Annotated in this window: 209 protein-coding genes, 3 tRNA genes, 3 rRNA genes, 9 pseudogenes and 2 riboswitches (2 of these 226 running past the window's edge); of the genes and pseudogenes, 77 read left to right on the top strand and 147 right to left on the bottom strand. The window is 66.0% G+C overall.

The genetic code is table 11. The annotated features are described in order from the left end of the window. From mfd to H8R18_RS02350, 5 genes are all read right to left on the bottom strand, one after another. A protein-coding gene (mfd, locus tag H8R18_RS02370; protein WP_191072091.1) for a transcription-repair coupling factor crosses the window boundary here: on the bottom strand, positions 1 to 1,791 show its 5' end (the start). 1,797 nt of this gene lie to the left of the window's left edge; 1,791 of the gene's 3,588 nt are visible here — the first part of the coding sequence; its start codon is at positions 1,789 to 1,791; its stop codon lies off the left edge, out of view. A gap of 2 nt (positions 1,792 to 1,793) precedes the next feature. Continuing rightward, positions 1,794 to 2,390: an aminoacyl-tRNA hydrolase gene (pth, locus tag H8R18_RS02365; protein WP_191072092.1), complete on the bottom strand. Its 597-nt coding sequence runs from the start codon at positions 2,388 to 2,390 to the stop codon at positions 1,794 to 1,796. A gap of 73 nt (positions 2,391 to 2,463) precedes the next feature. After that, positions 2,464 to 3,078: a 50S ribosomal protein L25/general stress protein Ctc gene (locus H8R18_RS02360; RefSeq protein ID WP_191072093.1), complete on the bottom strand. Its 615-nt coding sequence runs from the start codon at positions 3,076 to 3,078 to the stop codon at positions 2,464 to 2,466. A gap of 157 nt (positions 3,079 to 3,235) precedes the next feature. Then, positions 3,236 to 4,207, bottom strand: coding sequence for a ribose-phosphate diphosphokinase (locus tag H8R18_RS02355; protein WP_191072094.1), 972 nt, complete (start codon positions 4,205 to 4,207; stop codon positions 3,236 to 3,238). A gap of 80 nt (positions 4,208 to 4,287) precedes the next feature. After that, positions 4,288 to 4,359: transfer RNA gene (locus H8R18_RS02350), tRNA-Gln, on the bottom strand. 109 nt (positions 4,360 to 4,468) lie between these two features. Between H8R18_RS02350 and H8R18_RS02345 the strand changes: the two genes are divergently transcribed. The 5 genes from H8R18_RS02345 (at position 4,469) to H8R18_RS02325 (ending at position 8,794) form a co-directional block, all read left to right on the top strand. Next, the gene (locus tag H8R18_RS02345; protein ID WP_338088372.1) at positions 4,469 to 5,095 is read left to right on the top strand and encodes a TetR/AcrR family transcriptional regulator; all 627 of its coding nucleotides are present in this window, start codon (positions 4,469 to 4,471) and stop codon (positions 5,093 to 5,095) included. A gap of 50 nt (positions 5,096 to 5,145) precedes the next feature. Then, positions 5,146 to 5,658: a MarR family winged helix-turn-helix transcriptional regulator gene (locus tag H8R18_RS02340; RefSeq protein ID WP_227712845.1), complete on the top strand. Its 513-nt coding sequence runs from the start codon at positions 5,146 to 5,148 to the stop codon at positions 5,656 to 5,658. Positions 5,659 to 5,727: 69 nt separating this feature from the next. Next, positions 5,728 to 6,699 (top strand): efflux RND transporter periplasmic adaptor subunit, encoded by a 972-nt coding sequence (locus H8R18_RS02335; RefSeq protein ID WP_191072095.1) that lies wholly within the window; start codon positions 5,728 to 5,730, stop codon positions 6,697 to 6,699. Positions 6,700 to 6,701: 2 nt separating this feature from the next. Further along, positions 6,702 to 7,442, top strand: a complete 741-nt coding sequence (locus H8R18_RS02330) for an ABC transporter ATP-binding protein (protein ID WP_191072096.1) — start codon at positions 6,702 to 6,704, stop codon at positions 7,440 to 7,442. Further along, positions 7,439 to 8,794 carry an ABC transporter permease gene (locus H8R18_RS02325; protein WP_191072097.1) on the top strand — a complete coding sequence of 452 codons (1,356 nt, stop codon included), beginning with the start codon at positions 7,439 to 7,441 and terminating at the stop codon, positions 8,792 to 8,794. Before H8R18_RS02330 ends, H8R18_RS02325 begins: the two co-directional genes overlap by 4 nt. Before the next feature lie 23 nt (positions 8,795 to 8,817). Here H8R18_RS02325 and H8R18_RS02320 read toward each other — a convergent pair whose 3' ends face one another. From H8R18_RS02320 to guaA, 8 genes are all read right to left on the bottom strand, one after another. Further along, entirely contained in the window at positions 8,818 to 10,656 is a 1,839-nt protein-coding gene (locus tag H8R18_RS02320; protein WP_191072098.1) for an ABC-F family ATP-binding cassette domain-containing protein, read from the bottom strand. Between the two features lie 2 nt (positions 10,657 to 10,658). Beyond that, on the bottom strand, positions 10,659 to 12,449 hold the full coding sequence (gene rsmA, locus H8R18_RS09705) for a 16S rRNA (adenine(1518)-N(6)/adenine(1519)-N(6))-dimethyltransferase RsmA (protein ID WP_194189355.1): 1,791 nt from the start codon (positions 12,447 to 12,449) through the stop codon (positions 10,659 to 10,661). A 32-nt stretch (positions 12,450 to 12,481) separates the two neighbouring features. Further along, positions 12,482 to 12,613 (bottom strand): aggregation-promoting factor C-terminal-like domain-containing protein, encoded by a 132-nt coding sequence (locus H8R18_RS09485; RefSeq protein WP_265087387.1) that lies wholly within the window; start codon positions 12,611 to 12,613, stop codon positions 12,482 to 12,484. Further along, entirely contained in the window at positions 12,594 to 13,205 is a 612-nt protein-coding gene (locus H8R18_RS02310; protein ID WP_194189354.1) for a G5 domain-containing protein, read from the bottom strand. Before H8R18_RS02310 ends, H8R18_RS09485 begins: the two co-directional genes overlap by 20 nt. A 56-nt stretch (positions 13,206 to 13,261) precedes the next feature. Beyond that, positions 13,262 to 13,648 (bottom strand): ubiquitin-like domain-containing protein, encoded by a 387-nt coding sequence (locus H8R18_RS02305; RefSeq protein ID WP_194189353.1) that lies wholly within the window; start codon positions 13,646 to 13,648, stop codon positions 13,262 to 13,264. A 75-nt stretch (positions 13,649 to 13,723) separates the two neighbouring features. Then, positions 13,724 to 14,872 (bottom strand): resuscitation-promoting factor, encoded by a 1,149-nt coding sequence (locus tag H8R18_RS02300; protein WP_191072101.1) that lies wholly within the window; start codon positions 14,870 to 14,872, stop codon positions 13,724 to 13,726. An 83-nt stretch (positions 14,873 to 14,955) separates the two neighbouring features. Then, positions 14,956 to 15,888 (bottom strand): TatD family hydrolase, encoded by a 933-nt coding sequence (locus H8R18_RS02295; RefSeq protein WP_191072102.1) that lies wholly within the window; start codon positions 15,886 to 15,888, stop codon positions 14,956 to 14,958. 15 nt (positions 15,889 to 15,903) lie between these two features. Beyond that, positions 15,904 to 17,481: a glutamine-hydrolyzing GMP synthase gene (gene guaA, locus H8R18_RS02290; protein WP_191072103.1), complete on the bottom strand. Its 1,578-nt coding sequence runs from the start codon at positions 17,479 to 17,481 to the stop codon at positions 15,904 to 15,906. Between the two features lie 150 nt (positions 17,482 to 17,631). On the opposite strand from guaA, the gene pta reads away from it, so the two are divergent. From pta to H8R18_RS02270, 4 genes are all read left to right on the top strand, one after another. Continuing rightward, positions 17,632 to 19,158, top strand: a complete 1,527-nt coding sequence (gene pta, locus H8R18_RS02285) for a phosphate acetyltransferase (protein ID WP_223875351.1) — start codon at positions 17,632 to 17,634, stop codon at positions 19,156 to 19,158. A gap of 28 nt (positions 19,159 to 19,186) precedes the next feature. Further along, the gene (locus H8R18_RS02280; RefSeq protein WP_191072104.1) at positions 19,187 to 20,371 is read left to right on the top strand and encodes an acetate/propionate family kinase; all 1,185 of its coding nucleotides are present in this window, start codon (positions 19,187 to 19,189) and stop codon (positions 20,369 to 20,371) included. 132 nt (positions 20,372 to 20,503) lie between these two features. Continuing rightward, entirely contained in the window at positions 20,504 to 21,502 is a 999-nt protein-coding gene (locus tag H8R18_RS02275; protein WP_191072105.1) for an ornithine cyclodeaminase family protein, read from the top strand. Positions 21,503 to 21,531: 29 nt separating this feature from the next. Next, a complete protein-coding gene (locus tag H8R18_RS02270; protein ID WP_191072106.1) occupies positions 21,532 to 23,553 on the top strand; it encodes an NAD(+) synthase in 2,022 nt (673 codons plus the stop codon). Between the two features lie 9 nt (positions 23,554 to 23,562). On the opposite strand, the gene H8R18_RS02265 is transcribed toward H8R18_RS02270, so the two are convergent. From H8R18_RS02265 to H8R18_RS09860, 6 genes and pseudogenes are all read right to left on the bottom strand, one after another. Then, complete coding sequence (locus H8R18_RS02265) at positions 23,563 to 23,874, bottom strand: hypothetical protein (RefSeq protein ID WP_191072107.1); 312 nt, start codon at positions 23,872 to 23,874, stop codon at positions 23,563 to 23,565. Positions 23,875 to 23,941: 67 nt separating this feature from the next. Continuing rightward, positions 23,942 to 25,576, bottom strand: coding sequence for a bifunctional phosphoribosylaminoimidazolecarboxamide formyltransferase/IMP cyclohydrolase (gene purH, locus H8R18_RS02260; protein ID WP_191072108.1), 1,635 nt, complete (start codon positions 25,574 to 25,576; stop codon positions 23,942 to 23,944). A 27-nt stretch (positions 25,577 to 25,603) separates the two neighbouring features. Beyond that, positions 25,604 to 25,684, bottom strand: a riboswitch (ZMP/ZTP riboswitch). Positions 25,685 to 25,710: 26 nt separating this feature from the next. Next, entirely contained in the window at positions 25,711 to 27,294 is a 1,584-nt protein-coding gene (locus H8R18_RS02255; protein WP_191072109.1) for a cell division protein PerM, read from the bottom strand. A gap of 57 nt (positions 27,295 to 27,351) precedes the next feature. Beyond that, on the bottom strand, positions 27,352 to 28,023 hold the full coding sequence (locus H8R18_RS02250; protein ID WP_191072110.1) for a response regulator: 672 nt from the start codon (positions 28,021 to 28,023) through the stop codon (positions 27,352 to 27,354). Beyond that, complete coding sequence (locus H8R18_RS09045; protein ID WP_227712924.1) at positions 28,020 to 29,108, bottom strand: sensor histidine kinase; 1,089 nt, start codon at positions 29,106 to 29,108, stop codon at positions 28,020 to 28,022. The genes H8R18_RS02250 and H8R18_RS09045 overlap by 4 nt, the downstream gene beginning before the upstream one ends. A gap of 40 nt (positions 29,109 to 29,148) precedes the next feature. After that, positions 29,149 to 29,340 (bottom strand): annotated as a pseudogene (locus tag H8R18_RS09860) (PspC domain-containing protein); the annotation flags it as partial. Positions 29,341 to 29,464: 124 nt separating this feature from the next. Here H8R18_RS09860 and H8R18_RS02240 point away from each other — a divergent pair. After that, the gene (locus tag H8R18_RS02240; RefSeq protein ID WP_191072112.1) at positions 29,465 to 31,144 is read left to right on the top strand and encodes a PspC domain-containing protein; all 1,680 of its coding nucleotides are present in this window, start codon (positions 29,465 to 29,467) and stop codon (positions 31,142 to 31,144) included. After that, the gene (locus H8R18_RS02235; RefSeq protein ID WP_191072113.1) at positions 31,141 to 31,467 is read left to right on the top strand and encodes a hypothetical protein; all 327 of its coding nucleotides are present in this window, start codon (positions 31,141 to 31,143) and stop codon (positions 31,465 to 31,467) included. Before H8R18_RS02240 ends, H8R18_RS02235 begins: the two co-directional genes overlap by 4 nt. Before the next feature lie 65 nt (positions 31,468 to 31,532). Here H8R18_RS02235 and sucD read toward each other — a convergent pair whose 3' ends face one another. Further along, positions 31,533 to 32,459 (bottom strand): succinate--CoA ligase subunit alpha, encoded by a 927-nt coding sequence (gene sucD, locus H8R18_RS02230; protein WP_191072114.1) that lies wholly within the window; start codon positions 32,457 to 32,459, stop codon positions 31,533 to 31,535. A gap of 13 nt (positions 32,460 to 32,472) precedes the next feature. Beyond that, on the bottom strand, positions 32,473 to 33,633 hold the full coding sequence (sucC, locus tag H8R18_RS02225; protein ID WP_191072115.1) for an ADP-forming succinate--CoA ligase subunit beta: 1,161 nt from the start codon (positions 33,631 to 33,633) through the stop codon (positions 32,473 to 32,475). Between the two features lie 196 nt (positions 33,634 to 33,829). Between sucC and H8R18_RS02220 the strand changes: the two genes are divergently transcribed. Together H8R18_RS02220 and H8R18_RS02215 are read left to right on the top strand one after the other, a co-directional pair. Further along, entirely contained in the window at positions 33,830 to 35,329 is a 1,500-nt protein-coding gene (locus H8R18_RS02220) for a sodium:solute symporter family transporter (protein ID WP_191072116.1), read from the top strand. A gap of 55 nt (positions 35,330 to 35,384) precedes the next feature. Then, complete coding sequence (locus tag H8R18_RS02215; RefSeq protein WP_223875353.1) at positions 35,385 to 36,554, top strand: aminotransferase class I/II-fold pyridoxal phosphate-dependent enzyme; 1,170 nt, start codon at positions 35,385 to 35,387, stop codon at positions 36,552 to 36,554. A 70-nt stretch (positions 36,555 to 36,624) separates the two neighbouring features. Here H8R18_RS02215 and H8R18_RS02210 read toward each other — a convergent pair whose 3' ends face one another. The 3 genes from H8R18_RS02210 to H8R18_RS02200 all read right to left on the bottom strand — a co-directional run bounded on the left by H8R18_RS02210 (position 36,625) and on the right by H8R18_RS02200 (position 39,311). Then, positions 36,625 to 38,085 carry an NCS2 family permease gene (locus H8R18_RS02210; protein WP_191072117.1) on the bottom strand — a complete coding sequence of 487 codons (1,461 nt, stop codon included), beginning with the start codon at positions 38,083 to 38,085 and terminating at the stop codon, positions 36,625 to 36,627. Positions 38,086 to 38,191: 106 nt separating this feature from the next. Next, on the bottom strand, positions 38,192 to 38,944 hold the full coding sequence (locus H8R18_RS02205; protein ID WP_194189351.1) for a DUF3027 domain-containing protein: 753 nt from the start codon (positions 38,942 to 38,944) through the stop codon (positions 38,192 to 38,194). Beyond that, on the bottom strand, positions 38,937 to 39,311 hold the full coding sequence (locus tag H8R18_RS02200) for a cold-shock protein (protein ID WP_191072119.1): 375 nt from the start codon (positions 39,309 to 39,311) through the stop codon (positions 38,937 to 38,939). The genes H8R18_RS02205 and H8R18_RS02200 overlap by 8 nt, the downstream gene beginning before the upstream one ends. 157 nt (positions 39,312 to 39,468) lie before the next feature. Here H8R18_RS02200 and H8R18_RS02195 point away from each other — a divergent pair, with 157 nt between their 5' ends. Together H8R18_RS02195 and H8R18_RS02190 are read left to right on the top strand one after the other, a co-directional pair. Continuing rightward, positions 39,469 to 41,403: a hypothetical protein gene (locus H8R18_RS02195; RefSeq protein ID WP_191072120.1), complete on the top strand. Its 1,935-nt coding sequence runs from the start codon at positions 39,469 to 39,471 to the stop codon at positions 41,401 to 41,403. 9 nt (positions 41,404 to 41,412) lie between these two features. Further along, on the top strand, positions 41,413 to 41,982 hold the full coding sequence (locus tag H8R18_RS02190; protein WP_191072121.1) for an NYN domain-containing protein: 570 nt from the start codon (positions 41,413 to 41,415) through the stop codon (positions 41,980 to 41,982). A 3-nt stretch (positions 41,983 to 41,985) separates the two neighbouring features. On the opposite strand, the gene H8R18_RS02185 is transcribed toward H8R18_RS02190, so the two are convergent. Then, positions 41,986 to 42,903, bottom strand: a complete 918-nt coding sequence (locus tag H8R18_RS02185; protein WP_223875354.1) for a sugar-binding transcriptional regulator — start codon at positions 42,901 to 42,903, stop codon at positions 41,986 to 41,988. Between the two features lie 219 nt (positions 42,904 to 43,122). On the opposite strand from H8R18_RS02185, the gene H8R18_RS02180 reads away from it, so the two are divergent. From H8R18_RS02180 to H8R18_RS02140, 10 genes are all read left to right on the top strand, one after another. Continuing rightward, a complete protein-coding gene (locus H8R18_RS02180; RefSeq protein ID WP_420826900.1) occupies positions 43,123 to 43,938 on the top strand; it encodes an MIP/aquaporin family protein in 816 nt (271 codons plus the stop codon). Positions 43,939 to 43,981: 43 nt separating this feature from the next. Then, complete coding sequence (glpK, locus tag H8R18_RS02175) at positions 43,982 to 45,508, top strand: glycerol kinase GlpK (RefSeq protein WP_191072123.1); 1,527 nt, start codon at positions 43,982 to 43,984, stop codon at positions 45,506 to 45,508. Positions 45,509 to 45,641: 133 nt separating this feature from the next. Continuing rightward, entirely contained in the window at positions 45,642 to 46,172 is a 531-nt protein-coding gene (locus H8R18_RS02170) for a hypothetical protein (RefSeq protein ID WP_191072124.1), read from the top strand. Between the two features lie 163 nt (positions 46,173 to 46,335). Beyond that, positions 46,336 to 46,629 carry a hypothetical protein gene (locus tag H8R18_RS02165; protein ID WP_194189350.1) on the top strand — a complete coding sequence of 98 codons (294 nt, stop codon included), beginning with the start codon at positions 46,336 to 46,338 and terminating at the stop codon, positions 46,627 to 46,629. A gap of 51 nt (positions 46,630 to 46,680) precedes the next feature. Then, complete coding sequence (locus tag H8R18_RS02160; RefSeq protein ID WP_194189403.1) at positions 46,681 to 47,268, top strand: ABC transporter substrate-binding protein; 588 nt, start codon at positions 46,681 to 46,683, stop codon at positions 47,266 to 47,268. 52 nt (positions 47,269 to 47,320) lie between these two features. After that, positions 47,321 to 47,830, top strand: coding sequence for an iron chelate uptake ABC transporter family permease subunit (locus H8R18_RS09035; protein WP_227712844.1), 510 nt, complete (start codon positions 47,321 to 47,323; stop codon positions 47,828 to 47,830). Further along, positions 47,824 to 48,357: an iron chelate uptake ABC transporter family permease subunit gene (locus H8R18_RS09030; RefSeq protein ID WP_265087386.1), complete on the top strand. Its 534-nt coding sequence runs from the start codon at positions 47,824 to 47,826 to the stop codon at positions 48,355 to 48,357. The genes H8R18_RS09035 and H8R18_RS09030 overlap by 7 nt, the downstream gene beginning before the upstream one ends. After that, complete coding sequence (locus H8R18_RS02150) at positions 48,354 to 49,391, top strand: iron chelate uptake ABC transporter family permease subunit (protein ID WP_227712843.1); 1,038 nt, start codon at positions 48,354 to 48,356, stop codon at positions 49,389 to 49,391. Before H8R18_RS09030 ends, H8R18_RS02150 begins: the two co-directional genes overlap by 4 nt. Next, positions 49,388 to 50,146 (top strand): iron ABC transporter ATP-binding protein, encoded by a 759-nt coding sequence (locus H8R18_RS02145; RefSeq protein ID WP_191072126.1) that lies wholly within the window; start codon positions 49,388 to 49,390, stop codon positions 50,144 to 50,146. The genes H8R18_RS02150 and H8R18_RS02145 overlap by 4 nt, the downstream gene beginning before the upstream one ends. Before the next feature lie 210 nt (positions 50,147 to 50,356). Further along, complete coding sequence (locus tag H8R18_RS02140; protein ID WP_191072127.1) at positions 50,357 to 50,587, top strand: hypothetical protein; 231 nt, start codon at positions 50,357 to 50,359, stop codon at positions 50,585 to 50,587. Between the two features lie 78 nt (positions 50,588 to 50,665). On the opposite strand, the gene H8R18_RS02135 is transcribed toward H8R18_RS02140, so the two are convergent. The 7 genes and pseudogenes from H8R18_RS02135 to H8R18_RS02105 form a co-directional block, all read right to left on the bottom strand. Then, positions 50,666 to 51,238, bottom strand: a complete 573-nt coding sequence (locus tag H8R18_RS02135; RefSeq protein ID WP_191072128.1) for a PepSY domain-containing protein — start codon at positions 51,236 to 51,238, stop codon at positions 50,666 to 50,668. A gap of 46 nt (positions 51,239 to 51,284) precedes the next feature. After that, positions 51,285 to 52,781, bottom strand: a complete 1,497-nt coding sequence (lysS, locus tag H8R18_RS02130; RefSeq protein WP_191072254.1) for a lysine--tRNA ligase — start codon at positions 52,779 to 52,781, stop codon at positions 51,285 to 51,287. A gap of 41 nt (positions 52,782 to 52,822) precedes the next feature. Further along, on the bottom strand, positions 52,823 to 53,731 hold the full coding sequence (locus tag H8R18_RS02125; RefSeq protein ID WP_194189349.1) for a pantoate--beta-alanine ligase: 909 nt from the start codon (positions 53,729 to 53,731) through the stop codon (positions 52,823 to 52,825). Positions 53,732 to 53,767: 36 nt separating this feature from the next. Next, positions 53,768 to 54,616, bottom strand: coding sequence for a DUF2520 domain-containing protein (locus tag H8R18_RS02120; protein ID WP_191072130.1), 849 nt, complete (start codon positions 54,614 to 54,616; stop codon positions 53,768 to 53,770). Next, on the bottom strand, positions 54,613 to 55,284 hold the full coding sequence (locus tag H8R18_RS02115) for a PH domain-containing protein (protein ID WP_194189348.1): 672 nt from the start codon (positions 55,282 to 55,284) through the stop codon (positions 54,613 to 54,615). Before H8R18_RS02115 ends, H8R18_RS02120 begins: the two co-directional genes overlap by 4 nt. 539 nt (positions 55,285 to 55,823) lie before the next feature. After that, positions 55,824 to 56,006, bottom strand: a pseudogene (locus H8R18_RS09855) (PH domain-containing protein); the annotation flags it as partial. A gap of 248 nt (positions 56,007 to 56,254) precedes the next feature. Continuing rightward, on the bottom strand, positions 56,255 to 56,746 hold the full coding sequence (locus H8R18_RS02105) for a PH domain-containing protein (RefSeq protein WP_191072132.1): 492 nt from the start codon (positions 56,744 to 56,746) through the stop codon (positions 56,255 to 56,257). Positions 56,747 to 56,837: 91 nt separating this feature from the next. On the opposite strand from H8R18_RS02105, the gene H8R18_RS02100 reads away from it, so the two are divergent. The 4 genes from H8R18_RS02100 to H8R18_RS02085 all read left to right on the top strand — a co-directional run bounded on the left by H8R18_RS02100 (position 56,838) and on the right by H8R18_RS02085 (position 60,704). Next, complete coding sequence (locus H8R18_RS02100) at positions 56,838 to 57,545, top strand: response regulator transcription factor (protein WP_191072133.1); 708 nt, start codon at positions 56,838 to 56,840, stop codon at positions 57,543 to 57,545. 5 nt (positions 57,546 to 57,550) lie between these two features. After that, the gene (locus H8R18_RS02095) at positions 57,551 to 59,263 is read left to right on the top strand and encodes a sensor histidine kinase (RefSeq protein ID WP_191072134.1); all 1,713 of its coding nucleotides are present in this window, start codon (positions 57,551 to 57,553) and stop codon (positions 59,261 to 59,263) included. 57 nt (positions 59,264 to 59,320) lie between these two features. Continuing rightward, entirely contained in the window at positions 59,321 to 60,004 is a 684-nt protein-coding gene (locus H8R18_RS02090; RefSeq protein ID WP_194189347.1) for an HD domain-containing protein, read from the top strand. 409 nt (positions 60,005 to 60,413) lie between these two features. Further along, the gene (locus tag H8R18_RS02085) at positions 60,414 to 60,704 is read left to right on the top strand and encodes a WXG100 family type VII secretion target (protein ID WP_191072136.1); all 291 of its coding nucleotides are present in this window, start codon (positions 60,414 to 60,416) and stop codon (positions 60,702 to 60,704) included. An 80-nt stretch (positions 60,705 to 60,784) separates the two neighbouring features. On the opposite strand, the gene groL is transcribed toward H8R18_RS02085, so the two are convergent. Further along, positions 60,785 to 62,410 carry a chaperonin GroEL gene (gene groL / locus H8R18_RS02080; protein WP_191072137.1) on the bottom strand — a complete coding sequence of 542 codons (1,626 nt, stop codon included), beginning with the start codon at positions 62,408 to 62,410 and terminating at the stop codon, positions 60,785 to 60,787. Positions 62,411 to 62,682: 272 nt separating this feature from the next. Between groL and H8R18_RS02075 the strand changes: the two genes are divergently transcribed. Continuing rightward, positions 62,683 to 63,225: a LytR C-terminal domain-containing protein gene (locus H8R18_RS02075; protein ID WP_191072138.1), complete on the top strand. Its 543-nt coding sequence runs from the start codon at positions 62,683 to 62,685 to the stop codon at positions 63,223 to 63,225. A 46-nt stretch (positions 63,226 to 63,271) separates the two neighbouring features. Here H8R18_RS02075 and H8R18_RS02070 read toward each other — a convergent pair whose 3' ends face one another. The 15 genes and pseudogenes from H8R18_RS02070 to H8R18_RS02000 all read right to left on the bottom strand — a co-directional run bounded on the left by H8R18_RS02070 (position 63,272) and on the right by H8R18_RS02000 (position 78,402). Further along, on the bottom strand, positions 63,272 to 63,946 hold the full coding sequence (locus H8R18_RS02070; protein WP_191072139.1) for a uracil-DNA glycosylase: 675 nt from the start codon (positions 63,944 to 63,946) through the stop codon (positions 63,272 to 63,274). Positions 63,947 to 64,054: 108 nt separating this feature from the next. Further along, positions 64,055 to 65,794 carry a transcription termination factor Rho gene (rho, locus tag H8R18_RS02065; RefSeq protein WP_191072140.1) on the bottom strand — a complete coding sequence of 580 codons (1,740 nt, stop codon included), beginning with the start codon at positions 65,792 to 65,794 and terminating at the stop codon, positions 64,055 to 64,057. 207 nt (positions 65,795 to 66,001) lie between these two features. Then, positions 66,002 to 66,892, bottom strand: a complete 891-nt coding sequence (thrB, locus tag H8R18_RS02060) for a homoserine kinase (protein ID WP_191072141.1) — start codon at positions 66,890 to 66,892, stop codon at positions 66,002 to 66,004. 2 nt (positions 66,893 to 66,894) lie between these two features. Next, complete coding sequence (thrC, locus tag H8R18_RS02055; protein WP_191072142.1) at positions 66,895 to 67,995, bottom strand: threonine synthase; 1,101 nt, start codon at positions 67,993 to 67,995, stop codon at positions 66,895 to 66,897. Between the two features lie 2 nt (positions 67,996 to 67,997). Next, positions 67,998 to 69,290 (bottom strand): homoserine dehydrogenase, encoded by a 1,293-nt coding sequence (locus tag H8R18_RS02050; protein WP_191072143.1) that lies wholly within the window; start codon positions 69,288 to 69,290, stop codon positions 67,998 to 68,000. 37 nt (positions 69,291 to 69,327) lie between these two features. Beyond that, the gene (gene lysA / locus H8R18_RS02045; RefSeq protein ID WP_191072144.1) at positions 69,328 to 70,764 is read right to left on the bottom strand and encodes a diaminopimelate decarboxylase; all 1,437 of its coding nucleotides are present in this window, start codon (positions 70,762 to 70,764) and stop codon (positions 69,328 to 69,330) included. Between the two features lie 8 nt (positions 70,765 to 70,772). Beyond that, complete coding sequence (gene argS, locus H8R18_RS02040) at positions 70,773 to 72,452, bottom strand: arginine--tRNA ligase (RefSeq protein WP_191072145.1); 1,680 nt, start codon at positions 72,450 to 72,452, stop codon at positions 70,773 to 70,775. 59 nt (positions 72,453 to 72,511) lie between these two features. Next, positions 72,512 to 73,759 carry an MFS transporter gene (locus H8R18_RS02035; protein ID WP_191072146.1) on the bottom strand — a complete coding sequence of 416 codons (1,248 nt, stop codon included), beginning with the start codon at positions 73,757 to 73,759 and terminating at the stop codon, positions 72,512 to 72,514. Between the two features lie 59 nt (positions 73,760 to 73,818). Further along, positions 73,819 to 73,894 (bottom strand) — tRNA-Arg (locus tag H8R18_RS02030). Positions 73,895 to 73,937: 43 nt separating this feature from the next. Continuing rightward, a pseudogene (locus H8R18_RS02025) lies at positions 73,938 to 74,395 on the bottom strand (ribose-5-phosphate isomerase). A 37-nt stretch (positions 74,396 to 74,432) separates the two neighbouring features. After that, a complete protein-coding gene (locus H8R18_RS02020) occupies positions 74,433 to 74,924 on the bottom strand; it encodes a glycerophosphodiester phosphodiesterase family protein (RefSeq protein ID WP_194189346.1) in 492 nt (163 codons plus the stop codon). Then, entirely contained in the window at positions 74,876 to 75,148 is a 273-nt protein-coding gene (locus H8R18_RS02015) for a glycerophosphodiester phosphodiesterase (protein WP_227712842.1), read from the bottom strand. Before H8R18_RS02015 ends, H8R18_RS02020 begins: the two co-directional genes overlap by 49 nt. Further along, a complete protein-coding gene (locus tag H8R18_RS02010; RefSeq protein ID WP_191072149.1) occupies positions 75,148 to 75,966 on the bottom strand; it encodes a M23 family metallopeptidase in 819 nt (272 codons plus the stop codon). The genes H8R18_RS02015 and H8R18_RS02010 overlap by 1 nt, the downstream gene beginning before the upstream one ends. Positions 75,967 to 76,052: 86 nt before the next feature. Then, complete coding sequence (locus tag H8R18_RS02005; RefSeq protein WP_191072150.1) at positions 76,053 to 77,090, bottom strand: hemolysin family protein; 1,038 nt, start codon at positions 77,088 to 77,090, stop codon at positions 76,053 to 76,055. Beyond that, entirely contained in the window at positions 77,083 to 78,402 is a 1,320-nt protein-coding gene (locus H8R18_RS02000; protein ID WP_227712841.1) for a hemolysin family protein, read from the bottom strand. Before H8R18_RS02000 ends, H8R18_RS02005 begins: the two co-directional genes overlap by 8 nt. Positions 78,403 to 78,662: 260 nt before the next feature. Between H8R18_RS02000 and H8R18_RS01995 the strand changes: the two genes are divergently transcribed. Beyond that, positions 78,663 to 82,397 carry a multifunctional oxoglutarate decarboxylase/oxoglutarate dehydrogenase thiamine pyrophosphate-binding subunit/dihydrolipoyllysine-residue succinyltransferase subunit gene (locus tag H8R18_RS01995; RefSeq protein WP_191072151.1) on the top strand — a complete coding sequence of 1,245 codons (3,735 nt, stop codon included), beginning with the start codon at positions 78,663 to 78,665 and terminating at the stop codon, positions 82,395 to 82,397. A gap of 89 nt (positions 82,398 to 82,486) precedes the next feature. Continuing rightward, positions 82,487 to 82,876 (top strand): annotated as a pseudogene (locus tag H8R18_RS09025) (hypothetical protein); the annotation flags it as partial. An 83-nt stretch (positions 82,877 to 82,959) separates the two neighbouring features. Here the strand turns inward: H8R18_RS09025 and H8R18_RS01990 are convergent. The 4 genes from H8R18_RS01990 to H8R18_RS01975 form a co-directional block, all read right to left on the bottom strand. Then, positions 82,960 to 83,823, bottom strand: a complete 864-nt coding sequence (locus H8R18_RS01990; RefSeq protein WP_194189344.1) for an inositol monophosphatase family protein — start codon at positions 83,821 to 83,823, stop codon at positions 82,960 to 82,962. Positions 83,824 to 83,885: 62 nt separating this feature from the next. Then, positions 83,886 to 84,917, bottom strand: a complete 1,032-nt coding sequence (rsgA, locus tag H8R18_RS01985; protein ID WP_191072154.1) for a ribosome small subunit-dependent GTPase A — start codon at positions 84,915 to 84,917, stop codon at positions 83,886 to 83,888. After that, a complete protein-coding gene (gene aroA, locus H8R18_RS01980; RefSeq protein WP_191072155.1) occupies positions 84,917 to 86,233 on the bottom strand; it encodes a 3-phosphoshikimate 1-carboxyvinyltransferase in 1,317 nt (438 codons plus the stop codon). Before aroA ends, rsgA begins: the two co-directional genes overlap by 1 nt. Continuing rightward, positions 86,226 to 86,651 carry a DoxX family membrane protein gene (locus H8R18_RS01975; RefSeq protein ID WP_191072156.1) on the bottom strand — a complete coding sequence of 142 codons (426 nt, stop codon included), beginning with the start codon at positions 86,649 to 86,651 and terminating at the stop codon, positions 86,226 to 86,228. The genes aroA and H8R18_RS01975 overlap by 8 nt, the downstream gene beginning before the upstream one ends. Before the next feature lie 141 nt (positions 86,652 to 86,792). Here H8R18_RS01975 and H8R18_RS01970 point away from each other — a divergent pair, with 141 nt between their 5' ends. The 3 genes from H8R18_RS01970 (at position 86,793) to H8R18_RS09850 (ending at position 87,880) form a co-directional block, all read left to right on the top strand. Beyond that, positions 86,793 to 87,353, top strand: a complete 561-nt coding sequence (locus tag H8R18_RS01970) for a sigma-70 family RNA polymerase sigma factor (protein WP_191072256.1) — start codon at positions 86,793 to 86,795, stop codon at positions 87,351 to 87,353. After that, positions 87,346 to 87,738, top strand: a complete 393-nt coding sequence (locus H8R18_RS01965) for an anti-sigma factor family protein (RefSeq protein WP_191072157.1) — start codon at positions 87,346 to 87,348, stop codon at positions 87,736 to 87,738. Before H8R18_RS01970 ends, H8R18_RS01965 begins: the two co-directional genes overlap by 8 nt. Before the next feature lie 67 nt (positions 87,739 to 87,805). Further along, the gene (locus tag H8R18_RS09850) at positions 87,806 to 87,880 is read left to right on the top strand and encodes a 50S ribosomal protein bL37 (RefSeq protein ID WP_420826901.1); all 75 of its coding nucleotides are present in this window, start codon (positions 87,806 to 87,808) and stop codon (positions 87,878 to 87,880) included. Positions 87,881 to 87,928: 48 nt separating this feature from the next. On the opposite strand, the gene H8R18_RS09475 is transcribed toward H8R18_RS09850, so the two are convergent. Together H8R18_RS09475 and H8R18_RS09470 are read right to left on the bottom strand one after the other, a co-directional pair. Then, complete coding sequence (locus H8R18_RS09475; RefSeq protein ID WP_194189343.1) at positions 87,929 to 88,228, bottom strand: type I 3-dehydroquinate dehydratase; 300 nt, start codon at positions 88,226 to 88,228, stop codon at positions 87,929 to 87,931. After that, positions 88,225 to 88,683: a type I 3-dehydroquinate dehydratase gene (locus H8R18_RS09470; protein WP_194189342.1), complete on the bottom strand. Its 459-nt coding sequence runs from the start codon at positions 88,681 to 88,683 to the stop codon at positions 88,225 to 88,227. The genes H8R18_RS09475 and H8R18_RS09470 overlap by 4 nt, the downstream gene beginning before the upstream one ends. 100 nt (positions 88,684 to 88,783) lie before the next feature. Between H8R18_RS09470 and H8R18_RS01950 the strand changes: the two genes are divergently transcribed. Both H8R18_RS01950 and H8R18_RS01945 read left to right on the top strand, forming a co-directional pair. After that, a complete protein-coding gene (locus H8R18_RS01950) occupies positions 88,784 to 90,013 on the top strand; it encodes an exonuclease SbcCD subunit D (protein ID WP_191072159.1) in 1,230 nt (409 codons plus the stop codon). Then, positions 90,000 to 93,101 (top strand): AAA family ATPase, encoded by a 3,102-nt coding sequence (locus H8R18_RS01945; protein WP_191072160.1) that lies wholly within the window; start codon positions 90,000 to 90,002, stop codon positions 93,099 to 93,101. Before H8R18_RS01950 ends, H8R18_RS01945 begins: the two co-directional genes overlap by 14 nt. On the opposite strand, the gene H8R18_RS01940 is transcribed toward H8R18_RS01945, so the two are convergent. The 3 genes from H8R18_RS01940 to H8R18_RS01930 are packed head-to-tail and all read right to left on the bottom strand — an operon-like array spanning position 93,098 to position 95,538. After that, on the bottom strand, positions 93,098 to 93,544 hold the full coding sequence (locus tag H8R18_RS01940; protein ID WP_191072161.1) for a DUF6912 family protein: 447 nt from the start codon (positions 93,542 to 93,544) through the stop codon (positions 93,098 to 93,100). The two genes, H8R18_RS01945 and H8R18_RS01940, sit on opposite strands and share 4 nt — an antisense overlap. A gap of 9 nt (positions 93,545 to 93,553) precedes the next feature. Further along, positions 93,554 to 94,945: a nucleotide-binding protein gene (locus H8R18_RS01935; protein WP_191072162.1), complete on the bottom strand. Its 1,392-nt coding sequence runs from the start codon at positions 94,943 to 94,945 to the stop codon at positions 93,554 to 93,556. Further along, entirely contained in the window at positions 94,945 to 95,538 is a 594-nt protein-coding gene (locus tag H8R18_RS01930; protein ID WP_191072163.1) for an SAF domain-containing protein, read from the bottom strand. Before H8R18_RS01930 ends, H8R18_RS01935 begins: the two co-directional genes overlap by 1 nt. A gap of 176 nt (positions 95,539 to 95,714) precedes the next feature. Here H8R18_RS01930 and H8R18_RS01925 point away from each other — a divergent pair, with 176 nt between their 5' ends. Next, positions 95,715 to 95,939 carry a helix-turn-helix domain-containing protein gene (locus tag H8R18_RS01925; RefSeq protein WP_191072164.1) on the top strand — a complete coding sequence of 75 codons (225 nt, stop codon included), beginning with the start codon at positions 95,715 to 95,717 and terminating at the stop codon, positions 95,937 to 95,939. Here the strand turns inward: H8R18_RS01925 and H8R18_RS01920 are convergent. Then, entirely contained in the window at positions 95,936 to 96,448 is a 513-nt protein-coding gene (locus H8R18_RS01920) for a hypothetical protein (protein ID WP_191072165.1), read from the bottom strand. The genes H8R18_RS01925 and H8R18_RS01920 overlap by 4 nt on opposite strands. Before the next feature lie 95 nt (positions 96,449 to 96,543). Between H8R18_RS01920 and H8R18_RS01915 the strand changes: the two genes are divergently transcribed. Both H8R18_RS01915 and H8R18_RS01910 read left to right on the top strand, forming a co-directional pair. Next, positions 96,544 to 97,512 carry a LysM peptidoglycan-binding domain-containing protein gene (locus H8R18_RS01915; RefSeq protein ID WP_223875357.1) on the top strand — a complete coding sequence of 323 codons (969 nt, stop codon included), beginning with the start codon at positions 96,544 to 96,546 and terminating at the stop codon, positions 97,510 to 97,512. Next, positions 97,509 to 98,117 carry an Rv3235 family protein gene (locus H8R18_RS01910; RefSeq protein ID WP_191072166.1) on the top strand — a complete coding sequence of 203 codons (609 nt, stop codon included), beginning with the start codon at positions 97,509 to 97,511 and terminating at the stop codon, positions 98,115 to 98,117. Before H8R18_RS01915 ends, H8R18_RS01910 begins: the two co-directional genes overlap by 4 nt. A gap of 72 nt (positions 98,118 to 98,189) precedes the next feature. Here H8R18_RS01910 and secA read toward each other — a convergent pair. From secA to H8R18_RS01875, 7 genes and pseudogenes are all read right to left on the bottom strand, one after another. Beyond that, a pseudogene (gene secA / locus H8R18_RS01905) lies at positions 98,190 to 100,987 on the bottom strand (preprotein translocase subunit SecA). 114 nt (positions 100,988 to 101,101) lie between these two features. Next, on the bottom strand, positions 101,102 to 101,767 hold the full coding sequence (gene hpf / locus H8R18_RS01900; RefSeq protein WP_191072168.1) for a ribosome hibernation-promoting factor, HPF/YfiA family: 666 nt from the start codon (positions 101,765 to 101,767) through the stop codon (positions 101,102 to 101,104). Positions 101,768 to 101,938: 171 nt separating this feature from the next. Next, the gene (locus H8R18_RS01895) at positions 101,939 to 102,604 is read right to left on the bottom strand and encodes a ComF family protein (protein WP_191072169.1); all 666 of its coding nucleotides are present in this window, start codon (positions 102,602 to 102,604) and stop codon (positions 101,939 to 101,941) included. Positions 102,605 to 102,693: 89 nt separating this feature from the next. Then, positions 102,694 to 104,358 (bottom strand): LpqB family beta-propeller domain-containing protein, encoded by a 1,665-nt coding sequence (locus H8R18_RS01890; protein ID WP_191072170.1) that lies wholly within the window; start codon positions 104,356 to 104,358, stop codon positions 102,694 to 102,696. Then, entirely contained in the window at positions 104,355 to 106,091 is a 1,737-nt protein-coding gene (mtrB, locus tag H8R18_RS01885) for an MtrAB system histidine kinase MtrB (protein ID WP_191072171.1), read from the bottom strand. The genes H8R18_RS01890 and mtrB overlap by 4 nt, the downstream gene beginning before the upstream one ends. Positions 106,092 to 106,126: 35 nt before the next feature. Further along, a complete protein-coding gene (gene mtrA, locus H8R18_RS01880) occupies positions 106,127 to 106,807 on the bottom strand; it encodes an MtrAB system response regulator MtrA (RefSeq protein ID WP_191072172.1) in 681 nt (226 codons plus the stop codon). A 13-nt stretch (positions 106,808 to 106,820) separates the two neighbouring features. After that, entirely contained in the window at positions 106,821 to 107,204 is a 384-nt protein-coding gene (locus tag H8R18_RS01875; RefSeq protein WP_223875390.1) for a DUF3499 domain-containing protein, read from the bottom strand. A 90-nt stretch (positions 107,205 to 107,294) separates the two neighbouring features. On the opposite strand from H8R18_RS01875, the gene H8R18_RS01870 reads away from it, so the two are divergent. Further along, complete coding sequence (locus tag H8R18_RS01870; RefSeq protein WP_191072174.1) at positions 107,295 to 107,741, top strand: metallopeptidase family protein; 447 nt, start codon at positions 107,295 to 107,297, stop codon at positions 107,739 to 107,741. Here the strand turns inward: H8R18_RS01870 and H8R18_RS01865 are convergent. The 4 genes from H8R18_RS01865 to H8R18_RS01850 are packed head-to-tail and all read right to left on the bottom strand — an operon-like array spanning position 107,738 to position 112,697. Then, entirely contained in the window at positions 107,738 to 109,141 is a 1,404-nt protein-coding gene (locus H8R18_RS01865; RefSeq protein ID WP_191072175.1) for a DUF5719 family protein, read from the bottom strand. The two genes, H8R18_RS01870 and H8R18_RS01865, sit on opposite strands and share 4 nt — an antisense overlap. Next, positions 109,138 to 110,964: a hypothetical protein gene (locus H8R18_RS01860; protein ID WP_194189341.1), complete on the bottom strand. Its 1,827-nt coding sequence runs from the start codon at positions 110,962 to 110,964 to the stop codon at positions 109,138 to 109,140. The genes H8R18_RS01865 and H8R18_RS01860 overlap by 4 nt, the downstream gene beginning before the upstream one ends. Beyond that, positions 110,910 to 112,400: a glycosyltransferase family 2 protein gene (locus H8R18_RS01855; RefSeq protein WP_194189340.1), complete on the bottom strand. Its 1,491-nt coding sequence runs from the start codon at positions 112,398 to 112,400 to the stop codon at positions 110,910 to 110,912. The genes H8R18_RS01860 and H8R18_RS01855 overlap by 55 nt, the downstream gene beginning before the upstream one ends. Positions 112,401 to 112,403: 3 nt before the next feature. Beyond that, positions 112,404 to 112,697: a WhiB family transcriptional regulator gene (locus H8R18_RS01850; protein ID WP_276529566.1), complete on the bottom strand. Its 294-nt coding sequence runs from the start codon at positions 112,695 to 112,697 to the stop codon at positions 112,404 to 112,406. 122 nt (positions 112,698 to 112,819) lie between these two features. Between H8R18_RS01850 and H8R18_RS01845 the strand changes: the two genes are divergently transcribed. Next, entirely contained in the window at positions 112,820 to 113,533 is a 714-nt protein-coding gene (locus tag H8R18_RS01845; protein WP_191072177.1) for a TIGR03089 family protein, read from the top strand. Here the strand turns inward: H8R18_RS01845 and manA are convergent. Then, entirely contained in the window at positions 113,520 to 114,704 is a 1,185-nt protein-coding gene (gene manA, locus H8R18_RS01840; protein ID WP_191072178.1) for a mannose-6-phosphate isomerase, class I, read from the bottom strand. The genes H8R18_RS01845 and manA overlap by 14 nt on opposite strands. A 129-nt stretch (positions 114,705 to 114,833) precedes the next feature. Here manA and H8R18_RS01835 point away from each other — a divergent pair, with 129 nt between their 5' ends. Further along, complete coding sequence (locus H8R18_RS01835; protein ID WP_191072179.1) at positions 114,834 to 115,796, top strand: glycosyltransferase family 2 protein; 963 nt, start codon at positions 114,834 to 114,836, stop codon at positions 115,794 to 115,796. 17 nt (positions 115,797 to 115,813) lie between these two features. Continuing rightward, positions 115,814 to 116,878: a glycosyltransferase family 2 protein gene (locus tag H8R18_RS01830; RefSeq protein ID WP_191072180.1), complete on the top strand. Its 1,065-nt coding sequence runs from the start codon at positions 115,814 to 115,816 to the stop codon at positions 116,876 to 116,878. Here the strand turns inward: H8R18_RS01830 and H8R18_RS01825 are convergent. The 10 genes and pseudogenes from H8R18_RS01825 to H8R18_RS01785 all read right to left on the bottom strand — a co-directional run bounded on the left by H8R18_RS01825 (position 116,875) and on the right by H8R18_RS01785 (position 125,502). After that, positions 116,875 to 117,777 (bottom strand): glycosyltransferase, encoded by a 903-nt coding sequence (locus H8R18_RS01825; RefSeq protein WP_191072181.1) that lies wholly within the window; start codon positions 117,775 to 117,777, stop codon positions 116,875 to 116,877. The two genes, H8R18_RS01830 and H8R18_RS01825, sit on opposite strands and share 4 nt — an antisense overlap. Positions 117,778 to 117,852: 75 nt before the next feature. Next, positions 117,853 to 118,560, bottom strand: a complete 708-nt coding sequence (locus tag H8R18_RS01820; RefSeq protein ID WP_194189339.1) for an acyltransferase — start codon at positions 118,558 to 118,560, stop codon at positions 117,853 to 117,855. Continuing rightward, positions 118,536 to 118,889 (bottom strand): acyltransferase family protein, encoded by a 354-nt coding sequence (locus tag H8R18_RS09465; RefSeq protein ID WP_194189338.1) that lies wholly within the window; start codon positions 118,887 to 118,889, stop codon positions 118,536 to 118,538. Before H8R18_RS09465 ends, H8R18_RS01820 begins: the two co-directional genes overlap by 25 nt. Further along, a complete protein-coding gene (locus H8R18_RS01810; protein WP_191072183.1) occupies positions 118,882 to 120,888 on the bottom strand; it encodes a DUF6541 family protein in 2,007 nt (668 codons plus the stop codon). Before H8R18_RS01810 ends, H8R18_RS09465 begins: the two co-directional genes overlap by 8 nt. A gap of 4 nt (positions 120,889 to 120,892) precedes the next feature. Next, complete coding sequence (locus H8R18_RS01805) at positions 120,893 to 121,510, bottom strand: ABC transporter ATP-binding protein (RefSeq protein WP_227712840.1); 618 nt, start codon at positions 121,508 to 121,510, stop codon at positions 120,893 to 120,895. Between the two features lie 119 nt (positions 121,511 to 121,629). Beyond that, a complete protein-coding gene (locus H8R18_RS01800) occupies positions 121,630 to 122,505 on the bottom strand; it encodes an ABC transporter permease (RefSeq protein ID WP_338088374.1) in 876 nt (291 codons plus the stop codon). Further along, positions 122,502 to 123,689 carry a UDP-galactopyranose mutase gene (glf, locus tag H8R18_RS01795; RefSeq protein ID WP_194189337.1) on the bottom strand — a complete coding sequence of 396 codons (1,188 nt, stop codon included), beginning with the start codon at positions 123,687 to 123,689 and terminating at the stop codon, positions 122,502 to 122,504. The genes H8R18_RS01800 and glf overlap by 4 nt, the downstream gene beginning before the upstream one ends. 48 nt (positions 123,690 to 123,737) lie before the next feature. Continuing rightward, the gene (locus tag H8R18_RS09015) at positions 123,738 to 124,169 is read right to left on the bottom strand and encodes a glycosyltransferase family protein (protein ID WP_227712923.1); all 432 of its coding nucleotides are present in this window, start codon (positions 124,167 to 124,169) and stop codon (positions 123,738 to 123,740) included. An 80-nt stretch (positions 124,170 to 124,249) separates the two neighbouring features. Then, positions 124,250 to 124,552, bottom strand: a pseudogene (locus tag H8R18_RS09010) (glycosyltransferase); the annotation flags it as partial. After that, positions 124,549 to 125,502, bottom strand: coding sequence for a glycosyltransferase (locus H8R18_RS01785; protein WP_227712839.1), 954 nt, complete (start codon positions 125,500 to 125,502; stop codon positions 124,549 to 124,551). The gene H8R18_RS01785 and the pseudogene H8R18_RS09010, both read right to left, overlap by 4 nt. Positions 125,503 to 125,609: 107 nt before the next feature. On the opposite strand from H8R18_RS01785, the gene H8R18_RS01780 reads away from it, so the two are divergent. Both H8R18_RS01780 and H8R18_RS01775 read left to right on the top strand, forming a co-directional pair. Beyond that, complete coding sequence (locus H8R18_RS01780; protein WP_194189336.1) at positions 125,610 to 126,890, top strand: LCP family protein; 1,281 nt, start codon at positions 125,610 to 125,612, stop codon at positions 126,888 to 126,890. Continuing rightward, positions 126,887 to 128,272, top strand: a complete 1,386-nt coding sequence (locus H8R18_RS01775; protein ID WP_227712838.1) for an LCP family protein — start codon at positions 126,887 to 126,889, stop codon at positions 128,270 to 128,272. The genes H8R18_RS01780 and H8R18_RS01775 overlap by 4 nt, the downstream gene beginning before the upstream one ends. A gap of 65 nt (positions 128,273 to 128,337) precedes the next feature. On the opposite strand, the gene galE is transcribed toward H8R18_RS01775, so the two are convergent. From galE to H8R18_RS01760, 3 genes are all read right to left on the bottom strand, one after another. Next, positions 128,338 to 129,324: a UDP-glucose 4-epimerase GalE gene (gene galE / locus H8R18_RS01770; RefSeq protein WP_191072188.1), complete on the bottom strand. Its 987-nt coding sequence runs from the start codon at positions 129,322 to 129,324 to the stop codon at positions 128,338 to 128,340. Between the two features lie 81 nt (positions 129,325 to 129,405). After that, positions 129,406 to 129,903, bottom strand: a complete 498-nt coding sequence (purE, locus tag H8R18_RS01765) for a 5-(carboxyamino)imidazole ribonucleotide mutase (protein ID WP_191072189.1) — start codon at positions 129,901 to 129,903, stop codon at positions 129,406 to 129,408. 3 nt (positions 129,904 to 129,906) lie between these two features. Then, positions 129,907 to 131,058, bottom strand: coding sequence for a 5-(carboxyamino)imidazole ribonucleotide synthase (locus H8R18_RS01760; protein ID WP_191072190.1), 1,152 nt, complete (start codon positions 131,056 to 131,058; stop codon positions 129,907 to 129,909). An 85-nt stretch (positions 131,059 to 131,143) separates the two neighbouring features. Between H8R18_RS01760 and H8R18_RS01755 the strand changes: the two genes are divergently transcribed. After that, positions 131,144 to 131,611 (top strand): GtrA family protein, encoded by a 468-nt coding sequence (locus tag H8R18_RS01755; protein WP_227712837.1) that lies wholly within the window; start codon positions 131,144 to 131,146, stop codon positions 131,609 to 131,611. On the opposite strand, the gene H8R18_RS01750 is transcribed toward H8R18_RS01755, so the two are convergent. Genes H8R18_RS01750 through H8R18_RS01740 form a run of 3 tightly spaced genes read right to left on the bottom strand, consistent with a single transcriptional unit; the run spans position 131,608 to position 134,770 of the window. Continuing rightward, complete coding sequence (locus H8R18_RS01750; protein WP_191072191.1) at positions 131,608 to 132,927, bottom strand: sensor histidine kinase; 1,320 nt, start codon at positions 132,925 to 132,927, stop codon at positions 131,608 to 131,610. The genes H8R18_RS01755 and H8R18_RS01750 overlap by 4 nt on opposite strands. Positions 132,928 to 132,930: 3 nt before the next feature. Next, on the bottom strand, positions 132,931 to 133,614 hold the full coding sequence (locus tag H8R18_RS01745) for a response regulator transcription factor (protein WP_191072192.1): 684 nt from the start codon (positions 133,612 to 133,614) through the stop codon (positions 132,931 to 132,933). Positions 133,615 to 133,636: 22 nt separating this feature from the next. Next, complete coding sequence (locus tag H8R18_RS01740) at positions 133,637 to 134,770, bottom strand: adenylate/guanylate cyclase domain-containing protein (protein ID WP_191072193.1); 1,134 nt, start codon at positions 134,768 to 134,770, stop codon at positions 133,637 to 133,639. Positions 134,771 to 134,836: 66 nt separating this feature from the next. Here H8R18_RS01740 and H8R18_RS01735 point away from each other — a divergent pair, with 66 nt between their 5' ends. From H8R18_RS01735 to H8R18_RS01725, 3 genes and pseudogenes are all read left to right on the top strand, one after another. Next, positions 134,837 to 135,490 (top strand): Maf family protein, encoded by a 654-nt coding sequence (locus H8R18_RS01735; RefSeq protein WP_191072194.1) that lies wholly within the window; start codon positions 134,837 to 134,839, stop codon positions 135,488 to 135,490. 62 nt (positions 135,491 to 135,552) lie between these two features. Continuing rightward, a pseudogene (locus tag H8R18_RS01730) lies at positions 135,553 to 136,526 on the top strand (DapH/DapD/GlmU-related protein). 87 nt (positions 136,527 to 136,613) lie between these two features. After that, positions 136,614 to 137,042 carry a TM2 domain-containing protein gene (locus tag H8R18_RS01725; protein ID WP_223875358.1) on the top strand — a complete coding sequence of 143 codons (429 nt, stop codon included), beginning with the start codon at positions 136,614 to 136,616 and terminating at the stop codon, positions 137,040 to 137,042. Positions 137,043 to 137,120: 78 nt separating this feature from the next. On the opposite strand, the gene H8R18_RS01720 is transcribed toward H8R18_RS01725, so the two are convergent. The 3 genes from H8R18_RS01720 to fdxA form a co-directional block, all read right to left on the bottom strand. Continuing rightward, entirely contained in the window at positions 137,121 to 138,473 is a 1,353-nt protein-coding gene (locus H8R18_RS01720) for a citrate synthase (protein ID WP_191072197.1), read from the bottom strand. A 94-nt stretch (positions 138,474 to 138,567) separates the two neighbouring features. Further along, complete coding sequence (gene dapC, locus H8R18_RS01715; RefSeq protein WP_191072198.1) at positions 138,568 to 139,752, bottom strand: succinyldiaminopimelate transaminase; 1,185 nt, start codon at positions 139,750 to 139,752, stop codon at positions 138,568 to 138,570. Between the two features lie 2 nt (positions 139,753 to 139,754). Next, positions 139,755 to 140,087 carry a ferredoxin gene (fdxA, locus tag H8R18_RS01710; protein WP_191072199.1) on the bottom strand — a complete coding sequence of 111 codons (333 nt, stop codon included), beginning with the start codon at positions 140,085 to 140,087 and terminating at the stop codon, positions 139,755 to 139,757. A 58-nt stretch (positions 140,088 to 140,145) separates the two neighbouring features. Here fdxA and H8R18_RS01705 point away from each other — a divergent pair, with 58 nt between their 5' ends. Further along, complete coding sequence (locus H8R18_RS01705; RefSeq protein ID WP_191072200.1) at positions 140,146 to 140,379, top strand: hypothetical protein; 234 nt, start codon at positions 140,146 to 140,148, stop codon at positions 140,377 to 140,379. Here the strand turns inward: H8R18_RS01705 and H8R18_RS01700 are convergent. Together H8R18_RS01700 and H8R18_RS01695 are read right to left on the bottom strand one after the other, a co-directional pair. After that, positions 140,376 to 141,668: a nucleotide sugar dehydrogenase gene (locus H8R18_RS01700; RefSeq protein ID WP_191072201.1), complete on the bottom strand. Its 1,293-nt coding sequence runs from the start codon at positions 141,666 to 141,668 to the stop codon at positions 140,376 to 140,378. The two genes, H8R18_RS01705 and H8R18_RS01700, sit on opposite strands and share 4 nt — an antisense overlap. A 60-nt stretch (positions 141,669 to 141,728) precedes the next feature. Beyond that, on the bottom strand, positions 141,729 to 142,814 hold the full coding sequence (locus H8R18_RS01695) for a glycosyltransferase family protein (RefSeq protein ID WP_223875399.1): 1,086 nt from the start codon (positions 142,812 to 142,814) through the stop codon (positions 141,729 to 141,731). Positions 142,815 to 142,890: 76 nt separating this feature from the next. Between H8R18_RS01695 and H8R18_RS01690 the strand changes: the two genes are divergently transcribed. Next, complete coding sequence (locus tag H8R18_RS01690) at positions 142,891 to 143,832, top strand: glycosyltransferase (protein WP_191072203.1); 942 nt, start codon at positions 142,891 to 142,893, stop codon at positions 143,830 to 143,832. On the opposite strand, the gene H8R18_RS01685 is transcribed toward H8R18_RS01690, so the two are convergent. After that, on the bottom strand, positions 143,814 to 145,142 hold the full coding sequence (locus H8R18_RS01685; RefSeq protein WP_191072204.1) for an oligosaccharide flippase family protein: 1,329 nt from the start codon (positions 145,140 to 145,142) through the stop codon (positions 143,814 to 143,816). The two genes, H8R18_RS01690 and H8R18_RS01685, sit on opposite strands and share 19 nt — an antisense overlap. A 68-nt stretch (positions 145,143 to 145,210) precedes the next feature. Between H8R18_RS01685 and wecB the strand changes: the two genes are divergently transcribed. Next, complete coding sequence (gene wecB, locus H8R18_RS01680; RefSeq protein ID WP_191072205.1) at positions 145,211 to 146,275, top strand: non-hydrolyzing UDP-N-acetylglucosamine 2-epimerase; 1,065 nt, start codon at positions 145,211 to 145,213, stop codon at positions 146,273 to 146,275. Here the strand turns inward: wecB and H8R18_RS01675 are convergent. Then, a complete protein-coding gene (locus tag H8R18_RS01675) occupies positions 146,262 to 147,437 on the bottom strand; it encodes a glycosyltransferase family 4 protein (RefSeq protein ID WP_191072206.1) in 1,176 nt (391 codons plus the stop codon). The genes wecB and H8R18_RS01675 overlap by 14 nt on opposite strands. Next, positions 147,434 to 148,033, bottom strand: a complete 600-nt coding sequence (locus tag H8R18_RS01670; protein ID WP_191072263.1) for an acyltransferase — start codon at positions 148,031 to 148,033, stop codon at positions 147,434 to 147,436. Before H8R18_RS01670 ends, H8R18_RS01675 begins: the two co-directional genes overlap by 4 nt. Positions 148,034 to 148,125: 92 nt before the next feature. Between H8R18_RS01670 and H8R18_RS01665 the strand changes: the two genes are divergently transcribed. Both H8R18_RS01665 and H8R18_RS01660 read left to right on the top strand, forming a co-directional pair. Then, positions 148,126 to 148,806 carry a glycosyltransferase family 2 protein gene (locus tag H8R18_RS01665; protein ID WP_191072207.1) on the top strand — a complete coding sequence of 227 codons (681 nt, stop codon included), beginning with the start codon at positions 148,126 to 148,128 and terminating at the stop codon, positions 148,804 to 148,806. Between the two features lie 9 nt (positions 148,807 to 148,815). Beyond that, positions 148,816 to 149,169, top strand: a complete 354-nt coding sequence (locus H8R18_RS01660) for a DUF2304 domain-containing protein (RefSeq protein ID WP_191072208.1) — start codon at positions 148,816 to 148,818, stop codon at positions 149,167 to 149,169. Between the two features lie 100 nt (positions 149,170 to 149,269). On the opposite strand, the gene H8R18_RS01655 is transcribed toward H8R18_RS01660, so the two are convergent. Together H8R18_RS01655 and H8R18_RS01650 are read right to left on the bottom strand one after the other, a co-directional pair. Beyond that, the gene (locus H8R18_RS01655) at positions 149,270 to 150,259 is read right to left on the bottom strand and encodes a Gfo/Idh/MocA family protein (protein WP_191072209.1); all 990 of its coding nucleotides are present in this window, start codon (positions 150,257 to 150,259) and stop codon (positions 149,270 to 149,272) included. Further along, on the bottom strand, positions 150,260 to 151,360 hold the full coding sequence (locus tag H8R18_RS01650) for a DegT/DnrJ/EryC1/StrS family aminotransferase (RefSeq protein ID WP_191072210.1): 1,101 nt from the start codon (positions 151,358 to 151,360) through the stop codon (positions 150,260 to 150,262). It lies immediately after the preceding gene. 122 nt (positions 151,361 to 151,482) lie between these two features. On the opposite strand from H8R18_RS01650, the gene H8R18_RS01645 reads away from it, so the two are divergent. Beyond that, complete coding sequence (locus H8R18_RS01645) at positions 151,483 to 152,673, top strand: glycosyltransferase (protein ID WP_191072211.1); 1,191 nt, start codon at positions 151,483 to 151,485, stop codon at positions 152,671 to 152,673. A gap of 12 nt (positions 152,674 to 152,685) precedes the next feature. Here H8R18_RS01645 and H8R18_RS01640 read toward each other — a convergent pair whose 3' ends face one another. Both H8R18_RS01640 and H8R18_RS01635 read right to left on the bottom strand, forming a co-directional pair. Then, entirely contained in the window at positions 152,686 to 153,300 is a 615-nt protein-coding gene (locus tag H8R18_RS01640) for a hypothetical protein (protein WP_191072212.1), read from the bottom strand. Positions 153,301 to 153,309: 9 nt separating this feature from the next. Then, complete coding sequence (locus tag H8R18_RS01635) at positions 153,310 to 155,130, bottom strand: NlpC/P60 family protein (RefSeq protein ID WP_191072213.1); 1,821 nt, start codon at positions 155,128 to 155,130, stop codon at positions 153,310 to 153,312. Between the two features lie 144 nt (positions 155,131 to 155,274). Between H8R18_RS01635 and H8R18_RS01630 the strand changes: the two genes are divergently transcribed. Next, positions 155,275 to 156,498: an Nramp family divalent metal transporter gene (locus H8R18_RS01630; RefSeq protein ID WP_191072214.1), complete on the top strand. Its 1,224-nt coding sequence runs from the start codon at positions 155,275 to 155,277 to the stop codon at positions 156,496 to 156,498. Here the strand turns inward: H8R18_RS01630 and typA are convergent. Both typA and H8R18_RS01620 read right to left on the bottom strand, forming a co-directional pair. Next, a pseudogene (gene typA, locus H8R18_RS01625) lies at positions 156,495 to 158,421 on the bottom strand (translational GTPase TypA). The gene H8R18_RS01630 and the pseudogene typA sit on opposite strands and share 4 nt — an antisense overlap. A gap of 60 nt (positions 158,422 to 158,481) precedes the next feature. Next, entirely contained in the window at positions 158,482 to 159,075 is a 594-nt protein-coding gene (locus H8R18_RS01620) for a YflT domain-containing protein (protein ID WP_191072216.1), read from the bottom strand. An 84-nt stretch (positions 159,076 to 159,159) separates the two neighbouring features. Here H8R18_RS01620 and H8R18_RS01615 point away from each other — a divergent pair, with 84 nt between their 5' ends. The 4 genes from H8R18_RS01615 (at position 159,160) to H8R18_RS01600 (ending at position 162,810) form a co-directional block, all read left to right on the top strand. Continuing rightward, positions 159,160 to 160,461: a magnesium transporter MgtE N-terminal domain-containing protein gene (locus tag H8R18_RS01615; protein ID WP_227712836.1), complete on the top strand. Its 1,302-nt coding sequence runs from the start codon at positions 159,160 to 159,162 to the stop codon at positions 160,459 to 160,461. After that, positions 160,454 to 161,023, top strand: coding sequence for a DUF1003 domain-containing protein (locus H8R18_RS01610; RefSeq protein WP_191072217.1), 570 nt, complete (start codon positions 160,454 to 160,456; stop codon positions 161,021 to 161,023). Before H8R18_RS01615 ends, H8R18_RS01610 begins: the two co-directional genes overlap by 8 nt. Before the next feature lie 9 nt (positions 161,024 to 161,032). After that, the gene (locus H8R18_RS01605) at positions 161,033 to 162,151 is read left to right on the top strand and encodes an Mrp/NBP35 family ATP-binding protein (protein WP_191072218.1); all 1,119 of its coding nucleotides are present in this window, start codon (positions 161,033 to 161,035) and stop codon (positions 162,149 to 162,151) included. 71 nt (positions 162,152 to 162,222) lie between these two features. Then, complete coding sequence (locus tag H8R18_RS01600; protein WP_227712835.1) at positions 162,223 to 162,810, top strand: O-methyltransferase; 588 nt, start codon at positions 162,223 to 162,225, stop codon at positions 162,808 to 162,810. Positions 162,811 to 162,870: 60 nt separating this feature from the next. Here H8R18_RS01600 and H8R18_RS01595 read toward each other — a convergent pair whose 3' ends face one another. The 5 genes from H8R18_RS01595 to galK form a co-directional block, all read right to left on the bottom strand. Further along, positions 162,871 to 163,032: a DUF3117 domain-containing protein gene (locus H8R18_RS01595; RefSeq protein WP_191072219.1), complete on the bottom strand. Its 162-nt coding sequence runs from the start codon at positions 163,030 to 163,032 to the stop codon at positions 162,871 to 162,873. A 118-nt stretch (positions 163,033 to 163,150) separates the two neighbouring features. After that, a complete protein-coding gene (locus H8R18_RS01590) occupies positions 163,151 to 163,906 on the bottom strand; it encodes an LOG family protein (protein WP_223875360.1) in 756 nt (251 codons plus the stop codon). Between the two features lie 35 nt (positions 163,907 to 163,941). Next, entirely contained in the window at positions 163,942 to 164,136 is a 195-nt protein-coding gene (locus tag H8R18_RS01585; protein WP_194189335.1) for a hypothetical protein, read from the bottom strand. After that, a complete protein-coding gene (locus tag H8R18_RS01580; protein ID WP_194189334.1) occupies positions 164,133 to 165,023 on the bottom strand; it encodes a mannose-1-phosphate guanylyltransferase in 891 nt (296 codons plus the stop codon). Before H8R18_RS01580 ends, H8R18_RS01585 begins: the two co-directional genes overlap by 4 nt. Next, entirely contained in the window at positions 165,020 to 166,270 is a 1,251-nt protein-coding gene (galK, locus tag H8R18_RS01575; RefSeq protein WP_191072221.1) for a galactokinase, read from the bottom strand. The genes H8R18_RS01580 and galK overlap by 4 nt, the downstream gene beginning before the upstream one ends. Positions 166,271 to 166,346: 76 nt before the next feature. Between galK and H8R18_RS01570 the strand changes: the two genes are divergently transcribed. Then, positions 166,347 to 167,570 (top strand): YihY/virulence factor BrkB family protein, encoded by a 1,224-nt coding sequence (locus H8R18_RS01570; protein ID WP_191072222.1) that lies wholly within the window; start codon positions 166,347 to 166,349, stop codon positions 167,568 to 167,570. A 54-nt stretch (positions 167,571 to 167,624) separates the two neighbouring features. Here H8R18_RS01570 and H8R18_RS01565 read toward each other — a convergent pair whose 3' ends face one another. The 4 genes from H8R18_RS01565 to glyA form a co-directional block, all read right to left on the bottom strand. Further along, positions 167,625 to 168,437 carry an exodeoxyribonuclease III gene (locus tag H8R18_RS01565; RefSeq protein ID WP_191072223.1) on the bottom strand — a complete coding sequence of 271 codons (813 nt, stop codon included), beginning with the start codon at positions 168,435 to 168,437 and terminating at the stop codon, positions 167,625 to 167,627. Then, the gene (locus H8R18_RS01560) at positions 168,434 to 169,489 is read right to left on the bottom strand and encodes a BMP family ABC transporter substrate-binding protein (RefSeq protein ID WP_191072224.1); all 1,056 of its coding nucleotides are present in this window, start codon (positions 169,487 to 169,489) and stop codon (positions 168,434 to 168,436) included. Before H8R18_RS01560 ends, H8R18_RS01565 begins: the two co-directional genes overlap by 4 nt. A gap of 92 nt (positions 169,490 to 169,581) precedes the next feature. After that, complete coding sequence (locus H8R18_RS01555; protein WP_191072225.1) at positions 169,582 to 170,487, bottom strand: bifunctional methylenetetrahydrofolate dehydrogenase/methenyltetrahydrofolate cyclohydrolase; 906 nt, start codon at positions 170,485 to 170,487, stop codon at positions 169,582 to 169,584. Positions 170,488 to 170,494: 7 nt separating this feature from the next. Beyond that, the gene (gene glyA, locus H8R18_RS01550) at positions 170,495 to 171,793 is read right to left on the bottom strand and encodes a serine hydroxymethyltransferase (protein ID WP_276529565.1); all 1,299 of its coding nucleotides are present in this window, start codon (positions 171,791 to 171,793) and stop codon (positions 170,495 to 170,497) included. A gap of 29 nt (positions 171,794 to 171,822) precedes the next feature. Next, positions 171,823 to 171,907, bottom strand: a riboswitch (ZMP/ZTP riboswitch). Between the two features lie 106 nt (positions 171,908 to 172,013). Between glyA and purU the strand changes: the two genes are divergently transcribed. Beyond that, entirely contained in the window at positions 172,014 to 172,865 is an 852-nt protein-coding gene (purU, locus tag H8R18_RS01545; protein ID WP_191072226.1) for a formyltetrahydrofolate deformylase, read from the top strand. On the opposite strand, the gene H8R18_RS01540 is transcribed toward purU, so the two are convergent. After that, the gene (locus tag H8R18_RS01540; protein WP_191072227.1) at positions 172,862 to 174,388 is read right to left on the bottom strand and encodes an MFS transporter; all 1,527 of its coding nucleotides are present in this window, start codon (positions 174,386 to 174,388) and stop codon (positions 172,862 to 172,864) included. The two genes, purU and H8R18_RS01540, sit on opposite strands and share 4 nt — an antisense overlap. Before the next feature lie 116 nt (positions 174,389 to 174,504). After that, positions 174,505 to 175,488, bottom strand: a complete 984-nt coding sequence (locus H8R18_RS01535; protein WP_191072268.1) for a malate dehydrogenase — start codon at positions 175,486 to 175,488, stop codon at positions 174,505 to 174,507. Between the two features lie 212 nt (positions 175,489 to 175,700). Between H8R18_RS01535 and H8R18_RS01530 the strand changes: the two genes are divergently transcribed. Beyond that, positions 175,701 to 176,546, top strand: a complete 846-nt coding sequence (locus tag H8R18_RS01530; RefSeq protein ID WP_191072228.1) for a D-hexose-6-phosphate mutarotase — start codon at positions 175,701 to 175,703, stop codon at positions 176,544 to 176,546. Between the two features lie 70 nt (positions 176,547 to 176,616). Here the strand turns inward: H8R18_RS01530 and H8R18_RS01525 are convergent, their stop codons facing one another. The 4 genes and pseudogenes from H8R18_RS01525 to H8R18_RS01510 all read right to left on the bottom strand — a co-directional run bounded on the left by H8R18_RS01525 (position 176,617) and on the right by H8R18_RS01510 (position 183,178). Then, complete coding sequence (locus H8R18_RS01525; protein ID WP_191072229.1) at positions 176,617 to 177,615, bottom strand: helix-turn-helix transcriptional regulator; 999 nt, start codon at positions 177,613 to 177,615, stop codon at positions 176,617 to 176,619. Positions 177,616 to 177,849: 234 nt separating this feature from the next. Next, complete coding sequence (gene pgi, locus H8R18_RS01520) at positions 177,850 to 179,520, bottom strand: glucose-6-phosphate isomerase (protein WP_191072230.1); 1,671 nt, start codon at positions 179,518 to 179,520, stop codon at positions 177,850 to 177,852. Between the two features lie 10 nt (positions 179,521 to 179,530). Further along, a pseudogene (locus H8R18_RS01515) lies at positions 179,531 to 181,841 on the bottom strand (6-phosphofructokinase). Positions 181,842 to 181,957: 116 nt separating this feature from the next. Next, positions 181,958 to 183,178 carry an NADP-dependent isocitrate dehydrogenase gene (locus H8R18_RS01510; protein ID WP_191072232.1) on the bottom strand — a complete coding sequence of 407 codons (1,221 nt, stop codon included), beginning with the start codon at positions 183,176 to 183,178 and terminating at the stop codon, positions 181,958 to 181,960. 324 nt (positions 183,179 to 183,502) lie between these two features. On the opposite strand from H8R18_RS01510, the gene nrfH reads away from it, so the two are divergent. The 8 genes from nrfH to H8R18_RS01470 are packed head-to-tail and all read left to right on the top strand — an operon-like array spanning position 183,503 to position 190,789. Beyond that, a complete protein-coding gene (gene nrfH / locus H8R18_RS01505) occupies positions 183,503 to 183,982 on the top strand; it encodes a cytochrome c nitrite reductase small subunit (protein ID WP_191072233.1) in 480 nt (159 codons plus the stop codon). 13 nt (positions 183,983 to 183,995) lie between these two features. Next, a complete protein-coding gene (locus tag H8R18_RS01500) occupies positions 183,996 to 185,450 on the top strand; it encodes an ammonia-forming cytochrome c nitrite reductase subunit c552 (protein ID WP_191072234.1) in 1,455 nt (484 codons plus the stop codon). Further along, a complete protein-coding gene (locus tag H8R18_RS01495; RefSeq protein WP_191072235.1) occupies positions 185,443 to 186,375 on the top strand; it encodes a tetratricopeptide repeat protein in 933 nt (310 codons plus the stop codon). The genes H8R18_RS01500 and H8R18_RS01495 overlap by 8 nt, the downstream gene beginning before the upstream one ends. Next, positions 186,372 to 187,076 carry a cytochrome c biogenesis CcdA family protein gene (locus H8R18_RS01490; RefSeq protein ID WP_191072236.1) on the top strand — a complete coding sequence of 235 codons (705 nt, stop codon included), beginning with the start codon at positions 186,372 to 186,374 and terminating at the stop codon, positions 187,074 to 187,076. Before H8R18_RS01495 ends, H8R18_RS01490 begins: the two co-directional genes overlap by 4 nt. Positions 187,077 to 187,096: 20 nt before the next feature. Next, complete coding sequence (locus H8R18_RS01485; protein ID WP_191072237.1) at positions 187,097 to 188,587, top strand: cytochrome c biogenesis ResB family protein; 1,491 nt, start codon at positions 187,097 to 187,099, stop codon at positions 188,585 to 188,587. Positions 188,588 to 188,591: 4 nt separating this feature from the next. After that, a complete protein-coding gene (gene ccsB / locus H8R18_RS01480; RefSeq protein WP_191072238.1) occupies positions 188,592 to 189,476 on the top strand; it encodes a c-type cytochrome biogenesis protein CcsB in 885 nt (294 codons plus the stop codon). Next, positions 189,469 to 190,092, top strand: coding sequence for a TlpA family protein disulfide reductase (locus H8R18_RS01475; RefSeq protein ID WP_191072239.1), 624 nt, complete (start codon positions 189,469 to 189,471; stop codon positions 190,090 to 190,092). The genes ccsB and H8R18_RS01475 overlap by 8 nt, the downstream gene beginning before the upstream one ends. 55 nt (positions 190,093 to 190,147) lie before the next feature. After that, positions 190,148 to 190,789, top strand: coding sequence for an alpha/beta fold hydrolase (locus H8R18_RS01470; protein WP_191072240.1), 642 nt, complete (start codon positions 190,148 to 190,150; stop codon positions 190,787 to 190,789). Between the two features lie 89 nt (positions 190,790 to 190,878). Here the strand turns inward: H8R18_RS01470 and H8R18_RS01465 are convergent, their stop codons facing one another. The 7 genes from H8R18_RS01465 to gatC all read right to left on the bottom strand — a co-directional run bounded on the left by H8R18_RS01465 (position 190,879) and on the right by gatC (position 202,758). Continuing rightward, positions 190,879 to 192,879: a prealbumin-like fold domain-containing protein gene (locus H8R18_RS01465; RefSeq protein ID WP_191072241.1), complete on the bottom strand. Its 2,001-nt coding sequence runs from the start codon at positions 192,877 to 192,879 to the stop codon at positions 190,879 to 190,881. 557 nt (positions 192,880 to 193,436) lie between these two features. Continuing rightward, a 5S ribosomal RNA gene (rrf, locus tag H8R18_RS01460) occupies positions 193,437 to 193,553 on the bottom strand. A gap of 287 nt (positions 193,554 to 193,840) precedes the next feature. Continuing rightward, positions 193,841 to 196,939, bottom strand: a 23S ribosomal RNA gene (locus tag H8R18_RS01455). Positions 196,940 to 197,302: 363 nt separating this feature from the next. Continuing rightward, positions 197,303 to 198,844 (bottom strand): 16S ribosomal RNA (locus H8R18_RS01450). The 16S, 23S and 5S rRNA genes sit together here, the layout of an rRNA operon. 620 nt (positions 198,845 to 199,464) lie before the next feature. After that, positions 199,465 to 200,961 carry an Asp-tRNA(Asn)/Glu-tRNA(Gln) amidotransferase subunit GatB gene (gene gatB, locus H8R18_RS01445; protein ID WP_191071919.1) on the bottom strand — a complete coding sequence of 499 codons (1,497 nt, stop codon included), beginning with the start codon at positions 200,959 to 200,961 and terminating at the stop codon, positions 199,465 to 199,467. Then, positions 200,961 to 202,460, bottom strand: coding sequence for an Asp-tRNA(Asn)/Glu-tRNA(Gln) amidotransferase subunit GatA (gene gatA, locus H8R18_RS01440; RefSeq protein WP_191071918.1), 1,500 nt, complete (start codon positions 202,458 to 202,460; stop codon positions 200,961 to 200,963). Before gatA ends, gatB begins: the two co-directional genes overlap by 1 nt. 1 nt (position 202,461) lies before the next feature. Then, on the bottom strand, positions 202,462 to 202,758 hold the full coding sequence (gatC, locus tag H8R18_RS01435) for an Asp-tRNA(Asn)/Glu-tRNA(Gln) amidotransferase subunit GatC (RefSeq protein WP_191071917.1): 297 nt from the start codon (positions 202,756 to 202,758) through the stop codon (positions 202,462 to 202,464). Positions 202,759 to 202,915: 157 nt separating this feature from the next. Here gatC and H8R18_RS01430 point away from each other — a divergent pair, with 157 nt between their 5' ends. Further along, positions 202,916 to 204,118 (top strand): phospholipase D-like domain-containing protein, encoded by a 1,203-nt coding sequence (locus tag H8R18_RS01430; protein WP_227712834.1) that lies wholly within the window; start codon positions 202,916 to 202,918, stop codon positions 204,116 to 204,118. Positions 204,119 to 204,125: 7 nt separating this feature from the next. Here H8R18_RS01430 and ligA read toward each other — a convergent pair whose 3' ends face one another. Then, the gene (gene ligA, locus H8R18_RS01425; RefSeq protein ID WP_191071915.1) at positions 204,126 to 206,498 is read right to left on the bottom strand and encodes an NAD-dependent DNA ligase LigA; all 2,373 of its coding nucleotides are present in this window, start codon (positions 206,496 to 206,498) and stop codon (positions 204,126 to 204,128) included. 988 nt (positions 206,499 to 207,486) lie between these two features. Between ligA and H8R18_RS01420 the strand changes: the two genes are divergently transcribed. Together H8R18_RS01420 and H8R18_RS01415 are read left to right on the top strand one after the other, a co-directional pair. Then, positions 207,487 to 208,020: an FtsK/SpoIIIE domain-containing protein gene (locus tag H8R18_RS01420; protein WP_194189333.1), complete on the top strand. Its 534-nt coding sequence runs from the start codon at positions 207,487 to 207,489 to the stop codon at positions 208,018 to 208,020. 1,761 nt (positions 208,021 to 209,781) lie between these two features. After that, the gene (locus H8R18_RS01415) at positions 209,782 to 210,030 is read left to right on the top strand and encodes a WhiB family transcriptional regulator (protein ID WP_191071913.1); all 249 of its coding nucleotides are present in this window, start codon (positions 209,782 to 209,784) and stop codon (positions 210,028 to 210,030) included. Between the two features lie 54 nt (positions 210,031 to 210,084). Here H8R18_RS01415 and recR read toward each other — a convergent pair whose 3' ends face one another. From recR to H8R18_RS01400, 3 genes are all read right to left on the bottom strand, one after another. Continuing rightward, on the bottom strand, positions 210,085 to 210,699 hold the full coding sequence (gene recR, locus H8R18_RS01410; RefSeq protein WP_227712890.1) for a recombination mediator RecR: 615 nt from the start codon (positions 210,697 to 210,699) through the stop codon (positions 210,085 to 210,087). A gap of 8 nt (positions 210,700 to 210,707) precedes the next feature. Beyond that, complete coding sequence (locus H8R18_RS01405; protein WP_191071911.1) at positions 210,708 to 213,314, bottom strand: DNA polymerase III subunit gamma and tau; 2,607 nt, start codon at positions 213,312 to 213,314, stop codon at positions 210,708 to 210,710. Between the two features lie 99 nt (positions 213,315 to 213,413). Next, entirely contained in the window at positions 213,414 to 213,587 is a 174-nt protein-coding gene (locus tag H8R18_RS01400) for an Rv0909 family putative TA system antitoxin (protein ID WP_191071910.1), read from the bottom strand. Positions 213,588 to 213,764: 177 nt separating this feature from the next. Here H8R18_RS01400 and H8R18_RS01395 point away from each other — a divergent pair. Together H8R18_RS01395 and H8R18_RS01390 are read left to right on the top strand one after the other, a co-directional pair. Next, a tRNA-Ser gene (locus H8R18_RS01395) sits at positions 213,765 to 213,849 on the top strand. Positions 213,850 to 214,007: 158 nt separating this feature from the next. Next, positions 214,008 to 215,135 carry a tyrosine-type recombinase/integrase gene (locus H8R18_RS01390; protein WP_191071909.1) on the top strand — a complete coding sequence of 376 codons (1,128 nt, stop codon included), beginning with the start codon at positions 214,008 to 214,010 and terminating at the stop codon, positions 215,133 to 215,135. Between the two features lie 69 nt (positions 215,136 to 215,204). Here H8R18_RS01390 and H8R18_RS01385 read toward each other — a convergent pair whose 3' ends face one another. From H8R18_RS01385 to H8R18_RS01285, 21 genes are all read right to left on the bottom strand, one after another. After that, the gene (locus H8R18_RS01385; protein ID WP_191071908.1) at positions 215,205 to 215,504 is read right to left on the bottom strand and encodes a hypothetical protein; all 300 of its coding nucleotides are present in this window, start codon (positions 215,502 to 215,504) and stop codon (positions 215,205 to 215,207) included. Further along, the gene (locus H8R18_RS01380; RefSeq protein WP_194189332.1) at positions 215,492 to 215,965 is read right to left on the bottom strand and encodes a hypothetical protein; all 474 of its coding nucleotides are present in this window, start codon (positions 215,963 to 215,965) and stop codon (positions 215,492 to 215,494) included. The genes H8R18_RS01385 and H8R18_RS01380 overlap by 13 nt, the downstream gene beginning before the upstream one ends. Positions 215,966 to 215,978: 13 nt before the next feature. Next, positions 215,979 to 216,242 (bottom strand): holin, encoded by a 264-nt coding sequence (locus tag H8R18_RS01375; RefSeq protein ID WP_191071906.1) that lies wholly within the window; start codon positions 216,240 to 216,242, stop codon positions 215,979 to 215,981. Between the two features lie 16 nt (positions 216,243 to 216,258). Beyond that, positions 216,259 to 217,122 carry a CHAP domain-containing protein gene (locus H8R18_RS01370; protein ID WP_191071905.1) on the bottom strand — a complete coding sequence of 288 codons (864 nt, stop codon included), beginning with the start codon at positions 217,120 to 217,122 and terminating at the stop codon, positions 216,259 to 216,261. Continuing rightward, positions 217,122 to 217,247 carry a hypothetical protein gene (locus H8R18_RS09460; RefSeq protein ID WP_263406229.1) on the bottom strand — a complete coding sequence of 42 codons (126 nt, stop codon included), beginning with the start codon at positions 217,245 to 217,247 and terminating at the stop codon, positions 217,122 to 217,124. Before H8R18_RS09460 ends, H8R18_RS01370 begins: the two co-directional genes overlap by 1 nt. 101 nt (positions 217,248 to 217,348) lie before the next feature. After that, the gene (locus H8R18_RS01365) at positions 217,349 to 217,723 is read right to left on the bottom strand and encodes a hypothetical protein (protein WP_191071904.1); all 375 of its coding nucleotides are present in this window, start codon (positions 217,721 to 217,723) and stop codon (positions 217,349 to 217,351) included. A 443-nt stretch (positions 217,724 to 218,166) separates the two neighbouring features. Beyond that, complete coding sequence (locus tag H8R18_RS01355; RefSeq protein WP_191071902.1) at positions 218,167 to 218,793, bottom strand: hypothetical protein; 627 nt, start codon at positions 218,791 to 218,793, stop codon at positions 218,167 to 218,169. Beyond that, entirely contained in the window at positions 218,790 to 219,881 is a 1,092-nt protein-coding gene (locus H8R18_RS01350; RefSeq protein ID WP_194189331.1) for a hypothetical protein, read from the bottom strand. The genes H8R18_RS01355 and H8R18_RS01350 overlap by 4 nt, the downstream gene beginning before the upstream one ends. A 25-nt stretch (positions 219,882 to 219,906) precedes the next feature. Then, a complete protein-coding gene (locus H8R18_RS01345) occupies positions 219,907 to 220,680 on the bottom strand; it encodes a hypothetical protein (protein WP_191071900.1) in 774 nt (257 codons plus the stop codon). Between the two features lie 11 nt (positions 220,681 to 220,691). Next, entirely contained in the window at positions 220,692 to 221,684 is a 993-nt protein-coding gene (locus tag H8R18_RS01340) for a phage distal tail protein (RefSeq protein WP_191071899.1), read from the bottom strand. After that, entirely contained in the window at positions 221,684 to 222,136 is a 453-nt protein-coding gene (locus H8R18_RS01335) for an NlpC/P60 family protein (RefSeq protein WP_194189330.1), read from the bottom strand. Before H8R18_RS01335 ends, H8R18_RS01340 begins: the two co-directional genes overlap by 1 nt. Then, on the bottom strand, positions 222,121 to 222,930 hold the full coding sequence (locus tag H8R18_RS01330) for a hypothetical protein (RefSeq protein WP_194189329.1): 810 nt from the start codon (positions 222,928 to 222,930) through the stop codon (positions 222,121 to 222,123). Before H8R18_RS01330 ends, H8R18_RS01335 begins: the two co-directional genes overlap by 16 nt. Positions 222,931 to 223,047: 117 nt before the next feature. Further along, positions 223,048 to 226,821 carry a tape measure protein gene (locus H8R18_RS01325; RefSeq protein WP_194189328.1) on the bottom strand — a complete coding sequence of 1,258 codons (3,774 nt, stop codon included), beginning with the start codon at positions 226,819 to 226,821 and terminating at the stop codon, positions 223,048 to 223,050. A 24-nt stretch (positions 226,822 to 226,845) separates the two neighbouring features. Continuing rightward, a complete protein-coding gene (locus H8R18_RS01320) occupies positions 226,846 to 227,187 on the bottom strand; it encodes a hypothetical protein (RefSeq protein WP_191071897.1) in 342 nt (113 codons plus the stop codon). 89 nt (positions 227,188 to 227,276) lie between these two features. Then, entirely contained in the window at positions 227,277 to 227,648 is a 372-nt protein-coding gene (locus H8R18_RS01315; protein ID WP_191071896.1) for a hypothetical protein, read from the bottom strand. After that, positions 227,645 to 227,824 carry a hypothetical protein gene (locus tag H8R18_RS01310; protein ID WP_191071895.1) on the bottom strand — a complete coding sequence of 60 codons (180 nt, stop codon included), beginning with the start codon at positions 227,822 to 227,824 and terminating at the stop codon, positions 227,645 to 227,647. The genes H8R18_RS01315 and H8R18_RS01310 overlap by 4 nt, the downstream gene beginning before the upstream one ends. Continuing rightward, on the bottom strand, positions 227,821 to 228,501 hold the full coding sequence (locus H8R18_RS01305) for a hypothetical protein (RefSeq protein ID WP_191071894.1): 681 nt from the start codon (positions 228,499 to 228,501) through the stop codon (positions 227,821 to 227,823). The genes H8R18_RS01310 and H8R18_RS01305 overlap by 4 nt, the downstream gene beginning before the upstream one ends. Positions 228,502 to 228,516: 15 nt before the next feature. Beyond that, positions 228,517 to 228,912 carry a hypothetical protein gene (locus H8R18_RS01300; protein ID WP_191071893.1) on the bottom strand — a complete coding sequence of 132 codons (396 nt, stop codon included), beginning with the start codon at positions 228,910 to 228,912 and terminating at the stop codon, positions 228,517 to 228,519. A 288-nt stretch (positions 228,913 to 229,200) separates the two neighbouring features. After that, on the bottom strand, positions 229,201 to 229,530 hold the full coding sequence (locus tag H8R18_RS01295; protein WP_191071892.1) for a hypothetical protein: 330 nt from the start codon (positions 229,528 to 229,530) through the stop codon (positions 229,201 to 229,203). Then, positions 229,520 to 229,984 (bottom strand): hypothetical protein, encoded by a 465-nt coding sequence (locus tag H8R18_RS01290; protein ID WP_191071891.1) that lies wholly within the window; start codon positions 229,982 to 229,984, stop codon positions 229,520 to 229,522. The genes H8R18_RS01295 and H8R18_RS01290 overlap by 11 nt, the downstream gene beginning before the upstream one ends. 31 nt (positions 229,985 to 230,015) lie before the next feature. Further along, positions 230,016 to 230,686, bottom strand: partial view of a phage major capsid protein gene (locus tag H8R18_RS01285; protein ID WP_191071890.1) — the 3' portion only. 295 nt of this gene lie beyond the right edge of the window; only the last 671 of its 966 coding nucleotides appear in the window; the start codon falls outside the window, past its right edge; the stop codon is at positions 230,016 to 230,018.

Raw genomic sequence — 230,686 nt, 5'->3', positions numbered from 1 at the left:
CGCCTTGCGGACCTTGGCCTTTGTTCGAGCCCAATCCGCCCCGCCCATCTTCGACAGCGTCGGCTGATCCGAACCGGTATAGCGGGTGACGAGATCGAGGGAATCCGTCGGCACGAACAGCCGATCGGCGGGGCGACCGCGCTTGCTTGCCTGGTATTCGATGACGAGGTACTCGCGCGTCACCCCGGACAGCGACCGGGTCGTCATCTCGATGAATCGGCCGATCCCGTGCTTCTCGTGGACGACGAGATCGCCGGTCGACAGTGCCAACGGGTCGACGATGGCGCCGCGGCGCCGAGACGGCAAGCTGCGCTGAGGACGCGCGGGATTGACCTCACGGCCGGTAAGGTCGCGCTCGGTGAGCACGAGGAGGCGGCGCGCACGCAGCTCGAAACCGGCGAGCACCTGTGAGGCGACGACGTTCACCCCGGCGAAGGCCTCGATCTCCCCGGCGACGTCGTCGAGGACCCGGCAGGCCAGCCCCTCCTCGGACAGGTTGGTCGCCAGCCGCTTCGCGGATCCGGGCCCGCCGGCGATGAGGAGGATCGTCCAGCCGGCACGAGCGCGTTCGCCGAGATCGGCAACTGCCTGGGGCAAGCGACCGCGCCACTTCGGCGAGTCCGCCGCACCCGTCTCGATCTGGTCACCGGCCTCGCCGCCGGGGGCTGCCGGCAGGTTCGTCATGTCGATCCAGCCATGCCCCGCCGACCGCACGCTATCGCGAATGTCGCCGAGGTCGGCATAGGGATCGGTGGGAATCGACACGGGAATCTTGCCGCCGGCAGCAGCGGCGTGCCAGGCGGCCTGGGCGAATTCCTGGGTCGTCGAGACGAGGTCCACGGCGCGGCTGCGCACCTTCTCGGGTTCGTCGATAACAACGGTGGAGGCCGCGGGGAAGAAATCGCTGACGGGAACCAGCCGCTCACTCAACGCCGGCAGAAGCGCTTCCATGCCCTCGCAGCGAATGCCCTGGCTCAGCATCTCGAGCATGTCAGCGGCCCCGCTCAGCTCGGTCACCAGCTGTGCAGCTCGCTCGCGCTGGGACGGGGTCAGCAGGAGCTCGCGGGCGACGGGTGCCCACAGCCCACCCTCGCGCTCGCCGATCGTGCGCTGGTCGGCGACGGTGAAGGAGCGGACCTCGTCGATGTCGTCGCCAAAGAACTCGATGCGCACGGGATGGTCGTCGATCGGGGAAAACACGTCGACGATGCCGCCGCGAACGGCGACGTCACCGCGGCCCGCCACCATATCGGTGCGCTCGTACCCGATCGCCACGAGGCGCTCGACGAGGTCGCCGGGGGCGATGTGGTCGCCGACCCGCGCCCGCACCGGCTCGACCGCGGCCAGCGTCGCCTCGACGGGTTGGAGGAAGGCACGGACGGGAATGAGGAGAACCGAGATGGGCCCAGCCACCGGATGCTCGACTTCGGGGTGGACGAGGCGACGCAGGATCGCCGTGCGCCGGGCCATCGTGTCTGCGCGCGGCGAGAGGTGCTCGTGCGGCAGCGTCTCCCACGAGGGAAACACGTCGGCCCTCACCCCAAGCGCCGCCAGCGAGGCGGCGAGGTTCTCCGCGCGCCGCCCCGACGCCGTGACGATGACGATCGGGCCTGCCTGATCCGGTCGCCGCGCACACATGCGTGCCACGACGAGCGGGCGAATCCCGTCAACGGCGTGGATCGAGGCAATCGCCGCGGGGTCGGCAACGGGAAGATCGGGGATGTCGAGAAGGGGAACCAGACCGGCGAGACTCACCCGGCCAGTGTAGGGATCGCGCTCGAGAGGGGCCATTTTCACGCCGTGTGCAGGCGCTGCTGAGCCGCGGCGAAGTCGCTCGTCACGACGTCGACGCACACGTCGGCGGCCCGCTCAAACGTCACCTCCCAGTCAGCGCGCTGCTTCGGCGCAATCTTGCCGAGCACGTAGTCGGCCGGGTCTTGGCGTCCGGGTGGGCGCCCAATCCCGAGGCGAAGCCGCGCGTAGTCGCGAGTCCCCAGGGCCTGCGAGATTGAGCGCAACCCGTTGTGGCCGCCCTCTCCCCCGCCGCGCTTGAGGCGGATGTCATGGGCCTCGAGGTCGAGTTCATCGTGGACGACGAGAAGGCGAGCGGTGGCGTCGACGTGGAAATAGTCGAGGAGCTGCTTCGTCGGTCCACCCGAGACGTTCATGAAGCACTGTAGCGTCGCTATGACGCAGCGCGGGCCCGGTCCTCCGGACGCACCGATGCCGACGCGTCCCTCGCCGATGTGGGCGATCCCGCGGTGGCGCTTGAGACGTACCCCCATCCGATCGGCGAGAACGCCGATGACGTCGTGACCGAGGTTGTGTCGCGTCCCCGCATACTCCGCACCCGGGTTGCCCAGGCCAACGATGACCCACGTGTCGCTCATGGCGCTCCTATCTGCTCGTCATAGCATGCGGGGCGAGTGGTTGACCCACCCGCCCCGCACGATGAATAAGGATTTAGGCGTCCTCGTCCTCGGCCTCGGGCTCTCCCTCTTCTTCGCCCTCGGTCTCTTCCGTCTCGGGCTCGGGCTCCTCTTCCGGAATCATGACGGAGACGACGACCTCTTCGGGATCGACGTCCGTCGTGACATCCTCGGGCAGCGTGAGGTCGCCGACGCGCAGGACCGAGCCCTCCTCGAGGCCCTCGACCGACAGCGCGATCGACTCGGGGATCTCGATAGCCGGGCAGGAGACCGCGAGCTCGAACATTTCCTGAGCGTGGATCGTCCCGGGGGCCGATTCACCCGTGACCTCGATGGCCACGTCGACGTCGACCTTCTCGGTGCGCGAGACCGCGAGCAGATCGACGTGGAGGATGTCGCGGCGCACGGGGTGACGCTGGATCGCCTTCACGAGCGCCAGCTGCTTCTCGTCACCGATCGTCAGCGACACGAGGGCGTTCGCGTTGTCCTTGACGATGAGGAACGTCTCGTGCGCAGGCAGGTACAGCGAGCGGGTCTCGGTGTCCGAGGAGTAGATGACGGCGGGGAGCTTGCCGGCGCGACGGGCGCGGCGGGCAGCGCCCTTGCCGGTCTCCTCGCGAAGCTCGGCGGTGAGAGCAATAGCAGCCATGGTGGCCTCCTTCAGTCTGATCGGTCAGTCAGCCCCGGAAGGACGTGGATTCACCACGGCCGCGTCGATCACGGAGATGAGACTCCCTCGCCGAGGCACACAGTGCACGGTAGCGAAGACCACCGCGCATCCGCCACTTTCGCGGCGCAGATCACGCCTAATCGAACAGCGCCGTCACCGAGCCGTCGTCGAACACGGCGCGAATCGCCTTCGCCAGCAGCGGGGCAATCGAGAGCACGGTGAGGTTATCGAAACGCTTGTTTTCGGGAATGGGCAGCGTGTCGGTGAGGACGACGTGGCTGGCCCCGCACGTCGACAGCCGCTCGACAGCCGGATCCGACAGCAGCGCGTGCGTGGCGACGACGATGACCTCCAGCGCGCCGCAGCTGCGCAGGACCTTGACGGCCTCGGCGATCGTGCCGCCGGTGTCGATCATGTCGTCGACGAGGACACACACCTTGCCCTCGACGTCGCCGACGACGCGATTGGCGACCGCGACGTTGGGGCGGGTCGTGTCGCGCGTCTTGTGGACAAACGCCAACCCCGTCGATCCCAGCTTGTTCGCCCACTTCTCGGCCACCCTGATGCGACCGGCATCGGGCGAGACGACGGCGACGGGGCGATCTTGGACGAGCGTGCGCACGTGCTCGAGTAGCACGGGCATCGCCAACAGGTGATCGACCGGGCCGTCGAAGAATCCCTGCGACTGCGAGGCGTGCAGATCGACCGCCATGATGCGGTCGGCACCGGCCTGCTTGAACAGGTCGAACATGAGGCGGGCGGAGATGGGTTCGCGGCCCTGGTGCTTCTTATCCTGACGCGCGTAGGGGAAGCAGGGGGCGACGACGGTGATCCGCTTGGCCGAGGCTCGCTTGAGCGCATCCACCATGATGAGCTGCTCCATCACCCACTTGTTGAGCGGCTGGGTGTGGGACTGAATAACAAAACAGTCGGTGCCGCGCACCGACTCACCGAAGCGAACGTAGATCTCGCCGTTGGCAAAATCGTAGGCCGTTGTCGGCAGGACCTGGGTACCCAGCTCCGCGGCGATATTGTCGGCCAGCTCCGGGTAGGCGCGGCCGGGGACGATCATCAGGTGCTTTTCGCCGGACGTGTGGATACCGGTCATGGGGATGGGTGCTCCTACCTGGCCGCTGCTTCGGCAGACGAGCGCGCGGCGGCCCGCGCGCACTCGCGTAACCGCGGGCGCTCCGCCCCCAGGATTCGAACCCGGACCTCAAGGCACCAAAAGCCTGTGTGCTGCCGTTACACTAGGGCGGACCGCCGTTAGTTTCTCATACGGAAAGCCGCGCTGGCTAATCGCTTCGCTGGCTAGCGAACGGTGCGCCACCGTTAGGGTGAGAAATGGCGGATTAAGGAAGGATGAGTTGTGAGTAAACGTGTGCGGATGACCGGGCTTCAGCGGCGCGAACAGCTCATCACCGTCGCACGCAGCGTCTTTGCCGCCAATGGCTACGAGGCGACCTCGATGGAGGAAATCGCCCAGGCCGCCCACGTCTCCAAACCCGTCGTGTACGAGCACTTTGGCGGCAAAGAGGCGATTTACGCCGTCGTCGTCGATCGCGAGGTCCAGCGCCTCGTGTCCTCAATCACCGAGGCGCTTCTCACCTCGACGTCACCGCGCCAGATGGCCGAGCAGGCCGCCCTCGCCCTACTCGACTTCATCGAGACGAATTCTGACGGCTTCCGCATCATGGTTCGCGACGCTCCCCCGACGTCGACGTCGGGCACCTACTGGTCGGTCATCGGCGACGTCGCCGTCAAGGTCCAGGCCATCGTCGCCAAACAGTTCAAGGAATCCCACTACAACCCCGACTGGGCGCCGATGTACGCCCAGATGCTCGTGGGCATGGTCTCCCAAGTCGGCCAGTGGTGGTTGGACGTGCGCAAACCCGACAAGTACGAGGTGGCGGCCCACCTGGCCAATCTCGCCTGGCTCGGCATGCGCCATCTCTCCCACAACCCCACGCTGTTGACGACGCCGACGAAGAAGTGAGGCCGCGGACGCGTGCGGGCGCGCGCGCCGGTATCACGTATCTTGGGGATGTGACGAAGTCGACCTCTCTGCCCCGGCGTGACGAAGTGGACCAGATCACCCAGGCGTGGGCCGAGGTCCTTCCCGATCTCGATACCTCGCCGATGGAGGTGTTCTCGCGCGTGTCCCGCCTAGCACGCCAACTCGATCTGCGCCGCCGCCAGGCGTTCCTCGCCCACGGACTCGAGCCGTGGGAGTTCGACGTGCTCTCAGCGCTGCGCCGCGCCGGTGCGCCGTATTCGGCCACGCCGGGCAGCCTCATGACGGAGCTACTCGTGTCGTCGGGGACGATGACAAACCGGATCGACCGCCTCGAAGACCAGGGCCTCGTCGTGCGCTCGCCCTCGCCTCACGACCGCCGCGGCGTGCAGGTGTCGCTGACCGACGCCGGCAAAGAGCGCGTCGACCATGCACTTGGCGAGCTCGTCCGCGTCGAACGCGACCTGTTGGCCCCGCTCGACGACGCCCACCGAGACGAATTGGCAAATCTCCTGCGACGCGTTCTCATCCCGCTAGACTCGTAAGCACGCTCGTCCGCTCGCTGCAGCCAGTGGTCCGAGAAGACATCCATCGTCGAACAATGAGGTGCCCCGATGGTTAGCCGCTCCACACGCTCCCAGATCGCCACCGTCCTCAAGCTCATCATCGGGGCGGTCATCGCCGTCGCGCTGGTCAAATTCGCGTTCTTCCCCTCGAACTCGCCCGATGACCCCGTCACCGGGCAGGGCGACTTCATCACGCCAACGGTGACGGCGAGCCGCGGCGACATCGAGAACACCGTGTCGTTGCGCGCCACCGTCGTGCGCAACGAATCGGTGCCGATCAAAGCGACCGCTGCCGGCGAGATCGTCAAGGTGTACGTGTCCTCGGGCCACAGCGTCTCGCGCGGGGCGCCGCTCTTCCAGGTCAAGCAGACGAGCGAGCCGACCACTCCCGACGCGGCACCGACGTCGCGGTGGATCACCGTGTCGGCCACGGGGACGGGCACGGTCACTCTCGACGCGATCGTCGGGCAGGAGGTGACGATCGGGGAGGCGATCGGATCGATCCTGCCCGAGGCCTTCCACGCCGAGGTCACCGTCACTCCCGATCAGCTCTACGCGCTCCAGTCGCTGCCGCCCCAGGGCGAACTCGCCATCACGGACGGGCCGGCACCCTTCGCCTGCATCAATCTCACGACGCTGTCCGGCCCCGCGCAGACGAGCACGCAGAACAGCGAGGGAGGAGGCAGCACCAACGTCGCCACGACGCCGAAGATCCGCTGCGACATTCCTTCCGACCAGCGCGTGTTTGACGGGGTAACCGGCAAGCTGACGATCGCGGGCGGCTCGGTCAGCGACGTCCTCACGCTGCCGGTGACCGCGGTCGAGGGCCGCTACCGCGAGGGACGCGTCTATCTTCCGGCGCAGGGATCCGCCAAGCCCAAGCCGCAGACCGTGGGACTGGGGATCACCGACGGCACGCTGATCGAGATCACGAGCGGACTCGACGAGTCCACCGAGGTCCTCGAGTTCGTCCCCGCCAGCGAGGACGCGACAGATGATCCCACCGGCGAGCAGGGCTAGCCATGCTCACACTGCGCAACGTCCACCGCACCGTCATCTTGCAAAATGGTGACCCGCTGCCGATCCTGCGCGGCATCGACCTCGAAGTCTCGGCGGGCGAACATCTCGGAATCGTCGGCCAGTCGGGAACGGGAAAATCGACGCTGCTCAACATCATCGGCATGCTCGACCTGCCCGACGAGGGGACTTACCTGTTCGACGACGTCGACGTCGCCACGCTCAGCGAGGGCGCGCGGGCCAGGCTGCGCGGGCAGCAGTTCGGTTTCATCTTCCAACAGTTCAACCTGTTCGCCTCGCGCAGCGCCCTCGACAACGTCGCCGTCCCTTTTCTCTACTCGCCCAACCCCGCCGACCTGTGGACCCGTCACGACCAGGCCCTCGCCATGCTTGAGCGCGTCGGCCTAGCCGATCGTGCCGACGCGATGCCCGGGCACCTGTCGGGCGGCGAGCAACAGCGCGTCGCGATCGCGCGTGCACTCGTACGTAAACCCCGCGTTATCTTGGCCGATGAGCCGACGGGAGCACTGGATCGAACGACGGGGGCGATTGTCATCGACCTCCTCGAGGAGATCGCGGCCGAGACCGAGGCGGCGCTCGTCGTCATCACCCACGATCCGGCGGTGGCGGCACGCGCCGACCGCGTCCTCGAGATCGCCGACGGGCGCCTGCATGCCCCACGCGAACGTGACGTCCTCGCCGCGTTGTCCGCACCACCACAGCATGAGCGGGAGGAGGGCCGATGAGGGGCGCAGTGCTCAAAGAGGTTCTCGGGGCACTCACCGAGGCATGGGAGGAACTCGTCATCAACCGCGGTCGCGTCATCCTCTCGCTCATCGGCGTGGCCGCCGCCGTGTGGGCGATGGGCACGGTCATGGCGCTGGGGACGATGATGGTGCGCACCCTGGAAACCGAGAACGTCCACATGTCCGGCATCCGCGGCACCGTGTCGCTGGGGGTAACCGCCAGCGCGACTGACGACGCGACACAAGATCCAGGTGGCGACACGGGCGGCGACGAGAGTGGGGCCGCCCCGGTCAGCATCGACGACACCGGCCACGCGGCCAATCCGGTTGCTGCGGCGGCGCGCGATCTCTTCGAGCAAACCCACGCGACGCTCGCCTCACGCTCGGCCGAGATGCAGATAAACGTCACTGCCCCGGGGGCACTGGACTGTGAGGGGTACGACGACGCGGCCGGGTGGGACCCGACCGACCCGTGTGCGCAAACACCTGCGATCGCCGGCGTCGATCCCGCCTACTTCACGATCTTCGACCACAAACTCGTCCGCGGACGCCTGCTCGAGGCTGGCGACGGGGAGCGACAGATGAATCCCGTCGTCGTCAACACGATGATGTGGGAACGCCTGGGACGCCCCGACATCACCCAGTACCCGCGATTCAGCGCGCGCTCCCCCGGCGCCCCAAGCTTCACGGTCGTCGGCGTCGTCAACGATGGCACGCTTGCGCCCATGCCCAAGATCTACCTGTCCTATGACGCCCTGTTCACGGTCTTTTCGCCGCAGGCGCTGAGCGAGGCTCTCGCCTATCAAACCGTCTACGTCGCCGTTCCTCCCGAGCAGATCACCCCGGCGTCACAGGTTCTCAGCTCCGCGCTGGCCTCGCGCCTGGGACCGGGCTACACGGTCGACAATCTCGTCGACGCCGAGGCCGAGGCCTCGAGTCAGCAGACGATGCAGACCTTCCAGATGGTCATCGGCGGCATCGGCGCGATCGTCATCCTCATCGGCGCCCTGGGCCTGCTGACGGTCTCGATCGTCACCATTCGCCAACGCGTGCGCGAGATCGGAATTCGCCGCTCGATGGGGGCCTCGGCGAAGCGCATCTTCTTCGCCGTGTTCCTCGAATCGGTCGTCGCCACCACGGTCGCCGGCGTCGTCGGGGTCATCCTGTCGATCCTCACGGTGCGCTTCGTCCCCGGTGAGCTGCTGGGATACCCCGACCTGTCACAGACGCCCTATCCGCTCTCCAGCGCCCTCACCGGATTGGCTATCGCCGCGTTCGTCGGCGCCCTATGCGGGATCATCCCGGCGTCGATCGCCGTGCGGATCAAGCCGATTGACGCGATCCGGTTCTAGCGAGGTAATCGGGGCCGACCACTTCACCCGTCGAGCTGATCGGCCAGCTCCAGCCACGCCTGTTCGACCTGGTCGCGCTGGTCGCGCACCTCGCGCGTGTCGCGGTCAAGCTCCGCCAGCGTGGTGACGTCGCCGGCCGTCGCCGCCTGCGCCATCTCGCCCTCGAGTTCGGTGAGCCGTGCCTCGAGCTTGGCGAGCTTGCGCTCGAGCGCGCCGAGTTCCTTGCGCGCGGCGTGGCGCTGTTTGCCGCTGAGACCCGCGGGTTGCGGCGCATCGGCGGGTGCGGGAGGCCGCGGCTCTCGTGCGCCCTGGGCGCGCAGGCGCAGATACTCGTCGACGCCGCCCGGCAGGTCTCGGATCGTTCCGTCCCCGAGCAGCGCCACCTGGTGATCGGTGACACGCTGAAGAAAGTAGCGATCGTGCGAGACGACGACGAGCGTGCCCGGGAACGAATCGAGGAGGTCCTCAAACGCCGCGAGGGTGTCAGTGTCGAGGTCGTTCGTCGGCTCATCCAGCAGCAACACGTTGGGTTCGGCCATGAGGGCGCGCATGAGCTGGAGCCGGCGTCGCTCGCCGCCCGAGATGTCGCGAACCGGCGTCCACGCCCGCTCCCGGGTAAAACCGAGACGCTCGACGAGCTGGCTCGCGCTGACTTCCTTACCCTGAATCATCATCGAGCGCTTAACGGCGGCTACTGCCTCGTTAACGCGCAGGTCCCCCAGCTCATCGAGTTCATGGGTCGACTGCGAGAGCTGAGCGATCTCGACGGTCTTACCGCGCTTCACCCGCCCGCCATCGGGCTCGTAGGTGCCATCAATGAGGCGCAGCAGGGTCGTCTTTCCCGCGCCATTGACGCCGACGATGCCGACCCGCTCACCGGGCGCGAGCCGCCACGTCTGCTCGTCCAGGATGACCCGGCGCGCACCATCGGGCGCGAGGAATGCCAGCGAGACGCCCTCAAGATCGACGACGCGCTTGCCCAGCCTCGCCGTCGCCGTCGCGACGAGCTCGACGCTGTCGCGCGGGGGCGGCGCGTCGGCGATGAGGGCCTCGGCCGCATCAATGCGGAACTTCGGTTTCGACGTGCGCGCCGGGGCACCGCGGCGAAGCCACGCCAGCTCCTTGCGCAGCAGGTTCGCACGCTTGCGGGCCTGAGTGGCCGCCTGACGGGCGCGCTCGGCCCGAGCGAGGATGTAAGCCGCGTAGGAACCGTCGTATTCCTCGACGTAGCCGGCAACCTGGGGGCGCTCGTCGCCGGGATCGACCGCGCCGACGACCTCCCACATGCGCGTGCACACGGCGTCGAGGAACCACCGATCGTGGGTGACGACCGCCAGTGCGCCGTGCCCAGGACGGAAACGGCGCAGCAGATAGGTGGCGAGCCAGTCGACACCCTCGACGTCGAGGTGGTTCGTCGGTTCGTCGAGCAAGACGACGTCGGCGTCGCGGCTGAGGCAGCGCGCGAGCGCCACTCGGCGGCGCTGCCCGCCCGAGAGCGTCGCGACCTCGGCAGCGAGATCGACGTCGGTGAGCAACCCCGAATGAATGTCGCGCACGAGGGGATCCGACGCCCACTCGTGCTCGGGTCGAGTGCCGTGGACGGCCTCGCGCACGCTCACGCCGGCAACGAAGTCGTCGGCCTGGGACAGCGTCGAGATGCGCACGCCGCCGCTGAGGCTGCGATCGCCCGCGTCCAGGGAGCGGGTACCGGCGAGGACATGGAGCAGGGTCGACTTGCCCGCTCCGTTGGGGCCGACGATGCCGACGCGATCGCCATCGTCGAGGGCGACGGTGACCCCGCCGAGAATCCGCCGCACGCCCCCGCGCACGCCCGCGTCCTTTGTGCCGACGAGAAAAGCCATGCTTAGTCCTCCCCGGGTACGACCGGCCCCGTGGCGATCACGGTGGCGGCGACGCCCGGTGCGGCCGCCAGTGCGCGTGCCAGCGCCGCCGCGTGCTCGTCGTCACGCGCCAGCGCCACAATGGTCGGGCCGGACCCCGACACAAACGTGCACACGGCCCCGGCGTCGTCTCCGGCGCGCATGATCTCTCGCAGATCCGGACGCAGGCTGAGGGCGGCGTCGGTCAGGTCGTTGCTCACGAGTTCGCCCAGTGCGCTCGGATCGGGGTCGGCTAGCGCCTGCATCCACCGTGGCGACAGCGCGTCCTCGCACGCTGCTCGCCCGGCGCCCGAGGCATCAAAGGCGGCGAAGACCTCCGGCGTCGATAGGCCGCGTTCGTTGATCGCGAGTACGAACGTCCGCGTCGGCGCCGGGCCGAGCGGGGTGACAACATCGCCGTAGCCGAGGCCTAGCGCGAGGCCGCCGACGAGGCCGAAGGCCACATCGGCACCGAGGTCGCGGGCGATCTCGTGGAGGTCGTCGTCGCTGAGGTCGAGGTCGAATGCCTCACGGGCTGCGCGCAAGGCTGCCGCGGCATCAGCCGAGCCCCCGGCCATGCCGCCGGCGACGGGAACGTGCTTGTCGACGTCGAGGTGAAATCCCGCCTGCCTGCCGCAGCGAGCGAGGGCGGCCCGCACGGCACGCACCGCCAGGTGGTCGTTAGTCGACAGACCAGCGAGGTCGCCGATCTGCTTACTCGCGCACCGAGTCGTCACGTCGACGCGCTCGCCCAGCCGCGGTGTCACCGTGACCGTCTCGATCAGGTCGAGACCGCAAAAGAGCGAGCGCAGCGGGTGGTAGCCGCGTTCGTCGGGGCGCGCGACGTCGAGAAGAAGATTGATCTTTCCCCCGGCACTCGCGCGGGCGACGCGCCCCGGGCGGGCCGCGCGAGCCAGCCGAACGAAATCGTCAATGCCAAGGGCCTCCCCGCGCGAGCGCTGATCGATGCCGGCGCTCTCCAACGCGGCCGCCGCTCGATCGGCGCCACCGCACAGGTCGGCCAGCGCCTTGCGCAGGGTCTTGCGGCGCTGAGCGAATGCCTGGTCGATGAGGCTGAACGTGTCGAAGCGCTCGGATGCCTCATAGCGCGGGCGGCGCTGGAATTTCACGAGCGCCGAATCGACGTGGGGCTCGGGCCAAAAGACGCTGCGACCGATGTTGCCGGCCAGCCTCGCCTCGCCGTACCAGGCGAGCTTCGCCGAGGGCACGCCGTACGTGCGCGATCCCGGCCCGGCGCATAGCCGTTCGGCGACCTCGCGCTGAACCATGACGAGCGCCGTCTCGAGTTCGGGGATGGCCTCGATGAGACCGAGCAGGACGGGCACGGACACGTTGTAGGGCAGGTTGGCGACGAGGGCACGCGGCGGCTCCCACGCACTCCCCGCGCGCTCGTTGAGGTCGCCGGCCCCCGTGATCGTCAGCGCGTCGGCCCACACGACGCGGAGGTTCTCGGGGCGATCACACCGGGTCTCGACCGTGCGCGGCAGCGCGGTGGCCAGTTTGGGGTCGATCTCGACGGCACTGACCCGCATGTCGGCCTCGAGGAGAGCCAGCGTCAACGACCCCAACCCCGGACCGACCTCGAGCACGTGCGTGCCCGGCGCAAGTCCCGCCGCAGCAACGATTCGGCGCACCGTTCCGGCGTCGTGGACGAAGTTCTGCCCCAACGTCTTCGTCGGGCGAATGTCGAGGCCGCGCGCGAGATCGCGAATCGCGGCGGGGGTCAGCAGGTCGACGTGGGGACTCGGTTCCATCACCGACTCACTCTAGCGACTTCGCGCGAAGCTCAATACCAGCCCTTCGAGTTCCATGCCGCGAGCGCCCCACACGGGGTCGAATACCGCTGGGCGATGTAGCCGAGGCCCCAGCGGATCTGGGTGGCGGGATTCGTCCGCCAGTCAGCCCCGGCAGACGCCATCTTCGATCCCGGCAGGGCCTGCGGGATCCCGTAGGCCCCGACGAGGGATTCGTTGCCGTGAGTGTCCACCGGATTCGTGGTTCCACAGGGTTTGCAGGCACGTGAACTGGTCGGCGCCAAATCCGAACTCGGGCAGCAGGGCCAGCGCGATCTGCTGGGCGTCTCCGGCACTGCCGCTCGCCGCGGCTCCCGTGGGGAGTTCGCGCGTGCCCACCCGAACGACTTCGCTGACGGGTTTGCGCACGACCTCTTCGGAGACAACCTCGCGTGTCGACTCCGCGCCGTTGGCCGACTGGACGGCATACGTCACGCGCTTGAGGCCGCTGACCCCCTCGACGTCGACGATGCGCTGACCGACAAACAGAGTGTCGTCCTTCTTCTCCTGCGTCTCGAAGGGAATTTCGACGTCTTCATGCACGCCCTGGCGCCCAATGCGGGTGATGGTCAGCGATGGCAGTCCCTCGCCGCCAAGCCCCAGGCTCACCTGGTCGAGCGGCCCCAGGGCGATGCCGGATGCAGCCAACGCGTCAGCGGCGGCGAGGCCGGCGGGAGCATCGATGGTACGGGTGTCGCCGTCGACGTGGACCGTCACCTGTGTGTCATCACTGACGAGCGGCAACGACGTGCCCGACGCCGTGCGCGGAACTGTCAGCTGGGCCTGCGGATGGTCTTGGCGAAGCCGAACGACCTGGTCGGTGAGGCTCGTGCCCGCAATGGCACGACGGGTCGCACGCTTTCCCCGGGTTCCTGCACCCACGCCGGTTGGGCGTGAGTCAGCGTGATCGTCATCTTCTCGCGCACCGGCTGGGTGCGCGCGGGCACGACGTCGTCGGCAGCGGCAACGGGAACTCCGGCCTCCGCGAGGGCATCGCTCACCGAGCCGTCGCCGACGCTGAGGCTGCGCCGGGCACCGTCGACGACGAGGGTGACGTCATGCGGGCTCACCGTGAACGCCGCGGCCCCCGCGCCCGCGGCGATGACGACACCGATGACGGCCGCACCCGAGACCGCTCGAGGCACCCATGCCGTAGTCACCGCACGTCGTCGCATTCGCTGTCGTCCCCTCTCAGCCTCGTCCTCACACTGCTCACCCTGGCACGGCGACCGCGACTAGTACAGCCCGAGCGAGCGAGCGCACGCCGGCCACTGTCCCCAGCCAGCCCGCGCCTGGAGCGCCTGGGCGCGCTGGGTCTGTTCGGCCGCGCTGGCCTGCGACGGCAGCCCGGATCCGCCCATGGCCCGCCACGTGGAGACCGAGAACTGATAGAGGCCGTGATACATGCCGTTCGCCGAGACCGCGCTCGGGTTGCCTCCGGACTCACACTGGGCGAGGGCGGCCCACACGCCGCTGGACGGGGCGCTCCCCTGAGGCGCCGCGGGCACCGGCGAGGCAGCCGCTCCCCCACCTGCTGTCGTCGTCGAAGTCTCGGGAGCCGCCTTCGTGCCGACGCGGACGACTTCCTCGACCATCTCTTGGACAGGGGTCTCGGTGCCGTCGCGATGGAAGACGACCTCGCCGTCAACCGTTTCGACGAATGAGGTCGCTCGGATCACCCCGTCCTTGCCCTCGGTCTCGACCTTGCGGGTGCCCTTCGGCAGCGAGCCGTCCTCGACCTCGCGGGTCGTGTGCCGGGTGACTTTGTCTTCGCTGTGGGTCTGCCGGCTCACCCGTTCCACGCGCAGCACCGGGGTGTCCGACGTGGCCTCGAGGCTCAACCGATCCAGCGGCCCCAGCTCAACGCCGAGGTCGGCCAAGAGTCGCTGAGGCGTCGCCCCGTCCGTGAGCGCGACGTGCTCGGTTGCGCCATCGTGAACGACGTCGAGTTGGCGGGCGGAGCCGATCGCGCGCTCAGTCAGAGCCGAGGTGTGGCTGAGCGGCAGCCGTGACTCCTGCGCGGTCTCGAGCTTTGCCGCCGCGGTGACGAGGTCCGGTTCGGCCACCCATCGCAGTTGCGGTCCCGACGCGCCCCGCACGACGGCACTGTGCCCGGTGGCGACGTCGATGCGCTGCCCGTCACCGACGCGGCGGGGGGCGCGGACCCGATCGTGGGGGTCGACGTCGATGCCGGCCTCGGTGAGGATCTCGCTGGGCGTCGCTCGCCACGTCATCACCTGGCGGGTTGCCCCGTCGATCGAGACCGTCACGGTCTTGTGGGCGTGGGCGACGCCCACACCCGCGGTGGCGACGACGACGGCCGCGGCGCCGGCAGATGCCACGCGAACACCGGCGGGACTCAGGCGGGGAAAGCGAATTGCCACGGGATGCCCTTTCTGGATTCCAGACAGCATACGCCAGCTACCGTAACCGAATCGTTACCTGGTCGCGATGTATTTGAGATATGTCACGCACCGAGTTCGGGCACGCTGATGCCGTAGACCTCGCACGTCGTCGCCGTGAGCGTGCGCGCCAGCTCATCGGGGTCCTCGTCCCGGGCGGCGGCGAGGCCGCGGACCGTCACGCCGACCATGTAGGGAGAGTTTGGCCGCCCCCGGAACGGATGCGGCGTCAGATAGGGGGCGTCGGTCTCGACCAGGATCCGAGTGGCGTCGAGCACGCGGGCTGCATCGCGCAGCTGCTCGTTCGCCCTAAACGTCACGGGACCGGCGAAGGAGGCATACCACCCGTTATCGGCGAGTACCCGCGCCATCTCGGCATCGCCAGAGAAGCAGTGGAACACCGTGCGCTCGGGGGCACCCACCCGCCTGAGAACATCAATCGTGTCGGCGTGGGCGTCGCGATCGTGGATCTGCAACGGCACATTGAGCTCCTTGGCGAGTGCGATGTGGGCCTCGAAAGACCGTCGCTGGGCCTCGCGACCGCTCGGGCCCGTGCGGAAATAATCGAGTCCCGTCTCGCCCACGGCGACGACGCGCGGATTCGCGCGGACGAGTTCCTCGACCCGGCCCACCGCCTCGTCCAGGCTGAGGCGGTGATGGGGCAGGAACTTAGGGTGCAGCCCGTCGGGACTCGGCTCATCGACACCGCAGTGGAGCGCCGCCTCGTTCGGGTGAATGGCCAGCGCGGCCCACACGCCCTCGCACTGGGTGAGGGCGAGCGTCGGCTCCAGCGCGGGAATCTCGCACCCGCACGTGATGACACCGGCCACGCCCGCGGCGCGAGTCCGCCGCAGTTGGGTGTCGAGGTCGAGGGCAACGCCGTCGGCAACGGGAATCTCCTCGGCGGTGACGGGGAGATGACAGTGGTTGTCGATCAAGCTGTGGCGCAGCGAAGCGGGAGCCTCGGGCCACGTGCGCGGTGTGCGGGACTTACCCACGGTGCCTCCTGTCGCCTATTCCCACTCGATCGTCGCCGGCGGCTTCGACGTGCAGTCCAGCACGACGCGGGTGACCTCTTCGACCTCGTTGGTGATGCGCGTGGAGATGCGTCCGAGCACGTCGTAGGGCAGGCGGTACCAGTCAGCCGTCATCGCGTCCTCGGAGGCGACGGGGCGCAGCACGACGGGGTGGCCGTAGGTGCGCCCATCGCCCTGGACGCCGACCGAGTGGACATCGGCCAGCAAGACGACCGGGCACTGCCAAATGTCGCGGTCGAGCTCGGCGCGCGCCAGCTCCTCGCGGACAATGGCGTCGGCGGCACGCAGGATGCGCAAGTTTTCGCGCGTGATCTCGCCGATGACGCGCACGCCCAGGCCCGGACCGGGGAAGGGCTGGCGCCACACGAGGTTCTCGGACAGGCCAAGTTCGAGACCCACCTGGCGCACCTCGTCCTTGAAGAGTTCACGCAGGGGCTCGATGAGTTCGAACTGCATGTCCTCGGGCAGGCCACCGACATTGTGGTGAGACTTGATCGTCGCCGTTCCCTCGCCGCCGCCGGATTCGACGATGTCGGGGTAGAGGGTGCCCTGCACGAGGAAGCCGATGTCCTCGCCCTCGCTGTCGGCCTCGTCGACGAGGCGGCGCTGGGCGGCCTCGAAGCTGCGAATGAACTCGCGCCCGATGATCTTGCGCTTCGTCTCGGGATCGCTGACGCCCGCGAGCGCGTCGAGGAACCTGTCGGATTCGTCGATCGTGACGACGCGGATACCCATCGATGCGGCGTAGTCGCGCTCGACCTGAGTGCGCTCGTTTTCGCGCAGCAGGCCGTGGTCGACGAAGAAGCACGTCAGCTGGTCGCCGATCGCGCGGTGGACGAGCGCCGCAGCGACCGAGGAGTCGACCCCGCCCGAGAGCGCGCAGATGACGCGGGCGCCGCCGACGCGGGCGCGAATCTGCTCGACCTGGGCGTCGATGATCGATGACGGCGTCCAGTCGGGGCTGAGTCCGGCGCAGCGGTAGAGGAAGTTCTCGATGACCTGTTGGCCGTATTCGCTGTGGCGCACCTCGGGATGCCACTGCACGCCGAAGAGCCGCCGCTCGGGGTTTTCAAAGGCCGCGACCGGCGTCTGCTGCGTCGCCGCGCACACGTTAAAGCCCTCGGGCGCGGTCTCGACGGCGTCGCCGTGTGACATCCACACGCTGAAGTTCTCGGGGATGCCGTGGAGCAGCTGGGACTGCGCACGAACCGCCGTCGGCGTGTGGCCGTATTCGCGCTCGCCGGTGCGTCCCACCCCGCCGCCGGTGATGTCGGCGAGCAGCTGGAAGCCGTAGCAAATGCCGAGCACGGGAATGCCGGCGTCGACAAGTGCCGCATCCACGCGTGGAGCCTTGTCGGCGTAGACCGAGGAGGGACCTCCCGAGAGGATGATCGCCGCGGGATTCTTGGCGAGGATCTCGCTCAGGGGCATCGTGTGCGGGACGATCTCGGAGTAGACGCGGGCTTCGCGCACGCGTCGCGCGATGAGTTGGGCGTACTGGGCGCCCATATCGACGACGAGGACCGGGCGCTCGTGGGTGTTGTGCGTGCTCACCGGCCTAGCGTAACCGACGCGGGCGTCACGCACCGCCGAGGTTAAGACAGAGGTAAAAATCCACAAGTTTTTACCGCACCGCCGTCTGTCCGGGGTTTTTCCGATCTCCTAAGATGAGGACATACCCGCGATGCCTGCCTTGGCATCGCCATGACCACACGAGAGGATGAACGCGAGATGATTGACCGCCTCTACCTGTGCCCTCTACGCGAGGGAACCGACGGGTCGGCCATGGCCGCCACCATGGCCGAGGTACTGGGGGGACCCCGCGTGGTCCGTCTGTTCTCCTCCCCCGATCCCTGGCTCGCCTGCCCGCAAACCGCCCAGGTCGAGGCGGCGCGCGCGGTCGGAGGCGGCGAGGTCGTGATCGATGCCACACTGCCGGCCGTGCCGTATGGCTCCGATCCCATCCGGTTGCACACGCTGGCTGCTCCGCATCTGCACGCCCACGCGCTCGGCCTCCTCGACGCCACCGACCTCAGCCTGACCCAGCTGCGCGAGGCGGGAACCGTCATCGCCCGCCGCTTCACCACCGCCTACGTCCCCCTGCTCGCCATCGTCGTCACCAACGCCACCCAGTTGCCCGAGGACACCGATGTCCCGCTCATCGCGATGGCGCCCGAGGAGCTGGGCGACCCCCAGGCACTGCGCGAGCGACTGGCCCCGGTGCTCTCCCCGGACACCATCGCCCCGACGTCGCCGGTCGCCTACCAGCAGCTCCTCACCGAGCGCGCCGGCGCGAATCGCCGCCGCATCGTCTTGCCCGAATCCGGTGACGAACGCATTCTGCGCGCCGCCGCGAAGCTGCGCGAGATCGACGTCGTCGACCTCATCTTGCTGGGCGAGGCCGACGTCATCGCCCGCGACGCCGACAAACTCGGCCTCTCACTCGAGGGGATCACCGTCATTTCGCCGGCCGATGCCGAACGCCGCGAGCGCTACGCCCGCGAGCTCGCCGTCGTCCGCGAGAAGAAGGGCATGACGTACGACAAGGCGCTCGCCCAGCTCGACGACATCAACTACTTCGCGACGATGATGGTCTACCTCGGCGAGGCCGACGGCATGGTGTCTGGCGCGATCCACACGACCGCGGAGACGATTCGTCCCGCCTTGCAGATCATCAAGACGAAGCCGGGAACCTCCACGGTGTCGGGGGCGTTCCTCATGCTGTTCGCCGACCGCGCCTACCTGTTTGCCGACTGCGCGGTGACGATCGATCCCACGCCCGCCCAACTCGCCGACATCGCCGTCACCTCGGCGAAGACGGCCGAGGCCTTCGGGATCGCCCCGCGCGTCGCCCTCATCTCGTATTCCACCCTGGGATCGGGGTCGGGCCCCAGCGTCGACAAGGTCACCGAGGCGACGGCGCTCGCGCAAGCCGCGGCTCCCGAGATTGCCATTGACGGCCCCCTCCAGTTCGACGCCGCCCAGGATCGCGCCGTCGCCGCGACCAAGGCTCCCGACTCGCCCGTGGCCGGACAGGCGAGCGTCTACATCTTCAACCACCTCGACGTCGGCAACTGCACATACAAGGCCGCCCAGCGCATGGCCGGGGCGCTCGCCGTCGGCCCGGTCCTGCAGGGACTGCGCAAGCCCGTCAACGACCTGTCGCGCGGGGCGTTGGTCGACGACATCGTCAACACCGTCATCATCACGGCCGTCCAGGCCCAGGACTGAACCCGCACCAGCATAAGAAAGGACCGCTATGGCCACCCAGACCGTTCTCGTCATCAACTCGGGTTCGTCCTCGATCAAGTACCAGCTCGTCGACCCCGACTCGGGCGAGCCGATCGCCAAGGGCCTCATCGAGGCCATCGGTGAGGACTCGGGGCATGCGACGCATACCTATGGCGAGGAGCGCCGCGAGCTCGACCGGGTCATCGCCGACCACACCGAGGGCATGGCGATCATGGAGGAGTTCTTCTCCACGCTCGGCCCCGACCTCGCCTCCAGCCACATCGTTGCCGTGGGTCACCGCATCGTCCAGGGCGGCAAGTACTTCTCGGGGCCGGCCCTCATCGACGAGGAGGTCCACGACAAGATCGTCGACCTGTGCCCGCTCGGGCCGCTGCACAACCCCGCCCACCTCAAGGGCATCGACGCGGCGCGCAAGATCTTCCCCGACCTGCCGCACGTCGCGGTCTTCGACACGGCGTTCTTCCAGTCGTTGCCCGAGGAGGCGGCCCGCTACGCGCTCAACCGCGAGGTCGCCGACACCTACGAGATTCGCCGCTACGGCGCGCACGGCACCTCCCACCAGTTCGTCTCGGGCGAGGTCACCCGGATGCTGGGGCGCGACGACCTCAAGCAGATCGTCCTCCACCTGGGCAACGGCGCGTCGGCCTCGGCGGTCGTCAACGGCCACGCCGTGGATACGTCGATGGGGCTAACGCCGCTGGAGGGCCTCGTCATGGGCTCGCGCACCGGCGACATCGATCCCGCCGCGGTCTTCCACCTGCTGCGCCAAACCGACATGGGCGTCGACGAGCTCGACGACCTGTTTAACAAGCGCTCGGGCATGAAGGGCCTCACCGGCGACAACGACATGCGCCGCGTTCACGAGCGCATCGCCGCCGGCGATCGCGACGCCGCCGACGGCTTCGCCATCTACATTCACCGCCTCGTCTCCTACGTGGGCGCCTACACGGCCGTCATGGGCGGCCTCGACGCCCTGACGTTCACCGCGGGCATCGGCGAGAACGACGCGAAGGTCCGCGAGGCCCTGTGCGAACGCCTGGCCTTCCTCGGCGTGCGCATTGACGCCGAGGCCAACGCCCAGCGCTCGGGCGAGGCGCGCGTCATCTCGACGCCCGACTCGGCCGTCACCGTCCTCGTCGTTCCCACCAACGAGGAGCTGGCGATCGCGCGTCAGGCCATGTCTCTCGTCTAAGACAGCGGCAATGAGGGGGAGGACGTCGGCGAGTCCTCCCCCTCATTCATCCGGCACCGGCGGCCGGATGACTTTATCCTGGACACCTGTGCGGCTGGCGCACGAGGAGATCTGGCGACGAAGGAGTCTGGCGTGAAACTGCTCAACAGCACCGATATTTGGAACGTCTACACGATGACGCAGGCCCTTGACGACGTCGCCGACGCGTTCGTCGCCGTCTCGGGCGGGCGCACGATGACGCCGCTGCGCACGAAGATCTGTCCCGACTCCCGGCGCACTGTCCTCACCATGCCGGCCTACGCCCCCGGCGTCGATCAGGTATCGGTGAAGACCATCGCCCTCTACCCCGACAACGCCTCGCGCGGCCTGCCGACGGCCCCGGCCTCGCTCGTTCTCGTTGACGGTAAAACGGGGATGACGCGTGCCTTCCTCGACGGCGACACGGTGACGAAGTTCCGCACGGGAGCGTCCTCGGGCGTGGCCTTCCGCCACCTCGGGCGCGACGACGCCCAAGTCGGCCTCGTCGTCGGCACAGGCGGGCAGGCCTTCACCCAGGTGCTCGCCCTCCTCGCGGCGGCCCCCACTCTCAGCGAGCTGCGCATCGCGAATCCCTTCGACGGCCAAGCCGAGGAATTCGTCACGGCGTTGCGCGCGCATCCCGGCTTCGCGCAAGCCGGCTTCAGCGGGCGCATCACGACGTGGCTCAACGCCGACGAGGCGGCAGCGGAGGCCGACCTCATCATCCTCGTCACCTCATCGACTTCGCCGGTCCTTCACGCCGACACCCTCAAGCCCGGAGTGACGATCTCGTGCGTCGGCTCCTACCAGCCGCACATGCAAGAGTGCGGGGCCGACGTCATGGCGCGCGCCGACAAGATCTATTGCGACGACGTCGAGGCCGCGCTCGAGGAATCCGGCGACCTCATCATCCCCCTGGAATCCGGCGACATCGATCGCGCTGACATTCGCGGCGCAATCGGCGAGGTCATCGCCGGCGATCTCGTCGGTCGCGAGCGCGATGACGAGATCATCGTCTACGAAACCGTCGGCGTCGGCGCCCAGGACCTGTGGGCGGCCCAGGCCATCGTCAACGCCGCCGAAGAGGCAGGGGTCGGCACCGACTGGGAATAGCTCGGCGAGCCTGTGCGACAATATCGGCTATGGATTTCGCCACGGCCTCGTCCCACGGTTTTCTTCGCGTCGCCGCGCTGAGCGTCCCCGTGACGCTGGCGCAGCCACAGGCGAATGCCCGCGCCATCATCGAGACTCTGCCGGGTCTGGCCGAGCGTGGCGTCGCGATTGCCGCTTTCCCCGAGCTGTCGCTCACGGGCTATTCCCTCGAGGACCTGTTCACCCAAGCCCACCTTCTCGACGGTGCACGCGAGGGGTTGGCGACGATCGCGGCGGCGTGGCGGCCGGGCTATCCCCTTCTCGTCGTTGGGGCGCCCGTGCTCGTGCGCGACAAGCTGTACAACTGCGCGGTGACGATCGGCGACGGACGGATCCTCCACGTCCGTCCCAAGTGCGCGGTTCCCGGCTATCACGAGTTTTACGAGCACCGCTGGTTCACCGCGGCGCCGGCCGACCTCGACGATGAGGTGACGATCGACGGGGCACTTGTCCCGTTCACGACGGCGCCCTTCGTCACCGATCTGCTGCCCGGGGTCACCATCGCCACCGAGGTGTGCGAAGACCTGTGGGCCAGTGACGATTCCGCGCGGCACGCCTGCGCGCGCGGGGCCCAGATCGTTGTCAACCTGTCGTCATCCCCGGCGACCATCGGGCGCGCCCGCGAGCGCGAACTCGTCATTCGGGCGGCCTCGATGCGTCATCAGTGTGCCTACGTCTACGCGGCCGCAGGCGCGGGTGAGTCGACCTCGGACCTGTCGTGGGACGGGCAGACCGTCATCGCCCAGCAGGGCGATATCGTCGCCGAGGGCGAGCGGTTCTCGTTGAGCGGTGCGCAGGCCGTGGCCGATATCGATCTCGAGGCTATCCGCACGGCGCGCCAGTCGATTCAGACGTTCACGACCGCGACCGACGGTCCCCGTCACATCTCGACCGCCTCGACGGTGAGGCCGCGCATCACCGAGGGCGAGCTGCACAATCCGCGCATCCGGCGCTTCCCCTTTGTCCCGAACGATGCGGCCGAGCGCGATTCCGATTGCTTCGAGGCTTATTCGATCCAGGTCAGCGCGCTGGTGCAACGGCTGCGCTCCATCGGCAACCCGCGCATCGTCATCGGGGTTTCCGGCGGGCTGGATTCAACCCACGCCCTCATCGTGGCAGCGCGCGCCATGGACCTGCTGGGTCGCGACCGCTCCGAGATCCTCGCCTATACCTTGCCCGGGTTCGCAACGTCGGAGGGGACGAAATCCAAGGCCTACCGGTTGTGCGAGGCACTCGGGATCGCGTGCCGCGAAATCGACATCACGCCCGCGGCTCGGCAGATGCTTGACGACCTCGATCACCCCTATGCCGAGGGGCAGGACGTCTACGACGTGACGTTCGAGAACGTGCAGGCGGGCCTGCGCACGGACTACCTGTTCCGCCTGGCCAATCATCGCGGCGGCATCGTCTTGGGCACCGGTGACCTCTCGGAACTGGCGCTTGGGTGGTGCACCTATGGCGTCGGGGACCACATGTCGCATTACTCGGTGAACTGCGGGGTGCCCAAGACCCTCATTCAGCACCTCATTCGCTGGGTCGCCCACACGGGCGAATTCGGTGATGCGGCATCGCAGGTGTTGCGCGAGATCCTCGACCAGGAGATCTCGCCCGAACTCATTCCCTCCACCGGCGCCCTACAGTCGACGGAAGACACGATCGGCCCCTACGAGCTGCACGATTTCTTCCTCTACTACGTCCTGCGTGGCTACCGCCCCTCGGCGATTGCCTTCCTCGCGTGGGTGACATGGCGTGATGCCTCGGCGGGCAGCTGGCCCGAGGGGGCGAGCGAGCACCGCTCCTACACGCTCGCCGAGGTCGTCGGCTGGCTGCGGGTCTTCCTGCGTCGGTTCGCCTCGGCCCAATTCAAGCGCACGTGCGTGCCCTCGGGACCGAAGGTCTCGCCCGCGGGGTCGCTGAGCCCGCGCGGGGATTGGCGGATGCCGTCGGATTCGTCGGCTACTGCCGCGCTTGCCGAACTCGACGCGGCCCTTGAGGGATATCTCGACGAGTAAAACGGGGAGTTAGCCGAGCGAGGGCATGACTCGGCCGCCATAGAACGACAGGTAGCCGATGCCCGCGGCAAGCACGAGCAGGACGAGGGCGTCAGCCCACCAGCTGCGCGCGGCGAACCACACCGGGCGGTCGTGCAGCCCGATGCGCACGATGGCGACGGCGGCGAGCAGAGTCGCGAAAACCCGTGCGGCAAAGACCGGGTGATTGGCCAGCGCCAAGCCGAGCGCCATCGCCATGATGGCGACGAACGCGCCGATGCCGATCCAGCGTTGGGTCTTCGTCCCGACGACGCAGTCGTCGTCTCGATTCGGCTCGCTCACCCGCCCAGTTTAGCGGGATCATAGGGCCTCGGCGCCAGGCCGCCACCTGGCGCCGAGGCGGCACTCATTAGTGGCAGAAGTGGCGCACGCCGGTGAGATACATCGTGATGCCGGCGGCGTTGGCTGCCGCGATGACCTCGTCGTCGCGGATCGACCCGCCGGGCTGGACGACGGCGCGGACACCGGCATCGATGAGGACCTGGAGGCCATCGGCGAACGGGAAGAATGCGTCGGAGGCCGCGACGGAGCCACGCGCGCGCTCCTCGGGGTGATCGGCGACGACGTCGGCCGCGTTCGCCCCGCCGACTCCGGCCTCGGCGGCATCACCGGTCGCGCGTGACCCCAGCGTGTTGGCGCGCTCGACAGCGAGTTTCGCCGAATCGACGCGGTTGACCTGTCCCATGCCGACGCCGACGGTCGCCCGGCCCTTGGCAAGCAGGATCGCATTGGAACGCACGGAGCGCACGGAGCGCCAGGCAAATTCGAGGTCGGCCAACAGCGCGTCGTCGGCGGGTTGCCCGGCGACGAGGGTCCACCCGGACGCCCGATCCCCGGGCTCGTTGACGTCGTCGCGGCTCTGGCGCAGCTGCCCGCCGCTGATCTGCTTGATCTCCTCGCCCCCGCGCGTGGGCGGGGTGACCTTGAGGATGCGCAGGTTTTTCTTCCCGCTCAGCTCCTCGACAGCACCGTCCTCGTAGTCGGGGGCGATGACGACTTCGGTAAAAATCGGGCGAATCTGGCGGGCCATCTCGACGCTGACGGGACGGTTGCACGCGATGACGCCGCCGTAGGCCGAGACTGGGTCGCACGCGTGGGCGGCCCGGTGAGCCGCCGCCACGTCAGCGGCCGTGGCGATGCCGCACGGATTGGCGTGCTTGACGATCGCCACGCACGGGTCAGAGTGGTCGTAGGCGGCGCGCAGGGCGGCATCGGCGTCGGTGTAGTTGTTGAAGCTCATCGCCTTGCCCTGAAGCTGCGTCGCGTGGGCGATTCCCTCGCCGCTGCCGTCGGCGATGACGCGCGCCGACTGGTGGGGGTTCTCGCCGTAGCGCAGCTCGTGCGTCGGCGCCTCGGCCTCGAGGTCGAGCTGGTCGGCGAACCACCGCGAGATCTCGGCGTCGTAGGAGGCCGTGTGGGCAAACGCCGCCGCAGCCAGGCGGCGACGCTGGTCCAGGGTGAAGCCGCCGGCAGCCAAGGCCTCGATGGCCTCGTCGTAGCGGGCCGGGTCGACGATGACGGCCACGGACGGGTGATTCTTGGCCGCGGCGCGCACCATCGAGGGGCCACCGATGTCGATCTGTTCGACGCAGCCGTCAGCGTCGGCGCCCGAGGCGACGGTGTCGGCGAACGGGTAGAGGTTGCACACGACGAGGTCGAAGGGGGCAACCGAGAGGTCGTCGAGCTGGGCGCAATGGGCCGCCTTGCGTCGATCCGCGAGGATCCCCGCGTGGATGCGCGGGTGCAGCGTCTTGACGCGGCCCTCGAGGCACTCGGGGAAGCCCGTGACGTCCTCGACCGGGGTCACGGCGATGCCGGCCTCGCGGATGCGCGCGGCCGTCGATCCGGTCGAGACGATCTCGACGCCGGCGGCCTCGAGGGCGCGGGCGAAGTCGAGAATTCCCGTCTTGTCGTAGACGGAAACGAGGGCGCGACGAATGCTCACGCGGGCCTCGCCCGAGTCGGGAACGGTGACGGTGGTCATGGGGGCTCTCCTTGCTCATCCAGGTCACACCCGAACCCAGGCGCGCGGTTCGTGCGATGATCGCTCCCCGGTGGTCATCCACCTTCAACGCCAGTCGCGATGCCTCCACTCTAACGCGTCGCGCTCCCCGGGGATCAGCCCTCCTCGTCGGCCTCCTCGACGAAGGTCACCGGCGAGGTGCGGGTGTCGTCGGCGCTGCGTTCGGGGGTGCCGACGCGCAGGCGCGTGCGGCGCCCCGTCTCGTCACCGTTGCGCTCGACACGCGCGATGCGGGCTGGGCGATCCGAGGGGGGCTCGTCCGCGCTCTGCGAAGAGGCCTCGCCCTCGGACTCGGTCTGCTCGTCGCTATCTGTGGCTGCGGGCGCAGCGGCCGGAGGCGTGGACACGATCCCCAGGCGAGACGCGCCGCGGTGAGCACCGCTCACACAGGCACGGCACCCGCGTGCAATGGCGGCGCGAATCCCCGGGTGCATGAGCAGCGCGAGGACACAGCCCGGCACGACGCTCTCGACCATCGCGGCACCCCACGCCCGCGTCCAGTCGACGCCGACGATGGCCAGGCGCTCCTCGCCGAGAGACCCGACGGAGAGGCGAAACACGACCGCGAGGCCCACCCCCATCGTCACCGCGACGGTGAGGACCTGGAGCACGTGCGTTTTCACCCGATAGCGCTGATGGGTACCGCCGAGCCACGCGCCGATGAGGAGGGCGAGGGCCACGACGATGACGATGGCCCACCAGCCCACGTGAATATCCGGCGCGGCCACGAACACGGGCACCGCCGGGATCGGCCCCGACTGGGCGTCGAATGCCGAGAAATGCGTGGAGTCCCCCAGGGTGTAGCCCACGCCGAGCACCCACGCATAAGCCCACGCGGCAAGCATGGGCAGGTAGGCGAGGTGTGCGAGAACGAGCACGATCGTTCCCCACGTGTCCACGGGCAGCAGGTCGCGCACCCCGTTGACCTCGTCGAACGACAGCGCGACGGCGGCAACGATGAGGACGACGCCGCAGATCCCGAAACCGGCGAGGATGCGCAGCCCCAGGCTGATTCCCTGCCCCAGCCACCCGGGAACGTGAATGCGCCCCTGCCCGAGCGGGAGCGTCCAGCTGCCCTGGTCGATGCCGAGATCGAGAAGATCGCGGTCGCGCTGGCTGGCGCTGGAGAACCGCGAGGCGCTCGACTCCACGCTCGGCGCGGCCACCGAGGAGGCAACGCGCACGCGCCGGCGGATACGCACGGCCGCGGCGATCGCCCCGAGACAGCCAAGCGCAAGCGCGCCCAGACACAGCCGTCCCAACGCAAGATTCGGCGTCATTGCCCCAACCGCGGCAACGGTGACGACATAGCTCACCCAGCCGCACCATGGCGCACCCGGCCTCGCTTTGCGGGCGACAAGTCGGGCAAATACCCACACATAGGCCAGCGTGAGTCCCCACGGAGCCAGGGTGATCGTCAGCGGGGTCCCCAGGGCCTCGACGCGCAGCGGCACAAAAAATCCGCCGGCCCACACGCTCGTCAGCGCCGCCACCTGCTGTCCCAGCGAGATGTCGACCAGCCACGGGTTTCCCGACTGAGTGGTGACGGTAATCACCCCGATGATCTGGATGACGAGCCACGGGATGAGGGCTGCGCCTATGCCGGCAGCGACGGCGCGTTTGGCACCGTCGGGCAGGCGCAGGACGATCTCGCGGCGTCTCGGCGTGGAAGTAGGCATCGCCTTCCATCATCACTCACCCGCGGTGCCGACGCGACGCGCCACCCCGAGTATCGGCTACACGAGGCGGCGTGCCGATGCCCACCGGGTGAGCTCGTGGCGGTTGGAGAGCTGAAGCTTGCGCAGGACCTTCGAGACGTGCGATTCGACGGTTTTGACCGAGAGGAACAGCTGCTTGGCCACCTCGCGGTACGTGTAGCCGCGCGCGATGAGCCGCATGACTTCGAGCTCGCGCTCGGAAAGCAGATCCAGTTCGTCGTCCGAGCCGGCCACCTCACCGGTGCCGAAGGCGTCGAGGACAAATCCCGCGAGTCGGGGCGAAAACGCGGCATCCCCCGCGGCGACGCGGTCGATGGCGTCGATGAGTTCCGGGGTCGAGATCGTCTTCGTCACGTAGCCGCGAGCGCCGGCACGGATGACCGAGACGACATCTTCGGCGGCGTCGGAGACAGATAGCGCGAGGATCCGCATGGCGTTCGTGCCCGCCAACGCGCGCGCGACCTCGGCTCCCCCGCCGCCGCGCCCGCCGGGGAGATGAACGTCGAGGAGGATGACGTCGGGCGTGAGTTCCCGCGCCTGGGCGATGGCCTCGTCAACGGTCGCCGCCTCGCCGACGACGTCGAGATGTGTCGAGGCCTGGCTCAGTTCGGAGCGGATGCCGGCGCGCACGAGCGGATGGTCGTCGACGATGAGCAGGTGCAGGGTGCGGGAGTCGTCGGTGGGATTCATCGGGTGTCTCCTCTGGGCACGATGACGGTGACGTCGCAGCCGAGCGGCCCCGAATCGATTCTTACGTCCCCGCCGAGACGGCGGACCCTGCCGATGATCGAGTCGCGCACGCCGAAGTGGTCGTCGTCGATGTCGTCGGGGTCGAAGCCATCGCCGCGGTCGAGGACGTGGGCCTCGATCTGCTGCGCTCCCACCTCGATGTAGGCGGTGACGGGCGGGCGACCGTGGCGCACGGCGTTGACGGCGGCCTCGTGAAGGATGTCGGCCAGGGGCGCGCTAAACGCGTCGGGTTCGGTGTCGCCGACGGCGACGACCTCGATCGTCGTGTTCAGCTGGTCTTCGACGCTGGCGAGGGACTGGCGAACGAGGTCGACGAGGGAATGACCGGGATCGGCCTTGGCCTCGTACAGCCATCGACGTAGCTCCCGCTCCTGGCTGCGGGCGAGGCGTTCGACCTGCTCGGCGTCGTCGGCGCGGATGCGGATGAGAGCAAGGGTTTGCAACACAGAGTCGTGCAGGTGAGCGGCGACTTCGGCACGGGCCGCTTCGTCAGCGCGGGCGCGCTGTGACTTCTCCAGTGCGCTGCGCCCGATCGACGCGACCGGCCATACGGCCAGCGCACTGACGGCGACAATGACGACGATGATGAGGATCAGCTGCGGCAGCGTCCCGCGAATGCCGAGGATCGTCACCCCGATCGCGTGGAAGTAGGCGAGGGAGGCGATGAAGGCACACGAGAGATCGGCGAGGAAAATCCCGAGCACCATGAGGGCGAGACAGCGCGGTTGCCGCAGCGCGTCCGGCTGGCGCGCGTGAGTCCACACGAGCGCCAACCCGGCCACAGCCACCAGTCCGGGTATCGCCAGGTGATGATGCATCGTCGCCCCGATCGCGAAAACCGACGCGGTGCCGTACTGGGCGACGGAGGCAACGAGGACGATGGCAATGGCGAGTAGCGTCACGCCGATGGCACCCGAGCGTCTGCGCGTTGCCCGCGGATCGTCCTGCGGTAGCTCCTCGGACTCGGCCAGGCTCGCCGCGACGCGACCGCTCTCGGCCCGCTCGTCGTGGGCTAGAGTGCGCACGACGTTGCCGTCGGGCACCAGCCCCCAACAACAACAGGTAGGCCCCGATTCCGATGCCGTAGACGAGCACGGCGACGAGGAAGATCACACGCACCCAGACGATGGGCACCCCCGTGTGCAGGGAGATCCCCGCGCACACGCCTCCGAGATAACGTTGAGGCACACCCGGGGCACTCACCCGCCCGGGCCGCAACAGGGGCGGGCGTCGTGGAGGAAGAGTTGTGCTCACCATGCGCCCATCGTCTCACCTCGCCCGCCCATCGCATCGGCTCAGCGGCGACTTTCAGGGATCAATCAGGGTCGAATCAGGGTGGTCCCTACTGGTTGGCCTGTGTGAGCCGTGATGACATGAAACCATGAACTACTCGCCCCGCAGACTCAGTCTCTTTCGCTCCCTCCACGCGCCTCATCTGCGCCGTGGCGAGGCCCCGCTGCTCGCGGGCATTTGCTCGCGATTTGCCCAGCTCAGCGGCCTCGACCGCATCCTCGTGCGCGTCGGGGTCGGCGCGATCCTCATCGCCGCCGCCATGCTGAGTCCATCCCTGTTCGCCGTGCTGGTTGGGCTGTACGGGCTGGCCTGGTTCGTCTTGCCCAGTGCCGAGGATGAGATCATCGCCGAACAGCTCCTCACCCGCGAGTCCCTCTCGTGGGCGCTCATTCCCATCGTCGCGCTCCTCATCGCCGGGCTGGTCGGCGTCGGCTCGCTGACCGATCTCGTGTGGATCGGCCTCGGGGTCGCCGCCCTCGCGGCCCTTCTCGTCGCCCTGGGACGCCGCCACCACCGCGATGCACCCTCCGCCCCCGCGCCGCTACCCGCCACACCGGCAGCTGCGGACACCGAGAAGGCGGCGGACGCGCCCGAAGCGGAGATCGCCACGATGACGACCCCACCGGCCGAGCCTGCACCCGAGCCCGTTGACGTCCGGCAGCGCCCGGGGCGCCGCCTGTCTCTCGGGGTCGCCGGGCTGGCTCTTCTGGGCGCGTGCGGTGTCGGCATCGTCTCGCACAGCGTCGGGCTGCTCTCGGGCCCCCTCCTCATCGCCGCGACCGTCGGCATCATCGTCGCCGCCGGTGCCGGGTGCGCCCATCTCATGGGCCGCAACGGCGGCTGGATGACGGGTCTGGCCACCCTCATCACCCTGGTCGCCGTGTTCCCGCTGACGATGCTCTACATGGTGGTGCCGCCGTCACTGGCGTGGAGTAACGGCTCTGTCCTGCCGTTGAGCCAATCGGCGTACCGACCCGGTGCCGTATCCACCGACCAGGGCGCGATCGTCGGACACATCGGCTCCTACATCCGTCCCGACGGGCCGCATCCGAGCGACCTCAACGTCGTCTTCGGCGCCGTGCGCATCTACGTTCCCACCGGGTCGGCGGTCGATATCGTCACGCAGCTGGGAACGGGAACACTGAGCATCCAGGCGTCCTCGTCGTTCTCGACGTCGGGGGCTGTCACCATCGACGATTTCTCGCCCCAGAACGCCACGTCGCCTGCCGCGAGCGACCTCGTGCCCATGGGCAGCCTGGTCACGACCGGATCTTCCAGCTATGACGCCGCTGGCACGGCGATTCCCAGCGCGCATGTGTCCGTGCCCTTCGCGCCCGATATCAGCACCGGCATACAAGCTCGCGAGACGACGGTCCACCTCGGCGCGCGCGACGCTGACACTCAGGTCGTTCGCGTCCACGCCCGCGTGGGCATCGGCGAGATCGAGATCATCGAATCCCGACCCCACTGGGACGGGGAGGTGAAGGAGAAGGACGGGAAGACGTACTTCTTCCAAGACGTCGTGTGCCCGACCGCGAATCCCGACGACTGCCGCTACGACCAGGGGCACGCACTGCCGGGAACGACGTCGTGGGGGTCGAGCGGCGCGCTCTACACCAGCGATATGCTCACCCCGGTGACAACGGCACCCGACGGGACTCAGACGAGCGGCGATCCCCAACCCAATCCGTTCCGCACGGCAGCGCCCCACTCGGACGGCGCCTCGGGTGACGCGCCCGCGATCGACGGGGAAGGAGACCTCCAGTGACGCCGCGATACCGCCACGCACCGACCCGTCTCGTCCGCTGGATCCGCCCGGGCTGGGTCGCCTACGCCGGGTGCCTCATCGGGTTATGCCTGTGGGGCGGCGCCGTCGGCCTCGGACTACGCCTGCCTCTCTACACGATCGTCGTCATTCCCGTCGTGTTCCTCGCCGTCGCGCTTCTGCTCGTCGCCCTCATTCCCTCGCGCCACTTTGAGCGGCGCACCGTTGAGGGCGAGGCCGATGGCGAGCGCACGGACACAGACGACGCGACGACGGCAACGATGACCCTGCCCATCGTCGACGACGAAGATCAGCAGCACAGTTAGAATCCGCGACACACAGCGGCGGGGCCGGATGCCCAGGCATCCGGCCCCGCTCGTCGTTTACACAGCTAGCTAGCCGACTGAAGAAGCTCGCGGGCCAGGCGCGCGGTCTCGGACGGCGTCTTGCCGACCTTGACGCCCACGGCCTCGAGCGCCTCCTTCTTCGCGGCGGCCGTCCCCGACGACCCCGAGACGATAGCGCCGGCGTGTCCCATGGTCTTGCCCGGGGGCGCGGTGAAGCCCGCGACGTAGGCGACGACCGGCTTCGTCACGTGCTCGGCGATGTAGGCGGCCGCACGCTCTTCGGCGTCGCCACCGATCTCGCCGATCATGACGATGAGGTCGGTGTCGGGATCGTTCTCGAACGCCTCGAGGGCGTCGATGTGGGTGGTGCCGACGACGGGGTCACCGCCGATCCCCATGCCCGTCGTGAAACCGAGATCGCGCAGCTCGTACATGAGTTGATACGTCAGCGTTCCCGATTTCGACACGAGCCCGACGCGCCCGGGTCCGGTGATCGTCGACGGGGTGATGCCGGCGTTGGACAGTCCCGGCGAGATGATGCCCGGGCAGTTCGGGCCGATGATGCGGGTCTTCGATCCCAGCGAGGCCTGAACGAATTCCGTGGCGTCTTGAACAGGCGTGCCCTCGGTGATGACGACACACAGGGGAATTTCGGCCTCAATGGCCTCCATGACGGCGCCCTTGACAAACTTGGGCGGCACGAAGACGACCGAGACATTGGCGCCGGCGGTCTCCATGGCCTCTTTCACCGTGCCGAACACGGGGACCTCGACCGTGCCCTCGCTGACGTCGGTGGCACCCGGTCCCATCGGGGTGACGTCGAAGCTGACGGTCTGGCCCGCTTTGCGCGGGTTGGTGCCGCCGACGATGCGGGTTCCGCCGCACAGCATGAGGCGGGTGTGCTTGCGTCCCTCGGCTCCGGTCATCCCCTGGACGACGACGCGGGAGTTGCCATCAAGAAAAACAGACATGTGTGGTCCCTTCCTACTTCTGCGCCGCCAGCTCGGCCGCCGTGGCCGCGCCGCCGTCCATCGTCTCGACCATCGTCACCAGCGGGTGATTGGCCTCGGTGAGAATAGCCCGCCCCGCATCGACAGCGTTGCCGTCCAGGCGGACGACCAGGGGCTTCGTGGCCCGCTCTCCCAGCAGGTCCAGGGCCTTGACGATGCCCTCGGCGACCTGATCACACGCGGTGATTCCGCCGAAGACGTTGACGAAGACCGACCGCACCCGCTCGTTCGACAAGATGACGTCGAGGCCGTCGGCCATCACCTGCGCTGACGCCCCGCCGCCAATGTCGAGGAAGTTCGCCGGGCTGACGCCAAAGCGCTCACCCGCATAGGCGACGACGTCGAGGGTTGACATGACGAGGCCGGCACCGTTGCCGATGATCCCGACTTCGCCATCGAGCGAGACGTAGTTCAGCCCGCGCTCCTTCGCCTTGGCCTCGAGGGGATCCTCGCTCTTGCGATCGACGAGGTCCTCGTGGTCGGGGTGGCGGAACCGCGCGTTGTCGTCGACCGTCACCTTGCCGTCCAGGGCCGTTGCCGTGCCGTCGGTGCACATGACAAGCGGGTTGACCTCGACCAGTTGCGCGTCCTCGGCGACGTAGACCTCCCACAGGGACACGAGCACCGGGGTGAGCACGTCGATCTCGTCGGCGCTAAATCCCGCATCGGTGAGGATCTCGCGGGCGACCTCGGGAGTGATGCCGTCGCTGTCGAGGGGACGCTTGACGAGAGCCTCGGGGCGTTCCTTGGCGAGCTGTTCGATCTCCATGCCGCCCTCGCGCGAGCACATCGCCAGCTGCCGGCGGTTCGAGCGGTCGAGGAGAATCGAGAAGTAGTACTCGTGCGCGATGTCGGCACCGGCGACAATCATGACCTTGCCGACCGTGTGCCCCTTGATGTCCATCCCGAGAATCGCGGAGGCATGCTCGTAGGCCTCGTCGGGAGTGCGCGCCAGCTTCACGCCGCCGGCCTTGCCGCGCCCGCCGATCTTCACCTGCGCTTTGACGACACACAGGCCCCCGATGTCTTCGGCGGCCTGGCGCGCCTGCTCGGGGGTTTCGGCAACCGTCCCGTGCAGAACAGGTACCCCGTGCTTCGCGAATAGGTCACGCGCCTGGTACTCATAGAGGTCCACGCTGACTTCCTTTCTCATGAGCTCTCGTGCTCCCAATCTATCTCGATTGGTCAGCTCAGACGTCGTCTATCGTAACGCCCGTCAGGGACCTAAGCCCCAGGTTCGGAGGAATGTCGTGGGCTAAATGCCGACGTCACGGGGCCTGCGCCATTACGCTAGCCTGGTACGCCATCCACCGAGGGGAAGGACCCCCATCATGGATCTCCATCTGTCGGCCATTGACTTCGCCGTCATCGCCGCTTACTTCATCGTTCTCGTCATCATCGGCGTCGCCTCGCTGCATTTCGCCAAGACGCGCGACGACTACCTCGTTGCCGGACGGCGCCTCGGATTCCCCATGTTCTTCTCATGCATGGCCGCCCTCGCCGTCGGCGGTGCCGTCACCGTCGGTGGCGCCCAGCGCGGCTACGAGGTCGGCGTCTCCGGCGTGTGGGTCGGTGGCTCGCTCGGCATGGGCCTCATTGTGCTCGGCATGCTCGTATCCTCGAAGCTCTCGCGCCTGCGCGCGCTGTCGATGGCCGAGGTCATTGAGCGCAACTACGGGCAGAGCGCCCGCATCCTCTCAGCCGTTCTCACGATCATCTACACGGTGTCGCTGACCGTTGTCCAGATCGTCTCGATCGGCGCCATCCTTCAAGGCATCGTCGGCTGGTCGACGACCGTGTGCATGCTCGTCGGCGGCGGCGTCGTCGTCTTCTACACCTTCATCGGCGGCATGTGGTCGGTGACGATGACCGACCTGCTCCAGTTCATCGTCAAGACGGCCGGCATCATCATCCTCGTGCCCATCTTCGTCTTCGCTCACCCCTCCATCGGCGGGGTGAGCGGATTCTTCGCGAAGGTTCCCGAGTCCCACGCCGACATCGGCGCCCTCGGGTTCCAGGGGACGCTGTACTGGATCCTCCTCTACGTGCCCGGGCTCGTCATCGGTCAGGACATCTGGCAGCGCGTCTTCACCGCGCGCACCGACACGATCGCGCGCGCCGGCACGCTGTCGGCCGGCGTCTACGCCATCATCTACGCCCTGGGCGGGGTGCTGCTGGGCATGGCGACGGCAATCGTCGTTCCCAACCTCGCCGATCCGTCCGAGGCCTTTTCCGCCGGCGTCGCGACGTTCCTGCCCGTCGGCGTCGCCGGCGTGCTGCTGGCGGCGGCCATCGCGGCGGCCATGTCGGTGGCATCGGGAACGATCCTCGCCTGCTCCACCGTCGTCTATAACGACATTTACCTGCGGCTCGTGCGCGGCGTCGTCACCGACATGGAAGACGAGGCCGGGAACGCGCGCGAGACGACGAAGCGCGACGTGTGGATCAACCGCATGATCGCCTTCGTGTTGGGCATCGTCATGATGGGCCTGGCCGTGGCGATCTCGGATCTGTTCAAGGCCCTCGACCTCGCCTACGGCTTCCTCTCGGGCTGCGTCTTCGTTCCCGTCATCGCCGGCTTCGTCCTCAAGAAGGTCTCTCCGCGCGCGGGCCTCGTCTCGCTGGCCGTGTCCTTCCTCGGTGTGGCCGGGACGATGGCCTACGGCGAAGCCACCGGGCAGCCAGACTTCGCCATCGGTGGCAACTGGCCGATCATGGTCGGCATGGCGCTGTCGATCGTCTCCTACGCTCTCGTCACGGTGATCGACCGCCGACGCATCACCCCCAACCTCTCCCCCGCCGAGCGCGCAGCCGAAACGTCGCGCGCCTAAGCACCACGCCGGGGCGCGACCCGCCCCGGCGTCCTACCCGAAGAAAGGACGTCAATTGAGCGATTTCGAGCGTTTCCTCGCCGACCACGTCAAGGCCCGCAAGGAAAACCTCATGTCGACGGCCGGCGACGCCGCCCTGGCCATCCCCGACATGATTAACTTCACCCTCGGGGATCCGGATCTGACGACCGACCGGCGGATTCTCGACGCGATGTATGCCGACACCGTGGCCGGCAAGACCCATTACACCGAGACCCTCGGCGAGCCCGAGGTGCGCGAAGCGATCTGTGCGCACACGGCTAAACACTACGGACTCGATTACTCCATCGAGGACTGCATGATCACGACCTCGGCCAACCACGGCATGTGGCTGATCATGCAGACGATCCTCAACCCGGGCGACGAGGTCCTCATCATCGAGCCTTATTTCACGCCCTACCCCGACCAGATCACCATGGCCCAGGGCGTGCCCGTGTGCGTTCCCACCCGCGCCGAGGACGGTTTCTTGCCGACACGCGCCGCCATCGAGGCGGTCCTGTCCGAGCGCACGCGCGCGATCATCGTCAACTCGCCGACCAATCCCACCGGTGCCGTGTGGGACGACACGACGCTCGAGATGGTGGCATCGATTGCCGTTGAGCGCGATCTCATCGTGCTGGCCGACGACATCTACACGATCTACGATTTCGCCCGCCCGTTCCGCTCGATTGCGACGATGCCGAATATGCGCGAGCGCACGGTCATCCTCCACTCATTCTCGAAGAACTACTGCATGGCGGGATTCCGCATCGGCTACCTGCTCGGCCCGGCACCTCTGATGAACGCCGCGCGCGACATCAACGAAAACGTCGTCTTCTCGGCTCCCACGCCGTGCCAGCGCGCGGCCCTGGCGGCTCTGCGCCACCACGACGAGGTGTGCCCGCCCATTCGCCAGATGTTCCTCGACCGGCTCACCGTCGCCGCCGAGGAGGTCGGGCGGACCCCGAAGATGCACACGCCCCCGCCCTCGGGAGCCATCTACCTGTGGGTCGATATCCGCGAGACGGGAATGTCGTCGACCGAGGTCGCCGACTACCTGTTCGACAACGCCCACGTCGCCGTCGTCCCGGGGATCGCCTTCGGGGCCTCGGGCGAGGGGTTCATTCGCCTGGCGGTGACCATTAGCGAGAACGACATTCGCGCCGCCTTCGCTCGCATTCGCGCCACCGAGCTGTTCAGAGACTAGCCGCGCGCACAATAGCTGATCCCCTGTCACCGGAATTATCCGATGACAGGGGATCACTGCGTGTCGGTCTTTAGGCGAGCAGCGCCTCGATGGGACCCAGGCAGAAGTAGATGACGAAGAGCGCCGAGACGATCCACATGAGCGTCTTGACGTCGCGAGCCTTCCCGGCCGCGACGCGGGTAATGACGAAGGCGATGAAGCCGAAGCCGATACCCGCGGTGATCGAGTAGGCGAACGGCATCATGGCGATCGTCAGGAAGCAGGGAACCGCATGCAGCGGGTTGCGCCAGTCGATGTCGGCGACGTTCATCATCATGAGGAAGCCGACGAAGATGAGGGAAATCGACGCGGCCTCGGCCGGAACAAGCTCGACGAGCGGCGCGATGAAGATCGACAGGATGAACATCGCACCGGTGACGATCGACGCCAGGCCCGTGCGCGCGCCCTCGGCAACGCCCGAGGTCGACTCGACGTAGGACGTGTTCGACGACACGCCGCCGAGGCCACCGGCGACGGCGGCCAGCGAATCGATGAGCAGGACCTCGCGAGTGCGCGGCGGGTTACCGCGCTCGTCGAGGAGATGCGCGCCGGCGCCGACGGCGACCATCGTCCCCATCGTGTCGAAGAAGTCGGCGAGCATGAGGGAGAAGACGATGAGGATGACGGCGACCGGACCCAGCTTCTCGAAGGCCCCGAAGAAGTCGATGTGCCCCAGGGTCGCGAAGTCGGGCAGCTGAATGGGAGAGCCGTCGAGGGCGGGGGCGTTGGTTGCCCAGCCGGTGACGTTGACGGCCTCGCCGGCCTCATTCGTCCCCTGAACGCCGAGCTTGGCGAGGGCTTGAATGATGACGGCGATGACCGTCGCGGCGGCGATCCCGATGAGGATGGCGCCCTGAACGTTGCGCATGTACAAGACGATGACGATGATGAGGCCAACGATGAAGACGAGCATCGGCCACCCGGACAGGGAGCCGTTGATTCCCAGCTGGACGTAGGTGCCACCGGGACGCACGATGCCGGCGTTGATGAGGCCGACGAAGCAGATAAACAGCCCGATGCCGACGGAGATCGCCGTCTTGAGTTCGGCCGGAACCGCACGGAAGACGGCGCCTCGGAAGCCGGTCAAGACGAGGACGGTGATGGCCACACCCTCCCAGAAGATGAGTCCCATCGCCTCGGCGTAGGTCAGTCCCATGGCGTCGGGATTAGCCAGGGTGAAGGCGACGATCGCGTTGAGCCCCATGCCGGCGGCCAACCCCATGGGGAAGTTCGCCACGACGCCCATGAGGATCGTCATGATGCCGGCGACGAGGGCCGTGCCCGCGGCGATGGCGGCGGGCGAGATCGTCGAGGGTGCTCCTGCCGAGAGGACCGAGGCGTTGACGACGAGGATGTAGGCCATCGCAAAGAAGGTGACGAGACCGCCACGAACTTCACGACCGATCGTGGAGCCGCGCTCGCTGATATGGAAGAAAGAGTCAAGGCCGCCCGGGCGGGTGCGCTCGCCAGCCGGTGAGGTAGACACGGACATGTGCGCTATTCCGTTCTCGCTGTGGATGAGGACAGCGCCATTATGCGGGTAAGACCCGCGGCTGCCCTAACCGGAGCGGCCGGGAGCGACCACCTCAATGTCGAGTTCATTGACGCGGGGGTTCGGGTTCCCACGGGCTGGGCTGCTGGGCGATGTCGGTCTCCGAGTGCGCGCCGCACGTGTGATCGAGGGACACGACGCGCCCGTCATCAGGAGACCATTCGTTCGCGCACACGCCGAAGGCGCGGCGCAGCGACCCCGACAGCTTGACCATGAATCCGCAGTCGGCACACGTGTGTTCGGGAAGTTTCCGCCGATTATTGGCTCCGCGGGCCGGACCGCATTCAGAGGCGTACCAGCGGTCGGCGGCCTCACGACGCCCGCGCGAGGACAGGATCCGCGGGCGCCCGAGTCCCATCTCCTCGACCGTGCGCTCGTCGAGTTCTTCGGCGTCGGCGTCCTCGTAGGAGTGGTCGAGTCGCGCGTCGTCGGCGCGATAGGGCAGCGTGTCACCGCGACCAATATCACCAGGCTCGAGCCGCTCCTCCCACGGCACCCACTCGGGGGCCAGCAGGGCATCGGGGCCGGGCACGAGGCCGATTTCGCACACCGTGGCCTTGCGTGAGCGCGGCGAGCGCGCGAGCGTCGTCATCCATCGCCACCCGCGATAGCCCTTCTTCAAGCAGTCGAAGGTGTGGCACACGAGGCGACGTTCGGTCTCGACCGCACCCAGGTGGGCACCGATTTCGTCGTCGTGGGCAATCGGCGCGAGCGCCGCGCGGGCCTGGTCGACGGCGTCACCGAGGATTCGGTCGACCTTGGCGCGCTCGGGTGCGCTCGACTCGGAAGTTTTAGGCATCAAAGTCCTCCGCCAGGGCGCGCAGCACCTGGGCAATCTTGCGGGAGTTGTCGGGGTAGTGGCCCCGCCGCAGCGAGCCGGACGCCCCGTCGAGGAGACGAATGAGATCTTCGACGACGCCGACCATGTCGCGCGGGCGACGCCGGCGCGCCTTGGCCAGCGAGGGCGGGGTCTCGATGACGGAAATAGAGGTCGCCTGCGGGCCTTTGCGCCCCTCGGCGACGCCGAAGTCGACGCGCATGCCGGTCTTGAGGTTCACCCCCGCTTCCACGGCCGCCTGGCCAACAAAGACGTCACGTCCGTCGTCGGCGGTAATGAAGCCAAAGCCCTTCTGGGCTGAGTACCACTTGACGCGACCGCTGGGCACGGCTCCTCCTTCAGGTTTTCGCTTGCCGGCATCCACCGGGCCCGTGAATTCCCTATGATAACGACCAGGGCGGGCACCTGCTCCCCAGTGTGGCACAGATGACCGCGACCGTCGCTATCCCCTGCGTCGTGCGCTACAACTAGGAAGATCGTTCGACATGTCTCATCGTTCACAGTCGAAGAAGAGGCGACTGTTCGGCCGCCGCGACACGGAGCGCGTCTCGTCCCCTCACGTGCCCGCTCCACTTCCCGCCGATGACGACATCTGGTCCTCGCCCTCGTCTCCGGCACCGACGCCGACGTGGGCCGACCTGCCCACCCCCGACTCCCCCGCCTCGACCGAGCCGTCTCGACGCCGCTACAGCGATGCGCCACTGCCCTCGGTGCCGAGTTCGCCGACGCGCGGAGCGCACTACGTCGAGATCGCCGCTGCGCAGGAACACCCCTCCGACGACATCGCGACGCCCGCTGAGGTTGCCGAGGAGATCCCCGTCGTCGAGCACGCGCGCCCGCGTGGGGACTACTCGTGGCGCCAGCGCGCGACCTCGCGGCCGAGCACCCGCGCGGACGTCTCGGCCGAGCGGACCACGGCCCTCGTCGAGCGGGCGCTCGAAGCGCTCGCATCCGCCGGATTTAACGAGAGCCAGATAGAGCTCACTCGCCCCGCTCTCGAGGCCATCGCCGCCGATCTCGTCACCGCCGATACCGAGGCACCTGACCAGCCCACACGGCCCGCGAACGACTCAGCCCCTGCGCAACCGACGCGAGAGAACGAGCGCGTCTCCCAGCTGCGGGTGCCCCCGCTGAAAGACGCGACCCCCGCTTCTTCCGAGGCCACGCCCGCGCCGGCCCCCGAGTTCGATGCGGCGCACACGGAGGCGCGCGCCCGCCAGCAGGCCCAAGCCGAACTCGCCGAGCGCCGCCGCGAGCGCGAACGCCATGCCCGCGAGGCCGCCGAGGCCGAGGAGGCCCGTCGCACGCGCCAGATTCAGCTGGCGCGTGCTGAGGCCGAGCAGCGACGCCTGGCCGAGGCCAAGACGCGCGCAGCCGCCGAGGCGGAGGCTCGGCAGACGGCCGAAGCGCAGCGTCAGCGCCGCCTCGTCGAGGAGGAGCGACGCAATCGCGAACGAGCGGCCATAGCGACCTCGCAGTCGGCCCCGACCGAGGAGCCCGCAGCACATGAGGAGATGACGCCGCGGCGTTTTGCTCGCAAGCTGCGTGAGGCCGACTCGCTGTGTCGCGGCTGCGACGGCTTGCTCGAGGTCGTGACGATCCAGTTCGGCCTCGACCACACCCAAACCTATGCGCGCGCTCTCGCCCATGCCCGCGCGGTCGTCACCGAGGGGCTCGGGCTGTTTGCCGATGCCCAGATCAATCACAAACCGCTGCCCGGTGAGGACTACCGGGTCTCCCTCGACGAAGCGTGCGCGCGCCTGCGCGAGGAATCGCTGCGTTTTGCCGGGTGGCGCCACGCCGATTCCTCGGTGGAAGACATCGTGGCCGATCTCGAGCCCTTCATTGAGCAGGCCGAGCGTGGGCTGGCGCGGGCCGGCGACGTCGCCGAAGCGATGACCGAGGTACAGCCCCAACATGCCGACGTCCTGCTCGAGGACGCTCGCATGGCCGCCGGGCAGCTGAGCCAGGCGCGCGACCTCCTCGACCAGGCCCGGCGGGCGAGTGCCGAGGGCGAGGCCGAACGCACTCCCGACCTCACCCAACGTGGCGAACACGCTATTCTTGCGGCGGTCCTCGTTGCCCACCGCGTCGACGATTGGGACGAGTACGTCGGCAATCAGCGCACGCGCGAGGTCGCGGCCGATTCCGCAACGGCGCTGCGTTTTTCCCTTCAGGCCGTCAGCTGTTACCTGGCGGCGCTCGAGGACTTCATCAGCCTGCACCGCGCCCGGGTCTCGCTGGCCGCACGGACGATGCTCATGCTCGCCGCCGACACCCTCACGCGCGTCGAGGAGCTGGCCCCGACCGATCCGGACGCCGCCTTGCGGTTGATCGATCAGGCCGAACAGCAGGCTGAGCAGGCCGATCGCCTGGCTCTTTCTGCGCTATCGGACCGCGCCGAGGCCCGCGAGCGGTAGGATGCCGACATGGCTAGTGAGCCCACGTATCTCGTTATTGACGGTGAGAATATTGACGCCACGCTCGGCATGAGCGTGCTCTCGCGCCGGCCCGATCCCGAGGAACGTCCCCGCTGGGATCGAGTCTTGCGCTTTGCCTCCGGGCTGTTCGACACCGATACGACCAAGGGTCTGTTCTTCCTCAACGCCTCCTCCGGGCACCTGCCCATGGGATTCGTCCAGGCGCTGCTCGCCATGGACTACACGCCGATTCCGCTGTCGTCTGACGACGCCGAAGACAAGGTCGTCGACATCGGTATCCAGCGGATGCTCGACGCCATTCGCGCCTCGGGACGCGGCAACGTGTTGTTGGGCAGCCACGACGGCGACTTCGTTCCGCAGGTCGAGGCCCTGTTGGCGGCCGGTCACCGCGTCGGCGTCCTGGCTTTTCCCGAATTCCTCTCCTCGTCGCTGGCGCAGCTGGTACCCGAGGGACTCGAGGTGTGCGACCTCGAGCACGACGTCCACGCCTTCCAGGTCTCGCTGCCCCGCCTCAAGATCATCCCGCTTGACGAGTTCCGGCCCGAAGCCTTCCTCTGAGCGCTACTTCTGCGCCAGGCGCACGACCTGTCGCGCAGTCTGTTCGTCGACGACGAGGTCCGTCGCGACCTGTGCGCGCAGCGCCCCCAGCAACGCCGGGGCCTTCGCGGGGCCGGCGACGACGCACAGCCGCCGGTCGATGCGGCGCAGCTCGTCGGGGGTGGGGCCGGATGCCCGCTGGTTGAGCTCGATCCCCCGGTAGGTGCCATTTTCGCGGATGAAAACCGTGCACACGTCGCCGACGACCCGGTCGGCATCCAGCGCATTGAGGTCCTCGCGCGAGAGGTATCCCTGCGAGTAGACGTGTGACGGGATCTCGGCGGTGAGACCGCCAACGCCGAACAGGGCGAGCGAGCAGCGCCGCTGCAAGTCGAGGACCTGGCGGATCGACCCCTCGCGCCACATCGCCTGCTTGGTTTCGGCGTAATCAAAGAATGCCGGGACGGGGAAATGGACCGAGCGTGCCCCCAGTGCCGCCGCGGCTTCGGCCATGATCGCGCCAACGTAGGGCACGCCCGTCGTCTCGTGAGATGCCGCGCCGTTGAGTTGGACGAGCGTGACGTCGGGGATCTCGCGACGCGGAATGTGGCGGATAACCTCGGCGGTCGTGTTTCCCCACGCGAAGCCGACGACCATGCCGGGGGCAATCATCTGCATGAAGTTTTCGGCGGCGACAGCCGCGACCTGCGAGAGTCGCCGCACCTGGGAGGCTCCGGGGCGCACGGGAACGACCCACGCATGCACTCCAAAGGCCTCGTGGAGCTGACGCGCCAGATGCGAACCCGTCTCTTCCAACGGCGCCACCGAGATCCGCACGATCCCGCTTTCACGCGCCTGGGAAAGCAACCGTGACACGGAGGAACGGGAGGTGTGGAGGTGAGCGGCGATCGACTCCATCGTTTGACCCTGGAGGTAGTACATGGTCGCCGCCTTGTGCATGGTGACGTCTCGCAATCTCCCATCCCCTTCGACGACTCGTGCACATTTATGCAGAGGTGTTGCAGCTCCAGTCAACAATACACAAAATGAATAGTGTTCCGGCTCACTCATCCGGCTCGGATGTGGCGGGTCCGGACCCGCGTGCGGCCCGTCCCCAACGGGCCGTCGGTACGCCGTTGTACCCCGATGGGAAGGACTACTGTGATCGTCTCCATGCTTCCCCACCTCGCGGCAGCGACGCCGCCAGGTGGATCCGAGATTTTCTTCTCCGAATTCTTTGGCACCGCAATCCTCATCATGTTCGGTGCCGGCACCTGCGCCACGAACAACCTATTGAAGTCGAAGGGCATGGGCGGAGGCTGGCTCATGATCAACTTCGGCTGGGGCTTGGCCGTCTACATGGGCGTCTACGCGGCGTGGAAGACCGGCGGCCACCTCAACCCGGCGGTCACCATTGCCAAGGCGGTGTGGCACGCCATCAACCCCGACGTCACGCTGAATGGCCCCGCGCTCGCCGAGGGCGGGATTCCCGTCACGGCGGGGAATATCGCCATTTACTGCATCGCCCAGTTTGCCGGCGCGTTCGTCGGCGCCGTCATCGCCTGGGCCTGCTACAAGCTGCAATTCGACCAGAAGATGGACGATCCGCGCATGAAGCTGTACTGCTTCGCCACGGCCCCCGAGGTCAAGAGCGGCCCGTGGAACGTCGTCACCGAGGCCATCGGCACGTTTGCCCTCATCGCCTTCGTCATGGTCTCCGGCGGCACCCCGACCCAGGTAGGCCCCCTGGCTGTTGCTCTGTGCATCGTCGTCATCGGCATCGCCCTGGGCGGTCCCACGGGATACGCCATCAACCCAGCCCGTGACCTCGCCCCGCGCGTCGCCTACGCCATCTTGCCCATGAAGGGCGGCAAGTCCGACGCGCAGTGGTCCTACGCCTGGGTGCCGATCGTCGGCCCGATCATCGGTGCCGTCCTCGCCGTCCTCGCCGTCCTCGCCGTCGGCATGGCCGTATAACCCCGCCCTACATCACCACCGCTAGAGATAAAGGATCAACCTCATGACGGAAAAGAAATACGTCCTCGCCATCGATCAGGGCACGACGTCGTCGCGTGCCATCTTGTTCGACCACTCCGGCGACATCGTCTCGCTGGGCCAGCGCGAGCATCGCCAGATTTTCCCCAAAGCCGGCTGGGTCGAGCACGACCCCGTCGAAATCTGGCAAAACGTCCGCGCCTGCGTGGCCGACGCGCTGCAAAAGGCCGAGACGAACCGCCACGAGATCGCCGCCGTGGGCATCACTAACCAGCGCGAGACCGTCGTCGTGTGGGACAAGAACACCGGCGAGCCGGTCTACAACGCCATCGTCTGGCAGGACACGCGGACCTCGAAGATCATCCGCGACCTCGCCGGCGACGAAGGCATGTCGAAGTATCGCGACATCTGTGGACTCGACCTGTCCGTGTACTACTCCGGCCCCGAGATCACGTGGATCCTCGACAACGTCGAGGGCGCGCGCGAGAAGGCCGAGGCCGGCGACCTGCTGTTTGGCAACACCGACTGCTGGGTGCTGTGGAACCTCACGGGTGGTGTCAACGGCGGCGTCCACAAGACTGACGTGACAAACGCGTCGCGCACGATGCTCATGGACATTCGCACCCTGCAGTGGCGCGAGGACGTGTGCGCCGATTTCGGCATCCCCATGTCGATGCTGCCCGAGATCTGTTCGTCGTCCGAGATCTACGGTTACGGCCGCAAAAACGGCCTTCTCGTCGACACCCCGATCGCCGGCATCCTTGGCGACCAGCAGGCCGCGACGTTCGGTCAGGCCTGCTTCGAGAAGGGCATGGTCAAGAACACCTACGGCACGGGCTGCTTCGTCATCATGAACACGGGTGAGGAGCCGGTGTTCTCGCGCAACGGCCTGCTCACGACGGTGTGCTACAAGATCGGCGACAACAAGCCCGTATACGCGCTTGAGGGGTCGATCGCCGTGGCCGGCTCGCTCGTGCAGTGGATCCGCGACAATCTCGGCCTCATCAGCGACAGCAAGGAGATCGAGACGCTGGCGCGCACGGTCGACGACAACGGCGGGGTGTATTTCGTCCCGGCATTCTCGGGCCTGTTCGCTCCCTACTGGAAGGACGACGCCCGCGGCGCCATCGTCGGCCTCACCCGTTACAACACGAAGGCCCACATCGCCCGCGCGGTCGAGGAGTCGACGGCCTTCCAGTCGCGCGAGGTCTTCGATGCCATGGTGGCCGACTCCGGCGTCGACCTCAAGGAGTTGCGCGTCGACGGCGGCATGACGAACGACGAGCTGCTCATGCAGTTCCAGGCCGATCAGGTCGGCGTGCCGATCGTGCGCCCGAAGGTCATGGAGACGACGGCGCTCGGCGCCGCCTACGCCGCGGGCATCGCGGTCGGCTTCTGGGACGGCGAGCAAGACGTCATCGACAACTGGTCCGAAGGCAAGCGGTGGGAGCCCGCCGGCGATAAGGACGAGGTCGAGCGCCAGTACCGCCTGTGGAAGAAGGCGGTTACCCGGACGTTCGACTGGGTCGACGACGACGTCAAGCAAGACTGATGCGTCGCCGGTGTGCGCCCGCGGTTGCCGCCGCGGGCGCACACCCGTATTCGCGTGAACACCCTACCGAGCGGCGGAATCGCGAATATATACTGGCCTCGGTGTTTTTCTTCTCACTAACAAAGGATCCCCGATGAAACGTCTTCTCGCTCTAGCCGCGGCCTGCGCTCTGGCCGCGGGCCTCACCGCGTGTGGTTCCGACAGCGCCGATTCCAAGGTTCGCCCGGCATCGTCCGAACCCACGACGTCCGCGAGCGCGACTGAGTCCGCCACGACTGACGACGGCAAGCTCACCTTCGGTAAGGTCGAGGCGAGCCACGACACCCCCGAGGGCGTCGTCAAGAAGTACATGACCCTGCTGCTCGCCGGCGACTATCAGGGCGTGTGCCAGCAGGCTTTCGAGCCGGCATTCACCTCGATGTCCTCGGCCGTTGACGGATGTGTCCAAGGTATGCAGCAGACGCTCACCGACGAGCAGCGCCAGCTGCTGAGCTCCCCCGCCGCGCGGGCGGCCCTTGAGCAGTCTGAGGTCAGCGTGACGAAGACGAGTGACACGAGCGCGACCGTCAATGTCGACGGTGAGACCTGGCCGGTCAAGCTCGTCGATGGCAAGTGGTACCTCGACGCCATGGCGATCGCCTCGGAGGCAACGACGGGACAGTAGTCTCCTCGCCCGATCGTGTGCGGCCCGTGCCTGGTGTGCGGGCCGCACACGTTTATCACCCCACACAGGCCGCCCTGAGCTGACCAAGCCGCACACTTGCCAGGAAAGCTTGTCGCTACTTAACATAGGTCTACCTTTGTTCATTTAGTTAAAGGTGGATCTTATGCGGATCATCTCATCGTGTGCTGCCGCCCTCCTGGCCGTCACCGCCCTCGTCGGCTGCACCCCGGACGCCGACACTGCCTCGGAGAAAAGCTCCTCTCTAGCAAGCGGCACGTTCCCCGTCACCCTCACGCACGCATCCGGCACGACGACCCTGAAAGCCCAGCCGCGCCGCATCGTCGTCCTCGACATGGCCGCGCTCGACACCATCGACGCCATCGGCGCCGGCGCGACCCGTCGTGGGCACCATCACCGATTCCCTGCCCGATTGGCTCTCGGACGACAAGGGCGTTGACTACTCGACGACAACGAGCGTCGGCACGCTGAAGGAGCCCGAGTCGAGGCCATCGCGGCACTTCAGCCAGACCTCGTCGTCGTCGCCTCACGCTCAGCCTCCTACGCCGAGTCGTTTTCCCAGAAGTGGCCGACCATCGACACGACGGTGTCGTGGGAAAAGGATGGCGACTACACGGAGCAGGCGCGCTCCCAGGTGAAACTGCTCGGGCAGGCTACGGGCCACGAGACCGAGGCCGCGCGCGCCATTAAGACGATCGACGCCACCGTGAAGCGCTACACCGACACGGCACGCGATCGCGGCAGCGCCGCCGTCGTCATGGTTAGCGGCTCTGAACTCAGCCTCCACGGCGCGCGCTCGCGGTGGGCCCCTCTGTTCGACGTCTTCGGCTTCACCCCGGTTGAGCTGTCCTCGCAGGGCGCCGACGAGGGCCACAAAGGACAAAAGATTTCCTTCGAGACGCTGGCCGACCTCGACCCCGAGTGGATCTTCGTCGTCGATCGCGACGCGGCGATCGGCCAGGGCAATTCCGGCACCTCGGCGAAACAGTCATGGCGAACGACCTCGTCGCCTCGACCCGCGCCGCACGCAACGACCACATCGTCTACCTCGATTCTCAACGCTGGTACGTCGTCATGACCGGGGCGACAAACTACGTCGCCGAACTGAACGAGGTGGGCAGGGCACTGAAGTGACCTCCATAGCCCCCACGGCACCACGCGCGACGTCGCGGCCGCTCCCCCGCCACGGGATGCGCCGCGACGTCGTCGCGCTCGCTCTGGCTTGCATCGCCGTCTTCATCCTCTTCACCTGGTCGCTGGCGACGGGAACGGCCTCGCTGTCTCTCATCGACCTCGTGCGCGGCACCGCCGATGCCGACCAGATCCGCACGTTCGCCCTCTCGCGCCTGCCGCGCACCCTCGCCGTCGTCCTCGCGGGAGCTTCAATGGCCATGGCGGGGCTTATTATGCAGATGCTCGTGCGCAATCGCTATGTGGAGCCCTCGACGACCGGCGTCACCGAGTCGGCGAGCCTCGGAATCCTCGTCGTCACGATCGTCGCGCCCCAGGCCCAGCGTCGTGGCCAAGATGTCGGTCGCGATCGTCGCCGCGCTGGCGGGGACCTTGCTGCTCCTCGCCCTCATCCGGGCGCTGCCCCCACCGCGACCTCATCGTCGTCCCCCTCATCGGCATCTTGCTGACGGGAATCATCGGTGCCGGGGTGAGCGCCTTGGCATGGAAGTTCCAGCTACAGGGCACGGTGGCAGCGTGGAGCACCGGCGATTTCTCAGGCATCATCAAGGGACGCTACGAGCTGCTGTGGATCGTGGCCATCACGGGGATCATCGCTTACCTGCTCGCCGACGCATTCACCGTGCTTGCCCTGGGTGACGGCCTTGCGGCCAACCTCGGACTGCGCCTGGGGCAGGTTCGCGCAGCGGGCCTGGCGATTGTCGCCGTCGTCGCGGGCGTCACCACTGTCGTCGCGGGGGCATTGCCGTTCCTCGGTCTCGTCGTCCCCAATGTCGTCTCGCTACTCGTCGGGGATTATCTGCGCCGATGCCTCCCCTTTGTCGCCGTCGGCGGAGCGGGATTTGTCCTCATTGCCGATATCCTCGCGCGCACGATCGTCGCTCCGGCCGAGATCCCCGTCGGCACCGTCATGGGGGTCCTCGGCGGTGCGGTGTTCGTCATTTTTCTCCTCACTCGCACAGGAGTCCGTCAGTGAACCTCACGCTCGCGCGTCCCACCGCTCCCCCTCACGGCGAGAGCGCGCCTGCGCCGCGAACCCACGTCGTGCTACGGCAGCGCCGACGCGAGGTGCGGCGAGGTCTCGTCGTCACCGGCATCCTCGCCGTCGCGTGCATCGGGGCCTTCGCCCTGTGGGCGCCCCCGGCTGCGTGGCAGATCATCGCGCCGCTGCGCATCCCCCGGCTCATCGGCCTCGTCGTCGTCTCTTTCGCCCTGCCGACGGCGACGGTCGTCTTTCAGCAGGTCACCCGCAATCGCATCCTCTCTCCCTCAGTTATGGGCTTTGACGCCATGTATTCCCTGGTGGCCACGGGGCTCGTGTTCGTCGCGGGATCGGCAGCCGTCAACCGGATCCCCTCGCTCGGGTTGTTTCTCCTGCAAGCCGGCGTGCAGACGCTGTTGGCTCTCGGACTGTTCGCTCTCGTGCTCACCCGCACCCGTGCGAGCATCCACCTGCTCGTCCTCGTCGGGATCGTCATCGGCACGATGCTGCGCTCGTTCACGGCGATGCTCGCCCTCGTCATGGATCCCAACGAATACCTGAGCGTTCAGGACCACACAATGGCGTCGTTCACCGTCATCGATTCGCGTTCGCTCGTCGTGACGTGCGTCGTCACGCTTGCGAGTCTCGCGATCATCTGGTGGCGCGCCCCGGTGTGGGACGTGCTCGCCCTCGGACCCGATCTCGCCATCTCACTCGGTCTCAACTACCGACGCGAGTGCCGCGGGGCACTCGTCATCTCATCCGTTCTCGTCGCGTGCGCAACTGCCCTTGTCGGCCCGCTCATGTTTTTCGGGCTCCTCGTCGTCAACATCGCCGTCTTTGCCCTGAGCTCGACGCGGTTGCGAACCCTCCTCCTCGGCTCGTGCCTCATCGGCGTCATCGTCCTCGTCGGTGGCCAGGCGCTGCTTGAGCACGCGTTCTCTCACGCCACCGTGCTTCCCGTCATTCTCGAACTCGTCGGCGGGATCGTTTTGCTCACCATGATCGTCAAGGAGTCGCGCCGATGATCTCGCTGACCAACGTCACGATGTCTTACACCTCCTCACCCGTCGTCCGCGACGTCTGCCTCAACCTGCCCGAGTCGGGGATGACCGCCCTCATCGGAGCTAATGGGGCGGGTAAATCGACGTTGCTGTCAGGAATCGGCCGCCTTCACCCCCTTGATGCCGGGGATGTGTGCGTCGACGGCGTCGCCGTACCGGAGTGGAAGCCGCGCGAACTCGCCAAGCGCCTGGCGATCCTTCGCCAGGAAAACCACCTGTCCGTTCGGCTAAGCGTCGCCGAGCTCGTTGCCCTCGGCCGCCACCCCCACTCGGCAGGATCACTGACGTCGCGCGACGAAGAGATTGTCGACGACGCGCTGCGCAGCGTCGACATGGCGGATCTATCCCATCGCTTCCTCGATGAGCTTTCGGGCGGCCAACGGCAGCGGGCGTTCATCGCCATGACGCTTGCCCAAGACGCTCACTACCTACTGCTCGACGAGCCCTTGGCTTCCCTCGACCTTCATCACGCGCGCGAGATGATGCGCCATCTGCGTCGCATCTGCGACGAGCGAGGCGTTTCGGTGATTATCGTCCTGCACGACATCAATACCGCCGCCACCTACGCCGACTCCCTCGTCGCCATGCGAGATGGCCGCGTCATCGCGGTCGGCAGCCCCGATGAGGTCATGACGCCACCCACGCTCGCCGACGTGTTTGACGTCGAGACCACCGTCGTGCACGTCGACGGCCACCCCGTCGCGATAGCGCGACCCTGATCACGTAAGCGACATCACCTTTTAGCGCGCGCCAAGCCCATATTTATCCAGGTGAGAGGCATATTAGGCAGCCGCCAACGGGCGGTTTCATTAGCATGTCAGATCGCCGCGATAGCACCGACCGACTTAATCTGAAGATGTTTCAAGCCCGGGGGCGCAGCGAGAACGCAGCAGCCCCGAAGAGGAGAAGAGAAGAGAGAAGGACAGACCATGTACCCCTACGCCCACTACAAGAGCGCGGACCTCGCCCACCTCGAGACCATCAGCATGTCGCTCGCCCTGCGCATCGCCACGGTCGGCTTCATCGTGTGCGGCGTTCTGCTCGTCGTCAGCGGTGTTACCGCCTCGTCGGTGATCCTCAGCGTCGCCGGTGGCCTGCTCGTCGCGATCGCCGGCATGGGCCTGGCCGCGACGTTCTTCGTCCACTCGCTGCGTAGCTAACAGCGTCTTATCGACGTATCGGCCCCGGGGATATCCCCGGGGCCGACGCGTATATCGGGGCCCTCGCCCCGCAGCAGGCTATGGGGTCGTGTCCGTGATGATCTCACCCGTGCGAGCGTCAATGACGACCTCACGCAGGTCGTGGCCGTCGGCGTCATCGACCGAGATCTCCCAGCGCCACCTGCCGGAGTCTTCGTCAATCTCCGCGTCGTCGAGGTAGTCCGTGCCGGCGACGCGTGCCGCCTCCAACGCTCGCGACAGATCGATGAGACCGCTGGGAAGCGCGTCATCCTCGCGATCGCGGTCGGATTCGCGGATCTGCCCGCCCTCCGCAACGGTGTAGGTGACCTCGTCGGCACCCTCGCGCACGGTGACGGTGATGTTGTGGGCGCGATTGTCCGTGTCTACGCCGATAACGGTGCCGGGATGGTCGGCCACAACGGCATGTGCAGCGGCGACGACGGCATCCGCGTCGGCAAACGGGGCGTAGGCGTGCCCCGCGGATGACGACGCCTCCTGCTGCGCCGTCGGCGTCTGCGTGACGGTCTCGGTCTCACGCGGAGCAGCGCCGTTCTGGGTGCACCCGGCGAGGCCGAGCGCCGCGCAGGTCAGGGCGGTTAGAGCAAGGGGAAGGTAACGACGATGGGTCATACTTCCACTCAAACACACCGCGGGCCTGCGCGCGCGACGTTGAGGACTAGTCGGTGGGCTTGACGAGCGGGAACGTGATCGTCTCGCGGATCCCCAGGCCCGTAAACGCCATGAGCAGGCGGTCCAGCCCCATCCCCATTCCGCCGGTCGGCGGCATCCCGGCCTCCATGGCCGCCAGGAAGTCCTCGTCAACCTGCATCGCTTCGGGATCCCCGCCAGCGGCCAGCAGCGACTGCTCGACGAAGCGTTCACGCTGAATCACCGGGTCGACGAGTTCGGAATATCCCGTCGCCAGCTCAAAGCCGCGCACGTAGAGATCCCACTTTTCGACGACGCCCTCGCGCGAACGGTGCTGACGCACGAGCGGGGAGGTATCGACGGGATAGTTACGCACGAAGGTCGGCTCCCACAGGTCATCGCCGACCAATTCCTCAAACAGGGTCTCGACGAGTTTGCCGTCGATGATCTTGGGGTCGTACTCGACCCCGCACCGCTCGGCAATGGCGTCGAGGCGCTCGCGCGGGGTGGCCGGCGTGATCTCTTCACCAACCTTCTCGGACAGGCAGCCGTAGAGGTCAAGTTCGCGCCACTGGCCCGACATGTCGTAGCTGGACCCGTCGGCTAGGGTGACGACCTCGCTGCCGAACACGTCGCGCGCGGCCTGCTGGATGAAGCCACGCGTCAGCGCGGCGATCGTGTCGTAGGTGCCGTAGGTCTGGTAAGCCTCGAGCATGGTGAACTCGGGCGAGTGCGAGGAATCGGCGCCCTCGTTACGGAAGTTGCGGTTGATCTCGAAGACTTTGTCGATGCCACCGACGACGCAGCGCTTGAGGAACAGCTCGGGAGCGATGCGCAGATAGAGGTCCATGTCGTAGGCGTTCATGTGCGTGACGAAGGGGCGCGCCGCGGCCCCGCCGTGCAGCGTTTGCAGCATCGGCGTCTCCACCTCGATAAACCCCTGGTCGTCGAGGAAGCGACGCAAGGACTTGACGACTTCGTAGCGCGTGCGCACCATCTGGCGGGCCGCGGGCCGCATGATCATGTCGAGGTGACGCGATCGCACCCGCATCTCTTCACTGAGGGCGTGTTCGTTGCCCTCGGCGTCGGTGAAGGTCTTGGGCAAGGGGCGCAGCGCCTTCGATGCGAGCTGCCACGCCGGGGCGTCCTCTCCGGGCAGCGCCCACACGGACAGCTCCCCGCGCTTGGACGAGATGACGCGACCGTGAACGAACAGGTGATCGCCGAGGTCGACGAGGGACTTGAAATCCGCCAGCGACTCGGTGCCGACGTCCTTAGCCGAGAACATCGCCTGGATGCGCGTGCCGTCGCCCTGCTGCAAAGTGGCGAAGCACAGTTTTCCCGTATTGCGCACGAACATGACGCGCCCGGCGACGCCGACGATGTCGTCCGTCTCTTCTCCGGGGGCCAACTGCGCGTAGGCCTCGCGGACCTGGCTGATCGTATGGGTGATCGGCAAGCTCACCGGATAGGGAGACGTCCCCGCCTCGAGCAGGCCGGCGCGCTTGTCGGCGCGCACGCGCATCTGCTCGGGAACATCGGACTGGGCAGTATTTTTCGCGTCACTCACCCGGTCATTTTAACCGGGCCACGACAGGCGACGAAACGGCGGCTAACTGCGCCGCAGCACAACGAGCATGTTGTCGACAGCGTGAAGGAACCGACCCGGGCGACGACGAGAAGAACGGCGGTGCCGCGCTCGACGCTGGCCTCGGACAGGGTGAAGGGGTCGAGCAGCTCGACGTGGATCGGGTCGACGCCGTCGGCCTCCTCGAGCACGGCGGTGGTCGCCTCGACGATGGCCTGCGCCGACCCCGTCGACGCGGCCACCTGGACGCCGCGGTAGAGGGCACGCGAGAGCGCGAGCGCACGCGTGCGCTGCTGCTCGGTCAACTCGTGATTGACCGGGTCTGCGGCCAACCCGTCGGCCTCGCGGGCGAGCATGACGGCGTGAACCTCGACGTCGACGTCGAAGTCGCGCACGTATTGGCGCAACGCCGCGACTTCTTGGAGGTCCTTTTGGGAGACGTAAATGTCGCTCGGGCGCGCGATGTTGATGAGCTTGGCGTAGAAGTGGATGACACCGGCGAAGTACTCGTCGGTGTAAGCCGACGTTCGCTGTAGCTGCTCCATCTGCGCGCTCGTAATCGCGATCATGGGGGCACCGTAGGGGAACATGTCGTCGACCGAGGCGACAAAATAGATCGCGGCTCCGGCGCGTTCTAAGTGTTCGGCCTCGGCTGCGACGGGACGATCGAGCGCCTGGGGCGCGGCCAGATAATTCGCCTGTTCGCGCGAGACGAGGGCAACGGCGACGATGGTCTCGCACGTGCGGGCAGCCTCGGCGATGTTCGCCAGGTGACGGTAGTGCAACGGTCCCTGAATGAGGACCATCGCGACGCGGCCCGAGCGGTGTGCCAGTGTCTCGCGCAGTGTCTCGCGCTCGTGAATGATCTGGATCTCCGGCTCGCTCACGTCGCCTCCCGTGTCGCGTTCATGTGCCCGTCCAGCTTAGCGCGCACCCCGCTCACGTGACAGGTGGCCCTCAAGCGCATCGATGAGGGCGGCGACGTCGGCGAGCGCATCCGTCGCCGGTTCGGGATCGTCCTCGTCGAGCGGGCTTAACCGAATCCGGTCGAGGCGCGCGTGAAGGCGCGCCTGCGCCTGCGGCGTCAGGGTCTCAGCAACGGCACCGGGGCCGGCATGGAGATGACTCTCGAGCAGCGGCGCGATAATCGCCGCGGCATTATCCACTCCGACGGCCCCCAATAGGCGCGTCGCAGCGTCGAGGAGCACGCCGACGTGAGTGAGGGCCAGACGGGCTGCCTCGTGAACGATCGGCGCCTCGTCGGTGTCGATGGTGACCGGCATCGCGCCCATCTCGGTCGCCAGCGCCTGAGCAATTGGGAGAAACGGGGCACGGGCGGTGACGGCGAGCGCCATCCCCGACAGGCGTGCCACGCTCACCGACGTCGCGTCCAGCGGTGCCAGCGGGGTAAAGGCCAATACGGTTGCCCCCTGGGATTCCGCGACTTCCAACGGCTCAAGCCCGATCCCCGCGCATGCGTGGGCGATGAGGATCCCCGGACGAATGGCGCCCGCGCGAGCCAGCTCCCGCGCGACCTCGCCCACCCGTGCGTCATCGGCGGCGATCCACACGAGGTCACAACCGGCCACGATGTCGCCCGGTTCGCCCGCCCTCACCCCGGGGGCGAGAGCGTCGAGGCGCTCGGCCATCTCTGCGTCGCGCACGCTCGCCATCGTCACGACGTGCCCGCACCGGTGCAGCGCCGTGGCCAGCGTGATCGCCGCCGCGGACTCACCGATGATTCCCTGACGCAATCGCCCGGGCGCACTCATTGCCACTCCCGAAGATCGCCAGCCACTTTCGTCTCGCGCGTGGCACCGTCGGGTGCAGCGACGGCGGAGCGAGGCGCATTAACATCGGCAAGATTGCGCATCCGCTCCCGCCACTTCGCCGGGGCCTCGAGGTCGCGCGAGACCCGCGCGTGCGCGGCCAGCTGCGTCCGCAGCGCGAACGCGTCGGCCTCGTTGAGGTGGGTGGCCAAGATGACGCCGCGGCTCGTGAGCCCGCCCACGGCGTGAGCCGTGACGTCCGCCATCGCGCAGCGGCGGTCGAAGGGGCCCGCGCTGATGGTGACACCCTGCACGTGCGCGGGATCGATGATCGTGACTTCGCGATACAACCATCCCGAGCGCGTGACAAACGCCGTGGGCTGGAAGTAGGCCCCGAGGCGAGGGTAGGCGAGCGGTGAGAAGATCCGTCCACCGCGCGCTGCCGCAAGGAATCCCCCATCGGCACCCCTGCCGTGCATCGCCGCGTCGAGGACCGATTGCGCGGTGGATGATTCGGCGAACTCGGGGAGGACGGCACGCAAGAACAGGGCGATCTCGTCGACGCTCGCGACCGGGGTGAGTGTGCGCGAGACCGCGCGGGCATTCTCGTTGGCACCCTGATAGGCCGCGATGATGAGGTCGATCGTCCACCAACCACGAGACCGCCACAACGGGTCTTGTTTGAGGACGATGCCGTGAATGCGACCCGGCCCAGCACCTGAGATTCCGTCGACGTCAACCCGCGCGACAGCCTCAACCCGCCGCGCGTGGCATCGATGCGCGTGTTGTAGTGGACGCTCAGCTTGCGCACCTGGTTGCCGGCCAGCCCCAGGATGGGAACGAGCCACGGCAGGCTGGTGGTGAGGATCGTCAGGAACGAGGCCTTGATGACGACAAACATGACAACGACGGCGACGAGCGCACCGATGAGGAGAACGACGCTCACGATCGTCGACAGTGACCACATCCGCGAGCGCACCAGGGTGTCGACGGACAGGTTATAGAGGCGGTGATCGCCCTCGTCGAAGCGGTCGTCGGCACGCATGCGCGTCTCCCACCGCGTGCGTGCGGTGCTCGGCTCGTCGGTGCAACCGGGCGCGGCGGCATGCGCGTCCTCGCTATCGGTGTGGATGCGCGCGACGCGGGCGTTGATCTCGTCGCGCAACCGGTCGAGGTCGTGGTTGTTGAGCAGCCCGATCGTGACGTGCGAGCCACGACCACCCGCGGACTCGACGATGACGTTGCCCAGTCCGAGGACCCGGGCCAACAGCGGGCGCGAGATGTTGACGGCTTGGACGCGGTCCAGCGGCACACGCCGATTCGTCGTCGAGATGAGGCCGTGTCGGAAAGCCACGGCGTCGGCGTCGAGGCGGTATCCCGTGCGCAGCCACATGATGGTCAGCCCGATGGCGACAATCACCGTCACGCCGGCGATCCCGGCGAGGACGAGGCGGATGTGGGAGCCGACGAGGCCCTCATGGCGCCACACGTCGATAAAGGTCTGGATGGCATCGGCTCCGCGCACCCCCACGATGGCGAGGAGGACGAGGAGGACTCGCCACGTTTGCGCCAGCGGACTCAGCCAGTGGACGCGATGCCACTGCTCCTGCCGCGTCGGTGTCGTCGGTTCTTCCACGTGTCTCACAGCCCCTGAAGGTGAGCGCCGCCGCGTTGCGACAGCGTCTCGCGCAGCGCGACCGCCTCGTCATTGGTGAGCCCGGGAATCGACGCGTTCGTCGTGGCAGAGGCGGTGTGCAGCGTCAACGTCGCCAATCCCCACCGCTTCTCCAGGGGACCGCGTTCGATTTCCAGGTATTGCAGCCGCCCCATGGGCACCGAGGTCAGCGACCGGAACATCATGCCGCTGGCGACGACGAGGTCGGTGTCGTCGACGAGGTAACCAATTCCGCGAACCTGGCGGGGAACGAGCCACCCGATCCACGCGGTGACGACGATCGCCACGGCGGCCGCAAGGACGAGATACCACCGCTGCCAGATGAGCGCGGCGATGAGGCACGCCACGGCAACAACGCCTGGCGGGACGCATCGGCTGATGAATCGGATTGTCGCCAGTTTCGGGCTGATGGCACGCAGGGGGCGTGGGTCCAACGGTGTCGTCATCGTCGCGGCCATGTCTTCACGTATACCAGGGCGGTCACGTCCGTGTCAGGTCGCTTCAGCAACAATCCAGACACCGTCCAGCTTTGTTTGCGATGATGACGCCATGACTCCCAGCGCCTCGCCCGCCCGGCTCCTCGTTGTCGATGACGAACCCAACATCCGCGACCTCCTCGCCTCCTCCCTGCGCTTCGCCGGCTTCGAGGTCGTCACGGCGGAAAACGGCCGCCAGGCCTTGCAGGAGGCGAAGAACCACGCGCCCGACCTCATCGTCCTCGACGTCATGATGCCGGACCTCGACGGCTTCACGGTCACCCGAAAGCTGCGCGCTCAGGGTATGCAGATGCCGATCCTCTTCCTCACGGCCCGCGACGACATGACGGATAAGGTCCAGGGCTTGACCGTCGGCGGCGACGACTACGTCACCAAACCGTTCGGACTCGAAGAGGTCGTCGCGCGCATCAACGCGATCTTGCGGCGCACGCGCCAGGTCGACGGCGACGATGGGGTGATCCGCGTCGGCGATATCGTCCTCAACGAGGACGCCTACGAAGTTCGCCGCGCCGACCAGCTCATCGAGCTGAGTCCGACCGAGTTCAAGCTGCTGCGCTACCTCATGCTCAACGAGGGCCGGGTGGTGTCGAAAATGCAGATTCTCGACCACGTGTGGGAATACGACTGGACCGGCGATGCCGCCATCGTCGAGTCCTACATCTCCTATCTGCGTCGCAAACTCGACGTTCCCGGGTCGTCCGGCGACATCATCCATACCCGTCGCGGCGTCGGCTATCTGTTGCGTGAGAAAGACGCGTAAGGCTCGTGGGGCTTGCGTATGATCCGCCGGCACTCGGGCAGGCGATACGTCGCCGGTGGTTCGCCACTCCCCTGTCGACGCGGCTGACGACGATCACCGTCGGCCTGCTCACGGCGGGCCTCATGCTGGCCGGCACGACGGTGATCGGGATTTTGCAATCCCACCTCATCGGCCAGGTCGACGCCCAGCTGGCGGCGTCGGCAAAGCAGGTCGCGCTTACCGCCGCAAATTCGCCGGTGGGACAATCGGCGTCGACGATCCCGACCTCCTATTACGTACGGGTCCACCTGTCGGGTGAGCGAGTCAGCGAATGGTTGCCCTCCAACGTCGACGACCTCGGACGTCCGGCGCCCGCCGACATCGAACGGCTCGACCAGGCCACCGGATTGCAGACGTCGCTGCCGACGACCGTGCGCTCGACGATGCACGGTGAAGCCTGGCGCGCCCAGGCCGTGCCGATGTTTACCTCCTCGGGCAGCTCTGCCGACAAGGTCGGCACGGTCATCGTTGCGCTGCCGCTGACGAACATCCAAGAAACGCTCAACAACACGGCAATCTATCTGTTCATCGCGTCGTTCATTCTCGTCGCCACGGGAGGCTTTGCCGCGCACTACCTCGTGGGCCTGTCCCTGCGCGAGCTGCGCGCCATCGAGAGCGTGGCCGGGCGCATCGTCGAGGGCGACATGTCCGAGCGCGTGACACCTCGCGAACCGGCGACGACCGAGGTCGGCTCCCTCACCCGATCGCTCAACCGCATGCTCGGGCGCATCGAACGAGCCTTCCTCGAGCGGCAGCGTTCGGAAGAAAAGATGCGCCAGTTCGTCTCGGATGCCTCCCACGAACTGCGCACCCCGCTGGCGGCCGTGCGCGGATACGGCGAGCTGTACCGCCTCGGCGGGGTGCCTCCCGAGCGCATCACCGAGGTCATGGCACGCATCGAATCCGAGGCAACGCGCATGGGCGGGATGGTCGAGGATCTGCTGCGCTTGGCTCGCTTGGACGAGGGACGCAGGATCAGCTTCGCCAGCGTCGACATCGTCACCATCGTCCGCGAGGCCGCGATGGACCTCACCGCGCTTGATCCCGGGCGCGACGTCTCACTGATCGGATTGGACGGCGGCGACGCGTGCGAGGAGCTGCATGCCATCGCCGATCGCAACCTCTTGTCGCAGGTGGTGACAAACCTCGTCGGCAACGTCGACCGCTATACCCCGACCGGCTCCCCCGTCGAATTGGCAATCGGCACGGTCGCGCTGGCTGACATCGAGACCGAGCGCGCCACGTGGCCGCGCAGCCCCTACCTGGTCGGCACGCACGACGCCGAGGACGCCGTCGTCATCGAGGTACGCGACCACGGCCCGGGTATCCCCGAGGCCGATCGGCTCCGCGTCTTTGAACGTTTCTACCGCATCGACGATTCGCGCTCGCGCGACACCGGCGGCACGGGACTGGGGCTGTCGATCGTCAAGACCGTCGCCGACGTCCACGGGGGCGGGGTACGCGCCCTCGAAACCGAGGGCGGAGGCCTGACGATGCGCCTGGCATTCCCCCGCTGCCTCGACGCACCCGCGCCCGACAGCGGCACCGATCGCCCCGATGCCAAACGTCAGGCGCGTGGCTCGGCGAAGCGAGGGGCAAAAGACGGCGCCAAGCGGCTGGGCAAGGTCGCGCGCAAAGCCACCCGCTCGGGAGCAGTTCCCGATGAGCAGGGTCGATAAAGTCGCGCCGGCCTCCTATGATGGCGATCGTCCGCTGTCGTCCGTTAGGAGTCAAGCATGGCGATCGAGTCGTCTGGGTGGCTGACCTCGGTCTATATCAACGCCGTTCGCGACGCCGGAGCCACAGCCGACGCCGAGCGATTGAAGGAAGAGGCCCGCGATCTCCTCGATGCGTGGAGCACCGAGGAACGCACGTGCCACAACACGAAGTTCCTCATCCGCATTCTCGACGCCCTCGATAACCTCTCGGGCTGCGCCCATGCGCCCGAGGAGCTCCAGCTGGCCGCCTTTTATCACGGTGCCATTTTCTACACCCCGCGCAGCCTCGACTACGTCCACACGGGGCGCGACCTGCTGGCCGGCGCTCGCCTCGCCCAGGCTCGCCTGCCACTACTCGGCGTGCCCACGGACGTGGCAGCCCGGGTGAGCGGCCTGATCGAGGCCGTTGCGGGCAACGACCCCCTCGACTCCGTCGACGCGCAGGTGTTCCACGACGCGCTGCTCGCGTCGCTGACCATCGCCCCGCAGGCCTATCGCGACTACCGCGAGCGCATGTGCGACCAGTATGCCCACCTGCCACGCCGCCTCTACCTGCTGGGGCGGCGTCGCCAGGTCCGCGCACTCCTCGACGAGGCGTCCATCTTCCGCTCGCCGCTGGCCGAGGAGGACGAGGAGCTGGCCCGGTCGAAATCTCACCTCCGAGCTGGCTCGTCTCAACCAGGAGATCGGCGACAGCGATGACGGCGGCGACTCCGACAGCGTCGTCACCTCGGGGCCGGCTTCGGGCACCATCGTCATCAAAAAGTCGACGGCCAAGCCCAAGGTCGATCCCGATGCCACCACCCCCGAGGCCGCGCCCCCGAGCCCCGACATCGAGGAGTCGCCAACTCCCGCGGTCGCCGAGACGACGATCGAGCCGGCCCGCGAGGTGTCCTCACTCGAGGCGATTGAGGACGATCTGGCGGATTTCGCCGGCTCTCACACGGCTGAACAGCCTCGCGTGCGTGACGCCGAATAGTTCCACGCGCTAATCGGTGTCCCCACAGGACGCTCACGCGCACCTATTCGGCCCATCGGCGCGGTGTCCGGGTCACGATTCTCGGCTGCCCGCAGAGTTGATGAGACCACATTGTCGTCTTAGGAGAGTCTCATGGCGCACTACGTCGTCGATTCCGCATCGCTGTCCCAATCAGCCGCCCACATGTCCCAGATCGGCGAGCATATTCGCGCCGATGTCGCCGCGATGATGGGGCAGCTGGGATCCCTGCAATCGTCGTGGAGCGGCCAGGGCCAGCTGGCCTTCGCCGATTGCGCGAGTCGCTGGCACGCCGCCCAACTGCAGGTGGAGTCGGCGCTGGATCATATCTCGGCCGCTCTCGCTCAGGCGTCGGCGACGTACGAAGACGCGGAGACACAAACCGTGGGCCTGTTCGCCGGCTGAGTCGGCCACGACTTAGACAAAATGCGGCGGGGGCCACGGTGTCGCACCGTGGCCCCCGCTGTTGTCAGCGCGCGAGCGGCTTAGTACATGCCGCCCATGCCGGCGTCGGCACCCGGACCCTCGGGGGCCGGCGGCTCGGGCTTGTCGGCAACAACGGCCTCGGTCGTCAGGAACATCCCGGCGATCGATGCGGCGTTCTGCAGCGCCGAGCGGGTCACCTTAACGGGGTCGGCAATGCCGCCCTCAAGCAGGTTCTCGTACTCGAGCGTCGCGGCGTTGAAGCCTTCGCCCGCGGGCAGCTGCGAGACCTTTTCGGCAACGACCGAACCCTCGTAGCCGGCGTTCTCGACGATCTGCTTGAGCGGAGCCGACAGGGCCACGCGCACGATCTGCGCACCCGTCGCCTCGTCGCCCTCGAGCTCGAGCTTCTCAATCGCGCTCGTGCCCGACTGCAGCAGGGCGACGCCACCGCCGGCGACGATGCCCTCTTCGACGGCTGCCTTGGCGTTGCGCACGGCGTCCTCGATGCGGTGCTTGCGCTCCTTCATCTCGACCTCGGTGGCCGCGCCCGACTTGATGACGGCGACGCCGCCGGCAAGCTTGGCCAGACGCTCCTCGAGCTTCTCGCGATCGTAGTCGGACTCGGTGTTCTCGATCTCCTGGCGGATCTGGGCCACGCGTCCGTCGATGTCTTCCTTGGCGCCGGCGCCGTCAACGATCGTCGTCTCGTCCTTCGTGACGATGATCTTGCGGGCCTTGCCCAGCATGTCGAGCTCGGCCGTCTCGAGCGAGAGGCCGACGGTCTCGGAGATGACCTGGCCGCCCGTGAGGATGGCCATGTCCTGCAGCATGGCCTTGCGGCGATCGCCGAAGCCCGGCGCCTTGACGGCAACCGACTTGAAGGTGCCGCGGATCTTGTTGACGACGAGCGTCGTCAGCGCCTCGGAGTCGACGTCCTCGGCAATGACGAGCAGCGGCTTGCCCGACTGCATGACCTTCTCGAGCAGCGGCAGCAGGTCCTTGATCGTCGAGACCTTCGAGTCGACGAGAAGAACGTAGGCTTCCTCAAGGACGGCTTCCTGCGTGTCCGTGTCGGTCACGAAGTAGCCCGAGAGGTAGCCGCGGTCGAAGCGCATGCCCTCGGTGGTCTCGAGGTGGGTGCCGAACGTGTTCGACTCCTCGACGGTGATGACGCCCTCATTCTTGACGACCTCCATCGCGTCGGCGATCAGCTCACCGATCTCGGCGTCGTTGGCCGAAATCGAGGCGGTCGCGGCGATCTGATCGCGCGTCTCGACGGGCTTGGAGTCGGCGTGGAGGCGATCGACGACGGCCTCAACGGCCTTGTCGATGCCGCGCTTGAGGGCGATCGGGTTCGCACCGGCAACGACGTTGCGCAGACCCTCGCGAACGATCGCCTGGGCGAGGACGGTCGCGGTGGTGGTTCCGTCACCGGCGACGTCATCGGTCTTCTTGGCGACCTCCTTGACCAGCTCGGCACCGATCTTCTCGAACGGATCCTCGAGCTCGATCTCCTTCGCCACCGACACGCCGTCCTTGGTGATCGTGGGGGCGCCCCACTTCTTGTCCAGGACAACGTTGCGGCCGCGCGGACCGAGGGTCTTCTTCACGGTGTCGGCCAGCACGTTGAGGCCGGCTTCCATCCCGCGGCGTGCTTCCTCATCAAAAGCGATGATCTTTGCCATTGGTTGCTATTCCTCCGCGTTAGCGGTCGTGGCGCCCGATGCCCGCGACGGACGACCGGCCCAATCGCGTTCTGGTCACGCTCTTCGGACGGCCTCATCGAGTGCCGTGGTTTTATCACTCGTACTGAATGAGTGCTAACCAGAAGTTTGGCACTCTTGGGGCGCGAGTGCAAGATTTGAACGCTCGCTTCGGCGCTCGGCGAAACTGCGCGCCATATTCGCCGCGGTGTGTCGAGACCTCGCCGCGCGGGAAAGCCGGTAGCGTACGAGGCGTGACGACCAAGGAATATGAAGAGGACGAGTTCGATCGCGCCGCTGGCACGCAGCCCGCCGGTGCCCACCGACAGCCCGTCTCCCGGCTCAAACTCGCCTGGCCGTTCCTCGTCGTCATCATTGCCGCTCCCGTGTTGGCGTGGATCATCGTCACCGTCGTCCTGGGCGGAGGCGACACCTCCGACGCCTCCTCGACACCACCGGCGACGACCCAGGCGCCCCAGGCCCCCGCGACGCCCGAGGTCAACAAGGCAACCCCGGTGACCATCAACAATGCCGCCGGCGTTCAGGGGCTGGCGGCCAGTGCGGCGGGCAAGCTCACCGACAACGGGTTTACCTCCATTAATCCGACAAATTCGGCGGCGCGCGGAATCTCGCACACGACGGTGTATTACAGCTCCGAGAACCACAAGGCCGCCGCCGAAGCCGTGGCCAAGATTCTCGGTATTCAGGCGGTAGAGGCTACGCCCGCGGGCTACCAGATGCCCGACGGAGTTGCCGTCTACCTCCTCTCCGACTACTCGCCCAGTTCAGCTAGGTAAACCGGCCACGCTGGCTCGCTAGTCGCGCCAGATCCTGTCTGCGGGCTTAGCCCCACCGGATCGGTTGTGCTCCCTGCTCCCGCAACGCCTCGTTCGCGCGACTGAACGGTCGTGACCCGAAAAAGCCGCGCGAAGCCGACAGCGGCGACGGATGCGGCGATTCGATCGTCGCCACCCCCGGCAACAGCGGCTTGAGCGACTGCGCCGCGCGCCCCCACAGAATCGCGACCAGCGGAGCCTGGCGTTGGACGAGCGCCGTGATCGCGTGATCGGTCACGCGTTCCCAGCCGCGCCCCTGGTGCGACGCCGGCTTGCCCGGCGTCACCGTGAGCACCCTGTTGAGAAGCATGACGCCCTGCTCGCACCACGGCGTCAGATCTCCGCTCGTCGGCCGCTCGCAGCCGATGTCCGAGACCAGCTCGGTGAAGATGTTAACGAGCGAGCGCGGCGGCGCAATTCCTGGAGCGACGGAAAACGACAGGCCCATGGGATGCCCGGGCGTGGGATAGGGATCCTGCCCGACGATGAGGACCTTGACGTCGTCGAAGGGGTAGGTGAAGGCCCGGAGCACGTCGGAGCCTGCCGGCAGGTAGCCGCGACCGGCGGCATTCTCGGCGCGGAGCATGTCGCCGAGGCGGCGAATATCGCTCTCGACCGGCGCCAGTGCGCGCGCCCACCCGGGATCGATGATGTCGGCTAGCGGTGCCGGTCCCTCGCTCATGACGCGTCCTGTCTCGAATTCACGACCTCCAGTGTAGCCGCGCCCCATGCGGGCCGAACGCGAGCGGGGCGGACCAATCGGCCCGCCCCGCTGCTACCCGTTGTCACGCTAGTCGCGCATTGACCCCATCTTCGACAGCATCATGAGGAACTCCGCATTCGACTGCGTCTCCTTGAGCTTGGAGAGGACAAACTCGGCGGCCTGCTGGGTGTCGAGGGCGCTGAGCATCCGCCGCAGCTTCCACACGATCGCCAGCTCCTCCTTCGTCAAGAGGAGTTCCTCGCGTCGCGTCGAGGACGCATCCATGTCGACGGCCGGGAACAGGCGCTTGTCGGCAAGCTGGCGCGACAGGCGCAGTTCCATGTTGCCGGTGCCCTTGAACTCCTCGAAGATGACCTCGTCCATCTTCGACCCCGTCTCGACGAGCGCGGTCGCGAGGATCGTCAGCGAGCCGCCGTTCTCGACGTTGCGGGCGGCGCCGAAGAACCGCTTGGGCGGATAGAGCGCGGAGGCATCGACACCACCCGAGAGGATCCGGCCCGACGCCGGAGCCGCAAGGTTGTAGGCCCGACCGAGTCGGGTGATCGAGTCCAGCAGAACGACGACGTCGTGCCCGAGCTCGACCAGGCGCTTGGCCCGCTCGATGGCGAGTTCGGCGACGCGGGTGTGGTCAGAAGCGGGACGGTCAAAGGTGGAGGCAATGATCTCGCCCTCGACCGTGCGCGTCATGTCGGTGACTTCCTCGGGACGCTCGTCGACGAGAACAACGAGGATCTTGCACTCGGGGTTGTTCTGGTGGATCGCGCGGGCGATCTGCTGGAGGATGATGGTCTTGCCGGCCTTCGGCGGCGACACGATGAGGCCGCGCTGGCCCTTGCCAATCGGGGCGAGCATGTCGATGACACGCGGGGCGAGCGGACGCGGAGCCGTCTCCAGGCGCAGCTGTTCGTTCGGGTAGAGGGGAACGAGGTCCTTGAAGTGGGGACGTTCGCGTGCCTCCTCGACACTCATGCCCGAAATCGACTCCACGCGCACGAGCGCGTTGTATTTTTGGCGCCGGTTATTCGGCTGATCGCCCTGCGGGCGCACATAGCCGACAACGGCATCCCCGGCGCGCATTCCCCACCGGCGAACCTGGCCCAGCGTCACGTAGACGTCGTTTTGGCCCGGGTTGAAGCCGGAGGTGCGCACGAACGCGTGATTCGATTCGACGTCCAAGACGCCGCCGATCGGCACGAGTACCTCGTCGTCCTCGCGCGCAGACCGCTGCTCGCCGCGGTCGCGGCCCTCGCCGGTGCGCTCACCACGATCGGTGCGCTCATTGCGGTCGCGGCGCCCACGTCCGCGCCGGCCTCGGCGCGAGCCCGCGTCGTCGCGGCCGCGACGACGTTCACGCCGTCCCGCGCGCTCGTCGCCGTCGGGAAGCTCGATCTCGTCGAGGGACTGGGCACCGGACGAGGCGGCCGGCGCATCAGTGTGCTCTTCGGCCAAAGCGGCCTTGACGTCGAGAACGGCACCGCTCTCGCGCTCACCCTCGCCCTGACGCGGGCTGCGGCGACGGCGCTGCCCGCTCTGGGCATCGGCCGATTCCTCCGCTTGGTCGCGATTCTCAGACTGATCATGGGCGGCCGCGCGTTCGGCAGCGGGGCTGGGGGTTTCCTCGGGCGACGCGGTGGCGGCTGCACGGGCGGGGCGCGGCTTTGCACCGGTGGCCTCGGCGGCGGCGATGACGGCAGCCAGCTCGCCCTTGCGCATCCGCGATGTTCCGCGGATTCCCAACGACGCGGCGAGGGCCTTGAGCTCCCCCACGCGCATCGTGGCGAGCTCGGACTGGTGATGTGCGGTCATGAAGTGGTCCTTCACGTAACTGATGAGGCGCGTTCTGGCGCTTGGAAGAAAATACCCGTAACCGACGGGCTGGACAAGGAAACATTCGTGAGCGACAAGGTGGCACACGGCGGTGTCGCACCTATCGGGCGCAGCGTCCCTTCGTCGCAGCTAAGGGTATCAATTCCCCCACTGCCACCGCACCACCGCTGGCGTGAGCTTGCCCACTCACGCGGTCGTCATCTCGAGACCGCTCGCCGGACACGTCGTCTCGATGAGGCGGAAGTCGGCGGCCTCGACATGCGCGCGGGCCTCGGCGTCGAGACGGGCGAAGACGAGCACGCTCGGCCCGGCACCCGAGACGACCGCCGGGAAGCGACGTGCGCGCAGGGAGTCCATGAGCTCGAGCGACTCGGCCATGATGTCGCGGCGGTAGGGCTGGTGGAGCCGGTCTTCCGTCGCCGCCATGAGATCGCCGCCGCCGCTGGCAAGCGAGGCGACGAGCAGCGCCGCGCGCGCAGCGTTGAACGCGGCATCGGCGTGGGGCACACTGGCCGGCAGCAGCGAGCGTGCGCGCTCGGTCGCGAGCTCGCCACCGGGGACGAGGACGCTCAGACGCAGCTGCTCCGGTGGATCGAGCCGTAGGGTGCGCGCGTCCTCGCCGTCGGTCCACGACACGGTGAGGCCGCCGTAGATGGCCGGGGCGACGTTGTCGGGGTGGCCCTCCTCGTGGCTGGCCAGCGACAGAATGTCCTCCCGGCTCAGCGCTCCCCCGCTGAGGACAGCGGCGAGTCCCAGCCCGGCGACGATCGCGGCTGCGGACGAGCCCATCCCCCGCGAATGAGGAATGCGGTTGTGACAGCGCATGTGGACGCCGACCTGGGGGCATCCCGCCCTCTCGAGGCCCAGGCGCAGCATCCGCACGACGAGATGTCGTTCGTCCGTTGCCAACGTGCCGGCACCCTCGCCGACGATGTCGACGCGGCTAGGGCCGTCTGTTGTGCGAACCTCGACCTCGTCGTAGATGTCGAGCGCCAACCCCAGCGAGTCGAATCCCGGCCCGAGATTCGCCGACGTCGCCGGGACCCGCACCCGTGCCGACTCCACGGTCACACCCATGGTTAGAGTCCCAGGGCGCGGCAGGCAGCCTCGAGCGTAGGTTCGATGACCTCGGGATCGATCGCGCGATCACCGAGTGCCGTTGCCGTGTCCTTCAGGCCGTTGCCAGTCACCGTGCACACGATTCGCGCGCCCTCGGGGACCTGTCCCTGTTGAGCCAAGTGGCGCAAACCGGCAACCGAAGCGGCCGAGGCCGGTTCGCAGAACACCCCGGTTTCTGCGGCGAGGATGGCCTGGGCGTCGAGAATCTGCTCATCGCTCACGGCCGTGATGAGGCCATCGGAGTCGTCGCGAGCCGCGACGGCATAGTCCCACGAGGCCGGGTTACCGATGCGAATGGCCGTCGCCACCGTTTCCGGGTCGGCGACAGGGTGGCCGGCGACGAATGGGGCGGCGCCGGCGGCCTGGATGCCCCACATCCGGGGGGTACGGCTCGCGACGGCCTCAAGCCGCGTCGCGGAATCGTCGATCGAGGCCGCGGTCGTGCGGCCCGCGTACTCGTTGTAGCCCATCCAATACGCCGAGATGTTGCCGGCGTTGCCAACGGGCAGAACGTGAATGTCGGGAGCGTCGCCGAGGGCGTCGACGATTTCGAACGCCGCCGTCTTCTGCCCCTGGAGGCGGTAGGGATTCACGGAATTGACGAGCGCCACCGGGTAGGTCTGGGTGAGCTCGCGGACGATGCGCAGGCAGTCGTCAAAGTTGCCGTCGACGGCGATGAGGGTTGCGCCGTGGACGATCGCCTGGGCGAGTTTGCCGGCCGCGATCTTGCCGGCGGGCAGAACGACGGCACACGAGAATCCAGCGCGCGTGGCATAGGCGGCCGCCGACGCGGACGTGTTGCCGGTGGAGGCGCACGCGACCATCTCGCACCCGGACGAGGCGACCTTCGTCATCGCCATCGTCATCCCGCGGTCCTTGAACGACCCGGTCGGGTTGGCACCCTCGACCTTGATGTAGACCTCGGCACCGACCTCGGCGCTGAGGGGGTCGGACTTGACGAGCGGCGTGCCGCCCTCCCCCAGGGTGATCGGGGTGTCCTCGGCCTCGAGCGGCAGTCGATCCGCGTATTCGGCCAGCAGGCCGCGCCAGGGCTGTGCCATTGTTATGCCTCCCTCATCATCACCGCGATCACGCGGGTGACGCTGTCGGTGTGTGTCAGTTCGTCGAGCGCGGCGTCAATGGCCGAGCGGGTGGAGTGGTGGGTCGTCAGTGTCAGGGTCGATTCGGTGTCGTCCTCGCAGGTCTGCTCGAGCGCGGCAATGGAGATGCCGTGAGCGGCGAAGATCCCGGCGATCTCGGCGAGGACGCCCGTGCGATCGGGAACAGCGAAGCGCAGCTGGAACTCGCCGGTGACCTGGCTGGCCGGCAGGATCGGCAGCGATTCATAGGCCGATTCGCGCGGAGCCGAGCCGCCGTGAGCGATGTGCGTGGCCGCGGCGACGACGTCGGAGAGGACTGCCGACGCCGTCTGTACCCCGCCCGCGCCCTGGCCGTAAAACATCAGGCGGCCCGCGGCCTCGGCGTCGATGACGACGGCATTGAACGCACCCGATACGCTCGCGAGCGGGTTCGCCGTCGAGACGAGGGTCGGGGCCACGTGCACGGACACCGCCTCGCCCTCATCCGTGCGCACGCGGCGGGCGTGGGCGAGCAGCTTGATGACTCCACCGGCCCGCTTGGCGGCGGCGATGTCGGCCGGGGTGATCGAGCGGACGCCCTCGACCGCGACGTCATCGATGCCGACGCGCGTGTGGAAGGCGAGGGATGCGAGGATGGCGCACTTGGCGGCGGCGTCGAGACCGTCGACGTCGGCCGTCGGGTCGGCCTCGGCGTAGCCGAGTTCCTGCGCCCGCGCGAGCGCCTCGTCGTAGCTCCACCCATGGGTCGCCATCTGGTCGAGGATGTAGTTCGTCGTCCCGTTGACGATGCCGAGCACGCCCTCGACCCGGTCCCCCGCCAGCGATTCGCGCAGTCCGTAGACAACGGGGACCGCGCCGGCAACCGCCGCCTCGAAGTAGAGGCTCGCGCCGCTCTCGCGCGCGGCGTCGTGGAGTTCGGGGCCGTGGCTGGCCAGCAGCGCCTTGTTGCCGGTGACGACGGTGGCCCCGGCCCGCAGGGCGCGTAGCACCCACGTGCGCGCGGGCTCAATTCCGCCGATGAGTTCGATGACGATGTCGGCGTCATCGATGAGGGCGTCGGCGTCGACCGTTAGTTTGTCGCGGTCGATCCAGTCGGGGCGAGGGGCATCGATGTCACGCACGGCGATCCCGCTGACCTCAACGTGCGCCCCGCACCGGGCCGCGTAGTCACCGCCGCGCTCAGCAAGCAGACGAACGACCTGGCTACCGACCGTTCCGCATCCGAGAACGGCGATTTTCACGGTGTCGAGACTCATGGCTTCCCTTGATTCGTCGGGGTGTCTTGCCCTCACCCTATCCACTCATGCGCTCGGGCGTCCCCGCCGTCTTATCCGCGGACGCGACCAGATCGCGATCGCGGCGCAGGACGTCGTCGACAGTTTCTCGTGCAATGACCGTCTCGGCTTCCCCATCGGCAACGGCGATGACGCCGGGCCTGGTGAGCATGTTGTAGTTCGAGGCCATCGCGTGACCGTAGGCGCCGACCGCGGGAACGGCCAGGAGGTCGCCGCGACGGATATCGGCGGGCAGGCACACGTCGTGAATGACGATATCGCCCGACTCACAGTGGCGCCCGACGACCCGGCAGCGCCTCAGCGGCGCCGCACTCGCGCGATTAGCCAGCGTCGCCGTGTAGGCGGCGCCGTAGAGGGCCGGGCGAATGTTGTCGCTCATGCCACCGTCGATCGACACGTAGGTCCGCACCTGGCCCTCGTCCACCGGCTGATCCTTGATGGTGCCGATCGTGTACAACATGATCTGGCTGGGACCCGCGATTGAGCGACCCGGCTCGATCGAGACCCGAGGCAAAGCGATTCCACGCATTGCCGCCGACTCCTCGAGACTCGCCCGCAGCGCGGCGGCAACCTCGCGCGGGTGCGGTGGGCAGGGGTCTGCACCCGTGTAGGCGATGCCCAGGCCGCCGCCGAGATCGAGCTCGTCGATCGTGATGCCCTCCTCGGCGAGGTCGGCAACCAGCTCGAGCAACCGCGAGGCCGCCTCGGCGAAACCTTCGATGGCGAAGATTTGGGAGCCAATATGAGAGTGCAGACCGATGAGGCGCAGCACGTCAGAGGCCTCGACGCGTCGCGCGGCCTGCGCCGCGGCACCGCTGAGCGAGAGTCCGAACTTCTGGTCCTCGTGCGCCGTCGCGATGAACTCGTGGCCCCCTGCATGCACCCCCGAGGTCACGCGCACCATGACGGGAACGTCGCTCAGCCCGCAGGCGCGAGCGCGTTCTTCGAGCACGTCGATTTCGTCGAGTGAGTCGACAATAATGCGGCCGATCCCCGCCGTGATTGCCCGATCGATCTCGGCGTCGAGTTTGTTATTTCCGTGCAACCCGACGAGTTCCGGGGTCGCTCCCGCACGCAGAGCGCACTCGAGCTCGCCCGCCGAGGCCGTATCAATCCCCAGCCCCGCATCATTCGCCAGGTGAACCGCACGGGCACATAGGAAGGCCTTCGCGGCGTAGTGGACGTGCGCGCGCCCGTCGAATGCCTCGTTCATCGCCTCGGCCCAACGACGTGCGCGGGCGGCGAAATCCGCGGTGTCCCACACGAACGTCGGGGTCGATTCGGCGAGCTCGGTGAGGGCGAGACCGCCGACGACGAGAACTCCGTCCTCGCGCCGATAGGTGCCGGCGGGCCACAGGTCCGGGCGCGCGGCCGGCTCGGGGCAGACGAGATCGGCGCGAACAGCGGTGTCGATCGGTGCGTGGGTGCCGCTCATGACCTCACCTACATCTTCTCGGGAGCCGAAACCCCCAGCAGGTTCAGGCCGTTGGCGAGCACCTGGCGCACGGCGTCGTTGAGCCACAGGCGAGCCACGTGCCCGGCGTTGACCTCTTCTCCCGCGCGTGGGGTCACGCGGCACTTGGCATACCACGCGTGATAGGCCGCGGCGACGTCTTCGAGGTAGTGGGCGACGCGGTGCGGTTCGCGCAGCTCCCCAGCCTGGGCGACGATCGCGGGGAAGCGCGCGAGGACGCCCAGCAGCTCGGAGTCGGCCGCCGTATCGAGGGCCGCCGGGGTGAACCCGGCGTCGCGGCTGACCTCATGCTCGGCTGCGTTCGTCGCGACGCTGCACGTGCGCGCGTGGGCGTATTGCACGTAGTAGACGGGATTGTCATTCGAGTGTGAGGCCAGCTGATCGAGGTCGATGTCGAGGGCCTGGTCCATCGACGAGCGCACGAGCGCGTAACGCGCGGCGTCGACGCCGACGGCGTCGACCAGGTCGTCGAGCGTGACGACGTTGCCGGCGCGCTTGGACATGCGCACGGGCTTGCCGTCCTTCACGAGGTTCACCAGCTGACCGATGATGATCTGCATGTTGTCGCCGGCTTTGTCGCCGTAGGCCTCACACATCGCCATCATGCGGCCAATGTAGCCGTGGTGATCGGCTCCCAGCAGGTAGATGCAGCAGTCGGCCCCGCGCTCGCGCTTGTCGAGGTAGTAGGCGGTGTCGGCGGCGAAGTAGGCGGCCTCGCCATCGGACTTGATGAGGACGCGGTCCTTGTCGTCGGCGAACTGCGACGTGCGCAGCCACACGGCCCCATCGGCCTCGTAGACGGCGCCGGCGTCACGCAACCGCTGGATCGAGCGGTCGACGGCACCGGAGCGGTGGAGAGTTTCCTCGTGGAAGAACACGTCGAAGTTGACGCCGAATTCGACGAGCTTGTCCTTGATCTGGGCGAACATGAGCTCGACCCCGCGAGCGCGGAAGACCTCCTGGGCCTGGGCGTCGTCGAGATCGACGGGATCCGGGCGGCCCGCCGCCACCTCGTCGTCGCGCACCTGCTGGGCGATCTCGCCGATGTAGTCGCCGCCGTAGCCATCCTCGGGGACGTCTTCGCCGCGTGCGGCCGCCAGCAGCGACGAGGAGAACCTGTCGATTTGGCTGCCGTGGTCGTTGAAGTAGTACTCCCGTGTCACGTCAGCTCCACACGCCTCCATGACGCGCGCGAGCGTGTCGCCCACGGCGGCCCACCGGGCCCCGCCCAGGTGGATCGGACCCGTCGGGTTGGCCGAGACGAACTCGAGGTTGACCGCGAGGTCGCGCAGTGCCGTCGAGCGGCCCCACTGTGGCCCGGTGTCGAGGATGGTCCGCGCCAGTTCACCGGCCGAGGCCGCCGACAGCGTGATGTTGAGGAAGCCGGGGCCGGCGACCTCGACGGCGTCGATGCCCTCGTCATCGCCGATCGCCTCGGCGATCATCGCCGCGAGGTCGCGCGGAGTCGTGCCTGCGCGCTTGCCGAGCTGAAGAGCAACGTTCGTCGCCCAGTCGCCGTGTTCGCGCGAACGGGGACGCTCGACCTTGACTGGGGAGGGAATCGCCTCGACGTCGAGATCGAGACGGCCGGCGGAGACGAGGTCGACCAGGGCACAACGGATCTTCTCAGCAAGTGCGTCAGGAGTCATGGTCGACAGACTACAGCCCCCGCGGGGCGAACTACGATTCTCGCCAAGCCCGTGCCCGCCTACTCGTGACGCTGCTCCCACACGGTGCGCCGGCGCTCGTCGGCCTTGTGCAGCGACGTCCGCAACCAACCGGCGCCGCCGATTCCGACGATGAGGGTCGCCAGCGCCGACAGGGCAACGACGTAGCAGCCCCCGCGCGCGCCGTGGAGATCGACCATCCGGCCTCCGCACGCGGCACCAACGGCGACGCCGAGGTTCATGAACGTCGACAGCCACGTCAGCCCTTCGGTCAGCTGCGAGGGATGGACGATGCGCTGAACCATCGCATTGACGTTCGTCATCGTCGGGGCGATGGTCAACCCCATGACGAACATGACGAGGGCGAACGTCGCCATCGAATGCACGAGCAGAATGACCATGTTGCCGGCGGCCATCAGGGTAATGCCGACGACGAACAGCCGCCCCTGCGACAGCGGCCACACGCGAGAGCCATAGACGAGGGCGCCGATGAGCGAGCCCGCCGCGACGATTCCCAGCAGCACACCGGCGAGCGGGCGCGCCCCGTGTTCGGTCGCGAACGCGACGGTCGCCAAATCGAGCGCACCGAAGATGGCTCCGGCAAACGCGTACGTCACGCCGAGAATGACGATCGCCTTCGACCGCAGCACCGACCCCGTGTGGATCTCTGTCACGCGCGGTTGCGGTGCCGGCTCGCTGCCGCGCTGAACGATGAGGGCGAAGCCGCCGACAACTTGGATAAGCGCGCACGCGATGAGCCCGGCGAGCGGATGCACGGACGTGACGAGCAACGTGGCGAACATGGGGCCGGTTGCGAACGCGGCCTCGTCAAGCGCGGCCTCGAAGGCGAAGGCCTGGGTCAGTTGCCCCGGCCCGCTGACCTTAGTTGCCCAGCGCGCGCGCACCATCGCCCCCAAGGCCCCCGAAAACGCGCCCACGGGAATCGCCGCGATGACGAGGATCCACCCGTCAACGTGGGCGGCGATGAGGCCGGCGAGCAGCAGGAGGAAGATGCCGAACGCCGGAACGGTCTTCGACAACACCCGCCACTGCCCGTACCTGTCGACGAGGCGAGCGAGCACCGGAGCCCCCAGGGAGAAGGCAATGATGTTGGCTGCCGCAATCTGACCCGCCAACGTGTAATTGCCGTAGATCACCGGAATCGCCAGGGCGACGGACATCGCCATCATGGCCATGGGATAGCGCGCGACAAATCCCGCAAGCGAAAACTGCCAGGCGCCGGGCAGGCGCAACAATTCCAGATAGGTGCGCACGGTTCTCCAGATCACGAATGAGGTGGACACGCTTCACATAGCCGAATCCCCGCCGCGATCACGCGCGACAGGGTTGGTGCCCCGAACAGGATTCGAACCTGCGACCTTTTGCTCCGGAGGCAAACGCTCTATCCACTGAGCTATCGGGGCTAACCGCGGACCAGCTTAGCACCGCGGTTGGGCGTGGGGAAACCTAGCGAGTCTGGCGCTGGGCCTCGTAGTCGGCGAGCTGCGCGATGCGACGCGAATGGCGTTCCTCGCCCGAGAAGGCCTCGGCGAGGAAGGCGTCGACAATGGCCACGGCCTCGTCCTCGGTGTGCATGCGAGCGCCGATCGAGACCACGTTGGCGTCGTTGTGCTGGCGAGCCAGCCGCGCGGTCACGAGGTTCCACGCGAGCGCGCACCGCACCCGTCGACGAGGTTGGCCGCGATCTGTTCGCCATTACCGGAGCCACCGATGACGACGCCAAGGGAACCGGGATGGGCGACCACCTGCTCGCCGCACGCAATACAAAACGCCGGGTAGTCGTCCTCGGGATCGTAGCTGGCCGGGCCGACGTCGGTGACGTCGTGGCCGTGCGCGCTCAGGTGCGCACACAGCTGCGCTTTGAGGTCGAAACCGGCGTGATCGGAGGCAACGAAGATCTTCATGCGCCCAGCCTATCCGCCGCGGCGTACCCGCACGGACCTAGCGATCGAGAATGTGTGCGAGCCGATCGGGATAGTCCGTCATGATGGCGTCGACGCCGAGATCGATGAGGCGACGCATCTCGACCGCATCGTCGATGGTCCACACGTGCACCTCGATGCCGCGCCGGTGAGCGGCGCACACGAGGCGCCGGGTGAGGACGGGAAGGCCGTTCCACGTCGGCGGAATCTGCACGGCAACGCAGCCGCGAACGGGGACATCAATCGTCAGCTGGGAGCCGATGACAAGTGCCGCGACGATCCCCGGCGTCGCGCCGGTGGGAATCTCGGGGGCGAGCCGGCGCAGGCGGCGGATTCGGCGGGAGTGAAACGACGACACGATGACGCGTCGCTGCGCCCCGGCATCGCGGATCGCCGCGACGAGCGGGGCGACGACCGCGTCATCCTTGGGTTCGATGTTGATCCACAGCTCGGGGTAGCTCGCTAAGACGTCGACCAGCCGGATGAGGTGCTCTCCGTCGGGGCCGCGCACGGCGGCGAGCTCGTCCCACGTAGCGCCCGCAACGTCAATGTCGACCCCCAGGCCCGGCGCAGGTTCGCGTCGTGGCTCAACACGATGTGGCCGTCGGCGCTGAGCCGGACGTCGGTTTCCAGCCGCCACCCTGCCCGAGCGGCCGTGCGCGCGACCGCGATGTCAGAGTTTTCGACGACCTCGCCCGCGCCCCCGCGATGGGCGTAGGGAATGAGGCGATGCACTACTGGCATTCCTCGCCCACGTAAACCGAGTGGTGCGACTTCAGCCACGGCACCGGATCGATCGGCTCGTTCAGCGTCGGGTGGACTTCAAAGTGGAGGTGGGCACCGGTGGAGTTACCCGTCGATCCCACGTGCGAGATGACCTGCCCCGCCTCGACCTGCTGGCCCTGGGTCACGACCGTGCCGCCGTCAACGAGATGCATGTAGACGGTGTAGAAGGACTCCCCGCCCACGTCGTGCTTGATCCGCACCATGTTGCCCGAGCCGGCCTGGCGACCCACGTAGTCGACGACGCCCCGAGCCGCCGCGTGGACGTCGGTGCCCGAGGGGGCCGAGAAGTCCGCACCCGCGTGCAGGCGGACCGTGTGGAAGATCGGGTGGACGCGGTAGCCGAAGGGCGAGGACACGGAGAAGGTCCCGCGGGCCAGGGGGAAGTAGACGATGTCGGAGGTATCGAGAGCGACCGCGGCCGCCTCGCCCGAGGCCCCGACGTTGGTCGGGCACTGCCCAACCGCTTCTTGCAGGCGCGCCCGCGTGCGCGCGGCGGGCTCGGCCTTGAGGGGATCACCCTCGACGTCCGAGGAGGCGTTTTCCACGTCGACCCACGAGGTCTGCGTCGCAACGGTAACGGCGCGCGTGGGGACGGTCTGGCTCATTCCCGGGGTGACGAAGCCGGACAGCGGCAGGGCGACGGTCGTCACGCCAAGCAGTGTCAGGAGAGACAGTCGCGAGGCCACCTTCGAGCGGCGATGCTTCGGTTCGCGTCGAGCCGAGTGCTGGCCGCTGCTTGCCGCATGGGCGCGGGTGTCCTCACGCATAGAACCGCCTTTATCACGATGGGACGTTGTGGTCGCTGAAGCCAAGATAACAAACCCGTAACGATGTGGACACTTTTTGGCGAAGATCACGTTCGCGGCATGGCGTCGCGGACTTCCCCGACGAGTTCTTCGAGGATGTCCTCGAGGAAAATGACGCCAACGACGTCGTCGCCGCGAAGAACTTTGGCCAGGTGAACGCCGGACTTCTGCATGAGGGCGAGGGCGTCCTCGACTTCGTCGTCGACGCGGGCAACCGGCAGACCGCGGATGCGCCACGACGGCACCGGCTCGTCGCGTTCGCCCCCCACCGAGGCGTAGAGGACGTCCTTGAGGTGGAGGTAGCCGATGAGGCGACCCTCCTCATCGATGACGGGGAAGCGAGAAAAACCCGTTTTCGCCACCGCGCGCTCGACGTCACCGGGCGTGCAGCCGACAGACAGCGTGTAGAGCCGGTCGAGACCAACCATGGCGTCGGCCACACTCTCCTCGGAGAACTCCAACGTCCCCGACAGCAGCCCGAGGTCGTCGTCGAGGGCCCCAACCTCGGCCGAGCGCTCGACGATGGCCTGAACCTCCTCGACGGTGAACGTCGAGGACACCTCGTCGCGCGGGGTGTGCCCGCTCAGGCGCACGCACGCATTCGCAAAGGCGTTGAGCACGCGCACGACGGGACGCAGTACGCGAGCGATGCGCACGAGCGTGGGAGCGAGCGCGAGCACGACGGGAACGGGCGCCGAGACCGTGAGGTTCTTCGGAATCATCTCGCCAAACAGGATGTGGCAGACGACGACGATGACGAGGGCAACGACGAAGGCGACGGCGTGGGCCGCGCCGCTTGGCGCCCCGATCGCCGCCAGGGGTGCCTCGATGACGTGGGCGAGCGCGGGTTCGGCAACCGCCCCCAGCCCCGTCGACGCCAGGGTGATGCCCAGCTGGGTGACGGCGAGCATAAGGGAGACGTTTTCCAGCGCCCATTGAGCCGCGCCGGCGCCGCGTCGTCCCTGATCGACGAGGGGATCGATTTGGGCCTTGCGCGAGGAGGTGACGCAGAATTCGCCAGCGACGAAGAAGGCGTTGATTGCCAACAACACGACGGCGACGATGAGCGAGACCGTGCTACTCACTGCTCACCTCCTCGCCCGGGACGATGCCCACCGCGGCGATGCGCCGACCCTCTGTGCGCCGCACGCTCAACCGGCAGCCGGCGACCTCGACGGTGTCACCGACGACGGGGACCCGCCCCAACTCGGTGAGGACGAGGCCGGCGATGGTCTCGTAGGGGCCGTCATCGGGCAGGACGACCCCGATGAGTCGGCTGATTTCGTCGGGGCGCAGCGTGCCGGCGACGTCCCAGCCGCCGTCCTCGCTGATCTTGACCCCGCGCCGGCGCGGGTCGTGCTCGTCGGCGACGTCACCGACGATCTCCTCAACGACGTCTTCGAGGGTGACCACCCCCGAGGTGCCGCCGTACTCGTCGACGACGAGGGCCATCTGCAGCCCGTCCTCGCGCAGCGCGACGAGCAGCGGTGCCAGCGCCACCGTTTCGGGCACGCGCGGGGCCTCGGCGAGCAGGGAGGACGAGACGACGGGAACGTCGCCGCGGCGCTCGAACGGCACGGCAATCGCGCGGCGCAGATGGACGAGGCCGATGATGTCGTCGGGATCGGATTCGTAGACGGGAAAGCGCGAGTGCCCGGTCTCGACGGCGCGCTCGATGACGTCTTGGGCCGTGGCGGACGCGGGCAGGGCCACCATGTTCACGCGCGGCTGCATGACGTCGACGGCGGTGAGATCGCTGATGGCAACCGAGCGCGTGAACAGCGTCGCCGTCGAGGTGTCCAGCGTCCCCTCCTCGGCGGAGTGGCGAACGATGGCCGCCAACTCCGACGCCGAGCGCGCGGAGGACAATTCCTCGGCCGGTTCCACGCCGAGCCCGCGCACGAACCAGTTGGCGGCAGCGTTCATCGAGGCGATGACCGGGGTGAACACCCACGTGAAGGCCTTATGCAGCGGTACGACTGCGCCAGCAATGCGCAGGGGATCCGACAGGGCGAGATTCTTCGGGACGAGTTCGCCAAAGACCATCGAGAAGGCGTTGACGATGACGAGGGCGGCGACGACGCCAATCGACGTGGCCACAGCCGCCGCCAACCCGAGCGAGCCGAGCCAGTCGGCAAGCGCGTCGGTGAGGGCGACCTGGGTCGTGTAGCCGAGCAGGATTGTCGTCACGGTGATACCGACCTGGGCGCCCGAGAGCTGCGTCGACAGGTGACGCATCGCAGCCACGACCCCGCCCGCTCGCCGATCGCCTTCGGCGGCGCGGCGCTCGGCTTTGACGGGATCGGTGGCGACGAGGGCGAATTCGGCGGCGACAAAGAGGCCGGTGCCGACGGTGAGGACGATCCCGAGGAGGATCTGGCCGAGCAGACTAAGCACCCGCGCCACCTCCCGGACCTAACGGAGGATTCTCGCTGGAGGTGGACGAACCGGAGGTTTCCATATCCCCGCCATCATACGCATACGCGGCCACCTCAGCGCGTGCCCAACCCCGCCCCGGCGCGCCCTCGCCGGCGTATCGTGGAACGGTGAGTCATGCGCCAACATTTCGGCGCTCCGCATTCCAAAGACGGGTGCGGCTAGGAAAAAGGTCCTAGGGTTATCTCGGAGAGCACATCATCGTTGTGGTGGAGGATGACATGAACGCTAATCGCTCTGGCTCCGACGGCGTCAGCCAGCAGGTCATTGACGACCTACATGCGCGCTATCAGGCCGATCCCGCGTCCGTTCCCGAGGATTGGCAGCGCTATTTTCGCGCCGTTGAAGCCCGCGACAAGGCCCTCGCTCAGGCTCGTGAGGCCGAGGCCGGCGACACCGATGCACCCAAGGCGGGGGTGACCTCCACCACGACAAGCGCTCCTGCGGTAAGCGTATCCACCGACGTCACGCGTTCCGACCTGCCGCCAGCTCCCAAATCGGCGGCGGCCGAACCGACCTCGCCCTACGCGGCAGCCGAGTCGGCGCTGGGGGCGGCACCAGGCATCTCCGGCGAGGAAGACGCCGTGGCCCGCCTCAAGGGCCCCTCGCGCGCGGTCGCGAAGAACATGGAGGCCTCGCTATCCATCCCGACGGCGACGTCGGCGCGCGAGATCCCGGCAAAGCTCATGATCGAGAACCGCGCCCTCATCAACAACCACCTGCGCTCGACGTCGGGCGGCAAGGTCTCCTTCACCCACCTCATCGCCTACGCGATGGTTGAAGCCCTCGTCGAGATGCCCGACATCAACGTCCGCTACGAGGAGGTCGACGGAAAGCCGGGGATCCGCGAATTCGCCCACGTCGGTCTGGGCCTGGCAATCGACGTTCCCAAGAAGGACGGCCAGCGCCAGCTCATGGTCCCCGTCATTCACGATGCCGACCTGCTGACATTCCGCGGATTCTTGGACGCCTACGAGGAACTCGTCACCAAGGCGCGCACGGGCAAGCTCACCGCCGACGACTTCGCCGGCGGCTCGGTCACCCTGACCAATCCCGGCATGATCGGCACGAAGCACTCGGTGCCGCGCCTCATGAACGGACAGGGACTCATCATGGGGGTCGGCGCGACGACGATCCCCGCCGCGTGGGCGGGTGCATCCACCGACCAGTTGGCCGCCTCGGGCATCGGCCCCGTCATGACGATCACCAACACCTACGATCACCGCGTTATCCAGGGCGCCGCGTCCGGGGAATTCCTCCGCATCATCGATGAGAAGCTCAGCGGGCGCGACGGTTTCTACAAGCGCGTCTTCCACACGCTTCACGTCCCCCATGAGCCCTACGAGTGGACCCGCGACGTCGTCTACGATCCCGAGCTGGAGAAGGGCAAGCCGGCACGCATCGCCGAGCTCATTCACGCCTACCGCTCACGCGGGCACCTCGCCGCGAACACCGACCCGCTCGAATACCGCGTGCGCCGCCACCCCGACCTGTCGCTGGGGTCGTACGGGCTGAGCGTGTGGGACCTCGATCGCGTCTTCCCCACGGGCGGATTCGGCGGGCGCCACTCCATGACGCTGCGCGAGCTGCTCGATCAGCTGCGCGACACCTACAACCGCACGACGGGCATCGAGTACATGCACATCCAGGACCCGGTTCAGCGCCGGTGGATGCAGCAGCACATCGAGAAGCCGGCCCCGAAGTTCACGCTGGACCAGCGCGCCCACATCCTGTCGACGCTCAACCGCGCCGAGGCCTTCGAGACGTTCTTGCAGACGAAGTACGTTGGCCAAAAGCGGTTTTCGCTCGAGGGCGGCGAGGCGCTCATTCCGCTGCTCGATACCGTCCTCTCGCGCGCGCTCGCTGCCTCGTGCACGGACGTGACGATCGGCATGGCTCACCGCGGCCGCCTCAACGTGTTGACGAATATTGCCGGCAAGACGTACGCCCAGATCTTCTCGGAGTTCGAGGGCAACATGGACCCGCGCGCCCAGCAGGGTTCGGGCGACGTCAAGTACCACCTCGGAACCGAAGGCATCTACTCCAACGAGGAGGGCGCGGGCCTGCGCGTCACCCTGGCGGCGAACCCCTCCCACCTCGAGACCGTCGACGGTGTCCTCGAGGGCATCACGCGCGCCAAGCAGGATCGCGTCGAGGATGGCGAGGACGTCATCGTCCCCATCCTCATTCACGGCGATGCGGCCTTCGTCGGCCAGGGCGTCGTCTACGAGACGCTCAACCTGTCGCAGCTGCAGGGCTACCGCACCGGCGGCACGGTCCACGTCATCGTCAACAACCAGATCGGCTTCACGACGGGGCCGACGTCGGGCCGCTCGACGCGCTACTGCACGGATCTGGCCAAGGGCCTACAGGTGCCGATCTTCCACGTCAACGGCAACGACCCCGAGGCCTGCTGCCGCGCCGCCGCGCTGGCGTTTGCCTACCGCCAGGAATTCCACAAGGACGTCATCATCGACCTCGTGTGCTACCGCCGCCGCGGTCACAACGAGGGCGACGATCCCTCAATGACCCAGCCCGTCATGTACTCGCTCATCAACGACCTCCCGACCCCGCGCGAGTACTACGTTCGCGACCTCGTCGGGCGCGGCGACATGACGCGGGAGCAGGCCGAGGAGCTGCTCAAGGAATACCACGACGAACTCGACACGATCTTCACCGAGACGCGCGAGGAAGGGTGGTCGCCCGAGAAGGCCAAGACCAACGGCGGCCTCGGCGTCTCGACGCGCTGGGTCACGCCGTCGTCGCAGGTCGAGGGCGAGGACGAGATGATCGGTTGGTCCTCGGCTGTGCCCGCCCAGGTGCTTCAGCGCATCGGCGACGCCCACGCGACGGTGCCCGAGGGCTTCACCCCGCACAAGAAGATGCTGCAACTGGGCGAAAACCGCCAGAAGATGACGCGCGAGGGCAAGATCGACTGGGGCATGGGCGAGCTCCTCGCCTTCGGCTCACTGCTCATGGAGGGCACGGGCGTGCGCCTGGGCGGGCAGGACTCGCGTCGCGGCACCTTCGTCCAGCGTCACGCGGTCTTCCACGACAACGTCACCGGGCGCGAATGGACGCCGCTGAACTTCCTCACCGAGGACCAGGCACGCCTGCGCATCTACGACTCCCCGCTCAGCGAATACGCGGCCCTCGGCTTCGAATACGGCTACGCCGTGGAGTCCCCGGGCTGCCTGGTCGTGTGGGAGGGGCAGTTCGGCGACTTCGCCAACACCGCCCAAGCCGTCATCGACGAATACGTGTCTTCAGCCGAACAGAAGTGGAGCCAGCGGGCCAATCTCGTCATGTTGCTGCCGCACGGCTACGAGGGGCAGGGGCCGGACCACTCCTCGGCGCGCATCGAGCGTTACCTCAGCCTCGCTGCCGAAAACAACATGCGCATCTGCCAGCCGTCGCTGCCGGCGAACCACTTCCACCTGCTGCGCGAGCAGGCCTACACGCGCCCGCGCCGCCCGCTCATCGTGTTCACGCCCAAGCAACTGCTGCGGCTGTCGGCGGCGACCTCGCCGGTCGAGGACTTCACGTCGGGCAGCTTCCGCCCCGTCATCGACGAGGTCTCCGACGCCGTAGACAAGACTCGCGTCAGCCGCGTCATCCTCACCTCGGGACGCGTCTACTACGACCTGGCGAAGGCGCGCGAGAAGAACGGTCGCTTCGATACCGCGATCGTGCGACTCGAGCAGTACTATCCGCTGCCTGTTGAGGAGCTGCGCGAGGTCCTGGCCGGCTACGGCGATGCCGAGGTCGTGTGGGTTCAAGACGAGCCGGCAAACCAGGGTGCGGCACCGTTCCTCCAGCTACAGCTGCCGAGTGAGCTGAGCGGCGGACAGCGCCTGCGCGTCATCTCGCGCAAGGCGGCGGCCTCGCCGGCGGCAGGTAATATGCAACTGCACAAGAAGCAGAACGCGACCCTCATGGAAGACGCGTTCGCGTAGGCACGCGGAAGGATCGCGGTGAGCGAGAAACGGATCATCATCATTGGCGACGAGCTGGTCGCGGGCACGGCGGATCCCCGCCGCCTCGGCTGGGTTGGTCGCGTGATGTCGCGGACCCCCGTTCGCGCCCGATCAGCACGTGCTCTCGCTCGCCGTGCCCTACGACACGACGCAGGGATTGGTGCAGCGTTTCGCCACCGAGGTGGTTCCTCGCCTGGGGCGGCGCTGCGACAATCGCCTCGTCATCTCGCTCGGCGTCGGCGATATCCGCGGGGTGCGCCTGTCTGCGCCGCGCACCCGCCTCAACCGCGAACCTGCTCGACCAGGCGGCGAGCCACCAGGTCGGCTGCTTCGTCGTCGGTCCTCCCCCGTTGCCCGGGGTCGAGGACGATCAGTTAGCCCATTTTTCGCGCGCGTGCGCCGAGGTGTGTGCGCGGCGGAAGGTCCCCTACGTCGACACCTACACGGCGCTGAAGGACCACGACCAGTGGCTATCCGACCTGGCCGCCGGCGACGGGCTGCCTGGCCAGGCCGGATACGGATTGCTCGCGTGGCTCGTGCTTCACCGCGACTGGGTGTCGTGGCTGCTCGGCGAGGAGGGCGAGCACGCGGCGTGCCCACGCATTAGGTCGGTATTCGGCGGTCGTTCAGGCGCCGAGGTAGCTGAGAACCTGGGAGTGGAGGCGGCCATGGTCGCGAGGGCGTTGGTTCCCCAGGGGCCGTCCTCGCCGGCCAGCGACGTGAAACGGCCGCCGGCCTCCTCGACGATGGGGACGAGCGCGGCCATGTCGTGCAGGGCGAGTTCGGGTTCGCACGCGATGTCGACGCATCCCTCGGCGAGCAGCATGTAGGAATAGAAGTCGCCAAAAGCCCGCGCGCGCCACGCGTCCATATTGAGGGCGAGGAAATTGTCGAGAAGCCCGAGGTCGCGCCACCCGGTTAGGGACGAGTACGACAGCGAGGCATCCTCGATGCGTCCCACGCCCGAGACGTGGATGCGTCGGGTGGCGCCGAGGGCGCAAACGTGGGCACCGCGTCCGCGCGCTGCCCACCAGCGTCGCCCGAGCGCCGGGGCGCTCACGCAGCCGAGGATGACCTGGCCGCCATCAACGAGGCCGATGAGGCTCGCCCACGTCGGCACACCGCGCACGTAGTTCTTCGTCCCGTCGATGGGATCGATGATCCACCCGCGCTCGCTCGGGATCGACCCGCCGCGTTCTTCGCCAAGGACGGCGTCGTCGGGGCGCTCGCGTGCGAGCATATCGCGCAGGGCGTCCTCGCAGGCGCGGTCGGCATCGGTGACGGGAGTGAGATCGGCTTTCGCCTCGACGTGGAGATCGGCCGCGCCAAAACGGGCGAGGGTGATCGCGTCGGCGCAATCGGCCAGGGCATGCGCGAGAGCCAGGTCATCGTCGAGAGAAGTCACGCGTTGACGCTACCACGCGCCTCGCATCCGCCCTCGCGGCCGTTCGCGCTCACTGTGGCGGTTCAGTGGCCAACCTGCCACGGCTCGGCGGCGCTGAGTTTGGTCTCCAGCAGGCGCCGGAACGAATCAAGGCGAGCCTCGCGCCGAGCATCCCCTCGCGCCCACGCATCGAGGGCGCACTCGACCTCATCGGCGGTGTGCGAGCACCGCCGCGGACACTGGTTCGCGGCCTCGGCGAGATCGGCAAAGGCGGCGAGCAAGTCGTCGATCTCGACGTGGGCCAACCCGAAGGAGCGGATACCCGGGGTGTCGATGAGCCACCCGCCGCCGGGCAGCTCGAGGGCGACGGCCCCCGTCGACGTGTGCCGCCCGCGCCCGGTGACGGCGTTGACCTCACCGGTGCGCCGCGCTGCCTCGGGGATGAGTGCGTTCGTCAGAGTCGATTTGCCAACCCCGGAGTGCCCGACGAGCACGCACGTGTGCCCGCGCACGGCCTCGGACAGGCCCTCGAGCCCCTCCCACGCCTCGCCGTCGAAGGACGTGACGAGGCTGGGCAATCCCAGCCCGGTGAACTGGTCGAGCAGCGGCGCAGCCGGGGCGAGGTCGGCTTTCGTGGCGACGAGCAGCGGCGAGATCCCGCCGGCATAGGCGGCAACGAGGCAGCGATCGATCATGCGTGGACGCGGCGGCGGATCGGCGCACGCGGTGACGATGACCATGAGATCGGCGTTGGCGACCATCGGCTTCTCGCGGCCTCCGGGGGTGTCCTCGGCCGAGCGCGTGAGCTCGGTTGAGCGCGGCGTCACCTCAACCAGTCGGGCCAGCGTGTCGGCGCGACCGGACAGATCGCCGACAAGGCGCACCCGGTCGCCAACGACGATAGCGTGGCGACCGAGTTCACGTGCCTTGACGGCGCGCACGTCGACCTCGCCCAGGCGAACGCGGTAGCGCCCGCGATCCACGGCGATGACCTGACCGATGGGGGCATCCGAGTAATCGACGCGATCCTTCGAGCGACGCCGGCTCTTCTTCCCCTTGCGGCCACGACGCACCCGCACTCGAGGATCGTCGGTGCCGATGTCTCGGCGCACCACTAGGCTGCTCCGGTGGCCACCACGGCCTCCCACAGGTCCACGAACTGGGGGAAGGTCTTGGTCACGGCCTCGACGTCACGCACGCTGACCCCGTTGACGGCCAACCCGATGAGGGCGGCGAACATGACCATTCGGTGATCACCGTAGCTGTCGAGTTCGGCCCCCGATGGTGGGCGCGGCGTGATGACGAGAGACCCCAGGCGCGCCTGCGCACCCACGCCGAGGCGAGTCAGCGATTCTTCCAGCGCCGCGAGCCGATCGGTTTCGTGCCCGCGCAGGTGGGCGATTCCGCGCAGCGTCGAGGGTGAGACGGCGAGGGCGGCAAGCGCCGCGACCGTCGGCACGAGTTCGCCGTATTCGCTCATCGTCTGGTCGATCCCGGAGATCGGTCCCATTGCCTGTGACAGCAGGTGCCCGTCGTCGTCGCGGTTGATTCGACCCCCCACCATCGTCATCAGCTCGCGCCAGTGGGCACCCGGCTGCGTCGAGTTCTCGGGCCAGTCGAGGATGCGGACCTGGCCGCCGGCGATGAGCGGGGCGGCGAGGAAGGGGCCGGCATTCGTGAGATCGGGCTCGATGATGATCCTGCCGCCCCGGATCGGGCCGGGATGGACGCGCCAGTCCGTGGGCGTCTCGCCGCCGTGGAGGACGCTCACGCGCGCAACATCGGCCTCGACCCCGCGCGCGTGCAGCGCCTCCATCGTCATGGCGACGTGCGGCAGCGACGGCACCGGCGTGCTCGCGTGAATCTCGAGGCCCTCATCGAATCGCGCGCCGGCCAGCAGCAGTGCCGACAGGAACTGCGACGAGGCCGAGGCATCCACCTCGACGCGACCGCCGCGCACCCGGCCGCGGCCGTGGATGGTGAGGGGCAAGAATCCCGGCTCTCCCAGGCACTCGACCTCGATGCCCATGTCGGTCAGCGCACGCACCAGCCCGGCCATCGGGCGCACGCGCGCGGCCTCGTCGCCGTCGAGCGTGACATCGCCATTGGCCAGCGCGGCGATGGGGGCGATAAAACGCATGACCGTTCCCGCGAGGCCGCAGTCAATGCGGCCACTGCGCGGGTGGAGGCGGGGCGGCGGGGTGACGACAATCGTGTCCCCCTGAGGCTCCACCTGCGCGCCCAGCTCACGAATTGCCGCGATCATGAGGTCGGTGTCGCGGCAGCTCAGAGCTCCCTCGATGCGACTGGGCTCCTCAGCGAGGAGCGCGAGAACGAGGGCGCGATTCGTCGCGGACTTCGACCCGGGAATGCGCACCTCGGCATCCAGCGGCCCACGTGCGCGCGGCGGGCACCACACGCCCTCACTCATCGATCGGCCTCACCGAGCGGGCGGGCAGGCGCAGCCTCCCCTCGCCCACGCTCGCGTGCATGAGCAGCCAGGCGGTGATGGCCATGCGGCGCGCCAGCGGCTTGCCCGTGTGGGACTCCGTCGGGGGATAGCGTACGAGCGCGATGGGCACCGAGAGCGCGGCGAGCCCAAGCGCACACGTGCGCGGCATCTTTCCCGCGGCCAGCCCCGCGGCCAGGACCGTGGCGAGGATCCCCGACCCGCGCACCCACGCGCGCTGGTCGGCCGGCGGCAGCGGCGGGATTCCCCAGTGCTCCCACGTTTGCTGTGCGACTTGGAACTCGTAGAGGTGGTCGTCGGGATGCAGGGCGGCATCCAACCCGTCGTTGGCGAAGATGCCGGCGAGGAGGAGTCGGGAGGCGGTACGCAAAATGGCCATGCCTCCATTGTGACTCACGTGCTCTCGGCCGCGCCACCACATGAACAGCTTTGCCAGGCGCCGGGTCGTAGTGCTGGCTACAGTGGTGGTGTGCCTACCCCCGTGCGCGATGCTCCCGTCCCGGTCGAGGACCCAGACGCCATGCACGCGCGTTTTGAAGCCGAAGCGCTGCCGCTGTTCGATCAGCTCTACGGTGCAGCGCTGCGAATGACGCGCAATCAGGCCGACGCCGAGGACCTCGTGCAAGACACGTATGCGCGCGCTTATCAGCGTTTTTACCAGTACCGGCCGGGAACGAACATCAAGGCGTGGCTGTATCGGATCCTGACGAACACGTTCATTACCGACTACCGCCGCAAGCAGCGTCGCCCCACCGAGGCGGCGAGCGAGGGCGCAGCCGAATGGGAGGAGGCACGCGCGGCCTCGCACGATTCGCGAGGACTGCCCTCGGCCGAGGCCGAGGCCCTCGAACGGCTGCCGAACGCGACGATTCAATCGGCTTTCGACGCCCTTGACGAGGATTTTCGCCTCGTCGTCTACCTGGCCGACGTCGAGGGGTTCAGCTACAAGGACATCGCCAAAATTATGGATACGCCTGTGGGCACGGTCATGTCGCGGCTCTACCGGGGACGCAAAGCGCTGCGGCACCTGCTGGCCGATTACGCCCGCGACATGGGGATTGGGGTGAACACTGATGACTGAGACAGATCGCGGAGGCGACGACGGGTGTCGCTGCGGGTGCGGATGTTCCGGACGCTGCGCAGATTCGGGATGGGAACCGTGCGGATGCGGCTTCACGACCGAGCAGATGTTCGCCTACGTCGATGCCTGCGCCACTCCCGATGTGTGCGGCAGCGGCGACGAACTCGATGAGGCTCAGGCCCGCCTCATCGCCTCGAGCCAGATCGCCCGAATCCGCGCCCACGTTGCCGGGTGCGCGAGCTGCCAGGCGCGGATCGCGCGCGAACGCCACGTGCGCCAAGCGGTGGCTCTCGGGTGCGCGTGCCGAGCGCCCGAGGGCCTGATCGTGCGCGTCCGCGAACGTTTGGAGGTCCTCTCGATCAGGTCTCAGCCACCGCGCGGATGAGCCGTGGCGGCGACGTCGTGTAGTATCGTCGCGGACTATCCGTGATCCAATCGAAGAGAGGTCGACGATGAGCAAGCGCGGACGCAAGCGCAAGACGCGTCGCAAGAGCGCGGCCAACCACGGCAAGCGCCCCAACTGCTAAGACGGGGTGTAGCGGGCGGACGGGACCTACGGGACCCGTCCGCTTCTGTTATGCCCGCGGCGCTCGCAGCTCGGCGCCCTCCCAGAGGGCGCGCAGCTGGGCCGCGCGAAGCTGGCCCGGGGCGGTGACGACGTCGAGGCTGGCGAAAGTCGCCGCAACACCCAGCGCGCCGGCTCCAGCGCGGGCGAGGCATCCCAGCGGCCCCATTCCCGCGGCGATGAGGGGCCGCGCATCCGGGCCGGCGACGTAAGCGCGAACGAAACTGAGGAAGTCGAGGTAGGCCTCCGCGTCCGCGATGTAGCGGGCGATCTTGACGACATCGGCACCCAGCTCCGCGAGTCGATTCACCGCGGCCAGCTGCTCGGCGGAATCGAGTGCCCCGTCCAATCGTGGATCGAGCCGACGACCAGCGCGCCCATCTCGTGTGCGCGCGTGATGACTTCGCCGGCGAGGGGTTGGCTGAGCTCGACGTCGATGGAGCGGGCACCGCAACGCAGCAACGTGTCGTAGAGGTCGAGGTAGCGAGCCGGGCGGATCTCGAGCGCGCCGCCTTCGCTCGCCGAGCGCACGGTCGTGAGCACGCGCGAGGGCGTGGCCTCGGCGTAGATCTGGCGACTCAAGCGGCGCAGATCGGCCAGGCTCACGGCATCGATGAGGTAGTCGACGCGCCATTCGATGGCATCGACGTCGGGGGACGTGGCGGCGGCGCGCACCTGATCGAGCACGTCGGCGGGCGTTGCCGCGGCCACCGGGACGATGATGGCGGGCTGGGTGGGAAGCAGGCGGGACAGGTCAGGCGTCATCGGATCAGATTCCTCCTTCGAGCACACACTATGGCACGAGCGGGTGAGTCCCCGGTTAAGGCAACGATTTATGTCGGCACCGTGTCCTAGCGTGGAACGCATGAAGATCATCCACACCTCCGATTGGCATATCGGAAGAACGCTGCACGGGGCCAGCCTCGAAGAGGCGCACCAGGCGTTTTTTGAGGCGCTGGTCGATTACGTGCGCGCCGAGGAGGTCGACGCCGTCCTCATGTCCGGCGACCTGTTCGACCGCGCTGTGCCCTCAATCACGTCGTTGCGCCAGGCGCGTGTCGCTCTCACGCGCCTGACCGATCTCGCGCGGGTCATCATCACGACGGGAAACCACGATTCGGCCGATCGACTGGGGCTGACCGACCGCTTCCTCAACGATCGCCTCGTCGTTCGGGCACTCCCCGACGACATCGACCGCCCGATCGACCTCGTCGCCGAGGGGCGGGTGCACGCGCGCGTCTACACGCTGCCCTACCTCGATCCCGAGACCACCCGGCGCGTCCTCGTCGACGCCACCGGCGACATCGCCGACCCGGACGACCCCGACGCGGTGCACCAGTTGGCGCGCTCTCACGAGGCCGTCATTGCCGCGGCGGCCCGCCGCATCGGTGCGCACCTCGACGCTCATCCGCTCGAGGACGGCGCACGCGTCATCGTCATGGCGCACGCGTTCTTCACCGGAGGTTTGCCCACCGAATCGGAACGGTGCCTGGAGGTCGGCGGGGTCGAGCAGGTCAGCGCGGGCACCCTCACCCGCCTGGGCAAGGCAGACGGCCCGGTGCGCGTCGACTACGTCGCCGCCGGACACCTCCACCGCCCCCAGGACGTGCGCGACGCCGGAGCGCCGGTGCGCTACCCCGGCTCCCCCGTGGCGTTCTCGTTCTCTGAGGCCGGCTACGAGAAATCGGTGACTCTGCTCGACACCGACACCCCTGACCTGGGAATCCGGCACCTGCCGCTGACCCCGTGGCGAGCGCTGCGTCGCATCGCGACGACCATGGAGCAGCTGCGCGCGGGGCGCCACGAGGATGCACGCGATTCGTGGTGCGAGGTGACGATCACCGATGATGCTCGCCCGCACAACCTCGTCCACGAGGTGCGCTCCCTCCTCCCCCACACGCTGGCGGTGTTTCACGTGCCCGCCCACGCCCCAACCCCCGTGACGGCAGCCGACATCCGCCGCCACCAGCGGTCGCCGCTGACGCTGGCCCAGGAATTCGCCCGCACGGTGGGCAACCGGGAGCTGAACGCGGCCGAGCGCGACGTCTGGCGCGACGTCTTCGAGAAAGTGCAGGCAGATCATGCGAATTCATAACGTCTCTTTCCAGGCGTTCGGGCCGTTCCCCGGCTCGCACACGATCGACATCGACGCTCTGGGCGCGTCGGGGATCTTCCTCATCGACGGCCCCACGGGCGCGGGCAAGTCGATGATTCTCGATGCCATCTTCTACGGCCTCTACGCCACCTTGGCGCGCACGACGACCAGCAGCTCCGTCGTCGAGGGGCGGTTGCGCTCGCAGTATGCGCCCGCCTCGAGGCCGACCCAGGTCAGCGTCGTCTTTTCGGTGCCTTCCGGCGTCTACCGAGTGACGCGCCAGCCCGCGTACAAGCGCCCGAAAAAACGCGGGCACGGGACGACGGAGGTCAAGACGCGGGCGTGGCTGTACCGCCTCAAGCACCCGGGATCGCCGACGGGCGAGACCATCGCCGCGAAGGCCAACGAGGTCGGGATCGCGTTGAAGCACATCCTCCCCCTCACCGCCGATCAGTTTCGCCAAACCGTCATCCTGCCCCAGGGAGCCTTTTCTCAGTTCCTGCACGCCCGCTCCGACGACCGCGCGACATTGCTGCGCCACATCTTCGGAGCCGAGATCTACGAGCGCGTTCAAACGCGTCTAGAAAAAGACGCCGCCGCAGCACAAAAACGCCAGGAGACCTCACAGGCGCTCCTGCGCGAACACGTCGCGTCACTCATCGGCGACGTGAACGCGCTCGGCATCACCGACGTCCCCACCGAGGACGAGGTCACGCAGGATCCCGAGCGTGCGCTCGCGGCTCTCGCCCCGCACCTCGTTGCCCTCGATAACGAGGTCGCGCACCTCAGCCAGGCCGTCGCCCACGCGCGGGCCCTCGCGGACGGTGCCCGTCGCGATCTGGCCGACGTGCGGGTGCTTGCAGCCCGTCGTGATCGAGCACATCGCGCGCGAGCGCGACTCGACGCCGCACGCGAGCGCGCGGGGCAGATCGACGCCGTCCGTGAGGCCCTCGCGCTCGCGCGTGCCGCCGGCCCCGTCGTCACCGACTGGGATCGCCTCACTCGCGCTCGCGACGATGCGGGAATTGCCCGCGACGCGTTAGCAGCGGACCTCGCGACGCTGTCGCGTACCCGCGGTGCCTACGCCGCGGCGGCCTCCCGTCTCGGCTGGACACCCCCCGCTCGTCTCGCGACCGACTCGACGCCACTCGCCGACCCCGATGGTTCCGCCCCCGAGCTCATTGATGACCTCGATGGCCTGCGCGATGCCGCCCGCCACGAGCTTCACGACATCGACGCGGCGATCACCCGCATCCGCACGATCGCGCGGATGCGCCAGCAACGAGACTCCCTGGTTCAGCGGATCGACGCCACGCGCGACGCCATCGCCGAGTGCGAGACGAACCTCGCGACGATCCCCGCTGCCCTGTCGGCCGCGGCGGCCGAGGTCACCGCCTCGACCAGCGCGCGCGAGCAACGTGACGACCTGGAGGACGCGCGGGCGCGCTCGCGCGAACGCTGCCAGATCGCCGATCGCATTGACGACCTCTCGGCTCGCCTCGATCTCCAGCACGCGAGGCTGGCGGAGCACACCGAAGCACTCGCGCGCGCGGAATCGGCCTACCGCGAGGTTCATCAGCGCTGGAGCGGGCAGGCCGCCTACGAACTCGCGAGTGGCCTGCGCCCCGATGAGGCGTGCCCGGTGTGCGGATCACGTGAGCACCCGCACGTGGCAAGGCCAACCGAGGAATCGGCCTCGCTGGCCGATGTTCGCCGCGCCCTCACCGCGCAGGCGGATGCGCGAAGCCGCGTCGAGGCGGCCACGCGCGAGCTCGAATCGCTTGAGCACGATCTAGCCCAGACCCGCGAGGCCCTCGGCGGGGCCGGTGTCGCCGAGGTTCGCGCCGAATCGGCTCGCCTCGAGGCCGAGGATAGCCGACTCCTGGGCGTCATCGCATCGGGCGCACAGGCCTCTCAGATCGTCAACGACCTCACCACCCGCGAGCGCCACCTCACCGAGGAGCGTGGGGAGCTCGTCACTCGTCTCGAGGCAGATCGACGTGAGGAGGGGCTTCTGGCCACCCAGATCGGCGATCTCCTCGCCGAGGCACGCGGCCTCACCGATGCCGCCGACCTCGCCGATATCCGCGACACGACGCAGGCGGTGACAGACGCCACCGCGTCCGCACTGGCGAGCGCGCGCGAGCTTCTCACGTGCTGCTCCCGACTCCAACTCGCTCGCGACGACGGCGAGGCTCGCCTGGCGGCGTCGCCGTTCGACACGATCGAACAGGCCCGCGCCGCATACCGCTCGGCGGACGAAATCACCCGCGACGAAAACCTCGTCACCGCCTACGACGCCGAGGTGCGCTCGCTGACGCGCGAGTGCGCCGATCCCGAGTTGCGCGAGGCCGCAACGCGGATTCTGCCGGACGCGGGTGCTCTCGTCGAGCGGGCCCGCCGTCTTCAGGAGCGAGCCGACGAGGCGACCCGGGAAGGCGAGCGGCTGCGCACCCGCGTCGAGGCCGTCACCGCTAAGGCTCGCCGGGTGCGTGCCGATATCGACGACCACTCTGCCGCGGTCGCTCGCGATCGCGCGCTCATCCGAATGGCCGAGCTGGCACACGGTGGCAAGGGCAACCTCGAGTCAACTCCCCTGTCGACGTGGGTGCTGCTGCCGCGCTTCGACGAGATCCTCGCCGTCGCCAATCCCAAGCTCGCAGCCATTACCGCGGGCCGCTATGAATTCACCCGCACCGGCACCGATGCCTCGCGCCGGCTCAACCAGGCGCTCTCGATCGACGTCATCGACCACCACCTCAGCGGCGACCACCAGCGTCTCAACGCCACCTTGTCCGGCGGCGAGACCTTCTACTGTTCGCTCGCCCTCTCCCTGGCGCTCACCGAAATCGTCACGGCCGAGGCCGGTGGCGTCGAAATCGGCACGATGTTTGTCGACGAGGGGTTTGGCACGCTGGACGCCGAAACCCTCGAGCGCGTACTGGCACAGTTGCGCTCAACGGGGGCGGGCGAGCGCACGGTCGGGATCATCAGTCACATCGACGCGGTGCGTTCCCACGTCCCCGACCGACTCGAGGTGCGCAGGAACGAGCGGACGAAGCAGTCGACGATCGTCGTCAGCGCTTAGCCGGCATTAAGGATGTCGCGCACGAGGGCAATCTCGGAGACGTCGTACCACAGTAGGGCGGTCTCGGACAGGGCGTCTTCGTCGTCTTCTCCCGCGGCGGCGGCAGCGACGATGGGCCAGGACTCTTCCTCGTCGATGTGGAAGGACACGACGTCGGCGAGGGAGACGGGCCCGTCGATGCTGACCTGACCCGCAGCCGGGCCGAATGCGACCGCCTCGGCGCAGTCGGCTGCGGCGACGATGCGGCAGGCGGGGGTAACGCCGTCGAGGTACTCCAGGCACGCCTGTCCCGCTGCCATCATCGCGACGGCCTCGTAGTCTTCCTGCTCCCAATCGTCGCCGCCATAGGACGCCATGAGTGAATCCGTCACCGCCCACGCGCTGCGTGGCATCACGGCATCGGCGGCGAGATCAGCCGGGGTCAAGGAAAGATAGACGCGCATGACTCCACCCTAACGCCGAGGCCACGGGCGCCACCGACCGGCCCCTCGCCGCCGGGAGTGTCCACCATCGCGGCGGGGAGCACGTTCACCGACGAGGGCATCGGCAATCGCGGCGATATCGTCGCCTACGTCGGAGGCGAGCATGGGCGTTCCATCGAGCTGGGCACGCGCGACACCGGTGGGGTCGCGGCGCACGAGAAAGGCGCGGTCGATGCCACCGTAGCGAGCGAGGATGTGACGGGCGCCGCGCTCGGCACCGACTCCCGCAGCCAGTGAATCGAGGCGATTGACGACGACGAGACCGCGCTCGGAAGGAAAATCGCGCAGATACCCGAGCAGGCGGCGCATTCCCAGGGGATCGCCGGCCCCGACGACGAGGTGACGATCGCACTCGGCGAGCGCGGCCGCTCGCGCGGCATCACGCGCCGGTCCGTAATAGCTGGCCGGAGCGTCCGGACCGTCGACGGGACCCGCGGTGTCGACGAGAACGAGGTCGTAGCACTCGCGCGCCACCCGCAGAAGGCCAGCGAGACCGGACTCGTCGACCTCCTTCCACCGCTGCGCCTGCTCGATCCCCGTGACGACGTCGAAGCCCCACGCGGTGTGATCGACGAGGTCACCGAGAACGAGAGCATCGAGTTCGCCGTTTCGCGCACGATACGTGGCGGCAATAATGCCCGCTGACTCGTCGGGCAGAGCAAGGAGGTAGACGATCCCGGGTGCCACCGTGTCAGCGTCGATGAGGAGCACTCGCAACCCGCGCTGAGCGACGTCGGCGGCAAGCGCGAGCGCGAGCGTCGTGCGACCGGGCGCCCCTGCGGGACCGGCGACGACGATGACCTCGCCGCGGTGAGGTGCCGGAGCCTCCGGAACCGTCGGCACCGCCGGTTCCTCGCGCGGTGTCTCGGGTGGCGCCGCGGCCCGTCGACGCGACCTCGGCGGGTAGCGCGTGTGCGCGCCGCTGGCTGCGGCTCCAGAAGGCGGTGCCGGCGGTGGCACCGGGAACGAGCCGGCCTCGGTGAAGGGATCGGGAGGCAGCTGAGCGGCGAGCGCCGCGCCCGTAAGAGACCCCACGTCGCTGGACATAGCACCGGGCGTCTCGTCGGTGGCGGTACCCAGCAGGGCTGCGATGACGGCGTCAACGGTGCGCGCCACGGCGTTGCCGCCGACGACGATGACGCGCATCCCCGCACGCTCGAGATCGGCGACGACGTCGAGCGAGACGAGGTCGCGATCAACGACGGCGATCTCGCCGAGTCCCGCCGCCGCTGCGCCGCGAACTTCGGCGGCGTCAGCGCAGCGACGGGCAACGTGGGCCAGCCCTTCGGCGTGAAGGGTCGAGACGAGCTCGGTCTCAAACTCGCCCTCGGCGACGACGAGGATCTCTGGACACCGCGACATCAGCGTGTCCCCGCGACGGCGATGAGGGGAACCTCGCGGGCGAGGGCCTCGAGGACGGCGGGCACGTCGTCACCGGGCACGCGCACCTCGACCTCGTTGCCCTGCATGGCCACGCTCTGACGCGGCGTGGACGAAATGTAGACCGCCGACTCGGAGAGCACGACCGGCGTCTCGGCCTGGCCCTCACCGGTGCCACCATCCGGTACCGCCCACAGGGTGAGGACGTCGCCGCGGCGGACCGAGGACGCGATGGGTTGGGCGAGTGTGAGCACCAGCGGGTGCGCGTCGGCCCTGTCGGCGATGCTCGATACGGCCACGAGCTCGCCCGTCCCGATCGAGCGGGTCGCAACCGCGTTGCGCGGCAGCTCGCCCGCGCCGACGTAACGCCCCTCGGGAACCCGCACCTCGACCGTAGCGACGTCGCTGGCTCCGATGTGGTCACCCGCGGCGATATCTGCGCGTGCCTGGTAGACGATCATGCCTGTGTGCGCCTGCCGCAACACGACGACGGCGAGGATGACCGACAGGACGATGAGGAAGACGCCCGCGAGGAATCGGGGGTCGACAAAACTGCGGTGGGGACGCCGGGACATGGTAACTCCGTTGCCAATGAGGGAGGGCCTTCTCGAACTTTACCGAGATCGCCCCACTCCTGGGCGGCATTGGGGAGGCGCGGCGCGCACCGACGACGTGACCGCGGCGTACCGCCGCGATCCCCACCCCACACGCACGATCCATCATCATTCACCATCTATGACATACTTGGGGTATGGAACAGCGCTTTCTCACGATCGCCGACGTGTCGGAGATCCTCAGCCTCTCGCCGCAGGGGGTGCGCGCCATGATCCTCTCGGGCGAGCTGCCGGCCATCCAGGTCGGCGGGCGCAACCAGTGGCGTATCGAAATCGCCAAGCTCGAGGACTACATTGCCTCGCGCTACAGCGCGGCGGAGGAAGCCCGTCGCCAGGCACACTCACACACGCACGCCGGCTAGCTGGCGCTGGCCAAACAATCAATCGCCGCCGTCGCCACCGTCACCACTCCCCGAGGCCCGGCCACATCGACGTGATCGCGCCCAACGCGAACGAGGCGCCCTCCCACGGCGCCGCCATCGACCGTTGCAACCCGCACGCTCTGCCTGTCGCGAGCCAGCGCGCGCAGTGCGTGCAGCAATCCCAGACGCGCGCTCACGCCTCCGCGCGGCTCGCGCGCGCTGGCAGAGGCCTGAAACCATCCCACGCGCACCAGGGGGATGAGCCAATCGCGCGGCCCCTCCTCTACGGCGGCATAGTCAGCGCCGACGTGGCGCACGACCCCGCTAATGCGCGTGCCGGCGCACGTAACGACCACCACCGACTCATCCACATGGGCGCGCAGGCGATCCGCCACGTCCAGCTGCGCCATCTCGGCCTCGGCGTACTCCCAGGCGGCCAGCCGTTCCTCTTCGACGATCTGTGCCGCCAGGCGTGACTCCACATCGACAAACAGTCTCGCCCACCGCATAGACCGACCCTAGCAGGGCCTTGACACGACACCACACACATGATGCGATGTCTCTACATCCTCAAACATACTCAAACATCACCATAGGAGATGACATGAGGTCTCAGCTCTCCCCCACGCCGGCGACCTCGCCGACAATCGAACGCACCGTGTGGATCCTTGCTCCGCTGGTGCTGCTCGCCGCATGTGCCTACCTCGTCGGCCCTCACGCCGCCCTCGAGGCCTCACAGGCGACCTCGGCCCGCATCGGTGACGGCCTCGCCAGCGTCCTGTCAGTCGGTGGCGCACTGCTCGCCGCGTGGTTCCTGCTCACGGCCGGCCTCGCCCGAAGCGGTCGCGCCGCGCTCGCGCGTGGGCGCCGCCCGCATCGGCTTATCGTGGCCATGCTCAGGCTGGGAGCGCCCGTCGTTCGCCGCGCCATCCTGGGGACGACGTCTCTCGCGCTCATTCCCGGTTTGGCCATCGCGACCCCGGCGTTGGCTGATGACGGCAGCGACTCGTCGGTGAGCCCCGATCTCACTGACATCCCTGCCGATCTGGGCTGGGCGGCGCCGACGGAAGACTCGGCCGACCCGGTGCCCAAGACGACCTCGCCACCTCCTCCCGCACCCGATCCGCCGCCAGAACGCGATACCGAAGAGGCCGAGGGCGCGCAGCCGGTCACCCCGCCATCACCGCCCCTTCCTGAGACTCCCGCGACGCCTGCGTCCCCGGCTGCTGTACCCAGCACCCCTGCGCCCGCACCGTCTGCCGCATCACCACAGACTCTGCCCGCCGTGCCCATGGATGTCGGCTGGGGCGCAATCCGGCTGTCTACACCCACCCCGCCCGCCCAACCCGAAACCCCCGCGGCAACGGCTGGCGTCGATGACACGTACGTCGTGGCTCCCGGGGACAGCCTGTGGTCGATCGCCGCCGATTCCCTGCCACCCGGCGCGTCACCTGCCACCATCGACCGTGCCTGGCGTGCGCTCTACCGCGGCAACGCCGACAAGATCACGTCACCGGACCTCATCCACCCGGGCCTCACGCTCACCCTCGAACCCCTCCGGGAGTTGTCATGACACCGGCTGTCCTGAGCGCTCCCGCGCACTCCTCCACGCGGTCGCCGCGCCGTGGCGACGTCGATTGGACGCTGCTCCCCGCCCCGCGGCACGGCCGCCGCGTCGCCGTGCCGCGGACGATGCCGCGCGCACCTATCCCACCGCATATCGACCGCAGCGAAATCTTCGGTGCGCCGCACCTGCGACTGAGCCCCGTCGATCCTCTCCATCGCCGCGACGAAGACCGGCTAACGGCGCGTGGGTGGAAACCGCAGCCGACGACGGCACCTCTTCCCCATCCCTATCCATGGGCTTACACGATGGTTCAGGTCATCTTTGAGGTGCTTGACGGGACGCGCTCGTGCGCACAGCTCGCCCGCTGGCTGGCTCCCGACCTGTACGAGGCTCTGCGCGAACGCGAGCGGCTCACCGCAACGCGCGCACCCCGGACTCCCCAACGGATCCGCACCCGCAGCCTGCGCCTCCAAGTCGCCCAGGCGCGCGCAGACTTCGTCGCCTGCGAGTGCATCGGGGTGGTCGATGTTGGGGAACGTTCCCGCGCCATCTGCCTGCGTGCCGAGTCTTATCACTCGCGCTGGCGCATCACTGCCCTCGAGATTGGCTAATGCCGCGACCCCAAACGCGTGTGTGGGGCGGGCGAGTCCTCAACTCACCCGCCCCACACATGGGCATGATGCCTAGCGACGTTTCTTGTTCTTCGCCTTCTTGGCTCGGCGCTGGGCACGATTCATGCCACCGGTGGATCCGTCGCCACCGGCACCGGAGCGGCCGAGGATCTTTCCACGCGATGCCGTTCCCGTGTCTCCCATGACCGACGGCGCGTTCGCCATGCTCTTGGCAATTGCCTCGCTGCGAGCCGCACGCTGGTCGGTGTGCGCCTGCGCATCGGCAGCCTTCTCGGCCGCCTCACGCTCGGCTTGCACCCGCGCCTGGTAGGCGGCCTCGAACTGCCCGGCGGCCGAGAAGATGCCGGCGACCGTCTCCTCGCGCACCCGCCCCATCATGCCCTGGAACATGTGGGCGCCCTCGGAGGAGTACTCGACGAGGGGATCGCGCTGCCCCATCGCGCGCAGGCCGATGCCTTCGCGCAAATAGTCCATCTCGTAGAGGTGTTCCTGCCACAGTCGATCGACCGTCGCCAACAGGACGCGCCGCTCCATCTCGGCGACCGGCTCCTCACCCAACTGCTCGCTAGCCAGCGGGTTGGCGTTCATCTGGTCGACCATCGTGTCGTAGGCGTCGGTGATGTCATCGTGCAGCACCGTCTCGACGTCTTCGAGGGTCAATCCGGCGATGCCACCCGCCGATTCGATCATGGCCTCACGATCAACCGAAATCGGGTAGATCGAGCGCAGTGTGGCCCACACCGACTCGAGATTCCACTCCTCCGGGTTGCCGTCGCAGCCCGTGCGAACAATTTCGGAGACCGTTGCTTCCAGATAGGTCGGAACCAGCGTGTCGAGGTCGATGTCCTTTTCCAGCACCTGGCGGCGCTGGTCGTAGACAAGGTTGCGCTGATCGGTCATGACGTCGTCGTACTTCAGGACGTTCTTACGCGTCTCGAAGTGCATGGCCTCGACCTGCTGCTGGGCGGAGCGAATCGACTTGGCGACCGCCTTGTTCTCCAGCGGCATGTCCGGCGGGTACGCGCCCGACTGCATGATGCGCTGGGCGAATCCCGACGCGAAGCGCATCATCAACGGGTCTTCCATCGACAGGTAGAAGCGCGACTCGCCGGGGTCTCCCTGACGTCCTGAGCGGCCCCGCAGCTGATTGTCGATGCGGCGCGAATCGTGACGTTCCGTGCCGAGGACGTAGAGGCCACCCAGCTCCTTGACCTTCTCGTGTTCGGCGGCCACCTGGGCCTTTGCATCCTCGAGAGCTCCCGGGTATTCCTCGCGCCAGCGTTCGGAATCGGCAATCGGGTCCAGCGGATCGCCAGACCGGGTGCGCAGCATCTGATCCGCGATGTGTTCGGGGTTGCCCCCGAGCATGATGTCGGTACCGCGACCAGCCATGTTCGTCGCGATCGTCACCTGCCCGAGTCGCCCGGCCTCAAAGACGATCTGCGCCTCGCGCTCGTGCTCCTTCGCGTTGAGGACGTTGTGGGGAATCCGCCGCTTCTTCAGCAGTGCCGACAGCTCCTCGGACTTGGCCACGTCGGTCGTGCCGACGAGGACCGGCTGGCCCTTGTCGTAGCGCTGGGCGATGTCCTCGACGATCGCCGTGAGTTTGCCCTCGCGCGTGGGGTAGACGAGGTCGGTCTTGTCCACGCGCGCCATCGGCCGGTTCGTCGGAATGGGAATGACGCCGATTTTGAACGTCGACATGAACTCGGCCGCCTCGGTCTCGGCGGTACCGGTCATGCCGGCGAGCTTGTCGTAATGACGGAAATAGTTTTGCAGCGTGATTGTCGCTAGCGTCTGGTTCTCGGCCTTCACGGGAACGCGTTCTTTCGCCTCGATGGCCTGATGGAGGCCCTCGGAATAGCGGCGCCCTTCCATCGTTCGACCCGTGTGCTCGTCGACAATAATGATCTCGTTAGCCCGCACGATGTAGTCGCGATCGCGCTCAAAAAGCTCTTTGGCCTTCAACGCGTTATTGAGGAAACCGATTCGCGGGGTGTGTTCGGCCTGATAGAGGTTGTCGATATTGAAATAGTCTTCGACCTTCTCGATACCGGCCTCAAGGATACCGACCGTTCGCTTCTTCTCGTCGACCTCGTAGTCGACGTCGCGCTCGAGTCCACGCACGAGGTCAGCAAACTTCTCGTAGGCCCGGTCGGCCTCGCCCATGGCCGGACCCGAGATGAGAGAGGGGTGCGGGCCTCATCGATGAGGATCGAGTCAACCTCGTCGACGATCGCATAGTGATGATCGCGCTGAACGAGATCCTCGGGGCGCTGCACCATGTTGTCGCGCAGGTAGTCAAAGCCGAATTCGTTGTTCGTGCCGTAGGTGATGTCCGCGGCGTACTGCTTGCGGCGCGTCACGGGATCCTGCCCATTGACGATGCAGCCGACCTCCATTCCGAGGAACCGGTAGACGCGTCCCATGAGTTCGGATTGGTAGGAGGCCAAATAGTCGTTGACGGTGACGACGTGGACGCCGCGACCCGTCAGCGCGTTGAGGTAGCTCGGCATCGTCGCGACGAGGGTTTTGCCCTCGCCGGTCTTCATTTCGGCGATATTGCCGCGGTGCAGGGCGATCGCCCCGACGATCTGGACCGGGTAGGGCTTTTGCCCGAGCACGCGCCATGCGGCTTCGCGCACGGTCGCGAATGCGGGGACGAGGATCTCGTCGAGCGTCGCCCCCTCGTCGAGGGCGGCCTTGAGCTGAGACGTCATCGCCTTTAGCTCGTCGTCGCTCATGGCCGTGTATTCGTCGTCCTTCGCGATGACCTCGTTCGCTAGCGCCTCGAATCGGCGCAGGGTACGGCCTTCACCGATGCGAAGGATCTTGTCAAAAATCGACACGCTTCTCCCCGTTTCACTCAGGTGCCACCCGTGGGCTGGGGCCAGCCTACCGCGATTACTCAAACGCGCGCGAAGCCGGCGGCACGAGGTGCCGCCGGCGGCGCTGTCACAAAATCAGATGGTCGTCGTCGTATCCAGCCGGATCACACCGTACGTCCACCCGCGGCGGTGGTACACCGCGCACGGCTGTTTCGTTTCGGAATCAATGAAGAGGAAGAAGGGATGCCCCACGAGTTCCATCTGATACAGGGCCTCGCTGACGGTCATCGCCTTGGCCTCGTGCAGCTTCTGTCGCACGAGCACGGGCGAGTCGCCGAGCTGGACCTCGTCGGCGACGCCGAGCTCGCGCTCACGCGGAGAATCCGGATCGAACGACGCGTCGTCGGCGGGGATGGCCGCCGGGCGGGCGTCGGTGAGATCGAGCTTCTCGATGTCGATATCCACGCCTTCCTTGACCGAGCGGTCCTTGCGGCGACGGTGCTCCTTCGCACGGTCGCGGGCACGGCGCACGCGCTCATACAGCTTGCCGGCAGCGATGTCGACAGAGGCGTAGCGGTCGGACGAGGCGGCCTCGGCACGAATAATCGGCCCCTTGCCGATGACGGTGATCTCGACGCGTTCTGACACGTCAGCCTGACGCTGATTCGGCTCGTGGGTGATCTCGACTTCGACGCGCTGGGCGCGGGGATAGAAGTGCTCGACTTTCGCGAGCTTATCCTCGACGTAGTCACGGAAATTCGAGTGGATCTCGGCGTTACGGCCTTCAACGATGATGTCCATTGTTTCCTCCGGGCATAGCGGGTGGGGATAATCCCCGTGATGGGGGCAGGCGCAGTACCTGCCCGTGGATTGAGCTATCGCCTCCTTGCGTGTAGAAGCACCGCTTCGGTGCTATGTCTCCATAGTAGTCGGTGTGATTGAGACGACACTGATATTTGGCGCAACGAATCCTTACCGCCTCTCGACGTTGGCGAGGACGATCCCGCCGCGCACCTGCGTTCCCGACTCGCGCAGCACGCGCGCGGCCTCGGCGAGCGTCGCACCGGTCGTCGCCACGTCGTCAACGACGAGGGCTTCGCCGTCGAGGGGTTCCACCACGCGCATAAGGCCGTCGCGCGAGCGAGCGCGCTCGCTCGCGGTTCGTCCTGCCTGTCTCGGTGCCGCCCACGGCAGCCGCAGCACGTCGATCGAAGCGATCGGGCGCACTGCGGAGTCGGCGAGTCCGCGAGCAATGCCATCGGCAAAGGGATGAGCCACCCAGTGGCGACGCACTCGGCGGTGCCATTGCGAGGGGGCGGGCACGACCCACCGCGGTGCCCATCCCGAGCGTGCGAGTTCGCGCCCAGCTGTGTGCCCAAGCCGGGCAAGGTGGGACCCCATATCGAGGTGGTCGTCGTGTTTGGCGGCCAGGACGAAGCGGCGAAGCGCCCCGTCATAGTCGCCGAAACTCCACAGATCCAGCTCAGTCCGCTCGGCGCGCGTGGGCGGGATTCGCGGGCCAAAATGCTCCCTGACGCGACCATCACAGTCGCGGCACCAGATAACACCCGGCGCATCGCAGCCGACGCACCATCGCGGCCAGAGGAGGTCGGCAAGCACGGCGCGCGGCGAGATCATACGGCAATTGTGGGCATATACGTCGGGCGCCTTGCTGATCGTCAACGCGATGCCACGTGTGCGAAGACCTTACCGAGCCGTGGGGACACTTAGCCCGGGTAGGCGGCGTCGACGAGCACCGTGCCAACGCCTCGCCACTGCTTTCCGACGCGCTCGCTGCGGTGATAGTCGTCTGTCATCACCTGGAGATCGTGGGTCGTCCCGCCGGTAACGAGGGTGGTTGCATCGGCTGGGGCCGCATAGATTTCCTCGAGGCCATTGATGGGATGAACGACGATCTCGCGCCCGCCCGATCCGGATAGCACGGCGGCGGTCGAGCAATCCACCCAACCGATATCGGCGATATCGGTGAGGGGCTGCGCCAGGGGATGAGCGGAGATAAGGCTGATCGGACGCCCGCCCTCGCGACTGATGACGTAAGAGGCGAGCGTGTCGCGGTCATTGGCGTGCATGAGGACGAGCGCGCGCTGACCGTCGGGGGTGAGCTCGATCTTCTTAATGACCCCGCCGTCACCCCACGGCGTCGCCACGCTCAAGCGCTGCCCATAGGCGTCGGTGACCCACAGTCCGCCCGTCGGCGTCGATGTCCACACGAAGCCATAACGATCGAGATGGGGCGGGCTAAACGTCTCGGTGCTGCGGGCCAGCAGGCGACGCGTATTGTCAACGAACAGGTAGAGTTCGGTGCGCTCTCCATTCAGCGCGACGACGCCCTGACCGGCCAGGGGGCCCGCCGCCGGCCACCGCGGCGACATCCCCTTCGTGTGGGCACGATCGACGAGCACGCGTGTCGCGCCGGTGCCCACACCGACGATCGCACCGTCCTCCACGCCAACGAGGTAGTCGAGATCGTAGGTGGGCGTCGTCGGGGCCCGCGTGAACGCGAGGGAATCGTGATCGGAGATAAGTTCGACGCGTTCAATACCCGCGACTCCGCTGAGCGTTCGTTCGAGCTGCCACGCGACGCGGGAGAGCTGGGGCTGAGGCAACGACGCGATGGCGTCGGGCACACTCACGGCCGCCACGGCCCCCGTGACGTCGACGACGGGTGAGGTCGAGGCGACGTCGCGCGGAAACGCCGTGCGTACCGCGGCAGCGAGCTCGGGTGAGGGACCGGAATAGAGGGCTTCGACCAGGCCCGCCGTCAGATTCTGCCGCGGGATCCACCGCGGATCGGGCACGGGCGTCACATTGTCGGCGGCGAGGAAATACACGTCGCGGCGCGCATAGGCGTTGTTAAACGCCGAGCGCGTCATGACGACGCCGTTGGGAAGCCCGGCGATTCGCCACTCATCGTCGTCTTTACGCAGGGTATAGGTCCCGCGATAGGCGACGTCGCGCTGGAGGTAACGGCCATAGCGGTCGACGCTCAACACCGTCGTCCCCTCGACCACCGCCGAGGCCGTCGTATCGGCGTGGGCCGCCATCGTCAGAGCCAGCGACGGATCTTCGTCGAGGACGGTGACCGAGGCCTGCGGTTTCCACGAACGTTGAGCCGTAGACGTGAGATATTCGCGCGCGACGTCGAAGTCATCGTAGGTTCCCGCGGCGCTTGCCCGCTCGAATCCCTCGATGATCTGACGCGGAGAGGCACCCTCGCGCGGTCCCTCGGCGTGTTGGGCCAGCGGTGCCTGCGCGTCAGCCTGTGGCGAGGCACTCGTCACGGGCCCGCTCATCGGCAAGCCGGCACACCCGCTCATCGTCACGGCGACGAACACAGCGCACGCCAACGCCGGGACTGCGTGCGCCCTCACGTCCGTTCCTCTCCATCTTCGGCACCGTCGCTCTCGTCACCGCCCACCTCGTCTGCGACCTCGTCATCCTCGTCGGCGAGTGCCTCGTCGCTGAACGTGCCGAGGTCGCGACCCGTCGTCTCGCTGACCCCGACGGTCGTGTCGACGTCGCCCGGGTGGGTGCGTGCCCAGCGCGCGCGTGCCGCGATGATGTCGTCGTCGTAGACGGCGCGCGGCAGCTCATCGATCTCGCGATCGGCGAAGCGCGGCAGCAACAGCACGAAGGACGAGCCCGCCTGGGGGCACGACAACACGGTGAGGATTCCCCCGTGCAGCTGGGCGTCCTCGGCCGAGATCGCCAGCCCCAGGCCGGTTCCCCCGGTCGTGCGCTGACGCGACGGATCGGCCCGATAGAAGCGATCAAACACGCGCGAAGCGACCTCGTCGGTCATGCCGACGCCGTGGTCTCGGACCTTGATCGCCACCGACGTCGCCGTCTGCGCCAGCGTGATGTCGATGGGATTGCCCTCGGAGAACTCCACGGCGTTGAGGAGGAGGTTACGCACGACGCGTTCGACGCGGACGCGATCGACCGCGGCTTCGACTCCGGTTTCCGGCGCGGTGATCCTCACCTCGACCCCGGCGCGCTCAATGATTTGGGCATGCATCGCGCACACCTGCGTCACCAGCGCGACGAGATCGGTGTGTTCGTGTTCGACGCGGGCCGTACGTGCGTCCACGCGCGAGATTTCCAACAGGTCGGCGAGCATGTCGGAGAAGCGTTCGACCTGCTCGCCCATAAGTTTGGCCGGACGCCTCAGGTGTTGGGGCAATTCGTCGAGGTCGGAACTGATGATGTCGGCACCGATCTGGATGGACGCGAGCGGGGTTCTCAGCTCGTGAGAGACGTCAGACACGAAACGCTGCTGCAAGTTCGCAAGCTGGCGATAGTCGAGGATCTGCCGCTGTAGGTGCGACGTCATGTCGTTAAACGCGTTGCCCAGCGTCGCCAGCTCATCCTCGCCCTCGATCTGTAGGCGCACCGACAGGTTGCCGAGAGAAACCTGCTCGGCCGCGTGGGCGGCCCGGCGCACCGGCAGCAGCGCCCGGTAGGACATGATGAGCATGAGGATGCCGACGATGATGAGCATCCCCACCGTGCCGACCGCGAGGATCTGGTTGATCATCGTGATCGTGCGCTCCTCTGGCGCCAACGAATAGACGAGGTACATATCGTAGGTGCCGACCATGGGCAGCTCGATCGTCGAGCCGACGACGATTCCAGGCTGGTCCCCCGCCGCCGTCGGGATCGACACCGATTGCCAATAATTCCCGCCGGCCTCACGCACCTTCGCACGCAGATCATCGGTGATGACGGGGGCCAGCTGCTCGTCGACCACCGCGTTGATGACGTTGGTTGACGTCGAGTTGGGGTCGCGCATGAGCATGACGCCAATCCCGCCAACCCCAGACGAGGCCTCGCGCTGCTCGACCATCAGCTGATAGGCCAGGTCTTGAACCTGGTCGACGGATTCGAGCGAGGAGCGATTGAACGAGGTCTGGACCCAGTCGACGCGTTGAGTCGAATCCGCGAGGATCTGCTTAAGCCGTTCCTCAAACATCCCGTCGCGCACGTGCGTGGCGACGAACACCGACAACACCGTCATGACGACGGTGACGATGACGAGCATGAGCACGGTGATGCGCACCGGCAACGACTGTCGGATCTGGCGAACCGGTGGGAGGCGACGCATCCCCTCCCACGCCCGCACCGCCAGCGCCTGTACCCTCACTGGTCGGGAGCGCAGGCGCGATAGCCGACTCCGCGCACCGTCTGGACGATCTGCGGGTGCTCGGGATCGGCCTCAATCTTTGCCCGCAACCGCTGAACGTGGACGTTGACGAGGCGGGCGTCCGAGCCGTGGCGGTACCCCCAGATTTTCTCGAGCAACTCGTCGCGGGCAAACGCCTTGTGCGGATCCGAGGCCAGCGTGACCAACAGGTCGAATTCGAGCGGGGTCAGACGTACGAGGTCGCCGCTGCGACGCACCTCGTGCGCGCGAACGTCGATGTGGAGGGGACCGAGGATGATCTCGTCGTCCTCGCGACGCTCGTGGCCGCGCAGGCGCACGCGGATGCGGGCGATGAGTTCCTTCGGCTTAAACGGCTTGGGGATGTAGTCGTCGGCACCGGCCTCCAACCCGGCGACGACGTCAGCCGTGTCCGACTTGGCCGTCAGCATGACGATCGGGACGTCGGATTCGGCGCGGATCATCTGACAGATCTCGATCCCGCCAAGACCGGGCAGCATCAGGTCGAGCAGGATGAGATCGGGCTTGTGCGCGCGAAACGTCGACAGGGCCTGTGCGCCATCATGGCAATAGACCGGGTCGTAGCCTTCAGACTCGAGGACGATGCCAATCATCTCGGCCAACGGCTGATCGTCGTCAACGACAAGAATGCGCGTCATGGGGGTTATTGTCTCACGCGGATGACTCGGGAGTGGCGTTGTCCGAGACAACGCGCAGGTGAGTCGCGTGCGAGGAGCGATGGGGGCGTTCCACCTGCGGCTGATCGGGGCGAGCCTGCTCAGCCGGTCGTGGATGACGCGAGGCGACGCGGATCGCCTGGGCAAGGGCATCGAGGTCGTCGGTGGAGGGTTCGGGCGGGCTGAATTGCGTCGCCAGGCGCACCACCTGCCATCCCCGCGGGGCGGTAAATGATTGCGTGTGGCGAGCACACAGGTCGTAGGCGTGAGGGGAATCCTGAGCGGCCAGCGGCCCGATGACGGCGGTCGCATCGGCATAGACGTACGTGAGGGTCGCCACTGCCTCGGCGTAGCAGCCCGAACGCGAACACGGACGCATCGTAGTCACACTGCGACTGTAGCCCACGTTCGCGCGCTATTCGGCCCGGGCCTGACCGCGCGAGCAGACCGGTCGCGATAGTGTGACGCCGTGACGACCTATCACCGTGCCCGCCATTATCGCCGTGACTCACACGGGCGAGGCCTGCGCGGTGTCCTCATTCCTCCCGGATTGCCGGCGGCACTGCCCAGGTCCCAGCGCTTCGACGCCCTCGCCATGCGCATCGTCGCCGACATCACGGCGCACGTGCCACAAGTGGCCGACGTGGAGTTCGCCGTCGAGGACGTTCCCCCGATCGATCCCGCGCCGTGGGAGAGCGCCAGCGTGACGTTGGGACGGTATTTTCCCGCCGAACGCTCCCGGCGCACGCCCTCGCGCATCGTCCTGTATCGCCTGCCGATTCAGGCCCGTTGTCGCGGCATCGATCAGCTGCGCGACGCCCTGGCGTGGGTCATCGTCGAAAACGTCGCCAACGCGCTGGGGATGCATCCCGAGGACGTCGTTCCCCCTGCCTGGGGCCGCCTGCCCGGCGCCTAGGGACGCACGTCCACCCGGGCGGTCACGGCGTCGGCCGGGGCGGGCGAGACGGGGACCCACGAGATGCCGTCATCGGTGTAGAGACGCACGCCGAGAGTAAGAGGCGTCGTCGCGTCGACGGTGTAGATACCCGGGCCGAGTTCGTGACTCGCCGCGCGGCCCGCAGCAACGTTCATAGTGACGGGATCTGTCGAGGATGCGGCTACGGTGACTCGGCTTGCCTCGTCGCCCGCCACGCCCACGATTTCGGCGCGCACGCCGGTGGGCACGATAACCGTGCCTCCTGTCTGCGCGCTGCTCGCACTCGCCCAGGCGATGTCGCGCGTCGCCACCGAGGTATCCACGCCTAGCGCCGCGCCGAGATCAGCGCTGTCAGAGGCAATGCGCACCTGCGGCCCCTGCGCACGCACGGCGGCGGCAATCGTCCTGCTCGAGCGCACGCGGAGCGCCAGCGCGTCCTTGCCGCTACCGGCCAGTGATACGTCGGCGACGCTGCCCGCGGTCAGCGTCTGGGACCCGCCCGGCAGCGGCGTCGTCCCGTGCGCCGTCACGATGTCGATGGTGTACGTCGCTTCGTCGCCGTGCGGATTCAGCAAGCGCACCGTGGCATCGTCGAGTCCAACCGAGCCGATAGCGATGGTCTGCTCGCTCTCTAGCGAGGCGGGAGGCAACGAGTCGTATCCGTCTTCGCTCACGCCCGCAAGTCCACTGACCTGGGCGAATGCGACGACGCCCGTGCCGGTCGCGCTGACGCGCCAGGCCGGGCGTTCTTCCCCAACGATGCGTTCCGACAGTGGCACGCTCACGGAGGAGCCGGCCTCGACGAGGATCGATGACCGCGCCCACGCCGCGGGGCCGCTGGCACCCCACGCGTCGATGGTCGCCGTTACCGCGCGCGTCGAGGGATTGACGAGCGTCATCTCGATCGTGTGTCCATCACCGGCATCGCCGCCGAGGAACCACGTGATCGGTTGCGGGGAGCGACATTGCGCGGCAGCAAGCCCGAACGTGTCGCCTCCACCGCGAGCCACGATGAGTCCGAGAGCCTGGGCGGGCGAGTCACCGACGGGATCGGCTTCGATGAGAGCACCGCTGGCAGAATCGACGCGACCGCTCGCCATACCGTCGCCGCTCGGGCGCAGCGACGTCACTGTGCTCGAGCGCAGGCGCGCGTGTGGCACGTCATCCCCCAGCGATCGAGCGGCGCTGAACGTCTGCCCGGAGTTGCCGGGCAGTGGCGGACAGGCGACGACCGTGCGGGTCGGTGACGCATGAGCGTTCACGAGACGGTGAGGCGCCGGGTCACGGGACGGCAGATCGGCCAGTCCTAAACCGGCGATCCCGGCGAGGATCGCGACACCGGAGAGGACGGCGGCAGCGGTGGCACGTCGAGACGTCATCGGCGCATTCTCCTGCGAGTCGGCCACGCGGCGAGAACGGCGACCACCAGGCTGAGGGCGACGACCGCTCGCCACCACGGCCACCATGCCGGCCCATACGAGACGGTGAGGGTCCCCGATACTCCGGCGGGAATGGTGAAGGCTTGCGCCCACCCGCGGGACACCGGAGCCAACTCGATGCCATCAATGCGCGCGTGCCAGCCGTGACCAGCCCGTTCGGCAAGGACGAGCGTGCGCGGCTGGGATGCCCGCAAGATCTCGGCGACCGCGCGAACGCCGCGCGAACCGACGCTCACGCGCTCACCATCGCCCACGACAACCATGCGCGCAACGGGACCCGCGGGATCGAGGGCGTCCTCATCGACGCGCCACGCGGCAAGTCTGCTCGTTCGCATGACGGGCGTGAGTCCGTCGATGCCGTCGAGCGCCGCGACGAGATCGGCCTCGTCACCCGGGTGTGCCACGACGACCTCGTCGATCGCGTGCTCCGCCAGCGTGTCGGCGATATCGGCATCACCGGGCAGAGTCAGCGCGGCAATCGCGGCGGCGAGATCACTCGCAGCGGGTCCCGGGCGGGCCTGGCGAGCGTCGGCGGCGTCAGTGAGCATCGCTCCCGATCCTCGCCAGATCTCGGCGCGCGTCACGCCCGAAGCCTGGCTCAGGACGAGGACGCGGGCACGCGTCGGCGAGCTCTGACGAATCTCGGCAGCCGGAGGAATCCGCTGCCCGCGCGGACTCGCCTGGGGCACTCCGTCGCCCCGCTCGATCGCCGTGCCCATCGCGACCCACGCGACCGCGCTCAGCCCCAGCGCAACGGCGGCGACAGCGGCCGGCACGACGCACCAGCGACCGAGGCGTCCGCGCCCCACGCCCGCCCAGCCGGCACCAGCAGCGAGAACGCACCATCCGGCGAGAGACTGTAGAGGCGCGACGACGGCGTCGGCGGGAGCCACAACGATGAGGACCCCACAGGCCAGCGCGCCCAGCCAGGCGCACCGCGTCGTCCACACTCGACGAGGTCGCGCGAGCGCGAGAACTCCCCAGGCGGTGACGAGAATCGGCAACGCGGCCATCCCCCACAGCCACCACGTCCCGGCGCCGCCCCACGCGCGAGTAAACACGTCGCTGCTCACCGGCAGCATGAGGGCGGCCGACAACGTATCGGGCCCGGGAAGATCGCGCGAGCCCGCGGGCACGGACCACAGGTAACGAACAAGGCCCCCGGACGTCGCCGCGGCGAGCAGGCTCGGTGCGAGCAGAAGGAGGGCGGGCACGGGGGCGAGAAGAACGCGTGTGAGAATGCGTCGCCGGTGCTGATGCACCGCCGCGACGATCCCGATGACGATGCCAACGCACGCAATGCCAGCCGCCGTCGCGGGATGAATGGCCCCAATCCATGCGAGCGCGAGAGCCGCGACCCCGGCACCGCTCAGCGGTGCGCGCCTGGCGGGAATGACGACATCGCCGTCGGCACCGCGATAGCGCTCGGGTGCCGCCGTTTCGGTCATCGCCGCCACGGCCCATGCGAGCAGCGGCAGAGCGAGGTGGAGAGCCACCACGCCGGCATCGCCGGTATACAGCGCTCCCCACAGGCTCGGCCACAGTCCCCACGCCGCGGCGATGAGCGAGCGCATCGGCAGGGATCTCACCCAGGCCCCGGCACCGATCCACCCCGCCGCAACGGCAATGATCGGGCTAAGCAAGACGGCACTCTCCCACCACGCGCTCGGACTCACCCCGATGAGGCTCCATGGCGCGGCGAGGATCGTCAGCAACAGCAGCAGCGGCCGGGCTGGACCGGGCGAGCCGTCGCCGCCGGCCACCCACGCCGAACCGAGGCGTCGACGAGCGATCCCAACGAGTGAGGCAGCGTCGCGAACGCGCCCCCGGCGTATCCCACACCACCGTCGTGAGCGATCGCAACGCATATGCCGACAAGGACCATGAGGGCGCAGCACACGCGCCACGAGCGCCGCCGATAGAGGGCACGCTCACGCGCGGCCACCGGCTCCAGCGGCTCGGGAAGGGCCTGATCGCGACGGATCTTGCGGATGATCGCGCGATGCGCCCGAATGTCGCTCCCGGTGGCTTGGAACGGGCGCAGATCGTGGCGCGAGCGCGTGGTGACGCGACGGATGGCCCGGCGCTGCGCGATGATCCCGTCGAGAGCGGCGATGATCCGCACCGCGACGCCGATGTCGATCGCCGCCGTCGACGGCGACTTCGCCGCGATATCGCGGATGCCGCGCCCGATCGCGCGGAAAACGATGGCAAGAAGAACGACGATGAAGGCCGCGGGATGAGCGGAGATCGCCCACGAGTAGGCTTCGGCAAAACGACGCGCCCGCAGCGATGCCGATCGGTTCGCCCCGGCCATCACCTCGCGGGTGACGTCGTTGCCCGCGAGCAGCACGGGGACGCGTTTGAGGTCGACGTGATCGCGCGGGCCGTCCTCGTCCTCATCATCGATCTCGGCCGCGGGCGACGGTGTCGGGCGCGGCCGCGTCGCCAGCTCGGCCAGACGCGCCGGTCGGGTGCGCGCGCTCACCCGTTTTCCCCGGACCCCGTTCAAACCGGCCCTCGCGTGGCGCACGCGGGCCGACATGGCGACGACCACGCGGTAGCCGGCCAGGCGGGCACGCCGACCCAGTTCCCACCCGTCGCCGAAGGGGCCGAGGTGGGGATCAAAACCGCCGAGGTGACGCCAGGCGGCGACCTCGAGCAGCATCCCGGCACTGCCCACCGCGAGCACGTCGACGCGGCGGTCCCACTGTCCCTGGTCGACCTCTCCGGCCTCGATGACGTCGAGGCGGCGTCCGCTGGGCGAGGCGACGATACCGACCTCGAGCAACCGCGAGTCGTCCTCCCAGCTGCACTGTTTGGGTCCGGCGATCGCGATGGACTCGTCGCTCGCAACGGTGGCGATTAGGTGCTCGAGGCAGTCGGGCGCCGGGGCACAGTCGTCGTGGAGGATCCACATGAAGTCGTCGTCGGGCTTCAGAGCGTCCCAGCCGCGTTGCAGCGCCGCCCCGAGCGTCGGTTCGGGAGCCTCAATGAGATAGACCCCGCCCGTCATTGCGGCAACGGATTCCGGCGTCAGGTGGTGCGACGCATGCGCGGGTGAGACATCGACGATGGCGCACCGCTGGGGCGCGACGGTCTGCGCGCGAACGCTGGCGACAGCGTGCGGCAGGAACGGCGTGTTGCCGTTGGTGACGATGACGGCACATGCGCTGACCGCGCGCTGGCGAGGTGCCACGACCTAAACAGCCCGGCCCTTCAAACGGCGCCGTTCCCGCTCGGATAGGCCGCCCCAGATGCCAAAGCGTTCGTCGTTTTCGAGGGCGTAACGCAGGCAATCATCGCGGACACGACACAGCTGGCAGACCTGCTTAGCTTCGCGGGTCGAACCGCCTTTTTCCGGAAAAAACGCCTCGGGATCCGTCTGCGCACACAACGCCTGATCCTGCCAGGCGTGCATCCCGTCGTTGTGGAGGGACGGGCTGGCATCGGGCGAGGCCAGATTCAGCGGCCCCTCACCGAAGATGTTCCACACAGTCGATTCCCCTCGCGTAGCGTGTAGGCGTATGCCTGAATTACACGCGTGTCATCCTATCAAGTCAAGCGCCTCATGATAGGGCGCGAACAGATCTGGTCTCGGTGGTGAAGGAGTCTGTCGTGTCGAATATTGCCCCGCTTGTGGCTCGGTTGGCGGAAACGTCAGCGCCGGCGCTGACCTATTACGGTGATGAGGGTCGCATCGAACTGGGAGGCCCGCCGCTGGCGCGATGGGCCTGCAAAATCTCGGGCTACCTGCTCACCGATCTCGGGATGGACGCCGGGGCCCGCGTGGCCGTGCGCCTCGGGGAACACTGGCGTGCACTCGCGTGGGGACTCGGCGTCATCCAGGCCGGGGGCGTGCTGGAGTGCGGCCCCGACGCCGAACTGAGCGATGCCGACATCGCCGTGTGCGCCTCACATGCCGATATCGAGGCCGCGAGCGCCGCGGGGGTTCCCGACATCGTGGCGCAGGTGATGGCCTCCCTAGCCTTCGAGTGGCCGGGCGAGCTCCCCGACGGCTGCGACGACGCCCAGGCGGGTGTCATGACCCAGCCAGACGCCCTCGTCGCCATCCCTCACCCACGGGCCGACGACTCGTCCCCCATCGTCGGGATCACTGCAACACTGGCACAGCTGTGTGAGCCCGTGCCGGGGATCGCGGCGGCAGAACACGTCGCCTGGTCGACTCGCGGCTCCGCGGCCGATCTCGAGCGCGCCGTGCGGGTGTGGGCAAGCCACGCTCACGCGGTGATCACCACCGGCCCCCTGAGCGCGCAGCTGCTCGAGACCGAGCACGCGCGCGAGTACCCCGGCGCCGCTAGGGAACGCTGACCTGGATGAGGCGGCCTTCCCCGCTCACGCTCAGCGCACCATCTGTGGCCGGGATGAACGCCGCACCGCCGCGCCTGAGCGTGAGGGTCGTCCCGCCGCATGACGCGTCCACACACCCCTCGACGCATGCGATGATGCGCGGGCCGCAGCCGGCCACGTCGATGCGCTGGCCAAAGGGGATGCGCGTGAGCGAAAGCTCAAAATCGGGCACGGGCGCGTAAAACGTCTGGGTGTGCTCGCTCGTGTCTTCGGCGGCGATGCGCACCGGCGGTGCCCCGTGAAAGACCGTCGTGGCCAAGGCCTCGTCGACGTCGGTGTGCTTCCTCGTCAGGCCGGCGCGCAAGACGTTATCGGAGTCTGCCATGACCTCCACTCCCAGGCCGTGCAGGTAGCAGTGAAGCGAACCGGCCGGGGTGAACAGGGTCTGCCCGGCCTGAAGGGTCACGGGATTGAGGAGGAGCGCGAGGACGACCGCGGGGTCACCGGGATAGGCCTCGCCCAACTGGGCCACGATCCGATCAGCGCGCACCGACGGGGACGCTCCCAGGCTCAATCGCTCGGCGCACGCGGCGATCGTCGCGGCAACGGCCTCGGCATCGGGGCGCGTGTCCTCGTCGAGGAGAAAATGCGTGACCTTTTCCAGGCTGGCTTGGCCGGGGTGAGCGCGCATGAGCGAGACGATCTCGCGGGCAAGCGGCGCGCCCAAACCGTCGACGATTTCGAGGGCGCGCCGGGGCGCTCGGAACCCCGACAGCGCCTCCAGGCGGGTCAGGGCGTAGATGAGTTCGGGTTTGTGGTTGGCGTCGCGATAGTTACGCCCGGGTGCGGCCAACGCCAGGCCCGCGTGTTCCTCGTGGAGCCACCCGGCCTCGGCACGCTGCTTGGACGGGTGTACCTGCAACGATAGGGGCGCGTTGGCCGCCAGGAATTTCACGAGATAGGGCAGGCGGGGACCGAATTCCTGCACGACGGCCTCGCCGAGGATGCTCCGCGGGTCGCGGGCGATGGCATCGGCGATGGTGCCCTCGCCGAAACGGGTCGGCCCGAGCTTGTGAGCACCGAACCAGACTTCGGCCCACGGCTCCCCCGTCGCGGGTTGCCCCATAAAGTCGGCGAGGACGCTCCTCGATCCCCACGCGTAATGCTGGATCGTCCCCGTGATCGCGTCCACACCCGACTCCGGTTTCTGCTGGCCGACGTTCTCGCCGGGATTCTCTCACACCGATCCCCCACCCGTCGTTCAGGTTGGCCCGCTATGGTGAAGGCACTGCACAGCAACCGATATTGAGGGAGCGTTTTCGTGACTCACCCCACCGTCTCCGTGGTTATGCGGACGAAGGACCGTCCCGTGCTGCTGACTCGCGCCATCGCCGATGTCGCCGCTCAGCGCTTCGAGGACTGGGAGCTCATCATCGTCAACGATGGCGGCGAGCGCGCCCCGGTCGATCGACTCATGCGCGAGCACGAGGCAGCGCTGAAAGGCCGCGGACGAGTCATTCACAATGAGACGTCGCGGGGAATGGAGCACGCCTCCAACCAGGCGATCGAGGCCAGCAGTGGGGAATTCATTTGCGTTCACGACGATGACGACACGTGGGCACCGACGTTCCTCGAGCGCACCATTGCCTGTCTGCGCGAAAACCCGAACTACGGCGCCGTCGCCGTTCGCACCGAGATCGTCCTGGAGCGCCTGAGCGCGACCGGGGTCGAAGAGATCGGCCGTGAACCCGCCTGGCCCGAAATTCATCAGTTCTCGCTGTCGGAGCTCATGCACCAAAACATCGCGGTGCCCATCGGCTGCCTCTACCGTGCCAGCGTCATCGCCGACCTCGGCGGTTTCCGCGACGACCTGCCGGTCGTCGGCGATTGGGAATTCCACCTGCGGCTGGCCGTCGCCTACGACGTCGCCTATCTCGACGGTGCGCCGCTAGCCTTCTGGCACCAGCGGCGCACCCAGGGCGGGGCCCTCGGCAATTCCGTGTTCGCCGGCGCCGACAAGCACGCCTACTTCGACCTCAAGGTGCGCGACGAATACCTGCGCGACTACGCACGCGACCACGGTGTCGGTGCGCTGTTGTTCATCGCGGCCATGGGACGAGGCGGGGGCATGGGCCAGCCCGAAACGGCGTTCTCGTTCGCGCTGCGCCAGGCTCGCCGCGGCCTCTACTTCGTTCGCTCGACGCGTCAGGACGCTTCGCTCGACGGTAGCTCACCGCTCTCTCACGCCGCGCGCCGCATCGGCCGGAAGCTGCGCCGGCGCTAACCCCACCGGGAGGAACCATGAACGCCGCCCCCATTAGTGTCATCTGCCGCACCAAAGACCGCCCGGTGTTCCTCGCGCGGGCACTACGCTCGCTCGCCGCCCAAACCGAGCAGGGCTTTAGCGTCGTTCTCGTCAACGACGGGGGCGAGCGCGGACGCGTCGATGAGGTCGTCGCTGCCTCGGGCCTACCCCAAGAGCGCATTCTTCGCGTCGATCACGATCACCCGCGGGGACGCTCGGCGGCGCTCGAAGCGGGGATGGACGCAGCGACATCGCCGTTTATCGCGATTCACGACGATGACGACACGTGGGAACCGTCGTTTCTCGAGGCGACGTCGGCGTATCTGCGCGATCACCCGGATGCAGGAGCGGTATTCACCCGAGTGGACATCGTCGTCGAGCGCCTCGTCGACGGCGAGCCTGTGGAGCAGGAGCGTCTCCCCGTGTGGCCCGAGGTCACGCGCATTTCGCTGGCGCGCCTGGCCGAAGAAAACCAGGGTGTGCCGATTTCCGTGCTGTACCGGCGTGAGGCCATCGACCGGTGCGGCGGATTCGACGCGTCGCTGCCGGTCGTCGAAGACTGGGACCTGCACGTGCGTCTCGTGCGTGAGGGCGAGGTCGGCTTCATCGACGCCGCCACCCCGCTGGCTCACTGGCATCAACGCGCCGGCCTTGAGGGCGATCTGGGAAATTCGACGTTGGCGCTGGCCGACGACCACGCCTACTTTGACCGTCTCGTGCGCGACCGACGCCTGCGCGAGTGGGTGAACATTGAGGGCGCACACAACGACGGACTGTTGCTGTACCTGGGGGCGCGCTTTGGCGAGGAACGGCGTCGCCACGAGGATCTCGTCGCCCGCCACGAACAGCTTCGCGCTCGCTTCGACGAGGTGACCAGGCGCCTCGACGCCGCCGAGACCACGCTCGCCCATCTGCGCCAGGTGGGCGACGAGCTATCCCCGACGATTGAGGGCATCGCACGCATGGGCGCGGAAACAGAGCGAGCTGTTGCCCGCTTGAATCGGGCGCTCGACAAAGCCGCGACGCCTATCCGCCTAGCGCGACGGTTGCGCCGCCGCTAACGCTCGACCGTCGGATAGCGCCTGCGGGGGTTGAATACCAGGCCCCTGAGCGCGGCTTTCGTCAGCGCCCACTTGAGGTGGGCGGGCACCTGCCGAGACAGATAGACCTGGGCAATGAGGTTCTGGGCGAACGAGGCCAGAACATCGAGGCGGCGTAGCGACAGCGACGCCGCGACCTGGTTGCGCGCCCCGTAGGCGTACTTCCACAGGGTCTTGTCGTTCACCTCGCCCCAGAACGCCGCCGAGTTGGCGGGCATCATGTGGTCGGCGATCGAGGTGGGAACGAAGATGCCCGGACGCCACTTCGAAAGCCGGTAGGTGTATTCCGCGTCGTCGAACCAGATGAAGTACTCGGGGTACGGCAGGCCGCAGGCCTCCACGGCCTCGCGGGTGACCAGGCACGAGACAAACGACGTGCAGTCCAGCGTCGTGTACGACTTGCCGGCAGCCAGCGGGGCCACCCAGCCCCATTTGGCCGTCGGGAAGTTCATCTGACAGGCCTGGCCGTCCCCGGCCCACACGACGAGCGAGGACGCATAGGCGGGCATCGCACCGTAAAAGTCCGTGGCATCGACGAGGGCGTCCTCCAGCTCACCAAGCGCCTCGGCTCGCGGCGCCGTGTCGTCGTCCATGATCCACATGGCGTCCATGCCGAGATCCCACGCGGCGCGCATCCCGGCGAAGAAGCCCCCGGCTCCCCCGGTGTTCTCCTTCATCGTCCGCACCGTCGTGGGCAGCGGATAGTCGCGGGTGGCGAGGTAGGAAGCCGTGTCATCGGTCGAGGCGTTGTCAACGATGATGAGGTGGTCGACAGATCGACGCTGGTCCTCGACGGCAGCGAGTGCCTTTTTCAGCAGCTCGAGCCGATTAAAGGTCACGACGATAGCGGCGATCTTCATGCCATATCTCCTTACATGCCTATGTCTTAGTCAGCATAACGGCGATGACCGCCTCTCACCGCGTGGCGGGCCGCGTCAGGGCAGGATCCACCGCCTGACGAACGCATTCTTTCGGGCGATCGCGGTGAGGAGGGCGCACACAATCCATACCCCTCCCGCATAGACGATCGCCTCAATGACGCCGCCGATCGGACGTATGTGAGTGAAGACGGCCAGCACGAGATAATGCATGAGGTAGATGCCGAAGGTCCACGTGCCCACCGTGCGCGCGATCGCGTTCGCCCGCTGCCAGCGTGCGGGCAGCTGCTTGGCGGCAACGAACACTGCCGAGGCGATGCACACGGCCACGAGCGTCGTATACCCGATGATCTGTTCGGCGAATGGGGACTTTGCCAACGACAGCGGCCCGCCGACAGCGATGAAGACGACCGCGGCGACTAGGCCCGCGCCGTACATCACCCACCGCCACACGCGCGGAATATCGGTGTGCGCGAGGTAGTAGCCGATGAGCATGAACATGATGTAGCCACCGAGGGGCAGCTGGAACTGTCCGCCCGCGTCGTACCACGCCGTGCGGATGAGCGGCAGGGCGGCTCCGGCGAAAATGGCGAGGACCGTGACGTAGCCAAAAGGCCTGCGCCAGCGCGGCCCCAAATAGGCGCGCATGTAGGCGAATACAGGTAGGGCGAGATAGAGCCCCAACAGAATCTCGATGTACCAAAACGGCGGAGCGACGCTGGACGCATAGAAGGTGGCTTTCACCCAATCCAGCGGCGTCGACACGGTGGGGTCCCCGCGTAGCCAGGTGCAGTGGCGCAGATGTAGACCTGGGTCCACAGGCAGTAGGGAACGCCGACGCGCAACACGCGCCGACGCAGGTACGTCCCCAGTGAGTAGCGGGTGGGAAAGTCGATGAGGTTCGCGCCCGAGATCATGAAAAAAATCGGCACTGCCCCCACGGCGATGGACGACACACACAGCTCGAACCAGTACCCGGGACTGTCCGTGGGCCAGTAAAAATGGATCCTCGCGTGCTGCCACACGACGAACATCATCGCGACGACATTGAGGTAATCCATATAGTGACGCCGCTGCGCCGGCGCATTAGCCATGGCGACCCCCTCTCTGTGCCACGGAGCACCCCGTGATCTTAAACAGCTTCACGCCGTCGCGCTGCGCCACGAGGGTGAGATAGGGATCGAGACGGTGGGTGTAGGTCAATCCCGGGAAGAGGGTGTACAGCTCCGACGGCTTCCAAAACACGCGACTATCCCAGTAGTAATAGCCGACATGACGACGCTCGAGCGCCCGGCATACGGCCGGATCGTGCCCCAACTCGTTGAAGTGGTACGCCAGGAGCGTCTGGTCGTCGTCCCAGCTGCCCCCAAAATGCGGGTAGACGACATTGACATCCGAGACGGAGTAAATCGTCACCGCGCCGGTGTACGGGCTGCCAATCACCGTCGCCCCGCGAGGAAGAAGATGGTCGAAATCGCGCTGGAAATCCAGCTCGGGGCGACTGACGAGATTGTTGTATTCGGACTCAAGCCCCGGATCGATCTGATAGACGCGGAACACTTCCGCGCGCGCGGAATCGAACCTCCACGTGTGCGTGGCAGGGGCAGCGCAGCCGATGACGGCAAGCACCAGAGCCGTCGCAATGCCGCGATGCCTCACCCATGCCGGCACGTGGGGCACACGCGCGAGCGCCCCCATCACGAGGGACACCAACGCGGCCAGACCAATGCCGGCCAGCGGCGCGAGAATCAGTGGCGCGAGAGCGCCGATGCGCACCTGATCGTAGTACCACACGCGCGCGAGCGTCGCCGTGACCGCCCATTCCTTCATCGACCCGACATAGAGAATCCCAAAGGCCAGCCCGGCAGCAAGAAACCACCAGTGGCGGCGTCGATACACCACATAGACGGCACCGATACACGTCAGAACCGCGAGCCACACGGCGGGGTGCGGATTGCCCAACCCGGGACTCTCACCGAACTGCGTGTCGACCATGAGGTCGATGACGTAGCTGCGGATGGAACTGGTCGGGTCGCTATGGCGCGAATCCCACTCGAGGACATTGCGCATGATCGACGTGCGCGACAGACCATAGAGGACGGCAGCGACGGCGACGGGCCAGCCCCAGGCGATGATCCCGTCGACCCGGCTGGGGCGTTGCTCGGCGCGAAGGCGCTGCCAGGTGAACGCAACTAGTGCGATCACGCCAACGATGATGAGGGCAAAGGCACCATTGGGCTGGGCCAGTCCCACTCCCGCGACCGCGCACGCGGCAACGAGCCACCGCCACAGCCCGACCGCTCGGCCCGCACGCGCCCGTGCGACCGCGTCGACGAGCAGGCACATGGTGGGGGGAATGAGGACGTAAGCGAAGAAATTCGGCCACACGGTGCCGTAGGCGGCAAGTCGGTAGGGAAAGGCCACATAGAGCGCCGCCATGATCCCTACGGCACAGGCAGCCCCGGGCAGCCGCGACGTCACGGCCGCGGCAAGAACCGCCTGCGACGCCGCGAGCGCGACCAGGCTCACGCACACGGCAAGATGCGTCGCGGTGACGACGTCAATACCGCACAGGGCGATGAGGCTGACGACGTCATGCCAGGCCGCCGGGTAGAAGCCCCCGTTGACCAGCCGCCCCAGATGCATCGTCGAGGCGTCGCCGCCGCGGACGATCCATTCCACGGCGTTGAGGTGGAAGGGGGCATCGAACGTCTGGGCAACCGTGTCGAAGCCCGTCGTGCCGGCGTGATAGGCGGAAATCGCGATCGCGCTGCCGCCGGCCGCACCGGCAAAGACCTCGCACGCCATCCACCAGCCGAACGGGCGTGCCTCCGCTCCGCGGCGGCGCCACGCAATGATAACCGCGCACACGCACGCGAGCACCGCGAGCGCACCGCCGACACTGAGCAGGCTCCAACGCAGCCCGGCCGCGCCGTAGACGATGGCGATGGTGGCGATGAGGGCAACGCTTAGCGCCGGCGCCGCACCCAGCGACACCATCCGCCCGTACCCGCCCGCGCGAGCGAGTAGATAGCCCGGCATATACACGGCGAGGAGGCCAACCAGCACGCCGCAACTCGCTGCCGCAAGCACGCGATCAACTCCTCAGTCGGTCGATGGCCTCATCAATGGAACCGTCGACGACCTTCTTCCCGTGGGCCAGCACAATTCCGCGATCACAAAAGCGCGCCATCATGTCGAGATCGTGGCTGACGATGACGAGGGACTTGCCGGCGTCGCGCAGCTCGTCGATCTTGTTCAGGCACTTCTTCTGGAAGGGCTCGTCACCGACGGCGAGGATCTCGTCGATGAGGAAGATGTCGGGGTCGGTGTGCACGGCGACGGAAAAGGCCAGCCGCAAGAACATGCCCGAGGAGTAAAACTTCACCTCGGTGTCGATGAACTTTTCGATCTCGGAAAACGCGACGATCGAGTCGAAGGACTCCTCGATCTGCTTCTGGCTCATTCCCAAGATCGCGCCGTTGAGAAAGACGTTTTCGCGGCCCGTGAGGTCGGGATGGAACCCGGCGCCGACCTCGATGAGGCCGGCAACGCGTCCCTTGACGTGGACCGTGCCTGAGGTAGGCGACATGACACCCGAGAGGAGCTTGAGCATCGTCGATTTGCCCGAGCCGTTAAACCCGATGAGCCCGACGGTCTCGCCGCGACACAGGTTGAAGCTCACGTGGTCGACGGCGCGGAACTGGTTCGTCATCTGTTCCCCCGCCCCGTCAGCCGCCACACGAGCATCTCTTTGAGCGTGTGGGTGTTGCGCAGCGTGAAGTCTTTGACGATGTCCTCGGCGCGAATGACGACGTCTTGGGTATCCATAAGCTACAGCTCCTGGGCGAAGCGGCCGTCGAAATGGCGGAAGGTCGCCTCACCGATGACCAAGAAGAGGAACGAGACGGCCAGCGCGATAACCGACCACATCACCAGGTGCGGGGGAACGGGATCCGTGATGCCCTCGGTGGCCGACCAAAAGCCGTAGTGGAACAGCTCCACCGCGGGGGTCAGCGGATTGAGGTTGTACACCGTCATCAACCATCCCGACCCCAGGGTGTCTTCGACCATGTGGGTGCGATAAAGCACGGGCGAAGCCCACGTGACGACCATGAGGATGAGGTCGACGAAGTTCTCGGTGTCGCGGTACAACACGTTGAGGGCCGCGCCGAGCAACCCCAGTCCCAGGGCGAAGACGGTGACGATGGCGAATCCGGCAAAGACGGCGGCGATATTGGTCACGCCCGGGCGCCATCCCATGACGAGGGCGCCGATGATGAGGATCGCCACCTGGGGCAGGAAGTGGATGATCGCGACGATGACGCTGGAACAGGGAAATAGCTCGCGCGGCAGATAGATCTTTTTGACGAGGTCCTGATTGCCGACGAGCGAGCGCGTGCAGTTGCCGAACGCCTCGGAGAAATAGTTGATGATGACGACGCCGGCGAACATGTAGACGATGTAGTTCTCGATATTGCGGTTCATCTGCATGAACACGCCAATAGCGAAGTAGAACACGAGGAACTGCGTCGCCGGTTTCGCATACGACCAGATCATGCCGAGGATCGAGCCGCGATAGCGAACCCGCAGCTCCTTGTGCACGAGGAGGTTCAGCAGAAAGCGCTTGCGAAAGACCTCGATGAGGCCCATCGAGCGCCCCGGCGAGCGAAACGCCAGGGCGCTGTTATCCACCGAGGCCGCACTCACGCGAGAGCCCCCACTGCGCACCGTCTTCGCCGCGCAGGTACGGCCCCACGATGGTCGTCGTAACGCGACAGTGCCGAGGCGATCGCCATGTGCATGTCGAGGTACTTGTAGGTCCCGAGCCGCCCGCCGAACAACACCTTCGGCTCGTCCTTGGCCAGTTCGCGATAGGCGAGCAGCTTCTCGCGGTCGGCATCGGTGTTGACGGGGTAATAGGGTTCGTCGTCGCGACCGGCGAAGCGCGAGTATTCGCGCGCGATCACCGTCTTGTCACGTGGATAGTCGCGCTCGGGGTGGAAGTGGCGGAACTCGTGGATGCGCGTGTACGCGACGTCGCGATCGCCGTAGTTCATGACCGAGGTGCCCTGGAAGTCGCCGACGGGCTTGACCTCGGTCTCGAAATCGATCGTGCGCCAGCCGAGCTCTCCGCGCGAGTAGTCGAAGTAGCGATCGAGCGGTCCCGTGTACACGAGGGGGACCTTCCCGACCAGAGCGTCGCGGTGATACGGCTGGGACTCATCGAAGAAGTCGGTGTCGCACATGATGGTGATGTTGGGGTGGTCAGCCATGCGCTCCAGCCACGCGGCATATCCGTCGGTGGGCAGTCCCTCCCACGTGTCCGAAAAGTAGCGATTGTCGTAGGTGTAGCGCACGGGCAGGCGCGAGACGATCGAGGCGGGCAGGTCCTCAGGGTCGGTCTGCCACTGCTTGGCCGTGTACCCCTCAAAGAACGCGCGGAACAGCGGTTCGCCGACGAGCGAGATCCCCTTGGTGCGGAAGTTTTCGTCTGCGCGGCCCTCGTCGATCTCGGCCGCCTGGGACGCGATGAGGGCGCGCGCCTCGTCGGGCGAGTAGGCCGCCGAGAAGAACTGGTTGATCGTCCCCAGATTGACCGGCATCGGGTAGACGACGCCGTCGACCGTCGTATAGACGCGGTGAACGTAGTTCGTGAACGACGTGAAGCGATTGACGAACTCCCACACGCGCTCATTCGACGTGTGGAACAGGTGCGCGCCGTAGGTGTGCACCTCGATCCCCGTTTCGGGGTCGGTATGCGAGTAGGCGTTTCCCCCGATGTGGGAGCGCTTCTCGATGATGAGCACCCGCGCCCCCGCGTCCTCCGCGGCGCGGCGGGCCATGGTCAGACCGAACAGGCCGGACCCCACGATGACGAGGTCAGTGTCCATTTCAATCCTTTCCGAGGCTGCCATCGCCCCTCATCCTAACGGCTTCAGCTACGACGCCCGCCGGAACAGGTAGTTGAGGCCAACACCGCGATACAGGCAGCGGCGAAGGCTCGGCGGCACAAAGCGGTACAGCCCGCGCACGACGATGTTGCGCGCCATCGTCAGGCCGCCCGTGACACCGAGGTTGTACAGGCGCACCTGAAGCCGGCATTCGGTGACGAACAGGTCCCAGCCGCCCCGGCGGGCGTAGGCACCGGCGTCGACCCGATAGGACACGAGGGGACGCGGAACATTGACGCACGAGCACCCAGCCGCCACCATGCGGGCAAACAGCCAGTAGTCCTCCATGCCGGCCGGCCCGTCGTAGCCGCCGACAGCCGCCACGGCCGCGCGTGAGTACACGACGGCCGGGTGGGCGAACGGGTCACGCAGGGGCAGCGCGCGGACGATGTCGGCCTCGGCCACGGGCAGCGAGCGCACCGGCCCTCCCCCGCCGCGTCGAATTCGACGATGTCGGAGCCCACCAGGTCGATTCCCGATGCGGCGAGAGGGATCTGGACGGCGAACCTGTCGGGTGCCGAGATGTCGTCGGCGTCCTGGCGCGCGACGATGTCGTAGCGGCAGTGCCGCAGCCCCTCGTTCAAGGCATCGGTGAGGCCGCGATTATCGCTGAGGCGGACGACGTCGATGTCATCGCGCGCGGCCAGGACGGCCTCGATGTCAGCCCCCACAGGGCCGTCAACGATGATGACGACCTGGTCGGGCGTACGCGTCTGCGCCGTCGTCACCGACTCGAGCGCCTGGGCGAGGAACGGCGCGCGATCACCGGCGTAGACCGGCAGCAGAACCGAGAAGCCGCTCACGGGCGTGCCTCCTCGATCGCGCGCACGTCTGCCGCCACCGCGGTGTCGGCGAGGACCTCACTCGTTGCCGGCACGGGATTCAGGCTCTCGCGAACTCCGGTGACGAGGTGGCGCACCAGTTCGCCTCGCTGCGGGGAGCGGGCCAGCAGCGCGCCCCACCGCAATAGCGTCTTGCCCATGTAGGCGGCTCGTTCGACGGGTCCGAACGCGCGCGAGCGCGTAAACGTCCAGATCTTGTTGCGGACCTCGTTGACGAAACGCGCCCCGGGATCGGCGGTGGAATTGCCGAACGCCGCCGTGCGGTGCTCGACGCGTGCGCGCGGCACATAGAGGCCGACGCGGCGGCGTAGTAGGCGGCCCGTGTACTCGAAGTCGTCGTTCCACAAGAAGTAGGCGGCGAGCGGCAGGCCGTCCTCGCGGATGGCGCGCGCGTCGAGGAGGACGGCGACGAAGGACGCCGTGCGGATGGGGCGGGCACCGATCGCGGCGGCGTGGCGACGTTGGGCGCGGCACAGGCCCGCCCGGTAACGCGGGACGTTCATCGGGTGTTCGCGCCCGTCGGTCCAATCGGCGCGCGCGGCGAGCAGCGCCGGCGTGCCGGGATAAGCTGCGCGGGCGGCGAGCAGCGCCTCGAGGGCATCTGGGGCGGGCACGGTGTCGTCGTCCATGATCCACACGAGGTCGGCGCCACGCGCGAGTGCGCGGGCGATCCCGGCGGCGAATCCGCCGGCCCCGCCGTAGTTGCGCGTCATGGTTACGACATCGGTGACGTCCTCGCGCGTGGCGATCAGGCGAGGCGTGTCGTCGGTAGATGCGTTATCGACGACGACGATGTCGTCGAGCGGACGTGTCTGGGCTGCCAGCGCGTCGAGGACGTCGCCGAGCATATGGGCGCGATTCCAGGCGACGACGACGGCGCTAATGCGCTGATCCGGAGTGAACTCATCCACCCGCTAAGCATATGCGTCATCGTGACACGCCGGATGTTCCCCTGGGCCCGGCGGTTGCGTACGCTAAAGACACACGTGATCGACGAGACGAGGGGAAGCAGGGGTCGATGGGACGTAACGAGGATAAGCGTCGCAGCTACGTGCACCCCCAGCACCTGCGCGAAGCACGAGCACCCAGGCTGTGGTTGCGTAACCTCCTCGCCGCCCTCCTCGCCGTCGTCATCTTCGCTGGATCGGCAGCCGCGTTTATGGGCCTCAATCTCATGTCGGCCGTCAACGTCTCCTCGGCCGACGACCTGCTGGATCGCGCCCCCTCGGATTCCTACGCCGGGCGCGCGCTCAACATCCTCGTCATCGGTTCCGATTCGCGCCGCGGCGCGGGCAACAAGATCGACAACAGCGAGGACACGTCAGACCGCTCGGACACGACGATGATTGTGCACGTGTCGAAAGACCGCAAACGAGCGACGATCGTGTCCCTGCCTCGTGACACGCTCGTCGATATTCCCGCGTGCAAGCTCCCCGACGGCTCGTCCACCAGGCCCCAGCGCGGCCAATTCAACTGGGCGTTCACCTTCGGCGGTGAAAGCGGCTCGCGCGACGCCGCCATCGCCTGCACGGTGAAAACCGTCGAGGACATCACGCAGCTGCACATCGACGACTACGTGCTCGTCGATTTCAACGGCTTTACCCAGATGATCGATGCGCTAGGCGGTATCGACGTCTACGTCGACCAGGCCGTGCGCGATCGCAATACCGACCTCGATTTGGCGGTCGGCTGTCACCACATGGGCGGCCACGAAGCGCTCCAGTACGCGCGGGTGCGCCACGGAGTCCAGGGCGGAGACGGCTCCGATCTCCAACGAATCGGGCGTCAGCAACACGTTATGTCCATCATGATGCGCCAGGCGTTGTCGAAGAATCTGTTGACGTCGGGACCGAGTCTGTACAAGTTTGCTCGCGCCGGGCTCTCCGCATTGACGATGTCGCCGACGCTGTCGGACCTCTCCACGATGACGGGCCTGTCGTACTCGCTGCGCGGGATCGATCCGGCGAACGTCCTCTTCCTCTCGGCACCCGTCACACCCTCGACGGTCGACCCCAACCGCGTCGTCTTTACCGACGCCGCCGGTGCTTTGTGGGAGGCGTTGCGAACCGATTCCGCGTTGCCCGGAGGGCTCGAGGTCAAAGACGGCTACTCCACTGCCTCGTCACCCCGGATCCGGCAGCCACACCCGCGCCAACCGAGGACAGCTCGTCAGCACCGGCCAGCGATGCGCCGGCAACCACCCAGACTCCCGCGGCGAGTCCGTCGCCGAGCACCGACGACGCGGCTGCGAAACTCGAGGCGGCGCGGCGCGAGTGCGAGGCGAAGGGATAGCCGGTGACGCAACCTCCCAGCTTCCCGCCGCAGCGTCCGCGGCGTCGCTCCATTCGCGCTACTCCCCCGGCGGCGGCATCCAACGATGCCCCGCCGTCGATCCCGCCAACCCGGGCACGCCAGCGCCCCTCGACCGGATCGACCACGACGCCACGCTCTAGCTCAGCTGCATCGCCGAGATCGCCCGAGGCCTCCCAACCCCGCGCGATCCCACCGCGCCAACGCCGCGAGCGCACCGTGCCTGCCTCGCGCACCGCACGCTCACAGGCCCAGCCACAGACTCGCCAATCGTCAACGAGCGCGCCGCCGGCCTATCCGCCCCAGGCACGCCGCTCGCGAGACGGCGCCCCGATCCGACGCGAGGGACGCGACACCGAGATGCGCCCACGCCCCGCCGAATCGGTGCCGCCTCGCCGCGATCCGCATGTGGCGCCGCCGGCGCGGCGTCGACGCCGCCGCTGGATCCCGCTGGTTGCGCTCGTCATCGTGTGCGCGTTGTTCGCCTGGCCGCTCTATCTGCTGGGCTGGGCGAACTCCCAGATCACCCACGTGCCGGCGCTCTCGAGCGCCAGCGAGGGCGAGGGAACGACATGGCTCATCGCGGGATCCGATCGCCGCTCCGACGGCTCCGACGGCGGCATCGCCGACCCGACGACGACGGGAGCACGCACCGACTCCCTCATGCTCGTTCGCCGCGTCAACGGCACGGCGATGATCGTGTCGCTTCCTCGCGACACCGCGGTGGAGATTCCCGGCAAGGGCACGAACAAGATCAACGCCGCCTATTCGCTCGGCGGACCCACGCTGCTCGTCAAAACGGTCGAGCATCTGACGGGTCTCAAGATCGATCATTACGTCGAGGTGTCCATGGGAGCGCTCACCCAGATCGTTGATGCCGTGGGCGGGGTCAATCTGTGCTCTGACCTCACGGTTAACGACCGCGACTCCGGACTCGTGTGGTCGCCCGGATGCCACACCGTCGACGGCAAAACAGCCCTGGCGTTCGCCCGCATGCGCAAGTCCGATCCCAACGGCGACATCGGACGCGCCGATCGGCAGCGTCAGGTCATCGCCAAGACCGTCGATTCGGCGCTGTCTGCCTCCTCCGTCGTCAATCCCTTCACTCAGCACGCCCTGTCGGGGGCCGTCGCCAGCTCCCTCATCACCGACCCGGATACGGGCATCGTCTCTCTGGGCCTGCTGGGGTGGAACTACCGCAAGGCTCAGCAGGCGCAGCTGACGGGGACGCCGCCCCTGAGCTCGCTCAATTACCGCGACGGCGTCCACGGGTCGATGGTTTCTCTCGATTCCTCGCGCATCGAGTCGTTCTGGTCGAAGCTGGGCTCGGGCACGCTCACTCCCGATGACTACTGGAAGCCTCCGCGCTAGCGCCGAACACGCATGTGCCGGGGCCCGGGCGAGAATCTCTCGCCCGGGCCCCGGAGTCTCAGCTGTTACTTCTCGATGCGGTTCGGCCCAGCCTGCCAGGCCGACCACGCCGATTCCAGGATCTCGCGCACGCCGTAGCGGGCCGTCCACCCCAGTTCCGAAGTGATGCGGCTGGCGTCACCAATGAGCTTCGGCGGGTCGCCGGCACGGCGGTCGACTTCCTCGGCGGTAAAGTCGATCCCCGTGACCTCGCGCAGTCCGTCGACGATTTCGCGAACGGACGTACCCGTTCCCGTGCCGACGTTGAAGACGTGATGACTCGCCTGGCCGTCGCCGCCCAGGTAGTCGAGCGCCGCGAGGTGGGCCTCGGCAAGGTCGCCGACATGGATGTAGTCGCGAATACACGTCCCATCGGGCGTGTCGTAGTCGGTGCCAAAGATCTTGGGCGACTGACCCTGCGAGAGCTTCTCGAGCACCATGGGAATGAGGTTGAGGCAGGCCGGGTCACCCAGATCGTCCGAGCTGGCCCCGGCGACGTTAAAGTAGCGCAGCCCGATCCACTTCAGGCCCCACGCCCGCTCACAATCGGCCATCATCCACTCGCCGATGAGCTTGGTCTCGCCGTAGGGGTTGATCGGGTGCTTGTCAATGTCCTCGGGAACGACCTCAACGGGAGGCATCCCGTAAACGGCAGCCGAGGACGAGAAGATCATCGTGCGCACCCCGGCGTCGCGCATCGCCGAGAGCATGTTTGCCAGACCACCGATGTTTTGCTGGTAGTACCACATCGGCTTTTCCACCGACTCACCCACCTGCTTGCGTGCGGCAAAGTGAATGACGGCGGTGACGTCTTCGTCGATCATCGTGTTCAGCAGGAGCCGGCGCGCCGACGAGGAGGCGATGTCGACCTCGACCAGTCGGGCATCTCCGATTCGCTCGGCACTGCCGTAGGACAGGTCGTCAACGACGATGACGCGCTCACCGCGCTCCTGCAACAGCCTCACCACGTGGGCGCCGATATATCCGGCACCTCCGGCCACAAGAATGGACATGATTCCTCCGATATATCCGACGCAAAGGGTATCCCCGCAAGAAGTTTATAACGCCCCCTCACGCGGTATCGGCGTTCCCGCTCACCCGTCGACGCGCTCGCGCAGCGCCTCTCCCTTGGCGATGGCGACGTCGCGCAGCTGCTCCTGGTAGCGCGTCATTGCCTCACGCAGGCTGTCATCGGCAGCGCCGAGGATGCGCGCGGCCAGCAGGCCGGCGTTCTTTGCCCCGCCGATCGAGACGGTGGCGACGGGCACACCCGCCGGCATCTGGACGATCGACAACAGTGAATCCATGCCATCGAGGTAGCTGAGCGCGACGGGCACCCCGATGACCGGCAGCGGCGTGACCGAGGCGAGCATTCCCGGCAGGTGAGCGGCGCCACCGGCCCCCGCGATGATGACGCGGTAGCCGGCGTCCGCGGCGGTGCGCCCGAAGGCGATCATGTCCTCGGGCATGCGATGGGCGCTGACGACCTGGGCGTCGTAGGTGACGCCGAGCTCATCGAGGATGTCGGCAGCCGCCTTCATCGTTGGCCAGTCGGAATCCGATCCCATGACAATCGCAACCGTTGCACTCATGTGTTAGTTCCCCTTCTCGTCGGCCTCGATGGCTCGCGCACACGCTTCGGCGCGACGGCGAATATCGGCGATGTCGTCCCCGATCATCGTCACATGCCCAAGTTTGCGCCCCGGGCGCACGCCCTTGCCGTAGTAGTGGATCTTTGCCCCCGGCTCGCGCGCCATAACCGCGGCATAGGCGTCGCGCGGTTCCGCACGCGCAGACCCCAGGACGTTGACCATGCACGCGGCCGGAGCAACCATTCGCGTGTCGCCGAGCGGCAGGTCGAGGACGGCGCGCAGGTGGTTCTCGAACTGGCTTGTCAGCGACCCTTCGATCGTCCAATGGCCGGAATTGTGCGGGCGCATGGCCAATTCGTTGACGACGACGCGCGGGCTGTCCCCCTCGACGACGAACATTTCGACGGCAAGCACGCCGGTCACGTCGAGTTCTGCCGCCACGCGGTACCCGATGTCGGTGGCCTCGCGGGCAAGCGCGGGGTCGAGGCCGGGGGCCGGCGCCATCGCGACGTGGCAGATGCCATCGCGTTGAATCGTCTGAGTGAGCGGCCACGCGACGCACTCACCCGAGCGCGAGCGCGCCAACAGCGCGGCGACTTCGCGGGTAAAGGGCACGTGCTCCTCGACGAGCAGGGCATCGCCCTCGGCCAGGTCATCGAACCACGACGCGATGTCCGCCGGATCGGTGACGACCGCGACGCCGTGACCGTCGTAGCCCCCGCGCGCCCACTTGACGACGACGGGCCAACCCCACCGCTGCCCGATCTCGGTCAACTCCTCGCGGGTGCGGCACGTCGTCCACTCCGGACACGCGATCCCCGCGGCGCTCAAGCGCTGCCGCATGGCGATCTTGTCTTGGGCGAAGTGGAGAGCGCCGGCCTTCGGCTCGATCGGCAAACGGGACGCCAGGCGGGCCAGCTGCGCGTCGGGAATGTGCTCGTGCTCGAACGTCAGCACGTCGGCGCCCGCCACCAACTCGTCCATCGCGGTATCGTCGTCGGGGTGCCCGACACGGTGGTCGGGGATGACCTGCGCGCTGGAGCCGTCGGCCGCCTCCACGAGGGCACGCAGGTGAATGCCCAGGGCATTCGCGGATTCTTGCATCATGCGGGCCAGTTGCCCGCCTCCAACCACGGCAACAATCGGTGCACTCACACCTCCAGCCTAGCGTCCGCGCCGCCGCCGGCGTTGCCACGCCTTAGGATGGGCGGGCACCATCCCCGACGAAAGAGCGGCATCCGTGCTCGACAAGCTGCACCTGCGCATCTCACGTATCGCGCGCGCTGCGTGGGTCGAGGAGGTCGTCAAGTTTTGCCTCGTCGGCGGCCTGAACTACGTCGTCGACGTCGCTCTCTTTAACGCGCTGCTGTTCACGCTTCTGTCCGGCCATCCCCTGCCGGCAAAAGTCATCTCGGTGGCGGTGGCCACGACGATGAGCTGGTTCATCAACCGGTCGTGGACGTTTCGCGGCCGCGGCACCGATCGCAAGGTGCGTGAACTCATCAACTTCGCCCTCGTCAACGTCATCGGCGCCGCGCCCGCCCTGTGTTTCTTGTGGCTCACCCATCACGTCCTCGGCCTGACCTCGGCGCTTGCCGACAACATTTCAGGTAACGTCGCCGGCCTCATTGTTGGCAGCATCGTTCGCTACCTGTGCTACAAGTTCGTCGTGTTCACCGGGCCAACCGACGCCGGCACGGCGCGCTAAATTCTGCGTGCGCGCCGCCCCACCGAGACGACGGCACCCTTGGGCATGACACGGTTGGGGTCAAGGGACGCCGACAGCGCCGTGAGCGAGATCGTGAATACGGGCGGGCGCCGCCTCGTCAGCTCCAGGCGTCCCCCGTCGGCCTCGACGAGATCCTTCGCCAGTGCCAGACCGATGCCCGTCGACCCGTGCCCGGAGACCCCGCGGCGGAAGATCTCGGGGGCCAGTTCATCGCTGACGCCCTCGCCCTCGTCGCTGACCTCGATGAACAGCGATCGCGACGTTTGGCCACACCGGGCCGTCACGCTCACCGTCCCGGCCCCGTAGCGCAGGGCATTTTCAATGAGCGTCGCCAGCGCCTGAGACAGCGATCCCGAGGTCGCCACCGGCAGGCGATCGGCGGCCTCGTTGACGAAGACGAGATCGCGCCCAACGGCGGCGAACTCGGTCTTCCACTCGCGTTCTTGCTGAAGAAACACCTCATCGAGGCGAAGGGCACGCGCCGATGAGCGGGTCCGATAGGCGTTGTTTTTCAGATCGTCCATGACCTGAGTCAGCCGATCGATCTGGCCCAAGCACTCCTCGGCCTCGGCGCCAATCGCCGGATCGTCGCTAAGAAAGCTGATCTCCTCGATGCGCATCGACAGCGCCGTCAGCGGGGTACGCAGCTGGTGGGCGATGTCGGAGGCCAGCTGGCGTTCGGCCGCGATTCGCCCGGCCATGCGCGACGACGAGCGCGCCAGCTCTTCCTGGACGAGGTCAATCTCTTCGATACCCGACGGCGCCTGCCGCACCTGCACCTGGCCGGCGCCGACCTGCTCGGCTTGAGCCGCCAGGTAAATGAGCGGGGCGGCGATTCGTCGCGATCCGCGCAAGGCGATAAGTGTCCCTACGCCAAACGCCACCGCACACCCGACGATGACAAGGCCGCAGGCACCCGCCATGTAACCGAGCGTGCCCGAGGCATCCCGCGTCAAGGTCAAGACGCGCCCATCCCGAGTCCTCACGCTGGCGGTGTGGGTCCACCCGGTAATCGTGGGACCTGCACGATAGACCGTGTGCCCGCGCTCGCTCACGCGAATCTGGGTACGCGCGTTATCGTCTTGGCCGGCCCACGAGGACAACGTCGTATAGGCGAACGTCCCGTCGCCGTCGGGTCGACCGATGAGGCCAGCCAAGCTCGCGACCTGGTCATCGAGGGCGGTCTGTTGCGACTGCCAGATGGAGGTCGGCAGGACGACAGCTAGGGGAAGCCCCAGCAGGGCCACCGCCGCGACGAGCGCCTTGAGCACCATCGCGAGCGCGCGGCGGCGCATCGATCAGCCCTGGCCGGTCTCGAAGCGGAACCCCATGCCGCGCACCGTCGTGATGTAGCGCGGGTGAGCGGCCTCGTCACCGAGCTTGCGCCGCAGCCACGACACGTGCATGTCGAGGGTCTTCGTCGACCCCGACGGGTCTGACCCCCACACCTCGGTCATGATCGTCGAGCGCGACACGACCGAACCCGCGTCGCGCATGAGGATGCGCAACAGATCGAATTCCTTTGCCGTCAGCTGTAGCTCGCGCCCGCCGTGGAAGGCGCGGTGGGCACCGACGTCGATGCGCACGTCTTGGGCTTCCGTGTTCTCTTCGGAATACGGGTCGGAGCCGGCGCGCCGCAGCAGCGCCCGCACGCGTGCGAGCAGCTCGGCCAGGCGGAACGGCTTCGTCACGTAGTCGTCGGCACCAGCGTCGAGACCGACGACCATGTCGACCTCGTCCGTGCGCGCGGTGAGGATGAGGATCGGCACGCTCAATTCCGCCTTGCGAACCTCGCGGGCCACCTCGAGGCCGTCCATGTCGGGCAGGCCGAGGTCGAGGACGATGAGGTCGGCTTCAGAGGCCTCGTTGAGCGCTCCCCTGCCTGTGCCGTGCGAGCGAACCTCGTAGCCCTCGCGCCCCAGTGCGCGCGACAACGGTTCGGCGATGGCCGGATCATCTTCAACAAGTAAAACAGTCGCCATAGCGTTTTATTATGGCAAAGTTTTAGCTTTGGCGCACCCCTCGCGAAGTTTTCTCTTCCTCAACGCACGCATCGGATTCGTCGCGCTCGGGGCCGTGCATGACCGGCTCAGGTTCGCTCTCACCCACTCGCGACAACCGATTGAGCCGCCACGGCTGGACCTCGCCGACCCCCTTGAGCCGCTTACTGGAGACAGGAACCGACAAGAACCGGCTCCCCGCCTCGTCCGCCGCCAGCCGCGCAGCCGTAGCCGCATCGGTGTAAATCTCGCCGCGCGGCACGACGTCAACCAGGCGCGAGGCGAGGTTCACCGACGGACCGAAGATGTCACCGAAACGCGAGACGACCCGCCCCGAGACGAGCGAAGCCCTCACCGCCAACATGTCCTCCTGCGCCTCAAGCGCGTCCATGAGGTCGCACACGATGTCGGCACCCGTCACGAGGTCGTGGCAGATCCACAACACGGCATCGCCGATGGTCTTCACAACGCGTCCCCCACGCGCCGAGATCACGTCGCGACACGTCAGCTCAAAACGTTGGACCAGGTGGGCGAGGGCCTGCGACGACAGCCGCGAGGTGCGCAGCGTATAGGCCACCATGTCGACGAATCCCAGGGTTCGCTGTAGCGGATAGGCGTCCTCGCCGACTTCCTCGCGCCCGACGAGGGCGACCTCGGCGTTCGTGTTGACGATGAGGTTCGCCATCTGGCGCCGCCACGCGTAGGCAAGCTGCGACTCCAGAATGGGCAGCATGTCGTCGAGGTGGGCCAGCGTCACGAGCCGGGCCGAGATGTCGTCGAGGTGGTAACGACGGATATTCTCCTCAACGAGAGCCTCCACCTGCCACAACACGAGGCGATCGGTCGTGTGCGATTGGGCCCGCAGCAGCGACGTGAGGGCATCGACGCTCAGGCTCCCATCCTCGACGAGACGCCACCACACCCGCAGCGCCTCGACATCGGCCTGACAAAAGCGCACTTCATCGGGACCGGGCGTGGGAAAGCCCATGGCGAGCCAGAATTCCGCGGCAAAGGCCTCGGTGCAACCGACCTTGCGCGCGAGCTGAGCGAGCGTGAGGGTGAGGTCGCCGGCATTCAGTCGCTCAAGGCAACGCCGAATCGTCGCGTTCGCCGGCAAAGATGTGTGGTGATCCATCATGGGCACACGGGCTACTATAGCGCGCCCTGTGGCGCCCGTCACTATCGATGGCTCTATCATGGCACCATGACCCGCATCGTTCTTGCCTCGGCCTCGCGCGGGCGCCGTGAGGTGCTGCGCCAGGCCGGTATCGACCCCGAGATCCGCGTTGCCGACGTCGACGAAGAAGCCCTGGCCGCGTCCCACGAGGAGGTCCTCGACCCGCTGCCGCCGCTTGCACGCGCCGAGGCGACGACGTGTCTGCTCGCGACCGCCAAGGCACGCACCGTCGCCGCGCACCTGGGGCCGGTCGAGACCCCAACCCTCATCATCGGCGCCGACTCTCTGCTGCTCCTCGGCGAGGAGCTTCAGGGCAAGCCCCACACCGCCGAGCGGGCCCGCGAGCGCTGGCTGGCCCAGCGCGGCGCGACGGCGCACCTCGTGACGGGACACGCCCTCATCCTCATTGGCAACGAGCGCGGCGACGAGCGCTCGGCGGCGGCGACGACCGAACTGAGGTTTGCCGATCTCAGCGACGATGAAATCGACGCCTACGTGGCGACGGGCGAACCCCTCGAGGTCGCCGGAGCGTTCACGCTCGACGGGCTGGGCGCGCCCTACGTCACCCATCTGGTTGGCGACTACCACAACGTCATTGGCCTCTCGCTCGCGCTGACGCGGCGCCTGGCTGCCGACATGGGGGTCTTTTGGCCTTCTCTTTGGCCACAGCCGGCGAAATAGCTCGATATCGAGTATTCTGACATCAACACAATCATCGCCGCTATTTCGAGGGGGAACTAGCCATGAGCACTCGCACCGCCTGGGGCCTCGCCGCCACGGTAACCGACGACGGCCAGACGCTCGACGTCTGGTATCCCGAACCCGTGCTCGGGGACAAGCCGGCCGATGGCATGGCTGACCTGCTCGCCGAGCTATCGCAGATCGAGGGACCGGACGCGACGCGCGCCGTCCACCGCTCGGTCGTCCAGGTAGCAATCGATCTGGATACCCCGCCGCAGTCGACGGCCGACGCCTACCTGCGCCTTCACCTGCTGTCGCATCGCCTCGTCCTGCCGAACACGATCAACCTGGAGTCCCTGCACTCACGCATGCCTAACGTCGTGTGGACGACCGAGGGGCCGGCCGCTCCCGAGGGGTTTGAGGCCACGCGCCGGCGGCTGCGCATCGATCGCGGCTACCCCATTCACGTCCTCTCGGTCGATCGCTTCCCCCCGATGGTCAACTACGTCGCCCCGTCGAACGTCCGCATCGCGAGGCGACGAAGGTCCGCCTGGGCGCCTACCTGGCGCCGGGGACAACGGTGGCGGCGTCGGCATTCGTCGACTACAACGCCGGCACGCTCGGGGCCGCAATGATCGAGGGTCGCCTTTCGCGCGGGGTCACGGTCGGCGAGGGCTCGGACATCGGCGGCGGCGCCTCGACATTCGGTGTCGGCACGGGCACCCAGACGACGGTGGCGCTGGGCGAACGCTGTCTCATGGGCGCAAACTCCGGCCTCGGGATCCCGCTGGGCGACGACTGCATCGTCGAGGCGGGCCTGTACGTCACCCCGGGCACGAAGGTCACGGTCCTTCCCAACGCCGGCGTTGCCCCGGGCGAGGACGGCCACTTTGCCGACCCGGCCATCGTCTCGGCAAAGGATTTGGCCGGGGTATCCAACGTGACGTTCCGCCGCAACTCGCAAACGGGTCGCGTCGAGGTGCTGCCGCGCTCGGACAGCAAGATCACCCTCGACCCCGCGGCCTTCCTCGGCTGAATCATCTACCTGTTCATGGCCGCCCCTTCGGTGAGGGGCGGCCATGCCGTATGCTCGATCCCGACCCCGCCTCGCGAAAGGTTTCTCATGTCGACGAACAACGACTTCCCCCCCCCATCTGATCCCCAGCAGCTGACATATGGCGCACCGTCGCCCCAGGGCGTTCCCGACCAGCAGGCTCTGCCGCCCTACGGAGGCACGTACCCTGCACAGGGTCAGTCCGCCTACCACGAGCAGCCGACTCAGGCCGGCTACCCCGCGAGCGCCTATCCCGAGGCGAAGTCCCGCGTCGCTGCCGGCATCCTCGGCATTCTTTTTGGCTCCCTCGGTGCCCACAATTTCTATCTCGGCCGCGCCGGCAAAGCGATCGTGCAACTTCTTATCACTGTCCTCTCGCTCGGCGTGCTCGCCCCGATATCAGCGACCTGGGGCCTCGTTGAAGGCATCCTCATCCTCACGTCCTCGCCTCAGAGTTCCTGGGGCCGCGACGCGGACGGCAGGCCGCTGCGGAGCTGACGTCAACCTCACCATTGTGGTGAGCTCATGACACGAGGGCGGGGACCGCGTGGTCCCCGCCCTCGTGTGTATATCCGTCTACTTCGTTCCCGAGCGGTGGCGCAGCGACACGTAGTCGCGCCGGGTCGCGCCCTGGTAAACCTGGCGTGGGCGCCCGATCTTGTTGACGGGATCGTTGATCATCTCGACGTATTGGGCGATCCACCCGGGCAGGCGCCCGAGCGCAAACAGCGGGGTGAACATCTTCGTCGGGAATCCCATGGCCGAGTAAATCAGCCCGGTGTAGAAGTCGACGTTCGGGTAGAGCTTGCGGGCGATGAAGTACTCGTCTGACAGCGCAATGTCTTCGAGCTCCATCGCGATCGTCAACAGGTCCGACCCTGATCCCAACCGGTCGAGCACCTCATGCGCGGTCTCGCGAACGAGCGCGGCACGCGGGTCGTAGTTCTTGTAGACGCGGTGACCAAACCCCATGAGCTTGACCCCGTCTTCCTTGTTCTTCACCTTCTCGACGAAGTCCTTAACCGTGAGGTCGGAGTCGCGAATCTGGGTGAGCATGCGCAGCACGGCCTCGTTGGCTCCGCCATGTAGCGGTCCCGACAGCGCGCCAACGCCCGCGGCGACCGAGGCGTACATGTTGGCCTCGGCCGAGCCCACGAGCCGCACCGTCGACGTCGAGCAGTTCTGCTCGTGGTCGGCGTGGAGGATGAGCAGCGTCTCGAGGGCACGCACGATCACGGGGTCAATGTCGTAGCGCTGATAGGGCAGGCCGAAGGTCATCCGGATGAAGTCCTCGACATAGCCCATGTCAGAGTCGGGGTAGAGCAGCGGCAGGCCGGCAGAGCGCTTGGCGATGTAGCTAATCATCGTCGGGATCTTGGCCAGCAGGTGCACGGCCTGGAGCTCCTGCTGTTCGGGATCGCGGACGCGCTGAGTCGTCTCCTCGTAGTAGGTCGCCATGCCCGCGATGCCACCCTGGAGAATCGCCATGGGGTGACCACGGTGCGGGAACGCCGTGAAGAACGCCTTGAAGTTCTCGTGTAGCAGGCGGTGGCGCTTGATGCGCGCGACCCAGTTCTCCAACGTGGCGGCATCGGGGAGTTCGCCCTTGATGAGCAGGTAGGCGACTTCGAGGAACGTCGAGTGCCGCGCCAGCTGCTCGATGGGATAGCCACGGTAACGCAGGATGCCGGCGTCACCGTCGATGAATGTCACCTCGGACGTGCACGACGCCGTCGTCGTAAAGCCGGGGTCAAGAGCAACCAGCCCGGTCTGCGCCCGCAGTTTCGAGACGTCGATCCCCTGGTCGCCGTCAGTCGCAGCGACGTGAGGAAACTCGATGGTCTGCCCCTTCACGCTCAAGACGCCGGGGACATCGTTGCCCTGCTCGTCCTTCGGCCACACCTGCTCAGCGTTTTCTGCTTCAGACATAGAGCCCTCCTCGTCTCCTCGTGGTACCCGAGCGGCGTCGCTCGGCGTCACCGTCTTTACAGCAGATATGGGAAAAAGATTACTCGATGTCGAGCTACTTCGCGCGGCGAACGGAAAAATGAGTCAGCCGCTGAGCGGCGCGGGCGATGTCTTCGTCCGAGGCCGTCAAGGCAACGCGAACGCGCCCGGGCTCGGCGGTGCCATAGAACGAGGAGGGAGCCACGACGATCCCGAGGTCGGCGAACGCCGCGACGAGTTCGGCGCTGGTGACCGAGGCGTCCTCGACCCCCAGCCACAGGTACAGGCCGGCGTGAGACTGCGGGTGATTGACGAGTCCGCCAACAGCAGCCGCGGCCAAGAGGTTGTTGCGCCGAGCGCGGTAGCGCTCGCGTTGCATCGCCACGTGCGCATCGTCACTAAGCGCTGCCGCCAGCGCCGCCTGCGAGGGGCCAGGCATCATGAGGCCGCCGTGCTTGCGCACCTCGGCGAGATCGGCGATGAGCTGGGTGTCGCCGGCGACGAAGGCCGCGCGATATCCCGCCATGTTGGACTGTTTCGAGGCCGAGTACACCATGAGCAGGCCGTGATAGTCCCCGTCACACACGGCGTCGTCGAGGATAGACGGGGCGCCAACGCCGTGGGCGTCGCTGTTGGGGCACAGCCCGTCCTCGGTGATCGCGTAACGTCCCTCCCACGCGAGCTCGGCATAGCATTCGTCCGAGGCGACGACGCACTGGTGTGCTCGCGCCCACGCGACGATGCGGCGCAGTGCCTCGACGTCGTCGACGCGCCCGGTGGGGTTCGACGGCGAATTCAGCCAAACGAGGGATGCATCGGACCATTCGGCGGGATCCGGACCCACCGCGACGGGCTCGGCACCGACCAGACGCGCACCGACGTCGTAGGTCGGATACGCCATCTGCGGGAAGAGCACCCGCTCCCCCGCACCGATGCCCAGCTGAGCGGGCAGCGACGCAACGAGTTCTTTCGACCCAACCGTCGGCAACACGCCCGCAGCGTCGAGCGCACTGGCGCCGCGGCGACGCCTCGCCCAGCCGACGATCGCCTCGCGCACCTCGGCGCTGCCGATCGTCGGGGGGTATCCGGGATAGTCGCTGGCGCGAACGAAGGCGTCGCGCGCAATCTCGGGAACGGGGTCAACCGGGGTGCCGATCGACAAGTCGACGACGCCGTCGGGGTGCTCCGCGGCGCGCTTGCGAGCGGGCACGAGGGTGTCCCACGGGAACGTCGGCAGCAGCTGCGTCGGCCGGGTCGCCACGGCTAGCCCTGATAGTCCTGGTTTTGCGGCGGCAGCTTCGCGATCATGTCGTCGTCGTAGTCTTGCGCGCCGACCTGGGCGGCACCGCCGGGTGAACCCAGCTTGGTGAAAAAGTCCTCGTTCGCGCGGTAGTAATCCGACCACTCCTGCGGCAGGTCGTCCTCGTAGAAGATCGCCTCGGTCGGGCACACGGGTTCGCAGGCGCCGCAGTCGACGCATTCCTCGGGGTGGATGTACAGCGTGCGCCGGCCCTCGTAAATGCAGTCGACGGGGCATTCGTCGACGCAGGCGCGATCCTTGACGTCAACACACGGTTGCGCAATGACGTAGGTCATGGCGAGTCCTTCCTCGAGTAGGGGCAGGCGGTACCTGCCTCACTAGTATGGTCTGACGATGAATAAAGCGCATGACGACACTCCTGTGGCCCTGCCGTGGCTCGCGTGGCGCGTCGGCGAACGCGTCGTCGTTCGTCGTCGCGAACCCGACGGGCTCTACGATGCCGTCGGCACGCTCACCGAGGTTGCTGCGGACCACGTCACGATCGAGACCCGTCGCGGGATGGTCCGCGTCGAGGCCTCGACGATGGTGACGGGCAAACGCGTGCCTCCGCCGCCGGTGATCGCCTAGGCGTTGCCGATGACAAGGCGCGGTGTGCCGTGCCACAGGTCGGGATCGGTGACCCGCCGCCCGTCGGCCAGCAGCTTGATCCCGGGGATGTCAGCCGGCGTCAGCGTAGCGTATTCCGGGTGATCGGCCTGGACGATCGCGGCCTCGGCTGGCTCCCCGCAGTGGTAGGGCTCCCAGCCGTATCCGCGCAGCTCGTCGTCATTGAACATCGGGTCGTGAACGAGCACCTCGGCGCCGCGCTCGCGCAGCTGTTCGACGGTGGCAAACACACCCGAGAACGCGGTCTCCTTGACCTTGCCGCGATACGACGCCCCGAAGACGACGACGCGCCGACCCTCGAGGTCGCCAAGGGTCTCGGCCACCTTGCCGACGACGTATCCCGGCATCCCCATATTGGCCTGGCGCGCCGTGCGCACGATCGTCGCGTCCGGGTCTGTCGACAGGTAGAGGCGGGGATAGACGGGGATGCAGTGGCCGCCCACGGCAATTCCCGGGCGGTGAATGTGGGAATACGGCTGCGAGTTGCACGCGTCGATGACGCGCTCGACGTCGATGCCCACCTTGTCGGCGTAGATGGCGAACTGGTTGGCCAGGCCGATGTTGACGTCGCGATACGTCGTCTCGGCCAGCTTCGCCATCTCGGCCGCCTCGGCGTTACCCATGTCCCACACGCCGTTGGGGCGCGGCAGGTCCGGGCGGTCGTCGAAGGAGAGCACCTGGGAGTAGAAGTCGATGGCGCGCCGGGTGCCGTCCTCGCTCAGGCCGCCCACGAGCTTGGGGTAGCGGCGCAGATCGGCGAAGACCCGCCCGGTGAGGACGCGCTCGGGGCTAAAGACGAGGTGGAAGTCCGTGCCTTCGCTCAGGCCCGAGATCGACTCGATCATCGGCTTCCAGCGGTGACGAGTCGTCCCCACCGGCAGCGTCGTCTCGTAGGAGATGAGCGTGCCCGGCGTGAGGTGCTCGGCCAGCGACTGGGTCGCGGCGTCCATCCAGCCGAAATCGGGCTGCCAGGTCTCGTCGTTGACGAACAGCGGCACGACGAGGACGATCGCGTCGGCGCCGGGCACGGCCTCGGCGTAGTCCGTCGTCGCCCGCAGGCGCCCCGCGGGCACGAGCTCGGCGAGCTTGTCAGCCAGGTGGGCCTCGCCGGGGAACGGCTCGCGCGCCTCATTGATGGTGGCAACCGTCGTTTCGTTCACGTCGACGCCGATGACGTCGTGGCCCGCGTCCGCGAACTGGACGGCAAGGGGAAGCCCGATCTTTCCCATAGCGATGACGGCAATGCGCATGTGTCCCTCTCCCAACTGGCCGAGTCAATCCGTCCCTACGATACCCGCACGCTCGCGCCTTCAGGCGCGCGCCGAGCCCGTTAACTCCCGCGCGACCTGGTGCGCACGCGCCTGCCACGTGTGCGAGGCGCGTACTCTGCGGGCGTTGGCCGACTTCGCCGCCCGCTCGTCGGGATGGTCGCGAAGATAGGTGAGGGTCTCGCGCAGGTGCTCGACGTCGTAGGTGACGGTCCAGCCAATGTCCTCGCGCTCGACCATGTTTCCCGCCAGCGTCGAGGCCGTCGCGAGGACGGGGCGGGCGTGCCCGAGGTACTCAAACAGCTTCAGCGGCACGGCGAAGTCGCGGTAGGCCGAGGGTTCGACAACGAGCGAACACACGTGCGCGCGCGCATACAGCTCCTCCAGCTCCTCCCCGCTCGCGTGGACGACGTGGACGCGCGGGGTCAGCAGCGGCTCGAGGTCGTCTCGGTGAGCCTGCCACTGTTCACTCGGGACGCACACCGTCAGCTCCACGCCCTCGACATCAGCCACCGCGGCGAGCAGGAGGTCGAGGCGGTAGTGCTGGCCCAACCCGCCGACGTAGAACACGTGGAGATTCCCGTCGGGAGTGGCGACGTCGACGGGACTGAGACCGGGAGGCAACGCGGCGTGGCGCTCGCGCGGCACGAGCGGGACGACCTCCCCCATCGCCAGGCTCGGCAGGTAGAGGCGATCGACGCCCGCGCGGTACCAGGCGAGATCCCAGTAGTACAGGGCACGCATCCCCTCCGCCGCGACCGGCCCGACGGAATCGACATAAGCGCGATCTCGCCAATAAATATCGCGATAAAACAGCCCGACGGGAATTCCGTGCCGCCGCAACCGGGCGAGGAAAACGAGATCAAGGAAAGGGTGCGGCGGGAAATGGCGCGATTCCGTGAGCGACGTCGGCAGCGACGAGGACTCGGAATAACAAAAGTCAAAAGTCTCGCCGAGCGCTATGCGACGCATGAGCGCGCGGATACGCCGGCGCCGACGTGCGGCGTCACCCGAGACCTCGTAGACCCGATATCCCGCGTCGATAAAGGCGTCGCGCATGGCGCGCGGGCGAATTGCCGATGCGGCACGCGAGGACTCGCTAATGGGATAGGGAACGTGATAAATCATCTGTCGCACGGGCCGCCTCCTCATCACTTCCGTGGCTATCATAGACGACGAGCAGATACCGGCTGGGAGGCTTCGTATGTATGGCGCAGCGACGCGAGTCCTTCACATCAACGAGGTCGCCCGTGTCCCCTCGACCCTCGTCGAGACCGCGCGCTCGCAGGGAAAGAACTGGCGCCTTCACCGCATCCCCGCAGCCACTCCCCCCTGGGGCCCAGCCATTCGCGCCCGGGCCCGCGACTACGCCGGTTCCCTGGCGCTTCGCCGCGGTGCCGACATCGTCCACGTCCACTACGGCGTCAACGGCTACTACGCGTGGGGCATGGACGCGCCGACCGTGCTGCACCTGCACGGCTCGGACATCCGCACGGATATTCATCGCCACCCCCACTCCGCGCTGCTGCGGGCCGCGCTGCGTCGTGCCGACCTCGTCCTCTTCGCGACCCCCGACCTCGCGGACCTCGTCACGCCCTATCGCCCCGATGCCCACTATCTGCCCAACCCCATTCCCCCGCGCTTCCTGACCCCGACCGCAACCCGGCGCCAGCGCCGCCTCGTCGTTGCCGCGCGGTGGGACGATTCCAAGGGCGGCATGGATCTCGTGCGCGCCGCGGGACGCCTGGTGGAGGCCGGCGTCGAGGTCCACGGCTTCGACTGGGGCACCTACGCGACGCAGGCCGCGGATCTCGGGGTGATCTGCCACCCGCTGATGGAGATAGACACCCTCCAGGTGTTCCTCGCCTCGGCACGCCTCGTCATCGGTCAGCAGGCCGTCCCTGCTCTGTCGATGCTCGATCTTCAAGCCCTTGCGCAGGGCACGCCAGTGCTCAGCCCGTTCACGGCCCCGGGCATCACGACGACATCACTAGACTCGCTCGTGGCCGAGGCCCTGGCCGCGTGGTCGCTCACGGATCGCGAACTAGCTGCCGCGGGCGAGACCGGCAATGCGTGGGTACGCGCCCACCACGTCCCCGAGGCGACGGTGGCCGCCCTAGAGGAGCACTACCGCGCGTTGGTGTGACCGGCGTCGAAGCGCCGGGCAACCTGATAGGCCATGGCCAGGTTGACGCACAGCATGAGGGCCATCATGAGCGACAGCACGGTGATCGTCGCCAGCAATCCCCACGGCGAGCACGCCAGCCACGCCAACGGAACGATGCAAAAGACGACGGCGAAGACGAGCAACCGCCCCTGCGTTTCCGTCACGACGAAGATCGTCGAAATCGGTGAGGTCGCCAGCATGAGGAACATCCACGGACACAGCACCTGAGCGAACTGTCCGGCCTCGCTCCACCGCTCACCAAAGACGAGCGGGAACAGGAACGGGCTGAGCACGGCGATCGCACCGAAGATCGGCAGACCAAACAGCAGCGAGCGCCGGATGACGAGGCGGACGAGGGGAACCATCTCGCCGGGCTTGACCGTCGACAGTTTTTGGAAGAACACCTGCGACACGGCACCCGTGATGAGCGCCAGGGGCGCCTGCAACATGCGCCACGCCATCGTGAACTGGCCGAGCGATCCGGTTGACGCCGTTCCAATCAACAGGTTGATCCCGTTGAGACGAATGGCGTCGACGATGGCGTTGGGGCCGTTGAGGAGCGGCATCTTCTTGTAGCGCCGTGCCAGCTCGCCGATCGACGCGGTATCGGCGGCAACGGGGCGACGCAACTGGCCGGCGTGGCGGCGCAGATACCACCACGCGCTCATGAGTCCCAGGCACTGCCCGACGAAGAGACCCCACACGCCCCCGATTCCGATGACTCCGAGCAGCAGTTGGGCGATGTAGACGATGACCGTCTGCTGGGCGCGATTGACGGCGATAATCCGGTATTCGGAACGCCGGTTAAACCAGTATTGAATGGCGGCCGTCTCGGCCTGGAAAAACACGATGACGCCGACGAATACCAAGACCCACGACAGCACGACCGAGTCGTAGTGGCGCTCGACGAAGGAGCGAGCAAAGAAGAACACGATCGAGGACAGGACCGAGCAGATGACGATGAGGCGGGTAGCAAGCGTCTTCAGGCGTCGCGCCTCGTCGTCACGCGCCGGCAGCATCATGGCCATGTCGAATCGCCCCGCCGCGATCGTCGCGACGAGGGCGGCGGCTGACAACACGATGGCGAATTCGCCGAATTCCGCCGGGGAAAACACCCGGGCCAGGAAGACGTTGATGACGAGCGCGGCAACCTGGGCAATGAGGGTGCCCGACACCAGCGTCAGCACGTGGCGCAGCACGGGGCTGGCTTGCAGCTGCGCCCGGATGGTTCGCGATAGCCGTGAATCGGCAAGTGCCTGTTTGATCGCCGCATATCGGCCTCGTGTCACCGCCACCGCTCCCTCCCTCGCGCGTCCCCTCATCCTAGCGACTCCCCGGGTGTTCCTATACTGGGCGCATGCGCATTCTCTCGGTGGTTGGGGCGAGGCCCCAGTTCGTCAAGCTCGCTCCCATCGCCCACGCGTGTGCGGCCGCAGGTGTCGACCACGTCATCGTGCACACGGGCCAGCACTACGACCCGATGCTGTCCGACGTGTTCTTCGCCGACCTGGCGATTCCCGCACCCGATCATCACCTGAACGTCGGCTCGCTCGGGCACGGGGCGCAGACGGGACGCATGATGGAGCGGCTCGAACCCGTCCTCGTCGAGGAGAATCCCGATTGGGTGCTCGTCTACGGCGACACCAATTCGACGCTGGCGGCCGCGGTGGACGCCGTCAAGCTTCACCTGCCCCTGGCACACCTCGAGGCCGGGCTGCGCTCGTTCAACCGGCGGATGCCGGAAGAACACAACCGCGTCGCCACCGATCACCTCGCCGACCTCTTGCTCGCGCCCACCGACGTCGCGGCTGCGCACCTGGCGGACGAGGGACTGGGTGAGCGCACCGTCGTCGTCGGCGACGTCATGACCGATGTCGTCATGACGACGAAGGCCGCGGTCGCCGACAAGCCCAATCCCCTTGAGGCCGAACTCGGTCTTAAGGCCGGGCAGTATCGGCTGGCGACGATTCACCGTCCCGACAACACGGACGATCCCGCGCGCCTGGATGCGATCCTTGACGACCTGTCGTGCCTGGATCTGCCGACGGTCATCCTCGCCCACCCGCGCCTCATCGCCGCGTGCGAGCGCGCCGGAATTTCTCTGGACCGCGGCACCCTCATCTCGCATCGCCCGCTCGCCTATCCCGATCTCGTTGCCGCGGCCGTGGCATCTGCCGGCGTCGTCACCGACTCCGGCGGGCTGCAAAAGGAAGCGTTCCTGCTGCGTGTGCCGACGACGACGGTGCGGCCGGAAACCGAGTGGGTCGAGACGGTGTCGTTGGGGTGGAACGTCCTCGTTGAACCGGGCGACGCGCTGCGCGCGGCTGCCCAGCGTCCCGCTCCGGAGCCAACCTCCGCGTCACCCTACGGTGACGGTCACGCTGCCGAAGCCGTCGTCGAGGCCCTGCTCACTCGCCGCTAGCGGCATCGCGCAGGATCTCGGCCACCCGGGTGGCCGAGGCGCGCAGCGAGCGATGGGTCTCGACCCACTCGCGCACGCGCTGGCGCTGGGTGGCATCGCGCTGGCTCACGCCGCGCCACACCTGGGCCAGCGCGTCCGCGTCGTAGTCGCAGGCCCAGCCGAGGTCCGCGGCGCGGATATCGCTCACGGCGGGACCCGGGCCGGCGTAGAGGACGGGGGTGCCGCAGGCGAGGCTCGAGAGGATCTTCGTCGGATAGGCGAAGTCGTAGCCGACACCGGGGCGCAACGACACGGCCGATGCTGCCGCACCGCGTGTCCACGCGGCGGCTTCGGCCGGCGGCACTGTCCCGAGCATGTGGACGCGATCGGCGATTCCCAGACGGTAACTCGCCTCGCCGATGCTGTCCCATTCGCTGCCCTTACCGAGGAAGACGAGGTGGTGAGGCACGTCGTCGCGCACGCGAGCGAGCGCCTCGACGAAGATTCCCGCGCCCTGCCACTGCGATGCCGTTCCCGCGTACACGACGTAGGGGGCATCACCGATTCCCAGTTCGTCGCGACGCACAGCGTCGATCTCGGGACCGTCCACGGTGAAGACATCCGTGTCGATGCCGTTGGGAACGACGTCGACGCGACGCGCTCCCATGCCTCTCGCCGTCGCGGCAACATCGTCGCTGATGGCGATGACGCGGCGAGCGCCGCGGTAGCCAAACGATTCCATGGCCCGCAGCGCCGCGACGACGATGCCGGGCGCGAACGCGCGCGCGGCCTCCGACCACACGTCGGGAGCGTAGGCGACGTAGGGAACTGCGCGCACGGCGCAGGCGATGCGCGTCAGCGCCGCGGTCGTCGGAGGCGGCTCGACAAGGACAATCCCGGGGCGAGGGCCGACGAGCTGGCGGACAAACGCGGGGATATCGAAACTTAGGTAGGACACGTAGCCCTTGACGTATCCGTCCTTGTCGCGGACCACCGGGATGCGTCGAACGTCGTGCGCCTCGTCCTCGCCCGCGGCTCCGGGCGGGACCGTCGTCGTGATGACCTCGACGCGTGCCCCGGAACGCGCTACGGCGTCCGCGACGCCTCCAAGTCGCAGCGGCGCCGCCCCGGCCTCGGGCGGAAAGATCCGCGAGACGATGCGGACGAAGCCGCGCCGGCTCATGCCCGCTCCAGCGTGTCGGGGGCGGTCTCGACGAACTCGTCCCCGCTCACGGGGCAGCGAAAGCGGCCCGGCGCGCCGTCGACGGCGACGAGCTTGACGCCCTCGGGACCGACCCAGCCGATTCGCCGCGCGGGCACACCGGCGACGAGAGCATATGCGGGCACGTCGCGGGTGACGACAGCGCCGGCGGCAACCATCGCCCACGGACCGATCTCGACCGGTGCGACGCACACGCTACGTGCCCCGATGGCCGCCCCGCGCCGAATCGTCACGCCGACCTGTTCCCAGTCGCTCGCCGACTTGCGCGTGCCGTCGGCGTTGATCGCGCGGGGGAAGTGATCGTTCGTCAGCGTCACGGCCGGCCCAATAAAGACGCCGTCCTCGAGGAATGCGGGCTCGTAGACGAGGGCGTAATTCTGCACCTTGCAGTTGTCGCCCAACACCACGCCCTCGCCGATATAAGCCCCGCGCCCGATAATGCAGTTACACCCGAGGGTTGCCTGCTCGCGCACCTGAGCGAGGTGCCAGATGCTCGTCCCACAACCGACGACGACGTCCTCCGCCACGTCCGCCGAATCAACGACTTTCACGCCCATGTCCCGCATGCTTGCTCCTCACTCGCACCGCTGTTTGCGCCCTCATCCTACGGCAGATACGCACCCACGCCCCTACCTGCCATAATGGGGGCATGCCCCATGCCGCCTGCACCGACACCTGCGTCGTCATCCCGCTGTACAACGAAGCACAGGTCATCGCCGACGTCATCGCGTCCGTGCGCCAGGTATTTCCCACGGTCGTATGTATCGACGACGGCTCGACGGATGATTCGGCCGAGCGAGCCTTCGCGGCCGGCGCCACGGTCATACCCCATCCCATCAACCTTGGGCAGGGCGCCTCTCTGCAGACGGGATTTGATTACGTCATGCGTGCGACGACCAAGCAGTGGGTCGTCACGTTCGATGCCGACGGCCAGCACAGCGTCGACGATGCCCGCGCCATGGTCGAACGCGGGGCGCGGGAAAACCTCGACATCGTCTACGGTTCGCGTTTCTTGCAGGGCCGTGCGGAAACCGGCCTGGCCAAGCGCATCGTGCTCAAGACGGCCGCGCGCGTGACCGCGATGCGCACCGGAGTGAAGCTCACCGACGCTCACAACGGTCTGCGCGTGTTGTCGCGCCGCGCCGTCGGGCAGATCCGGCTCAACCACAACCGCATGGCTCACGCCTCCGAGATCGTCGTCCAACTGGCAAAGACAGAGCTGCCGTGGGCGGAGCATCCCGTGCACATCACCTACACCGATTACTCGCGGGCGAAGGGCCAAAGCCTGTTGAATTCGGTCAACATCCTCACCGATCTCATCATCGACTAGGAGCCATCCGTGGTCATCAAAGCTATTCTGATCATCGCGATTCTGCTCGCCTCCTACGGGCTGATGAAGTCGCGGGTCTCCGACCGCAACACGGCCGTGCGCCGCCTTGGCGTCGCCCTCTTCGCCGTGTTCGCCGCGATCTCGGTGATCTGGCCGGAGCTCGTCTCGCGCGCCGCGCACGTCATCGGCGTCGGTCGCGGGACCGACCTCGTCCTTTACCTGCTGCTCGTCGCGTTCCTCGCCTCGTTGGTGACGGCGTCGAAGCGTCGCTCGGTGCTCGACCGCAAGATCACGTCGCTGGCCCGCGAGGTCGCGCTGGCCGCCGCACGCGTGCCGGACAACGCCACCGACGAGAGCCGCTGAGACGGGCGACGCCCTCAATCCGACGAGACCCGTCGGGCGATGACGATACGGTTCGGGGCGGCCTCCCACGTGGGAGGCCGCCCCGAAGTGCTGTCGTACGCTACAGATTCACCGTCGTGCCGGTCGAGGCCGAGGACAAGATGGCCTCGACGACGCGCAGGGCTTCCAGGCCCTCGCGCATAGACACGTGCTCGCTGCGCGTGCCGAGGATGGCGTCGCGGAACTGCTCGTGCTCGACGCGCAGCGGCTCGCGCTTGGCCAGTTCGTACCGGGTGACCTCCCCCTCGGAGACGCCGCGGAAGTTCGCGACCGTCGACCACTCCACGGGAATCGAACCGTTGCGGTAGAACGTCAGGTCTCCCATGAGGGTGTCGGCGACCAGGGCACCCTTTTCGCCGGTGACGATGGTCGTGCGTTCCTTGAACGGCGTCAGCCAGTTGACGAGGTTCGACACGAGCTGGCCGTCGGCGAGCGTCGCCGTCACCGACACCATGTCCTCGTTGTCGCGGCCGGACCGGTAGGCGGTCTCGGCGCTGACGCGCGCATAGGACGAACCGGCAACCCAGGCCGTCAGGTCGACGTCATGGGTAGCCAGATCCTTGACGACGCCGACGTCCGAGATGCGCGCGGGGAACGGGGACTGGCGACGCGTGACGATCTGATAGACCTGGCCCAGCTGGCCATCGGCGATGCGCCGGCGCATGTCAAGTAGCGCAGGATTGCACCGCTCGACGTATCCCACCGCGCCGATGAGACCGGCCCGGTCGAACGCATCAACGATCCGCTGCCCGGATTCGACGTCGCCGGCGAGCGGCTTCTCGACGAGGCAGTGGACCCCAGCTTCCGCCAGCGCCAGTGCCGTGCGTTCGTGGTACACCGTCGGCACGGCCACGACGGCCGCGTCGATGCCGGCGTCGATGAGCGTCTCGACGTCGGACAGGACCTCAAGGTCACCGGCGACATCGAAGCGATCGCCGCCCGGATCTGCGACGGCGACGAGGTCGATGCCCGGCGTCTCGCGGATATTGCGGACGTGGTGGCGACCCATCGACCCGATGCCGATGACGCCGTAACGAAGCGTGGCTGCCATTTACGCACCCGCCTTCGCGACGGCGTTCACCGCGGTGACGATGCGCTCGAGCTGTTCGCGCGTCAGGGACGGGTAGACCGGCAGCGAGATGACCTCGGCCGCGGCCTTCTCGGTGTGGGGCAACTCGAGGCCCGGGGCGTAGGGCGCGAGCGAGGGCAGGCGGTGGTTCGGAATCGGGTAGTACACGCCCGAACCGATGCCGTGCTCGTCCTTCAGCGCGGCGACGAAGCCGTCGCGATCGGCGCTAACGCGAATGGTGTACTGGTGGTAGACGTGCGTGGCCTCCGGGGCGACCTTCGGCGCGACGACGCCCTCGAGGTTCTCGGTCAAAAACGCGGCGTTTTCCTGGCGCTGGCGGGTCCACTCCCCGACCTTTGCCAGCTGGACGCGGCCGATCGCCGCGTTGATGTCGGTCATGCGGTTATTGAGGCCAACGACCTCGTTGGCGTAGCGCTTTTCCATGCCCTGGTTGCGGATCATGGCTGCGAGGCGAGCCAGCTCACCATCACCGGTGGTGATCATGCCGCCCTCACCGGCGGTCATGTTCTTCGTCGGGTAGAACGAGAAAGCACCGAAGGCCCCGAAGGTGCCGACCGGCCGGCCGCCCCACGTGGCACCGTGGGCCTGGGCGGCGTCCTCGAACAGCTTGAGGCCGTGCTTTTCGGCGATCTTCCCCAGGGCATCCATGTTCGCCGGGTGCCCGTAGAGGTGAACCGGCATGATGCCGACGGTCTTGTCGGTGATGGCCGCCTCCACGCTGGCCGGATCGAGGCAGAAATAGTCGTCCTCGATGTCGGCGAACACCGGCGTCGCGCCTGTCAGGGCGACGGAGTTACCCGTGGCAGCGAAGGTGAACGATGGGACGATGACCTCGTCACCCGGCCCGACCCCGGCGGCGAGCAATCCGGTGTGCAGGGCCGAGGTACCGGAATTCACGGCGACGCAGTGCGCTCCCCCCACCATCTGCTCGCTGAATTCCTGCTCGAATGCTGCGGTTTCGGGTCCCTGGGCCACCATCCCCGAGCGAATGACCCGCGAAACGGCGTCGACCTCGTCCTCGCCGATGATGGGGTGTGCTGCGGGAATAAATTCGGTGCTCACTGTCGGTTTCCTCCTCGCGGTAGACCATCCGCGCTCCAGTATGCCACGGAGTCCGCCTCCCCCAGTGGCATCTGGCGCCTCCCTGCACCGCAGTTGCGGCACGGCTGACTAGACTGACGCCCATGAGCGCTACCGTGCCACGGCGAATCCTGTGGGTGCCCTCGTGGTACCCGACACCGGAAGCTCCCCTCAACGGGTCGTTTTTCGCCGAGCAGGTCGAGCATCTGCGCCGAGCCGGGCACCGCGTCGCCGTTGCCGCGACATCGCCGCTCTCGGCTGCCACGCTGCGCCGTCAGGGGCCGCGGCATGCCCTCACGATGCATCAAGACCGCGACGATCCCCGCATCGTGCGACTCGGGGTTCCCATTCCTCCGCCCCGCGCGCAGATGGGCGATAGCGCTGTCGCCAAAGAGCGCGCGCAGGCGATCATCCGCCGCTGGCGCGGCCACCGCCCGCCCGAGGTGATCCACGCCCACTCGGCGCTTCCGGGGCTCCTCGTCGCGCGCGAACTCGCCCACGCCTGGGGCGTGCCCTACGGGTTCACCGAGCACCGCCCGTCGTCCCTGGAGCTTCCGCCCAACCATCCCCGCACGTGCCGGCTGCGAGATTACGTCGGAGAGGCCGCCTTCCGCATCGGCGTGGCGTCAGAGTTCTCCGCGGCGCTGGCCACGTACTACGACGCGCCGTTCACGACCGTGCCGCTGCCCGTGGCCGAGTATTTCTTTGACACCGCGCTGCGCAAACCTGGCGAGACCTTCACGTTCCTCCATGTCTCTCTCGTTGACGACAACAAGCGCGCCGACACGGTCGTCAAGGCCTGCGCCGCGCTGGCCGAGACCCACGCCGATATCCGATGCCGAATCATTGGCGCCAGCGGAGAGGTTGCCCGCTTGCTCACCGAGCTCGCGCAGAGGCTGGGCATCAGCGAGCGGGTCAGCATCGAACCGCCAGCTGATCGCGCGGCGATCGCCGAGGCTATGAGCCACGCCGACTGCTTCGTCCTCTACTCACGCGTCGAGGCCGGAGGCACCGTCCTTGGCGAAGCCCTGGCGTCGGGCACACCGATCGTTGCCTCCGCGACCACCGCGGGACGCTCCTACGCTTCTCGCGCGACCGGCGGCCTCGTCCCCGTTGATGACCACGCGGCACTCGTGACCACCATGGAAGACGTCTACCGCCGCCGCCGGAGTGGCGATCTCGCGCCGGCCGCCCTGCGCGAGTACGCGCGCACGCGCTTTAGTCCCGCGGCGTTCGCCGAACGGCAGGGCTGCATGTATGAGCAGGCGATTGTCGCGCACTCACCGAGCCGCTAGCCCCGCCGCGCTTTAGAAGACAACCGGCCACGTCGGCATGCACCACGACAGCCGATCGAGCGCGTCCGAGACCCGCTTGGACGCGTCGCGATACTCCTGGCGCTCCTCGACGTCCTCGCCCGCTTGGATTCGGCGCATGGCCTCCTCCGGATCGTCAAACTCGGCGATGGTCCCATCGAGCAGCTTCGGCTGCACGTCAACGACCGTGTCGAGGTCACCGAGGACTCCCCGCGCCGTTTCCTCGTGCCCGGCCGCGTCCGCCAGCTCCGCGCGGTGAGCAGCGAGGACGCGCAGGAACGCAATCCACTGCGTTGCCGACGAGTCGTCATCAACGGAACCACCGGTCGCCGCAAGCCGCGTCGAGGCTTTCTCGGTGAACGCGCGACCCTCGGGGGTCGACGCCAACAGATGAGAAAGCACCCCGTCCATCGCCGCGCACCCCTCCGATCCCGCCTTCATCGCCGGCATTGACGCATTCGGTCCGACGGTTGAGGTGACCACAGGTCCCGACGCCTTTTCGTGGACGCCCGCCCGGGGATCGCGGCTGAGGACCAACCAGACGGTGACGGCGATCGCCGCCGCGGCAACGACGGCCACGGCGGCGATGAGCATGCGTTTGCGATTCATGCCCGAACCCTAGTGCGCGACACGCTTGACGTAGGGCGCAATCTGGCCCCAGTTGTAAAGCGCGCGCTGGCGAACATAGCCGTAGTTGGCCTCGATGATCTGGTTGTTCCCCAGATAGATCGCGACGTGGTAGATGCCGCCGGACCCCTGCCAGAACACGAGGTCGCCGCGCTGGCGCTGTGAGAACGGCACCCGCTCGAGCTTCGGGTGAGCGTAGAGCTCCTTCGATGTGCGATACGTCGGACCGGCGTGCGAGACGACGTTGATGGGCTGGGGATCGTACCCGGCCGAATAGATCGCCTGAAGCGCCAGTCCCGAGCAGTCGAAGCCATCGTTCCACGGCCCTGCGCCGCCCCACGTGTAGGGGGCGCCCTTTGCCAAATTGGCAAATGCGATCATCGCTTCGACGCGTTCGGCGCGCGAGGCATTCACTCCCACGCGCGGCTGCGCCTGCCAGTTATCCATCCACCAGTCACGCCCGGTCATCCGACCCCACGTCGTGCGATCGACGACGCCGGACCCACCCAGACCGGCGCGCTGTTGGAAACGCACGACGGCGCTGCGTGTCGACGACGTGAAGGTCATCGACGCATCCAGCGGGGCACCCTGGCCCAGCGCGAGGCGGACGACGCGAACCTTCGTCCCGTTCCACCCCAGTTGAGGCGTCACGGTCCAGCCGGGCTTGCGAATGCTCGTCACGGGCGTGAGCCACGGCGACGGCTTGGCAACGGCGCGGGTGTTGATGGGATACCAGTACAGGTCGCCGGCGGTGTCAATCCCGTAGACGCCGGCTCCCAGCGTGTTGGGCACGGCCATGATTTGCGGCATGATCGACCAGCCGTTGCCCATGCGATACGACGTGTAGGCCCGGCCGTTGTTGCTGGCCTGATACAGATAAAAGTCCCCGGCGGAGTCGGTGGTGTAGAAGTCCGGCTGACCGTTGGCGTCGACGTCACCGGCCGGCATGATCCGCGAGACGTTCGTCCACCCCAATCCGTAGGTGATCGGGTCGCCGAATCGGCCCGAACGGTTGGTAAATGGGTAGCGGTAGAGGCGTCCCGCCTGATCCGTCGCCATCACCGAGGGCATGCCCCAGCTCGGCGCGGGAACGGCGGTGAGGGAACGCATCCCCTGCCAGCCCCAACCGATGCGCTGACCATCGACGAACCGCATCCCGCCGGACGGGTACAGCCACAGTTCGCCGTTCTTCTTTCGCCCGATCAGGTCGGCGCGCCCGTCACCGGTGACGTCGGCGGCGCTGACGTAGTCGAACTCGTTCCAGCCCTGCCCGATGACGCCGACGGTGGTGACCCCGCCACTGCCGGTGCCCTGGTAGAGGCGAATCTTCACCGAGCCGTCCTCAACGAAGAACAGCAGAATGTCGGAACGCCTGTCGCCGGTGAAGTCGCCGGGCATCATGACACCGGTCTGGGGCCACGCCCATCCCACCTTTGTCCGCGCGCCGAACGAGAGCGTCGGGTGCTTCGCCGTGCTGAACGGCCCCGAGCGCGGAACCACCGACAGCGCCAGTCCCTCGGTAAAGGGCACGCTCACCGGGGCGGACGCATCGGCGCTCGCCGGCGCCTCCGAAGGCTCAGAGGGCGCGGCCGTCTCTCCCGTTTCCTCTGCGGGCGCGGTCTCCGACGGGGTCGCGGACTCGGCCGGTACGGCGGACCCGGGCGATGTCGTCGGTTCGGGTGCGGGCTGTGTCGTCGGTGCCGACGGGGGCTGCGTCGTCGCGTCCTCGGCGTGTGCCAGCGGTCCGACAGTCGCGACCAGCGACAGGGCGGCCACCGCACTCAGCACGCCACGGCTCATACGTAGGCTCATGGGGGATCTCCACAGATGAGGATGAGAACAGAGTGTTCTCAGAATAGCGGTTTCCCGACCCCAAACAAGCCCCCCCCCCCCCGCGATTTCGGACATGCACATCTTATTTTTACGGGTAACCGAAACTTCGCTAGGATCGGTGCCATGACAGGCACTCCCACGTCGCGTCACCACCTCGCGGCCTCGCTCGGTCCGGCTTTTGTTGCGGCGGTCGCCTACGTCGATCCCGGCAACGTCGCGGCAAACATCTCGGCGGGGTCGACGTACGGCTACCTGCTGGTATGGGTCCTCGTCCTCGCTAACGCGATGGCCGTCCTCATCCAATACTGTTCGGCGAAACTCGGTCTCGTCACCGGCCAATCACTGCCGGCGCTGCTGGGCGATCGTCTCTCCCGTCCCGGACGCCTGGCCTTTTGGGTCCAGGCCGAGCTCGTCGCCGCGGCGACCGACCTCGCCGAGGTCATCGGTGGCGCGATCGCCCTCCATCTCCTGTTCGCCCTGCCGTTACCCGTCGGCGGCATCGTCGTCGGCGCGGCGTCGATGCTCCTGCTCACGCTGCAAAACGCCCACCGGCAACGCCAATTCGAGGCGATCGTCGGCGTCCTTCTCGTCACCATCACCGTCGGCTTCCTGTGCGGATTGTTCCTGTCTCCGCCCTCGCCCGCCGGCGTTCTCGGTGGACTGGTCCCGCGCTTCGCCGATACGACCTCGGTCCTCTTGGCGGCCTCCATGCTCGGTGCCACCGTCATGCCGCACGCCATCTATCTGCATTCATCGCTGGTCAACGATCGCTTCCGCGCGCCCGAGCGCAACGTCGACTTTCTCCTTCGCGCGACCCGCCACGACGTCGTGTGGGCGCTCATCGTCGCGGGTGCGGTCAATATCGGCCTGCTCCTCCTCGCCGCGTCGACGCTGGGCGGCGTCGCGGGCACCGACACGATCGAGGGCGCCCACGCGGCGATTACCGGCGCACTCGGCCCGATCGTCGGGGCGATTTTCGCGATCGGTCTGCTCGCCTCGGGATTGGCCTCGACGTCGGTCGGCGCCTACGCGGGATCAGAGATCATGAAGGGGCTACTGCACGTGCGCATTCCGCTCCTCGTGCGCCGCCTCATCACGCTCGTTCCGGCGATCATCGTGTTGTGGGCGTACCCGAATCCGTCGTGGGCACTCGTCGTCAGTCAGGTGGCGCTGTCGTTCGGCATCCCCTTCGCGATCATCCCCCTTGCCCGCTACACCCGACGCACAGACATCATGGGGACGTGGCGCAATTCGCGGATCGTCGCCGCCATCATGGCGCTCATCTGCGTCATCGTCGTCGTCCTCAACGCCGGCCTCATCGTGCTGACGGTGCTGGGCGTGGCCTAGTCGCGGGCGGCACGGCGACGCTTAGCTGCCTCCTTAAACCGCTCGGTCTGGTCGAGGATGACCTTGCGGATGCGGATGGCCTCGGGCGTGACCTCCACGCACTCGTCATCGGCGGCGAATTCCAGCGATTCCTCAAGCGTGAGCGTGCGCGGGGGAACGAGACCCTCCCACGTCTCGGCCGTCGCCGAGCGCATGTTCGTCTGCTTCTTTTCGCGCGTGATGTTGACGTCCATATCTTCCCCGCGCGGGTTCTCGCCGACGACCTGCCCCTCGTAGACCTCCGACGCCGGCTGGATGAGGAAGGAGCCGCGCTCTTGGAGCTGAATCATCGCGTACGGCGTCGCCTTGCCGGCGCGATCCGACACCAGAGAGCCGGTCTTGCGCCGCTGAATGGGGCCGCACCACGGTTCCCACCCGGCCGCGATCGACGTCGCGATGCCCGTGCCGCGCGGTGTCTCGGTGAGGAACTGGGTGCGGAAGCCGATGAGGCCGCGGGCGGGAACGAGGAATTCGAGTCGAACCCATCCCGTGCCGTTGATTCGTCACGCTGAGCATCCGCCCCTTGCGTTCGGCCATCAACTGGGTGACGGTCCCCATGTGTTCCTCGGGAACGTCGACGGTTGTGTGCTCCATCGGCTCGTGGGTCTTCCCGTTGATCGTTCGCGTGACGACCTGCGGTTTGCCAGCGGTCAGCTCGAAGCCCTCCCGCCGCATCTGTTCGATGAGGATCGCCAGCGCGAGCTCACCGCGGCCCTGGACCTCCCATGCGTCGGGTCGCTCGGTGGGCAGCACCCGCAGCGAGACGTTGCCGATCAGTTCGCGATCGAGGCGATCCTTCACCTGGCGGGCCGTCACTTTTGCGCCTTTGACGCGCCCGGCCAACGGCGAGGTGTTGATGCCGATGGTCATCGAGATCGCCGGATCGTCGACGGTAATGAGCTCGAGAGGGCGCGGATCGTCGGGGTCGACAAGAGACTCGCCGATCGTGATGTCGGGAATACCGGCAACCGCAACGATGTCACCGGCATGGGCTTCTTCTGCGGGCATGCGCTCCAGCCCCTCGGTGACGAGCAGCTCGGTGACCTTCACCTGCTGGGTCGAGCCGTCATGACGCACCCAGGCGACCTGCTGCCCTTTGCGGAGGGTGCCGTTGTGAATGCGCACGAGCGCGAGGCGACCGAGGAACGGCGAGGCGTCGAGGTTTGTCACGTGCGCCTGCAACGGCGCGTCTTCGTCGTAATGAGGTCCCGGAATCGCGTCGAGGATCGTCCCAAACAGCTCGGTGAAGTCCCCCTCGGGCACGGCCCCATTCGCCGGGGCGCTCGACGAGGCGGCGCCGGCTTTGGCCGAGGCATAGAGAACCGGGACTTCGAGCAGCGAATCGAGGTCGACGTCGACACCTTCGCCGCTGAGGTCGTCGGCCAAGGAGAGCAGCAGATCGATGGTCTCGGATTCGACCTCGGCGATGCGCGCGTCGGGGCGGTCGACCTTATTGATGACGACGATGATTGGCAGCTGGGCAATGAGCGATTTGCGCAACACGAAGCGCGTCTGCGGCAGTGGCCCCTCGGCGGCGTCAACGAGCAGAAGGACGCCGTCGACCATCGACAGCCCGCGCTCGACTTCGCCGCCGAAGTCCGCGTGCCCTGGGGTGTCAATGACGTTGATCGTCACGCCGTCGTCGAATCCCCGCTTCGTCGCTTCGGCACCGCGATAGGTGACGGCGGTGTTCTTCGCGAGGATGGTGATGCCCTTTTCCCGCTCGAGGTCGCCGGAGTCCATCACCCGTTCGGTCTGCGCGTCACGTCCAACGTGATCGCCAAAGGCGCCCGCCTGCCACAGCATCTGATCGACAAGCGTCGTCTTTCCGTGGTCGACGTGGGCAACGATCGCAATATTGCGCAGATCAGAGCGGATAGCCATACGTAGCGGGACCTTCCTTCGCGAGACACGCACCGGCGTGCGTGGTGGCAACCGCTAAGACTACTCCTGTTGGCCAGACCCGGATGCGGCGTCTTCGGCGTCGCCGCGCCTCACGCCGTATTTCGGGCGCCCGTCGGCGTCGGTGAGCGGCGCCGGGGCCTGCGTGGTGCGTGCGGGAGGCCGAGGACCCGCGTGGTCACTCAGCAGCCTGATCGCCTCGGCCGCGCGCGCCTTCGCGACAAGGACATACGTCGTCGCGACGAGCCGGCGCGCGTAGACGACGCCGCCAGAGCGCCCGCGCGCGGAGACCTGCCGACTCATCCGAATCAGCCCGACGACGAGCGAGGCCGACACGATGGACCCGATGAGGATGACCGATAGCGGCAGCTTGGGGGTGAACAGCGCGACGATGAGGCCGGCCATGAGGCCCACCCACACGCCCGACGAGGCTCCGGCGACGAACGCCTGCCCCGCGGAGGGACGCCCCTGGGAGTCGTTGACCATGAGGAGGCCCTCGCCGACGATGGAAATGTGCTCGGTCGGGAAATCGTGTTCGGCCAAATACGTGACCGCCGCGAGCGCGGCGTCCTCGTCGTCGTAGCGCGCGATCTCGATTCCGCGCGGGACTCCACGGTCGGCCTTAAACACTGCCATGCCCTCACCTTGCCAAAATTTGCCGGCGCCTTCCACCCCAGCCCGCGCACTGGCCCGTGTGGGGTTCTGCCGTATCCTGGCCACGTGGCTAGGCGTACCCATTCCATTCGTTCCATCCGCTCGCGCGTCTTCATCGGCAAGCTGGCGGGGACCAGTGTTTTTGACCCCATCGGGGACGCGGTGGGGCGAATCAGCGACGCCGTCGTCACACTTCGCTTCACGTCTTCTCCGCGGGTCATCGGTTTCGTCATCGAGGTGGCGACGCACCGACGTGTGTTCTTGCCGATCACGCGCGTGACCGCCATCAAACCGGGTGCCGTCATCACAACGGGGCTGATTAATATCCGCCAGTTCTCGCAGCGCCCGGGCGAGGCGACGGTCTTCGGCGAGCTGCTGGACCGCGTCGTCATGATGAACGACCAGACGGGTCCGGTGAAGGTGCTCGACATGGCGATGGAACAAGATGACGAGCGCAACTGGGTGGTCACCCACCTGTATGTTCGTCGCCAGAATTCCGGGCTGTCGCTGCGCCGCGGCGAGACATTCCTCGTGTCGCCCGAGGACGTCTCGGGGCTGGCCAAGCAATCGGCCATGTCGCAGGAGGCGACGACCCTGCTGTCGATGACCGAGGATTTGAAGGCAGCCGACTTCGCCGACCTGCTCGCCGATCTTCCCGAAACACGCCGCAACGAGGTCGCCCATCAGCTGACAAACGAACGCCTCGCCGACATCCTCGAGGAGCTGGGCGAGGATGACCGGGTCGGCATCTTGTCGTCGCTGGATGTTCGCCGCGCCGGCGACGTCCTCGATGCCATGCAACCCGACGACGCCGCCGACCTCATCGCCGAGATGCCGCCGGACCAGGCGCGGATCCTCCTGGCCGCGATGGAGCCGGAGGAGGCCGCCGACGTGCGCCGACTCATGGCCTATGGCGAAAACACCGCGGGCGGCATGATGACGCCCTCGCCGGTCATCCTGCCACCCGACGCCAACGTCGCGACGCTGCTCGCACACGTGCGCCGCGAGGACATTCCGCCGGCTCTGGCGGCCCTCATTATCGTGTCGCGCCCGCCGTTGGAGGCCCCGACGGGGCGCTATCTCGGTGTCGTCCACATTCAACGGGCGTTGCGCGAACCGCCGCAAACGGCGTTGGGCACGATCATTGACGACGCGCTTGAGGGCGTCGACCCGAACACGAGTCTGGGGACAATCACGCGTCTGCTGGCGACGTATAACCTCACGGCGATCCCGGTCGTCGACTCCTCCCAACACGTCCTGGGCGCGGTATCGGTCGACGACGTCCTTGACCACCTGCTTCCCGACGATTGGCGCGATGCCGACGAGGGTGTGACTGACGAGACGATGAATAGGAGCCAGGATGGCTGAGAACCTCGATACCCCACGTGAGCGTCGCCGGCTACAGGTGCCGAAAATCAATCTCGAGGGCGAGGGCGTTGGTAATGCCGCCGAGGTCATCGCGCGCTTTTCGGGAACCCCGAAGTTCCTCGTCTACCTGACGATCTTCGTCGTCGCGTGGATCGCGTGGAACTCGCTCGCTCCCGTGTCCTTGCAGTTCGATAAGCGCAGCCTCGGGTTTACCGCGCTCACCCTCATGCTGTCGCTACAGGCGTCGTATGCCGCGCCCCTCATCCTGTTGGCGCAAAACCGCCAGGACGACCGCGACCGCGTCACGGCCGAACAGGATCGCCGTCGCGCCGAGCGCAACCTGTCGGACACCGAGTATCTGCTGCGCGAGATCGCCTCGCTGCGTGCGGCCATGGCCGACGTCGCCACCCGCGACTTTGTTCGCTCCGAGCTGCGCGACCTGCTGGCCGAGCTCATCGAGGACGACCGTCAGCGTCACGTCGCTCGCCAAAGCGTGCGTGACGCCGCGCTCAGCGATGATGCCGCCGCGCCGCCAGACGACGCCAGACACCGAAGTCGATAGGATGACGCCATGACCTCCGTTTCTCAGCAAGACGTGCGCCAGGCGCTCTCTCACGTCATCGATCCCGAGCTTAACCGGGCCATCACCGACCTCGACATGGTTCGCGACATCACGATCGAGGGCGACCAGGTGCGCGTTGGCGTGGATCTCACGGTTGCCGGGTGCCCGCTGCAGCATCAGATCAAGGCCGACGTCATCGACAAGGTCTCGGCCGTGCCCGGAGTCGGCGGTGTCGAGGTCGATCTGGGGGTCATGAGCGCGGAGCAGCGCCAAGCGCTCACCCAGAAGCTTCAGGGCGCCCAGCGTCAGATTCCCTTTGCCCGTCCCGATTCGCTGACGAAGGTCTACGCGATCACCTCGGGCAAGGGCGGGGTCGGCAAGTCCTCGATAACCGCCAATCTGGCTGCGGCGCTGTCCCGGCGCGGCCTCAAGGTCGGCGTCGTCGACGCCGATATCTACGGCTTCTCGATCCCGCGCATGCTCGGCGCCAGCGACGAGGCGACCGTCATCGACCAGATGATCGTTCCCCCCGAGGCCCACGGGGTCAAGGTCATCTCCATCGGGATGTTTGTGCCCGACGGCCAGGCGGTCGTGTGGCGCGGCCCCATGCTCCACCGTGCGCTTCAGCAGTTCCTCGCCGACGTCTACTGGGGCGACCTCGACGTCCTCCTGCTCGACCTGCCACCGGGAACCGGCGACGTCGCGATCTCCATCGCCCAGTTGCTCCCCCACTCCGACATCCTCGTCGTCACGACTCCGCAGGTCGCGGCAGCAGAGGTGGCCGAGCGCGCCGGGTCGATCTCGTCGCAGACCGAGCAGCATGTCGCCGGCGTCATCGAAAACATGTCCTACCTGCCGCAAGAAGACGGCTCTCGCCTCGAGCTGTTTGGTTCCGGCGGTGGCCAGATGGTCGCTGACCACCTGTCGACGCAGCTCGGCTACTCCGTTCCTCTGCTCACACAGATCCCGATCGACATTCGCCTGCGCGAGGGATCCGATCAGGGCACGCCCGTTGCCATCGCGGCCCCCGACTCCCCCGCGGCCCAGGCGCTCGACGTCGTTGCGGAGAAGCTGGCGACAAGCAAGCGCTCGCTCAGTGGTCGCAACCTCGGCGTCAAACCGCTGTAGCCACCGCGCGATCGAGGGGGACCACCATTAACGACAACAAGGCACTGAGCTGGGCGTGGGTCGAGGACTCCGTGAGCGAGGACGAGGCGACCCTACGCGCGCGCGAGCGCGCCGTCGAACTCGACGCTCGCCCGATCTCACCTGCCCAAGGTGCGACGCTACGGATGCTCGCGGCCTCGTGCGGGGCAAAGGCTGTCATCGAAGTCGGCACAGGGGCGGGCGTCACCAGCCTCTGGCTGCTCCAGGGGATGACGTCCAACGGCGTGCTGACATCAATAGATACCGATGCCGAGTACATCGAATCGGCGCGCACAGCCGTTCGGGATGCCGGGGTGTCAGCAGCGCGCACCCGTCTCATCAACGGTCGAGCGCTTGACGTCCTGCCGCGTATGACGTCGGCCGGCTACGACATGGTCGTTCTCGACGCGGACCAGCGTCACCTGGTGCCGATTCTCGATCACGCACGCCGCATCGTGCGCAGTGGCGGATTAATCGTCCTCGTCCACTCGCTGTGGTACGACCGCGTGCCTGATCCCGCGCGCCGAGACGCGGCAACCGTGGCAATGCGCCAGGCCGTCCGGTTCCTCTGCGACGACCCCGACCTGTTGACGTCGACGCTGACGTGTGGGGACGGGCTGACGGTCGCCGTCTCGCTGTAGCGCTCATATGTGCGTGACGGCGGGTGGACATCCACCCGCCGTCACGCACATCGCTACCGATTACAACGCCGCGAGGGCATCGCGCAGTTCGTCAGCCTCTTCACGTGTCATCTCGACCACCAGGCGGCCGCCGCCTTCGAGAGGAACACGGACGACGATCCCACGTCCCTCTTTCACGGCCTCAAGTGGCCCTTCTCCCGTACGGGGCTTCATCGCTGCCATACCACACGTCTCCTTGACCTTCGGCGCGAACGCGCCGCCGAACATCTGACTGACGGATAGTATATCTTGCGGACAAGCCGTTGCGCACCTGCTCACGCGCGCACACCGGTGCAGGCGATCAGCTGGTCGCCGTCCACTTTGACTCGATCCATGTGATGGCCTCGGCGGCGCTGTCGCACACGTAGAACAGATCGACGTCGCGCTCCCCGACCATGCCCTCGGCGATGAGCCGTTCCCGTATCCACTCGACGAGCCCGGACCAGAAGCTCGTCCCGATCAACACGATGGGGAACGATTTGATCTTGCGGGTCTGTACGAGGGTCACGGCCTCAAACAATTCATCGAGCGTGCCAAATCCTCCGGGCAAGACGATGAATGCCTGGGCATACTTGATAAACATCGTCTTGCGGACGAAGAAGTAGCGGAAGTAGATCCCGAGATTCACCCATGGGTTGAGTGCCTGTTCGTGCGGTAGCTCAATCCCGAGTCCGCACGCGATTCCGCCGGCCTCGTTGGCTCCGCGGCACACCGCCTCCATCTGGCCCGGGCCGCCGCCGGTGATGGCCGCTAGTCCGCGTTCGGCGAGCTCTCGCCCGACGTCGACACCGATCGCGTAGCTCGGGTCGTCGGCCGGGGTGCGTGCCGACCCGAACACTGAGACGGCTGGTCCCAGCTCGGCGAGTGCTCCGAAGCCCTCGACGAATTCCGATTGGATCCGCAGTACCCGCCACGTGTCCGTGTGCAGCCACGACGTATCCGGTTGATCAGCGAGCAGGCGCGTCTCGGACGTCTCGGTCGGGCGCCCGGGTCCGCGGAACTCGACGGCGCCGCGTCGATAGGCGTCAGGTTGGGGCGTCGGAAGCATCTTCGTCATGGCTCTATTGTGCGTCGCGGCGACCACCGCCGCGACTACTCGCTCGACCGATCGTGACTCGCGCGCTCGCGCACCTCGCGGATCCGCCCGGCCCACGCGCGCGTCGTCACGAGGGTCGTGTCGCCGGCACGAACGACGATGGCGTCGGGGATCCCACAGACGATGACGTGCTCGCCCTGCGAGGCGGCCGACGCGGCGGCAAGACTCCCGGGCGCGTCAATTCCCGTCACCGTGATGTCACCGACCCTCGCGATACCGTCGGCGTCGCGCGTGCACTCAGCCAGCGCCGCGTAGTCGCCCACGTCGGACCAGCCGATATCGCCGGCCTCGCACACACCGCCACGCGACCCGCGCTCGCCTGCGGTTCGGCGACCGCATGGTCGATGGCGATGGCCGGCAGCGCGTCCCATATCTCGTTGGCCTGCCGGGAGGGACGGTCGAGTCGAGCCAACGCGCGCAATCCGCGCGCCATCTCGGGATGTTCCTCGGCGAGCGCGTCGAGAAGCACGCCGCAGCGGGCAATGAACATCCCCGCATTCCACAGGTATCCACCCCGAGCGAGGTAGTGCCCGGCACGTGTCGCATCGGGTTTCTCGGTGAACGAGGTGACTCCGCGCGCGGCTAGGCCGTCGATCGACGCACCGGTCTCGATGTAGCCGTATCCCGTCGCTGGGTGCGTCGGGGTAATCCCGATCGTGACGATCCACCCGTGGTCGGCAGCCCGCATGGCCTCGCTAACCACGCGGCGGAAGCGTTGTTCGTCGGCGATGGCGTGGTCGGCGGCAAAGGATCCCACGAGCGCGTCACGACCGTGGCGATACTCAATGATGGCCGCCGCCAAACCGATCGCCGGCATCGAGTTCTTCGGGCTCGGCTCGGCCATGACCTCGGTGGGAACGGCAGCCCCATCCACCTGCTCGGCCACGAGTCGAGCCGTCGCCGGCGACGTCACAACGCAAACGTCAGCCGCCAGCGGCTCGACCCGTTCGATTGCCGCGCGCAGCAGGCTGCGTTCCCGCTCGACCTCCAGCAGGTACTTCGGCCACGATTGACGCGACAGCGGCCACAACCGCGTGCCGGCACCGCCGGCGGGGATGACGACGTGCAGACTGCTCACTCGCTCACCGCACCGGCGGGCAACGACGGCGAGGCGAGGAGGAACTGCGGTGCGTTAAACCCGGCCTCCGCGTAGGCCTCGGCGATGGCGCGGGCGATCTCGTCAACCTGATCGGCCGCAACGATGGCAATGCAGGAGCCGCCGAATCCGCCCCCGGTCATTCGGGCACCGTGCGCGCCCTTGGCGCGAGCCACGTCGACGGCGGTGTCGAGCTCGGGACACGTCACCTCATAGTCATCGCGCAGCGAATCGTGAGAGCCGTCGAAGAGGGTGGCGACCTGATCGAGCACGTCACCGCGCAGCGGCCCCGAGCGCAGGGCATCGATGCAGGCATACGTCCGCTCGATCTCGTCGACGACGTGGCGCACGCGCTTGACCTGAGTCTCATCATCGAGCTTCTCGATCGCGGCGTCGCGATCGGTGACGTCCGCCAGCACGTCAACGCCAAGTTCAGCCGCAGCCGCCTCGCACGTCGCGCGGCGCTCGTTGTACTGTCCGTCCGCCAGCGAGTGCGGAGCGCGCGTATCGGTGACGAGCAGTGCCAGGCCCTCAGCCGCCAAGTCAAAGGGGACGCCCTCGGTGCGCCCCGTTCGACAGTCAAGGAAAAGTGCTTCACCCTCGCGGCAGCGCAGTGACGCCGCCTGATCCAGGCCACCTGTGTTCGCACCGGCGACGTCGTTTTCCGCGCGAATACACGCGGCGACAAGCGTCTTACGCCCCTCGTCATTCGGTTCCTCAGCGCTGCCGGCAAGGCCGAGCTCGAACAGCGCATCCAGGCCCACGGCGACGGCACATTCGAGGGCCGCCGACGACGACAGTCCCGAGCCGAAGGGGACGCACGAATCGATGGCGAGGTCGAAACCGCGGATGCCCTCAACGCCCGCCTGCTCGAGCGCCCATGCGACACCAGCCACGTACGCGGGCCAGCCCTCGACGCGGTGCGCAGAATCTGCGGGGCCGATCTCATCCAGGCTGACCTCGCGAATGCCCCCGTCATCTTGGGCGGACACGAGCCGGATCGTGCGATCCTCGCGCGGCGACATCGCCGCGTAAGTCCGGTGAGGAAGAGCGATCGGCAAGGCGACCCCTCCGTTGTAGTCGGTGTGCTCCCCGATGAGGTTGACGCGTCCCGGTGCCTGCCAGACCCCGGCGGGCTGCGCCCCGTAGCTATTCTCGAACAGGGTGCGCACGCGCTGCGCGCCCTCGGTCTGCGTCCATGCCTCGGTGAAATAAACGTCGGCGCCCATGCCCAGCCTTTCGCCTCGCTGCTACAACCCTTCCACTATATGTGAGGCGATGAGGCGGCCTGGTAGCGTATGCGCCATGAATTCCTCTCCCAAGCAGGTTGCTGATCCCGTTGGATCGACCTATCCGGAAGCAACCCCGTCGTTGCGCTCCGTCGCCGACTTCCCCACGCTGGGTGGCAAAATCAAGGCGATCACCGACTGGGCAATGTCCCTGCGCGTCCTGCGAGCCTTCACGCGCTATTCCGGTAACCGCGGCAACCTGCTGGCCGGAGGTATTTCCTACACGGCGCTGTTTTCCCTAGCGTCGGCGCTGACGATCGGCATCACCATCACCTTCCGCATCCTCGGTTCGCGCCCGGATCTCATGGACGCCGTCTTCCGCGCCGTCAACGACACCGTTCCGTCCTTGTTGAGCTGGAACGGAACCGAGGGGCTGGTTGACCCGACGACGATGATCGAGTCGACGAACGTCTTGTCGATCGCCGGGATTATCGCCGTCGTCACCCTGCTGTTCTCTGCATCTGCCGTGATGACGGCGATCAAGAATTCGCTGCGGCTGATGTTCGGCATCCACGTCGTTCCCGACAATCCCGTTTTCGATAAACTTCGCGATCTCGCGGGATTCGCCTTTATGCTCCTCGGCGTCCTCGTCACCGCAGTCGTCTCGACCGTCAATTCGACGATTGGTCCGGCGATTCTCGAACCCCTGGGGATTGGTTCGACAGTGGCGACGCGCATCGTCGGGACGACGACGGTCGTCCTCGCCGCCCTCGTCGACGCGATCGTCCTCGTCGTCATGGTCCGCGTCGTCTCGCGCATACGCCCGATGCGCCGCGATCTCCTCATGGGGGCGGGAATCTTTGTCGTCGGATCGGGCATTCTGCGCCTGGTGGGAACGTCGGCCGTATCTGCGGTCGATTCGCCGTTGCTCGCCCCGTTCGCCGCGATCATCACGATCATGCTGTGGGTCAACCTGCTGGCGCGCGTCGTCTTGTTGACCGCGGCGTTTATCGCGAACCCGCCGCAGCCGGCCAAGCCCAACGATGCCGACCATTTGCACGCCAATGAGACGCCGAACTACGTCACCTTGTCGGACCGCTCCACCTTGGCGTGGCCGCACCTCAGCCTCACCGGTTCGGTGGATCTCGATCCCGAGACCGACCCCAATCGGATCGACGACGACGCCGAGGACACCGAACGTTTCAGCGGGCGCGGCCCCGTCAAGATGTTCTTGCGTCGCCGGCTGCGCCACCACGAGCGCAAGGCAGCTCACCTGCGCAACGTCTTGCGCACGCGCTGAGGAACGCAATAGCAGTGAGGGCCACCCGCGCGGGTGGCCCTCACTGCTAGGCACTCATTCGTAGCTGACCACGAGGGGAGCGTGATCCGAAAACCTCTCGTCGTAGCTATCCGCTCGGTCCACCCGCAACCCGCCAGCGCTCGCCGCGAGCCGAGCAGACGCCATGTGGTAATCGATGCGCCACCCCGCGTCATTGTCGAAGGCTTTGCCGCGCCATGACCACCACGTATAGGGCCCCTGCTGCTCACCCGCGAGCGCGCGGGACACGTCAACCCACTGATCCGTCATCCATCGGTCGAGGAAGGCGATTTCCTCGTCGAGGACACCCGAGGTCTTGTTGTGGTTTCCCTTCCAGTTCTTGATGTCGCGTTCGGAACGCACGACGTTGAAATCACCGGCAACGAGCGTATCGATGCCGTCGCTCGCCAACTCGGCGAGCCGCTTCTCCACGCGAGCGAAGTGGGACAGCTTGTAGGTCAGTTTGGGGGAATCGACCTGCCCGGAATGCAGGTACGCCGAGACGACGCGCACCGGCTCCACCCTCCCCGGCACGTCGAGGATGGCCTCGAGCCACCGCCCCGAGTCGGATTCGTGTTCGTCCGCAATCGCGTCCTCAACCACCTCACTGATCGTGATGCCGCTGGAACGCCGGCAGGCGATTCCCACCCCCGCGCGGCCCTTCAGCTGTGAGGCGAGAACCCGCACGTCCCACTCGTCGCCAAACAGTGTGGCTGCGACGTCGTGGGGGGCGCGAACTTCCTGTGTCAGCACGACGTCAGCCCCGCACGCGCTCAGCCACTGCCCCATTCCCTTGCGGAACGCGGCTCGAATTCCGTTGACGTTAACGGTTGCGATTGTTGTCGTCACTTCGATGTTTCTCCGATGACAATGTCACCCTTAGCCAGTTGGGCGCGCAGCGAGTCAATATCGTGAACCAATTCGTCGTTGAGGCGCACTCCCCAGCTGCGGAAATCCGCCAGGTGGGCCGACGAATACGTCCTCGTGAACCCGACATCGCTGCCGGCGTGCACGCGATCGAGTCGCGCAACCGCGAGCATCGGACCGGCGAGGGCGTCGGGATCGGGGACGAGAGACGTCATGATGGCGTCGCGGGAATCGGCGTGTGTCTCCCACGCGTCTTCACCGACGAAAACGACCGACACCTCCGAATCGACGTCGGTGAGGGCGGCGAGTGCCGCCGGGGAATAGGCATCGGCGTCGACGAGGATAATGTCGGCCTTCTGTCCCACCTGGGTGCCAACCTGGGCGCGAACCTCGGCGTCTGACGTCGCGGCTCCGGCCTTCTTCGTCGCGGCATTCCAGCCGTTGACGACGACACCCGTGCCCTTGGCTTGGTTGTAAAAGTCCACGCCGGCGGCGAATCCCTCGACGGTGCGCGAGGTCTCAGTGGATGCCGAGATGACACCGACGATGCCACTGCGCGTTGTCCCGGCAGCGGCGTAGCCAGCGAGGAAAGCCGGCTGGTCGAAGCCCATGTTGAGGGCGACGAGGTTCGCGGGATTCTTGTCGCTGAGGGCGATGCCCGCGGCCTCGTAGACGATGTCGTCGTGGGTTCGAGCCGCCTGGCGCGCCCCCGATGCCATTGACGCGGAGGTCGTGATGACGGTGCCGCATCCGGCCTTCGCCGCCTCATCGAGAGCTTCCTTCGCCGTTTCCGCCCGATAGGGATCGCGGACGGTCAGCTTGTCGTCACTATCGGAGGTTGCCGCCTTCTTTACGGCGGCGACGTAGGCGTCGGTCACGGAGGTCTCGGCAGCTGCCGAATCCGCGAAGCACACAATCGGCGCGCGCGAACTCGCATGCGACGGTGCCGATTGCGATCCCGCCGCCCCGCACGCGGTGGTCGCAAGGACCGCGAGGCTGCACAGCGTTAGCGCTGCCCATCGCGTCCGTGTCACGGTTCGGCCCCTTGGCACGTGCATGCGCCGTCCTCCTTAGTCGATTTTCTTCGCTCTCACCGTACCCGGACTCGTCCGGCTCCGCTGATCCGTTAGCGGATGCCAGCGCGCCGTTCCGCCGCCTCGACGACGTTGACGAGCAGCAGGGCCCGCGTCATCGGTCCGACCCCGGCGGGGTTCGGCGACAACCAGCCAGCCACCTCGTCCACCCCGTCCGCAACGTCGCCCGCCAAGCGGGTCTTTCCCGTGCTCGGATCGGTAATGCGCGACACGCCAACGTCGAGGACGACAGCACCGGGTTTGACCATGTCGGCGGTGATGAGCCCGGCTTGGCCCGAGGCGGCAATGATGACGTCGGCACCTCGACATGCAGCCGCCAGATCTCGGGTGCGGGTGTGGCACGACGTCACCGTCGCGTTGATGTCCTTACGCCCGAGCAGCAGCCCAATGGAGCGGCCGACGGTCGTACCGCGTCCGACGACGGTCACATCGGCACCCTCCAGGTCGATGCCGTGGCGCTGCATGAGTTCGATGCACGCGCGCGGCGTGCACGGCAGCGGGGACTCGATCGGCTCGGATACACGCAGCACGGCACGCCCCAGATTCATCGGGTGAAGCCCGTCGGCGTCCTTGTCGGGATCAATTCGCTCAAGCACGGTGTTTTGGTCGATACCACGCGGCAGAGGCAGCTGAACGATGTAGCCCGTGCAGGCGGGATCGGCGTTGAGCTGATCGATCGCCGCGTCGATCTGCTCCTGCGTCGCATCGGCGTCGAGGTCCACCCGAATCGAGGCGATTCCCACCTCGGCGCAGTCACGGTGCTTGCCCGCGACATAGGCCACCGAGCCGGGATCGGTGCCGACGAGAATCGTTCCCAGCCCGGGGGTGTAACCGCGTTCGGTGAGTACCCGCACGCGCTCGGCCAGTTCGTCCTTGATCGTGGCGGCAATCCCGGCTCCGTCGAGCAGGCGCGCCGGGCCATTCCATCCCTTACGCATGACGTCCTCAGTTCGACTGGTTGAGATCGGGATAGAGGGCGAAGCGGTCCGTCAACGCCGAGACTCGCTCGCGCAGGGCCTGGGTGTCGGCCTCGCCGGTGCACGCGTCGACGAGTGCGGTCGCGATGATGTCGGCAACCTCACGGAATTCCTCAGCTCCAAATCCGCGGGTCGCGAGCGCCGGGGTACCGATGCGCAATCCCGAGCCCACGGCCGGCGGACGCGGATCGAACGGCACCGTATTGCGGTTGATCGTGATGCCGGCGGCGTGGAGGAGGTCTTCGCCCTCCTGACCATTGAGGGCGGAGTCGCGCAGGTCCACCATGACGAGGTGAACGTCCGTGCCGCCCGTCAGCAGCCGGATACCCGTGTCTTTCACGTCGTCAGCGCACAGACGCTCGGCGATGATCTTCGCACCCTCAAGGGTGCGCGCCTGGCGATCGGCAAATTCCTCGGTCTGGGCATACTTCATGGCGACGGCCTTCGCGGCGATGACATGCATGAGGGGACCGCCCTGCTGGCCGGGGAATACCGCGGAGTTAAGCTTCTTCGCCAAGGTGTCGTCCTTGGCCAAAAGCATGCCCGAGCGCGGCCCGCCCAGGGTCTTGTGGACCGTCGTCGACACGACGTCGGAATAGGGAACCGGCGACGGGTGCAGTCCCGCGGCGACAAGGCCGGCGAAGTGGGCCATATCGGTCCACAGGTAGGCGCCAACCTCATCGGCGATCTCGCGGAACGCCGCAAAATCTAGGTGGCGCGAGTACGCCGACCACCCGGCGATAATCACCGTCGGACGATGCTTCAGGGCCGCTTCGCGAACCTGATCCATGTCGACGCGCATCGTCTCGGGATCGACCTGGTAGGCCGTCGCGTTGTAGATCTTGCCCGAGAAGTTGATCTTCATCCCGTGCGTCAGATGTCCGCCGTGATCCAACGCCAGACCGAGGATGGTGTCGCCCGGCTTGGCAAGCGCGTGCAGCACCGCAGCGTTGGCCTGGGCACCGGCATGGGGTTGAACGTTGACGTAGCCCGCCCCAAAAACGGCCTTCGCTCGCTCAATCGCGAGGTTTTCGGCTTGGTCGACCGCCTCGCATCCGCCGTAGTAGCGACGCCCCGGATAGCCCTCGGCATACTTGTTCGTCAGCACCGATCCCTGCGCCTGCAAAACCGCGCGCGGCACAAAATTCTCAGACGCAATCATCTCCAGCGTCGTGCGCTGGCGTTCAAGTTCGAGATCGAGCACTCCCGCGATCTCGGGGTCGAACTGGGCAAGGTTCTGGTTGTGTGCGGTGTGGATGGTCGTCACGTGATCTCTCCTGAGTCAATCAGCGTTGCCGGTCCAGCCCAGGCGGGCGGCTGGATCCCGCCGTCTCAGTCGCTCCCCGGTGGTGGCCCACCCACGCCAGTCGCGACGTCTCCACCCTAACCCAGCCGGCGAGGCAGCGGCAGCGCGGATCCACCCCCGCCGCCACGTTGAGCCGTGGACCGCCAAGACTGTTGTCACGGCTCATCGCTAGGCTGGCGGCATGGCTGCATCCGCTCATCTCATCGTCACCCTGTCGTGTCCCGACCGCCCGGGCATTGTCGCCGCCGTGTCGGGCGCCGTGTGCGCCATCGGGTGCAACATCATCCAGTCACAGCAGTTCGGCGATCCCGAGACCGGACTATTCTTCATGCGCATCGAACTCGACGCGCCCGGTGGCGAGTCAGCGGTGCGCGAGGCCCTAGATCCCGCCGTTCGCGAATTCTCACTTGATCTGCGCATCGCTGACCAGGGACGCCCGGCGCGCACGATCATCATGGTGTCCAAAGAGGGTCATTGCCTGGCCGACCTGCTGTATCGCCGCGACACTCACGGGCTGGGCATCGATCCCGTCGCCGTCGTCGGTAACCATCCCGATCTCGCTCCGCTGGCCCAGTTCTATTCCGTTCCTTTCCTCAATATCCCCGTCACCGTGGACACGAAGGACCACGCCGAGCAGCAGTTGCTCGATCTCGTCCGCAGTGAAAACGTCGAACTCGTCGTGCTCGCCCGCTACATGCAGATTCTCTCGGATCGCGTCTGCGAGGAGCTCAAAGGATCGGTCATCAACATTCACCATTCGTTCCTGCCCTCATTTAAGGGGGCACGCCCCTACGCCCAAGCTCACAAGCGCGGCGTCAAGCTCATCGGAGCCACCGCGCATTACGTGACCCCCGATCTCGACGAGGGCCCCATCATCGAGCAAGACGTCACCCGAGTCAGCCACGCCGATTCCACACGCGAGATGGTGGCGCTCGGACAAGACGTCGAGAGGCGGGTTCTCGCTCAGGCGGTGCGCTGGCACACCGAGCACCGGGTGCTCCTCAATGGCGACCGCACCGTCGTGTTCCGCTAACCCTCGTTCTCCTCATCCCGCGGCCCGCGCACGCGAGTGACGCGGGGAAACTTCGGGCGAATCCGCTCGCGGTAGCGGCGCTTCCAGTAATACGGGTGCGTCAACCGCTCCCCCATTTCGTGGGCGGCGTAACGCGCAGCCTCGGCATCCATCGTCCCGTACAGCACGCGTCCGGCCGGACCCGGCTGTCCGCCGCCAGCATAGGCCTGCTCCAGCGCCATACACAGGTCACGTCCGGCGTCGCACTGCTCGTCTGCCCATGCGCGTTCACGCGGTCCCCACACGTTGACGTAGGGGAACGCCTGGCGGGCGACGACGTGGACGTGCCAGCGCCGCCACGCGCACACGATCGCCACGGCGGCCGCAATCACGGACCCGATCCCGCCGATGCCGACGCTCCAGCGCGCGCCAATGTGCTCGGCAATCCACCCGATCAGCGGGGCACCAATCGGCGTAACGCCGAGGTAGAAGAGAAAGTAGATGCTCATGACGCGGCCGCGCATCTCGGGCGGTGTCGACACCTGAATCGTCGCGTTTGCCGCGGTGATAAACGTCAGCATGAGCAGCCCCGTGGGGACTAGCAGGATCGCGTACCAGGCGTAGGTCGGGGCGAGTGCCAGGATGCATTGACACAATCCGTAAGCCAGCCCGGATCCAAAGACGAGGGCGACGCGCGGGCGCGACCGACGAGCCGCCAGCAGTGCTCCGGCGAGGGACCCCATCGCCATGACGGACCCCAACAAGCCGTATTCCCCGGCTCCCTTGCCGTACACCGTCGTCGCCATGACGCCCTGGGTGAGCTGGTGGTTGAAACCGAGCATAGAGATGACCGTCGCCACCATCGTGATGAGGACGATGTCGCTGCGCTGTTTAACGTAGGCGAGTCCCTCGCGAATCATGCCCTTGTGACGAGGGGTGACGGGGACCTCGCGCAGGTCGGCCACACGCATGATCGCCAGCGTGATGATGGGGACGAGGAAGAGCACGGCATTGAGGATGAACACCCACCCGGTTCCTACCCAGGCGATAGCGACGCCGGCGATGGCCGGCCCGATCATGCGCGCGCCGTTGAATGCCGTCGAATTCAGTCCCACCGCGTTGGGCAGATCGGCAGGCGCGACGAGTTCAGAGACGAAGGTCTGGCGGACCGGGGTTCCCAAGGTATTCGCCGTTCCCGCAGCAAACGCCAGCGCGTAGACGTGCCACAGCTGGGCGGTGTCGGTGAGCACGAGTATCCCCATGACGACCGAGGTCAGCGCCGTAAACACCTGGGTCAGTTGCAAGATATGGCGTCGATTGAAGCGATCGGCGAGCAGCCCGGAATGGACCGAGAAGAGCAGCTGGGGCAGGAACTGAAGTGCCGTGGTGATGCCCACCGCGAAGCCGGAGGAGGTCGTGAGTACCGTCAGGACGAGCCAGTCCTGAGCCACGCGCTGCATCCACTGCCCCGTCGATGACACGAGGTTCGAGGTGAACCACAGCCGATAGTTGTAGTAGCGCAATGAATGAAATGTTTTCGACACGTCGCCTGTCCTTTTCGCCTGCGTACCACCTTACGACCTTGTCTGGCACGTGCCAGTTATGCGGCTGGGGCGGGACCATCGGCCCCGCCCCAGCGCAGTTGTGAGCAAGATGAGTCTTAGAGCAGACCCAGCTTCTTCACCTCGTCGATCTCAGCCTGGGCAGCCTGCGCGTTCTTGGCGATCTGCGCCTGCGTCTTGTCGGACAGCTCGAGGCCCTCGACGACCGTGTACTCGCCATTGGCGCACGTGCACGGCATGCCGTAGACGAGGCCCTCGGGGACGCCATACTCGCCGTGGGAGGGACCGGCGATGGTCGTCCAGTCGCCCTCGGGCGTGCCCAGCGCCCACGAGCGCATGTGGTCGACGGCTGCCGACGCTGCCGACGCAGCCGAGGACGCGCCACGCGCCTCGATGATCGCCGCACCGCGCTTGGCGACGGTAGGAACGAAGTAGTCGTCCAGCCACGCTTCATCGACGAGGTCGACGGCCGGCTTGCCGTTGACGGTGGCGAACGAGACATCGGGGTACTGGTCGGCCGAGTGGTTGCCCCACACGATCATCTTCTCGATGTCGGTGACCTGCGAATCGGTCTTCTGCGCGAGCTGCGACAGCGCGCGGTTGTGGTCCAAGCGCATCATCGCGGTGAAGCGCTCGGCGGGAACGTCGGGAGCCGAAGCCGCGGCGATGAAAGCGTTCGTGTTCGCCGGGTTGCCGACGACGAGCACCTTGATGTCATCGGCGGCGTTGTCGTTGATCGCCTTACCCTGGGGACCGAAGATCCCGCCGTTGGCGGCGAGCAGATCGGCGCGCTCCATGCCCTTGGTACGCGGGCGAGCGCCGACGAGCAGACCGTAGTTGCAGCCCGCAAACGCCTTGGTGGCGTCGTCGTAAATGTCGACACCGGCGAGCAGCGGGAAGGCGGCGTCATTGAGCTCCATTGCCGTGCCCTCGGCGGCCTTGACGGCCTGCGGGATCTCGAGCAGATTCAGCTTGACGGGCTGGTCCTCACCGAGCATCGATCCCGACGCGATCCGGAACAGCAGCGCGTAGCCAATGTTGCCGGCAGCACCGGTCACGGTCACGGTCACGGGCTTCTTCATAGCCATAGAAGCAACTCCTTCGTCTGTGATTGTGCGTCCGGGGCGCACCCCGAACCTCGTCTTCCAGGGTAATACGGCTCACGCCTCGGTTCCACGGTCCCGTGGTCCCAGATTGGGCGCACATCAGGATCCTCGGCAGTGTGATTAATGTGGCGCGTGTGGCCTGCACGTTTTGCGCGCGAGGCGGCACCAAGCTCCATACGATAGAACCCATGACTTCACGTTTTATTGCACGCGACGTGGCGTGCGGATCGGCGACGGGGCGGATCTACGACTACGGTGCTCAGGTCACGGCGTGGCAGCCGCGTTCCGAGGCCCCCGTTATCTGGCAACCGGCATCGGCACCGCTAACCGAGGGCAAACCGATCAGGGGCGGCATTCCCGTATGCTTCCCGTGGTTCGGGGCTGGCGATACCGGTGAACGCCAGCCTTTCCACGGCCCGGCCCGCCGCGTGCGCTGGCTACTCATGGATTCCTTCCTCGACGAGGCCAACCAAACCCACCAGCTGACGTATCGCCTCACCCCGAGACGGCTGGAAGATCCTGTTGGGTGGGAATTCGAGGCCCTGCTGAGCGCGACATTCGGCAAGCAGCTCGAGGTCAGCTTGTCGGTGACCAACACCGACACCGAACCGGTGGTCTTCGAAGAGGCGCTACACACCTACGTCGCCGTCGGTGACGCCTCCCGCGTCGAAGTACTTGGCCTCGATGACGACGACTTCATCGACTTCACGGGCGAGGAGCCAACGCGAGGCACCCAATCGCTCGAGCTGGCATTCGACGGCAACGAGGTCAACCGGCTGTTTTCCTCAACCGCACCGGTGACAGTCGAGGATCCCAATAACGCCCGCCGCATCGTCGTGCGCAAGTCGGGCTCGGCAAACACCCTGGTGTGGAACCCCGGTGCCGAAGGCTCGCGCACGCGCGCGGGATTGGCCGACGGAGACTGGAAGAAGTTCCTGTGCATTGTCTCGGCCAACTGCAAGGACGATGCCGTGAGCCTCGAACCCGGCCAAACCCACGTCCTCACCCAAACGCTATCGGTCGAGCACCTGTGACGACATCTCGGGGCCGGTTGTGCAGGCAACTACCTGCACAACCGGCCCCGAATACGTCGAGCGTGCTCGCTTAACGCTTGGGACGAGCGACCGCCTCGACGATGGCCGTCACTGCCCCGTAGGCGATTGCGGCGATGGGCCAGATAAGCCAGGAATATCCCCACGCGCCCGGCACGAGGAAGCTGTAGCCAAAGTAGAGGACGAGAGCCACCGACCAGTACACGGTATTCACGGTGTCGTGGAGACCCTTCGCGCGCTGGGCCGTCGCATCACGCGTGAGCTCGTCGTAAGCAGCGGTGCACATCCCCCTGCGCACCAGCAGGTACACGCCACAGGCGACGGTGGCGATGGCTCCGCACAGCAGCGCGACCTCCCTCGCGTCATTATCGGGCGTCGTATCGGGCAGCAGGCTGGTGCCCAGGACCCACAGACCTGCTGCGATGCAGAAGAGAACTCCCCACACGAGGCTGCGCTGATAGGCGGGCTGCTCACGCTGATAGCGCTCCTCTACGGCTCCGTCGACGCCGTATCCCAATTCATACCCGCCATCTTTGACCCAGCGGAAAGCTCGGGTGTGCGAAGCGATGCTGAGGAACGCGACGACGGCACCGGCGACCATGATGAGCGCGATCATCACCCCAACGACCGAGCCGTCCACCGAGGTGATCCCCAGCCCGCTCACGAGCGGATCGCCGGCGATGACGGGGATCCCTGCGAGGACGCAACACGCGACGCCGGCCGCGACGCGTCCGGAGATGCTGCGGCGATCGTCGAGGTAGGCCGTGGCTTCTTCCAACCCAACCAGGCGCGTGCGCACTCCGCTGTCGGACTCGGCATGGTCTGTCGGCGCGGAGTCCTGCGCGCCTATGTCGAGATCGTCGCGCAAGAGCACGTCGGTGCTCACCCCGAATAGCTTGCTCATTTCGATAATCCGGGTGAGATCGGGCAGTGACCGCGCGCTCTCCCACTTCGAGATCGCCTGACGCGAGACGTGCATCTGTTCCGCCAAGTCTTCTTGTGTCCACCCGTTCTTCTTGCGCAGCGCAATGATCTTTGTCGCGAGAATCATCGTTAACCCCTCTCCTCGTGGCCTGTCTCCGAAGCTTGGCCAGGCCACCCGTGTACCGACGTTCTCAGTGTTTCCTCGGCCACGGTTGCCCTCCACCACGTCCGCTTGGTATACGCGCTACCACCGGTTGCGAAGCCCAGAAAACACCGCGACTGCGCGGATCTCTCCGCCTCGAGATACGCGTGCGCCCGCCTCCGAGATTACTCACAGAAGCGGGGCACACGGATCGATACGTCAGCGGCGATGAGCGCGGTAGTACCGCACGAGGGCCGCCGTCGACGGGTCCTGCGCGGCGATCGCAGCCTCGTCGCCCGCCACGGCCGGCCCGAGATCCTTCGCCATGGCCTTGCCCAACTCCACGCCCCACTGGTCGAAGCTGTCGATGCCCCACACGGCTCCCTGGACGAACGTGATGTGCTCGTACAGGGCGATCAACTGTCCGAGTACGCTCGGGGTGAGCGCGGGTGCCATGATCGACGTCGTCGGCTTGTTGCCGGGGAAGACGCGGGCGCTCACGATGTGCTCGGGCGTGCCCTCGGCGCGTACCTCATCGGCGGTCTTGCCGAAGGCCAGCGCCTTCGTCTGGGCAAAGAAGTTACCGAGGAACAGCTCGTGCTGATCTGCGTCAACGTCGCTGAGTGCCCATGTCGGGGTCGCGAATGCGATGAAGTCGGCGGGGATCAGCTGGGTTCCCTGGTGAATGAGTTGGTAGAACGCGTGCTGGCCGTTCGTGCCCGGTTCGCCCCAGAACACCTCACCCGTGTCGTAGGTGACCTCGGCGCCGTCGGCGCGCACGCGCTTGCCGTTCGATTCCATGGTCAGCTGCTGCAAATACGCCGGGAAGCGATGGAGGTACTGGGCGTAGGGCAGCACCGCGTGGGTCGGGGCACCGAGGAAGTTGCGGTACCACACGTTGAGCAGCCCCATGAGCAGGGGGACGTTCTGTGCAGGGTCGGTCTCGGCGAAATGGCGATCCATCGTGTGGAAGCCCTCGAGGAATTCGGCGAACGCCTCGGGACCTAGCGCGACCGCGAGCGCAGTGCCCACAGCGGAATCGACGGAATAGCGACCACCGACCCAGTTCCAGAAGCCGAAGGCATTGGCTGGGTCGATGCCGAATTCGGCAACCTTGTCCAAGGCCGTGGACACGGCGACGAAATGCTTGGCGACGGCGTCGCGCTTGGCTTCATCGGTGTCGTCGATAGCACCGGCCTTCACCAAGGCATCGAGCAACCAGGCCTTTGCCCCGCGCGCGTTCGTCAACGTCTCCAACGTCGTAAAGGTCTTCGACGCGACGATAAAGAGGGTTCGCGTCGGATCGAGGTCCTTCGTCTTTTCGCCCAGGTCGGTGGGGTCGATGTTCGAGATGAAGCGCGCCTCGAAGCCGTCCGCAACGTAGGGCTTCAACGCCTCGTACGCCATCACCGGACCGAGGTCGGACCCGCCGATGCCGATATTGACGACGGTCGTGATCGACTGCCCGTCCACACCCGTCCACTCGCCCGAACGCACGGCCCGGGCGAACGCATAGACCCGCTCGAGGACCTGGTGGACGGCCGCGACCGCGTCCTCGCCGTCAATCGTCAGCGCGTCATCGGCCGGACGGCGCAGTGCCGTGTGGGCCACCGCGCGATCCTCGGTGACGTTGATGTGCTTTCCGGCGTACATGGCATCACGCAGCTGCGCCACGCCGGTCTGCTCGGCCAGGTCGAGCAGGGCGTCACGAACCTCATCGGTGAGGAGGTTCTTCGACAGGTCGACGTAGAGGTCGCCCGCGGTGAAGCTGTAGTCATCGGTACGCGTCGGCTGAGCGTCAAACCACCCGGCGATGTCGGGGGTAAATCCCTCGGCAAGTGTGGTGAGCCGTCCCCATGCGGGGGTGGTGGTCGGGTCAACTGGTCGCATGCGTCCTCCTTTAGGCGTTGTCAACCGGGTTAGTCGACGTGAAGTATTTCAGTTCGGGCAACTCGACGCTATCGTCGTCGAGCGAGACGGCGCTGATGAGGGGAGCCAGCGCGAGCCACCACTGGTTCTTCGGGCGCCGCTTTTGCGTGTCGACCATGTGTTTCATGTCGTCGAAGGGATAGGAGACGATTCCCGTGTGATCGAGTCCGATAAAGCGGGCATCGCTGTCATCGGTGGCAAACTGCTCGGCGAGCTCGTCGACTGCCCGGGCGGCGAGTCGGGTCGCGAGGACGCGGTCGAATGCCGAGGGCTCGCCGCCTTGCTGCAGATGCCCCAGGGCGGCGTGACGAACGTCGAACAAGCCCTGTCCCTCCTGAGCGAAGACATCGGCAACGAACTCGCGGTCGTAGTTGCCTCCGGCTTCTTCGTTTCGCACGACGAGGAACAGTCGCCTGTCGTTTTCAAACGAGCGCACCATCTGCCGAGCGTGCGCGGCGATGTCCTCCAGGCTCGGGGGGAACTCGTCCAGGTAGACCATCTCGGCCCCGGACGCCAGCCCGGCCATGAGCGCGAGATAGCCGCAGTGGCGGCCCATCGTGTCCGCGACGAAGCACCGTCGCGACGCCGCGGCGGATTCCTTAATCCGGTCCAGTGACCACACGGCGTTGTTCAGCGCCGAGTCCGCGCCAATCGAAAGTTCGGACCCGGGCAGGTTGTTATCGATCGAGGCCGGCACGACGATAATGGGGATGTTGAACGCGGGATAGCGATCGCGCTCAGCTACCATCGCCTGTACCGACAGATAGGCGTTATAGCCCCCGATGACGACGAGGGCGTCGATCTCGTTATTCTCCAGCGAGCGCCCGATCGCATAGAACTGTTCGATCGTCGGGATGGTCCGCCGCGTTCCCAGTTCGGCACCCCCGGAAAAGCCCCATCCCTCGACGTCTTCCCAGCCGAGTTCGCGGACTTTACCGTCGATGAGGCCGCGGAACGACCCCTCAATGCCCAGCGTCGTGTGTCCCTGGGCGATCGCGAGGCGGACGACGGTACGCGTTGCCGTATTCATCCCCGGTGCCAGGCCGCCGACATGCATGATGGCCACGCGCTTGGCCCCGGGCGCTGCCGCCTCCAGCTTCGGCGGGGCGGACATGATCTCGTTGAGGGCGAGCATCTGGCCGAAGGACTCGCCCCGGGCCTGAACGGCTTTGTCGAAGTCGAGGGCGTCGCTGTAAGTCTTGACGGCCCGCGTGTTGCGCACGGCCTCCATCAGCGGCATGAGAGCGACCCGGTTGTGCCGCACGCCCACGATGACGGATTCGTCCCCGGCTTGCTGGTCGAGAACCTGGCGGACGGCGCAGTATCCCTGGACCGTCGGTTGCCCAGCGGTCGTAAGCCGTCGGCACGCCGCCGCGCTGGACGTGGCCGAGAATCGTCACGTGGGGGCGCTCCCCCATGCGCTCTTCAAGCGCGTCGCACACCATGTCGGTCGTGATGGGCTGCCCCTGCGAATCGACGGCTCCCTCGGCAACGAGCACGATGGACTCACGCCGCCCCGCAGCCCTGCCTGCACGCAACTTGTCCGCCAGTTCGTCTTCCCACCCGGCGGCCGGCGGCTTTTCCGGAATAAAGACGTAGTCCACCCCGGCGACGGCCGTCATGAGCGGCAAATACCCACAGTGGCGCCCCATGACCTCGACAACGAAGGTCCGCTGGTGAGATGCCGCCGTCGAGGAAAGCTGGTCGATCGCCGTCAAGATGCGATCCATCGCCGAATCCGTACCGATGGTCATGTCGGAGCCGACCAAGTCGTTGTCGATCGACCCCACCAGGCCGGCGACGCCGAGGAACGCGTGCGACTCGGCCTGGGCGGGAGTGATCCGGCCAGCTTCAACCAATTCCGCGAGGAGGGAGGGCCATTCTTCTTTGAATTCATTCGTCCCGGCCAGGGAGCCATCACCGCCGATGACGACGAGCCGATCAATGCCTTTTTCCACAAGGTGTTGGCAGGCGTCAAGCAAACCGTGACGTTCGCGGAAGGCCGCGCACCGAGCGGTGCCGATCACCGTTCCGCCCTTGTTGAGGATCGACGAGACGGACGACCACGTGAGCTCACGGATCGCATCGCCACCGTCAACGGCTCCCTGCCACCCGTCCATGATGGCGTAGGGAACGGCACCAAGTTTGAGCGCCGAACGAGCAACGGCACGCACCGCCGCGTTCATGCCTTGGGCATCTCCGCCCGACGTGAGTACCCCGATTCGCACCGGCCGCCTCGTCTGCTTATCACTCACGGGCTTCCCCTCCTCAACGGATCGCATGCTTGAGCCCAGCCCTCCCAGGATAGCCGCGACACGCGCGAGGAACCGGGGCACCAGTCCCAAAAATGCCCACGGCCCGCGGCATACATGCGTCGCGGGCCGTGGGCTTCGGCAGGTTACTTTGCCAGGCGGGCCTGCAAGTTGTCATCGAGCGCATTCATGAAGCCCTCGGTGTCCAACCACTCCTGCTCCGGACCGACCAGGCGCGCGAGATCCTTCGTCATCTGGCCCCCCTCAACCGTCTTGATAATGACGTCCTCGAGGGTGTGGGCGAACTCGGCCACCTCGGGAGTGTTATCCAGCTTGGCGCGATGCTCCAGCCCCCGCGTCCACGCAAAGATCGACGCGATCGGGTTCGTCGAGGTCTTCTCCCCGGCCTGGTAACGACGGTAGTGACGCGTCACCGTCCCGTGGGCGGCCTCGGCCTCAACGGTCTTGCCATCGGGCGTCATGAGTACCGACGTCATGAGACCGAGCGAACCAAACCCCTGCGCGACCGTGTCTGACTGAACATCGCCGTCGTAGTTCTTGCACGCCCACACGTAGCCGCCTTCCCACTTGAGACTGGAGGCCACCATGTCGTCGATCAGACGATGCTCATAGCTGAGACCCGCCGCGCGGAATTCAGCGGCGAATTCGTCGTCGTAGATCTGCTGGAAGATGTCTTTGAAGGCACCGTCATAGGCCTTGAGGATCGTGTTCTTCGTCGACAGGTAGACGGGGTAGCCGCGCTGCAAGCCATAGCGGAACGACGCGCGAGCGAAGTCGCGAATCGAGTCGTTGAAGTTGTACATCCCCATGGTCACGCCCCCGCCCTCGGGAACGCGAATGACCTCATGCTCGATGGGAGCCGAGCCGTCCTCCGGCGTATAGGTCAGCGTGATCGTGCCGGCTCCCGGCACCTTGAAGTCCGTGGCCTTGTATTGGTCACCGAACGCGTGACGACCGACGACGATCGGCTTCGTCCAGCCCGGAACCAGTCGGGGAATGTTGTCGATGATGATGGGCTCACGGAAGATCACGCCACCGAGAATGTTGCGAACGGTGCCGTTGGGCGACTTCCACATTTTCTTCAGCCCAAACTCTTCCACGCGCGCCTCGTCGGGCGTGATCGTCGCGCACTTGACGCCGACACCGTGCTCGGCAATCGCATTCGCCGCATCGATCGTCACCTGGTCATCGGTCGCGTCGCGGTGCTCAATCCCCAGGTCGTAGTACCGAAGATCGATGTCGAGATAGGGGTGGATCAACCGATCCTTGATCATCTGCCAGATGATTCGCGTCATCTCGTCGCCATCGAGTTCGACAACTGGTCCATGCACTTTGATCTTCGCCATCGTCGCATCCTTACTGCTCGCCACAGCGCGAGCTTGGAGGTGTCTCTCGCTCACTAGCCTACACACCGTATCTCGATATCGAGATATTTCAGAAGAGACACCGCGGCCACCCATGCCGTCCCGTCCGACGCCCCCAAAAGGACGTTAGTCCCACACGACGGGCGCGTGGTGACGGATGCCTGGAGAATGTCGGCAAACAGCGAGGTCAGCGGCACCCCGCCGGCCGAACCTGAAAGCAACCTGATAAAATCGAGACCGACAGTTCCCCCTACACGAGGCTGTTGCCACCCGCCAGAGGCTTCTGGCCCGACCCAAAGGAGAGCCATGGGCGCCCGCTCGCTGCGCAGCTGGTTGACACTGCAGCGCGTTGCCGCCGCCGTGGCCATCTGGGTCGTCGGCTCACTCATTGGTGTCGGCGTGTTTACGCTCATCTACGGCAAGGCCTACTCCTACCTGGGTTCCGACCCGGTGACATGCACGAACTGCCACGTCATGAACAAACAGTACGACGGGTGGACCAAGGGGTCCCACCACAACGTCGCCACCTGCAACGACTGCCACACCCCCCACGATTCGATCGTCCACAAGTACTGGGTCAAGGCCGACGACGGCGTCCGCCATGGCTTCAAGTTCGCGACGAATACGTATCCCGAAAACATCCAGATCCGCGACACGAATCTCAAGATCGCTAACGACGCCTGCCTGTACTGTCACTCGGATTTCACCTCATCGATCCACCAGACGGTACCCGAGGGCGAACAGCTGTCCTGCGTGCATTGCCACAGGGACGTCGGCCACAAGTGAAGTGAGGGACCCGATGAACACGAAACAAACCTCGAAGCGACGTTGGACGCTCCTCGCCATCGCCGCGGTCGTTGTCGTCGCTGTGGTCACGGCGACCATCACGGCGCTGGCCTTCTCGATCCTTGAGCGCAAGAACGAAGCGCGGGCACCGAAACAACAGGTCGTGGCGCTCGACGAGACGACGGTCGACCCCGCCGTGTGGGGAAAGAATTACCCGGCTCAATACGAGTCGTACATGAAGACCAAGGAAATGGTTCCTGGCCCGGGCCTCTTCGACACGATGTCGCCGGAGACGCGCACCCCCACCGCCGATGATCCACGCACGCAGATCATGCCCCAGCGCAATGACGAGGACCCCCGGATCACTCATATGTGGGCCGGCTACGCGTTCTCGAAGGACTACCGCCACCCTCGTGGCCACTACTACATGCTCGAGGACCAGCGCCTGACCAAGCGCGTTCAGGACTTCAAGCAGCCGGGCACATGCCTGAACTGTCACGCGTCCATGCCCACTATCTACTCCAAGCTCGGTAACGGCGACCAGCAGGCCGGGTTCGACAAGGTCAACTCGATGACGTACGCCGAGGCGACGAAATACGCCGAGCACCCGGTTTCCTGTATCGATTGCCACGACCCCAAGACCATGAAGCTGCGCGTGACGCGTCCCGCCTTCATCCGCGGCATCAAGGCGTTGAAGGCCTCGCAGGGGGTCACAAACTTCGATCCCAATACCGACGCAACCCACAACGAGATGCGCACGTTCGTGTGCGCTCAGTGCCACGTCGAGTACTACTTCAAGGGCGAGGGCAAGACCCTGACGTTCCCGTGGGACGAGGGCATCGATATCGACGACATTTACTCGTACTACCAGAAAGAGGGATTCACGGATTGGACGCACGGCGAGACCGGAGCGCCCATGCTGAAGGCCCAGCACCCGGAATTCGACATCTGGTCTAACGGCATTCACGCCGAAAATGGCGTGACCTGCGCGGACTGCCACATGCCTTACCAGTCACAGGGTGCTCAGAAGGTTTCCGACCACAACCTGACGACGCCTCTCAAGACCGTCAATGCCTCATGCATGACGTGCCACCATGCGTCTGACGACGAGATGATCAAGCGAGTCGAGAAGATCCAGGGTCGCTTCGTCCACAGTCGTGACCAGGCCTTCGATGCACTCGTGCAGCTCATCGCCGACATCAAGGCCGAGCGTGATGCCCACGGCGACACCGCCGACGTTAAGCGCGCCTGGGAGTACCAGCGCAAGGCCTCGTTCTACCTCGACTACGTCTACTCCGAGAATTCTCACGGCTTCCACGCCCCCGATTACACCCAGCGCATCCTCAACGATGTGACGGATGCGTGCCGCAAGGGCCAGCTCGCGCTCAAGGGCGTCAGCGACGAACAGATGCAGCCGTCCGAGAACACGCTGGCCGACGACAAGAAGGTCGCTCAGACCCGTGGCTGAGTCGTCGAACGAGGCGACCACGGTCCTCGGCCTCACGGCAGAAGACGCCACGATCGAGGCGGTGCGGGTCCGGCGCGACGAGCTATGTGACTACCTCGCTCACGCCCCGCGTCCGCTCGCTGAGTTTGCTCAGCAGCGGGCCGATGCCATTCATGCCGCGGCCGAGGAGCTCATCGCGTCACTAAAAGCTCGCGAAGCTGAGGATGCTGACTCGCGCATGGACGCCGAACCGGCCACTCGCGTATTCACGCACGCGTCCTCGCCAGCCGAGGCCCTCGCGGAGCTGGGTGAAGAGGATGATGACGATGTATATACATCCCCGTCGGTGAGCACTCCCTCGGTCAAGCGGCGCGCCCAAACCAGCCGCGAGCGCGAGACGCGAGCCCCTTCTGCGGCTTCCGCTCAGCGCTCGGGAGCCGCGGTAGCTCTCATGACGGTTATCGGAGTCGTCGCAGTGGTCGTCGTTGTTCTCGCTGTCTACGCGCTGGGCCGTCCGGGCTCAGCTGAGCTTCCCGAGAATCACCCTGATACCCCCGCTTCCGCTGCCGTCGACGGGGAACTATCGCCGTCGGAGCTCGCCGAACAGATTGCAACTCTGCGCGAACAAGTCGACGCCAACCCGGACGACACGGCGCTGCGAACCAAATTGGGGATCGCCCTCTTTTACGCGCGTGACTTCACCGGAGCTAAGACCGAGTGGGATCGCGTGTTGGCGGAGGAACCGAATAATCCGCAGGTGTATTACAACCTGGGATTTTGGTACATGTCTCAAGAGCCTCCACAGGTCGACAAGGCAAATGAGATGTGGGACAAGGTCATCGAATTGGCTCCGGCAGATTCGGAATTAGTCGAGACGATCAAGATGCACCGCTCCACGGCTCCCCTGGCATCAACGCAATCATCCTCTGGCTCTGACGCGAAATGATTGAGTCCTCGTTGAGCCTTCCCCTGGCATTTGGGGCAGGCATCCTCGCGTTCGTTTCGCCGTGTTTCCTCCCTCTTGTTCCCGTCACGTTAACGATCTTGGCCTACGAGGAGGGCAATAGCGGCGCTAAGAAGTGGATGGCACTGCGACGGGCCGTCGTCTTCGTTGTGGGATTTTCCCTCGTCTTCACGATGCTGTGGCTGGCGGTTGCCGCCGCGGGTCCGCTCATTGCAAGTTTTCGCACGCCGGTGCGGCTCGTCGCCGGGGCGATCGGTATTGTCATGGGATTCCACGTCGCCGGCCTCGTCCGAATTCCCGTGCTTGATCGCACGATGCGCGCCGATGTGTCGACACGCTCGTCGAAGCCGGGCTGGCTGCGCGCAGCCCTATTGGGAATGACGTTCGGGGCCGGCTGGTCCCCCTGTATTGGCCCCGTGTTGGGCGGGATCATCACGCTCGCTGCCTCAACCGGTTCCCTGGTGCGCGGTGGTGCCCTCATGGTGGCCTTCTGTGTGGGGCTGGGAATTCCATTCCTGGCGATGGCGATGGGGCTTGGCGCATCGGGCCGCCTCTCACGCTGGCTTGGGCGTCATCACCGTGGAGTGTCCCTTATGACCGGTCTCTTGCTGGTTGTCACGGGATTGCTCATCATGACAAATAGTCTGGAGACTCTCGGACGCTTCCTGCCCGTCCTCACCTAGTACCCATCAGAGGAGTATCTATGGCTCGGCCACGCTCACGTAGCCCACTGGCTCGCTTCGCCAGGTCTGTCTACGCCTTCTTCTATAACAAGAAGGTGGGCGTTGTGCTCATCCTTCTTATGGCGGTGGCCACCCTCTTGGGCACTCTCATCACCCAGGCACCCGACGGGGTTTTGGACTCTCCCGACTCACGTGCGGCCTTCCTGGCTGAAATGCAGGGCCGCTATGGCGGATGGACGAAACCGCTCATGTGGCTAGGCGCGTTTTCCATCTACACCTCGCCCATCTTCCTCGTCCTCTCGGCACTGCTTGCCCTGTCGATCTTGGCGTGCACGCTCCATCGACTCCCCCAGCTATGGCGCAAGACGATGCGTCCGCGCACTCGAGTATCGGCACGCTTCTTTACCCGCGCTCAATACCAGGGGCAGGTTCCCACGCGCGAATCCATTGAGGCCAGTGTCGAGGCAACGCGTGCGGCTCTGCGCCGGAAGCATTACCGCGTCGTGGATGTCGAGGGTGACGGGCCGCGTGCACTCTATGCCGACCGATTCCGTTTTGGGCCGTTTGGGACCGTCGCCGCGCATGCGGCATTCATCATTATCATCGCCGCTCTCGTCATTTCTAACCTGTGGGGAATCGATAAGACGTTGTCCATTCCCATCGGAACATCGCAGCCTGTCGGCTATGGGACGGGATATTCCGTGACCGCCACATCATTCACGGATTCGTATGACACGCAGGGACGTCCGACGGATTATGTCTCGCACATTCTGTTGCGCGACAACCACGGGCACACTCTGGCCGAGCAGGACGTTCGTGTCAACACTCCGCTGCGCTATGACGGCTACAAGTTCCACCAGGCGTCATACGGTTTCGCGGCGCTCGTCCGGCTCACGCGCGATGGCAAGGAGCTATATTCCGGCGGCGTAACGTTGACATCGCAGTCAAACGACGGATTGTTTCAGTTCGGGACGCTCGATGTTCCCGGCGCGGCCCGCGAAGGAGAGCCGCATACGGTCATCATTGCGACTCCTGCCTCGGGCCAGCATGTTCCCGATGTCGCGTCAGGTCAGGCGCTCGTTCGCGTCCTCGGTCCCAACGGGGACGACAACGTCTTGGGCGAGGAGGTTCTCGATCGCGGAACCAGCACGACCATCGCCGGTCTAACCGTGTCGTTTGATCGTGAAAGCGCGTTCACCGGTATCACTGTGCGCCGCGACCCGGGGGCAATCTGGATGTGGCTCGGCTCCATCCTTCTCGTTGTCGGTATGGCTGCGACCTTTGGACTGCGCCACCGCCGGGTCTGGGTTCGCGTTGTCCCCGGCGCTGAGGCAGCCGATCGCGACGGCACGGGACGCATCACGAAGGCACGCACCGTCATCGAGATCGCCAGTGCGGATACCGCCGATACAGCGTTTGAACGTCAATTCGCGGCGCTCGTCGCCGACATTGACACCCGTCTCACGTCCGCGCGGGAAACTCCCGCCTCCTCATCGATTGCTGAAAGGTAGGCCGATGCTTGAGCTCGCCGAATACCTGTTAGCGGCCGCGACCGTCTTCGTGGTGGCCGCGCTGGTCGCCAATCTCATCGTCGTTTTCCGCTACAAGAGCGTTCCGACACTGCCCGATGGCGAAAAGCCCACGATTTCTGTCGGCGGCGGCCCCTCGCGTGCCGTCACCACTCCCGCGCCGACACGTGCGGGCTGGTTTGGCACGGCTTTCCACGTGCTCGCGTGGGTCGCGCTGACGATTTACCTGGGTATCCGCATTGCCCTCACGGGACACGGTCCCTTCGCCAACCAACACGAGTTCGCCGTGTCCTTTTGTTGGGGCATCCTCCTCGTGTTCTTGGTGTTCGCGCTGCGTTATGGTCTGCGCGCGATTTCGCTCGTCGTCCTTCCCGTCGTGGCGGCGCTGTTACTGTATGCACACACGCTCGATTCAGGCGTGGAGCCGCTGGTTCCCGCCCTGCAAAATAATCTCCTCTTGAGTTTGCACGTCGGTTTTGCCGTCGTCGCCTATGGCGCCGCATGTGTATCTTTTGGTGCCGCTCTCCTGTGGTTGGTCCAACCCAAGCTGCCCGCCGAGATTCGTCCGCGTCGCGAATTGCTTGACGAGATCGGCTATCGCGCTGCCGTCACGACGTTCCCCCTGCTGACGATCATGATCGTCTTGGGCGCTCTGTGGGCCGACACGGCGTGGGGACGCTACTGGGGGTGGGATCCCAAAGAGACCGCGGCCTTCGTTACCTGGCTGATCTATGGCGGCTATCTCCACGCGCGCGTCGTTGCCGATTGGCGCGGGCGTCGCGCCGCGTGGCTCCTCATCATCGGATTCGCCGCTGTGCTGTTTGCCTACTTCGGCAACCACTTCTTCGGGGGGCTGCACTCCTATGGCTAAATCGACCTCATTATCCGAGAAGATTCGTGCCTCGTCGTGGGGCAACATGGCCGTCCTCCTCGTCATCGTCGCCCTCGTGGCGGCGGGTGCCTGGGTGGCCACGCGAGGCTCCGGTTCTGCGCCGAGTCGAGATGATGGCCAGGCCTCCGGGGCTTATTCCCGTGTCTCGAGCGAGGCCGATGCTCACGGTGCCGCGCCCGAGGTCGGCAAGGCTGCTCCCGCTCTTACCGGTACCGACGTCACCGGCGCGCCGTTTTCGCTCACCGGGCATCGCGGCCGCCCCGTGTGGGTCATTTTTAATGCCACATGGTGTTCGGCCTGCCGTGCCGAGGCGCCGGATATCGAGGCCGTCGCCCATGCCGGTGATATCGATGTTGTTACCGTCTACCGCGGCGAACAGGGTGAGACGATCACCGACTTCGCCTCACGCATGGGACTCTCGACGCCCACAGCTGTACCGGATCCCGATGAGCGCATCAGCACGGATTGGCGCGTGTGGGCGCTGCCAACCCACATCTTCATCGACGCCGACGGGATCGTGCAAACGATCCGGACGGGCCAGCTATCGCCCTCCGACGCGCGCGCTCTCGTCGCCGGTACACGCACGTCCGGCTAGCTGCCACAGCTCGCCGGCCGCGAACCCACTCGCCCGACGCGGGTAGGGTGGGTTCATGCGTATTCTCACGCGCACCGCAGACGCCCCGCGGGGGCTGCTCGTGTGCGTGTCAGGACTCGGCTGTGGCGCCGACCAGTGGGCACACCTCCTCGCACATATGGATGGCTGGGTGAGCGTCGCCTACGACCGTGCCGCGCTGTCGCAACGCCATATCGACATCGATCAGTCGGCCGAGGAACTCAATCGCCTCATAGGTGCGGCACGACGGCGATATCCGCATCTCCCGTTGACGGTCGTCGCCCACTCGTGGGGCGCCATGATTGTGCAGGCGTGGGCCAGCACATCAGAGCGGGACTACACGCATCTGGTGCTCGTCGACCCGTCGTTTAGCGGCAACAGCGAAGGCCGTTCTCGCCTACTCCAGTGGCTCGAACGCGCATATTACCGTCTGCTGAACCCAGCGGGCGCGCGCGAATTACCGGCCTTTTATCGCGCGTGGGCCGATGCTCGCCTGCGGCCTCGTCCACTTCCTGGCCGGGTGACAATCATCGCGGCACGTCGCTCTTACGTCCACGAGCTCTCGACGTTGGCGACGAACTTTCGCGCCCATCTCGTCTGCTCAACCGAGAGACGTCATAATCTTCCTCGTGCCGACCCTCAATCAATCGCGGAGGCCATTGCCGCGCCTCCCCTGTGAGGCGGATTCAACCAGCACAGGATCTTTAGCCGGACAACGGGGCGGGGCCGACACTCCTCGTGTTGGCCCCGCCCCCTAATCAGCTCGTCTCACCGCCGCGATTGGGTACGTCGCTGACGCGCTCGCATCCCAACGGTCATCAGCCCCGCGATCAGCAGAACTGTCGCGGCCACCGGACCTGCTGCGTTCGCCCCGGTGAGCGCCAACGGCGGCGTGGATGTTTGAGGCGGCGTATTCGGCGTCGGCGGTTCCTGTGGGCTCGGCGGTTCGCCGGGCGTGGGCGGAGTCGTCGGTGTCGGCGGCTCGTCCGTCTCCGGCGGCGGAGTAGTGACCGGCTCGTTCACAACCGTGATATCAACCGGCACGATATTTTCCGTTTGCGCACTCACTGTGAAGTCGATGGGCGCATGGGTCGTATATCCCTCAGGGGCATCGGTCTCGATCAGCCGATACTTACCGGGAGCCAGCAAGTAGTCACCATCTCCCACGCAGTAGACACGATGCTCATCATCACAGGGATTATTCGTGCGCACAAACGCTCGAATATCCTCGCTGCTACTCAACGAGGACGTCATGACGTCGCCCGTATCCGCGTCAGAGACCAGATCGTCGATAACCGTCACATAGGTGCCGTCAATTTCCGCTGCCAGAGAGAACTTCGCACCGCCGAGCGCCCGACCGTTCTCATCGGTCTTGGTCACGTGCACAGGGGCCGGAACGGGACGATACGTCAGGTAATAGTGCTTCTTCGTGTCGTAGATTCCAGCGAGATCCTCAGCGTAAGCAGGACGGTCCTGCGGGAGGCGCTCCTGAGAGGCAATCGGACCCGTACGACTAAATGCCAAAGTCAAGCGTGAGTTGTCGTACTCCGACGGAGAACCGGGCACGATCGTGCCGAGACGAGATTCCGGCTTCGCCGTGTCGATGTCGTTCGCGATGTACACGTACCCCGGGATCTCTTGCCCGACCACGTCGTCATATGTCGGCCTGACCTTCGCCTGATCTTCCGAGAGTGCCCACCGGGGATCCTGTTCGTCGGCCTTCATGTATTGGAAATAATTCGTGTCGCTAAACGCAAGAGGCTTCGCCGCGTCACGGAAATAGGGGTAGGCCAATCCGCTGTTGATGTTCGCCGGAGCAGATACCTCATAGCGACTCCCTCCGATCTGTGCCAGATTCAGCGGGCTAAACGGAGTCGCGTCGTAGCGCGGCTTACCGGCGGAGCGCTCTGGCAACGCGAATCCGCCATCACTGTGCGCTCCTGCGACGACAGGAATTCCTGCCGCTCGCCGATAGGCGAAATCGTCAACCGGCGTGAATTCAGCCTGCGCTTGCCGGTCTCCCTGCCAGATCAGATAGAGACCGATTGCGTTCAGACCGCCGGAGTGGTTGCGCGAATGGGTCACCATCACTTTCTTGATGAAGCTGACGCCCTCAGGGATCGTGAACCGGTATTCGATGTACTGGTAGTTTTCGACGGTCGGCCAGATCCACTCTTTCTTCAGCGACAGCCCGGAGCTGTCGGCCGGATCGCTACGCCACATGCCTCCGTCCGTATAGCGCTGCCACTCGACGCCGTTGAGGTAAACCTTCGGCTTCAGGTAGACCGGCGTCACCTTGTCGCCCCACTCTTTGGGACGAATGACACCATCCACGCCTTTCTCCTCGCTATAGCGATAGCCAACGAAGCCAAGCAGCGTAGCGATGTCGTGATAATCGGTGGTATTCATCACCATGCCGAAGCGAACCTCGTCGCCCGGCTGAAAGAGAAACTGCGGAGCACCGCCGAGGTTGTACGTGTGCCCGTTGCGGGTAATGGAGTACGCGTACGTGTACAACCGGTTGTTCTGGCCCTGTAGGTCAGTCGTAATCTTGTTGTCGCTCAGCAGGTCCGGGAACGGATTCGAGCGGGCGATCGACGCGTCTTCGAGCTGCTCCTGTGCCGCATTCGCCGCCGGCGTCTTCTCGACGTAGCTATCTGCCTGCGCGCTCTGCGGAAGGACAACCACAGCGAGCATGACGAGGCACGCCGCACAGATCGCCACAATGATGTGACCAGGCATGAGTCGTGTCTGGGTACCGGTGCCCATTAGGCCCTCCATGAGTGGGACGATTCCACCACGCAAACGCGGCAAAATCTCATGTGCTTACCATCTAGTCAGGACGGTAACAAACGTGACAGTGTTAGCGGAACTGCCGGCAGTCACTAGCAGCGTGCCCGCGTCCAGACAACGCCGGACCAACGGTCTTCACCTGCGTAAACAGCGCTCTTCTCACCCGGAGGCACGCTCGTAACCTTCATCACACGCGTGTGGAAACCGCCCAGATCGTCGCTAAGTCCGGCGACCTCGCCCTCGTAACTCGGACACACGCAAGCTGTCACGGTATGCGAATTCGCCGCCCGGGGACGTCACCCGCAACGAGCCTCGAACCGTTCCGTCCCCCCCCCCCCGAGGGGTGCCTTGCGCCAGACCAGCCCCTTGTTTTGTTGGGTGTTGCCACGGTCATCTGATGCGCATGTCTTCACGTGTTAGTACCTGTGTGTGTTCATGTGTGCTGTCGTGGTGTGTGTCTATCCCACCCCTGTGTCACCACCACGCACACGCGGGCATAAAAATATGGGTGGTGGGTTGTGGTGGGTCATGTCGTGTGGCAGCGTCTTAGTCTCCCACACCCGCAAAGGTGCAGTACCATCAGCGCTGGCAGGCTTAGCTACCGGGTTCGGAAAGGGACCGGGCGTAACACTACCGCTATGACCACCACACAACACAACCACCACAACCCACCACCCACACGCAACCACCCACACACACGCGCGAGACAGTCACGAAAACTAGGGCAGCGGACCACAAGGGCCGCAACACCACAGATAGTGTGTGCAAGCCACACCCCACACCCCCCCCACAAAAACAAGAGGAGGCACGGCCTAGGGGTGTGTGACGTCTGTTGTGACACCCAACCCACACACGCACCACCCACCACCAACAACAGGCCAGGCGACAGGCACGCGTGTGTGAGCTACAAGAGTGTTCATTGTCTATTTATGGCTCGTCGTGTTTGTCATCAGGCAATTAGTACCAGTCAGCTCCACCACTCACGCAGCTTCCACATCTGGCCTATCAACCCCATCATCTCTAGGGACCCTCCCACACAAAAGTGTATAGAGACCTCATCTTGGAGCCGGCTTCCCGCTTAGATGCTTTCAGCGGTTATCCATCCCGAACGTAGCCAACCAGCCATGCACCTGGCGGTACAACTGGCACACCAGAGGTTCGTCCGTCCCGGTCCTCTCGTACTAGGGACAGCCCTCCTCAAGTCTCTTAACGCGCGCAGCGGATAGGGACCGAACTGTCTCACGACGTTCTGAACCCAGCTCGCGTACCGCTTTAATGGGCGAACAGCCCAACCCTTGGGACCAACTCCAGCCCCAGGATGCGACGAGCCGACATCGAGGTGCCAAACCATGCCGTCGATATGGACTCTTGGGCAAGATCAGCCTGTTATCCCCGGGGTACCTTTTATCCGTTGAGCGACCACGCTTCCACAAGCCATGGCCGGATCACTAGTTCCTGCTTTCGCACCTGCTCGACCCGTCAGTCTCACAGTCAAGCTCCCTTCTACACTTACACTCAACACCTGATTACCAACCAGGCTGAGGGAACCTTTGAGCGCCTCCGTTACCTTTTAGGAGGCAACCGCCCCAGTTAAACTACCCACCAGGCACTGTCCCTGACCCGGATCACGGGCCGAGGTTGAGATGACCAATTACATCAGAGTGGTATTTCACTTGCCGACTCCACCCCCACTAGCGTGAAGGCCTCACAGTCTCCCACCTATCCTACACAAACATAACCAGACACCAATACCAAGCTATAGTAAAGGTCCCGGGGTCTTTCCGTCCTGCTGCGCGTAACGAGCATCTTTACTCGTAATGCAATTTCGCCGAGTTCGCGGTTAAGACAGCAGGGAAGTCGTTACGCCATTCGTGCAGGTCGGAACTTACCCGACAAGGAATTTCGCTACCTTAGGATGGTTATAGTTACCACCGCCGTTTACTGGGGCTTAACTTCAAACCTTCACCCCCAAAGAGGTTGAGTCTTCCGCTTAACCTTCCAGCACCGGGCAGGCGTCAGTGCGTATACATCGCCTTACGGCTTCGCACGCACCTGTGTTTTTGATAAACAGTCGCTTCCCCCCAACATGTGCCCCCCACAAGCCCTAGCCTAGTAAACAGGCTTCAAGCCATGGGGCCTCCTTCTCCCGAAGTTACGGAGGCAATTTGCCGAGTTCCTTAACCACGATTCTCTCGCTCGCCTTGGTATACTCTACCCAACCACCAGAGTCGGTTTAGGGTACGGGCGGCTCATACTCTCACGCCGAGGCTTTTCTAGGCACCACAGGCACACCCTGTTATCCCCACAAAAAAGTGGGCCACCATCACCCTCACCCTTCACGCCTCCCGGATTTACCTAGAAGACAGGCTGCGGGCTTGAACACGGACAACCACCGCCGCGCCAGGCTACCACTGTGCGTCACCCCTGTTAACACGCTTGACAACCCACCCATGCCCCACCAAGACCACCACACAACCCACACCCCCGAAAGGGCACAGACAGGCAGTAGCGTCGGTGAGACAACACTGATGAGCGCCATGGACGATTATGAGCCGGTACCAGAATATCAACTGGTCAACCATCGACTACGCCTGACGGCCTCGCCTTAGGACCCGACTAACCCAGGGCGGATAAACCTGCCCCTGGAACCCTTGGTTTATCGGCGGACAGGATTCTCACCTGTCACTCGCTACTCATGCCTGCATTCTCACTCCCACGCAATCCACCACACGCTCACACGGCGACTTCAACTCACGCAGGACGCTCCCCTACCCCACACACCACACAGGTGTATAGCCGCGGTTTCGGCGGTATGCTTAAGCCCCGCTACATTATCGGCGCGGAACCACTTGACCAGTGAGCTATTACGCACTCTTTCAAGGATGGCTGCTTCTAAGCCAACCTCCTGGCTGTCACAGCAACTCCACATCCTTTCCCACTCAGCATACTCTTAGGGACCTTAACCGGCGATCAGGGCTGTTTCCCTCTCGACTACGAAGCTTATCCCCCGCAGTCTCACTGCCCCGCTCAACTTAACGCGCATTCGGAGTTTAGCTGACGTCAGTAACCAACACGGCCCATCAGCCAACCAGTAGCTCTACCTCACGCAAGCACACGAGACGCTGTACCTAAATACATTTCGGGGAGAACCAGCTATCACGGAGTTTGATTGGCCTTTCACCCCTACCCACAACTCATCCCCCCAGTTTTCAACCTAGGTGGGTTCGGTCCTCCACGATGTACTACCACCGCTTCAACCTGGCCATGGGTAGATCACCCCGCTTCGGGTCTACAACACGCAACTACACGCCCTTACCAGACTCGCTTTCGCTACGACTACCCCACACGGGTTAACCTCGCCACGCATCATAACTCGCAGGCTCATTCTTCAAAAGGCACGCCACCACCCACCACACAGGCAGGCTCTGACGGCTTGCAGACGCTTGGTTTCAAGAACTCTTTCACTCCCCTCCCGGGGTACTTTTCACCATTCCCTCACGGTACTAATCCACTATCGGTCACCAGGACGTATTCAGGCTTACCCAGTGGTCTGGGCAGATTCACACGAGATTCCACGAGCCCCGCGCTACTCGGGGACACCACTCAAACCCCACCAAACGATCAACCAGCTACACGACTCTCACGCACTCCGGTACAGCATCCCAACTGTTTCACCTCAACCGTCCGATAGGATCTTGGCCACGGCAGCAACCAACAAGCAGACCCCACAACACCGCACATGCAACCCCTGCCGAGTATCACACACACACGGTTTAGCCATCATCCGCTTTCGCTCGCCACTACTCACGGAATATCTTTTCCTGTAGGTACTAAGATGTTTCACTTCCCTACGTCACCCACCACAAGACTATCAATTCACCCTGTGGCAACCCGACACAACTCGGGCTAGGTTCCCCCATTCGGAAACCCCGGATCAACACTCACTCGCCAACTCCCCGGGGCTATCGCCGGCCGCAACGTCCTTCATCGGCACCTGGTACCAAGGCATCCACCAAACGCCCATACCAACAAACACAACAAACCAAAAACAAACAAGAACAAACTCGCTAAACAAGCATCACAAAGACACTCACACACACTATCCAACACACAAACACCACACCCACACCCACAACCAACCCCAACAACGAGACCAGTCACAAGCGAAGCCAACAACACACACCACCAACCACGGTCACCCCACACCCGCACGCCACCAATCAAGGCGACACACGGAACAACAGGGAACTATCAGCAGTGCACAGACGTGTTGTCCCTACACCCAACAGCATGCCGAGCATCCACACCCAAACCACCCCAACAACAACACCCAACCCCTAACAAGACCAGGCGCCATCACTAAGATGATGTTGTGTATAACCAAAAAAATTCTCCCTAGAAAGGAGGTGATCCAGCCGCACCTTCCGGTACGGCTACCTTGTTACGACTTCGTCCCAATCGCTAGTCCCACCTTCGACCACTCCCCCCACAAACGCGGTTAGGCCGCAGGCTTCGGGTGTTACCAACTTTCGTGACGTGACGGGCGGTGTGTACAAGGCCCGAGAACGTATTCACCGCAGCGTTGCTGATCTGCGATTACTAGCGACTCCACCTTCACGGGGTCGAGTTGCAGACCCCGATCCGAACTAAGACGCCCTTTAAGTGATTCGCTCCACCTCACGGTATCGCAACACACTGTAGACGCCATTGTAGCATGCGTGAAGCCCAAGACATAAGGGGCATGATGATTTGACGTCATCCCCACCTTCCTCCGAGTTAACCCCGGCAGTCTCCCACGAGTCCCCACCACAACGTGCTGGCAACATAGGACAAGGGTTGCGCTCGTTGCGGGACTTAACCCAACATCTCACGACACGAGCTGACGACAACCATGCACCACCTGCACACCGACCCGAAGGAAAACCCATCTCTGGACCGATCCGGTGCATGTCAAGCCTTGGTAAGGTTCTTCGCGTTGCATCGAATTAATCCGCATGCTCCGCCGCTTGTGCGGGCCCCCGTCAATTCCTTTGAGTTTTAGCCTTGCGGCCGTACTCCCCAGGCGGGGCACTTAATGCGTTAGCTACGGCGCAGAAACCACAACAGCCCCCACACCTAGTGCCCAACGTTTACAGCATGGACTACCAGGGTATCTAATCCTGTTCGCTCCCCATGCTTTCGCTCCTCAGCGTCAGTAACAGCCCAGAGACCCGCCTTCGCCACCGGTATTCCTCCTGATATCTGCGCATTCCACCGCTACACCAGGAATTCCAATCTCCCCTACTGCACTCAAGCCTGCCCGTACCCACCGCAAGCTAGAGGTTAAGCCCCTAGTTTTCACGACAGACGCGACAAACCGCCTACGAGCTCTTTACGCCCAATAATTCCGGACAACGCTCGCGCCCTACGTATTACCGCGGCTGCTGGCACGTAGTTAGCCGGCGCTTCTTTACCCACTCAACTCAACACACCCGAAGATGCGCCTAGACCATGAGCGAAAGAGGTTTACAACCCGAAGGCCGTCATCCCCCACGCGGCGTCGCTGCATCAGACTTGCGTCCATTGTGCAAAATTCCCCACTGCTGCCTCCCGTAGGAGTCTGGGCCGTATCTCAGTCCCAGTGTGACCGACCACCCTCTCAGGCCGGCTACCCGTCAAAGCCTTGGTAAGCCATCACCCACCAACAAGCTGATAGACCGCGAGCCCATCCCCCACCAGAAAAAACCTTTCCCAACCCCACCATGCGACAAGGCCAGAATATCCAGTATTAGCCACAATTTCTTGCAGTTATCCCGAAGAAGAGGGCAGGTTACTCACGTGTTACTCACCCGTTCGCCACTCTCACCACACGACGACAAGCGCCACGCGGATCCCGTTCGACTTGCATGTGTTAAGCACGCCGCCAGCGTTCGTCCTGAGCCAGGATCAAACTCTCCAAACAAAACAAAACAGAAAAAACCAACCCCAACCAACACACAACCCCAAAACACACCCACCCACACAAGAGCAAGCACACCCCAGAGCCACACGCCAGCCAGAACCAGTCGATCCCAACCATAAAACGACTACCCAACCACAACCACCACACCAACCACCCAGCCAGCCAACACACACCCCACAAAAGAGCACGCATCAACCAAACCAAACAACCAGCGCAACAGTCAGGCCGAGTACCCAAACAAGCATAAACACTCGACACACTGTTGAGAACACAAACAACACACCCACACCCACAACCAACCCCCAAACACGGAGACCAGCCACAGACAAGGCCACACACCCAAGAAACCCAACCACACCAACCGATCCACAAGAACCAGTCCCGGCCAAGCCCTCAACGGCGCAACAGGCATAAACACTACCCACCCACCCCCACCCGTCAAACCAAAACCACGTGACCACGCACACACCACACAACACACCCACAAACACAACAAAAAGCGGTCTGAAGCGGGTGGCAACCCGGCCGAAATAGCCGTGCGGGGCAGGACCTGGTGCCCTGCCCCACACGTAGATTGACGACGACGTGACCAGCCGAACCCGAGTGGTCGCGGATGCTGATTACTGGTTGAGCTTCGCCATGATCATCTCGCGCACAGCACCGGCGTCGGCCTGGCCCCGGGTTGCCTTCATGATCGGACCGATGAGAGCACCAATCGCCTTCATCTTCCCGCCCTTGAGCTTCTCGACGACATCAGGGTTAGCAGCCATAGCGTCGTCGACAGCAGCTTCGAGCACGGAATCATCGCGCACGATTTCGAGGCCCCGATCAGCCATGACTGTTTCGGGTTCTCCTTCGCCAGCGAGAACGCCTTCGAGGACCTGGCGAGCTAGCTTGTCGTTGAGCTTGCCCTGATCGACGAGAGCCTGCAGCGCGGCGACCTGTTGCGGCGTCGTCGGCACGTTCGCGAGTTCCATCTCGTGATCCTTCGCGTAACGCGATAGCTCACCCATCCACCATTTCCGGGCCGCCTGAGGTGCAGCGCCCGCCTCGACGGTAGCTTCGATGACGTCGAGCGCATCGGCGTTAACGACGTCGCGCATTTCTTCGGCGCTGAAACCGTATTCTTCGCGCAGCCGGCGACGCCGGCTGATCGGGAGCTCGGGCAGATTGCGACGCAACTGCGCCACCCACTCACGCGACGGTGCCACCGGCACGAGATCGGGTTCGGGGAAATAGCGGTAGTCATCGGCGTCCGATTTTTCCCGGCCGGCTGACGTCGTGGAGGTGTCTTCATGCCAATGCCGCGTTTCCTGCGTCACTGTGCCACCGGCGTTGAGGATGGCCGCCTGCCGACGCATCTCGTAGCGAACAGTACGCTCGATCGCGCGGAACGAATTGACGTTCTTGGTCTCGGTGCGCGTGCCATACGGATCCGTCGCATTCGTCCGTAGCGACACGTTGACGTCCGCGCGAACATTTCCGCGTTCCATGCGCGCTTCGGAAACACCGAGCGTTTGGAAGATGTCACGCAACGCCCTGACATAGGCCGCAGCCACTTCGGGGGCGCGCTCGCCGGCGCCCTCAATCGGCCGCGTGACGATCTCGACGAGCGGAACACCCGCACGGTTGTAGTCGACGAGGGAGTAGTCAGCTCCTTGAATTCGACCTTCAGCTCCGCCGACGTGAGTGTTCTTGCCAGCGTCCTCCTCCATATGGGCACGCTCGATGAGGACTCGGAAGATCTCGCCGTCGGACAGCTCCACATCGAGGTAGCCATCGGCGGCAATGGGTTCGTCAAACTGCGAAATCTGGTAAGCCTTCGCCAAATCGGGGTAGAAGTAGTTCTTCCGCGCAAATCGACACGTTTCGGCGATCTGGCAGTTGAGCGCCAAGCCGATCTGAATCGCGTATTCCACCGCCTGCTTGTTGACAACGGGCAACGATCCCGGCAGTCCGACGGAAACCGGCTGCAACCGCGTGTTCGGTTCGCCCCCCGACATATTGGGAGCCGCATCGAACATCTTTGTCTTGGTCCCCAGCTCGACGTGAACTTCAAGCCCGAGCACGGGATCGAACTGGCTACAGGCGTCCTCGTACGACAGCAGTTTCGCCATTATTCGGCCTCCTTCCAAGCAGCCGCCGGGCAGGTTCCGGCTACGTCATCGCTCACGCCTTCGACCACGGCAGCAACCCGATACATGGTGGCATCTTGGCGTGCCGGTGCCATCACCTGGAAACCAACCGGCAGTCCGTCCTCACCCGAGCACCCAACTGGGAGCGACATCGCGGGGATACCGGCCAGGTTCGCCGGGATCGTCGCAATGTCACACATGTACATGGCCATGGGGTCGTCGGTGCGCTCGCCCAGCTTGAACGCCGTTGTCGGCGACGTCGGCAAGACCAGCGCATCAACACGCGCGAACGCGTTGTCGAGATCGCGTTGAACGAGGGTACGTACTTTCTGCGCCGAGCCGTAGTACGCGTCGTAGTAACCGGCCGACAGCACATGAGTACCGAGAATCAGTCGACGCTTGACCTCATCCCCGAAACCCTTTTCCCGCGTCGCGGCCATGACGGTCTCCGCAGTGACAGGACCCTCATCGGGTTCAAACCGTGCCCCATAGCGAATGCCATCGAAGCGGGCCAAATTGCTCGACACTTCGGCCGGCATGATGAGGTAGTAGGCCGCGAGCGCGTATTCAAACGACGGACAATCAACTTCTTCAACAGTCGCGCCGGCCTCGCGCAGCCGCTCGACGGTCTGGGCAAACAGGCGAGTAACCTCGGGATCAAAGCCTTCGCCGCTAGCCTGCTTGACGACACCGAGCGTCAGGCCAGCAAGATCTGCGTCTTCGACGGCTTGTCCGAGGGCGGGTACCGGTTCATCAAGCGAGGTCGAGTCAAACGAATCATGTCCGCCGATGAGTTCTTGCAATGCCGCAGCATCAGCAACGGTGCGTGTAACGGGGCCGATCTGGTCCAACGATGAAGCCATCGCTATCAGCCCGTACCGTGACACCGCCCCATAGGTCGGCTTGACCCCCACCGTGCCGGTCACAGCTCCGGGCTGACGGATCGAGCCGCCGGTGTCAGAACCCAGGGCAAGGGGAACGAAGAAGGCCGACACAGCTGCGGCGGACCCACCGCCCGACCCACCGGGGATGCGATCGAGATCCCACGGATTATGTGTCGGACCGTAGCAGGAGTGTTCGGTGGAAGATCCCATCGCGAACTCATCCATGTTTGTCTTGCCGACGATGGGAAGCTTGGCATCCTTAAGTTTGCGGATCACCGTCGCGTCGTAGGGCGGCTTCCATCCGGCGAGGATGCGAGAACAGCACGTCGTGTCCTGACCGCGAGTAACCATATTGTCTTTCACGGCAATGGGTACACCGGCGAGAGGATGCAGATCGGCACCGCGGGTGCGGGCCTCATCCACCTCGCGAGCGGTTGCTAGGGCTCCCTCGCGGTCGAGGGAAACGAATGCACGAACGTCACCATCGAACGCATCAATGCGAGCAAAACAGGCTTCGGTCAGCTCGACGCTGGTGATCGTGCCGGCACGCAGCTGAGCGGCAAGATCAAGTGCGCTCAGAGTAAGGTCAACGCTCATGTCACTCCTCCCCTAGGATCTGCGGGACGCGGAATTGACCGTTTTCGGCAGCGGGTGCGCCAGCGAGCAATTCATCGCGGTCGAGGACATCGCCCGCGATGTCCTCACGCCACACGTTCCTCAGGGGGATGGGATGCGAGGTTGCCTCGACATCCGGAGTCGCCACCTCTGACACCTTCGCGACAGCACTAGCGATCACGTCCAGTTCGCTGGCAAACCGCGTGACTTCCTCTTCGGTTAGGGCAATCCGAGCCAGCTTTGCGACTCGGGCTACCTCATCGGTAGAAATTGTCAACATGGTGCCAGCTTAGCCGGCGCAGTCGCGGCGTGAGGAGAGCCGACCACTCGCTTACCCCACGCCGGCGCCACGGTTTGTGCCGTTCCGCGCTCGGCGGGGATTCGCTAACCTGAGCATTATGACGCTGTGGCGGAGGGCGAGGCAGACAGGCTCGACAATGTGGCGAGCGACGAAGATCGCGTGCGGAATCCTCTCGGCCGCGCAAGCTAGCGCAATCGCCGGTCTCGTCGTCATAGATGAACTACGAAAGATGCGCTCCGTTCCCTCGCTGGACGGCTATCCAACAGTTGATCCCGAGCCTGCACAGGTTGCCGGAACGACCATCGAGTCCTACATGGACGGCGAGTCCCTGTACGCCGACATGCTCACCGCCATCGACAACGCGCGCCACCAGGTCTATTTCGAAACGTTCATCTGGAAGAGTGACGGCATTGGGCAGCGTTTCAAAGATGCCTGCATCGCAGCAGCTCATCGGGGCGTCGAAGTGTTCCTCATCTACGACGCGTTCGCAAACCTCGTTGTCGATCCTCGCTTCTTTCACTTCCCGCCTCACGACAACCTGCACGTCCTGCGCTACTCCCTCTTCCACACCGGACGCGATCACCGAAAGATCCTTGTCGTCGATGGTGAGGTCGGTTTTGTCGGCGGCTACAACATCAGCGAGAAATACACGACGACCCAGTGGCGTGACACGCATGTGCGACTCCAGGGGCCATCCGTGTGGGAACTGGAAAATGCGTTCGTCGACTTTTGGAACACGCATCGTCGCCGTCACCTGCCAGCGATCGCCGACACGGGCGCGCGCGCGTGGGACGCCCGGGTGTCGGCGAGCCTCAACGATCCCCGGAGAATGCTATTCCCCGTCCGTGGTCTCTACATCGACGCTCTCGAACGCGCGCGCCACACAGCCTTCATCACCTCGGCGTACTTCATTCCCGACCGCGTCATTCAGCAAGCTTTGCTCGACGCGGCCGCTCGCAACGTGACGATCAAGGTCCTCGTTCCCGAGAAATCGAACCATGTCATCGCGGACTGGGTCTCACGCGCCTACATGACAGATCTCGTGCGTGCCGGAGTCGAGGTCTGGCTGTACCACGACGTCATGATTCACGCGAAAACCGCCGTAGTTGATAGGCGCTGGGTCACCGTGGGAACTGCCAACATCGACCGACTGTCGATGACGGGAAACTACGAGGTCAATCTCCAGATTCACGACCGAGACATGGCTGCGCATATGGAAGAAATCTTCTTCGCGGACTTGACGAACGCGACGCGTGTGGATCCCGAGGTCTGGGAGCAACGCTCCCTCGTGCGTCGGGGGCTGGAGCGTCTGCTCAAGCCCCTCGGATTTCTTATCTGATCCCGAGCTAGGAGGTGCGGCTCGGCACCTCGCCGGCGAGCAACCGCTCAAAATCGCCCGCGTCGACGACCGGAATACCCAGCTGTTCAGCCTTTGCCAGTTTGGAACCGGCACCACTTCCCGCCACGAGGACGTCGGTTTTCTTCGACACGGACGAGGCGGCTTTCGCACCTCGCACGGCTAGCGCTTCCTTCGCAGACTCGCGGGTATAACCATCGACGCTGCCCGAGACGACAATCGTCAATCCCTCAAGGACCTGAGGGGCCTCCGCACGGCGATCGTCTTCCATGCGTACTCCCGACGCTGCCCATCCCTCGACAATCGCGACGTGGTCGGGGTCGACAAACCAATCGCGCACCGATTCCGCGATCACCTCGCCTACGCCATCAACGGCTGCCAATTGGTCCGTGTCCGCTTCACGAATCGCGCGCATTGAACCAAACGCGCGGGCCAGAGCTTGGGCAGCAGTCGGCCCAACGTGACGTATCGACAACCCGACAAGTACTCGCCACAGCGGCTGCGACTTCGCCTTGTCCAACTGGGCAACAAGTTGCTCGATGAGCTTGTTCGGGCGTTCTTCCTGCCCCTTAAGCCACTGGGTCGGATCGGATTTCTTGCGTCGCCCAACGCTCCAGAAATAGCGCACCTGTCGCCATACGTACTCCCCCGCCCCGGCGTCTTGCACCGCCTTCGGTGCGGCGCTATAGCGCCACACATAAACGTCGCGAACAGCTTCGACGTCAAGATCAAAAATGCCGGCTTCTCCGTGCAACACGGGGGACATGGCCGGGGGAAGCAACCGATCGGCAACGTCGATGAGATCGGCCTCGTCGACTCCGGCGCGCTCGCATTCGCCCATCGTCACGACCGTGGTGCCGTCGGCCAACAACACCGGTTCTCCGCTAACAAGGCTGGCTGCGACGGCATCACGGTCGGCCTCTGGCTGTGTCAGCGCGAGAGCAGCCTCTGCACCGAGACCTTCCACATCGAAAGCGCCACGTGAGCCAATATGCGCAATGCGCTCGGTGAGTTGTGCCGGACAGTGCGCGCGATTGGGGCATCGCCAATCAGCCTCGCCCTCGCGCGACGGAGCCAACGGCGCACCACATGACGGACACTCACTGGGCATCACAAAAGGTTCTTCGGTGCCCGTGCGCCGTTCAACAACCGGGGCGACGATCTCAGGGATGACGTCGCCGGCCTTACGCAACACAACGATGTCGCCTTTGAGGACACCTTTGCGCTCAACCTCCTGCGGGTTATGCAGGGTTGCCCGTTCAACATGTGACCCGGCAACGAGGACTTTTTCCATCACTCCGTACGGTGTGACTCGGCCGGTGCGTCCGACTTGAACTCGGATGTCGAGCAGCCGGGTAAAGACTTCTTGAGGCGGAAACTTGTACGCCACCGCCCACCGGGGAGTGCGTGCGCGCGATCCCAACGCATTTTGAAGACCACGCTCATTTACCTTGATGACGACGCCATCGATCTCGTGGGAGATATGTGAGCGCTCACGTCCAATCGTCTCGATGATGGATTCGACGGTCTCGAGGGAGTCCGCCACGCGCGTATACGGCGATGTCGGCAGCCCCCATTGGCTGAGCTTGGCATAGAAATCATCGAGATCACGCGGGGCATCGGCGGGAGTCGTGTCTCCCCACCGCACCTCCCCAACGCCATGGGCGATCATCGACAACGGTCGCGTGGCCGTCACTGCCGGATTCTTTTGCCGCAACGAGCCGGCGGCTGCATTACGGGGATTGACGAAAGGCTTTTCGTGTGCGGCAACCCGCGCGGCGTTAAACTCCGCAAACTCGGCGAGCGGGAAATAAATCTCGCCACGTACCTCCATGAGGTCAGGATGCCCCGTGCCCGCCAACTGCTGAGGAATCGCCGAAATAGTCCGGACGTTGGCCGTAACGTCTTCGCCAATTCGCCCGTCACCACGCGTCGCTGCTCGCTCGAGGTGACCACGACGATAGAGGAGGTTCACGGCCAGCCCGTCAATTTTCACCTCGACGGTAACGCGTATGCGCTCCAGCCCAAGCTCCGTGTGAATCCGCGTCCACCACGCGCGCACCTCTTCCAGAGAAAAGACATCCTCCAGCGAGGCCATGGGACTGAGATGAGTCACCGGGGAGAAAGCAACCTGGCGTGTGCCCCCGACTGTCTGTGTTGGCGAATCAGGACTCACGAGCTCGGGATAGCGCTCCTCAAGCTGTTTGAGCTGCCGAAAGCTCGCGTCGTAATCGGCATCCGATCGAACGGGCTGGTCACGGTCGTAGTAATGGTGGCGGTCCTCTTCAATGCGGGCAACCAGGTCAGCATGCTCATGCCGCGCCCGTTCTAGGCTCAGCTCGTGATCCGTCGTTTCGGCCATGTCTTCTATCATGACCGCTGACACCGCACTTGTCTGCGCCGTGTCATTCGTGTGTCCCCAACCGTTAGTAACTTGAACCGTATCCACTGAACTCGAAAGAGTTCATGGGCACGTATGCGACATCGCCATAGCGTCGTGCCCATGTCCGCATCGTCCCGCCGCGCCGCCCGCGCCGCACTGCGCGTGCGCTGGCATGCGCAAGCCATAGCGGGACCAGCAGCTGGCCTTGTTACCCCGTTAACGGGAACCCAATTTCTCGGTCGTGATCTCTTTCCCGACCCAACAATGTCGCTCTACCACATCGAAACCCGCGCCACCGCCCACGGCGTTTCCGTCGTCGACGCCGGCTCACGTAACGGAACGTATCAGCGCATTGGAAGGCGATGGATTCCGTTAACAACTCGGCGACGGTGGCGCACGCGCGTGCGCCTCGCCTTGGGAGAAACACATCTGCAGATCGCGCCTCGCCCCGTTGATCTGAGCATTACCCTCCCGCGTCCCGCACGCCCGGTTACGTGGCTGCGCCCCTTGGCACTGCCCACCCTCGTCTTCTTCCCCCTCATGCTCGGACGCATCGCACCCGTAGCTGCGGCCGGGGCCGGACTTCTCATCGGGGTAGCAGCCACCGTGTGGGCTGCGCGAGCCTGGCATACACGGGTGGCACCACCATCGCCGGCGCAGGTGCTCCTTGCCGCTGCGGCCGGTCCTCGATCAGCACCAGATCAACCGATCAGCGCATGGTTGGGGGGGTGCGCATGGTTGGGGGCATCGCGACTGCGACGTCATCCCATCGTCATTGCCGACGGAGAGCGCATATGCTTCATCGGGCCGCGGGCCCACGGGGGGCGCGTTGGGTAGCAGCACAGATAGGTGTAGCGGGTGGCGCGCAAATCCGAGAAGGCACCCGCAACTTTCAGGCTCCCGACAAGGCTCCTGTACTGACAATCGCTCCGCCCACAGTTGCCCTGCCATCCGGCCGTACCCTCACATGGGCGTCATCGCCCGCGACTGCCCCGTCGTGGTCGACGCGGCTTGTACAGGTTCCCCGCGGCATGCCCGCGCTATCGCCACCGTGGTGGGACGAGCTATGTGGTTATCTCGAGGCGCACTCGACTGCGCACGACGATCTTCCCGCGCTCGTCAAGGTCGACGAACGCTTGGCTGGAGAGACAGACTTAACCGTGTCGTCTCTGATCAACGGTGGCGACCTTACCGAGATGAGTCCACTCCGGATCACCTCCGCGCCTGGCTCGGAATCGGTGAGGCGGGAGCGGTTGACGTCGATCTTGTCTGCGATGGTCCCCATGCTCTCGTTGCTGGCACAACGGGATCCGGAAAATCTGAGGCCTTGGTAACGTGGCTGCTCGGACTCGCATGGCGTTATCCCCCGTCACAACTCGGACTGGTTCTCGTCGACTACAAGGGCGGCGAAACCTTTGCCGCGTTGGCTCCTCTTCCCACGTGTGCGGAGTCGTATCCGACTTGGACGCGCAGGCAACACGGCGTGCATTGCAGTCGTTGACGGCAGAGTTGGCTCGCCGCGAGCGCTTGCGCCAAGCGAGGCGATCCGTGGGTCGGCGCCTCATCGTTGTCATCGATGAGTTTCGCCGTCTCGCCGAAGACGAACCGGAATTATTGACGTCGCTGCTACGCATCGCCACAATCGGACGATCGCTGGGGTTCATGTCATCTTGGCGACGCAGCGGCCCGCGGGTATCGTCGTCCACATGCGGGCGAATCTACCGCTGCGCTTGTGTCTACGTGTTCTGGAGAACGCTGATTCTCACGACGTTTTGGGCACGTCGGCCGCTGCACACCTCCCACGCGTCCCGGCCGCGGAATCCTCATGGCAATGGCCACGTGCAAGTGGCCTATGTCGGGAACCAGGAGGAAGTGAAGCGACATGTCACGGCTCTGCGTACAGCCTGGGACACGCTGGCTCCACACCGGCTCGATCCTCCGTGGGCACCGCCCTTACCGACCGGATTGATTGGAACGAACGCACGAAGTGGTCGACGCACCGGACCACACCGCAATCGGGTGGCACGACCTCCCACCGAGCAACGCATATGTTCACTCACGTTGCCATCTACCTTGAGCGCACTCGTCGTCGGGGCCCCAGGTTCGGGCCGCACGACGGCGCCCGTGCGTGTGCACGCGCCTTCGCCGAACGTGGCATCGCCTGCCACGTCATCGCACGCCCCGGCACCCATTGGCCCGAAGCAACAACGTTGCTATCAACCCACCGATGTTGCCCTGGCGTGGGAACTCCTCATGCGCGTTACTCATCTGAGTGGTCTGGTGGTAATCGACGGCGTGGACGACCTGTTGAGCGAGAGCGACCGGCTCCTCGGCATCGGTGCAATGTCAGAGCTGCTCGCTTCCCTCGCACGACGTCGAGGACCTGACGCACACGTTGTCCTCACGGATCCGCGACGTTAGCCACCGCACGCTGGACTCATTCGTTGCGCCAACACATCGTGTACCGATCCGGCACCGATGGAAGCCGCGCACGTCGGACTGACTACACGCCAATGTGACGATATTGATCGTCCCGGGCGAGCCATATGGATGGAAGACGGACATAACTCACTCGTTCATTTCGCCACTCCTCCCTCAGTTACGCCTGCGCGCGCCACCGATTCGTCGCACCCCATCGTCGTACCACTGCGCGAACCTCCACCCCACAGCTCCGCCGACGTCATCGCGATGACTACGCCGGAAAACGCCCCTCTCCGAATCACCAAGCACCGATCCTGGATAGTGGCTGCGCCCCGGGGCCGTTACGCGAATCGCGCGCGCGTGGTCACCGTGCCTATGACGAGGTGGGGCAACCTGCCTCGATCATCGATCTCGACGGCACAGACATCCCCTCAGCTTTCACTCTCATCGCGCCTCGTCGTCTTTACGTCTCCCAGTCGTCTTCGCCAGACATATGCCGGACCACTACATGAGCTGCGCGAGAACGCAGGCGTTATTGTCTGCGCCCACGACAGCGAGCTTCGAGCGATGGTACCGCCAGACTTCACCCATCTCGCTGCCCTAGACCCGTCGTCTCCAGCACGCGGCCTCTACATTTCACGTGGTGTGGCTCACCAACTCGCTCTCCGACGTCCGCCAATGTGACACATTCCACCCAACTGTTCGGTTTTTATCGGACGGGAAGTCTTGTTTTCCCACTCGCGGCGGGCCAAGATGGTTGCGTTACTTGACGTACAGGCATTGCGGCTTAGGGCGAGACCCTGGGCCGTCTTCTTTTGCCTAAAGCACAAGGAGGCACACCATGGATTGGCGCAGCCGCGCGGCCTGTCTGGCCGAAGACCCCGAGCTGTTTTTCCCCATCGGCAACACGGGTCCCGCTATCGCTCAAGCAGAGCGCGCGAAGGCGGTCTGCGCCACCTGCGAGGTCACGGAAACGTGTCTTACGTGGGCGCTCGATAACAATCAGGACGCAGGAGTCTGGGGCGGTATGGCCGAGGACGAGCGCCGCTCGCTCAAGCGCCGGCGGGCCCGCGCGCGTCGTGCCAGCTAGCGCGAGTCGCTGCTTCTGCTCGACAAGCCACCCTCACGGGTGGCTTTTTTCTATCTAATCATCCTGATCGATCCTGCGGCGTCCTTCGAACGCGCGGCCGAGCGTCACTTCATCGGCATATTCGAGATCACCACCGACCGGAAGACCCGAAGCTAATCGGGTCACCGGAATCCCGATAGTCGCGATAGTACGGGTCAAATACGTGGCAGTGGCCTCACCCTCGATGTTGGGATCCGTCGCAATAATGATTTCTTGAACGGCTTCATCGCCGAGCCGATGAAGCAACTCGCGCACACGCAATTGATCGGGGCCGATCCCGTTGATCGGATCGATCGCCCCGCCAAGCACATGATAGAGGCCGCGATACGACCGCGTGCGTTCGATCGCTCCAACGTCTTTTGCTTCCTCCACAACGCAGATCAGGCTCTGGTCGCGGCGCGGATCACGACAAATGCTACACAGATCTTCCTCGCTAATGTTGCCACACTGATCGCAAAAACGAACGTGATCTTTTACCGCAATGAGTGCCGCCGAGAGCATCACAACCTCTTCGCGAGGGCGTGACAATACGTGAAACGCGATGCGTTGCGCAGATTTTGGCCCGACACCTGGAAGTCTTCCAAGCTCGTCGATGAGGCTTTGTAATGCACCGTCATACACTGCTCGAATCCCTCCGCCTAATGTGCCGATTGAGATGATGAATCGTTGAGCGGGATTTCGTCGACAACGGTCCCACCAAGAACCTCACTGAGAACTGCCACCCCGCTCATGTGGTCAGTCGGTTCCTCTTCCAAAGGCACCGTGTCGTCGAGATCGACCTCGTCGTCGGATGCCTCTCGCTGATCGTGCTGAGATACCTCCGCCTCATCAAGAATCCACTGATCCTCGCCATCGTCCTCCGGCGTCGCCACCGCATAGAGGCCACCGCGCGCCACCAACGTTTCCGCGTCACCCGCTGCTTGCCCCGATTCCGCTGGATGTGGATCGTTGTAAGCTGCCGGCTGCGATTCATCAGAGTTCTTCAGCTCTGCGATAGCGGCAGATTGGGGAATCGCGGCGGTCTCGGGCCACGTTCCACCGCTAGCACTAGTCGTTCTATCCGATGGCGCAGGGACAGGCGGGGTGGCAGGTTCAGGCCACCCCGTATCTTGCGCACGCTGTGACGGCCCGGATGGTGTCTGCGACAGAGAACGATCAGCGACGACAGGGGCGTTGACGGGGCTATCAGACCGGCGCGGCGTGGGAATGTTTTCGCCGCCGTTGCCGGTCACACCGCGCACCTCAAGTTTCACACCGAGGACGTTGTTGACGGCATCGGCTACACGCCCCGGATGCGGCCCTTGCGAGAATTGTTGGGCCGAACCCTCCGATTGGAACACGAGCGTCAGGGTTTCCTCGCTAACCGCTCCGATTTCGGCGGTCGATTTCACCCGCATCCACGTCACTTTACTGATTCGCTCGAGTGCGCTCAGGACCTCGTTCCATCGCTGCGTGACCTGGTCCGAAAGCTGAGCCCACTGCGCGTCCGGATGTGCTACGCGGGGAGTCTCAACTGATTCACGCTTTCCTGGAGTCTGCTCGGAAGACCGCGACGTCGGGTGCTGAGGCGGAAGTTCCGGCTCCCGTGCATTTCGTGCAGCCTCGTCATCTCTAGCGGGGGGAACATCAAGACTGACAGCCGGCTTACCTTCCGGTTCCCCTACAGGCTGCTGAGCACCATGTGCGGCCGCGGCCTCTTCATCGCGGCCCTCACTGGAGGCTGTAGCGCCGCGAGCGTCATCGTGTTCACGCGCCGGGACCGTATCGTCCGGCGCGGTCTCGTCTTTCTGCGCGGAGGATCCGGCTTTCTCGGGTCTCTGCACGTGTCCGGAACCCCCGTCCGGCCCGTCCAAATCCCTACGGGTGCCGTCATCAACGTGCGCCTCAACGGTCGCCTCCCCCTCAGAGAGGGAGCCATTTTCAGCGGATTGGTCTGTGGCGGTGGCAGATTGATCTGTTGTGTTCTCCCATCGCACGGGCCCCGCTCCGGCAGGAGATGGCGGCTGAGCGGCCGACTGCTGGTTCGCGGCACGAGCCGCCCGGCGTTGAGCGAGATAGTCACGCACATCGGCGCCGGACGATGCCTTCGGTGTGCCTTCGTCTTCGCGGGAATCAGCTGCGTGCGGCGACGCAGCCACTGCGGGCGCAATCGGAAGGAGCAACTTCGCTGCGAGAATCTCCAGATGTAGGCGCGGCGACGTGGCACCAACCATCGCCGTCAGCGCCTGATTTGCCAAGTCGGCAGCGTGGGTCAACGCTCGCGGCCCTATTGACTGCGCCTGAGCGTGCATCTGAGCGAACTCGTCCTCCGACACCGCGGCAAAAACCGCGCGCGCGTCCTCGCCAGCCAGGGCAATGACGACGAGATCGCGAAGCCGCTGCAAAAGATCCTCAACTAAACGACGCGGATCATGCCCCGAGGAAATAGACTCTTCAATAAGTCCAAACAATTCGGGAGCATCTGCGTCGGCGATAGCGTCGACAGCGCGCGCGAGTATCGCCTGATCGGTATACCCCAACAACGCGACAGCCCGCTGGTATTCAACAACGCGATCCTCAGAACCAGCTATCAGCTGGTCGAGAATCGACAGCGAATCACGCACAGACCCTCCACCCGCGCGAACAATGAGCGGAGCCACCCCGCCGTCTAGGCGAACGTCTTCTTCGGCGCACAGGTGCTCGAGATACTCACCCATCGTTTCGGGAGGAACCAAGCGGAAAGGATAGTGATGAGTCCGCGACCGAATCGTTCCGATGACCTTTTCCGGCTCCGTCGTTGCGAAAATAAACAGAACGTGCTCGGGCGGCTCCTCAACAATTTTCAGCAGCGCATTGAATCCTGCGGATGTGACCATGTGCGCTTCGTCGAGAATGAAGATCTTATAGCGATCTCGAACTGGAGCGAACGCAGCCCGCTCGCGCAACTCGCGCGCATCGTCAACACCGTTGTGACTCGCGGCGTCGATTTCGACGACATCGAGCGCCCCCCCACCACCGGTCGCCAGCTCACGGCACGAATCACAGGTGCCGCAAGGGACATCCGTCGGCCCCTCAGCGCAGTTCAAGCACCGCGCCATAATGCGTGCTGACGTTGTCTTCCCGCACCCACGTGGTCCGGAAAACAGATACGCGTGGTTGATCCGCCCGCCACGCAGCGCGGCCATAAGCGGCTGAGTCACATGCTCTTGGCCAATGACCTGCGCAAATGTGTCGGGACGGTAGCGTCGATACAGTGCGGTGCTCACCCGATCCACTCTACGGGCTTACGTCGCTACTTTTCGCGTCACCTCTAGCGCGGCACCCCGCGCTGATGGTGCCTCGGCGGCGCGCCGAGGCACCACGCACTACTCCGTACCCAGACGCTTGTCCGCCTCGCTGCGCATTGCGTCGATCTTGTCGTCATACTTGCCGCCAGTCGCCTTCTTAGCAGCCTGGGCAGCCTTGTCGAGGCCGGCATCGGTCGCGTCTTCGCGCCCCAGTGCGTCCTGGGCCTTCTTCTTCAGGTCGTCGAGATTCATGATCTTCCTCCCGCTCGCTACATCAGATACAGGCGCCAGCCTAGCGCGGTCAACATAACCGCGCGGTGCATAACGCTCCAGCGTGACAGCCGCGCACACCCTTCGCGCGTGAGACTGCCCACACGAAACCGCGCCGGTTAGACTCCAATGCTTGCGTTCCCTAAGATCGAGGCGTCGGGAGGTATCGCCTAGTGGCCTATGGCGCTCGCTTGGAAAGCGGGTTGGGTGCAAGCCCTCGGGGGTTCGAATCCCCCTACCTCCGCGAGCACTACCCCGGAACCGTTGAGATTTCGGGGTTTTTCGTTGAAATAGCGCGGTTTCCCGGTGGTCGCCGTAGTGCCCTGATGTGCCCTAGAACCCCCTAAAGAACCCTATTGGGATCGGGTTCAGGATCGGGTTCGTTCGGTTAGGCTGTGCGGCATGATTCGCGCTACTCGTTGGGGTTCGATCGTGGCCACGCGGCAGGGACGCTATGAGGCGTCACACGCGGACCCCGAACGGCCGGGTAAGCGGCGCTACAAGACGTTCACGCGCAAACGTGACGCGGAATCGTGGCTAGCGGCCCAACGGGTCCTGATTGAGCGCGGCGAGTGGCAAGCACCCGGGAAGCCGGCCAAGAATCGGCGCGTAAGTGTCCTCGAGTACTCCAAACAGTGGCTTAACGATTTGGAGGCGGCCGGGCGCTCAGCGAACACGCTACGCACCTATGGCACGTTGCTACGTGTCCACATCCTGCCCACGTTCGGCGACACCGCGCTAAAGGCTGTCAACGAGGACGACATACGCGCGTGGCTGCAATCCTTCCCACGCGAGCGGGCACGCACACGCGTCAATGCCTATAACGTGTTCCGGTCGCTGTTGAGCGCGGCAGTCGACGCGGGCCTGCTCGAGCGTGTGCCCAGACCGGTTAAGGGCGCGACGGCTGCGCCGCCGTTGAATGAGGACGCCAGGGCGGCGCGTGAGCGTATCGCCAGCCCCGAACAGGTCGACGCCATCGCGGCACGTATGCCGGATAGGTTGGCGATAGCGGTCTATCTCGCGGCATGGTGTGGGCTGCGTTATGGCGAGGTCGCGGGTCTCGAGCGTCGCGACGTCGATATGGCGGCGGGCGTGGTCAAGGTTCGGCGGGCGGTGAAGCGGGACCCGCGCGGGGCGCTTGTTGTCGGCCCGCCGAAGTCCGAGCGGTCCCGGCGTGACGTGCCGATTCCCCCGCGAATCCGCGACACCCTCGCCGCGCACATGTCGCAACATGTCGGCCAGGGTGCGCGGGCGTTGGTCGTTTCCAGCGCCACGGGAACGCATCTTTCAAACCGCACCCTATTGCACGCCTACCGGCCAGCTGTGGACGCGGTAGCGGGGCTGAAGGGCTTCGGGTTCCATCAGCTGCGGGCAACGTGTGCGTCGCAACTCATGGCGACGGGCGCGACCCCGGTCGAGATTATGGCGATCCTCGGGCATTCGGATTGGTCGACGTCCCTGCTGTATCAGCGCACCCCGCGCGAACGCCTAGCCGCTGCTATGGAGCGTCTCAGCGACGACGCCCTATAGCCACGACAGGCCGGCCCGCCCGACAAGCCACGAAGACCTAGCCGGGCGGGCCGAACTGTAGGACGGGGCCTATTCGGTCAAGGCGATATCGTGCTTGACCAGCAAACCCTTATAGGTCTCGACCAAGGCCTGCAATTCCTCCAGCTCACAACGTAGCCGCTTAATCTGTTCGTTGGCGGCCTGTAGCTGTTCCTGCACCTGTGCGAGCTGCTCCGTCGCGGATTGCGCGACCGTCATCGCCGTGGTCGACAACCCCATAGACGCCGTCGCCGCGTCGATCTTGTCCTTACGCTTGGGCAACAGCGACATGCACCCGGCGATAAGGGCAGGGATACACGCGCCCAGGATCCCAGCGGTTACGGGGTCCACGTCTCGCCACCCCCTTGACCTTGATCGCGTAGGTCTTGCAGCTTCTCAGCGAAACGGCGTTCTTGGCGTAGCGCATAGAGTTTAACGGCGGCAATCCCGATAAGACACCAGCCCCACCCCCACATGCTCCACGCCCAGGGCGTAACCAGCATCGGCGGCAAGACGTGGCCAAGGCCGCCGGACATGAGGACAGCCCACCCGAACGACTCGCACGTAAAGGCCGGACGCAAGTTACGACCCCACCAGGCCCGCCCGATAATGACACACACCCCGCCCACGACCAGGAAGGTCGAGGCGATATCGAGCGCCGCTATCGCTAAGCCAGAAGGCACGTGCGCGATCTCGATCACCCGCCCACCCGTGGCGCACGCTATCGAGGCTAGGACACCATGAAGGATGCACCAGGCGGCGACGATCATCGACACTGGCGAGCGAATCACGCGCTTAGTCTGCACACGCATAACCCCGCCCCCTTCACTCGGCGCGGACGTGGCGTCCGCTAGGGGTTAGCGTGTCCGCGTCCGTGGCTTGTGTCGTCCGGGTCGGGTCGGCCAGCGACGTCAACACGGACAACACGACCGCCCCGCCCGTAACCGAGGCCAGCGCGAGCCAATCCCACTCGAGGACACCCGCCCCGGCAGTCGCCAACAGCGCTAGGGCCGCTTGCGCCGCCGTCTTAATCGCACGCTCAACCAGGCCCGCCCAAAAACGGCGGTCAGCGTAAACACTCTCAGTCATGATTGAAGCCCCTTCCCTAATATCCGAGCTTTTGATTAAGCCAGGTCTGCCAGGCCTTCATCGTTTGCGCACCCATCACGCCATCGGCAGGCACGCTGAGGGCGGACTGTAGTGCCTTGATCGTGTCCGGCCCCAGCAAGCCGTCCTGCGTCGTCTTCACCCAATATTGGATAGTGCGAACCAGCGTCGACCCGCCGGACCCGTATCCGACGGCGGTCAAGGCCGGCCAGAATCGGGCGTTGGGCTGCCATTGGCCCGTAATCTTCCCATCCCTCGGGGTGTTGTAGACGGCCTGCGCCGCCGTGACCGTGAGCGCCCCGCCCACACCATCGACGACGAGCCGCGCAGGCTTACCGCTGCTGCCAGTCGACGCGGGGGCCGCGGCTGCGGCATAGGCGGGGCGGATAGCTCCGCACGCCTGCGCGGTGGAACGGACCCGGCGGGCCACGACACCGCCGTTAGACTGCGAACCGGCCGCACCCGTCGACGTGTTGCCCTCGATCGTTTCCATGACGCCAGCCCGGACCCAACGCACGAAGAACCCGATATGATCGGCGATCCCGTCACCATTCCAGTCAAACGGGATAAGGTCGCCCGGCTGCGCAGACGCCACAGGCACGAGGCGACCAGCGCGGCGAGCCTGATTAATCCCGGACGGCACATAGGCAAAGATCCCGCCCGGCGGCATAATCCCGCTCTTGACGAGAACATACGAGGTAAACATTGCGCAGTACGGGACACCGTTCGCCCCGAAGTAGGGCACGCCGACGCGTTCGGCATACCAGCGCCCGTATTTCGTGCCCGTCGCGGGGTCGCTCCACCGCGAATAGCCGACCTCGCTAGCGGCCAGGTTCAGGACTTGTTGAGCTGTGGGGGCCATCAGTTGCTACCGCCTTCCGTGTTGGTGTCTTCGCCCGTGGTGACGTCGTCGGGGCTATCGGGCGTGCCCGTCTCGACGAGCAGGCGATACTGCTCTTCGTGACTTGTCTCGGTCGTATCGGTCATCGTGTTTCCTCCTTGTTTTGGGTATGGAAAAGCGCCCCAACTGCGAGCAGGTGAGGCGCTAGAACAGGTCAAGCGGCGTCAGGCCGCGTGGTGTGGGTGTGTTAGATGATCCGGAAGGTGAGCGCGAGGGGGACCGTCCAGCCGGGGGCGGAATCGATCTGCGAATACCATTTCACCGACAAAACCCCGGTTGACTCGGTGTAAACCTCGCACGCGGCCACGCCCCCGCCACCGTCCTTCACCGCGACCGTCGCGCCGACATATTGCGTCTGCTTCGGACGGTACCCCTCGGGCAGGGTCGCGATCCTCGCGAGATCCCCGCCGGCGTTACGCTTAGCCGCGCCCACGATAAACACGACATCGCCAGAACGTGACACCTGGACAGGGTGCCCAGACACGACACCCCACCCGGTCGCCAGGGGAACCGGTGTCCAGTCAGTCGCCGCCGGTGTGGCGTGAAGAATCGGATCAGGCATAAGTCTTCATTCCCTTCTCATTGTTCGCTAGTGGGTTGAATCCATAGGTCGGCGTCTGTCATCTGTGTCGGGCGTACCGTGCCAACCCACAAACACACGACGACACCGGCAGGCCGTGGCGCATACGCGTTCGTGCCATGCCGCACCGCCCCGACATTCTCAGGCCCGGGCGGGCCTTGTTCCCCAGGGGTGCCCGGGTCGCCTTTCGGGCCGGGCGGGCCGGGTTCACCCTGCGGGCCTTGCGGACCCGGGTCCCCCTTCTCGCCCTTCACACCCGGCGCGCCCGGTGCCCCGCCACTAATCGCCAGATTGTCCAGGGCCTCATGTGCCCGCGACAGTCCGTCCTCAATATGGTTAAGCGCGGCGGCATCAATCGGTGTCAACCCTTGCGGGCCATCGCGCCACGCCTTCGCCTCATACGCCACAATGCGGCCCCCTTGTCTCTAGATAAGCCACCAGACGGTAGCGGTGATCGTGGCCTTAACCGTGCCCGCCAATTCGGCCGGCAACGTGGCTAGGCCCTCCACATCCACCGCTAGCGGCGCGTGAACGTTATGGGTTTCGGTGAGGGTTTCCCCGGTCCACGTGCCCGACGTGGCGTAACGGTTCCACGTGCCGTAAGAGTCGACACCGGGCGTGTCTGTCGTCTTGATTCGCCCGCGCACGTCCCCGCCATCGCCCATAGGGGCCGCGAACGTGAACGACCCGGTCGCGTGGATAATCGCCCGGTTCGCCCACGCCGGGGCACTGAATTTGACGCCGGCTAGGCGGGTCCAGTCCGCGCCAATCCCTGCGGCCTCACCCGTCGCGGCCTGTAGCTGCGGGGCAATCCCGATATTGGTCGGGGCGATAGCGGCCGCGTCGGTTTGGATCGTCCCGCCGTCCTCGACAACGAGACGCCCACCCGCCGCGACCCGGATCGCGGCACCGTCCTTGACTTCGAGCGTGCCCGTCGTGATCGTCGACTGGCCAAGCCTACGCGGCGTCGTCTTTCGGATATCGTCACGCAAGCCCGCGATCACATGCGCCAGGGTTGTTGCGCCTGCGGGTAGTGGAATGAGATCTGTCATCGGTTCTCTATCCCCTTGTCTTCACTCGGTTCGCTAAGCGACGCCACGATTGGCGTGACCTTCGTGCCTTCAGGGTCCACAGACCAGCCGACGAGACGTAACACCTCATCAAGGGTCAGGGCCGGGGTGTTCGCGATAATGCGGACGTCGTCGCCCATATCCCAATCGACCCCCAGACGAGGCGACGCGTCGAGCGCCTGCGACAGCGACAGGACCCGTGTCCCCGTCGATAGGCGCGCTAGGGTCTTTTCGGCTTTCGCTTCCAACGTCGCCATCTCGGTCACGTTTTGGGCTTGTTGGCGGACCTCGAGACGCGGATAGCCGGCCCATTCTTGTTTTAGCGCGACATGGTCGCTAGAAATCGGTTTCGTCTCGCCCTCGCCCTCACCCGAGACGACGACCAGCGTCGCGGCTTCCGACTCGCCCCAACGTTCCTCAAGCTTGAGATCTAACAGGCCCCCGGGTATCTCGAACACGGCCTGCGGGCGGGTCGCGGCGACACCAATACGCGGATAGCCGACGTGAAACACGTGCTTTATGCGTGAGCGTTCCCCAGGCGTGGCCCATGCGGTTTCAATCCACCACTCGGGGCCATCGATGACGCCCGACAGATCGGTTAGGCGCTGTAGGACGGTGCCGGCCTCGTCGGTGGTGTATTCGCGATCGCGAAGAACACCCGTGGCCGGGGCGTCGATCTCGATAGGAATACCCGCGTCCAATGTGGACGAGACAAGCCACGCGGCTATGTCGGCTTGATCGGTGCGGTCAAACCTGCGGGCGGGCACATACCGGCGGCCTAGATAGGCTTCCAGCGAGGACGCCGAGATTTCGACCTTTTCGCTAGCCGCGTTGAATGTGCGTGCGGTCGGGATACCCGCCCACCAAATCCGGCCGTCATCCGAGGCGAGGACGAACACGACCCGCCACGGGGCCGTATAGCCAAGCCAGTCACGCGGACAGGCCGGGTCAGCGATCGGCAGGCTAAACGACGCCGTCGTTGTCGTCATCAATGCCCGCGTCACGTCGCCACTCGGGCGCGTCGGCAGTTCGGCGAGGATCTCGCCGGTCTTAATGTCACACGAAAACACCTGTAACACGTGGCGTGCTCCCTTCCTACTTGTTGCGGTTCGTTACCGACACCGCGCCAGCGAGGACCGTACGGGCCTTCGGGACGCTAGGGGCATACACGGCACCGCCCCACACACGCACCGGCCACAACTCGCCCGCGTCGTCACTCACCACGCCGGCACCACTGGCCCCGGTGTGGTTTGGCAGGCTAGCCAGGATCGGGGAACTACCCGACGCGACAACATCGACATGGACGACGCCACCCGAGGCGGTGGCCTCATACGTGACCAGCCCAGAGCGTGCGCCAGGCCCCAAGACTGCGCTTACCGGGGTCGGTGAGCCGGCTAACGGCGTCGGGGCGGCCTTCACCGTTAGGGCCGGCTCGCCCCGTGCCGGAACGGTCACCGTGGCTAGTGTGAGGCTGTGCGCGGGGGCTTGGGGTTCTTGCGGATCCGCCGCCGGCGACCCCGTCACGATCTCGACGACACCGCCGATATCGTCCCCGGTCACGATCGCGCGGGCAACAATAAGGTCGATCCGCGAATATGTGGCGTGTGCGGGCGTGAGCGCGAGCCGGGTCTTAGAGTGATTCAAAATCACGAACGACCCCAGCGCCGACGTCGCGATAACACCCCCAGCCGCCACCGATACGGCCGCCCCGTCCAGGGTGACGTCCATGCCACGAACAACACCGGGCTCGGCCGTGAGCGGGCGCGGTCCCGGCGCGAACAGCAAAGAGAATAGGGCGCGCATATCCTCGCTCGAATACTGCGGCCCGCCCGTGTCGTTGGCATCGATAAAACATGCCGTAACATCCATAGCCACCCCTCCTAAAGGGTCGTTTCCACATAGTCGATATGAAGCCGGGTGGACTCGTCGGCCCCCTCAGTCCGCCACGTGATCGCGTGCGGGCCGGGGTCTAGACGCGGCCACCCGTCCAACCAGGACCGCCGCGACGCCCCGCCCAGTTCGACCCGCCGCGACTGCGGGTCGATCGTGAGGGTCTGGCCAGCCAAGACGTGCCCGCTTATGCGGGTCTCCCATCCGGCATCGTCGCTAATCGTCGCCCCGGTTAGCGGGCCTTCGATCGTGAACAGGACGCGGGCCGGTGTCGCGGTCGTGATGTCGAAGATCGCGCGCCGGTCCCCATCCCCGCCAGCCTTGAAAATGAACGGGGTGACGGTCGGGAAGACCATGCCGCCACCGGCCCGGCCCGCCACCAGGGTTCGGCGTGTCCAGTCGGGGCGGCCCGTGTGCCAGGTCGCGGCCATCCAAAACGGATCAGGCACGATAAGCGGAATCTTGATATCGGCCCGCCAGCGGGTGATCCGTTTGACCTCGACCGCGTCGCATACCTGCGCGTCAGCCAACACGCACCGGCCATACTCGTTCACCACGAGCGGGGCCGCGGATCGCCACGGGATATGACGGCGTACCCATTCCAGACGCCGCACCAGCCCAGCCGAACCGGCAGACAAGGGCGCGGCGATTGTGGCCGAGATGGTTACCCGTCTAGCCGCAAACAACCCCGACGCGGCCCATGAGCCATCACGATAAGCCCGCTCCCCCGTCTCAAGCCGCATATCGACCTCATGCAAACCGTCGACCCCGGTTAGCCAATACTGCCCGCCCTCGCTATCGGTAGCACCAAACACGACCTCGCCGAGACGGGCCGCGACAGGGGCGGCAGTGAAGTCCAAAACGAACCCACTACCCGCCCCCGTGTTCGCGTCCGTATTGGGCGGCATCTGCGTGATTGAACCGGTCGGGACATCGATCCAACCGGGGAACGTGGTAGCGCCGGGGAAAGTGACCAGACTCATTAGGCTCTCAACTCCTCCAAGAGTCGCCGCGACACCCGGTCGGCAAGTATCGCCTCATCGACCGGGCCGGCCGCGTGAATATGCAGATTGACCTCGGTCGGGCCTGATCGCATCGCCTCGAACTGGCCAGACGTAAACACCGGCTCGGGTTTGCCCGTAAAGTTCGCGACCGTGTGGATCCCGGGCGGCAACAGGCCGCCCTCGTCGAACTTGTAGCGGCCAACCGTCGGCGAACCCCAAATGGCCCACTCGATCGCGACCTTGTGAAAGCCCGGTTCCTCGACCAGCTTCGACCCGCCGGCATAGATCGCGACGTGATAGGCCGGGTCACCCCAAAACAGCAGATCGCCCGGGACTTTCGATCCCCAAGCGATCGGTTTCGAGGCCGATTGGAAGCCCGCCGCCGTCAAGCGTGGCGCCTTGATCCCCATCTTGTTTAGCGAGTAATACACCAAGCCGAACAGTCCAAGCCGGGGGGATTGACGACCCGCCCCACACATACGGGGTGCCAAGGAACCTGCGGGCCATGTTGACCAGTCCGACACCCGCCGCCGACTTCCTCGGTGTCGCGTTTGAAGAAGTCGCGCACCGCGTTAGCTAACAGCTTCGGGATACCCGCTAACAGGCTTCCCCATTCGGTGTCTTTGATCTGGCCTAACAGGGCACGCGCGGGGGCCGTAATCAGGTCAGCGAACGCGGCGAGCGGGTCAGATACGACGTCGGCAACGAAGTCGCCGGCGGCCGTCACCTTGTCCCACGCGGCCGACGCGAACGACGTTATGCCGCCCCAAATGCCGCCGTCCTTGAACGCGCTATAGTGCGTGCTCAGTCCGGCATCGCCCCACGGGGCGAAGCCCTTACCGCGTGAACGGTTCACGGCGTTAAGCCATGCCGCCCCGCCGAGGCGACGCAACGCGTCAGGGCGAATGATCCCTTCACCACCAGAGAGGTCAATGACACCGCCGGTAGGTGACCAGAACCTATGCACGTCACGCCCGGGCGTATAGCCCGGCAAGACGCCGCCCTGCGCGTACCCGCTCACGGGGTTCAGCTTGGGTAGGCGGGCCTTAGAGCCAACCTTTGACGCGATCGTATCGAACGCCTTCTTAATCCCGTCGTTGTAGACGGTGTTAATAATGAAGTTCACCGGCTTCGCCGCGACCCCTTTGATCTTGTCAAAGGCGCTCTTGATCGTGTCCTTCATCGACGTGAACGCGTCGCCCAGGGTTGAAGCGGCGCTTCTCATCTTGGCAAACACGTTATCGCGGATGAACCCCCACACGTGGAGATGACCTGCTTGATCCCGTTCCACACGGGCGAAATCACGTTGTTCCATAGCCACGTGAACACGGGTGCCAGGATGTTACGGATGAACGCTCCGATAGCGGAAAAGATGACCTGGATGATCGCCCACGCCGCCCGGATCACGGTTAGGATCCCGTTCCATGCGGGGCGTGATGATGTTCTGCCATAGCCAGACAAAGATCGGCGCGAGGATGTTCTGAATGAACGACCAGATAGCCGCGAGGACAACCTGAATGACCGCCCAGGCGACCTGAATCGCGAACTTGATCCCGTTCCACACCGGCGTAATCACGCTTTGCCACAACCAGACAAAGATCGGCGCTAGCACGTTTTGGATGAATGACCAGATGGCGGCGAGGATCGTCTGAATGATCGGCCACGCGAATTCGATCGCGGCCTTAATCATGTCCCACGCCGTCGAGAACGCCTCCTGTAGCTTCGGCCATACGGTCGTGAAGGCGTTCTGAATCCAGTCTGCGGCCGTGGCTAGGGCGGGTTGAATGTGTTCGTTCCACACCGCCAGAACGGTCTCTTTGATCTCGTCGATGAGGGGCTTAAGCGTGTTCTGCCAAAAGTCTCCCAGCTTCGTTGCCATGCTGAGGATCGCGCCAATCGGCCCGGATCCGACGTCTTTCCCGCCGTTTTCCGCGCCGAACTGGAACGCCCGCGAAATCGCGTTGCCCAATGTCTGAACGAACGCGATCCCCTCCACGATCTTGTCCCACACGGCCGAGGCGACCTCGCGGATCTTCTCGAAAAAGCGCACGGCCGGATGGTCAGGGGACAACCCGAACAGGCCGCCCTCGACCGGTTGCGCCGCGCCCGTGAGCGTGTCGAACAAGCCGTTTAGCGTGTCCATGATCGCGCTAAACACCCCGGCAACGACATCGATCGCAGGCGAGATAAGGTCGATCAGCCACGCTATCGCGTTGCCGATTCCTTGAATCAGTTTGGCGGCCAACTGTAGGCCCGCGCCAAGGATCGCCCCGCCTAGACGGATAATGAACCCGGCGAGCTTGCCGACGGCCTCGACCAGCGGGGCGATAGCGTCACCGGCGACAGTGAACACGCGGTTTAGCGCATCCATCGCCGCCGACAGGCCACCGCCACCGGTGAGGACTTTGCCAAGGGACCCGAAGGCGTCCATGATCTCGCCGAACACGCCGCCCAGGGCGTCGCGTAGCTTCTGCGAGTGTTGGACCATCGCAATAAAGAGGTTGATAACGATCCCGGCTGGACCCGTCGCCCACCCGCCGAGTTTGCCAAGGACTGAGCCGAGGCCCTCGCCGACGAACGGCATAAGACGACCGAGATTCGTCATCACCGTAGAGATAGCGTTACTGAACGGCGTGAGCATTGGGGTCACCAGTGCAAGCGCCGACGTCACGGACGAGAAGAAGCCGCCGGCTTGCCCGTCACCCGAGGCTATAGCCGCGGTGATGTTCGTCATGACGTCTTTGATCTTCAGGGCGGCCTCACCAATCGGGCCGGTGAGGGGTTTGAGGATTTCCGCGCCGAACTTTGAAAATGACGTCATCATGTTCGCGATACGCGCCTGCGTAGTGTCGCCTACTTCGGTCGCGGCATCTCCCACGTTTTCGCGTAGGGCCTGCTCGAACATCTCGAACGAAATTTTTCCGTCCGTTGCCATTTGCTGAGCTTGTGCGGCCGTCATGTTGAATGACTTGCCCAACCATTCAAAGATCGGGATAGACGCCTGCTGTATCTGCATGACGTCATCGCCTTGGAACTTGCCCTTCGACTTGATGCTAGAAAAGATAAGACCCACGTCTTGCATCGACCGATCCATAAGGGTCGACGTAGACGCGAGCGTTTTCATCGTTGTCTCAAGCTGCTTAGGGTCGCGGATTTGTGACTGATAGAGCAGCTGCGCGGCCGACGCGGCCTCGTCGAGGCTATAGGCGGTGCCCTCAACAGAGTTCTTCGCCGCGTCCATAACGTTCTTGATCCCCTCCGCGGGAACCTTCATGCCGCTCAGTTTCGCCTCGACCGTTTCCAGCGTCATGAGGCGATTCCAGCCACCCGAAAGCGCTTTAGTGAAGGCCGCCGCGATCCCGGTCCCGGCAATGGCTGCGACCGGGCCGAGACTGCGCATCGCCGTAGCCATCCCGTTAGTGATGGTGTCCATCCGCGATTTCGCGGACTGCCAACCATCAGCGACGGCAGGAAGACGCGACGTAACAGACGACACCGCGTCAGACACCGCCGACGATGCACGCGAGAACGCCCGCGACATGCCAGACGCCATGCTGCTTGAGGTGGCCTCGAGCCTAGCCTTGATTCCCGCCCACGCGGTCGGGACCGCTTGGAAGCGCTCGACGATGGATGAGGCGACACGGGTCGCGACACCGGTGAGGCGTTCAAACGCCGCCGACATCACCGTTGTTAGACCGTTTGTGATCGTCTGCATCGTGGTGGCCGTGACTCGCCAGGCGGTGCCGATAGCGGGAAAGCGGGCCACAATCGAGGCAACTGCATTCGAGGCCGCCTCGCTTACACGGGTAAACCCCGAATGCATCGCGCCCGCGACACTAGCCGCGCTCGATTGTGCCGCCGCCTTCATGCTTGCCCACGCCCTCGCGGCCGTGGTTTCGACACGGGTCACGATCGCCGTCATCGTGTTCGTCACCGTGTTAGCGGCCAGGGTAAAAGCCGCCGAGACCGTAGAGATGATAGACGTCGTAACCGCCGTGACCTTGCCCTTAACGGTTTCCCACGCGTTAGCGAGCGTGCGCGCACATGCCGAGACCGTCTCGAATGCCGCCGCGACACCGTTAGCCGCACGCGTATATGCCACCTGCATCGAAGATGTGACGGCGGTCGTCGTGGCCGTGATCTTGGCCTTGACGGCTTCCCACGCCGTCGCGATGGCAGGGAAACGGGCGACGATAGCCGACACGACACCCGACACATTCGCATAGACCCGCGAGAAGACTCCCGTCACGCGCGAGGCGATACCCGAGGCGACGCCGGTCACCTTGGATTTAACGACGCCCCACGCATCCGCGACAGCGTGCACGCGGGCGGCGACAGCCTCGACAGCCGTCGAGATCGTCGCCGTCACCCGGTCAAACGCGCCCGACAGAATCGACGGCATGTCGGTCACCAGGTGTTGAAGCGTGGCCTTAGTCGTGGCGAACGTGTTAGGCAGGTTACGGATCCCGGCCGTGATCGACCCGATAGCGCGAGCAATCGCCGCCGACGTGGTAGCGAAAACACCGGCGAGGCCACTAGGCCCGGCCAGTGCGGCGGCCGCTGCGGCTTCGGCCCGCTCTAGCTCGGCCACCGCCCGGGTCGCCTTTTCCTGCGCAATCGCATACTCGGCGGCGGCGTCCTTCGCGGCCAGTTCCGCCTCACGCACACCCTTCACTGCGGCCGCGTGTTCATCACGGACCGCCTTCAGGTGTTCCTCAGCATCCGCGATACGATCAGGCACCCCGCCAGCACGGGCACGCGCTAGCGACTCTTCGGCCTGCGTCACCATCTTTGACGACAGTGTTAACGCATCCTGTTTGGCCTGAAGGTTCTCAGTCGCCTTAGCCGCACCCTCGCTAGCCGACACGAGCGCAGTCTTAGCGTCATTCGCGGCCACGCGCAGGGTCGGGATAGACCGAGTGAACGCGGCGTTAAACTTCGCCGACGCCTCGTCACCGGCCCCACTCGTCGCGGTAACCATCGACTTAGACCACTGTGCGCCGGCGTCACGACCGGCCGCCCCGGCTGCTTGCGTCGTCGTCTTGACGACCTTCGAGGCAAACCCCTTCAAAGAGGGGACCACCTCGACATAGACCGCGCCTGCTCTGTATGCCATAGGGACCCCCTACCTAAAGAAGTGTTACCGGGGCGTGTAGTGGACCGGGGTTAGTGCCCGTGTCAGTTCCGCCGCCCGTGCTGTTGCCCGCCGTCTGCGGGCCTGATCTATACCTGTTTGCGGGCCGGGCAACATCGAGGCGCGTTTACCCCCGAGCAATGCCCGAATGTCGTTGTTGAGTTGCCGGATTGCTCGCACTGTCGCCGAGTCATCGGCCAAGCGTGGCCGCGGCTTGACCGGTGCCGCATCGGCATTGGTGTTGTTGTCTGCTTCAGCCTTGGCGTATTCGTCAGCAATCTCGGGATCGTTTAGCAACGCTTCCCACGTGCGCGAGGACATCGGCAACTGATCGATAAGGTCAAGCAAGGCCCGCCACCTGCGGGCGCGACACCACGCCCCCAAGTCCACCCCGTACACCTCGGCGAGGTCGGCGCGGACTTGGGGACGATAGCGCGTCAGCGTCCGCGCGAGCCGTTGTCTTCCCCCGCGGACCCGGCCACGGCTTCGATAGCGGCACCAATCCGCCCCATGAGGGCGCTCACCTGTGCGACGTTGGCATGTTCCATGATGAATGCCGCATCGGCTTCACCAAAGACAACACCCAACGCCCCGGCGATATCGTTTCGTGCCCCGTAGGCCCCGAACTCGTTGATATCGCGCATCGGCTTAAGCCCCATGTTCGGCACCGGGATAATCCGGCCGCCAATCTTGACGTCGCAAATGATCACGTCGGTTTCACTCGCCAACGCGTCGAGGTCGACGAGTTCGCGCCGCGAAGGCGCGGGGGCCTCGGGCGCGGTGGTGGCCTCATATGCGGTTGCGGTCACTTGGTGTCTCCCTTGCTCTTCGTCCCAGTCTTGCTAGCGGTCTCGTCGGTTTCGCGCCATCCCTGCGTCGCCAGGTTCTTTGCGTCGATATCGTCAACGGCGACACGCGTATGGTCGATCCCGTTGACGGTGATCGTGAAGACGCGTCCCGTCTTGGTTGTGTTCTTGTTGCTCACGCGGCACCCCCTGCGGTCTTCCAGCCCAGATCCTTAACCGAGTTCTTCGCGCCGGTGCCACCGAAGTAGCGGCGCATCGCGGTGCCCAGCTTCGCGTCGGGGAACGCGTCGAAGGTCAGTTCGATCGATTCGGCGTCCTCGTTGTTAAACGCTTCTTCGGGGACTTCCGACAGCTTCACGCGGGTAAAGCACGTGCCACGGATGAACTCATTCGCGGCCGGCCCGTCGGTCGTGACCAGCATCAGGCGGCCTTCTTCAAACATCGGGACCTGCGGGGCGTCATAGGACAATTCGCCGCCCGCGTTCGGTGTCGTCTCGGCCAGGTTGACACCGTCGACGAGTTCACGGATGAGGCGCTGCCACGTCTCGAAACAGGTGAACTTGATCGAGCGGGCAATTTTGGTGATGTCCGAGCGGACCGGGTCGACATAGCCGAGTGCCTCGACCTCGGCCTTATCGGTGTCCGCGCCCAGCGTGTAGCCGTCGGTCGCGACCAGCCCGAAGGGTCGCCACGCCTCGGGCAGGCTCAACAGTTGGCCGGCCTCGTTGGTCAGCGTCTCGGGTACCTCGGTGTCGATCGGTGCCCAAAACGCGGCGGCGTGAATCGTCTTGCGGATCAGGCCCGAATGGTCGGCTTGTTGCTTGACTTTCTGAATCGTTGTCGGCGTTGCAGCCATCGCGGTGTGTCCTTTCTAGTGTGTCGGCCTCGTCCACATGCGCCCGCGTAGGGTCGCTAGCGTGTAGGGGCCGGGGAATAGTGGCGAGGTCGCGGGCTGTGTGACCTCGTCGAGTTCGATTCGGTCGATATAGCCCGCGGTTGTGTCGTGATAGCCCACGGTTAGGGCTGTCGTAATGTTCTCGAGATGTGTCCGAGCGGCCTCGAATCCTTCGCCCGACTCGAGTCGGGTCACGACGTCGAGACGGAACGTGTCCATGCGGTCGACCGGGCCGGTCTGGCCTGATACGTGGATGACATGCACGTAGGGCGCTTGCTTGGTCGGGTCGGTGAGGACGAGGACCGAGGGGATATCGGATTTCGCTAGCGCGGCTTGGATGAGGGCGCGCGGGTCGGCATACGAGGGTGACATTAGTGGCCTCCTACAATCCGTTCGATGGTGTGGGTGCGGGCCTCGACGGCGGCGGCATAGTCGCTATCGGCTACGACTTCCGCCCCGGCCCGCTTTGTCCAGCCGTGGCGGGTTTGCACGGTGATTTCAGCCGGCCCGGACCGGACCGAGGCCCGCAGGTTGCCGTCGCGTTTAGGCAGGCGGGCGGCCATTTCGGTTGCTAGCTTGCTTGCTTCGGCGACACATGCCGGCCCCGGCCCGTCCTTTAACCATGCTCTAATGCCCACATCGTCAGGGACGAACCGAGGCCTAGCCATTGGTCAGCCGCCTTACCTTGATATGCCACCCGCTCGGCCATTTCGCGGGGGTCCCTTCGACTTCCCACACGCCCGCGTAGGTGCCCGCCTGGATTTGTAGGCGGGCACCCGCGTCGAGCGTGATCGTCTCGCGCGTGTAGATTTCGAGCCGGTCAAGCGAGACCGTCGCGGGTTCCGAGACTGCGTCCGGTTCGGCACCGCTCGGGGCGATCAGGCCTCGAAAGGCCGGCCCCGCTTCGGTTTCTTGCCACCGCCCGCCCGTGTCGAATTCGCCGCGCCCGATAGGCGCTATCGGTACGAACCATGCCGGATTAATCACCATGCCCGCCCCCGTAGTTGACGACCTGCTTGGGGTCCAAGCGTGGCGTCTCGGTGTCGGGCCACGTGTTAACCGGATAGGGCAGGATCGACGACACCCGGCCACGCTTACGCGGCGACAACAGGGCACGGTCGTCATCCGTCACCGCCAACGCGCCCGCGAGGGTCTCAGTCGCATAGGTGAGGGTGCCCGAATACGGCCCGTCGGTTTCCGCACGTGAACGGACTTGATCGGGGTTCGTCAAGCACCGCATCACCATACGAACGCACACGATCCGCGCACGAACGTCTAGACCCGGTTCGATCCCCAACCGCTCCGCCACGGGTGGCGTTATCTTCGCGTCGGCGTCGATGAGGGCCGTGGCGTCCTCGAGATAACGCGCAATAACGTCATCATCGGGCGGAATTGCTGAGGCTACCCACCGTCCATGAACGTCTGCGACGTCTGCATACACCACGGCCACCCCCTTTCACTTGATGTCGTCCCGGTTAGGCACCAGCCGAGGCGGCCGCGGCAGGCTTGACGACGCCAGCGGGGAACCGCTTAGCCTCGGTGCCCTCGAGACCGGTGATCGGGTTGGCAACCTGATAGCCCAGACGCATCACGACGCGCATCGCCTTAGTGTCTTGCTGCATCAGGTTAAGAACGACCTTGCCCGTGCTATCGGTAATCACGCCCTCGCGGAACATCTCAAAAGTGATGTCTTGGCGGATACCGATAATCACCTTGGACCAGTCGGCCATCACCAGCTCGGCGCGAGAGGCATCCCACGCGCCGGTAAGGGTTTCGCGCAACGGGTAGCCGAACAGCGAGGCCGCCGCACCGGTCTCACCCGGCGCGCCATACATGTATGCGCCGTTGTTGTCCTTCAGTGCGCGAAGACGCCAGCCCAGGCCAGGCGCGGACGCGAACCCGTTGACGCTGAATCCCTGCGTCGCCATCTTCCCGGCGACTTCCAGGGCCGCATCGGCGATAGTCGTCTTGCCCTTGGGGTCGACCTGTGCGACGTTGCCGGCGGCCTCGGCTGCGGGTACCAGGGCTTCGGGCCACGTCGAGGGCTTATCGACACCGAACAGGGCGGCCTCGTCGATACGCTTACCGAATGCCTCGACAAGGCGCGGCTTAATCATGTCCCACAGGTTCACCGAGGCATCATCAA

Origin of the sequence: Nanchangia anserum, from assembly GCF_015240065.1 — a bacterium.
In the GTDB taxonomy this organism is placed as follows: Bacteria; Actinomycetota; Actinomycetes; order Actinomycetales; family Actinomycetaceae; genus Nanchangia; species Nanchangia anserum.
This window is presented reverse-complemented; position numbering and strand designations above follow the sequence as displayed.

Coding starts and splice junctions, on each gene's coding strand:
- H8R18_RS01920 (WP_191072165.1), bottom strand. CDS start 96,448: ATGCGGTGGGCGAGACTGTTTGTCGATGTGGAGTCACGCCTGGCGGCA.
- H8R18_RS02210 (WP_191072117.1), bottom strand. CDS start 38,085: ATGTCCGTGTCTACCTCACCGGCTGGCGAGCGCACCCGCCCGGGCGGC.
- H8R18_RS01555 (WP_191072225.1), bottom strand. CDS start 170,487: ATGCGTAAGGGATGGAATGGCCCGGCGCGCCTGCTCGACGGAGCCGGG.
- H8R18_RS02205 (WP_194189351.1), bottom strand. CDS start 38,944: ATGCCTAAAACTTCCGAGTCGAGCGCACCCGAGCGCGCCAAGGTCGAC.
- H8R18_RS02255 (WP_191072109.1), bottom strand. CDS start 27,294: ATGCCTACTTCCACGCCGAGACGCCGCGAGATCGTCCTGCGCCTGCCC.
- H8R18_RS01965 (WP_191072157.1), top strand. CDS start 87,346: ATGACTGAGACAGATCGCGGAGGCGACGACGGGTGTCGCTGCGGGTGC.
- H8R18_RS02135 (WP_191072128.1), bottom strand. CDS start 51,238: ATGACCCATCGTCGTTACCTTCCCCTTGCTCTAACCGCCCTGACCTGC.
- argS (WP_191072145.1), bottom strand. CDS start 72,452: ATGACTCCTGACGCACTTGCTGAGAAGATCCGTTGTGCCCTGGTCGAC.
- H8R18_RS01930 (WP_191072163.1), bottom strand. CDS start 95,538: ATGTCCCGGCGTCCCCACCGCAGTTTTGTCGACCCCCGATTCCTCGCG.
- pgi (WP_191072230.1), bottom strand. CDS start 179,520: ATGCGACCAGTTGACCCGACCACCACCCCCGCATGGGGACGGCTCACC.
- H8R18_RS02360 (WP_191072093.1), bottom strand. CDS start 3,078: ATGGCTGCTATTGCTCTCACCGCCGAGCTTCGCGAGGAGACCGGCAAG.
- gatC (WP_191071917.1), bottom strand. CDS start 202,758: ATGTTGACAATTTCTACCGATGAGGTAGCCCGAGTCGCAAAGCTGGCT.
- mtrB (WP_191072171.1), bottom strand. CDS start 106,091: ATGCGTCGCCTCCCACCGGTTCGCCAGATCCGACAGTCGTTGCCGGTG.
- purU (WP_191072226.1), top strand. CDS start 172,014: ATGGCTGCATCCGCTCATCTCATCGTCACCCTGTCGTGTCCCGACCGC.
- H8R18_RS01355 (WP_191071902.1), bottom strand. CDS start 218,793: ATGACAGATCTCATTCCACTACCCGCAGGCGCAACAACCCTGGCGCAT.
- H8R18_RS02185 (WP_223875354.1), bottom strand. CDS start 42,903: ATGTACTACCTCCAGGGTCAAACGATGGAGTCGATCGCCGCTCACCTC.
- H8R18_RS01570 (WP_191072222.1), top strand. CDS start 166,347: ATGAATTCCTCTCCCAAGCAGGTTGCTGATCCCGTTGGATCGACCTAT.
- pta (WP_223875351.1), top strand. CDS start 17,632: ATGACCACACGAGAGGATGAACGCGAGATGATTGACCGCCTCTACCTG.
- H8R18_RS01610 (WP_191072217.1), top strand. CDS start 160,454: ATGGCTGAGAACCTCGATACCCCACGTGAGCGTCGCCGGCTACAGGTG.
- H8R18_RS02120 (WP_191072130.1), bottom strand. CDS start 54,616: ATGAGTGCGCCCGGGCGATTGCGTCAGGGAATCATCGGTGAGTCCGCG.
- gatB (WP_191071919.1), bottom strand. CDS start 200,961: ATGGCGAAACTGCTGTCGTACGAGGACGCCTGTAGCCAGTTCGATCCC.
- purH (WP_191072108.1), bottom strand. CDS start 25,576: ATGACCACCGTCACCGTTCCCGACTCGGGCGAGGCCCGCGTGAGCATT.
- H8R18_RS01525 (WP_191072229.1), bottom strand. CDS start 177,615: ATGATTCTCGCGACAAAGATCATTGCGCTGCGCAAGAAGAACGGGTGG.
- glf (WP_194189337.1), bottom strand. CDS start 123,689: ATGGACACTGACCTCGTCATCGTGGGGTCCGGCCTGTTCGGTCTGACC.
- aroA (WP_191072155.1), bottom strand. CDS start 86,233: ATGAGTGAGGGCGTGTGGTGCCCGCCGCGCGCACGTGGGCCGCTGGAT.
- thrC (WP_191072142.1), bottom strand. CDS start 67,995: ATGGCACAGCCCTGGCGCGGCCTGCTGGCCGAATACGCGGATCGACTG.
- mtrA (WP_191072172.1), bottom strand. CDS start 106,807: ATGACGCGCATTCTTGTCGTTGACGACGATCAGCCGTTGGCCGAGATG.
- H8R18_RS01830 (WP_191072180.1), top strand. CDS start 115,814: ATGAACGCCGCCCCCATTAGTGTCATCTGCCGCACCAAAGACCGCCCG.
- hpf (WP_191072168.1), bottom strand. CDS start 101,767: ATGGACATCATCGTTGAAGGCCGTAACGCCGAGATCCACTCGAATTTC.
- purE (WP_191072189.1), bottom strand. CDS start 129,903: ATGAGTGCAACGGTTGCGATTGTCATGGGATCGGATTCCGACTGGCCA.
- H8R18_RS02140 (WP_191072127.1), top strand. CDS start 50,357: ATGTACCCCTACGCCCACTACAAGAGCGCGGACCTCGCCCACCTCGAG.
- H8R18_RS02270 (WP_191072106.1), top strand. CDS start 21,532: ATGGATTTCGCCACGGCCTCGTCCCACGGTTTTCTTCGCGTCGCCGCG.
- H8R18_RS02240 (WP_191072112.1), top strand. CDS start 29,465: ATGAACTACTCGCCCCGCAGACTCAGTCTCTTTCGCTCCCTCCACGCG.
- H8R18_RS09485 (WP_265087387.1), bottom strand. CDS start 12,613: ATGGCGTCTGCCGGGGCTGACTGGCGGACGAATCCCGCCACCCAGATC.
- ligA (WP_191071915.1), bottom strand. CDS start 206,498: ATGGCCGAAACGACGGATCACGAGCTGAGCCTAGAACGGGCGCGGCAT.
- H8R18_RS01530 (WP_191072228.1), top strand. CDS start 175,701: ATGACTTCACGTTTTATTGCACGCGACGTGGCGTGCGGATCGGCGACG.
- galK (WP_191072221.1), bottom strand. CDS start 166,270: ATGGGCGCCGACGTTTATTTCACCGAGGCATGGACGCAGACCGAGGGC.
- ccsB (WP_191072238.1), top strand. CDS start 188,592: ATGCTTGAGCTCGCCGAATACCTGTTAGCGGCCGCGACCGTCTTCGTG.
- H8R18_RS01590 (WP_223875360.1), bottom strand. CDS start 163,906: ATGACGAAGATGCTTCCGACGCCCCAACCTGACGCCTATCGACGCGGC.
- thrB (WP_191072141.1), bottom strand. CDS start 66,892: ATGGGTGTGACCGTGGAGTCGGCACGGGTGCGGGTCCCGGCGACGTCG.
- H8R18_RS02330 (WP_191072096.1), top strand. CDS start 6,702: ATGCTCACACTGCGCAACGTCCACCGCACCGTCATCTTGCAAAATGGT.
- H8R18_RS01295 (WP_191071892.1), bottom strand. CDS start 229,530: ATGGTGATTAATCCGGCATGGTTCGTACCGATAGCGCCTATCGGGCGC.
- H8R18_RS01490 (WP_191072236.1), top strand. CDS start 186,372: ATGATTGAGTCCTCGTTGAGCCTTCCCCTGGCATTTGGGGCAGGCATC.
- H8R18_RS01915 (WP_223875357.1), top strand. CDS start 96,544: ATGAGGTCTCAGCTCTCCCCCACGCCGGCGACCTCGCCGACAATCGAA.
- H8R18_RS01670 (WP_191072263.1), bottom strand. CDS start 148,033: ATGGGCGTGAAAGTCGTTGATTCGGCGGACGTGGCGGAGGACGTCGTC.
- H8R18_RS01475 (WP_191072239.1), top strand. CDS start 189,469: ATGGCTAAATCGACCTCATTATCCGAGAAGATTCGTGCCTCGTCGTGG.
- H8R18_RS02220 (WP_191072116.1), top strand. CDS start 33,830: ATGGATCTCCATCTGTCGGCCATTGACTTCGCCGTCATCGCCGCTTAC.
- H8R18_RS02195 (WP_191072120.1), top strand. CDS start 39,469: ATGTCTCATCGTTCACAGTCGAAGAAGAGGCGACTGTTCGGCCGCCGC.
- H8R18_RS01750 (WP_191072191.1), bottom strand. CDS start 132,927: ATGCGCCGCCGCGCGCTCGCGATGGTGCTCAAGGCGCTCGTCGCGGCG.
- H8R18_RS01470 (WP_191072240.1), top strand. CDS start 190,148: ATGCGTATTCTCACGCGCACCGCAGACGCCCCGCGGGGGCTGCTCGTG.
- nrfH (WP_191072233.1), top strand. CDS start 183,503: ATGGGCGCCCGCTCGCTGCGCAGCTGGTTGACACTGCAGCGCGTTGCC.
- H8R18_RS01895 (WP_191072169.1), bottom strand. CDS start 102,604: ATGATCTCGCCGCGCGCCGTGCTTGCCGACCTCCTCTGGCCGCGATGG.
- H8R18_RS02070 (WP_191072139.1), bottom strand. CDS start 63,946: ATGAGCGAGGGACCGGCACCGCTAGCCGACATCATCGATCCCGGGTGG.
- H8R18_RS01620 (WP_191072216.1), bottom strand. CDS start 159,075: ATGGCAGTGTTTAAGGCCGACCGTGGAGTCCCGCGCGGAATCGAGATC.
- H8R18_RS01365 (WP_191071904.1), bottom strand. CDS start 217,723: ATGCCTGATCCGATTCTTCACGCCACACCGGCGGCGACTGACTGGACA.
- H8R18_RS01645 (WP_191072211.1), top strand. CDS start 151,483: ATGAGCGCTACCGTGCCACGGCGAATCCTGTGGGTGCCCTCGTGGTAC.
- rho (WP_191072140.1), bottom strand. CDS start 65,794: ATGACCGCACATCACCAGTCCGAGCTCGCCACGATGCGCGTGGGGGAG.
- H8R18_RS01970 (WP_191072256.1), top strand. CDS start 86,793: ATGCACGCGCGTTTTGAAGCCGAAGCGCTGCCGCTGTTCGATCAGCTC.
- wecB (WP_191072205.1), top strand. CDS start 145,211: ATGCGCATTCTCTCGGTGGTTGGGGCGAGGCCCCAGTTCGTCAAGCTC.
- H8R18_RS01305 (WP_191071894.1), bottom strand. CDS start 228,501: ATGGCTGCAACGCCGACAACGATTCAGAAAGTCAAGCAACAAGCCGAC.
- galE (WP_191072188.1), bottom strand. CDS start 129,324: ATGTCCATTCTTGTGGCCGGAGGTGCCGGATATATCGGCGCCCACGTG.
- H8R18_RS02050 (WP_191072143.1), bottom strand. CDS start 69,290: ATGAGTCTCGACACCGTGAAAATCGCCGTTCTCGGATGCGGAACGGTC.
- H8R18_RS01875 (WP_223875390.1), bottom strand. CDS start 107,204: ATGCGTCCGTGTTCGCGTTCGGGCTGCTACGCCGAGGCAGTGGCGACC.
- H8R18_RS09465 (WP_194189338.1), bottom strand. CDS start 118,889: ATGGCTAATGCGCCGGCGCAGCGGCGTCACTATATGGATTACCTCAAT.
- fdxA (WP_191072199.1), bottom strand. CDS start 140,087: ATGACCTACGTCATTGCGCAACCGTGTGTTGACGTCAAGGATCGCGCC.
- H8R18_RS02250 (WP_191072110.1), bottom strand. CDS start 28,023: ATGAATCCCACCGACGACTCCCGCACCCTGCACCTGCTCATCGTCGAC.
- H8R18_RS02165 (WP_194189350.1), top strand. CDS start 46,336: ATGCGGATCATCTCATCGTGTGCTGCCGCCCTCCTGGCCGTCACCGCC.
- H8R18_RS01595 (WP_191072219.1), bottom strand. CDS start 163,032: ATGGCAGCGATGAAGCCCCGTACGGGAGAAGGGCCACTTGAGGCCGTG.
- lysA (WP_191072144.1), bottom strand. CDS start 70,764: ATGAGCGGCACCCACGCACCGATCGACACCGCTGTTCGCGCCGATCTC.
- H8R18_RS01370 (WP_191071905.1), bottom strand. CDS start 217,122: ATGGCCCCCACAGCTCAACAAGTCCTGAACCTGGCCGCTAGCGAGGTC.
- sucD (WP_191072114.1), bottom strand. CDS start 32,459: ATGTCTGTTTTTCTTGATGGCAACTCCCGCGTCGTCGTCCAGGGGATG.
- H8R18_RS01805 (WP_227712840.1), bottom strand. CDS start 121,510: ATGACGAACCAGTTCCGCGCCGTCGACCACGTGAGCTTCAACCTGTGT.
- groL (WP_191072137.1), bottom strand. CDS start 62,410: ATGGCAAAGATCATCGCTTTTGATGAGGAAGCACGCCGCGGGATGGAA.
- H8R18_RS01975 (WP_191072156.1), bottom strand. CDS start 86,651: ATGGCCATTTTGCGTACCGCCTCCCGACTCCTCCTCGCCGGCATCTTC.
- H8R18_RS01735 (WP_191072194.1), top strand. CDS start 134,837: ATGACCCGCATCGTTCTTGCCTCGGCCTCGCGCGGGCGCCGTGAGGTG.
- H8R18_RS02085 (WP_191072136.1), top strand. CDS start 60,414: ATGGCGCACTACGTCGTCGATTCCGCATCGCTGTCCCAATCAGCCGCC.
- H8R18_RS01695 (WP_223875399.1), bottom strand. CDS start 142,814: ATGATTTATCACGTTCCCTATCCCATTAGCGAGTCCTCGCGTGCCGCA.
- rsmA (WP_194189355.1), bottom strand. CDS start 12,449: ATGGAACCGAGTCCCCACGTCGACCTGCTGACCCCCGCCGCGATTCGC.
- H8R18_RS02325 (WP_191072097.1), top strand. CDS start 7,439: ATGAGGGGCGCAGTGCTCAAAGAGGTTCTCGGGGCACTCACCGAGGCA.
- H8R18_RS01705 (WP_191072200.1), top strand. CDS start 140,146: ATGAATAAAGCGCATGACGACACTCCTGTGGCCCTGCCGTGGCTCGCG.
- H8R18_RS01655 (WP_191072209.1), bottom strand. CDS start 150,259: ATGGCAGCCACGCTTCGTTACGGCGTCATCGGCATCGGGTCGATGGGT.
- H8R18_RS01375 (WP_191071906.1), bottom strand. CDS start 216,242: ATGACTGAGAGTGTTTACGCTGACCGCCGTTTTTGGGCGGGCCTGGTT.
- H8R18_RS09460 (WP_263406229.1), bottom strand. CDS start 217,247: ATGACCGATACGACCGAGACAAGTCACGAAGAGCAGTATCGCCTGCTC.
- H8R18_RS01415 (WP_191071913.1), top strand. CDS start 209,782: ATGGATTGGCGCAGCCGCGCGGCCTGTCTGGCCGAAGACCCCGAGCTG.
- H8R18_RS02100 (WP_191072133.1), top strand. CDS start 56,838: ATGACTCCCAGCGCCTCGCCCGCCCGGCTCCTCGTTGTCGATGACGAA.
- H8R18_RS01720 (WP_191072197.1), bottom strand. CDS start 138,473: ATGTCTGAAGCAGAAAACGCTGAGCAGGTGTGGCCGAAGGACGAGCAG.
- H8R18_RS01340 (WP_191071899.1), bottom strand. CDS start 221,684: ATGAGTCTGGTCACTTTCCCCGGCGCTACCACGTTCCCCGGTTGGATC.
- H8R18_RS01390 (WP_191071909.1), top strand. CDS start 214,008: ATGATTCGCGCTACTCGTTGGGGTTCGATCGTGGCCACGCGGCAGGGA.
- H8R18_RS01745 (WP_191072192.1), bottom strand. CDS start 133,614: ATGGCGACTGTTTTACTTGTTGAAGATGATCCGGCCATCGCCGAACCG.
- H8R18_RS01420 (WP_194189333.1), top strand. CDS start 207,487: ATGGGCGTCATCGCCCGCGACTGCCCCGTCGTGGTCGACGCGGCTTGT.
- H8R18_RS01700 (WP_191072201.1), bottom strand. CDS start 141,668: ATGCGCATTGCCGTCATCGCTATGGGAAAGATCGGGCTTCCCCTTGCC.
- H8R18_RS02355 (WP_191072094.1), bottom strand. CDS start 4,207: ATGACCGGTATCCACACGTCCGGCGAAAAGCACCTGATGATCGTCCCC.
- H8R18_RS02010 (WP_191072149.1), bottom strand. CDS start 75,966: ATGCGTGAGGACACCCGCGCCCATGCGGCAAGCAGCGGCCAGCACTCG.
- H8R18_RS01325 (WP_194189328.1), bottom strand. CDS start 226,821: ATGGCATACAGAGCAGGCGCGGTCTATGTCGAGGTGGTCCCCTCTTTG.
- H8R18_RS01500 (WP_191072234.1), top strand. CDS start 183,996: ATGAACACGAAACAAACCTCGAAGCGACGTTGGACGCTCCTCGCCATC.
- H8R18_RS02105 (WP_191072132.1), bottom strand. CDS start 56,746: ATGGCCGCGACGATGACGACACCGTTGGACCCACGCCCCCTGCGTGCC.
- H8R18_RS02280 (WP_191072104.1), top strand. CDS start 19,187: ATGGCCACCCAGACCGTTCTCGTCATCAACTCGGGTTCGTCCTCGATC.
- lysS (WP_191072254.1), bottom strand. CDS start 52,781: ATGCGCGTGCGCGCCGACAAGCGCGCCGGCCTGCTCGAGGCGGGGACG.
- pth (WP_191072092.1), bottom strand. CDS start 2,390: ATGAGCGACACGTGGGTCATCGTTGGCCTGGGCAACCCGGGTGCGGAG.
- H8R18_RS02145 (WP_191072126.1), top strand. CDS start 49,388: ATGATCTCGCTGACCAACGTCACGATGTCTTACACCTCCTCACCCGTC.
- H8R18_RS01400 (WP_191071910.1), bottom strand. CDS start 213,587: ATGAATCTCGACGACCTGAAGAAGAAGGCCCAGGACGCACTGGGGCGC.
- H8R18_RS01535 (WP_191072268.1), bottom strand. CDS start 175,488: ATGAAGAAGCCCGTGACCGTGACCGTGACCGGTGCTGCCGGCAACATT.
- H8R18_RS01510 (WP_191072232.1), bottom strand. CDS start 183,178: ATGGCGAAGATCAAAGTGCATGGACCAGTTGTCGAACTCGATGGCGAC.
- H8R18_RS01940 (WP_191072161.1), bottom strand. CDS start 93,544: ATGCGCGTCTATCTTTCCTTGACCCCGGCTGATCTCGCCGCCGATGCC.
- glpK (WP_191072123.1), top strand. CDS start 43,982: ATGACGGAAAAGAAATACGTCCTCGCCATCGATCAGGGCACGACGTCG.
- H8R18_RS01925 (WP_191072164.1), top strand. CDS start 95,715: ATGGAACAGCGCTTTCTCACGATCGCCGACGTGTCGGAGATCCTCAGC.
- H8R18_RS01465 (WP_191072241.1), bottom strand. CDS start 192,879: ATGGGCACCGGTACCCAGACACGACTCATGCCTGGTCACATCATTGTG.
- H8R18_RS01430 (WP_227712834.1), top strand. CDS start 202,916: ATGTGGCGAGCGACGAAGATCGCGTGCGGAATCCTCTCGGCCGCGCAA.
- H8R18_RS01330 (WP_194189329.1), bottom strand. CDS start 222,930: ATGAGAAGCGCCGCTTCAACCCTGGGCGACGCGTTCACGTCGATGAAG.
- H8R18_RS01780 (WP_194189336.1), top strand. CDS start 125,610: ATGGGACGTAACGAGGATAAGCGTCGCAGCTACGTGCACCCCCAGCAC.
- H8R18_RS01690 (WP_191072203.1), top strand. CDS start 142,891: ATGTATGGCGCAGCGACGCGAGTCCTTCACATCAACGAGGTCGCCCGT.
- H8R18_RS01345 (WP_191071900.1), bottom strand. CDS start 220,680: ATGGATGTTACGGCATGTTTTATCGATGCCAACGACACGGGCGGGCCG.
- H8R18_RS01665 (WP_191072207.1), top strand. CDS start 148,126: ATGCCCCATGCCGCCTGCACCGACACCTGCGTCGTCATCCCGCTGTAC.
- H8R18_RS01605 (WP_191072218.1), top strand. CDS start 161,033: ATGACCTCCGTTTCTCAGCAAGACGTGCGCCAGGCGCTCTCTCACGTC.
- H8R18_RS02170 (WP_191072124.1), top strand. CDS start 45,642: ATGAAACGTCTTCTCGCTCTAGCCGCGGCCTGCGCTCTGGCCGCGGGC.
- H8R18_RS01740 (WP_191072193.1), bottom strand. CDS start 134,770: ATGATGGATCACCACACATCTTTGCCGGCGAACGCGACGATTCGGCGT.
- H8R18_RS01630 (WP_191072214.1), top strand. CDS start 155,275: ATGACAGGCACTCCCACGTCGCGTCACCACCTCGCGGCCTCGCTCGGT.
- gatA (WP_191071918.1), bottom strand. CDS start 202,460: ATGAGCGTTGACCTTACTCTGAGCGCACTTGATCTTGCCGCTCAGCTG.
- H8R18_RS01995 (WP_191072151.1), top strand. CDS start 78,663: ATGAACGCTAATCGCTCTGGCTCCGACGGCGTCAGCCAGCAGGTCATT.
- H8R18_RS02335 (WP_191072095.1), top strand. CDS start 5,728: ATGGTTAGCCGCTCCACACGCTCCCAGATCGCCACCGTCCTCAAGCTC.
- H8R18_RS01725 (WP_223875358.1), top strand. CDS start 136,614: ATGTCGACGAACAACGACTTCCCCCCCCCATCTGATCCCCAGCAGCTG.
- H8R18_RS01950 (WP_191072159.1), top strand. CDS start 88,784: ATGAAGATCATCCACACCTCCGATTGGCATATCGGAAGAACGCTGCAC.
- H8R18_RS02320 (WP_191072098.1), bottom strand. CDS start 10,656: ATGGCTTTTCTCGTCGGCACAAAGGACGCGGGCGTGCGCGGGGGCGTG.
- H8R18_RS01910 (WP_191072166.1), top strand. CDS start 97,509: ATGACACCGGCTGTCCTGAGCGCTCCCGCGCACTCCTCCACGCGGTCG.
- H8R18_RS01865 (WP_191072175.1), bottom strand. CDS start 109,141: ATGACGTCTCGACGTGCCACCGCTGCCGCCGTCCTCTCCGGTGTCGCG.
- H8R18_RS01675 (WP_191072206.1), bottom strand. CDS start 147,437: ATGAGCCGGCGCGGCTTCGTCCGCATCGTCTCGCGGATCTTTCCGCCC.
- H8R18_RS02190 (WP_191072121.1), top strand. CDS start 41,413: ATGGCTAGTGAGCCCACGTATCTCGTTATTGACGGTGAGAATATTGAC.
- H8R18_RS01935 (WP_191072162.1), bottom strand. CDS start 94,945: ATGTCGCGGTGTCCAGAGATCCTCGTCGTCGCCGAGGGCGAGTTTGAG.
- H8R18_RS01640 (WP_191072212.1), bottom strand. CDS start 153,300: ATGAATCGCAAACGCATGCTCATCGCCGCCGTGGCCGTCGTTGCCGCG.
- H8R18_RS01380 (WP_194189332.1), bottom strand. CDS start 215,965: ATGCGTGTGCAGACTAAGCGCGTGATTCGCTCGCCAGTGTCGATGATC.
- H8R18_RS02090 (WP_194189347.1), top strand. CDS start 59,321: ATGGCGATCGAGTCGTCTGGGTGGCTGACCTCGGTCTATATCAACGCC.
- H8R18_RS01635 (WP_191072213.1), bottom strand. CDS start 155,130: ATGAGCCTACGTATGAGCCGTGGCGTGCTGAGTGCGGTGGCCGCCCTG.
- H8R18_RS09470 (WP_194189342.1), bottom strand. CDS start 88,683: ATGACGCCTGACCTGTCCCGCCTGCTTCCCACCCAGCCCGCCATCATC.
- H8R18_RS01825 (WP_191072181.1), bottom strand. CDS start 117,777: ATGAAGATCGCCGCTATCGTCGTGACCTTTAATCGGCTCGAGCTGCTG.
- H8R18_RS01300 (WP_191071893.1), bottom strand. CDS start 228,912: ATGTCACCCTCGTATGCCGACCCGCGCGCCCTCATCCAAGCCGCGCTA.
- H8R18_RS01485 (WP_191072237.1), top strand. CDS start 187,097: ATGGCTCGGCCACGCTCACGTAGCCCACTGGCTCGCTTCGCCAGGTCT.
- H8R18_RS01945 (WP_191072160.1), top strand. CDS start 90,000: ATGCGAATTCATAACGTCTCTTTCCAGGCGTTCGGGCCGTTCCCCGGC.